This is a genomic window from Mesorhizobium sp. M0960, from assembly GCF_040319055.1.
In the GTDB taxonomy this organism is placed as follows: domain Bacteria; phylum Pseudomonadota; class Alphaproteobacteria; order Rhizobiales; family Rhizobiaceae; genus Mesorhizobium.
In genome coordinates this window covers 1-230,686 of the sequence record NZ_JAMYNN010000006.1, presented here as the reverse complement: position 1 = coordinate 230,686, position 230,686 = coordinate 1, and the positions used below count along the sequence as shown (strand labels likewise).

The following is a 230,686-nucleotide window of genomic DNA, read 5'->3' as shown; positions in this document are numbered from 1 at the left end:
GGCCTCCAGCTCGGCCAAGGTGACGAAATCTTCCTGCGTGAACGGCTCGACCTCGACCCGCCGCAGCTCGGCGATGTGACCAAAACAGCCAAGGTCACGCCCCATGTCGCGCGCCAGCGAGCGGACATAGGTGCCCTTGCCGCATTCGACCTCGAAGATGGTGCGATCGGCCATGTGCTCGACCAGGTCGAGCCGGCCGATCTCGACCTCGCGTGCCGGAATGTCGACCGTCTCGCCGTCGCGGGCAAGGTCGTAGGCGCGCTCGCCGGCGATCTTGATCGCTGAGAATTGCGGCGGTGTCTGCATGATCACGCCGGTATATTTCGAAAGCAGCGCCAGCACTTCGGATTCCGCCGGACGGAGGTCTGAGCTTTTGGTCGCCGCGCCTTCGAGGTCGTCGGTCGAACGCTCCTCGCCCCAGGCGACGGTGAAGCGGTAGACCTTGGCGCCGTCCTGGACGTAAGGCACAGTCTTCGTCGCCTCGCCAAGCGCGATCGGCAGCATGCCCGACGCCAGCGGGTCGAGCGTGCCGGCATGGCCGGCCTTTTCCGCCTGGAACAGCCATTTGATCTTGGAGACGGCTTCGGTCGAGCCCATGCCGACCGGCTTGTCCAGTACCAGCCAGCCCGAGATCGGCCGGCCCTTCTTCTTGCCGCGGCGCGCCACTATTCGCTATCCTTCCGGTCGTCTTTGTCTTTGTCGTCGGCGCTGAGATCGCGCGCCACTTCGGGCGAGTGCAGCAATTCGTTGATCTTCTGGAAATTGTCGTAGCTGGTATCGAGCCGGAAGCGGAATTCCGGCATGTACTTCATCTGCCGAAGGGCGCCGGAGACGCGGCCGCGGACGAACTTCGCATGCTTGTTGAGCGCTTCGACCACCGCACCGGCATCCTTGGCGCCGAGCGGCGAGACGAAGGCGGTGGCGATCTTCAGATCGGGCGACATGCGCACTTCGGAGACCGAGACCACTGTGTTCTCGATCAGCGGATCGAGGATATCGCCGCGCTGCAAGGTTTCGGATAGCGCATGGCGCACCTGCTCTCCGACTCGCAGCATGCGCTGGGATGGGCCTGACGGGGTCGAACGGGGCATTTTCCTCGGTCCTGAAATCGTGAAGCGCGGGATGGGACCGCGCCACATGTCTCATATGGTTTGGGCGGCGGCCTTTCGACCACCGCCCGGTCTCAATAGATGCTCGAACTCAAGACGCTCGAACTCAGAGCGTCCTGGTTACCATCTCGACGCGGAAGCACTCGATGACGTCACCGACGCGCATGTCCTCGTAGTTCTGGAAGGCCATGCCGCATTCCTGACCGCCCGGAACTTCCGAAACCTCGTCCTTGAAGCGCTTCAGGGTCTTCAGCGTGCCTTCGTGGATGACGACGTTGTCGCGGATCAGGCGCACGCCCGCACCACGCTCGACCTTGCCTTCGGTGACACGGCAGCCGGCGATCTTGCCGACCTTGGTGATGTCGAAGATCTCGAGGATCTCGGCATTGCCGATGAAGGTCTCGCGACGCTCCGGTGATAGCAGGCCGGAGAGCGCCGCCTTAACGTCATCGACGAGATTGTAGATGATCGAATAGTAGCGGATCTCGATGCCTGCCGCAGCCGCGGCCGCACGCGCCTGCACATTGGCACGAACGTTGAAGCCGATGATCGCAGCCCCCGAGGTCTCCGCCAGCGACACGTCGCTTTCGGTGATGCCGCCGGCGCCCGCATGGACGATGCGGGCGCGCACCTCGTCGGTGCCGAGATTGTCGAGCGCCGCGTTGATCGCCTCGATCGAGCCCTGCACGTCGCCCTTGATGACCAGCGGGAATTCCTTCAATCCGCTGGTCTGCAATTGCGACATCATCTGTTCAAGCGAGCCGCGCTGGCCGGCATGCCTGGCCACCGCCTTCTCGCGCGCCAGACGTTGGCGATATTCGGTGATCTCGCGGGCGCGGGCTTCGTTGTTGACAACGGCGAAGCGGTCGCCGGCCAGCGGCGTACCTTGCAGACCGAGGACTTCCACCGGCATTGCCGGCGGCGCTTCCTTGACCTGATCGCCGCGATCGTTGACCAGCGCGCGCACCCGGCCCCACTCGTTGCCGGCGACGAGAATGTCGCCCGGCATCAGCGTGCCGGTCTGCACCAGCACGGTTGCGACTGGGCCGCGGCCCTTGTCGAGCTGGGCTTCGATGACAACGCCTTCGGCGGTGCGGTCCGGATTGGCCTTCAGGTCGAGGATTTCGGCCTGCAGCAGGATCGCTTCGAGCAACTTGTCGAGATTGATGCCCTTGGTCGCCGACACCTCGACATCCAGCACCTCGCCGCCCATGGATTCGACGAACACCTCATGGCGCAGCAGTTCCGAGCGCACCTTCTGCGGGTCGGCGTCGTGCTTGTCGATCTTGTTGATCGCCACGATGATCGGAACGCCGGCCGCCTTGGCGTGGTTGATCGATTCGATCGTCTGCGGCATCACGCTGTCGTCGGCCGCCACCACCAGGATGGCGATATCGGTCGCCTGGGCACCGCGGGCACGCATCGCCGTGAAGGCGGCGTGGCCGGGCGTGTCGATGAAGGTAATCTTGTTACCGTTCTTCTCGACCTGATAGGCGCCGATATGCTGCGTAATGCCACCGGCTTCGCCGGACACCACGTTGGCATTTCGGATGGCATCGAGCAACGAGGTCTTGCCGTGATCGACATGGCCCATGATGGTTACCACAGGCGGACGCGGCTGCAGGTCCTCGGGACGATCGGCGATGTTGAACAAGCCCTCTTCGATGTCGGACTCGGCGACGCGGCGGACCGTGTGGCCAAATTCGGTCGCGACGAGTTCGGCCGTGTCGGCGTCGATGACGTCGCCAGGCTTCAGGATCTGGCCCTGCTTCATGAAGAACTTGACCACGTCGACAGCGCGCTCGGACATGCGCTGCGCCAGCTCCTGGATGGTGATGGTTTCGGGCAGGATCACTTCACGCATGACTTTCTCGCGTGGCTCATTATGCAACGCGCGCTTGAATTTCTCCTGACGGCGGCGCATCGACGACAGCGAGCGGGCGCGCGCATCCTCGTCGGAAAGCGCCGAATTCAGCGTCAGCTTGCCGCGGCGGCGGTCTTCCTCGCCCTTGGTCGGTTTGGCCGGACGCGCCACTTCGGGCGTGACCAGACGGCGCACTGGTGCGCCGGCACCGGTCCGCTTCGGCTTGACCTCTTCCTCGTCATCGACTGTCGCCAGTTCGGCGGCCAGCGGCGCACGGCGGCGTGCCTCTTCCTCGGCACGGCGGCGGGATTCAGCCTCGGCTTGCAGCCGTGCCTCTTCCTCGGCCTGACGGCGAGCCGATTCCTCGCGCTCGCGGCGGCGGCGCTCCTCGTCCTCGCTGCGGCGCTTGGCCTCCTCGATGGCGCGTTGGCGATCCTCGACGTCACGGACCTTCGAGCCCTCGAGAGCCCGGCGGCGTGCTTCCATTTCCTGGCGCGACAACTCGTTCAGCACCATGCCGCCGCGTTCGACCGGCGGCGGAGGCGGCGGCGCCTTGGGGGCTTCCTGCACGGCAGGCGCTGCCGCGACCGGCTTCGGCGTGAAGACGGACACAGGCGCTGCCGCCGGCTCCGGCTTGTCGCCGGGCAGCGAGAACTTGCGCTTCTTGGTCTCGACAACCACCGATTTGGTGCGGCCGTGCGAGAAGTTCTGGCGCACCGTGCCCTGTTCCATACCGGGGCGCTTCAGCGTCAAGGTCTTCTTCGGCGTAACACTCAGCGTCTTGTCGTCGCCCGATTTCGTATCGCTCATTCCATATCCTCTGCGGCATCATCTTCGTCAGCAACGGCCGCAAGCATTGCCAGATCGTCCGGGGAACCGCCCCGATATCGGTCGAGCGCAACCATGCGCTTCTGGACCGCCCTGCCCGCGTCTCCCGCGAGAACGGCAGCATGTATCACATTTGTACCCCCCAATGCCAAGCTCAACTCGGCCTCGGAGAAAAGTTTGTAAGCGCGGATCGCAGGCCCGCCGAGGTGGACGGTTGCCCGTCGCGCCTGGCTTATCTTGCGGACGCCATCGTCGGAAGCCTCGGTCGCGTGGAGCACGAAAAGTGCAAGTCCGCCGCGCACGGCGCTCTCGACCTTAGTCGCTCCGAGCGCTATGGCGCCCGCCTTGCGGGCCAGGCCAAGCATGCCCAGAGCGGACCTGGAAAGCAGCGCGTCGACCATGCCGCCAAGATCGGCTGGCACGGTCACCTGCGCCTTAAAAGCACGGGCAAACAGGTTTTTCGCCGCTGCCTTGTCTATATGTAGGCGGTCGGCGGTCACCCAGCAACCGCGGCCGGGCAGGTTTCTCTTGATGTCCGGAACGACGGCCGAATCCGGGCCGACGACGAAACGGATCAGCTCATCCGGTTCGGCTTGCCTGCGGGTGACGATGCAGGTGCGATCGTTCATCTCGTCCAAGGGCGGGTTCGGTGCGATGCGGTTTCACCTCACGCACCGACGGTTTCGTCAGCCGGCACGCCCTCGGCGGCAAGCTCGTCTTCGGTGATCCAGCCAGCCTTCAGGCGAGCGGCCAAGACCATTTGCTCGGCATCGGCGCGCGACACGCCGTGGTTGGCGAGCACACCCGGGAATACCTTCGTCTCGCCGTCCTTGCGTTCCTTCCAGCCGGTCAGGTCGTCGGCGGCGTAGCCGGCGAAATCCTCGATCGTCTTCACGCCGTCCTCGCCGAGCGTCACCATCATGGCGGTGGTGATGCCGGGAATCTCGCGCAGCTCGTCCTCAACGCCGAGCGCCTTGCGCTTCTCGTCATGCTCGGCTTCGATCTTCTCCAGATATTCGCGGGCGCGGGTCTGGATCTCCGAAGCCGTGTCCTCGTCGAAGCCGTCGATCGACGCGATTTCGCCGGAATCGACATACGCGACCTCCTCGACGCTGGTGAAGCCTTCGGAAGCGAGCACCTGGCCGACCATCTCGTCGACGTCGAGGGCTTCCATGAACAGCGACGACCGTTCAACGAATTCCTTCTGGCGCCGTTCGCTCTCTTCCTGCTCGGTCAGGATGTCGATATCCCAGCCGGTGAGCTGCGAGGCAAGACGGACGTTCTGGCCGCGGCGACCGATGGCCAGCGACAGCTGGTCGTCGGGGACGACGACCTCGATGCGCTCGGCATCCTCGTCGAGCACGACCTTGGCGACTTCCGCCGGCTGCAATGCATTGACGATGAAGGACGCGGCCGAGGGCGACCACGGAATGATGTCGATCTTCTCGCCCTGCAATTCGCCGACGACCGCCTGGACGCGGCTGCCGCGCATGCCGACGCAGGCACCGACCGGATCGATGGAGCTGTCACGGGAGATGACAGCGATCTTGGCGCGCGAACCCGGATCGCGGGCGACCGACTTGATCTCGATGATACCGTCGTAGATTTCCGGCACTTCCATGGTGAACAGTTTCGCCATGAACTGCGGATGGGTGCGCGACAGGAATATCTGCGGGCCGCGTTGTTCGCGGCGCACGTCATAGACGTAGGCGCGGACGCGATCGCCATATTTATAGTTTTCGCGCGGGATCAGCTCGTCCCGGCGGATAATCGCCTCGCCGCGGCCGAGATCGACGATGACGTTGCCGTATTCGACACGCTTGACGGTGCCGTTGACGATCTCGCCGATACGGTCCTTGTACTCGTCATATTGCCGGTCGCGCTCGGCCTCGCGCACCTTCTGCACGATGACCTGCTTGGCCGACTGGGCGGCGATGCGGCCGAAATCCATCGGCGGCAGCTGTTCGGCGATGAAATCGCCGAGCTGGGCGTCCGGATTGCGCTCGCGCGCCGAGGAAATGGCAATCTGCGTCGCGTAGTCGTCGACCTTCTCGACCACTTCCATCAGCCGCTGCAGCTTCATCTCGCCGGTATTCGGATTGATATCGGCCCGGATATTGGTTTCCTGGCCGTAGCGCGAGCGCGCGGCCTTCTGGATCGCATCGGCCATAGCGGCGATGACGATCGACTTGTCGATCGACTTTTCACGCGCGACCGCATCGGCGATCTGCAGCAGTTCAAGCCTGTTGGCGCTTACAACCATCTTCTTTCTCCCGAGCTTGTTGCCGACCTTACGGCCGGCAGCCCAATCACATTTCCTGTTCGGTTTCGTCTTCCGCACCCTCTGGTGCGTCTTCGGGTTCGCCGCGGCGTTTTCTGGCTTCCTTGCGCGACCGGTTATCCTTCGACAGCGCATCGCGGATAAGATCATCGGTCAGAACCAGCCGCGCTTCGGCAATCGCATCGTAGGGAACACGCACCGTCGGCTCCTCGCCGTAAGCGGCCTTGTCGCGCTCGATCAGCACACCGTCCGCGTCGCTTTCGGCGATCTTGCCCTTGAAGCGCTTGCGGTCGGCGACGAGAACCGACGTTTCCATCTTCACCAGATGGCCGGTCCAGGCTGCAAAGTCCGATTTGCGGACCAGCGGCCTGTCGATGCCCGGCGACGACACTTCGAGATGATAAGCCTTCTCGATCGGATCATCGACATCGAGCGCCGGCGATACTGCCCGGCTGACCTCTTCACAATCCTCGACAGTCATCGTGCCGTCCTCGCGCTCGGCCATGATCTGCAGCGTCAGCCCGTTCTGGCCCGACAGATGCACACGTACCAAGCGGAAACCGATGGCGCGCAGTACCGGCTGAACGATCAGCGCGATGCGCGCATCGATGCCGCTTTCGCGGATGATGCGGTCGTCGCCTTCGCTTGCCGTCACTGTCATTCGGTCCCTGTCGTTCGATTCCTGCTTGGCCGGCAGGTAATAAAAAAGAGCGGGACCGGGTGGACCCACTCTTCGTCATACCGACCAAGAATTTGAAGCTGATATAGACGATCGTGGCCGTCGTTTCAAGCCCGTCGTGCATGACGGCAAGGCTCCGAGTCCGCAGCGCTGCGCCAAATGCATGGCGCCCATGCAGTAATCCTCCTTTGAGCACCGGCAACGCACGACTATCTATGTTGCATTGCACAATTGGAGCGCTCACTACGCTTGGAAGGATCCGATCATGAACAATCGTGGATTTTTTTCAGCCATAGGCGACTTTTTTAGCGTGTTTGGCAGCGCCGTAGCAGCGTCGCGTGCTGTGGAAAACGGTCGCAAGCCGCGTGCGAATGATCTGCGCAATCTGGGCATGGAGCCGGCAGCCTTCGATAAAATCCGCCGCTTCTAAGCCAAGTGAACAGGAGAGCCTTCGGCCGCTCAGCTCGGACTTCCTGCTATTTCCGCACAAAGGTGAGATAGGCGGGCCGTCGGCCCTCGCGAATGGCCTTGGCCTCATAGCGCGTCCCCGGCCAGCCATCATAGGGCCGACGCCAGTCGGCTGCTTCGTTTGCCTGCCACGTGAAGGCGCCATGCGCCCGGCAATGCAGCAGCGTCCAGTTCACATAGCTGTCGATGTCTGACGCAAAGTGGAACTTTCCGCCGTGCTTCAAGACGCGTGCGAAGCGGTCGAGATTGACCGGGCTGACGAAGCGCCGCTTCCAGTGCTTCTTCTTCGGCCACGGATCCGGGTAGAGAAGGTCGATGCCGTCAAGCGAAGCCTGCGGCAGCCAGTCAAGCAGGCGTGTGGCGTCGTCGTCATAGACGCGCAGATTAGCAAGCGGCCGCTCCCGGACCGCCATCATCATCTTGGCCATGCCGTTGACGAAAGGCTCGACGCCGATAAAGCCGGTCGCCTGGCTGGCCGTGGCACGGTGCAGAAGATGTTCGCCGCCGCCAAAACCGATTTCGAGCTGGACAGCGGAAACTTCGGCTTCGAAAAGGCTGCGCAGATCGGCCGGCGGTTCAACCGTCAGATCGAGCCTGTAGGCGGCGAAGCCGCTCTCCAGCGCCGCCGCCTGCTGCGGTCGGATGGTCTTGCCGCGCCGGCGACCGAAAAACGCCTCGGTCGCACGGCTTGGCCGGTCCTTCGGGTCCATAGGCGCCGTTGTTAGGCGGCGACTGCTTCGGCGACCGGTTCGGCGAGAGCGTCCTTGAGCGCCTTGGCGAGATCGGTCTTCTCCCAGGAGAAGGATCCGTCGCGGCCGGCCTTGCGGCCAAAATGGCCGTAGGACGACGTCTTGGCATAGATCGGCTTGTTGAGATCGAGGTGGCGGCGGATGCCGGACGGCGATAGGTCCATCACAGTGCGCAGTGCACGCTCGAGCTTTGCCTCGTCGACCTTGCCGGTGCCGTGGAGGTCGACGTAGATCGACAGCGGCTGGGCGACACCGATCGCATAGGAAAGCTGGATAGTGCAGCGATCGGCAAGCTTCGCGGCAACCACGTTCTTGGCGAGATAGCGCGCCGCATAGGCGGCCGAGCGGTCGACCTTGGTGGTGTCCTTGCCGGAGAAGGCGCCGCCGCCATGGGGCGCAGCCCCACCATAGGTGTCGACGATGATCTTGCGGCCGGTCAAGCCGGCGTCGCCGTCAGGTCCGCCGATGACGAACTTGCCAGTCGGGTTGATGTACCAATTGCAATTGTCGGCGATCTTCAGGTCGCCTAGTGCTTCGCGGATATAGGGCTCGACGACGTTGCGCACCTTCTTCGAATCCCACGTCTCATCGAGATGTTGGGTCGACAGCACGATCTGCGTCACTTCCGCCGCTTTGCCGTCGACATAGCGGACTGTCACCTGGCTCTTGGCATCCGGCCCGAGCCTGCCGGCATCACCGCTGCCCTCATGGCGCGCAGCGGCCAGCAATTCGAGGATCTTGTGGCTGTAATAGATCGGCGCCGGCATCAGGTCCGGCGTTTCGCGGCAGGCATAGCCAAACATGATGCCCTGATCGCCGGCTCCTTCCTCGCCTTGCCGGTCGGAAGCGTTGTCGACGCCTTGGCCGATATCCGGCGATTGGCCGTGCAGCAGGACCTCGATCTTGGCCGTCTTCCAGTGGAAGCCGGCCTGCTCGTAGCCGATTTCGCGGATTGCCTTGCGTGCGACCGACTTGAACTTGGCCGGGTTGACAATCGGATGGCCGGCCGCATCCTTCAGGATGTTGCCCTCCTTGTCCTTCTTGAGCAGCGTCTCGGGGACGCGCACTTCACCGGCGATGACAACGCGATTGGTCGTCGCGAGCGTCTCGCAGGCGACGCGGACTTTCCACGGGTCCATGCCGGTCTTTCTGGCCTCGCGGTAGACGAGATCGACAATCTCGTCGGAGATACGATCGCAGACCTTGTCGGGATGGCCCTCGGCAACGGATTCCGAGGTGAAGAAATAATTGTGCCGCGTCACGGGTGTCCCCTCTTGAAAAAATATCGGCAGGCCGCCGATTTTGGCGCGCCAGTTGTTAACGGTGCCGGGCGCCGCTCGTCAAGTCGTGCAGCCGTTCTAGCATGAATTTTGACGTTATTATCTTTGCGTCCAGAAGACGGCGGCAGGGCGCACTACCCTCATCTCTTGCACTCACAGGCTGAAGAGAACGGTTTCGTGGAAGCATGTCGAGCAAAATCGATCCGCGCGTCGGCGCATCTGCGGAATGCACATCCCACGGTGCACTCAGCCACGAGAAATTGCATGCCCGGCTACGGCCAGTCAATCGACCTCGTCGGCGGAGAGCGACTTCACAAGCTCGATGATCTTGCGACGCACTTTCACGTCGGCGATCTTGACGAAGGCGCGGTTCAGCTGGAGGCCTTCCGGGCTGCCGCAGAATTCGACGGCGGAGGTCATCGACGCATCCTCGGCAAATCCACGGTTGCCCACGGCCTCCTGACCGGGCGCATCCTCGAAAAAGAAGGCGACGGGAACGCCGAGTATCGAGGCGATTGCCTGCAAACGACTGGCGCCGACGCGATTGGTGCCTTTTTCGTACTTTTGGATCTGCTGGAACGTTATGCCGAGGTTTTCGCCCAGTTTTTCCTGACTCATTCCCAGCATATTGCGGCGAAGCCGGATGCGGCTTCCGACGTGGATGTCGATCGGATTCGGCTTTTTCTTGTTTTCTTCTGTCATTTTTTCCTCGCCGAATTTTTCCGGCTTTTTCTATTTTGCTGCCCAAACGACGCCGCGGCCCGTGCCCCAACAGAACGACCTTATCGACTTCGAGAATTTTCAGGCGCTTACAGTATGAGTTTCTAATGTGTCGGCTGTCAATTCGCCCGTAGCCTTTGCCTTACGTTCAAAATGCATGCCGCAACGGCAAGCAAAAACATGATCAGCATTCCGTTAATGCGTCGTTGGCCGGAGGAAACGATGGCTTGGTTGGAGATCGGCACACGCACATCGATGGCGCCGCGTGCGTCGATAGCCAGCGCGTCGACGATGCGTCCTCGCGGGTCGACGACGGCCGAAATGCCGTTATTGGCCGCGCGCAACAGGGGCACCCCATTCTCCACCGCCCGGATCTGCGCCTGCCTGAAGTGCTGGTACGGCCCTGGCGTGTCGCCGAACCAGGCGTCATTGGTGACGTTCACAATAAGCTCGGCTGACGTGGCGTCAACCGCGACCAGATCGGGAAAGATGACCTCATAGCAAATAAACGGCAGCGCCCGGATGCCGCCGGGCAGCGTGATCGGGTGCCGCTCATTGCCGGCCGCGAAGGTCATTGGGCCGGCGACAAGCTGCTCAAGCCCAAAGCGGCCGAGCAGATCGGCGAAAGGCAGGTATTCACCAAACGGTACCAGATGAACCTTGTCGACGGCATCGACGATTTCGCCCCTTTCGTCGATCGCCACGACCGAGTTGTAGTAACGGCTTCCGGTCGCCGAGCCGCCTTCCTCGCGAACGACGCCGGCGACCAGCATCTGGCCATCGCCGAGCATCTCTCCGATGGCAGGCAAGGCATCCGGACGTTCGGTGAACAGAAACGGCACGGAGGTCTCCGGCCACAGGATCAATTGCGGCCTGTCATGGCCGGGTTCCGGCGCTTTGGCCGAAAGCCCCATCATGGTGGCGAAGATGCGGTCACGCACCGAGGCATCCCATTTTTCCGTGAGGTCGACGGCAGGCTGCACGATACGGACGTCGAGGCTGCGGGCGGCCGGCTTTTCGGGGGCGGCGAGCCTGATATAGCCGAAGCCGGCATGGGCAACGACCAGAACGACAAGCAATGCCACGCCGAGGCGAAGATGCCGGCGCGCCGCAAGCAGGGCCGGCAGTGCAAAGACGAAGACTGCAAGCGCATTCATGCCGATCATGCCGGTCACCGACACGCTCTGCATCAGCAAAGGCACCGGCATCGCCGCATAGCCGACGGCATTCCAGGGAAAGCCGGTGAACAGGAAGCCGCGCAACCATTCCGCCAGCGCAAAGCCGAAGGCGAGCGCGGCGATGCGGCCGATGTCATTGCTCCACAACAGCCGGGCAACCACGGCGGCGAAGCCATAGAAGAAGGCCAGCGCGAGGGGGATGCCAACCACCGCGAACGGCAAGGCCCAGGCGAAGCTGTCGGCCTCGACCAGAAGCGCCGAGCCAACCCACCACAGACCGGCAAGAAAGTAGCCGAAACCGAACCACCAGCCGATGGCGAAAGCCGGCAGCAAGCGTCGCAGAAAACCGTCCGAGGCTTCGCCGGTCGCGCCATCGAGAAGCCACACCAGCAGCGGGAACGAAACGAAACAGACGGCGAAGAAATCGTAAGGCGCCTGAGCGAGAACCGCCAGCGCGCCGGCAAGAAACGCCACCAGCGCGCGCCGCCAGCCCCAAAGCAGAATTATCCGGCCGGCCTGGCGCTCCATCTATGCTTCCGAGTCGTGCGAATCAGGAAGCAAGATTTATCAGGCCGCGGGCTTGGCTCCAAACCGGATAAGAGCGAACAAGTCCGCTCATAGCTATCGATGCCAGCCTTCGATCTTCAGTCCGCCCAGCCGCTCAGCCTCTTCGCGTGGGACGGAGCGGACAGTCTGGGAAAAGGTCCAGACATGGCCTTCAGGATCGCGCGCCCTGTACTGCCGTTCACCGTAGAACTGGTCGGCAGGCTCCTCGACGATCTCGGCTCCCGCCGCCCTTGCACGATCACAGTGGGCATCTATCCCGTCCTTGAGGCGCGCATAGACCGACTGCGTGTTCTTGCCTGCAACTGAAGCCGGGCTGGCTATATGGTCGGCCCATTCGGAATCGATGACGATATAGCCGTCGCCGAACCGCATCTCGGAATGGACGAGCCTGCCATCGGTATCGCTGACCACCATGCTCGGCTCGAAGCCGAAAGCCTTTTCAAGCCATGTCAATGCGGCCCGCGGATCCTGGTAGAAGACGCCGGAGCCCAGTGTCGAGTGCTTGAACGGGTCCTCAATCGGCATCGGGCGAGCCGCGTCCTTCAAGCCTGCTCGGTGCGGGCGGCGCGGCGGCGGCGCTCGCCCTTCAGGGTTTCGACTATGCGCACGCGCTTGACGCGGCGTGGGTCGGCGTCGAGCACATGGAACTCGAAGCCGGGTATGGCCTGCACCACTTCGCCGCGCGCCGGCACCCGGCCAAGCGTGTTGAAGATCATGCCGCCGATCGTGTCGACATATTCGCCGTGCTCGCCGGCGGCGAAATCCTCGCCGATCATCTTGGCGACATCGTCGATCTCGGCCTTGCCGTCGACGATGAAGACGCCTTCGCCGGCCTGGGTGATCATCGGCTCGTCGTCGTCGTGCTCGTCCTCGATGTCGCCGACCACCATCTCGACGATATCCTCGAGCGAGACGAGACCGTCGGTGCCGCCATATTCGTCGATGACCAGCGCCATCTGGGTCCGTGTCGTCTGCATCCGCCCCATCAGGTCGGAGGCGAGCATCGACGGCGGCACGAACAGCACCGGTCGGATCAGGTTGAGATCGCCGATGGTGCGCGCCAGATCGACCTGGGCGAGATCGAGAACCGTTGCGACCGCGGTTTTCCTGGTCGTCCTGCCCTTTCGGACGCGGGCGACCTTGGTGATGTGCGCCAGCACGTCGCGGATATGGACCATGCCGCGCGGGTCGTCGAGCGTCTCCGAATAGACCGGCATGCGGGAATGGCCGGACTGTTCGAAGAGCCCCAGAAGATCACCCAGCTTCGTGGTGATCTCGACCGCCTCGATGTCGGCGCGCGGCACCATGACGTCCTCGACGCGCACTTCGCGCAGACGCAGGATATTGTTGAGCATGGCGCGTTCGCCGGGCGAGAAGGATTCCGCATCGCTCGCCGTTTCGGCAAGCGCACCGGCAATCTCCTCGCGCAGGCTGGTGCCGTTGCGGTGCCTGAAAAGCCCGAGCACGCGATCGAACAGGGAAGGACCGGCAGGCGATGCCTCGCTGGCGAAGCTGCCGGTCGTGGTACTCGGACTCGAGCCCTCTTCCGTCGTTTCGGAAGGCTTGATCGCACTGCCGGCATCGGGGCGGGCGGCAGTCTCTGGTTTGTCGTTCATCATCGTCCGGTCAATTGATCTTTTGTAATTACGTGTAGGGATCGGGAATGGCAAGCCTCGCAAGTGCTGCGCGCTCTGTCGCTTCCATCAGTTCCGCTTCGGCGTCGGTTTCGTGATCGTAGCCCAGCAAATGCAGCAGGCCATGGATAACGAGATGGGAGATATGGTCCTCGACCGGCTTGTCTTCCAGTGCCGCCTCGCGCGCGACCGTCTCGGCGGCCAGCACGATGTCGCCGAGCATCGGCGGCAGCGGCCCGCCCCGGGCAAACGGAAAAGCCGGAAAAGACAGGACGTTGGTCGGCTTGTCCTTGCCGCGCCAGCCGGCATTGAGCGTGCGGATATGGGCATCGTCGGAAAAGAGGATGCTGAGCTCGGAACGCCCGTCCGCACCGGTTTCGGCAAAGGCGGCCGAGACGGCATGGTCGACCAGCCGCGTCAGCGTCGTCTCGGCGGGCCAATCTCCGGCCTCGATCGCGATATCGATCTCGACGGGAAGCGGCCCCCCCGCCTTTTGCTCCTCAGCCATGCGGCCGCATAATCATATCAGCCTTCGACACCCAAGCCCCTGGCCAGCTTGCCGTCGCGGTCGTAGGCCTTGACGATCTCGGCGACCAGCGGATGCCTGACGACGTCGCCTTCGTTGAAGCGGACCGTCACCATGCCGGTGACGCCGTCGAGGATTCTCAGCGCCTCGACCAGGCCGGACTTGGTGTTTGGCGGCAGATCGATCTGGGTCGGATCGCCGGTGACGATCATGCGCGAGTTCTCGCCGAGCCGGGTCAGGAACATCTTCATCTGCATGGGCGTGGTGTTCTGCGCCTCGTCGAGGATGACGGCAGCGTGCGCCAGCGTACGGCCGCGCATGAACGCCAGCGGCGCGATCTCGATGACCTCGGCGGCAATCGCCCGCTCGACCTTGTCGGCCGGCATCATGTCGTAGAGCGCGTCATAGAGCGGCCGCAGATAAGGATCGACCTTCTCCTTCATGTCACCCGGCAGAAAGCCAAGCCGTTCGCCGGCCTCGACCGCGGGGCGCGACAGCACGATGCGTTCGACCATGCCGCGTTCGAGCAGCATTGCCGCATGCGCCACCGCCAGATAGGTCTTTCCGGTGCCGGCCGGGCCGATACCGAAGACGAGTTCCGACCGCTCCAGCGCGCGCATATAGGCGTCCTGGTTCAGCGAGCGGGCATAGATCGTCTTCTTGCGCGTCGATATCTGGGCGGCAGACACCTTGCCCTTGCGCTCCAGTGTCGGCAGCGTCAGTTGGTCGTCGGCGGCGATCGCCATGCGCACAGCGCCGTCGACATCGGACTGGCCGATATCGGTGCCTTTCTGCAGAATTCCGTAAAGATTGTCCAAGGCGCGGCGTGCCTGCTCGGCCGCCGAGGAAGAGCCTTTGATGGTCAATTGATTGCCGCGCGAGCGGATGTCGACGCCGAGCTTCTGCTCGAGTCTGGCCAGATTCTCGTCGAATTGGCCGTAAAGGGCGCTGGCAAGCTTGTTGTTGTCGAAAGTCAGTACGATGTGCGCCATATCCGAGGCCCCCGAGGGTAGGTTCTGGGGCAGGTTCTTCACTTCAGCAGCGCTCAACCGTCTCTCCTCATCTGCCGAGGCCTTCAGGCCAATTCGGCGAACAGGCTGTTGTAGCCCGTCTTCGTGATTCGTACCTGGATAATGTCACCGATTTCACCGGCCTTTTCATCAACAATAACCGGCTGCAGCCAGGGCGAGCGGCCAACCTTCTGGCCGGCCTGGCGGCCCGGCTTTTCGATCAGCGTGTCGATGGTCCTGCCGATCAGGCTTGCGCCGAAATCCTGCTGCTGTTTCAGCAGTAGCGCCTGCAGCCGCTGCAGGCGCTCGTCCTTGACCGCCTCCGGCACATGATCACTCATCTCGGCGCCCGGCGTGCCGGGGCGCGGCGAATATTTGAACGAAAAGGCCGAGGCATAGTTGATGTCTTCGACCAACTGCATGGTCGCCTCGAAATCGGCTTCCGTCTCGCCGGGAAAGCCGACGATAAAATCGCCCGACAGCGCAATGTCGTTCCGTGCGGCACGGATGCGGTCGATCAACGTCAGATAGTCCTTGGCCATATGCCTGCGGTTCATCGCCTTGAGTATGCGGTCGGAGCCGGATTGCACCGGTAAATGTAGATAGGGCATCAGCGTAGGCAAATCACGATGGGCGGCGATCAATTCATCGTCCATGTCGCGTGGATGACTGGTTGTGTAGCGCAGGCGCGCCAGGCCCGGAATCTCGGCCAGCCTGAACAGCAGCCGGCCAAGGCCCCATTCCGCGCCGTTTTCACCTCTTCCATGCCAGGCATTGACGTTCTGGCCGAGCAGCGTCACCTCGCGCACGCCGGCATCCGCCAGGCGCTCGGCCTCGGCGACGATCTGTGCCACCGGCCGCGAGACTTCCGAGCCGCGCGTGTAGGGCACGACACAGAAGGTGCAGAACTTGTCGCAGCCTTCCTGAACGGTCAAGAACGCCGTCACGCCGCGCCTGATCAGTTCGGCGCGCTTCGGCTGCGGCAGATGCTCGAACTTGTCCTCGACGGCATAGTCGGTCTCGACGATCTTTTCGCCGCTCCGCGCCCTCGCCAGCACACCGGGCAGCCGGTGGTAGGTCTGCGGGCCGATGACCAGGTCAACGGCCGGCGAGCGGCGGATGATCTCGGCACCCTCGGCCTGCGCCACGCAGCCGGCGACGCCGACCAGCATTTCGCGCCCGGCCCTTGCACGCTCGGCCTTCAACTCACGGATGCGCCCAAGTTCGGAATAGACCTTTTCCGCCGCTTTCTCGCGGATGTGGCAGGTGTTGAGCAGCACCAGATCGGCCTCGCCGATAGCGTCTGTCGGGGCATAGCCGTCAGCCGCCAGCGCATCGGTCATGCGCTGCGAATCGTAGACGTTCATCTGGCAGCCATAGGTCTTGACGAAGACCTTCCTGGTCGCGGCAGGCAGAACGACCAGGTCTTCGGCGGCAGCGCCGGTGTCGTCGCGTTCTATCGTGTTCAATTCCATTTCGCGGCTTCTAGCGCCTTTCCCTGACAAAAAACAGACGAATCTGGCCGGAACCCGCGCAGCTTACCGGCTCGGGCGCGGCTCGGCGAGCGCCGCCTGCACCATCTCGCGCACCTGGCGTTCCATCTGCTTTGCCGTTTCCTTGCGGCTGGAGCCCTTGGAGAAAGCAATCGCCTCGCCAAAATGCACCTCGACGTCGAGGGCGCCCTCGGCCATCAGCACCTTCAGATGCGGCATCAGCTCTTCATCGCCGATCCAGGCGGCAACCGGCCGATGCCGGCGGCCGAGCGGCACGCCATGCAGGCGCGTATAGACGATCGCCACCGGCTGGATGAAGACCTGTTCGGCCGCCCCTTCCGCAATCGCCATTGTAGCGGCGCCGAACAGCGTACTCTTGAACGGCAGGATCATGTTGCCGTCGCCGGTCGAGCCTTCGGCAAACAGCACCATGGCGTCGCCCTTAGCCATGCGGCCGGCGATCTCGCTCGCCTGGTCGCCCGACGAACGTTTGCGCTCACGTTCGATGAAGACAGTGCGCTGCAGCTTCGACAGCATGCCGATCAACGGCCAGCCGGCCATGTCGGCCCTGGCGATGAACGTCACGTCGACCATCGAACCCAGTACCATGATGTCGGTCCAGGAGATGTGGTTGGCGGCAATCAGCAATGGGCGCTGGCCGGACAGCGCCCCCTTGACATGGATGCGCAGCCCCAGCGCCCTGACGATCATCCTGTGCCAGATCTTCAGGATGAAGGTCTCGCGCCAGAGCCCGGTCCTCATCGACAGGACCTGCAGCGGCACAAGCACCAATGAGCCGACGACAACCAGCCCCAGCGCCAGGAAAATCCTGATTTTTCCGATCATCCGCACCACCCCGGCGTTTGGCTAGCGAAGATCGCGGCGCATGACAAGCGCGCCGGTCGGGCCGTGTTCCGGCGATTTGTAATAGTTGGCGCGCTTGCCGACCTCGCGGAAGCCAAGCCGCCGATAGAGCGCGATCGCAGCGACGTTGGTCTCGTCGACCTCGAGGAAAAGTGCCTCGGCGCGCTGTGCGTGCAATTCGCGCAGCACCGCATCCATCAATTGCCAGCCGAGCCCCCGGCGCCGATGCGAGCGTGCCACCGCGACCGTCAGGACCTCCCCCTCGCCGGCCGCCAGCCGCGCCAGCACGAAGCCGACCGGCGGCTTGGCGCCCTGTCCGGTCTCGCGCGCGGCATAGCCGAACACGGTGTCCTGCTCGAGCAGTGCGGCGAATTCGTCGTCGGTCCACGGCCGCGCGAAATCCTCGCGATGCAGCACCGACATGGCCGCGCTGTCGGCAATTGTCAGCGGCTCGAGCGCATAGTCCCTGCGGCGCGGCTGGAGGAACGGAATGCGCATCAGTTTTTTTGCCTCGATAAAACAAAGCCGGCCTGCGGCTTGGCGTCGGCGCCGCGCAGATAGAGCGGTTTCGGCTTTTCGCCCTCGCCCTTGGCTGCGGCCCGATGGGCATAGACGGCGATGTCGGCGGTGGCCGCCGTCCCGCCGAGATCGAAGCTGCGCCCGGCCGCCGCGGCAATTTGGGTTGCCGCCGTGCCCGCCAGAACCGGAGAGATGTCGGTCGCCATGGCTGCGGCTTGCGAGAGCGTGGTCACAGCCGGACCATAGATCAGAACCGACCTCTCATCGTAAAGCGCCGCATGGATCTCCTCGCGGCCTGCATCGAGCGCGGCGAGCACGGCGCGGCGGGGAAATATCGCTGCGGCCTCTGCGGCCAACGCCTCCAGAGTCGTCACGCCGATCGCGGGGATTTTCAGCGCCAGCGCAAGGCCGCGCGCCGCCGAGACGCCGACGCGCAGACCGGTGAAGGAGCCCGGACCGGTCGCAACGGCAATGGCGCCGAGGCCGGTAAAGTCCGTTCCGGCCGCCTTCAACGCCCCTTCGATGACACCCATCAGATGCTCGGCATGACCCTTGCCGAGATCGAGCACCGAACGGCCGAGTTCTTTCCCGGCCGCCGCGTCGTAGACGCAGGCGGCGCAGAGATTGGCGGCACAGTCGATGGCAAGCAACTTCATGAAGCGCCCGGTTGAGACAGTTTCGAAAGCAGCCTCCCTCTGCCCGCCAGGGCTGATCCCCGCAAGGGGAATATCCACAAATCTTCAGGCGACTTGCTTGGAGTGTGGGTCCAAGAAGGTAAGTTTCGACGAACGCAACTGCCACAAACCGTTGCCAGGATTAGCCGATCTGCTCGATACGCAGCACGTGATTGTCCCAGACATAGTCCGGCTCGGAACGGATCGTGCCACCGCCCTCGACAATTTCGCCGGCGCCCGTCGTCGCCATGAAGCTTTTCCCATCGGGCGCCACGCCACAGACCTCGACCAGCGCCTTGGTAGCGACGATGCGGCTGCTGGCGGTGTCGATCACGGCAAGCGAATTCCCCTCAGGCGAAGACACGGCGATGGTGCCGGCGGCAGGGTTGGCGGCGACCGAGCCGATATAGTTCCTGAAGCCGGAGAGCACGTCTTGCGACATGTCGAGCAATTGCAAGTCCTTGCCGCGCGGCGCGCGGCCGACCAGCGGGGGACGATCGGTACCCGGCCCCCTGTATTGACAGCCGAACCAGACGGTGCCGGACCGGTCGGCATCCATATGGCGGATCGACAGTTGGTGCAGCGCCGGCGGCAATTCGTGCTTTTCGGTGAGATCGCCGGTAAGGCGGTCGACCAGAACATAGGACGGCTTCATCGTTGCGATATTGAGCTCTGCGCGGCCATAATCCGGATGCGTCTCGATGCCGCCATTAGCCACAGCAATCGTCCTGCCATTGGAAAGCAGCAAAAGCTCGTGTGGGCCCATGCCGTAGGTCGGGAACTCGCCGATGCGCTTGAATTTCGCATGCGCGTCATAGACGCCGACCACGCCGGCGGCATTGTCGAAATCGTTCTCGGTGGCGTAGAGCAGCGTGCCGTCGGCCGAGAACACGCCATGGCCGAAGAAATGTCGGCCGGCAACGCTGGCAATGGTCTGCGGTTCATCGCGGCCGGTATGGTCGAAGACGACAGCAAAGGTGCCCGGCTGCCTGGCAAACACCACCGACTGCTTCGACACCGGGTCGAAAGTAACGTCGTGGCCCCGATCGGGCAGATCGATCGTGTGCAACAACTTGCCGGCCTCGGACAGGACGGCCGCGCCATAGCTGCCGTCGCGCTTGACGAAAGCGGTGGCGAAGACCGCGTCGGCGTCGAGTGTCTTTGCCCAGGCCGAGGGCGCCATCGCCGCTACGAAACCAGCGCCTGCGGCCCTCAGGAAATCGCGCCGATCGATCAGCGGCGTCCTCATGATCAGTCGCCGTCCAGTGACGAGAACCCGGCGGTCAGGCCAAATTCGGCGGTCAGCCTGGTTCCGATCAGGGTCGTCAGGCCGGATGTCACCAGCGAGAAATAATCGAGCTTGCGGCGCAGCGCCGGATCGGCAAGTGCCTTGTCGATCGGACCCCTGATCGCCTTGGCCGCCTCGATCCCGTTGGTGAGCTGGATGTGAACCGATTCCGCCATCCAGCGCGCATCGGGCGGCAGCGCGTCGCCAAGCTGCGAGGCCTGGAACAGCGCGTCCATGCCCGCCAGGTTCCCGGTCAGCGAGCGGGCGGTGTTTTGCGAGCGCCAATAGATCGCCTGTTTCGGTTTGTCGGCCTCCGGCTTGGCGCCCAGGAAGCCTTTCAGGCGCACGTCGCGCACCATTTCCAGCTCGTTGATGAAGACGCCGACCAGTTCGGTCACCGCTTCGGTGCCGCCGTGATAGAGCGCGTTCTGCGGACCCGGATTGGCCCAGAGCGCGGCAAAACCGTCGGGCTTGGTCCAGGCATCGCTGACCTCGCCGGCGATTGCCTCGATATTGCCGGCAATGGCCGCACCGTAGGCGCAGCGATAGGCGGCGTCCCTGCCGGCCAATTGATCGGCGCCGTCACCATGGAGCACGAATTCCAGTGCGCCGAGCCCTTGCATGGCGACGCTCTTTGTCGCCAGCTGGGCCGGATCGGCGGCTGTCGGATCCTTGCCGGCAAGTGCTGCCTGCACCTGCTTCAGGCCGATGCTCTTGCGGTCCGGCCAAAACAGCATGCGCTCAAGCCGGTTGTTTTCGGAGATCGGCCCGAAACGGATGATTTCCACCACCGACCAGGCATCCACGACACCCGAGAATTCGGCGCGTGCCGCATCGAGATTGTCTTGCGAGGGCGCCTGGCAAAGCGCGTGCATGATCTTCGCCAAGCCGTCCGCATGGTCATGCAGCCTGGCGTAGGCCGGGCGGACGAAGCCGTCGGTCGCCCGCTGGATCACATCCGAAGCCTTCACCGCCGCGGATGCTGGCAGCGCACCGTTGAGGACCAGCAGAGCGAGCGCAAGCGCAAGACGCTTCGGCATCAGAGCGACTCCAGAAATTTGATCAGCGCATCGCGATCGGCCGCATCAGCGGCGGCAAAGCGGTCACGCGCCTTCTGGCCCTCGCCGTCATGCCACAGGATCGCCTCGGCCAGGCTGCGCGCGCGCCCGTCATGCAGGAAGAAGGTGTTGCCGCTGACGGTCTGGGTGAGCCCGATGCCCCACAGCGGCGGCGTGCGCCATTCGCTTCCCGTGGCCTCGCCCACCGCCTGCCCGTCGGCAAGGCCTGGTCCCATGTCGTGCAGCAGGAAATCGGAATACGGCCAGATCAGCTGGAAGGCCTGCGCCTTATTCGGGGTGCCGCGACGGGTGACGAATTTCGGCGTATGGCAGGAGATGCAGCCCATATCGTAGAACAGTTTTTTGCCGGCGAGCACGTCCGGTCTGTCGAGACCGCGCCGGGCCGGCACGGCAAGGTTTTGCGAATAGAAGGTAACGAGGTCCATGATCGGCGGCGGCGCTTCGACCGGACCGAGGCGCTCCTGCACGCCGTTAGGCAGGGCAAGGCAGGTCTTTTCTCCGGAGGTGCAATCGCCCCAGTGCTTCGGCACCTCGGGCGTCGAAATGCCGATATCACCGGCAAAAGCGTCCGCCGATTGCTGGCGGATCGATGCCGCCTGCGCCTTCCAGCCGAAACGGCCGAGCGTCAGTTCACCGCTGCTGCCGTCACGTATTATGTTGGGCCTGCCGGAAATCCCGTCACCATCGCGGTCGGCCGCATCGGCACGCGCAAGGATGTCGGCAGGAGCGATCTGCTCGACCAGGCCGAGGCCGATCATCGGCGGCGTCATGCGCGGCGACAGCGTGGTGTGCGGGTCGAGCGGCCCGTAGGCGAGGCCCTCGACCGAATAGCTCGGCTTGCGCAGCGACACCGTGCTGCCATCCGCCAATTTCACCTTCTCGTCCTGATAGTCGACATGCATCCTGCCCTCGCCCTGCAGGCCGGGTACCGCCAATTCCTGCAATTGCGTGCCATAGACCGGGTCGGGGAAGTTGAGCACCTTGTGATCGGCGAGCGCGGCTTCCTCCTCCTCGGTACTGGCTTGCCTTGCCAGGCGCAGGAACATCGAGGTGGTGCCGCTGTCGCCTTCGGGCGGATGGCCGCGGCCGTCCTTCAGATGACAGTTCTGGCAGCCGCGCTCATTGAACAGCGGACCGAGCCCATCCGAGGCCTGTGTCGAGGATGGCGAGGACACCCAGTTCTTGCGGAAAATGGCGTTGCCGAGCTTGAAGGTGCCCTCTTCCTCGAAGCTGATGTTGGCAGAGGATTGCGAGAAGGCGTCCTTGTTGACGTCCTTCTTCGAGGTGCCGGCGCCGCCCTGCATTAGCTCGAATTGCTCGGGCTTGGAGAAATCGCTGGTCGGCCTGGTAATGGCGATGACGCGCGCCAGATCCTTCGGCGCCAGATCGGTGCGGCTGGTGGCAAGGCCCGCCGGTTGCGGCGCTCCGGCCAGCGCCGAGGCTGTGAGCGTCGCCACCACGGCAAGAAAAGCGCCGCGAACCATTCCGTATCGCGGCTTCTTCTGAGGCGGCGGGCCGCAATGCTCGGCCGGCCGCAAGCGGCGCATGAAATCTAGGGTGCGCCGCATTCCCGCATGTCCTTATTCCGCCTCGTCGGCCGACGCCGCGTTGAGCTGGCCATACTTTTCTTCGCCGATCGAGGCCAGCAGATCGAGTTGCGTCTCGAGGAAGTCGATGTGAACTTCCTCGTCAGTCAGCAATTCCTCGAACAGCTTCATCGTCACGTAGTCGCCTGCCTCGTTGCAGATCTCGCGCGACCGCTTGTAGGCAGTGCGCGCGTCATATTCGCCGGCAAGATCGGATTCGAGCACTTCCTTGACATTCTGCCCGATGCGCAGCGGCGCCACGGACTGCAGGTTCGGATGGCCCTCGAGGAAAATGATGCGCGCCACGAGCCGGTCGGCATGGTGCATTTCCTCGATCGATTCGGCGCGTTCCTTCTTCGCCAGCTTGGCGTATCCCCAGTCTTCCAGCAGCCGGAAATGCACCCAGTACTGATTGACCGCTCCAAGTTCCAGAAACAGAGCCTCGTTAAGCCGCTCTATGATCTGCTGTTCGCCTTTCATGGGTTCTGCTCCCGTATTGGACGCGCAGGCCTCTGACGCGATCCAGGTGTGAAACAATGTCCACGCCGCTCGCCGCCGAGCGGGTGTGGTAATTTTCGGTGACCCGAATGATCGTTTCGACCACATTTGGGAAGCAGCCGCAACAGCGACCGCGCTTGTGCATGGCATGATAGACCTTCGCCGGCACGATAAGCTGCCAAGGGTCCTCATCCAGCAGTCCGACGATCGTCTGCTCTATCTCCTTTTCGGTGATGATGTTGCAATGGCAGATCAGCATTTGGCGCTCTGGCTGACGGCGCTCATTGCGCCGCGTGGCTGGTGGTTTCGATAGTTTACTGGAACACCTTGTCCGGTGAATCGAGGCTGTCCGATCCCTCGAAGGCTATGGCATTGAGCTTCAGGGTACCGACGGCGCGTTCGATCGACTTGGTCTGATCGACCAGCGCGTCGATCGCCGCCTGCACGGTGGCATTGCCTTCCGTGTTGCCCTCTCCGATCTGCTGGTCATAGGCCTCGCCGGCAAGCGCCCGCGCCTTGATGGCCTCCATCTTGGCGACGGTGACATCCAGTTTGTCCGACAATTCCTTGTCGATCGCCGGATCGGCCGCCTTGACCATGTCGGCCACCGACGGGCCCTCGACGACAGTGCCGTCAAGCCGCGTGTAGCTGCCGCGATAGGCGGCGCGGATGCCGACGGCGTCATTGAGATGGGAGTTGTAAGTGTTGTCGGAGAAACAATCGTGCTCCTCTTCCGGATCGTGCAGCAAGAGGCCGAGCTTCATCCGCTCGCCGGCGAGCTCGCCATAGGACAGCGAGCCCATGCCGGTGAAGATGGTCGAAATGGCGGCGTTCGGCTCGCCATCGACAAGGTTCTTGCGGGCGGCGCCGCCTTCCTTCCAATCGTAGACCATGTCCTTGAGATCGGAAACCAGAAGGTCGCTCGCCGATTTCAGGTACTGCCCGCGACGGTCGCAATTGCCGCCGGTGCAATTGGCAAGATCGTAATCGGTGTAGGGCCGCTCGCCGGCGCCAGGACCGGTGCCGTGCAGGTCCTGGCCCCATAGCAGGAATTCGATGGCGTGATAGCCGGTCGCCACATTGGCCTCGATGCCGCCGGCTTCCTGCAGGGTGCCGGAGAGGAACTCCGGCGTCAGATTGGTAGCGTCGACCTTCTTGCCGTTGATCTCGATCGACTTGTTGGCGATCACATTGGCGGTATAGAGCGCGTTGGCGTCCGACTCGGTGCCGTAGCCCTTGGCGACATAGTCGATCAAGCCCTCGTCGAGCGGCCAGGAGTTCACCTTGCCTTCCCAGTCATCGACGATCGCATTGCCGAAGCGATAGACCTCGGTCTGCTGATAGGGAACGCGCGATGCCTTCCAGGCCTCGCGGGCGGCGTTCAGCGTTTCGGCCGATGGCTTGGCGAGCAGTGCATCGACAGCCTTGTCGAGCGCCTCGGCCGTGATCAGCGAATCCTCGTATTTGGCGAGCGCAATGTCGGAATAGGTCTTGATGACCGCCTTAGCATCGGTTTGCGCCTTGGCCGGCAGCACGAACACCGCCGCCGTGAGCATCGCGGTGGCGCCGATCGCCGCAAGCCTGCCGCCATACCGCGCCGTGATCATCGTTATCATGACTGTCTCTCCTCGGGAATCAATGAAATGCCGGCGCCGCGGCGGGCAGTTGCCAGCGGGCAAAGAAGGGTCGCGCCATCGCGCGGTTCGCGGAAGAAAGACACCGAAATGCCTCCAATCGAAAGGGTTCAAGGCCCAGACATCAAAGGGATGCGCTGACGCGCGAGCTTCCATAAAACGGCGAAGACGCGGGATGTCAACTGGTGGCGTAGAAAAAATTCAATTGAAACAATAGTTTAGAATTATTCTAAACTAGAACTGTCAACTTTAACACCGATCTATCAGGAATGCCGCCGCATGAAGCGATTGACAGGCGGCCGTTCCGGGTGCGACCCGGATCGGCACTCTTGCGGCGGCACCGGACAATCGCCACCTGGCGGGACGTCCTAGATTTGGATGAGGAATCGGGCTGTTATGAAGAACGGGGTTGTCATTGTCGGTGCGGGTCATGCGGGCGTGCAAGCGGCTGCCAGCCTGCGCGAAGAGGGCTATGACCGGCCGGTGATCCTGATCGGCGACGAAAACGAATTGCCCTACCACAAGCCGCCGCTGTCGAAGACCTTCATCAAGGATCAGCAAGCAAAGCCGCAGCCGTTGCGCGGCGAGGCTTTTTATACCGGCAGCGCCATAGACTACCGGCCAGGCCTCCGGATCGAGCGCCTCGATGTAGGCGGCCGCCGGCTGGAGATATCGGGCGGCGGCGTGCTGCCGTTCGAGCGGCTGGTCCTCGCCACCGGCGCGCGGCCGCGCCTGCTGCCGCTGCCGGGTTCGGAGCTTTCCGGCGTTGTGTCGCTGCGCTCGCTCGGCGATGCCCGCCTGATCCGCGAATTGAGCGCGCAAAGCGAGGAGGCCGTCATCCTGGGCGGCGGCTTCATCGGCCTGGAGATTGCCGCGACGCTCACCGCCGCCGGCCGCAAGGTCACGGTGGTCGAGGCGATCGACCGACTGCTCGGCCGCGCCGTGGCGCCGGTCATCGCCGGCCATGTGCGCAAGCGGCTGGAAGCCACCGGTGTGCGCGTCCTCACCGGCACCACCATCGAACGGCTGGAGGGCGAGAACGGCCGTGTTTCGGCTGCAATCACCTCGTCCGGCGAGAGATTGCCGGCACAGATGGTCGTCATCGGCATTGGCGTCGTGCCGAATGTCGAATTGGCCGAAGCCGCCGGTATTGCCATCGCGAACGGCATCCGCGTCGACCAGCAGATGCGCACGTCGGTGCCGGAAATCCTCGCCATCGGCGACGCCGCCTCCTACCGGCACTGGTTCACCGGCGGCGATGTGCGGCTGGAATCGGTGCAGAACGCCACAGACCAGGCGCGGCTCGCCGCGCGCACCATCATCGGCCATGCCGACAATTACTCGGCGGTGCCGTGGTTCTGGTCCGATATCGGCGACATGAAGCTGCAGATGGTCGGCCTGATTGCGGGCGGCGACAGCCATGTCGTGCTGGGCGACGTGGCCGAAAACAAATTCTCGATCTACCACTACGCCGCAAGCCGGCTGCTCGGCATCGAATCGGTCAACCGGCCCGGCGACCATATGCTTGGCCGCAAGATGCTCGGCGCCGGCTTTTCGCCGTCGCCGCAGATTGTCGCGACCGGGCCCGACGGGCTGAAGGCGGCGCTCGCCGCCTTCCAGCAGGCAGAGCCTGCAAGAGCGGCCGGATAGCTCAGGCGGCGCGAACTTCGCGGATCGAGCTTTCGAGGATGTCGAGCGCTTCGTTCATGACGGCGTCCTGGATGGTGATCGGCGCGAGGAAGCGGATGACGTTGCCGTAGACGCCGCAGGTCAGCAGGATCAGGCCCTTGTCGAGCGCCTTCAGCCGCACCGCATTGGCGAGTTCCGACGACGGCAGCCCCTTCGTCACATCGTTGAACTCGACCGCGTTCATGAAGCCGGGTCCTCGGATATCGACAATCTCAGGCGCTTCGTCGCGGATCGATTGCAGGCGCTGCTTCAGACGGTTGCCTAGCGTGTTGGCGCGGTCGCAGAGCTTCTCCTCATCGATGACGTCGAGCACGGCATGCGCCGCGGCGACGCCGATCGGGCTGCCGCCATAGGTGCCGCCGAGCCCGCCGGGGCTCGGCGCATCCATGATCTCGGCACGCCCGGTGACGGCCGCCAGCGGGAAGCCGCCGGCCAGGCTCTTGGCCATGGTGGTGATGTCGGCCGCCACCTCGTGGTGGTCCATGGCAAACATCTTGCCGGTGCGGGCAAAGCCGGTCTGCACTTCGTCGGCGATCAGCAGCATGCCGTGCTGGTCGCAGATCTTGCGCAATGCGGTCATGAAGTCGCGCGGCGCCTCGTAGAAGCCACCCTCGCCCTGCACCGGCTCGACGATGATCGCGGCGACGCGGGCCGGGTCGACATCGGCCTTGAACAGCCGGTCGAGCGCGGCCAGCGAATCGGCGACCGAGACGCCGTGCAGCGCCACCGGGAACGGCGCATGGAAAACATCCGCCGGCATGGCGCCGAAGCCGACCTTGTAAGGCACGACCTTGCCGGTCAGCGCCATGCCCATGAAGGTGCGGCCGTGAAAGCCGCCGGAAAAGGCGATGACCGCCGGCCGGCCGGTGGCATTGCGGGCGATCTTGATCGCGTTCTCGACCGCCTCGGCGCCGGTGGTGAGGAAAATCGTCTTCTTGTCGAACTTGCCGGGGAGCATGCCGTTCAGCCGTTCTGCCAGCCTGATATAGCTCTCATAAGGCACGACCTGGTAGCAGGTGTGGGTGAAACGGTCGAGCTGCGCCTTGACCGCTTCGATCACCCTAGGGTGACGGTGGCCGGTGTTGACGACAGCGATGCCGGACGAGAAATCGATATAGCGGCGGCCTTCGACGTCCCAGATCTCCGAATTTTCGGCGCGATCGGCATAGATCTGAGTGGTCATGCCGACGCCGCGGGAAATCGACTGGTTCTTGCGTTCGGAAATGGCTGAATTTGTCATCGTACCCCTCGCCGGGCCGGCGCCCGCTCTCGTTTGATGGCTGTTGAGACTCTTCTGGGCTTATTTCAGTTTTTCCTCAAGTTGGCACCGCCGCCGGGCGATTGGGCCTGCCGGTCGGCGTCAGCAACCGAACGCCCGTCGCTCATGCCGTCCTGACAAACCCCTCGCTCGCCCTCAGCAGATTGCGCGTGTAGTCCTTGGTGACGCGGCGCTCGACAAGGTCGCCGGCGGCGAGGTGCTCGACCGCCTCGCCGTTCTGCATCACCATCAGCCGCTCGCACATATGCGTGATGATGGCGAGGTCGTGGCTGACCATCAGGAAGGTCAGCTTGCGGCGCCGCCGGATCTCCTCCAACAGGTTGAGCACTTCGGCCTGTACGGAAGCGTCGAGCGCCGACGTGGGTTCGTCGAGCAGCAGGATCGAGGGTTCGAGGATCAGGGCGCGGGCGATCGCGACGCGCTGGCGCTGGCCGCCCGACAGTTGATGCGAATAGCGGAAGCGGAATCCGGTTCCCAGGCCGACCTCGTCCAGCGCCCGCTGGATGCGCTTTTCACCGTCAGCGAAGCCGTGAATGGCGAGTGGCTCCTGCAGCAGGCGGTCGACGGTCTGGCGCGGGTGCAGCGAGCCGTACGGGTCCTGGAAGACCATCTGCACCTCGCGATAAAACGCCTTGTCGCGGCGCGCGCCGAGCGTTTTGCCGTTGACGGTAATGGTGCCTGATGCGGCCGGCGCCAGGCCGGCGATTGCCCTGAGAAGGGTCGACTTGCCGGAGCCGGATTCGCCGACGAGGCCGAACGATTCACCGGATTGCACCTCGAGGCTGACGCCTTTCAGCGCGCGGAAGCGGTCGAACATCACCTCCAGCCTGTCGACGGAAAGGGCTGCCGTCATGCCGCCCACTCCGGCTTGCGGTCGAGCACCGGCAACGGGTGGCGGTCGGCGCCGATCTTGGGCATGCAGTTGAGCAGGCCGCGTGTATAGGGATGCTGGGCGCGGCCGAGTTCGGAGGCCTTGAGCTGTTCGACCACCTTGCCGGCATACATGACGATGACACGATCGCAGAAGGACGAGACCAGGCGCAGGTCGTGCGAGATGAAGATCAGCCCCATGCCGCGCTCGCTGACCAGCCGGTCGAGGATGCCGAGCACGTCGAGCTGCACGGTGACGTCGAGCGCCGAGGTCGGCTCGTCGGCGATCATCATCTCCGGCCCGGCGATCAGCATCATGGCGATCATGGCGCGCTGGCCCATGCCGCCGGAAACCTCATGCGGATGCAGGTCGAAGACACGGACCGGATCGCGGATCTGCACAGCCTCCAGCATGGCAAGCGCGCGCTCGCGGGCTTCGGCCTTGGAGACCTTCTCATGCGTGCGCAGCGTCTCGACGATCTGGCGGCCGATGCTCATCACCGGGTCCAGCGAATATTTCGGATCCTGCAGGATCATGGCGATACGCTTGCCGCGCAGCGCCCGGCGCTCGCGCGGCGAGGCGGCCAGCAGGTCGATGCCGTCGAAAGCGAGCGTCTTCGCGGTCACCTCGGCCTGCGGCGGGGTCACTCCCATGATGGCGCGGCCGGTCTGCGATTTGCCCGATCCGCTCTCGCCGACGATGCCGAGCCGCTCGCGGCCGAGCGAGAAGGAAACGCCGCGCACCGCCTCGATCAGGCCGGTGCGCGTCGGGAAGGTAACGCGCAGGTCGTCGACTTCGAGAAGCGTGCTCATTGGTCACCGCTTCGGGGATCGAGCGCGTCGCGCAGGCCGTCGCCGAGCAGGTTGAAGCCGAGGCTGACGATGAGGATGGCAAAGCCCGGCGCGCCCGCCACCCACCACTGGTCGAGCACGAAGCGGCGGCCCGACGCAATCATCGCGCCCCATTCCGGCAGCGGCGGCTGCGCGCCGAGGCCGAGGAAGCCGAGGCCGGCGGCGGTCAGGATGATGCCGGCCATGTCGAGCGTCACCCTGATGATCAGCGAGGAGATGCAGAGCGGCATGATGTGGCGGAGCACGATGCGGAACGGCGAGGCGCCCATCAGCTGCACGGCCTTGATGTAGTCCGAATTGCGCACCGTGAGCGTTTCGGCGCGCGCGATGCGGGCATAGGGCGGCCACGAGGTGATGGCGATGGCGAGCACGGCGTTTTCGATGCCGGGGCCGAGCGCGGCAACGAAGGCAAGCGCCAGGATCAGCTTCGGAAAGGCGAGAAATATGTCGGTGATGCGCATCAGGATCGCATCGGTCCAGCCGCCGGCGTAACCGGCGACGGTGCCGACCAGCAAGCCGATGGGCGCGGCGATGACGGCAACCAGAACGACGACGTACAGTGTCCAGCGCGAGCCGAAGATGATGCGCGAATAGATGTCGCGGCCGAGATCGTCGGTGCCGAACCAGTGCGCCGCACTCGGCGCCAGCAGCCGCGAGCCCTTGAGATCGCCGAACGTCGGCGAATAGGGCGCCAGCACATCGGCGAAGGCCGCGACCACCAGCAAGGCAATGATGATGAGCAGGCCGGCAAACGCCAGCCGGTTGGCGGAAAAGCGCCGCCAGGCCACGTAGGCGCGGCCGAGCCTTGCCTGCACGCGCGACGCCGGCCGCTCGCTGAGCAGCCAGTCGCGGCGGGTTTGAATCGCTTCCGTGCTCATCCTGCCTTCGTCCTCATCCTGCCTTGGTCCTGGGATCGAGCACCCGGTAGAGCAGGTCGGAGAATAGATTGATGGCGATGAAGACCGAGCCAATGATGATGGTGCCGCCGAGCACGGCAGTCATGTCGGCGTTCTGCAGCGAGTTGGTGATGTAGAGGCCGATGCCCGGCCACGAAAACACCGTCTCGGTCAGCACCGAGCCTTCGAGCAGCCCGGCATACGACAGAGCGATCACCGTAACCATCGGCACCGCGGCGTTGCGCAGCGCGTGACCCCAGATGATGCGCGTTTCGGACAGGCCCTTGGCTCGTGCCGCGACGATATATTCCTGGGTGAGTTCGTTCAGCATGAAGGAGCGCGTCATGCGGCTGATATAGGCGAGCGAGAAATAACCGAGCAGCGAGGCCGGCAGGATGATGTGGCGGAAGGCATCGGCAAATACGTCCCACTGCCGCTGCCAGAGTGCATCCAGCAGGTAAAAGCCGGTAATCGGCGTGAAGGTGTATTCGTAGACGACATCGAGGCGGCCGGGAAAGGCGACCCATTGCAGCTTGGCGTAGAACAGAACCAGCGCCAGCAGCCCCAGCCAGAAGATCGGCACGGAATAGCCGACAAGGCCGATGATCCGCACGACCTGGTCGATGACGCTGCCGCGCCGCACCGCGGCCAGCACGCCAAGCGGCACGCCGATCACCGAACCGATCAATGTTCCCAGCGTCGCCAGTTCGAGCGTCGCGGGAAAGGCGCGGCGGATATCGGTCATCACCGGATTGGTGGTCAGCACCGAGGTGCCGAAATCACCGTTCAGGGCATGTTTGACATAGATGTAGAACTGCTCGACCAGCGGCAGGTCGAGGCCCATCTCGCGGCGCGTTCGTTCGACGACATTGGCCGGCGCCCGGTCGCCGAGCACCGCCAGCACCGGGTCGATCGGGATGACACGGCCGATGAAGAAGGTCACCGCGAGCAGACCGAGATAGGTCGTTATCGCGATGACCAGGAACCGGGCGATCGATGAGGCCACGGCAACGGCGCGGGCGCCGCCGCGCCCTGCCGTCACCTCGCTTTCAGCCACACTCATACGGCGCGTCCGCCGGCGTCACTCCTTCGAGACGGGGCCGACGAAGTTGGTGTCGAAGCTCGGGCCGAGCGCAAAGCCCTTGAGGTTCTTGCGCAGGCCGGCCACTTCCAGCTGCTGGTGGATGATGACGAAAGGACTGGTGTCGAGGATCTTCTTCTCGAGATCCTGGTACATTGCGGCGCGCTTGGCCGCGTCCTTCTCGAGCAGGGCGGCTTCGGTCTGCTTGGTCAGGTCCGGGATGTCCCAGGCGTTGCGCCAGGCCAGCGTCTTGGTCTTGCCTTCATCCGAATTGTCCGGGTTGCTGGCAAAGGTCTGCGCATTGGAATTCGGGTCGAAATAGTCCTGGCCCCACTGGCCGATATAGATGTCGTGGTTGCGGGCGCGGTATTTGGTCAGCGTCTGCTTGCCGTCGCCGGGGATGATCTCCAGCTTGATGCCGGCCTGTCCCAGCGTCTGCTGGATCGATTCGGCCATGCCTGTCTCCGGCTGTCTGCTGCGCACGTCCATGGTGACACTGAAGCCGTCGGCGAGACCCGCCTTGGCAAGCAGTTCCTTGGCCTTGGCGACATCGAATTTGAACGGATTCTCGTCCAACTCGCCGAGCACGCCCTTGGGCAGGAAGGTCTGATGGATCTCGCCGATGCCCTTGAGGATGGTCGAGCTCAATGCATCATAGTCGACAAGATATTTGAAGGCCTGGCGAACCTCGGGCTTGGCGAGGTTCGGATTCTTCTGATTGAGGCTGATGTAAAAGACCGTGCCCTTGGGGGCTGAGGTGGTGGTGAGGTCGGCATTCTTGGCAATCGCGTCGAGGTCGTTCGGCTCGAGATTGCGGGCGACGTCGATATCGCCGGCTTCCAGCGCCAGGCGCTGGCCCGAGCTTTCCTTCATGTTGCGATAGATGACACGGGCAAGCTTGGCCTTCTCGCCGTAGTAATTGTCGTTGCGCTCCATAACAACGGCCTCGTTGGCCCGCCATTCGCGCAACTTGAAGACGCCGGAGCCGGCATAGCCGGTCTTCAGCCAGGCATTGCCGAAATCATTGTCCCATTTGTAGTCGGCGCTCGGCGTGACCGCGGCGACATGCTCCTTGACCAGCTTGGCGTCGACGACCGAGGCGACAGTCGCCGACAAGCAGTTCAGCACGAAGCTCGGCGCATAGGCCTTGTCGACGGTGAACTGGAACGTCGTATCATCAACAGCCTTGGCCTTGTCGGTGACGTTGCCGCCATCGATGCCGAACTGGCCGATAATAAAGGCCGGGCTCTTGTCGAGCTTGATCGCGCGCTCGAACGAATAGGCGACGTCCGCCGCCGTGATCGGATTGCCGGAGGCGAATTTGAGGCCGGGCTTGAGCTTGAACGTGTAGGTCAGGCCGTCGTCGGAGACGCTCCAGCTTTCGGCGAGATCGCCCTTGACCTTCGAGGTGTCGCTGAGGTCGAGGCGCACCAGGAGATCATAGGTGTTGCCGGTGATTTCGGCGGTCGACAATTCGAATGCCTCGCCCGGATCCATGGAGATGATGTCGTCGATGGCGAAACCCTCGACCAGCGTGTCGGCGGGCGTGACCGCGAAGGCAGGCGCAGCGGCCAGAAGCAGCGCGGACATGGCCGCGCCCGCGAGCAAGAAGCGGGAGCGTAGAGCAAACTTTTCCATCATCATTTTAACTGTTCCCTGTTTTTGTTGACCTGAGTTCCCGGCTCAGGGTTGTGGCATTTCCTGCCGCGTCGAACGGTGATCCCCGGACCGTTGTCTCGGCAATTTTTTGTGCAGTTCCGGCTCACCATATCCGGCGGTTTCGAGCGCGGCAACGAGCATTTGCAGAACGGTCGATTGGGCCAGACCGGCGGTGCGAAAACCCGGCTATTTCAGCGCGGTAACCAGGTCGGCGTCGGGAAAGCAGGTAGCGGAACGGCCGTTGCTGGCCTGCCATTTGCCGATCGAGCGGCGCGTCTTGAAGCCGGGCAGGCCGTCGGCGCTGCCGACATCATAGCCCTTGGCTTCCAGCGCCCGCTGCAGGGCGGCGATGTCGGAGCGGTAGAGCCCGCCGACCGCGCCCCAATTGCCCGAGAAATTACTGTCGCCATGGGCGATGCGATCGGCGCCATGGCCGATAAACAAGGCATAGAGATCGCTGGTGTTATACTGCTTCAGCACGTAGAAATTGGGCGTAACTATGAAGGCCGGGCCGCTGCGGCCGGCCGGCATCAAAAGAAAGCCCTCGGCTTTCAGTTCGCTCGCCGGGAACGGTTTACCCGACACACGCCTGATACCCATATCAGCCCATTGCGAAATCTTCTTGCCCTGGTCGGGACCTTCGAGCGAGCACGAGACGCTTTCCGGCACCGTCACCTCGAAGCCCCAGCCGCGGCCCCTGACCCAGCCATAATGCACGAGATAATTGGCGATCGACGCCAGTATGTCGGGCGTCGAATTCCAGATGTCGGTGCGGCCGTCGCCATCGAAATCGACGGCATGCTTCAGAAACGATGTCGGCATGAACTGCGGCTGGCCGAGCGCACCGGCCCAGGACGATTTTATCGCGCCGACCGGGGCAAGCCCGCGCTCGACGATCCCGAGCGCCGCCAGCAGCTCGGTGCGGAAGAATTCTTTCTTCGTCGACATGAACGCCTTGGTGCCCAGCACCTCGAAGGCGTCGTAGGGCAGCTTTGCCGCACCGAAGCCGCTCTCACGGCCCCAGATCGCCAGCAGCACTTCGCCGGGCACGCCGTAGCGCTTCTCGATCGCGGCCAGCGTGCTGGCGTTGGCCGCCTCGCGGGTGCGGCCGCCGGCGGTCACCGCACGAACTATCTTTTCGGCGAAATAGGCGCCGGGCGAACCGAACTCGGCCTGATGCTGCTTCCGCGGCGTCGTCGCCCTCTCGCCCGGCTTCACCAGGTCGGGCAGCTTGAGGTTCGGCTTGACGCCGTCGAAGGCGGCATCGAAGGTTTCCCTGGAGATGCCTTTGGCATTGGCTTCAGGCCAGAGGTCGTTGCCAAGCCAGGCGCGGAACTGGTCGTCGATTTTTGCCGCGGAGACAGGGGTGGCGAGGAGGAAGGCGGCAAGTGCGGCGAGAAGAAACGCGACGGCTATTTTGTGAAAGCAGCGATCCGTCCCACCCCCCTCTGTCCTGCCGGACATCTCCCCCGCAAGGGGGGAGATTGGCTGTCGCCTCTGCTTCCGCCAATTTTCGACGTTGAAAGATTGGCGGCGAGATTGACGCTGCCGATCTCCCCCCTTGCGGGGGAGATGTCCGGCAGGACAGAGGGGGGTGTGACAGAGTGCCCGCCTTAAAAAATGCGCAGCAGCCATCATCCGCACCCTCCCCGCAACTCGCCTCAAAACGCGGTTCGCGAGCGCAACGCGGCGGCCAGCGTGCCTTCGTCGAGATAGTCGAGTTCGCCGCCGACCGGAACACCATGCGCCAGGCGCGTCACCTTGATGTCGAAGCCGGAAAGCTGGTCGGTGAGGTAGTGCGCGGTGGTCTGGCCCTCGACCGTGGCGTTGACGGCGAGGATCACTTCCTTGACTTCGCCGCCGGCGACGCGATCGACCAGCGAACGGATGTTGAGCTCATCAGGACCAATGCCGTCGAGCGGCGACAGCGTACCGCCGAGCACATGGTAGCGCACGTTCATGGCGGTCGCCCGCTCCAGCGCCCATAGGTCGGCCACGTCCTCGACGACGATGAGCGTGGTGGGGTCGCGACGCGCGTCGGTGCAGATCATGCATGGGTCTGAGGTGTCGACGTTGCCGCAGGTCGAGCAGATGCGCACCTTGTCGACCGCCTCGCCCATGGCGGCGGCGAGCGGCGCCAGCAGCTGTTCCTTCTTCTTGATGAGGTGGAGCGCGGCGCGGCGTGCCGAACGCGGGCCAAGCCCCGGCACCTTGGCCAGCAACTGGATCAGGCGTTCGATCTCGGGACCGGCGATTCGCTTCGACATCGCACCGGTTTAGACCATGATCCCGAAAAGTGGAAACCGGTTTTCGGAAAAGATCATGGTCAAACAAGACGATAGAGCCCCATTCCGATCTATCGGAATGGATCAGGCTCTCGGATTTTTCAACGGGTTTTGGAACACTGCTGAGGCGCGGGATGTTCGATGCGCAAAGAGGCAATCGCTTTAGGTTTGTGCCGCCCCTCATTGCCCTGCCGGGCATTTCTCCCCGTATAGTGACGGGGAGAAAGGGCCGACCGTGACCCTCGGCACCCTTTTTTGCGACGCCGGAAATTGGCGAAATCCTTGGCAACAGCGTCCTTCTCCCCGTCACTATGCGGGAGAAGATGGCGGCAGCCAGATGAGCGGCGGCGACGTTGACCGTCTCAGTTTTCTTCCAGCGGCCGGGTCTGGCCGGCGATCATCGCGCCGATGGCGTCGGTGTTCTCGGGCGTCGCCTCGAACGACATTGTCGGCTCTGCCGGCGCTGCCTCGAAGGAGGTGACAGGCCGTGCGCTCGCGGTCCCACCGAAACGGGCCGCATCGGGCTCCTGCATTGGTTCTTGCAGTGCCACCAGCACCGGCTTCTCTTGGGTCGACTTCTCTTGGGCCGCCCCCTCCGGGGTCGCCATCCCGGCAGTCGCCCTTGTCTGCTTTGCCGGCTGCGATGCGGCGGCGGTCACATAGGTCGCCTTGGCGAACGTCGGCTTGGCGTCGCGCGCCGGCTCGGCCGAGGCGACAAGTATGGCCTGAGCGGCAGGCGCTTGCGACTTGGCCTGGGCCACGGCGACCACCGGCTCGTCCGGCAGCGGCTGCCAGTTGCGACCGCGTTTTTCGTAAAAGGCGTTGCCGCCGGCAACCATGGTGTAGTGCATGTTCTTGTAGGGGAAGCGCAGGCCGGCGGTGTGGAAGAACATCGTGTTCTTCAGCTTGGCTTTGCGCTCGCCCTTGAGCACCGCCGCGGCGGCTTCCTCGACATCGGGCATCGCCTTCGAATTCATCGGCCGCGTCATGACGCCCGGCGCGAATTGGCCGCGCTCGCCAACGACCTGGCAGATGGTGTTGCCATGCTTGCCGGACCGCAGCCGGTTCATCACCACCGTGCCGACCGCAATCATGCCGTCACGGCTCGACCGGTTGGACTCGAAGAACATTGCCCGCTCCAGGCACTCCTTTTCCTTCGGCGTGGAATTGTAGGAGCGCGAGCTCAGGAAACCCGGCGTAATGGCATCGGTCAGGCTGGACATGCCGTGCGAGGCGGTCTGACTGCAAGCGGCCAAAAACAGCGGCGAGATAACGACGCCGAGCCGCAACGGCGTCTTCCATCGGGTAGAGATCAACAGGCGTCCCCTCATTCTGCTGCCAGCCCGCCCCTGGTTGCGGCAAGAATGAGACACTTTCAGGCAAAAAGATGGCTAAAGCGTTATTAAGTGTGGGGAGTTGCCTAATAGACACAGCCGGCGGAAGAGCAAGCACTGGCTGCTGCACTCTTCGGCCACTGTAACGGCATACCGATTGACTAAAAGCGCGTCGCGTTCGACCGGCCTCAGGCGACGCGCTTTACGTTCTTGTTTCGATGCATGTCGTTACCGCAAAACCGCTGCACACTTTTGCGCGACATGCATTAGCCTTAGAACGGCAGTTTCATTCCCGGCGGGATCGGCAGTCCCGCGGTCAGCGCCTTGGTCTTTTCCTGCATGGTTTGCTCGACCTTGGTCCTGGCGTCGTTGTGGGCAGCGAGAAGCAGATCCTCGAGAATCTCGACCTCGTCCTCCTTGAACAGCGACGGGTCGATCTTCAGCGACTTCATCTCGAATTTGCCGGTCAGCGTCACGCTGACCAGGCCGCCGCCGGCCTGTCCGGTGGCTTCCAGCGTGGCGATCTCATCCTGCATGGCCTGGAACTTGGCCTGCATTTCCTTTGCCTTGCCCATCAGGCCGAGAAGATCTTTCATCGCACGGTCCTTTGCAGTTGGTGCCGGTTGTTTCAGGTTTCGTCGTCGTCTGCCGGCGGCTCGACCGGCACTTCGCCCTCGGCCGCATCGGCCTCCGGCGCGTCGGGAATGCGCACGTCGATGATCTTGGCGCCGGGAAAGCGCGCCAGGATGGCGGCGACCGTCGGATCGCTCTTGGCATCGAGGAAGGCATTTTCGCGCTTTGTCGATTCCATCTCGGCCAAGGTCTGGCCGCCCTCTTCCTTCGACAGCGACACCAGCCAGTTGCGGCCGGTCCAGGCGCGCAATTTGGCGGTCAAATCGTTGAGCAGCATCTTCGGCGCATCGTCGGTCAGGCTGACGTCGATACGGCCGGGCTCGATGCGCACCAGGCGCACGCAACGCTTCACCAGCACCTTGAAGGCCATGTCGCGCTGGGCGTCGGCAAGGGCGACAATGTCGGCTAGCGACTTCACCGGCACCGGCGGCGCCTCGACCACCGGCCCCGGCGGAGCAACGAAATTGGTCGGCACCGGCTCGGGCTCGACCAGGCGCATCGACTGCGCGCCGCCATTGGCCGTCGGCATCCGCGCCTGCGCCACGGCACCGGCACTACCGCTTGCAGGCCCATGGTTTGTGGGGCCAGGGCTTGCCGGCGCGCCATTCGCGCGCGGCGCGGCGCCCGGCAGGGAGACGCCGTTCTCAAGCGATTTCAGCGCCTCGTCCAGCGTCGGCAGGTCGGCGGCATGCGCCAACCGGATCAGCACCATCTCGGCGGCGCTGACTGGACGGTTGGAAGTCTGCACCTCGGGAATGCCTTTCAAAAGCATCTGCCATGTCCGCGACAGCACCTTGACCGACAGCGTCCTGGCGAAATCGGCGCCGCGCCGGCGCTCGTCCTCGGACAGCGAGGCGTCGTCGACAGCAGCCGGCACGAAGCGCAGACGGGTGACCAGATGGTTGAACTCGGCAAGGTCGGTCAGCACCGCGGCAGGATCGGCGCCGGTATCGTACTGGGCACGGAATTCGGCAAGCGCGGCGGCGACGTCGCCCTTCATGACATGTTCGAACAGGTCGACGATGCGGGCACGGTCGGCCAGGCCCAGCATGGCGCGGACCGCTTCGGCGCTGACCGCGCCGCCGCCATGGGCGATCGCCTGGTCGAGGATGGACTGCGCGTCACGCATCGAGCCTTCGGCCGCGCGGGCGATCATCGCCAGTGCATCGTCTTCGACTTCGATGCCCTCCAGACCCGCTATCCTCGCAAGGTCGGCCTTGATCATTGCCGCATCGATGCGCCTGAGGTCGAAACGCTGGCAGCGCGACAGGACGGTGATCGGCACCTTGCGGATTTCGGTGGTGGCGAAGATGAACTTGACGTGCGGCGGCGGCTCTTCCAGCGTCTTCAGCAGGCCGTTGAAGGCCTGGTTGGAAAGCATGTGCACTTCGTCGATGATGTAGACCTTGTAGCGCGCCGATACCGGGGCGTAGCGCACGCGTTCGATGATGTCCCTGATGTCGTCGATGCCGGTATGCGAGGCGGCGTCCATCTCGATGACGTCGACATGGCGGCCTTCCATGATCGCCTGGCAATGCTCGCCGAGCACGGCAAGGTCGACGGACGGCTGGTCGACGGTCGATGTTTTGTAGTTCAGGGCCCGCGCGAGTATGCGCGCGGTCGTCGTCTTGCCGACGCCGCGCACGCCGGTCAGCATCCACGCCTGGGCGATGCGGCCGGTGGCAAAGGCATTGGTCAAGGTGCGGACCATCGGCTCCTGGCCGATTAGCTCGGAGAAATTCGACGGTCGGTATTTGCGCGCCAGCACGCGATAGGCGGCAGGCTTGTCCGATTTCCCGGCGTCGTTTCCGGCTTCGCTCATTCGCCCGTTAAGCTCCAAGGGCTGCCACTGGAGGCGGCCGATTCCTGCGCATAGTTTCGCCCGCACGGCTTGGCGCCGTCAATGTCGGGGCAAAAGGCGAAGAGGCGGGAGGCTGGAACAATGACCCGTTCCGGGCTCGTTAGGGCTGCTTCCTTCCGGACCTGACCCGGTTGGCGAGTGGACCGTCCACCACCAACCTCCCAGCCTCCATATCGGCAATCCGGCGATGAAATGCAAGTGCGGATGATAGGACGTGAGCGACGGCGAAAGCTGAAAGCAAAAACCCGCCTCGGCGGGCGGGTCGTTGGCGCGAATAGTCACCATAGCGAGATTAGTAGCATAGCTGCCGGCACAAAGCAAGAACAAAATGTGGCTGCGGTCAAAATTGTCGACCTCGGCGGGGCAGCGCCAACCGTATGCAATGCCCTGGTCCTCGGTTCTTCGCGCACAATCAGCGCCACGACGGTCAATGTTGCTTGCTGCCCCTTGCGGCCCCCCGGTAGCCGCTCTAGCGTCGATAAAGTTCAAAAAACGTCAAAATGCGAGGGAAACGCCGATGCTGCCGGGCCTCAAGGCCGGATTCACGCTTGACGCTCAGCTGGAAGCCGACAGCGAACAGCTGATGTGGCTCGGCCTGTGCGAATTGCGGGTCATGAACGACCGCCGCTGGCCGTGGCTGCTGCTGGTGCCGCAGCGGCCGGGCATCGAGGAAATCCACGACATGACGCCGCTCGACCAGGCGATGCTGACCTTCGAGACCAACATGGTGGCGCTGGCGCTGAAGCGGGTGACCGGCTGCACCAAGATCAACACCGGCGCGCTCGGCAACATCGTGCGGCAGTTGCACGTGCATGTTATCGCGCGCTCGGAAGGCGATCCCGGCTGGCCCGGCCCGGTGTGGGGGCACGGCCTGCGCGAGCCCTACCAGCGCTCCGACCTTCGCAAGTTTGCGGAAAAGATCAAGGCAGCGCTATAAACCTCTCCCGTGTCCACCTTGAACCTTCCCGAGTCCGCATGAGCTTTAGCCTGTTTGACGCGCCCTTGCGCGAGCCGAGCCAGTTCGTCGGCTTCGCCGGCAACATCATCGACCGGCAATCCGAAAACCGCGCCGACGATTCCGTCGAAAAGGCGCTCGCCGATCCGACGACTCGGCTTTTGCTGATGCATGGCGGCCGGCTCTATCTGAAGCTTGCGCAAGACGCATTCGATCCCTGGTTCGGCGTGGCCGAAAGCCGGCCGCTCGAGGCATCGCTCGAAAACGGCGTCCTGCTCGGTTTTTCGGAAAGCGGCCCGGTGCTGGCGGTGCCGGCGGCGGTCGAGCCCGAGCAGCTTCCCGAGACGATCAAGGCGATCGACTATCGCTCGGTCTATATGCAGGGGCTGATCGACGAAGCGGCGGCCGGCGCGCTGGCGCAAGGGGCGGCGCTGCTCGCTTGGCATGCCAGCCATCGCTTCTGCAGCAAATGCGGCACCGAAGCCGAGATGCGGGCCGGCGGCTACAAGCGGCATTGCCCGGCCTGCGGCACAGAGCACTTTCCGCGCACCGACCCGGTGGCGATCATGCTGACGGCAACGCCCGAAAAATGCCTGCTCGGCCGCGGCCGGCATTTCGGGCCCGGCATGTATTCGGCGCTGGCCGGTTTCATCGAGCCGGGCGAGACGATCGAGGCGGCGGTGCGCCGCGAAACGCTGGAGGAAGCCGGCATCCGGCTCGGCCGCGTCGTCTACCACGCCAGCCAGCCCTGGCCGTTTCCCTATTCGCTGATGATCGGCTGCTTCGGCGAACCGCTCAACGACGACATCCACCCCGACCTCAACGAGCTGGAAGACTGCCGCTGGTTCTTTCGCGACGAGGTGCTGTCGATGCTGGCCAGGGAACATCCGGGCGGCCTGGTGACGCCGCCGAAAGGGGCGATCGCCTATAACCTGATCCGCGCCTGGGCCGACAGCGCGTGACACGAAGACATCGCAGGAGCAAAAAATGATCCGTCACACCGTCGTGTTCACGCTAAAACACCCGCCGCACTCGCTTGAGGAAAAAAGGTTCCTCGCCGATGCCAAGAGGATCCTCACGGCGATAAAGGGCGTCACGCATTTCGAGCAGTTGCGGCAGGTCAGCCCCAAGAACGAGTACCGCTTCGGCTTCTCGATGGAGTTCGCCGATCAGCGGGCTTACTCCGGCTACAACGATCATCCCGACCACGTCGCCTTCGTCCGCGACCGCTGGATCCCCGAGGTCGAGGCGTTTATGGAGATCGACTACGTGCCGCTCGGCTGGGGCTGAGACGGGGAAGCGGCGCTCCAAAAAATCAATACCCCGCGTCGCGGTCCACCACATTTTCCAGCGCTTCGCCGCGCTCGAAGGCGTCCATCTGGCGCAGCATGATCGGCGCCAGATGGACCGGATCGGAAGTTGCCGCCGCATGCGGCGTCACGAACACTTTAGGATGGTTCCATAGTGGGCTGGTCTTCGGCAGCGGCTCGACCTCGAACACGTCGAGGCTGGCTTCCTTCAGCGTGCCGTCGTCCAGCGCGCGCAAAATGTCGGCGTCCTTCTGCAGCCTGCCGCGCCCGGCATTGATCAGCACCGAGCCGCCGAGACCGTTGCGCTTGCGTAGCTCCTTCAGCACGCCGTGGTTGACGATGCCGTGCGTCTGCGGCGTCAGCGGCAGAAGCACCACCAGGATGTCGGTAGCGTTGAGGAACGGGATCAGGCCGGCCTCGCCCGCATAAGTCGAGACACCTTGCATCGGCCGATCGCTGCGCGACCAGCCATTGACCGGAAAGCCGAGCGACAACAGCACCGACGCCGCCGCGCGGCCGAGCGTGCCGAGCCCCATAATGCCGACCGAGATGTCGCTGGCCGGCCGCTGCTGCGGTTCGTGCCAGATCTTCTTCTGCTGCTGGGCGCGGTAGAGCATGCCCTGGCGATGGTGGTCGAGCACCCGCCAGACGACGTATTCGGTCATGTACTGGGTCAGGTTGTCGGCCACCACCTTGACGACCGGTACGTCGGGCAAGGTGGGATCGGCGAAGATGTGGTCGACGCCGGCGCCGATCGAGAAGATGGCGCGCAGATTGGGCAGCGACGACAACAGGTTCGGCCGCTGTTTCCACACCACCGCATAGGTGATCGACGGATCGGCGGCGCCATTCGGCTCGAGCACCACTTCGCGCTCCGCCGACAGCAGTTCGCGCCAGCGCAGCGGATGAATACCGGTGAGGGCAAGCAGGATGCGGCCTTTTTCCATTGCGGATTGTTTTTCCTTTTTACCAACAGCGTTCGCGTCCCGACGTGCAAGGGCGCGGCAGCGTTTTGATTTTGTGCATGATCTCTGGCGAAAATCTACTCGCTAACGATGCCGACCGGCGCCGTTTCGATCTTGAAGGCGGCCGAGATCAACGCCTTTGTATAGTCGGTCCGCGGGTTGCCAAAAATCTGTTCGGAAGGTCCGGCTTCGACGATCCTGCCATTGCGCATGACGATGACTTCATTGGCGAGCGCGCGGATAACCCTCAGATCGTGGCTGATGAAGAGATAGGCGAGGTCGTGCTTGGCCTGCAGGCTGCGCAAGAGGTCGACGACCTGCGCCTGCACGCTCATGTCGAGCGCCGAGGTCGGCTCGTCCAGCATGACGAAGCGCGGGTTGAGCACCATGGCGCGCGCGATGGCGACGCGCTGGCGCTGGCCGCCGGAGAATTCGTGCGGATAGCGGTTGCGCGTCGCCGGATCGAGGCCGACTTCCTGCAGCACGTCGACGACACGCTCGTCGCGCTCATCGGGCGACAGTTTCGGCTCGTGGATCTTCAACCCTTCCTCGATGATCTCGGCGACCGACATGCGCGGGCTGAGCGAGCCGAACGGATCCTGGAAGACGATCTGCAGTTCGCGCCGCAGCGGCCGCATTTCGTTGAAGGATAGCTGATCGATGCCGCGTCCGTTGAACTGGATATTCCCGGTCGACGAGATCATCCTGGCCAGCGCCAGGCCGAGCGTCGTCTTGCCTGAGCCGGATTCGCCGACGACGCCAAGCGTCTGACCGGCCCGCACGGTGACGTCGATGCCGTCGACCGCCTTCACATTGTCGACGGTGCGCCGGAAGAAGCCCTTCTTGATCGGAAACCAGACCTTGACGTCGTTGCCGACCATCACTGGCTTGGCGGCCTGGTTGGCCGCCGGCGGCTTGCCCTTCGGCTCGGCGGCAAGCAGATGCCGGGTGTAGGCGTGCTGCGGATTGGCGAATATCTCCTTGGTCGGGCCGGTCTCGACGATCTTGCCCTTGGTCATCACGCAGACCCGGTCGGCGATCTTCCTGACGATGCCGAGATCGTGGGTGATGAACAGCATCGACATGTTCTTGCGGCTTTTCAGGCCGGCGAGCAATTCGAGGATCTGCGCCTGGACGGTGACGTCGAGCGCCGTCGTCGGCTCGTCGGCGATCAACAGTTCAGGCTCGTTGGCCAGCGCCATGGCGATCATGACGCGCTGGCGCTGGCCGCCGGAAAGCTGGTGCGGATAGGCGTCGAGCCGCTTCTCCGGTTCGCGGATGCCGACCTCGTGCAGAAGTTCCAGCGTGCGCGCCTTGGCGGTGCGATCCCCCAGGCCCTGGTGCAATTTCAGCACCTCGACGATCTGCTGCTCGATCGTGTGCAGCGGGTTGAGCGAAGTCATCGGCTCCTGGAAGATCATGGTGATCTTGTTGCCGCGCACACGGCGCAAGTCTCTCTCGTCCGTGGCCAGCAGGTCGGCGCCGAGGAACAGGATCTTTCCCGAGGGGTGGCTGGCGGTCGGATAGGGCAGCAGCTTCAGCACCGACAGCGCGGTGACCGACTTGCCGGAGCCGGATTCGCCGACCAGCGCCACCGTCTCGCCCTTGGCGAGGTCGAAGGAAATATGGTCGACGGCGATCGACTGGTTGCCGCCTTGCGTGAAGGCGACGCTGAGGTCTTGTATGGAAAGGAGAGGGGCGGTCATGGCTCAACTTCCGCGACAACCCTGTCCAAGGCGGAAATTTCCTGTCGCATGATCGAAATTTTGATTGCCATTTGAGGGGGGACGAGACGATTTGGTGCGATAGAATAGGTCTCTTTCAATCTCGTGTCCGCGGTCTGCTTTCTGCCGTCGTTCAGTGAAATGAGCTGAAGCAGTTTTTTTGCAAGCGCATCGTTGTTTTCAAAGGCATAGATGAAAATGTTGGTGTCGACATAAAGCCGGACTGCAGCCATCAATCCTCCCACTCATCGCGGAGGGCACGAACACGCGCGACAGCCTCGTCGAGGCTTGTTCCCGGCGCGTTGGCCTGAGCATTCCGCATGAGTTCAAGCAATTGTTCGCGGCCAAGAGGCCTGTTGGCCTCCTCTTCCACTGTCACTTTGACCGAGGCGCTCGGAGCTGTGCCCCTTCGCAGTTCATCCGGGAGCTTCGATGCCGGGTAGTGTTCAAGGATGACCTTATTCATAACCCTTTCCTTCCCCGACGTGCGGCTTGACGGACTGAACCGACGCCAACACCGTCATGGGTCCGGGTTCGCTCGATATCGGCCGGAATATAACATGCCGAATGCCAGCCCGCATCGCTCTCATCTGAACGTCTTGCGCGGATCGAAAGCGTCGCGGGTGGCCTCGCCGACGAAGACCAGCAGCGACAGCATCATCGAGATGACGACGAAGCCGGAAATGCCGAGCCATGGCGCGTTGAGATTGCGCTGTGCCTGCTTCAACAACTCGCCGAGCGAGGCGGAGCCGGGCGGCAGGCCGAAGCCGAGATAGTCGAGCGAGGTCAGCGTCGAAATCGAGCCGCTAAGCAGGAAGGGCAAGAAGGTCAGAGTCGCCACCATGGCATTGGGCAGCAGATGCCGGAACATGATGGTGATATTGGACACGCCGAGCGCGCGCGCCGCATTGACATATTCGAAATTGCGGGCGCGCAGGAATTCGGCCCTTACCACGCCGACCAGTGCCACCCAGGAAAACAGCAGCATCAATCCGAGCAGGATGAAGAAGCCGGGCGGCAGGATGGCGGCGACGATCAAGAGCAGATACAGCACCGGGATCGCCGACCAGATCTCGATGAAGCGCTGGAACAGAAGGTCGGTCCAGCCGCCGAAATAGCCCTGCAGAGCGCCGGCCGCCACGCCGATCAGCGCCGAGCCGGCAGTCAGAACCAGGCCGAACAGCACCGAGATCCTGAAGCCGTAGATGACGCGCGCCAGCACGTCGCGGGCCTGGTCATCGGTGCCCAGCCAGTTCCAGTTGCCGACGTTGCAGTTGGGGTCTGCCTCGCCTTTCGGATACTGGTTGCAGCGCGTCTTCTTGTCGTAGAGCCAGGATGGCTTGGTCGGTGCTGCTTCGGGAATAGCGTTGTTGACGGTCTGATAGGAGTAGCGCACCGGCGGCCAGATCATCCAGCCATTGGCGTTGATCTCGTCCTGGATGACCGGGTCGCGGTAGTCGGTGACCGCATAGAAGCCGCCGAACTTCTCCTCGGGATAGGCGACCAGGACCGGAAACAGGATCTCGCCCTTGTAGGAGGCGATGATCGGCTTGTCGTTGGCGATCAGTTCGGAAACCAGCGACAGCACGAACAGGAACAGGAAAATCCACAACGACCAGTAGCCGCGCCGGTTGGACTTGAAGTTCTGCAGGCGGCGCTGGTTGAGCGGCGACAGAAAGGGCCGCGCGATCCGAGGCGGCGCCGTTTCGGCTGTGGCCTGCGCCATCAGACGTCTCTCCGCTCGAAGTCGATGCGCGGATCGACCCAGGTATAGATCAGATCGGACAGCAGCCCGACGAACAGGCCAAGCAGCGAGAAGATGTAGAGATTGGCGAAGACCACCGGATAATCGCGCTGCACCACCGAGTTGAAGCCGAGCAGGCCGAGGCCGTCGAGCGAAAAGATGTTCTCGATCAGCAGCGAGCCGGTGAAGAAGGCCGAGATGAAGGCGCCGGGAAAACCGGCAATGACGATCAGCATGGCGTTGCGGAAGACGTGGCCGTAGAGCACCTGCCGCTCCGACAGGCCCTTGGCGCGGGCGGTGACCACATATTGTTTGCGGATTTCCTCGAGGAAGGAATTCTTGGTCAAAAGCGTCGTCGTGGCGAAGGCCGACAGCACCAGCGCCGTCAGCGGCAGGGTCATGTGCCAGAAATAGTCGACGATCCTGGCCGGCCACGACAGCTGGTCCCAATTGTCGGAGGTGAGGCCGCGCAGCGGAAACCAGTCCCAGAACGAGCCGCCGGCAAACAGCACCATCAGCAATATGCCGAACAGGAAGCCTGGAATGGCGTAACCGACGATGACGACGCCGCTGGTCCAGACGTCGAAGGTGGAGCCGTCCTTGACCGCCTTGCGGATGCCGAGCGGGATCGAAATCAGATAGGACAAAAGCGTGATCCACAGCCCGATCGAGATCGACACCGGCATCTTTTCCAGGATCAAGTCGAGCACCGAAATGTCGCGGAAGTAGCTGTCGCCGAAATCGAAGCGGAGATAGTTCCACAGCATCATGCCAAAGCGCTCGAGCGGCGGCTTGTCGAAGCCGAACTGCTTCTCCAGCTTCTTGATGAATTCCGGATCGAGCCCTTGCGCGCCGCGGTATTTCGAGCCGACGTCGCCGGCCACATCGAAATTGGCGCCGCCGGCATCACCGCCGCCGCCACCGAGGCGATCGCTGCCGCCCTGGTTGGTCAGCCTGGCGATGACCTGTTCGACCGGCCCGCCCGGCGCGAACTGGATGACCGCAAAGGACACCGCCATGATGCCGAACAGGGTCGGGATCATCAGCAGCATGCGGCGCAGTATATAGGCGCCCATCAGTTTTTACCCTCCTTAGGGAGGACCACTGTGGCTGGGGGTGCCCCCGAGGCAATCGCTTCAGGCCAATTGTCGACGCCGGCGCCGCCTCTCATTGTCCTGCCGGACATTTCTCCCCGTATAGTGACGGGGAGAAAGGGGCTGGCCGTAGTCTCGGCGCTTTTGTTGCCATGTTTGTGGTTGGCGAAATCCTCGATGAAAGCCCCCCTCTCCCCGTCGCTATACGGGGAGAGGATGCCGGCAGGCAGGTGAGGGGCGGCGCCAACGCCCGCAAGAAATTCAGCCTTTGCCAATCTTTGCCGCCTTGTCCCTGTCAAACCACCACAGCGCTTCCATCGCGAAGCCGTAGTCGGGTTTCGTTTCGTCGAAACCGAACATGTCCCAGAAGGCCACGCGGTGATTCGCCGAATACCAACTAGGAATCCAGTCCATGCGCGCGCGCAAGACCCGATCCAGCGAACGCAGCACTGTCGTCAGTTCCTGACGGTTTTTGACGCGGTCTATCGCCTCGACAAGCATGTCGATCGCCGGGTCTGCCGTGCCGGACAGATTGCGCGATCCCTGCAGGTTGGCCGAGCGTGAATGGAAGATGCCGTCCATTCCCTCCCGTGTTGGCGTCGGCGAGAACAGCACCGCCATCGCTATCATGTCGAAATCGAAGCTCGCCTGCCTGGCTTGGTGCTGTGCCGACTCGACCAGGCGGATTGAGGCGTCGAAGCCGATGGCCTTCAAATTCTCCGCCCACGGCCCATAGATGCGCACCAAACCTTCGTCGTCAGCAAGGATTTCTAACCTGAAAGTTTCGCCGGCGGCATTCTGGAAAAATTGACCGGACCGTTTCCATCCCGCGTCAGCCATCAGCTTTTGCGATGCGCGCAGCAATTTCCGGTCACGGCCGCTGCCGTCGGATGGGGGCAGAGCATAGACTTCGCCGAAGACTTCAGGCGCAAGCTTGTCGCGAAGCGGCTCCAGCAGCGTCAGTTCGTCAGGAGACGGTACGCCGGTGGCTTTGAATTCCGATCGTTCGAAATTGGATTGCGAACGATCATAGAGGCCGTAGAACAGCGATTTGTTGGTCCATTCGAAATCGAAGCACAACGCAATTGCGCGGCGCACGCGCATATCCCGAAACCGTTCGCGCCGTTGGTTCATGGCTGTCGCGTACATTAACGGGCGCTTTTCGGAAGGAAACTCGCGTTTAACCACCTTGCCTGCGGTGAGCGCCGGAAAATCGTAGCCGGTAGCCCATACGCGCGACGTTGCCTCTTCGCGGAAATGGACTTCGCCCTTCTTGAAAGCCTCGAAAGCCGCCTGACGGTCGCCATAGAACTCTATGCGCAGCTTGTCGAAATGGAACTGTCCTTTATTGACCGGCAGGCCGCGGCCCCAATAGTCCACGACGCGCTCGAACTCGATTGTCTGTCCCGGACGCACCAACCCGACCTTGTAAGGGCCGGATCCGAGCGGCGCCTTCATGCGGGAGCTGTCAAACGGGGCGATCGCGAAATATGCCTTGGAGAGGATCGGGAACGTTGCGACATCCAGGATGGTACGTTCCGATTGCTTGCCCGAAAAGGTCAATCTCAGCGTTCCAGTATCGGCGGCGACGGCTTGGGTCATCTCACGGAGCGGCAGCGAGAGATCGGGATGGCCCTGATTCTTGAAAAGGGTGAACGTATATGCGGCATCCTCTGCGGTCAGCGGCGAGCCGTCATGCCAGCGCGCCTGCGGGCGCAGGGCGAACTCGAACATGTTGCGGTCCGCCGAGATCGTCACGCTTTCAGCCAGCAGTCCATAGATGGAATCCGGCTCGTCCTGTGCGCCGGTCATGAGCGAATCGAAACACATTTCCATGCGCGGCGGGGCGTCACCCTTGGGCACGAAGCTGTTCAGCGTGTTGAAGGTGTAGGGATTCTGGTTGAACACCCATTGCGAGGGGCCGAAATTAAAGGTGCCGCCCTTGGGCGCGTCGACATTCACATAGTCGAAATGCTTGAAATCCGGCGCGTATTTGAGATCGCCGAAGGCCGACAGGCCGTGCAGTTTCACGCCGGTCGGGGTCGTGGCGAAAGCCCGGCCGGGCAGCCATGCAGCTGCCGCGGCGGCACCGCCCAGGGCGAGGAAGTCGCGACGGGGCAGCACCGTCATCAATTGCCACTCTTGTATTTGGCCGCCAGCGCCTTTTCCTTGACCGGATCGATCCACCAGGAATTCTGGTCGACGCCGCTATAGGCGGGCTGCTTTTCCGGCATACCGAACTTGTTCCAATAGGCGAGCCAGACCACGGCGCGGTAATATTGCGGCACGACGTAGAAGTTCCACAACAGCACCCGGTCGAGCGCATGGGTGGCGGCAACGAGATCGTCGCGGTCGGTGGCATAGATGATCCGGTCGACCAGCGCATCGACGACCGGATTCTTGATGCCGGCGTAATTGCGCGATCCCGGCGAATCGGCGGCCTTGGAGCTCCAGAAATCGCGCTGTTCATTACCGGGAGAGTCCGACTGGCCGAGTATCGAAGTGACCACGTCAAAGTCGAAATGGGTGACGCGGTTGATATACTGGGTCTGATCGATCAGGCGCAGCGTCGCGTCGACGCCGATTTTGCGCAGATTGGCGATGTACGGGCTGGCGATGACCTGGTCGGTGTCGTTCCAGCCGAGGATTTCGAATTTGAACGGTTCGCCGGTCTTGGCGTTGACCATCTTGCCGCCCTTGATCACCCAGCCTGCCTTGGCGAACAGATCGACCGCGGTCTTCAGGTATTTGCGCTCCGCCTGCGGGCTGTCGTAGACCGGCAGCTTGAATTCCTGGGTGAAGACCTCGGGCGGCAGCTTGTCACGGTACTGCTCCAGGATTTCGAGTTCCTTGCCTTGCGGCAGGCCGCTCGACGCCAGTTCCGTGCCCTGGAAATAGCTGCTGGTGCGGGTATTGGAACCGAAGAACAGGGTCCGGTTCATCGTCTCGAAGTCGAACGGGTACATCAAGGCGGCGCGCACCAGGCGATCTTGGAACAGCGGGCGCCTGGTGTTGAGCATGAAGGCCTGCATCGGTTCGGGCGACGCGGTCTTGAATTCCTTCTTGATGACGTCGCCGGCCTGGACTGCCGGGAAATTATAGGCCGTGTTCCAGCGCCTCGAACTGTTCTCCGGCTTGATGTCGTCCAAGCCGCCCTTGGTGAAGGCCTGCCAGGCGGCATTGTCGTCGAGAAAATAGGTGAAACGCTGGCTGTCGGAATTCTCGCGGCCGATCTTCACCGGCAGCTTGGCCGCCCAGTAGTCGGGCACGCGCTGCCAGACGATTTCCGAGCCCGGCTTGAAGCTGGCGATCTTGTAGGCGGCCGAGCCGAGTGGCGGCTCCAACGTCGATTTGGTGACGTCGCGCTTCTTGCCATTGGCGTCGGTACCTTCCCACCAGTGCTTGGGCAATACGACGAGATCGCCGAGAATCTTGGGCAGTTCGCGGTTGCCCTTCTGGTTGAAATGGAACTCGACCTCGCGGTCGGAGATGGCGACCGCGTCGGTGACGTTTTCGAAATAGCGGCTATATTGCGGGCTGTTGGCCTTCAGCACCTGGAACGACCAGATCACGTCGTCGGTGGTGATCGGCTGGCCGTCATGCCATTTCGCCCGCGGGTCGAGCCGGTAGGTCGCTGAGGAATAGTCGGCCGGATATTTGTAGGCGTCGGCGATCAGCGGATGGCTGGTGCTGCCCTCGTCGGTCGCCTGCTCCATCAGCGTGTCGTAGAGCAGGCCGCCGCCGAACTGCGCGAAGCCGGCAGCCGGCGACCCCTGCACGATGTAGGGATTGAAGCTGTCGAACGTACCAAGCACCACGGAATTCAGCGTGCCGCCCTTGGGTGCATCCGGATTGATGTAATCGTAGTGCTGGAAGTTGTCGCCATATTTGGATTCGCCGATCAGCGACGAGGTCGTGCGCCATTCGTCCGCGAGGGCCGCCTGCAGGCCGCCGGCAAAAGCAGCCAGCATAAGCACCGATTTCAGAAGCGTCCGCGCTCGGCCAACCGTCATGCGTTCTCCTCTTCGCGATATAGCGCCGTCACCATAGCGTCTGGGCCCAATCTAGATCATTTGGCGGCGCTGAAAACCGCAACGGAGCGGCTTTGTCGTCGCATATGCATTTTTCCTAACGAAAAAGCCGGGCTGAACCCGGCTTTTTCAAGGATTATGTCATTACAGTTTTGTTATTTTGCGGGTGCAGCCGGAGCGGCTGGCGCCGCGCCTTCTGCCGGCTTGGCAGGGGCTGCACCTTCGGCCGGCTTGGCGGGCGCGTTCTCGGCCGAGGCGCCGGGCGCCGGCAGCGGCTTCGGATTGTCCGACAGCGTGCGCAGATAGGCGATGACGTTGGCGCGGTCCTCATCCTTCGGCAGGCCGGCAAAACCCATCGCCGTGCCCTTCACGAACTTCTTCGGCGAGGTGATGAAGTGGTTGAGGTTGTCGTAGGTCCACTTCTCGCTGCCGCCCTTAGAGAACTCCTTCATGCCGGCAGAATAGGCAAAGCCCTCATGCTCGGCGACCGGACGGTCGATGATGTCCCACAGATCGGGGCCCACCTTGTTGGGGCCGCCCTTTTCGCCGGAATGACAGGCCTGGCATTTCTTGAAGACGGCGGCGCCCGCTTCGGCGTTGGCGGTGGTCAGCAGCTCGGCGATCGGCTTGGCCTCCGCGGCGGGAGCGGCCGGGCCGCCTTCGGCAGGCTCGGTCGCCTCGATGGCAAAGCCGGGCTTTTCCGGCGCCGGCGAGGCAAACAGCGCGTCGGACACGATGCCAACGGAAAAGACAATGAACACCGTGCCGAGGAAAGCGGCGAGCAGCTTGTTGACTTCGTTGGAATCCATACGCCCCAGGCTCCCTTTTCCGGCGGACCGATCCGTCCACTCCGTCCGTCGGTATCGTGAACCACCCTGCGAGGCGGTCAAATCGCGCGGAAACTAGGTCTTTTGCTCCTGCGTTGCAACACCTATAAGGGCGCTGCCAGTGAGACCTTTTGCCACTTTTGTCCTCCTCTTTTTCGAGCCCCTGCCCGCCTCATGTCCACCCTCATCCTGATCCCGGCCCGCATGGCCTCGACCCGCCTGCCGGGCAAGCCGCTGGCCAACATCGCCGGCACTCCGATGATCGTCCACGTCGCCCGCCGTGCTGCCGAGGCCGGCCTCGGCCGGGTCGTCGTCGCCACCGATACGCAAAGCGTTGCGGAGGCGGTGCGCGCGCATGATTTCGAGGCGGTGATGACGCGGGCGGACCACGAAACCGGCTCCGACCGCATCTTCGAAGCGCTGACCATTCTCGACCCTGGCAACAGCGTCGAGACCATCGTCAATGTGCAGGGCGATCTGCCGACCATCGAGCCCCTTGTTATCGGCGCCGCGCTTAAGCCTTTCGAGAACGCAGCGGTCGACATCGCCACGCTCTGCGTCGAGATCGTCCGCGACGAGGAAAAGACCAATCCGAACGTCGTCAAGCTGGTCGGCTCGCCACTCTCGGCGACGCGGCTCAGGGCGCTCTATTTCACCCGCGCCACCGCCCCCTGGGGCGAAGGCCCGCTCTACCATCATATCGGCCTCTATGCCTATCGCCGCGCCGCACTCGAACGCTTCGTTGCGCTGAGGCCGTCGCCGCTGGAGCGCCGCGAGCGGCTGGAGCAGTTGCGGGCGCTCGAGGCCGGCATGCGCATTGATGCGGAGATCGTGCAGTCGGTGCCGCTTGGCGTCGATACGCCGGACGATCTCGAACGCGCCAGGGCGCTCCTTTCCAACTAAGAAATTCTTCCCCCAATTCCCGAGACTCTGCGCATGCCTGAAAAGACCAACAAAATATCCTTCCAGGGCGAGCCGGGCGCCAATTCCGACACCGCCTGCCGCAACATGTTCCCGTCGATGGAGCCGTTGCCGTGCCCGACCTTTGAGGACGCCTTCAACGCCGTCGAGACCGGCAAGGCCGATCTGGCGATGATCCCGATCGAGAACACCATTGCCGGCCGCGTCGCCGACATCCATCACCTCTTGCCGGAATCGAAGCTGCACATCATCGGCGAATATTTCCTGCCGATCCACTTCCAGCTGATGGTGCTGCCCGGCGTCAGGCGCGACGAGATCCGGACCGTGCACAGCCACATCCACGCGCTCGGCCAATGCCGCAAATACATCCGCAAGAACGGCTGGAAGGCGACGGTTGCCGGCGACACGGCGGGCGCCGCCAAGATGGTCGCCGCGATGAAGGACCGCACCATGGCCGCGCTGGCGCCGGCGCTGGCCTCGACGCTCTACGGGCTCGACATCATCGAGGAGAATGTCGAGGACACCGACAGCAACGTCACCCGTTTCGTCGTGCTGACCAAGAACAAGCAATGGGCCGAACGCCCCTCGGCCGACGCCAAGATGATGACGACCTTCATCTTCCGCGTCCGCAACGTGCCTGCCGCGCTCTACAAGGCGATGGGCGGCTTCGCCACCAACGGCATCAACATGACCAAGCTGGAAAGCTACCAGCTCGGCGCGTTTACGGCGACGCTGTTCTACGCCGACATAGAGGGCCATCCCGACGACCCGCTGGTGAAGCTGGCGCTCGACGAGCTCGCCTTCTTCTCGCGCGAAATGCGCATTCTCGGCGTCTACCCCGCCAGTGCCTCGCGCGAGCAATGGAAGGTGGCGGATTAGGGTCCGGTCAGGTCAGGCTGAGCTTGTTCTGCCTGGCCGGCTTGCCGCATTCGCGGCGGCTGATCGACCGGTTCATGGCGTCGATCTTGCCGCTTGCCTGGTCGGCGTCACGTTTGGCTTTTGAGCGCATGTCCGGCGTGAACGGGCCGAAGCCCGTCGCCGGGTTGGAGAAGGACGGCTTGGCGTCCACCGGCAAATGATATTGCTGCGCCAGGCCGTTTCGTTGCGCCAGCAATTGGTCGCAAGGCACCTTGTCATATAGCAGCGAGGACTGGACGTTTTCGTCCTGCCGTTCGGACATCGAATTGCCGACGCAGCCGGCCATCGCCAGGCAAGATGCCAAGACCATCATGTTCCAGCGCATGAACGTGCTCCTTGTCTTTCGCAGCTGCCACTCTCCTGTGCAGCGGCAGGAGTCTTAGCCAGATTTTACGCTGCCGGAAAGCAAGCTTGCCAGTACGGCAAGCCCTTCGACCGGTTCGCGGCGATCCTGCCGGATAATCGTTGCCTGCAGCGACAGGACCGAAAAGCCGTTGGCGTCCAGAACCCGCTCTACATAGCTTTGCGAATGCGCATAGCGGCGCGACGGCTGCAAGGCGAAATCGCCGCTGCCAGATAGGTCGCCGCCGGAGAGCGTCTCGACGGAGAACGCAAACAGACCGCCGCCGGCAAGCATTCCGGCAATCTTGGTCACCACCTTGTCGAGTGCGCCGAGATAGATGAACACATCTGCCGCCGTCACCAGATCGGCTTTCGGGCCTGAATAGCAAAAATCCTGCAGGTCCGTCTTGACGAGCAGATCGTAGACGCCTTTGGCGCGCGCCTGCCTCAGCATGCCGGCCGAGATGTCGTAACCCTCCAGCCGATCGGCGATCGGCCGCAGTCTCTGGCCCATGAGGCCGGTGCCGCAGCCGAGATCGAGCACCAGCGAAAACCGGCCCGGCCGTGCTGCCCGGATGGCTCGGTCGAGACATTCGGGCAGACGATAGCCTAGCCTGTCGACCAGCTCACCCTCGAAGCTTCCGGCATAGTGGTCGTACAGCGTCTCGACAAAGGCGCTGGGCGGCGCCTGGGCGGCCGCTGCCTTGCCGATCAATTGCAGCTTGAGCACCGCGCCGAGCCTGTCCGCCGGGTCCAGCCGCAGTGCCGTCGTCCAGGCCTGCGCGGCGAGATCGGGCGCGCCCGCCGCCTCCTGCATCTCACCGAGGCGGAACCAGCCGGCCGGCCATTGCGGCGCCAGTTCGAGCGCGCCGAGCAGCAATTCCGACGCTGCCGCATGATCGCCGGACGCATGGAGCATTTCGGCATAGTCGGCGCGGCGGTCGGCGGTCGGATCGCCGGACGAAGTCTGGAGCGGTTTCATGGCGATCAGGTTCCGCCGGTGTTTTGCGGCCGGCCTGCGCTCTATGCTGGAGTCAGCAGTGACTTACAACAGGCTTCCCGCGCCGGAATTAGCGCCTATCTTGGGGCCATGCGCGCCAGCGACCTGCTTCATCCCCGGCCGGAAGGGCTGTATTGCCCGCCCGGCGATTTCTTCATCGACCCGGTGCGGCCGGTCAACCGGGCGCTGATCACACATGGCCATTCCGACCATGCCCGCTCCGGCCACCGCTCGGTGATGGCGACGCAGCAGACGCTCGACATCATGGGGCTGCGCTACGGCGAAGATTTTGCCGGAACGACGCAAGCCGCCGTGCTCGGCGAGACGATCACGCTCGACGGCGCCACCGTCAGCTTTCACCCGGCTGGCCATGTGCTGGGCTCGGCGCAGATCAAGGTCGCGCATCAGGGCACATGCATCGTCGCGTCCGGCGACTATAAGCGCCAGAAGGACGCGACCTGCGAGCCGTTCGAGCCACTCAAATGCGACGTCTTCATCACCGAGGCGACGTTCGGCCTGCCGGTGTTCCGCCATCCGCCCGATAGCGAAGAGATCGCCCGGTTGCTGAAATCGACCGAGCAGTTTCCCGAACGCACGCATCTGGTCGGCGCCTATGCGCTTGGCAAGGCGCAGCGCGTCATGCGCCTGCTGCGCGATGCCGGCTACGAAAAGCCGATCTACATCCATGGCGCGCTGGCCAAGCTCAGCGAGTATTTCCAGAGCCAGGACATCTATCTCGGCACACTGGAACCGGCGACCGTCGAGAGCGGCGCGAAAAGCGACTTTGCTGGCGCCATCGTCGTCGGCCCGCCATCCGCGTTCGCCGATCGCTGGGCGCGGCGTTTTCCCGATCCGATGTCGTGCTTCGCCTCAGGCTGGATGCGTATCCGCCAGCGCGCCAAACAGGGCGGCGTCGAGCTGCCGCTGATCATCTCCGATCACTCCGACTGGGACGAGCTGACAGCGACGATCAAGGAGACCGGCGCCGAGGAAATCTGGGTGACGCATGGCCGCGAGGAGGCGCTGGTGCGCTGGTGCGAACTCGAAGGCATCGCCGCCAGGCCGCTGCATCTGGTTGGCTATGAGGACGAGGGCGATTGATGGTGGAAATCGCCGGTATGGCGTTCTGTCGCGCCCCCCTCTGGCCTGCCGGCCATCTCCCCCACGAGGGGGGAGATCGGCAGCTTTGGCGCCGCGCTCGTTTCCTCAACGCTGGAGATTGGCGAAACCAGTGGCGACATCCAATCTCCCCTCTGGTGGGGGAGATGTCCGGCAGGACAGAGGGGGGCGCGAAGGATCGCAAGCTTCCCCCGTTGGCGCGCCTCCCATGAACCGCTTCGCCGAGCTTCTCGACCGGCTGGTGCTGACGCCGTCGCGCAACGGCAAGCTGACGCTTTTGACCGATTATTTCCGCAGCGTCGAGGATCCGGATCGCGGGCTGGCGCTGGCGGCCATCACCGGCGATCTGTCCATCGCCGCGGTCAAGCCGGCGATGCTGCGCACATTGGTGATCGAGCGCATGGACCCGGTGCTGTTCGGCTATTCCTACGACTATGTCGGCGACCTGGCCGAGACCGTGTCGTTGGTCTGGCCGCAAGCGCCGGTCGATATTGCGAACCACGAGCCGACCCTGGCCGAGGTGGTGGCGAAGCTGCAGGCGGCGAGCCGTTCCGACGGGCCGCAGGTGCTGGCCCGGCTGCTCGACAGCGCCAGCACTTCGGCGCGCTTTGCCATCATAAAGCTGGTCACCGGTGGCCTGCGCATCGGCGTCTCGGCGCGGCTGGCCAAGCAGGCGCTCGCTGATTTCGGCAGGGTCGAAATCGCCGAAATCGAGGAACTCTGGCACGGCCTGACGCCGCCCTATATCGCGCTGTTCGCCTGGCTGGAGGGTAAAGCGGAAAAACCCAGGAAGACGGCGCTGGCGCTGTTCAGGCCGGTGATGCTGTCGAATGCCGTCGGTGACGGCGACCTCGAAAAGCTCGACCCGGCCGACTACGCGGCCGAATGGAAATGGGACGGCATCCGCGTCCAGGCGGTTTGCGAAGGCGGCATTCGCCGGCTCTATTCGCGCACCGGTGACGATGTCTCCGGCGCCTTTCCCGATCTTGCTGAGGCGATGGATTTTTCCGGCGCCCTCGACGGCGAGCTTTTGGTCGGAGACCCCAGGCAGGCGACGGGCACGTTCTCGGACCTGCAGCAGCGGCTGAACCGCAAGAGCGTGTCACCCAAGATCCAGCAGCAATACCCGGCCTTCATGCGCTGCTACGATGCGCTGCAGATCGGCGACGAGGATGTGCGCGGACTTCCCTTCCGCGAACGGCGCGGCCGGCTCGAGGCCTTTGTGAGGACACTCGATCCGAGCCGCTTCGATCTATCGCCGCTGGTCGAATTCACCAACTGGCAGGCGCTGGAGGAATTGCGCCGCAAGCCGCTGCATCCGGTCATCGAAGGCGTCATGCTGAAGCGCTGGGATTCGCCTTATGTGGCCGGGCGGCCGAAGGGCCCCTGGTTCAAATGGAAGCGCGATCCGCACACGGTCGACGCCGTACTGATGTATGCCAAGCGCGGCCACGGCAAGCGCTCGAGCTTCTATTCCGATTATACATTCGGCGTCTGGTCCGGGCCGGAAGGATCGGAAGAGCTGGTGCCGGTGGGAAAAGCCTATTTCGGCTTCACCGACGAAGAGCTGAGGCAGATCGACAAATATGTCCGCGACAACACGATCGAGCGCTTTGGCCCGGTGCGCTCAGTGCGTGCCGACCGCAGACAAGGCCTCGTACTGGAGGTGGCATTCGAAGGGCTCAACCGCTCGACGCGGCACAAATCGGGCGTCGCCATGCGCTTCCCCCGCATTTCACGATTGCGCTGGGACAAGCCGGCGGCCGAAGCCGACCGCATCGAGACGCTGCAGGCGCTGCTCGACAGTTAACTTAAGGAAGGACTGAAACGCGGATCTCGTAGATGTCGACCGACTTGCCCTGCTTGTCGAAGTCGGAATTGATGGCGATGGTGCCGGCAGCGCCCGGACGCTTGTCGGGAAGGCGCACGTCGAACAGATATTCATTGCGCTCGCGACCGACCGCATAGCGCTTGCGGCCACAGTCGCCGAGTTCGCCGAAATTGCAGTCGACGGAAATCTGCGTCTCCTGCCCCTCCTCGGAGCGTGCGATGATGTCGAATGTGGCATGCTTGCCGGCGATCCTCTCCAGCACGCCTTGCCCGACGTCGAAGCTGATGGCCGAGCCGGATGCGCCCGAGCGGATGCGCAGGAAGGAACCGCTTTCGTCCTGGACAACGTCGGCCTTGGCGTCCGACGGCGCATTGACCTGCGTCGGGTCGCCCGGCGAAAACACGTTGATCCAGTCGCGCGCCTGGTCCTCCTCGCCCTGCTTTGGCGGCGAAGCGGTGTCATCCGGCGTGAAATCGTCGCCGTCGACCGTTGGCGGCACTTCCGGCGGCGCCGTGTCGAGTTCGGTTGCCGATTTGAAGACGCCGGTCTGGTTGGCGAAATAAAGGCCGATGCCGGCGGCTGCGAGCAGCGTCACACCGAGGAAGATCGCGGTCAAAGGCAGGCGCCGCCGCCTCGCCCGCCGGTCGTCGCGGTCGGGCGTCACTTCCGCATCGTCGGTTTCGACGTCGGCTTCGGTCGGAGCCGAGGCCCCCATGTCGATCACCGGCACTTCGGCAACAGGTGCATCGGGCATGATGTCGGGGACGACCGGCAGGACGCGCGACCGAGGCGCATCGGATTCGGGCGGCTGCGCCGGACCGTCAACGACGACATCGGGCGACGGCACGGGCTCGGCTTCGGTTTCGGTTTCAGCTGGAGGCTCCACCGCCGGTGCTGTCTCCAAACTGTCGGTCGGCGCGGCGACGTCGGGAACCGCCGGCAGGAATTCCGATTCGATTTCGGTGATCTTGGCCTGGACCGCCTTGCGGCGCTTGATGGCGACCTCCACGGTGACGTTTGGATTGGCCTGCAGGGCACGGTCGAGTGCCGCGAAAGCCGATCGATAGACCCGCTCGCGAAACGCCCGGTCGTCGGCATTGCCTTTCTCGAAGGCATTGCGGATCGCTTTTTCGATCGCGTCCAAGCAAATTCCCTCTGCAATTTCACTCACATTGTCATGATCGTTAGCCGCAGGCGACCAATCAATCAACAAGCGAGCGGCCGCATTCTGCCTTGCCGAGGGGTGCAAAGCTCATTTCGGCGGTTTTCGGTAAAGGAATCAACATTTTTCGCTGCTTTTCCGGTCACGGCGGCAACGTGGCGGTCGGGGCGGCCGTGCGAAACGGCGTCGCACGGCCTATGGCGGATCGGCGCGGCTGCTGCCCTTGCGCCCGGCCCGGGACCGATACGATTTGCCAAGCCTCGTCCTTGAATTCGCGGCTGCCATCTTGAATTCAACGCTACCATCTTGAATTAAACGCTGGTTGCGTCTATCACCCAGCCCATCCTGGAAGCTCGGCTTCCCGGGCCGCTTTAGCTCAGTTGGTAGAGCACATCATTCGTAATGATGGGGTCGCGTGTTCGAGTCACGCAAGCGGCACCAAACGACCTATCCCGCGCGCCTCCTTCAACCAGCGCTCAGCCGAGTGGAAAGGCCGACGCCGCCGAGACGAGCGCGAGCATTGCCAGCACGACCCCCGCCGCCCGGCAGATGACCCGATGATGCCGCATCGCGGCAGCGCGCACGACCGGACGCGAAAGGGCGACGGCCAGAAATCCGTACCAGCCAATGTCGATGATGGCGACGATGGCCGCGACCATCAGCATCTCGTTCGAATTCCGGATCGGCAGCATCAGCCCCATGAAGGCGACGGCAAAGAAAGTGGCGGTTTCAGGCGAGAGAATGCTGATGAGAAACCCGCCGGCAAACAATCCGGCCTGTCGTCTCTGAGGCTCGTCGCCGACGGCCGGCGGCGCCGTTCTGGCGATGCGCAGGGCCATCCAGCCAAGGACCGCCGCACCAGCGATCTTGACCGCCGGCACCGACAGCGACCCGGAAAGATGAACGGCGCCCAATGCCACCAGGACCGCCAGCACGGCGGTTCCGGCGCCGATCCCGGCCACGAGCGGAACCGTCCTGCCAAAGCCGTGTAGGGAGGCAAGGCTGCCGGTCGCGAGCCCGATCGGGCCTGGCGTGATCATGATCACCGTATATGCCGCCAGGAATTGCAGCATGGCCGTCGACGGCAGAAGCGAATTTGACATTGCAGCCTCCCGTTTGTGGCGTCGATCACAGAGCGGCGAGGAATTCCGTCGCGCCCCAGCCGCCGGACGCCGGCGGCGGTTCCCCGCACCGCCGCCGTTGCCCGCCTTCTCCCCCGGATCGTGAAGGCGTCGTGGTGTTGGGAGGTCCATCCACGCTGCGAGCAGAAGCCTACGCGGAGCGGCGGGCATGCAAATCGGTACCGCCACCCATTTTTAGGCGGTCGATTTCCCAGTTTTCGCGGAGATTTCGCTGCGGGAACTACCCAGAGCCTGTTCCATCCCGACAGAATCAGCTGGAATCATGGTCCCGTCTGGTGCGGTTCCAACGGATGGGTGCCCGTCAGGAGCCACGGCTCGCCGCGCAGCCGCAGGAGGATTTCCATACGGTTTGCGGCGTTGAGCTTGCCGAGCAGCGAGGAGACGTGATGCTCGATCGTGCGGGGCGAGCGCGACAAATGTCGCGCGACTTCCTTGTTGCTGATGCCCTGGGCGATCAGGGCGAGCACCTTCTGCTCGTGCTGTGTCAGGCCGAGCGGATGGCGACGGGCCGCCGCATAGGGTCCGCGCTGCACCTTCGGCAGCAGGCCTGACAGGCCCTGACGCTGCGCGAGCTTGCGCGCCAGCGCTGCGGCCGCGGGCGCGTCGATCTCGTCCAGCATCGCCACGGCGCGAGCGAGCGCCGTTCCGGCATCCGCCCCACGAACCTGCATGAGGGCAAGTGCTGCCTCGTAGGGCAGCGAGAAACGCGTCCACTCCGCCGCGGCGGCCTGCGGGTCGCCGACAAGCTCGGCGGACCAGGGCGACGGTATGGGCGCCGATAGCGCCGGCAGCGATCCGGGCATTCCGCATCGACGCCACCAGACCGACAATTCGCCAAGGTCCCTGGGGCGGAAATTGTCGAGGTTCATGGCCGCCAGCTCGGTAAGCTGCGCGTGGCCGGCGCCGATATCCTCGGCAAGCCAGGCCGCCTCCGTCAGCGCCAGGCGAACCGGGACGATACGCTGCGGCTCGCCGGTCGTCTGCCCCTCCGCAAGGGCCCGCTGCAAAAGGTCGACGCCGTCGGTCTCGCCCAGCCTTACGCGGACCGTGCCAAGCACGGTGAGCGCCGGCAAGTGCATCACCATCGGCAGGCGCTCCACATTCATGACGCCCTGAGCGATGGTTGCGGCCTCGCGAAACCGGCCCTGTTCCATGCAAAGCTGCGCCTGCCGGCCGAGCAGGTATTGCGCCGCCGAATCGAGGTCGTGCCTGGTGCAGAATGCGATGCCTTCGGCCAGCAGCCGCTCCGCCAGCTCGAAGTCCTTGGCCACCACCGCGCATTCCGCAAAGTTCGTATAGGCCCGCGCCGCATGGTCGTGGAGCCCGTGCTCGAGCGCCAGGGCAAGGCTTTCCTCCAGCCGCTCACGGCCGCCGGGACGGTCGGCGAACATGAGCGCGGTGCCGACATTGTTGAGGGCGTGAACGCGCGTCTCGACCTCACCCAGCCGATCGGCCAGGCTGATCGCGCGCTCGCCCCATTCGATCGCCTCGTCGAAACGATAGTGCAGCATGTGGAGCTGCGAGCGTGTGCTGTAGGCCATTGCCACTTCGGGACCCGGCGGCAGCCTTTCCACTTCATGCACGGCCTGGTCCGCATACTCTTCCGCCTGCGGACCTTCGCCGCGCCGCCAGTGCAGCCGCGACAGCCAGCGCAAATTGAGCCCTATCTTGTCGACCCGGTCCAGCTGCCGCCAGATAGCGATGGCGCGATGCCGGGCCTCGATGATGGCGTCATAGACAAGCAGCGCCAGGCCGGCCTCGTAGGCCCAGTCCTCGTGCAACTGCGCGGCCAGTTCCGGCGGGGCTTGGTCGACATATCTGAGTGCGGTCGCCAGATGCGAGGCCGCCTCCCGGTGCGCGCCCAGGCGGGCGGCCTGCCTGGCGGCAAGTGGCGCGAGTTCGAGCACGCGTTCGCCATTGTCGGCGCCGCCGGCGTGATGGACGCGGCGCGAAAGCAGAGCGCTTGCCTGCGACGCCGGAACTTCCGAGAGTGCCGCTTCGACCTTGGAATGAAGCAAACGTTGCAGAGAGGGGGAGAGCCGGTCGAGCGTCGCTTCCCTGGCAAGCTCGTGGCGAAATGTCAGCGCGCCCTGATCGTCCCGCCGCAGCAATCCACGGTCGACGCATCGATCCACGAGCGCTTCGGTCTCGTCCCCGAGAAGGGCCCGGATCAGCCACGGCTCAACGCTGCCCGGCATGATGCTCATGACCTCCAGCACGTCGCGCTCTCCAGGCGTCAGGCGCGACAGGCGGGACCACACCGCGTCGCGTATGGAATCGGGCACGCGCGCCGATTCGGTCTCGCTGCTGGACAGGAGCTCGGTAACGAAGAAGGGATTGCCCTCAGTAATGCGGTAAAGCCCGTCGGCGGAACGGCCGGCCTGTTCGGCCAGCATCGTAACCGCCTGGGGAGACAGCGGTTTAAGCGTCACGCGGCGTACGGAGGCGGCGGGAAGATCGCCGAGCACGTGGGTCAGCGGGTGATCGGCGTTCAAGTCCTCTCTGCGCATGCTGAGCACCAGCATGGTGCGGAGCAGGGAGACGCGGCGACCGAGATATCTTACGAGGTCGAGCGTCGCATTATCCGCCCAATGCACGTCCTCGAAGATGAGCACGGTCGTGCCCTTGGCGCGCTGCAGCGCGTTCAGCAATGCCGGGAACAGCCGCTCCGGGGCTGCGGTCTCCTCAAGCAGCGCTGCCACGCGCGGGTCGAGCAAGTGCGCCATGTCCTGGAGAGGGCCCAATGGACGCGGCGTGAAGAGCGCCTCGCACCAGCCCCACAGCACCCGGCAGTCCCGGTCGGCGTTTTCCGCGAATTCGCGCAGCAGAGAGGTCTTGCCGAGGCCCGCCTCGCCATGCACCAGCACGGTCCCGCCATGTCCGGCAGCAGCTCTCTCGGCCGCGGCCAACAAAGCTCCAAGTGGGTCCTCTCGCTCAAGCAGCATCAAACCCGCGCCTCCAGAACATTGAAGGTACAACAGTAGGCAATGAGTGCAACACGCTCATTTCACATGACCTCACATGACCGCGGCGATTTGGCAAATCACCCCTGGGAAGCGGGCGTTATTTTGTCCCGGAGCCGATATGTTTGCTGCTGCCATAAGCATGAAGACTACAAAACAGGCAGACAACCAAGCCGGCGACAAGACCTAGCGAAGCGGGCTGGATAGCCTCACTTCCGTGATGATAGCGTGAAAGAAACGCGTTCCATCGATCCAGCCCAAAGCCTATCTCATCGTCGGCCGTTCCGGCCTGACGTTCAACAGGGGGTGAAAATCATGGAAGAGGAAGACGATGTCCTAAGCGACCTGAGCTATGTCGCCGAAAATTTCGATGATGTGGCAAAGGAAACGATCGTCCTGGTGCTGGAGGCTGCGATCGCCGAGATCATTGGCCTCAGAATTGCCCTGCAGACTGCCGCGTCGAAGGCGACATGGGCAACAGACTGAGTTGCAGCCGGGGTTGAACGAGCGCCTCAGCTCGGCGAGGTGTCGCCCAGCGACGCCACGGTTTTCAGCGCGCCGTCAAGCATGTCGCCCTTCTCGTCCTTCAGCGCGGCTTCGCGCAGGCGCCTGATCCAGTCGGCGGCGTCCGGGCGGCCCTTGAGCAGGTCGAGCGCCGACAGCACCCGGTCGAATTTCGACTGCGCGCGGGCGTGGGTGTCGCTGTAACCCTTGATCAGCCGGCGGGAGTTGAGGATCTCGACGGCCAGCGCATAGTCTTCTCTGACTTGGCCGAGAGCCAGCGCATACCAGCGCTCGAGATGCGCGGTCTCGACCTTGTGGCGCAGCAGGCGGCGGCGCCAGCGGCGCAGGCCGCCGATGAACCACAATGCGGCAAAGCCGGCAAAACTGTCGGTGCGGATGTGGCGGCCGCGGTTGATGCGGCGGTCGAGGAATGCGGCGAGCTTCGGCCGGCTTTCGATATAGCTGCCGAGCCCGGCCGGCAGCGTGCCGCAGAATTCCTCAATGCGCGGATGGAAATATTCGGTCACCTGCAGGACCGAGCCGTCCTTGACGCCGACCTCGCGACGTACGCGTCGGTCGCGGCTCGAGCGCGTCTTCAGGTCGGCGACGCGGATCATGTCGTCGTAGCACATCGCATTGGCCAGATGCTTGGCGGCGGCGATCGACAGCGCGTAGTCATGTTCGGCATTGTCCAGGACGACGGCCCGGTCTAGCCGGTCGAGATACTCGCCGCCATAGGCGATGTCCTGATAGTCGACAACCTTTTTCAGACCGCGCATCGCCATGTCGCGGACAGGAGCCGGCAAAGCATCGACCCGGGCGGCCAGGTGCTGCCAGCCTCGCAAGAGACTTTGCGGGCCGCTGACTTTTGTCGCCGCGCCCGAGCCAGTTTCAGCGGCTGCCGGCTGTGCCGTCTTATCGCCCGAAGGCGCACTCGCGATGCCGCGCGCCCGATCGTAGGAGGCGCCGAAGGCGGCGAGGCTGGCCTTCACACCGCGGCCGCCGGCACTGACCGCCTGCTCGTAGCTCTCGCGTGTGAACGGCAAGGCATCGGAGCCGGCCAGCGCGCCGAGCAGGCTGGCCGAGATCATCGAGCCGTTGTCGGCGGCGATCTTCTCCATGTCGAAGGCGATGAAGCGCTTGGCCGCTGCCTCGGCAGTCGCATGCACCTTTGGCGACGATGCACGTCCGTCGCCGGGCTCGATCTTTTCCGAGACCGCTGCGATGCGGTGCGACGAGGCGATCAGTGTCGTGCGCTCCGGCGTGACGAAGCCGCGGATGATGGCGCGGCCGGCCTCCATCAGTTCGGCGGCGATCAATATATCGACGTCGCCCTGCGACGGCGACAGCGCGAAGACCGGCAGCCGGCCGCTGTCGCGGCACATCTCGACGTAATAGATGGTGGCGCCGGTGCGCTGGGCGACGCCGGCGACCGAGGTCGATTGCGCGACATAGCCGTTGCGCTCGGCGACGTCGGTGATCCAGTCGGCCAGCACGCCGCCGCCCTGGCCGCCGACCGCCAGCACGGCAAGCTTGATGACGCGCTCGTCGTCCGGCGCGCCGGCCTTGGAACGGGCTGATGGGACAGCGTCAAGCATCGGCGAATGTCAGGCGCCGGCTTTCACGGCGCCGCTGCAAGAGGCCGATCATGGCGCGGCGCGCCGCTTCCAGGAAACGGTCCCGGCGGCTCGGATTGTGCACCACGTCGGCGCGGTAAAAGGACGGGCAGAGCACCGCCGCGTCGGCAACCTCGCCGCAATTGCCACAGCCGACGCAGCTCTCGTCGATATGCGCCACCGGATCGTCGCGCAGCGGGTCGTCCAGCGACTTCACCGATAGCGACGGGCAGCCGGAAAGCCGCATACAGGCGTGATCGCCAGTGCAGATATCCTCGTCGACGCCGAATTTCGGCTTGACCGTCCGCTTACCGCCCTTGATCGCCTTGTCGACCAGAGGCTTTTCGCGGCGCTGCCGGTTGAGCATGCATTCGGACGAGGCGACGATGACTTTTGGGCCCTTTTCGTCCGTCGTCAGCGCTTCGCGCAGCGCGTCTTGCATCTTGGTTACGTCGTAGGTGCGGTCGATGTGGCGCAGCCATTTGACGCCCATCCCCTTCACCGCCTCGGTGATCGGATGCTTGGTCGACTTCGTCTTGTTGCCGGCGCGGGACGACAGGATGTCCTGTCCTCCGGTCGCGGCCGAATAGAAATTGTCGACGATGACGATGACGCCGTCATTCTTGTTGAACACCGCATTGCCGATCGATGAGGTCAGGCCGTTATGCCAGAAGCCGCCATCGCCGACGAAGGAGATCGAGCGGCGCCTAGCATCGGGCGAATTGAACGCCGAGGCCGAGGCCGGCCCCAATCCGTAGCCCATGGTGGTGGCGCCGAGCTCGAAGGGCGGCATGATCGAAAACAGATGACAGCCAATGTCGGAGGCGATGTGGTGCTTGCCCAACTCCTGTTCGACCAGCTTGGTGGCGGCGAAGATCGGCCGCTCCGGGCAGCCGACGCAGAAGCCGGGCGGGCGGCCCGGGACGACGTTGATCAGGTCGGCGGTGTCGAGCCCGTCGCCGATCTTGTTCGGCGCGCGGACCTCGCTTGGCAGCAGATGCGGGATGGTGGCGCGCAGGAATGATCCGATGCCATCGAGCATCACCTGGCCGGTGTATTCGCCGGCCATCGGCAGATGTTCCTTGCCGACGAGCTTGGTGCCGCGCCCGGCCTTGTGCAGCATCGCGGCAAAGGCCTGTTCGATGTAGTTGGGCTGGCCTTCCTCGACGACGAGCACGGCGTCCTTGCCTTCGCAGAAGGACAGGAACTCGTCATCGACCAGCGGGTAGACGGCGTTCAGCACATAGAGCGGCACGTCGGTGTCGCCATAGGTGTCGGCGAGGCCGAGCCGCTGCAGCGCCCGGATGACGGAATTGTACATGCCGCCCTGCATGACGATGCCGACCGCGCCGTGCTCCGGGCCGAAGAACTCGTTGATCTTGTTGTCGCGGATGAAATCCACCGCCGCCGGCCAGCGTTTCTGCACCTTTTCCTTCTCGTGCAGGAAGGACGCGGGCGGCAGCACGATGCGGCCGGTGTCGCGGCGCGGCGCCTCGAGCGCATCGGCGACCGTCATCGCCGGGCGCTTGTTATCCTTGGCGATGAAATGGCCGTGCACATGGCAGCAGCGGATGCGCACCTGCAGCATGACCGGCGTGTTGGAAACCTCGGACAGCTCGAAGCCGTGCTCTACCGCCTTGACGATCGACGGCAGGTTCGGTCGCGGGTCGAGCAGCCAGACCTGGCTTTTCATGGCGAAGGCGTGGCTGCGCTCCTGCATGATCGACGATCCTTCGCCGTAATCCTCGCCGACGATGATCAGTGCGCCGCCGGTGACGCCGCCGGACGCCAGGTTGGCCAGCGCGTCGGACGCGACATTGGTGCCGACCGTCGACTTGAAGGTCGCCGCGCCGCGGATCGGATAGTGCACCGATGCCGCCAGCATGGCGGTCGCGGTGGCTTCCGAGGCGCTTGCCTCGAAATGCACGCCAAGCTCGCCCAGGATATCCTGCGCGTCGGCCAGCACGTCCATCAAATGGCTGATCGGCGCGCCCTGATAGCCGCCGACATAACCGACGCCGCATTGCAGCAGCGCCTTGGTGATGGCCAGAATGCCCTCGCCGGAAAACTCCTCGCCGGCGCCGAGTCTGAGCTTTTCGACTTCCTTGGCAAAAGACCGTTCGGCCATTTTGGGCTCCCTTCCGTTGCCGCCAGGAATCTGGCGGCGCGTAAGATCAGATGTCGTGCTTGCGAATGTTCTTCAGCATCTTTTGCAGCGTCGCGATCAGCGCCGCGTATTCGGCATCGTCGATGTCGTCGAACATCGTCTCGAAAGCGTCGTGCATGGCCGGCCAGGCGCGCGCGAATTCGGCGCGGCCATCGTCGGTCAGGAACACATGGCGGATACGGCTGTCGGTAACCCCCTGCTCGCGCCGCACAAACCCTTGTCCCTCCAGCGTGTCGAGCGTACGGCTCAAGGTCGACTGCTCGATGACGGTATAGACCGACAGATCGTTGACGGTGACGCCATCGGTGACCGACAGGACGGCCAGCGTCCTCACCTGCGGAATGGTCAGGCCCTGCTTGCGGAAATTATCTCGCAAGGTGGCATTGTAGCGGCCCATGATGCGGTTCATCAGATAGGGCGCGAATTGCTGCAGGCCGATCTGGCCCAGTGTCGAGATGCGCTGGCGCACAACCTTCTGTTCCATCACAGCCTCCCCGCCAGGAGGAAGCCGGAGCCGCCACCCAAGCCAGCACCCGGATGGGTCGAGGCGCCGATATGGTAGAGGCCCTTGACGCCGGTATCGTGATTGCGGCTCGTCTTGAACGGCCGCCACAGGAACGACTGGTCGATAGCCGAGGAGCCGCCATAGGGATCGCCGCCGACCAAGTTGATGTTCATCGCTCCCAAATCGGCCGGCGAATAGGCGCGGCGTGCGATGACGCTGTCCTTGAATCCTTCGATATGACTGGCGAGGATCGCTTCGGCGCGGTCGGCATAGGCTTCGCGCAGCGCCTCGGTCCAGCGGCCGTCCGCTGGTGTCTGCAGTTTGCCGGCGGCATCGCCCTTGATATGCCGTGGCGCCTCGGGCAATTGCAGCCACAGGATCGCCTTGCCGTCCGGACAGCGCGACGGGTCGAGCGCATGCGGCTGGCCAACGCAGATGGTCGGCACCTCCGGCAACATACCGCGCACGGCCTCGTTGCAGGCCTTCGACACGCCGTCGAGCCCGGGTGTCAGATGCAGCAGCGCGACCTTGTCCAGGCCCTCGCCGCGCCATGCCGGCGGCTTGTCCAAGGCATAGTGGATCTGGAAATTGCCCTTGCCGTAGAGGTATTTTTGCGCTGCTTCGGCGTCGTCCTTTGCAGCATCCCTGCCGAGCAGCCGGTCGTAAAGCTGGGTCGGCGTGACCGAGCAGATCACGCTCTTCTTGGCGGTCACGATCTCGCCGGAAGCCAGCCGCACGCCGGTTGCACGGCCTCCGCTCTGGACGATGGCCGCGACGTCGGCGCCGGTGCGGATTTCGCCGCCACGTTCCCTGATCAGGGCTTCGAAGGCGGACAGCAGGTTCCTGGCACCGCCCTTGACGATCGGCGCGCCGGCCGCCTCAAGCGCGAAGGCGATGACCTTGGCGATCTGTCCCGAAAACGCATCTTCGGGCCCGAGGCCGGCATGCAGCACCCAGGGCGCCCACAGCGCGCGCATGGTTTCCGACTGGTAGGTGCTTTCCAGCCAGCCGCGCGCCGGCACCAGCGCGTCGCCGACAAAGGCGGCAAGGCCACGCGGGCCGCGCCGCCATGCCTCGCCCGCCAGCAGCTTTGCCGTCGGGTAAGACCACAGGCTGCCGCCGAGCAGCCCGAACAGGAGGCCGGCATTGCGCTCGATCTCGCCGACATCGCTGCCGTGCCGGTCGCCGTCGCCCGCGGCAAGCGCATTGGCCGCCGCGACATTGGCGGCGCGATCGGTGCGCAGGATGGCATGGCTGCCATCCGGACGCAGCACGCCGCTGGGCGTGACGGTGTTGCAAAACTCCAGGCCGTGCCGCGCCAGATCCTTGCCCAGCGCCGCATAGGCCGGCGAGGTGATGAACAGAACGAAGGTCGTCGCCATCACGTCGTGGATGAAGCCGGGCGCGGTGATTTCTTCTGTGCGCATGCAGCCGCCGATGCGGTCGTTGCGCTCGAGCACCAGCACCTTCGCCCCCTTGCCGCCAAGCATCGCGGCGCAGACCAGCGCGTTGATGCCGCTGCCGACGATGATGTGATCAGGAGCGCTCATCGATGCGTGCTCCCGGTGAGCGGAAGGTGGAATTCATTTGCGCGGGTTGGCGTTCCTTCGCGCCCCCCTCTGTCCTGCCGGACATCTCCCCCACTTGGGGGGAGATCGGCTGTCACCGCGGCCTTCGCCACTCTCCAACGTCGCAGGAATGAGCGGGGCGCCGAAACTGCCAATCTCCCCCCAAGTGGGGGAGATGTCCGGCAGGACAGAGGGGGGCGCCGTAGAGCCCTAGCTTTGCAAGGCTGCCGCTCCCAATTCGTCACTACAACGCTGCCTGCGCACATGATCTTCTCCCGAAGACCGCAGCTACCCTATTGCCTTGGCACCAACGCCAACGCGCGGATCGGGCTGCCGGTGCCGTGCTCGATTTTGAGTGGTGCGGCGATCAGGATCGCGCCTTTCGGCGGCAGCCGGTCGAGGTTGCACAGGCTGGCGAGGCCGTAGCGATTGGCCTTGTGCATCAGGCTGTGCGCCGGGAATGGCGGCTCCATGCCGCCGGCCTTGCCGGCATCGGTGCCGATCGTCTCGCTGCCCCAGCCCTTGATGTCCTTGCCGATCAGATACTGGATGGCTTCCGCGGTCGGGCCGGGCGTGTGCGGACCGGTCTCATTGGCGTTGAGGAACTCGGCTTCCGAGCCGTTGCGCTTATACCAGTCGGTGCGCATCACCACCCACTCGCCCGCGTTGATAACGCCATGTTCGGCTTCCCATGCCTTGATGTGATCGACGGTGAGCAGGAAATCGTGATCGGCGGCCGCTTCCTTCGAACAGTCGATGACATTGACGGGTCCGACAAAATTCTGCGCCGGAATGGTGTCGGTGGCGCCGTCCGGATAATCCTTACCGGTGATCCAGTGATTGGGCGCATCAAAATGCGTGCCTGAATGCTCGCCGAGTTTGAGCCAGTTCCACGCCCACCAAGGTCCGTTCTTGTCATAGGCGGAGATGGCGTGGATCTCGATCTTCGGCGTGTCTACCGCCAGTTCCGGCGGCAGCTTGATCAGCGGTGTGTCCGGCCCGAGCGGCGCCGTCAGGTCGACCACCTGGATGGCGCCTGAAAGAAGCTGGCCGGCGACTTCGCCGAGGAGTTGTTGCGTATCCATGGTCTGTGTTCCCTCTTCTTGGATGGCTCTGAAGGCTCGTTGCGGCCCTTAATATCCTACTAGACGAAAACATATGCATCTGCAATTATCTTTAAGCATAAAGGAAATGGGTTGGGTGGGATGTGAGCGAGTTCGACGCCATATTTGTCGGGGCAGGCCACAACAGTCTGGCATGCGCCGCGCATCTGGCGCTCAAAGGCTGGAAAACTGCCGTTTTCGAGCGCGATGCAACGATTGGCGGCGCCGTCCAGACGCGTGAATTCACGCTGCCGGGTTTCCGGCACGATTTCGGCGCGATGAATCTGAGCCTTTTTGCCGGCTCGGCCTTTCACAAGAAATATGCAAATGAATTGAAAACCCACGGGCTGGAATTCGTGCCGGTGGCCGACTGTTTTGCCAGTGCGTTCCCCGACGGCCGCTGGTTCGGTGTCAGCAGCGATCTGGAAACGACCGCTGCACGAATGGCCGCCTTCTCCGCAATCGACGTCGCCACATGGCGCCGCTTGGTTGCGGCATTCCCGGCCGAGGCCGAGCATCTGTTCCGGCTGCTGGGCTCGCCGATGAGCGGTCGAGCGCTCGCCGGCACTGCCTGGAACCTGTGGCGCAAGAAGGGTTTTGCCGGCGCGCTCGATACGGGGCGGCTGCTGCTTTCCTCACCCCGCGCGTGGCTCGAGGAGACTTTCCAGTCGCCGCATGTCAGGGCGACGCTCGCCACCTGGGGCATGCATCTCGACTTCGCCCCCGACATCGCCGGCGGCGCGGTGTTTCCTTACCTCGAATCCATGGCCAACCAGTGCTTCGGCATGGTGCTCGGCAAGGGCGGCGCCGACACCATCATCCGCGCTTTGTCGGGCATGCTCACGGCGGCCGGCGGCAAGATCGTCACTGGGGCTGACGTCGCCGAAATCACGGTGTCCGCCGGCAAGGCGACCGGCGTGCGGCTCGCTTCCGGCGAGATCCACACCGCCACCAGGGCCGTCATCGCCAGTGTCGCGCCCAAGGCGCTGACTGGGAAGCTGTTGCCTGACGGTTCGGGCGACGCCGTTTTCGACACGGCCATGAAAAACTTTCGCCATGCGCCGGGGACGATGATGATCCATCTGGCGCTCGACGATCTGCCGGACTGGCGCGCCGGCGCCGAGCTTCGGCAGTTCGCCTATGTGCATCTGTCGCCGTCGCTTGATGCCATGTCGCGAACCTATCAGCAGGCGACGTCCGGCATGCTGCCGGATGAACCGGTGCTGGTCGTCGGTCAGCCGACCGCGGTCGATCCCTCGCGTGCGCCGGACGGCAAGCATGTGCTGTGGGTGCAGGTGCGCATGCTGCCGGCCGAGATTGTGAGCGATGCGGCGGGCACGATCGCGGCGGCTCACTGGGACGAGGCTAGGGAGCACTACGCCGAGCGCGTCCTCGACATTATCGAGCGCTATGCGCCCGGCCTTCGCCGGAAGATCCTCGGCCGCGCCGTGTTCTCGCCCATCGACCTCGAACGCGAGAACCCCAACCTTGTCGGCGGCGACCAGATCTGCGGCAGCCATCATCTGGCGCAGAATTTCCTGTTCCGGCCGGCGCGCGGCTACGCCGGCTGGAACACGCCGGTCGGCAATCTGCATCTGACCGGGGCGGCAACATGGCCGGGCGCCGGCACTGGTGCGGGCTCGGGCTTCATGCTCGCACAACAACTTGGCGGGAGGTAAAGCCGTAATTTTCAACTAGGGTGAAGGAGGACAAGGCGCGGTTGCCCAAGGAGCCTGAACCCACCGATTGACAACGACACCGCGCATAAAAGCAACAGGGGAACGACCATGACAATCAACAGACGAGAATTGCTCGGATATGGCGCGGCCGCGCTTGGCGCTACGGCGCTCGGCCTGCCGCAAATCGCCAAGGCTGCCGGCGAACTGACCATCGCCTACAATGTCAACCTGCCGTCCTGGGACCCGACCACCGGGCCTTCGGCAGTCAACCCGACCATCCAGGGCCTTTACCAATCGGTGTTCGACCAGTTCATCCCGCAGAAGCCGGACCTTTCCTTCGCGCCCGGCCTGCTCACCGAATGGGGCTGGAACGAAGATCGCAGCAAGATCACGATGACGGTGCGCGAGGGCGTCACCTGGCATGACGGCTCGCCATTTACGGCCGAAGACGTGGTCTGGTCGCTGCAGCGGGCGGGCGACGAGAAGACCGGCAACCCGATCCAGTTCGTCTGGAAGAACGTCAACAACTTCAAGATCGACGGCAACAAGATCACCGGCGATGTCGTCCAATTCGACCCGGTGTATTTCAAATGGATGTCGTTCCTGACCGGCTATATCATGCCGAAGGCCTACTACGAGAAGGTCGGCGCCGAGGGTTTTGAGAAAGCTCCGATCGGCACCGGGCCCTATATGGTCGACAAATTCGAGCGCAACGCCTTCCTGCGGCTCAAGGCCAACCCGAACTACTGGGGCGGCAAGCCGGCCTTCGAAAACGTGACCATCAAGTTCGTCACCGATGCGGCGAGCCGCGTCGCCGAGATCGAGTCCGGTTCCTCGCAGGTGACGCTCGAAATCCCCTATGAGGAATATGACCGCCTGATCGCCAAGGACGGGCTTGCCGGCTCGTGCAAGAACGTTTCCGACATCGGCATGATCTTTTTCAACGACATCGATGTGATGCTGGACAAGAACGTGCGCCAGGCGGCGGTGATGGCGGTCGACAAGAAGCTGCTGGTCGACCGGCTGTTGCGCGGCTACGGCCAGCCGATCGGTACGCTGGAGACGCCGGAATACGCTGCCTACGATGCGTCGATCAAGGTCGAACATAACCCGGAAAAGGCCAAGGAATTGCTGGCCGCATCCGGCTATTCGCCGGAAAAGCCGGTCAAGTTCACGATCCAGACGACCAAGGGCTTCAAGCCCAAGGATTACGAGATGATCCAGGCGATCGTCGGCATGTGGCGCAAGGTCGGCATCGAGGCGACGATCGAGGTCTACGAAATCGCCAAGCACTACGAGCTGCGCGCCGCCGACAAGCTGGCGCCGGCAGCCTTCTACAATTGGGGCAACGCCATCGGCGACCCCACCACTTCGACCGGCTTTGCCATGTATGGCCCGAGCCCGCATTCGGTGTGGGACAGCCAGGACTTGATCGACATGATCAACCCGCTATGGGGCGAGAAGGACGAGGCCAAGCGCATCGCCGGCTGGAAGGCCGTCGACAAATACATCGCCGAGCAGGCCTATGTGCTGCCGCTGATCCAGTATGCGCAGCCGATCGTGCATGCCAAGGGCGTCAATGTCGTGCAGCATGTGTCGGGCGCGCTGTTGCCGGCGCTGATGAGCCCGGCCTGAGATCGGCCCGGGACTAACGCGCGCCGTCTGCAACGACGGCGCGCCTTTTCCGCCAGGCATACAGGCGACCATGCTGCTGCAAAGATTCCTGATCCGTCTTCTGACGATGGCGATCACGCTGTTCGGCGTGGCCGTCGTCGTCTTTATCGTCATCCGCGTCGCCCCCGGCGATCCGATCGCGATGATGCTGCCGCCCGGCGCCACCGATGCCGACATCGCGCGGCTGCGCGCGCTGTACGGGCTGGACAAGACGATCGTCCAGCAATTCTTCATCTGGCTGTCCGGCGTAGTCAGAGGCGATTTCGGCACGTCGATCTCACTGCGGCAGGATGTGCTGGGGCTGGTCTTCAATCGCCTCCCGGCGACGCTGGAGCTCGCCTCCGTCGCGCTTGTGATGGCGGTGGCGATCGGCGGCACGATGGCGATCCTCGGCGCGCGCGAGCGCGGCACCGCGGTCGAGGCCGGCATCGACATTGCCAGTGGTGCGGCGCTCTCGATTCCCGATTTCCTGTGGGGTCTGGTGCTGATCTTGTTGTTCGGCGTGCTGGTGCCGGTGTTCGACATTTCCGGCCGAGTGTCGCCGCAACTCGACCTGCCCTTCGCCACGCAATTCTATCTGTTCGAAAGCATCGTGCGACTGCGCTTCGACCTGACCAGGGACCTGCTGGCACACATGCTGATGCCGGCGATCGCGCTGGCGCTGCCGCTGGCCGCGATCATCTCGCAGCTGCTGAAACAGTCGCTGAAGGAAGTGCTCGACCTCGACTATGTCGTGCTGGCGCGGGTAAAGGGCTTTTCGGAAACGCAGGTCATCCTGCGCGAGGCGTTGAAGAACGCGGCGCTGCCGACGCTCACTCTGGTCGGCGTGCAGTTTACCTTCCTGATCGGCGGCACGGTCATCGTCGAACGGCTGTTTTCCTATGAAGGTCTCGGCAATATGGCGATCGATGCCGTCATCAATCGCGACCTGCCGCTGATCCAGGGCATCGTGCTGGTCTTCGCGCTGTTGTTCGTGCTGATCAACCTTGCCGTCGACATGATGTACGCGTTGCTCAATCCGAGGCTGCGCCATGGATGAGGCCCGCATTTCAAGACATGGCTCGCGCGCCCGCCTGTGGCTGGCCGGCGGCTGGCTGCTGATTGCGCTGTTGGCCGCAATTTTTGCGCCGCTGGTCGCACCGCAGGACCCACTGGCGCAGGATTTGATGCTGGAGCGCCTGCCGCCGTTCTGGCTGGGCGGTGCCGAGCCCGGCTACTGGCTCGGCACCGACAGCCTCGGTCGCGATCTGTTGTCACGGCTGATCTTCGGTGCGCGCATCGCCTTCATCGTCGCCTTCGCGGCGGCCTTTGCCGCCTGCCTGGTCGGCTCGACGCTCGGCCTGATCGCCGGCTATTTCGGCGGCTGGGCCGACCGCATCATCTCGCGTATCGTCGATGTCTGGATGGCGTTTCCGCCGGTGCTGTTTGCCATCCTTCTGGTCGCCGTGCTCGGCACCGGCTTGAGCTCGGTCATCATCGCCATCGCCGTCATCGACTGGACGCGCTTCTGCCGGGTGATCCGCGCCGAGACCATGGGTCAGTCGCGCATGGACTATGTCGAGAACGCCCGCATCGCCGGCTATGGCCGCATCGGCATCATGCTGCGCGAGGTGCTGCCCAATGTGGTGCCGTCGATCGTGGCGCTGCTGTCGCTGGAGATGGGCATTGCCGTCATCGTCGAGGCGATCCTGTCCTTCGTCAATCTGTCGATCTCGACAGACGACCCGACCTGGGGCGGCATCATCGCCGAGGGCCGCCTGTCGATCCATCAGGCCTGGTGGGTGCTGGTGTTCCCGCTGGTCACGCTGATCCTGACGGTGCTGTCGTTCAGCCAGTTCGGCGAGGGCCTCAGGGCGCGTTTCGATCCGGTGCTGCGATGAACGCGCCTGCGAAACCCTGCCTGGACATACGCAACCTTAGCGCGGTGCTGCCTAATGGCTTGCGCGTGCTGCGCTCGGTGTCGCTCGCCGTCGAGCCCGGAGAAGTCCGCGCGCTGGTCGGCGAGAGCGGCGCCGGCAAGACAATGATCGGCAAGGCCGTGCTCGGCGTGCTGCCACCGAGCGTGCGCATCGTCGAAGGCAATATGCTGCTCGAAGGCGAGGATCTGGGCCGGCTGGCACCCAAGGCAAGGCGCACCCTGATCGGCGCGCGCACGGCGCTGATCCCGCAAGACCCGCTGACGGCGCTCAATCCGTCACGGCGCATCGGCCCGCAAATGACCGACCGGCTGGTGCGCATCCTCGGCTGGAGCGGTGAGAAGGCCGATGCACGCATCCGCCAATTGCTGGACGAGGTGCAGATCCGCGACCCCGAGCGCGTGCTCAAATGCTATCCGCACGAGCTGTCCGGCGGCATGCGGCAGCGCGTGCTAATCGCCGCGGCGTTTGCAGCCGAACCAAGGCTGATCGTCGCCGACGAGCCGACGACCGCGCTCGACGTGACCGTGCAGAAACAGATCTTGCGGCTGATCGCGCAATTACAGCGCGAGCACGGCACGGCGATCCTGTTCGTTACTCACGATCTCGGTGTGGTTGCCAAGATCAGCCAGAAAGTTTCGGTGCTCTATGCTGGCAAGGTGGTGGAAGAGGCCGATACCGCAGCGCTGTTCGCCGCACCCCAGCACCCTTATACGCTGGCGCTGATGGCGGCGACGCCGCGCTACACCGATCCGTTCGCCTCGCTGAAGCCGGTCGACGACAAGGTGCTGGCCGGGCTGGCCGCGGAGATCGCCGCCGCCGACCAGGCATGGAGGCGACCGCATGGTTGAGCCGCTGTTTTCCGTGCGCGGGTTGAAGGTTGCGTTGCCCGACATGACGCGCAAACCGCTGATCGGCCGGGCGCCGCTGGCCGAGATCCTGAAAGGCCTGGATTTCGACCTGCCAAGGGGATCGGTGACCGGCATCGTCGGCGAATCCGGCTCCGGCAAATCGACGCTCGGCCGTGCCTTGGTGCGCCTGCTGGAGCCCAGTGCCGGCAACGTCATGTTCGACGGCCGCGACATCACACATCTGCCTGAGGCCGAGCTCCGGCCGCTGCGCCGCAATCTGCAGATGATCTTCCAGGATCCGATGTCGTCGCTCAACCCGCGCCGCACCATCTTCAGCATCATTGCAGCACCCCTCAAGCAGAACGGGCTTGGCGACAATCTCAAGGCACGCGTCGCGGAGGCGCTGCAGCGCGTCGGCCTGCCGCAGAGCTTTGCCGGCCGCTACCGTCACGAAGTGTCGGGCGGCCAGCGCCAGCGCGTCGGCATTGCCCGCGCACTGGCGCTGTCGCCGAAATTCGTGCTGGCCGACGAAATCGTCTCCGGCCTCGACGTGTCGACCCAGGCGCAGATCCTGACGTTGCTGGAAAAACTCGCCGCCGAAATGGGCCTGACCGTTGCCTTTATCAGCCACGATCTGTCGGTGATCCGGAGGCTCTGCCGACAAGTGATCGTCATGCGCGAAGGCGCGATCGTCGAAGCCAGCGCGACGGATACTTTGTTCGAGCACCCGCGGCAGGCCTACACGCGCGACCTCCTCGCCGCCATTCCGCTGCCCGAGATCGATGACGCCTGGCTGCTTCCCGCCCCAAAGGCGCCGGCATGAAGCACAATCCTATTCGCACGCCGAAGAGCGGGCCTCGGGCGTGCGCCCGGCAAAATGTCCCGCTATGGAGGATGACTGATATGAAGAATGCGATCCGATATGCGACGCTTGCAGCCACCGTGCTGGGAAGCATCGGCACCGCTTGCGCCAGTTCCATACCCGGCATGCGTGGCCACGACCACACCGGCGTCACCGTCCCCGACATGCAGCAGGCGGTCGATTTCTTCACCGAAGTGGTTGGCTGCAAGAAGGCGATGTCGTTCGGCCCGTTCGCCGACGACAAGGGCACATTCATGCAGGATCTGCTGGGCGTCGATCCCAAGGCGGTGATCGAGGAGATCACCCTAGTCCGCTGCGGACACGGGTCGAACATCGAGCTGTTCAAATACACCGCGCCGGACCAGAAGGACCTGACGCCTCGCAACAGCGACATAGGCGGCTTCCATATCGCCTTCTATGTCGACGACATCGCCGCCGCAAAAGCCTATCTTGACGGCAAGGGCGTCAAGACGCGAATGGGACCGCTGCCGGTTACCGAAGGCCCCGCCGCCGGCCAGGCCATCCTTTACTTCCAGGCCCCTTGGGGCTTGCAGTTGGAAGCGATCAGCTATCCCAATGGCATGGCCTATGAAAAGGATGCAGAAACGGTGCTGTGGAGTCCGAAGAACCCGGAAAAATAGCCCGGGAGTCCCTGGCCTGCGGAGCCGACTGCCGGCAAGGCGAGTTATCCGGGCGGATTGTTTCAATCTTGAAACTTCAAGCTTGAATTAATTTTCCTCAGGCGTAAACTCGACAAACAGAAGCGAAGAGGAGATCGCACGATGAAAGTTGCGGTTCTCGGCGGCGGACCAGCCGGCCTCTACTTTGCCATCTCGATGAAGCTCCGGGATGCGGCGCATGAGGTGACGGTGTTCGAGCGCAACCGTGCCGACGATACGTTCGGCTGGGGCGTCGTGCTGTCGGCCGAAACGCTGGAGAACCTGACCAGGAACGACCCGGTCAGCGCCGTCTGGATCCGCAAGCATTTTGCCTATTGGGACGATATCGCCGTTATCCATGACGGCGTGCGCACGGTCTCGACCGGTCACGGCTTTTGCGGCATCGGCCGCAAGCGGCTGCTCACGCTGCTGCAGCGGCGGGCGCGCGAACTCGGCGTCAAGCTGGTCTTCGAGACCGACATCGCCGATCCCAAGCCATATATGGAGACGCACGATCTGGTCGTCGCCGCCGATGGGCTGAACTCGAAAGCGCGGGGCGCCTTCGTCGACGTGTTCAAGCCTGATATCGATGTCCGCAAATGCAAGTTCGTCTGGCTCGGCACCCGTCAGAAATTCGACGACGCCTTCACCTTCATCTTCGAGAAAACCGAACATGGCTGGGTCTGGGCGCATGGCTACCAGTTCGACAGCGATACCGCGACCTTCATCGTCGAATGCAGCGAGCAGACCTGGCAACGCTTCGGCTTCGGCGCGATGTCTCAGCAGGAATCGATTGCCGTCTGCGAGCGCATCTTTGCCCGCCATCTCGGCGGCCACGCGCTGATGACCAACGCCAATCATATCCGCGGCTCGGCCTGGATCAATTTCCCGCGCGTCTTGTGCGAACGCTGGTCCTACAAAAACCTGGCGCTGATGGGCGACGCGGCGGCGAGCGCGCATTTCTCGATCGGTTCCGGCACCAAGCTGGCGCTGGAAAGCGCGGTGGCGCTGGCCGACTATGTCGAGTCCGAGCCGGACCTCGAGGCCGCCTTTAGCAAATATGAGGACGCCCGCCGCACCGAAGTGCTGAAGCTGCAGTCGGCGGCACGCAATTCGCTCGAATGGTTCGAGGAGGTCGAGCGCTATCTCGGCCTCGATCCGGTGCAGTTCAATTATTCGCTGCTGACGCGTTCGCAGCGCATCAGTCACGAGAATTTGCGGCTGCGCGATGCCGAATGGCTGGCCGGCGCCGAGGAATGGTTCCAACGTCAGGCCGGTGCTGGCGGCAACAGTCTGCGTCGCGCGCCGATGTTTGCGCCGTTCCGGCTGCGCGACATGGCGCTGCAGAACCGTATCGTCGTCTCGCCGATGGCGCAGTACAAGGCGGTCGACGGCTGTCCGACCGACTGGCATTTCGCCCACTATGCCGAACGGGCCAAGGGCGGCGCCGCTCTCCTCTACATCGAGATGACCTGTGTCAGCCCGGAAGGCCGCATCACGCCAGGCTGCCCCGGTTTCTATGCGCCCGAGCATGAGGTCGCCTGGAAGCGGCTGGTCGAGTTCGTTCATGCCGAAACCGAAGCCAAAATCTGTGCGCAGATCGGCCATTCCGGCGCCAAGGGATCGACCCGGCTCGGCTGGCAGGGAACCGACGTGCCGCTGACCTCGGGCAATTGGCCCGTCATGGCGGCATCTTCCGTGCCGTGGTCGCCGCAGAACCAGGTGCCGAAGGCGATGAACCGCGCCGACATGGATACGGTGCGCGAGCAGTTCGTCGCTTCGGCCGAGATGGCGGCGCGCTGCGGCTTCGACATGCTCGAAATCCACGCCGCGCACGGTTATCTCCTGTCCTCCTTCATCACACCCTTGACCAACCGGCGCACCGACTCCTATGGCGGCTCGTTGGAAAACCGCATGCGCTATCCCTTGGAAATCTTTCATGCGGTGCGCGCCGTATGGCCGGCTGAAAAGCCGATCTCGATGCGCATCTCCGCCAATGACTGGCTCGGCATCGAGGGCGTGACGCCGGCCGATGCGGTCGAGATCGCGCGGCAGCTGCATGAAGCCGGAGTCGACATCTGCGACGTGTCGGCCGGCCAGACTTCGGCCGTGGCAAGACCGGTCTATGGCCGCATGTTCCAGACGCCATTTTCCGACCGCATCCGCAACGAAGTCGGCATGGCGACCATGGCGGTCGGCAATATCTACGAGCCGGACCATGTAAACTCGATCCTGATGGCCGGCCGCGCCGACCTCGTCGCACTGGCAAGGCCGCATCTTGCCGATCCCTATTGGACGCTGCATGCGGCGGTCACGCTTGGCGATCGCGGCGTCAAATGGCCGGATCCCTATCTGCCCGGCCGCGACCAACTCTACCGGCTGGCCGAGCGCGAAGCGGCGGCGGGGTTGAAAGTATGAGTTCCGCCGCAGCGATTTCAGGGCGACATGCGCTGGTCACCGGCGGCGGCTCCGGCGTCGGCCGGGCGATCGCGCTGGCGCTGGCCGGCGCAGGCATCGATGTGACCATCTGTGGCCGGCGCGTGGAGCCGCTTGCCGAGGTCGCCGCTCAGAACAAGCGCATCTTCGCCATTGCCGCCGACGTCACCGACGAGGCATCGATGGCGTCGCTCTACGAGGACGCGGAAGCGGCACGCGGACCGTTAGACGTCGTCGTTGCCAATGCCGGCATGTCCGGCAGCGCCTCGGCGCAGCGGACCTCGCTGGCAGACTGGCAGCGCACGCTCGACGTCAACTTGACCGGTGTGTTCCTGACGGTGAAGCCGGCGCTGGCCGGCATGGCCGCGCGCAAGACGGGCCGTATCATCTTCATCGCTTCCACCGCCGGACTGAAAGGCTATCCCTATGTTGCAGCTTATGTCGCAGCCAAGCATGGCGTCGTCGGTCTGATGCGGGCACTCGCCGTCGAGACCGCGAAGTCCGGCGTGACCGTAAATGCGGTGTGCCCGGGTTTCGTCGAAACCGAAATGCTGGAAGGCGCCGTTCGGCGCATCGTCGAAACGACCGGCCGCTCGGCCGAGCAGGCGCGGACAAGCCTTGCCGAGACCAACCCGCAAGGCCGCTTCATCCAGCCAGAGGAAATTGCAGCCGCCGTGCTCTATCTGTGTAGCGACGCCGCCGGGTCGATCACCGGACAAACGATTTCGATCTCCGGAGGTGAGACATGGTAGCCGGTCCCCTGCCCGCCCCGTCCGGACCCGGCAAGGACCGCCTGCGGCTGTGGATACGCTTGCTGCGCGCCTCGCGCACCATCGAGGCCGAGCTGCGCGAACGCTTGCGGCAAGAATTCAACACAACGCTGCCACGCTTCGACGTGATGGCCGCGCTCTACAGGGCGCCCGAGGGCATGCTGATGAGCGACCTGTCGCGCTTCCTGCTAGTGTCCAACGGCAATGTCACGGGCATCATCGACCGGCTGGTCTCGGAAGGGCTGGTGATGCGAGCCCGACGCAATGGCGACCGCCGCACCTCGATGGTACGGCTGACGGAAGAGGGATCGAAGACTTTCGGCGTGATCGCCGCCGCGCATGAAAAATGGGTCGGCGAATTGCTGGGCAATGTGAGCGAGGACGAGGCGCGCCGGCTGACCGGCATGCTGACCTCCTTCCGCAGCAATTGGGAGGGACGGGAATGGCAAAGATAGCCGGCCGCAAGCCGAAGCATTTCCTCTGGCAGGTCGAAGGCAAAATCGCAAAGATCCGGCTTGACCGGCCGGAGCGAAAGAACCCGCTGACCTTCGACAGCTATGCCGAATTGCGCGACACTTTTCGCGACCTTGTCTACGCCGACGACGTCGATGCGGTGGTGTTCCTTCCCAATGGCGGCAATTTCTGCTCGGGCGGCGATGTCCACGAAATCATCGGCCCACTGGTCAAGTTGGACATGAAGGCGCTGCTCGCCTTCACTCGCATGACCGGCGATTTCGTCAAGGCGATGCTGAATTGCGGCAAGCCGATTATTGCGGCGGTCGACGGCGTGGCGGTCGGCGCCGGCGCGATTATCGCCATGGCCTCCGACATCCGCATCGCCACGCCACAGGCAAAAACGGCTTTCCTGTTCAGCCGCGTCGGCCTTGCCGGCTGCGACATGGGCGCCTGCGCGATCCTGCCGCGCATCATTGGCCAGGGTCGCGCCGCCGAACTGCTCTATACCGGCCGCACGATGAGCGCCGAGGAAGGCGAGCGCTGGGGCTTCTACAATCGGCTGGTCGATGCCGCAACGCTCGAGGCCGACGCGCTCGACATGGCCGCGCGCATCGTTTCCGGCCCAACCTTCGCCCATGGCATGACCAAGACGCAGCTGAACCAGGAGTGGTCGATGGGCCTCGACCAGGCTATCGAAGCGGAAGCGCAGGCGCAGGCGATCTGCATGCAGACCCGCGATTTCGAACGGGCCTACAAGGCTTTCGTCGCCAAGGAGAAGCCGGTGTTCGAGGGGGATTGAGGATGATCGCTTCCATGGGCACGCTGGCAAGACAGCACCCCCCTCTGGCCTGCCGGCCATCTCCCCCTCAAGGGGGGAGATTGGATGTCAGGCCCGCTTTCGCCAATCTCCAACATCGCCGGGAGAGCAGTGGCAGCGAAGCCGCCAATCTCCCCCCTAGAGGGGGCGATGTCCGGCAGGACAGAGGGGGGCGCCGTGGAGCGCCAGGGCCGGAGAACTGTGGAGGCAGAAATGCCTGACCGTTCCTTCCTCACCTGGCCGTTTTTCGAGGACCATCACCGCGAGTTGGCAGAGCGGCTGGAGGCATGGTGCGCCAAGAACCTGCCGGTCGCGCATGACGATGTCGACGCAGCCTGCCGCGAGCTGGTGGCCAAGCTCGGCCGGGATGGCTGGCTGAAACCGACAGCGCTCGACACCGAAAACCCTGCAGCACTCGACGTGCGCACATTGTGCCTCACGCGCGAAACGCTGGCCCGGCATGACGGGCTGGCCGATTTCGCCTTCGCCATGCAAGGGCTCGGCACCGGCGCGCTCAGCCTGTTCGGCACGCCAGACCAGCAGCACTGGCTGGGGAAGACACGGGCCGGCAAGGCGATTTCGGCTTTCGCACTGTCGGAGGCGCGTTCGGGCTCGGACGTTGCCAATATGGAAATGACGGCCACGCGTGACGGCGATAGCTATATCCTATCCGGCGAAAAAACCTGGATCTCCAACGGCGGTATCGCTGACTTTTATGTTGTCTTTGTCCGTACTGGCGAAGCGCCCGGTGCCAAGGGGCTTTCGGCGTTCATCGTGCCGGCCGAGACAAAGGGCCTGACCATCGCCGAGCGGCTGGAGGTGATCGCGCCGCACCCGCTCGCCCGGCTGTCTTTCGACAATGCCCGCGTTCCAGCCTCGGCGCTGATCGGCAAACCCGGTGATGGTTTTCGCATCGCCATGTCGGTGCTCGACGTGTTCCGTTCGACGGTCGGGGCAGCTGCGCTCGGCTTTGCCCGGCGCGCGCTGGACGAAAGCATCAAAAGAGTGGCCGAGCGCAGGCTGTTCGGTGCAGCGATGGCCGAGCTGCAGATGGTGCAGGGCCACATCGCCGAGATGGCGCTGGATGTCGATGCCGCCGCCTTGTTGGTCTACCGCGCCGCCTGGACCAAGGACATGGGGACCGCCCGTGTCACCCGCGAAGCGGCGATGGCCAAGCTGTTCGCCACCGACAAGGCGCAGGAGGTGATCGACAGGGCTGTGCAGCTGCATGGCGGCGACGGCGTCCGCAGGGGCCATATCGTCGAAAGACTGTATCGCGAGATCCGGGCACTGCGCATCTACGAGGGAGCGTCGGACGTGCAGAAGGTGGTGATTGCACGGCAAGTGATGGGAGCGGCCTGAGACCGGAGTTTGTGTGGAAGAATTGATTGTCTTTGAGTTTTGAGCGACCGGATTTGAGCATTGGGAGGCTTTGATATGCACACCATCCTGCAGCCGGAAGGCTGGGCGAAACCCGTCGGCTACGCCAATGGCGTCGCCGCGCGTGGGCAGCTTGTCTTCGTCGGCGGGCAGGTCGGCTGGAACGGGCAGGGCCGCTTCGAGACCGACGATCTTGTCGGCCAGGTGAAGCAGACGCTGGCCAATATTGTCGCCGTGCTCGCCGAGGCCGGCGCCAAGCCGCAGCATATCACCTCGATGACCTGGTACTTTACCGACAAGGCGGAATATTTGGCCAATCTCAAGGGGATCGGCGAGGTCTATCGCGAGGTGATCGGCCGGCATTTTCCGGCGATGGCCGCCATGCAGGTGATGGCGTTGGTCGAGGATCGCGCCAAGGTTGAGATCCAGGCCACGGCGGTTATTCCGGACTGATGGCAACACGCGGCAATTTTTTAAGCTTAAAACTTTCGCCTTGAAAAGCGCGGTACTTTGGATAGCATCCGATGTCTTACGACTGCCGTGCCGGGAGGGCTTTCCGGCAGTCCGGTTACTTGGCGTATCAAAACCGTGCGGGGCCAACCCGTCCGATCACAACCAGAGGGAACGAAAATGAACTTCACCCGTCGCAACCTGCTTCTTGTTGCTGCCGCCATCGGCATCGCCGGCGGCCCGGCCTATGCCGAAGGCACGCTGAATGTCGGCGCCTATCCGACCAATCCGCCTTTTGAATACAAGAACGAGAGCGGTACATTCGAGGGTTTCGAAGTCGACATCATCAACGAAGCGGCAAAGCGTATCGGCATGACCACTGACATCGCCGACCTCGGTTTCCAGGCGCTGTTCGCCGCCACCACCTCTAAGCGCATCGACGTCGCCATTTCGTCGATCACCATCACGCCGGAGCGGCTGAAGTCGCAGTCGTTCACGCAACCCTACTATGATTCCGACATGGGCATCGCCGCGAAGGCCGACAGCCCAATCAAGGCCGAGGCCGACCTCAAGGGCAAGATCGTCGGCGTGCTGTCCGGCTCGACCGGCGAAACCTGGGTCAAGGCGCACCAGGAAGCGGACGGGTTCAGTGACGTCAAGGGCTACGACACGCAGCAGAATTTGCTGCTCGATCTCAGCTCCGGCCGCGTCGATGCGGCGGTCAGCGATATTCCGGGCCTGGAATATTCTTTCACCAGGATGAAGGATCTCGCCGTAAAAGAGCGCATCAAGACCGGCGAGCAGTACGGCCTGATGATGACCAAGGACCACCCGTTGCTCGGCAAGCTGAACGACGCGCTGACCGCGATGAAGACGGATGGCACGCTGGCCGCGATCCACAAGAAGTGGTTCGGCAGCGACGCACCGGCCGATTCCTCGACCGTCAAGGAAATGCCTATGCCGAAGGCCTGAGCGGCAGTTCGCGCTTAAATGTCGTGCCGGCTTTCGATGCCGGCACGATTTCGGATTTCGGGCTCGGGCTCGAGCGTCGCGGGACGCCAAACGTTTCGGGAATGCTGCGATGTCGCTGCTGGACACCTTCTTCAACGCCGACGTCATGATCTCCAGCCTGCCGGCACTGCTGCGCGGCTTCCTGAACACGCTGCTGCTCGGAATCATGAGCATCGGCATCGGTATTCCCGTCGGCCTCGCGATCAGCCTGGTGCGGCTCTATGCGCCAAAGCCGCTTCGGCTGCTGGCTGTCGGCTACATCGACATTTTCCGGGCGATGCCGGTGCTGGTCGTGCTGATCCTGATCTACTATGCGCTGCCGTTTCTCGGCATACGCCTGTCGTCTTGGACTTCCGCGGTGATGGCGTTCGCCATCATCATGGCGGCCTATTCGGCCGAGGTGTTCCGCTCCGGCATAGAAAGCATTCCGCGCGGCCAGTTCGAGGCGGCGCAGGCGCTCGGCCTGCCGTTCTTGCTGACCTTGCGCAAGGTAGTGCTGCCGCAGGCGATCCGCGTCGTCATTCCACCGATGACCAGCAACTGCGTTTCGATGTTCAAGGACACCTCGCTCGCCTCCACCGTGGCGCTGCCCGAACTGCTGAAGGAAGCGACCAACGCGCAATCGCTCTATGCCAACCCCTCACCGCTGATTGGCGCCGCGCTGGTCTATCTCATCTTTCTCTGGCCGATGGTCCGTCTCGTCAGCCTCCTTGAACGCCGATTTCAAACCGAAAAGACCCGCTGAATCTGTCAGCGCACTTCGCAGGAGACGACCTTGAACCAGCATCAGATTTCGAAAACGGGCGATGCCGCAGCTTTCCCGGTCGAGACGATCCGCGCCATGTTTCCCGCCTTGCAGCAGGCCGGCGACTTCATCTTCATGGACAATGCCGCCGGCGCGCAGATCCCGCAAAGTGTGCTCGACGCGGTCACCAACCATTTGGTCGCGCATAATGTGCAGCGCGGCGGCCGCTACGGCCGCAGCGTCACCGTCGATCAAGCCGTCGCCGGCGCGCGCGAAAGCGTGGCCTTGCTGATCAACGCCACCAACCCGGCGGAGATCTGTTTCGGCATGAACGCCACTTCGTTCATCCGCCTGGTCAGCCTCGGCATCGGCCAGATGCTTTCTGAGCGACCAAACGGGGAGCGTGACGAGATCGTCATCACCGACATGGATCACGATGCCAATATCGCGACGTGGCTGGCGCTGGCACCCGCCGGCGCCAAGTTCAAATGGTGGCGGATGCGCGAGGACGGCAATCTGCATGTCGACGATTTGCGCCCGCTGGTCTCCGAGCGCACCCGCCTCGTGGCCTGCACGGTGACGGCGCATTCGATCGGCTCGATCGTCGACGTTGCTTCAGTGGCTGGGATCGCGCATGCGGCAGGCGCCGAAGTGTTCCTCGACTGCGTGCATTACGGCCCGCACGGGCTGATCGATGTGCAGGCATGGGACTGCGACTATCTGGTCTGCTCCGGCTACAAGAATTTCTCGCCGCATATGGGCTTCCTGTGGGGCCGCTTCGAAACGCTGAAGCGTCTGCCGACCTTCCGCGAGGACTTCATTCCCGACGAGCCGCCCTATAAGATCGAGGCCGGCACCTTCATCTACGAGAACGTCTCCGGCATGGATGCCGCGGTGCGCTATCTCGAATCGATCGGCCGCAATTTCGCTCCAGCCAATAACCGATCGCGCCGCGACAACATCGTCGCCGGTATGAATGCCATTCGCGATTACGAGCAGGTGCTGGCGCGCGAAATGCTGGCGGTGCTCAAAGATTGCGGCGCGATGATCTACGGCGTGGCCGAAGAGGCACGCCTCCGCGAGCGCGTGCCGACCTTCTGCTTCAACATCGGCACGCTGTCGCCGCAGAGGATCGTCGAGGAGATGGCCGAGATGCAGATCGGCATTCGCGACGGCCACATGTATGCGCCGCGCCTGATGAAGCGGCTCAACCTCAGCATGGACAGCGGCGCCGTCCGCGCCTCGCTGGTGCATTACAATACGATCGAGGAAGTCCGGCGCTTCGGCGAGGCGCTTCGCACCATCATTGCCCGGCTGTCCTGATCGGGCTGGCCGGCGGCGCCGGCGCGATCCTCGTGAAGGGCGAAGGCGGTCGCACCCGGGTTCTCCAAGCCGAGGCGCAACTGCATGCTTGGGATCAGGTAATCGCCGCCATTCTGCTGCCGATAAGGAATGGGCTGGATTGTCTCGAGCGTCCGCATCCTTTCGCGCAGTCGCTCCGCGACAGGCTCGAAATCGGCCTCCCCGAAACGGTCCACCCTGTAGACCACGAACGGCGGAAGCACGTCGTAGCCCGGATAGTATAGAATCCCGTGGTTGATCGGGAACAGCAGGTCGTCGATCGGGCCGTTGACGCCGCGGGCGGAATAATGCTCCTCCCAGCCGCCGGTGGTAACGATTAGCATCGCGCGCTTGCCGGCGAGCGTTCCCTCGCCAAAGCGGTCACCCCACCTCTTATCGCTGTGCTCGCCGACGCCATAGGCGAAGCCGTAGGCATACACCCGATCGACCCAGCCCTTGAGGATCGCCGGCATGGCGTACCACCACAGGGGAAACTGGAGGATCAGGGTGTCGGCCCATAGCAGCTTGTCGATCTCCGCTTTGACGTCATCGGTCAGAGTGCCGCTCGCAAAAGCTTTTTTGGAGGCGCCGGCCGGCAGGAAGCGTGCTTCGGGCGGCCACGACGGAAAGTCGGCACGGTCCACCTCGGATTTCCAGCCATCGGCATAGAGGTCAGACACCCGCACCTCGTGGCCTTGGGTCTCGAGCTCCCTGATGGCGACGTCACGCAGTGCGCCGTTGAGCGAATTCGGTTCAGGATGAGCAAAAACAAGCAGGACTTTCATGGGTCTACTCCGAAGAAGGACGATAGACACCAAAGGTAGCCAGCCGTCGGCTAATCCACTATATGTAGGAAATGTATAAGATAATGCCGAATAATGGATAAATCGGACGTCACCCTCGAGCGCATGCGCACCTTCGTTCGCGTCGCCGAGCGCGGCAGCCTCTCGGCGGTGGCGCGCGAGCTCGGAGTTGGTCAGTCGACGGTCACGCGGCATCTGCGGGAGCTCGAGGAGGCCGTCGGCGTGCCCTTGCTCAGCAGGACCACCCGGCGTGTCACGATGACCGATGAAGGCAGCCGTTACTATGCCGACAGCGTCCAGATCCTGCGCCTCGTTGAGCAGGCCGGCGATGAGGCGCGAGGCACGCGCGGCGCATCGGCTGGCACGATCCGGATATCCTGCACGGCGGCGCTCGGCGTCTTGCACGTCAGCCGGCTGATCTTCGCCTTTCAGGACCGTTATCCCGACATCGGCATCGATCTCAGCCTAACCGACGAGCGCATCGACCTTGTGCGGGAGGGCGTCGACATCGCGCTTCGCCTCGGTCCGCTCACCGACAGCTCGATGAAGCTGCGGGCGCTCGGTCAGTCCCGGCGTCTGCTGGTGGCGGCGCCGGCCTATCTGGCGGCCCGGGGCAGACCGGCTGTCCCGCAGGATCTGCCTGGCCATGAAGGCATTCGGATGTCGAACATCGCGGGAAGCGACACGCTCGCCCTGCAGGGGCCGGGCGGCGAGCGCTTTGCGGTGCCCTTTGGCGGCCGATTTCGGGTCGACCATGGGCTTGCTGCGCGCAAAGCCCTTGTCGCCGGACGCGGTATCGCACCCGCCCACCACTGGCTTGTCGACGATCTTCTGGCGGCCGGCCGGCTGGAAATTATCCTGCCGGGCTATTTTCCGCCTCCCGTCCCGCTGAGCATGCTGATCGTTCCGGAGCGTGCGGGCATTGCCCGGGTGCGGCTGCTGGTCGACTTTCTCGCCGAGCAGATCTCCGGCATTCCGGGGATCGAGAAGCGGTAGCCGGCCGGCAAACCTCGCCGGATCAGGCGGCCTTCTTTTTCGCCAATCTTGCCTTGATGCTGGCGACGTCGGCACGCGGCGTCGCCGCGAACAGCGTCCTGGTATAGCTGTGCTTGGGGTCGGCGAAGACCTCGTCGCGCGAGCCGTATTCGACCGCTTCGCCGAAATACATCACCATCACATCGTCGGCGATATAGCGCACCACCGACAGGTCGTGGCTGATGAAAACATAGGTCAGTTGAAACTCATCCTGCAGGTCGGCGAGCAGATTCAGAACCTGCGCCTGCACCGAAAGATCAAGTGCCGAGACCGGCTCGTCCAGCACCAGGAGGCTGGGGTTGAGCATCAGCGCGCGGGCAATGGCGATGCGCTGGCGCTGGCCGCCCGAAAACATATGCGGGTAGCGATTGTAGTGCTCGGGGCCGAGACCGACCTTTTTCAGCATCTTCATGGCGAGATCGCGCCGCTCGCCGGCCGTGCTGTCGGTGTTGATGAGCAGCGGTTCGCCAAGCACGTCGCCGATCTTCTGGCGTGGATTGAGCGAACCATAGGGGTTCTGGAAGACAATCTGCACCTTGCGGCGCATTTCCTTCGACAGGCCGTCCCTCGCGATGTCTACCTTCTTGCCGTCGATGAAAAGCTCGCCGGAGGTCGCCGGGTCGATCAGAGTGATGATGCGGGCGAGCGTTGACTTGCCGCAGCCGCTCTCACCGACGATGGCCAGCGTCTTGCCCTTGTCGACGCTGAACGAAACACCCTTGACCGCGTGAACCGTACGGGAGGGGCGGAAAAGCCCGCCGCCGACATGATAGTCGCGCACGATGTTCTTGCCTTCGACTACCGTCACGCTCATGTGGCGGTTCCTCCCGCGGATCGGGCTGCGACTACAGATGGGGCCGGCTCGAACAGCATGTCGGAAACAGTAGGCAACCGGTCGCCGACGGCGTTTTCCGGCAGCGCCGACAGAAGCGCGCGCGTGTAATTGCTCTTGGGGGATTCGAACAGCGACAGCACGTCGGCCTCTTCCATCTTGCGGCCCTTGTATTGGACGATGACACGGTCGGCGGTCTCGGCAACCACCCCCATATTGTGGGTGATCATGATCAGGCCCATGCCGTATTTGGCCTGCAGGCCGACCAGCAGATCGAGGATCTGCTTCTGGATGGTGACGTCGAGGGCCGTGGTTGGCTCGTCGGCGATCAAAAGCTTGGGATTGCAGGCGATGGCGATGGCGATCATGACGCGCTGGCACTGGCCGCCCGACATCTGGTGCGGGAAGGAGCCCAGCCGTTCCTCAGGGTCGGCGATGCCGACCAACTTCATCAGTTCGATGGCGCGTGCCCGGCGCTGGGCGCGGTCCATGCCCATGTGAAAGCGCAGCACCTCCTCAATCTGGAAGCCGACGGTAAAGCACGGGTTGAGGCTGGCGACCGGCTCCTGGAAGATCATCGAGATGTCCTTGCCGACAATCTTGCGCCGCTCGGACGGGCCGAGCTTAAGCAGGTCGATGCCGTCGAAGGCCATGCGGTCCGCCCTCACCGTCGCCGTGTTGGGCAAAAGCCCCATCACTGCCAGCATTGCCACTGATTTTCCGGAACCGGATTCGCCGACGATCGCCAACACCTCGCGCGGTTCGACCGACAGGTCGATGCCTTGTACCGCCATGAATGGTCCAGCGGCGGTGTCGAAGGAAACGGTCAGGTTCTTGATCTCGAGAAGAGGCATTGGATTATGACCTCTTCAGCTTGGGATCGAAGGCATCGCGCAGGCCGTCGCCGATCAGATTGATGGCAAGCACAGTGATCAGAATGGCAAGGCCGGGGAAGGTCACTACCCAAGGCGCGCGCAGGATGAACTCGCGCGCCGAGGCGAGCATCGTGCCCCATTCCGGCGTCGGCGGCTGCGCACCGACACCGAGGAAGCCGAGCGCCGCAGCCTCGAGAATGGCGTTGGAGAAGGACAGGGTGGCCTGCACGATCAGCGGTGCCAGGCAGTTCGGCAAGATCGTCCTCACCATCAAGCGAAGATGACCGGCACCAGCCACCTTGGCGGAGATGACATATTCGCGGTTCTTTTCGGCCATCACGGCGGCGCGGGTGAGACGCGCAAAATGCGGCTGCAGCACCAGCGCGATCGCCAGCATGGCGTTGAACAGCCCGGGGCCGAGGATCGCCACCAGCACCAGCGCCAGAAGCAGCGACGGGAAGGCCAGGATAATATCCATGATGCGCATGATCAGCGTGTCGACCCAGCCGCGGAAATAGCCGGCGAGCACGCCAAGCACGATGCCGCTGGTGAGCGAGAAGACGACCACCACCAGGCCGATGAACAGCGAGAAACGCGCCCCGAAAATCAACCGCGAAAGCATGTCGCGGCCGACCGCATCGGTGCCGAGCAGGAACATCGATTTGCCACCTTGCTGCCAGGCAGGGGGCGCCAGCAGCGCATCGCGAAACTGCTCGTCGGGCGAATGCGGCGCGACGAACGGCGCAAAGACCGCCACCAGCACCAACGCCGAAAACACGACAAGGCCGATGACCGCGCCGGTGTTCATCGAGAAGTAGTGCCAGAACTCGGCGAAGGCGCGTTGCCTGCCGCCTGTCGGGATGGAGGCAGCGGTGGCTTCGGCGGCGGATTCGTCGGTCATCTCACTGCACCCGGATGCGCGGATTGATGACGGCGTAGAGCACGTCGACGATCAGGTTCACCGCCATGACGATCAGCGCGATGATCAGCAATCCGCTCTGAACGACGACATAGTCGCGCTTGCCGATGGCGTCGATCATCCATTTGCCGATGCCGGGCCAGGAAAAAATGGTTTCGGTAAGAATGGCGCCCGCCATCAACGTGCCGACCTGCAGTCCGATGGTGGTGACCACCGGAATCAGCGCGTTGCGAAAAGCGTGCAGCCCGATGACACGGCGCGGCGCCAGGCCCTTGGCGCGCGCGGTGCGGACATAGTCCTCGCCCAGCACCTCGAGCATCGCCGAGCGAGTCTGGCGCGCTATGACGGCAAGCGGGATCGTCGCCAGCACGATGGACGGCAGGATCAAATGGCTGACGGCGGATTTGAAAGCGCCGCTCCTGCCGGAGATCAGGCTGTCGATGAGCATGAACCCGGTCGTCGGCCTGAAGAAATACTGCAGGCCGATGCGGCCGGAAACCGGCGTCCAGCCGAGATAACCGGAGAAGAAGATGATGAGCAGCAACCCCCACCAGAAGATCGGCATCGAATAGCCGGTCAGCGCGACACCCATCGTCGCCTGGTCGAACCACGAGCCGCGCTTGACCGCCGCGAAGATACCGGCAGGAATGCCGAGCAGGACGGCGATGATCAACGCCACCGTCGCCAGTTCCAGCGTGGCTGGAAACAGCGCCTGGAATTCGCCGAGCACTGGCCGCTTGGTGGCAATCGATATGCCGAAATCGCCGGTCAGGACCCTGCCGATATATTCCAGGTACTGGATGACATAAGGCCGGTTGTAGCCAAACTGCTCGATGAGCTGGGCGTAGCGTTCGGGGCTGACGCCGCGCTCGCCGGCCAGGGCCAGAATGGGATCGCCGGGCAGAAGCCGGACGAAAGCGAACGCCGCCAGCGATATGCCGAACACGGTCGGGATGATCAAAGCGAGCTTGTGGAGGAGATAACGGAGCATCTTGCTTCATAGAACGGCGGCGCAGGAAGTCCAGCGCCGCCGTTCAATTTCTCAGGACTTATTCGGTGACGTCGACGCCGTCAAACCGATGAATGCCGAGCGGGTCCATAACGAAGCCCGACACCTTCTTGTTCATCGGCATGAAGACCTTGGAGTGGGCGATGGTCAGCCACGGAGCCTCACGCTTGAACACCACCTGAGCTTCCTCGTAGATCTTGGTGCGCTCGGCGACGTCCGTCGTCGCCTTGCCTTTTTTCAGCAGGGCTTCGAATTCCTGGTTGCACCAGATCGCATAATTGGACTGGCCGATGGCATCGCAACCGAGCAGGAAAAAGAAGTTGTCCGGATCGCCATTGTCCCCGGTCCAGCCCAGTTGGAAGGCGCCGTCGCGATCCTTAGCTTTGCCGCGCTGGCGATACTCCGTCCATTCGTAGCTGACGATCTCCGCCTTGACGCCGACGGCGGCATAGTCGGCCTGGATCAACTCGGCGACGCGCTGGGCGTTCGGGTTGTAGGGGCGGCTGACCGGCATAGCCCAGATCTTCATCGACAGATCCTTGACGCCTGCATCGGCCAGCATCTTCTTGGCCGCCTCCGGATCGTAGGGATCGTCCTTGATGTCCTTGTTATAGGACCACATGGTCGGCGGGATCGGGTTGATGGCCGGCGCGCCGGCGCCCTGATAGACCGCGTCGATGATCGCCTTCTTGTTTACCGCCATGTTGAGGGCCTTGCGGACCTCGACTTTGTCGAAGGGCGGCAGCGTCGTGTTGTAGGCGAGATAGCCGATGTTCAGGCCTTCCTGCTCGTCGACTTTCAGGTTCGCGTCACCCTGCAGCCCGGCAATGTCGGCCGGCGCCGGGTATGACATGATATCGCACTCGCCTGCCTTCAGCTTCTGCGCGCGCACGGCCGGATCGGGCGTGATGGCGAAGATCAGATCGTCGATCTTCTGGCGGCCGCCAAAGTAGCCGTCCCATGCCGCATAGCGTACGACCGCATCGACCTGATAGTCGACAAATTGGAACGGACCAGTGCCGACCGGCTTCTGGGTGAACTGCTGCCTGGTGCCGGCCTTGTCGAGCTGGTCGGCATATTCCTTGGAAACGATCGAAGCGAAATCCATGCCGAGGTCCGGCAGGAAGGCGACTTCAGGCTTGTTCAGCACGAACTTCACCGTCAGATCGTCGACCTTGACGATTTCCTTCAGCAGATCGGGGAAGCCCATGCCGGTGAAATACTCCCAGCCGGTGCCTTCCAGGTAGCTGTACCATGGGCTTTCTTTCTTCCACTGGCGTTCGAAGGAAAAGATCACGTCGTCGGCGTTGAGGTCGCGCGTGGGCGTGAAATAATCCGTCGTCTGGAATTTCACACCCGGGCGAAGCTTGAAGGTGTATTCGAGACCGTCGTCGGAAACCGTCCAGCTCTCCGCCAGGCCGGGCGAGATGGTGGTCTTGCCATGCTCGAACTCGACCAGGCGCGAATAGATGGTGCGCGACGAAGCGTCGAAGTCGTTGCCGCCGCTCCATGGCGACGGGTCGAAGCCGGCCGGCGATGCCTCCGAGCAATAGACCAGTTGTTTTGCATTGGCCATGCCGCCGAGGACGCTTGCAGCCAGCAACGCGGCTGCAAAAGTCAGTTTCTTTTTCATTGAGCACTCCCTGATGTTCTTCCAAGCCCCTCTATCAGGCTCGCGAAGGCCGCATATAAGCACCGTTTTTCTGGCTTTGGAACTGCTTGTTTGCCTAACCCACGGGAAGCAGAAAAAAAATCCGGCATGCGGCGAATTGTGGAAAAAACGAGCCAAATCCGCAGATCACGACATTATTAGCGACTTCAATTTTTTGTTGATCGGCGATGCCGCCAATTCGGGGAATCGAGCCGTTCGGTTCAAGAGATGCGCGTCCGAAAACCGGTCGCGGCCGAGAGCTTTGATGGCAAGTCTTGCCGCACTGCCAGGTGGGCGAGGCTTGCACGGCCGCTGCTAGTGGCAATACATAGATAGATGGACAGCGTGGTGGATTCCCCAGGCTCCGGACATTGCGGCAAGCGTGGGATACCTTTGTTTGTCAGGGGCGGCGGTGGCACTCAAGCGTGCCGAACAATAAGAATGATTGAGGGAGCGACAGGTGGCGAAACCGGCAAAGACAACAACCGCGGCGAAAGCAAAGGCCGAGGCAATATCGAAAGCGGTCAAGCCAAAAGCGGCCGCCGCCAAGCCGAAGACTACCGCGAAGGCAAGTGCGAAGCCGGCGACGAAGATCACGGCTGGAAAGACTGCCAAGCCGGCAGCCGGCAAGGCGGCGCCTGCCGCAAAGTACCCCACCGTCAAGCCGGCGGCGAAGGCAGTGCCAGCGCCCAAACAGGCGGCAGCTTCAGCCAGAAGATTGCCGAAGGCGATCACCTCGCTGACCGCCGGCCTGCCTGAAAAACCGTGGCTCCAGAGTTACCCAAAGATCGTGCCGGCCGAGATCGGCGCCCTGCCCTCCAGCTCGATCGGTGACTTTCTCGTCGCCGCCTGCAAGCAGTTTGCGAACCGGCCGGCCTTCGTCTGCATGGGCAAATCGATCACCTATGCCGATCTCGAGCGACAGTCGGCTGCGTTTGGCGCCTATCTGCAATCAAAGGGGTTGCAGAAGGGTGCACGTGTCGCGCTGATGATGCCGAACGTGCTGCAATATCCGGTGGCGATGATGGCGGTGCTTCGCGCCGGCTATGTCGTGGTGAACATCAATCCGCTCTACACGCCGCGCGAGCTTGAGCACCAGCTCAAGGATTCCGGCGCTCAAGCCATTGTCATCCTCGAAAATTTCGCCTGCACCTTGCAGGCGGTGATCGCCAGGACCGCGGTCAAGCATGTCGTGGTCGCCACGATGGGCGACATGCTCGGCGGGCTCAAGGGAACGATCGTCAACTTCGTCGTGCGCCGCGTCAAGAAGATGGTGCCGGCATGGTCGCTGCCCGGCCATGTCAAATTCAACGCCGCATTGAAGGCCGGCGCCGGCGTGACCTTCAAATCCGCCGAGGTCGTGGCCGGCGACATCGCCTTCCTGCAATATACGGGCGGTACGACCGGCATCTCCAAGGGCGCGATGCTTTTGCACAGCAATGTCTTGGCGAACGTCGCGCAGAACGCGCTCTGGGTCGAAGACGCCTACACGGTCAAGCCGAAACCGGCGCATATGAACTTCCTCTGCGCGCTGCCCCTCTATCATATCTTTGCGCTCACAGTGAACGCGATGATGGGAATGCAGCAGGGCGCGCAGAACGTGCTCATCCCCAATCCGCGCGACATTCCCGGCTTCGTCAAGGAGCTGCAGAAATACCCGATCCACATCTTTCCTGGCCTCAACACGCTGTTCAATGCGCTGCTCAATAATGAGGATTTTCGCAGGCTCGACTTCAAGCCGCTGATCCTGACGCTGGGTGGCGGCATGGCAGTGCAGAAGGGCATCGCAGAGCGCTGGAAGGCGCTGACCGGCTGCCCGATCAGCGAGGCCTACGGACTCTCCGAAACCTCGCCGGGGGCGACCGCCAACAAATTCAGCGACGGAGTCTACACCGGCACGATCGGGCTGCCGCTGCCCTCGACCGAGATCGCCATCCGCGACGACGATGGCAACAATTTGCCGCTCGGCGAGGTCGGCGAAATCTGCATCCGCGGACCGCAGGTGATGGCCGGCTACTGGAACCGGCCGGACGAGACCGCCAAGGTGATGACCGAGGACGGCTTCTTCAAATCGGGCGACATGGGCTTCATGGACGAGCGCGGCTACACCAAGATCGTCGACCGCAAGAAGGACATGATCCTGGTTTCCGGCTTCAACGTCTACCCGAACGAACTCGAGGAGGTGGTGGCGCAGCATCCGGGCGTACTCGAGGTGGCGGCGATCGGCGTGCCGGACGAGCATTCGGGTGAAGTGCCAAAGCTGTTCGTCGTCAAAAAGGACCCGGCACTGACCGCCGAGATGCTGACGGCTTATTGCCGCGAGAACCTGACCGGCTACAAGCGCCCCAGATATATCGAGTTCCGCACCGAACTGCCGAAGACACCGGTCGGCAAGATCCTGCGACGAGCGTTGCGGGGCTAGGCGCAGCTTGAGCGATTGCATCGTCGGCTCTAACGCCGTGGATATAGGTTCGCGGCCAGACCCGGCAGAGTTCATCCGGGCGCACATGCGGATCGCCCCCGTGCCCGCGCTTCCCGAAATCCGGCTTTACACCGCCCATCCGGGAAGCGGCCTCAGGCGGCTTCTCGAATGGAACCAACATGGGACCGAAGAAGACGAACCTGAACCGGAGCCACCGTACTGGGCCTATGTCTGGGCCGGCGGCGCGGTGCTTGCCCGCTACATAATCGACCGGCCGGAGACCGTGGCCGGGCGTCGCGTGCTCGACCTCGGCGCCGGCTCGGGCCTCGTCGGCATCGCTGCGGCGAAAGCCGGAGCCAGCGCGGTCGTCGCGGCCGAGATCGATCGTAATGGTGTGGTTGCGCTCAGCCTCAATGCGACTGCGAACGGCGTCGCTATCATGATCGTTGGCGACGACATCACCGGCGGTCCGCCGCCACCGGTGGACATCGTGGTGGTCGGCGACCTGTTTTACGCCCGCGATCTTGCCGGCCGGGTCGTTCCCTTCCTCGACCGCTGCCTTGCTGCCGGCATCGCCGTGCTGATCGGCGATCCGGGCCGCGCCTATCTGCCGCGCTCGCGGCTTCGCCTGCTGGCCGAATACGAGGTGCCGGATGTCGGCGAGGGCAGGAATGCGGCGATGAAACCGAGCGGCGTGTTCTCGTTCGGACCAGATAACTACGAGTCTAGACCGTCTCGCTGACCCGGGCCGCAAGAAAATCGGGCAGATCAGCCACCGAATCCAGGATGACGTCGGCGATCTGTGACAGCGATTCACGTGTGCCGGTGCCGGACAGCACGCCGATCGCCAGGCCGCAGCCGCCGGCGCGCGCCATCTCCAGATCGTGACGATTGTCGCCGACCATTGCGATCGTCGCCGGCCTGAGCCCTGTCAGATCCGAAAAGGCAAGGATCGTATCCGGCGCCGGTTTTGGATTGGCCACCGCGTCGTAACCATAGGCGGCTTCGAAAAGCTGCGCGACGCCCAGCGTGACCAAGGTCTTTTCCGCGCCGCTGGTCGAGTCGTTGGTGGCGACGCCAAGCCGGTAGGATTTTCTGTGAAGCAGCCCAAGCGTCTCGACCACACCCGGCAGCGCCACGGCCATCGCCGATCCTTGCGCCGAGGTGATGGCATTGAAGCGGGCGACGGCAAGCATCTGGTCCTCGTCGGACAGCCGCGGAAACCACAGTTCGACGACGTCCATGTTGGTCCCGGAGGCAAAGATAGAATCCGGCTTGAAGCGCCTTGTGGCGAAGTCGAAGCCCGCCGCCGCAAGCAGCCTGTCTGCCTTCCAGCGATCGCCTTCGGCCGCATCCATCGCCATGAAGTCGGCGATGCCCAGCCATGTCGCGTTGAAATCCACGAGCGTGCCGTCCTTGTCGAACAATATTCCCTTGATGTCCGCCAAGCTTTTCACTCCGGGCCGCGCAAGCGGTGAATGTATTCCACCAGTCCGGCAGTCGAGGCATCCCGCTTTGCGGCATTCTCCTTGCCTTCAACGACGGGCAGCAGCCCGGTCGCCAGTTCCTTGCCGAGCTCGACGCCCCACTGGTCGAAGGAGTTGATGTTGAACAGCGTGCCTTCGACGAAGACGCGATGTTCGTAAAGCGCAATCAGCCGTCCGAATGTATGTGGGTCGAGCTTCCTGTAAAGGATCGTCACTGAGGGGCGGTCGCCGGAGAAGACGCGGTGCGGAGCAATCCTGTCGACATCGGCGGGCTTCATGCCTTTCGCCAGCATCTGCGCGCGGGCTTCCTCCAGCGTGCGGCCCTTCATGAAGGCTTCCGACTGCGCCAGGCAATTGGCAAGCAGAAGGTCGTGGTGATGCTTCAGTTCCGGCTCGTGGCCGACGGCAGCGGCGAGGAATTCGACCGGAATGAAATCGGTGCCCTGATGCAGAAGCTGGAAGAAGGCGTGCTGGCCGTTGGTGCCGGGCTCGCCCCAGACCAGCGGGCCGGTCGGCGTCGTTACAGCGCCGCCATCCAGGGTGACGCTCTTGCCGTTCGATTCCATGTCGAGCTGCTGCAGATAGGCCGGCAGCCTGGACAGACGCTGATCGTAGGGGATGACGGCGCGAGCCGGATATTTGCAGATCACGCGATGCCACCAGCCGATCAGCCCCATCAGCGCCGGCAGGTTCTTCGCCAGCGGCGCGGTGCGGAAATGCTCGTCCATCTCATGGGCGCCGTCGAGAAAGGCGCGAAAATCCTTCGGGCCAATGGCGATCATCACCGGCAGGCCGATCGCACCCCAGACGGAATAGCGGCCGCCGACCCAGTCCCAGAAGCCGAAGACGCGGTCGGCTGCGATGCCGAATTTGGCGACCAGGTCGAGCGCCGTCGAGACGGCGGCGAAATGCTTGCCGACCGCTTCCTTGCCGAGCGCCTTCTCGACCCATCTGCGTGCCGTCTCGGCATTGGTCATCGTCTCAACCGTGGTGAAGGTCTTGGAGGCGATGATGAACAGGGTGGTTTCGGCGGAAAGACCCTTCAACGTGTCGTGGATATGGGCACCGTCGATATTGGACACGTAATGCGCGCGCGGCCCGTCATGATAGGGCGCCAGCGCCAAGGTCGCCATGGCCGGGCCGAGATCGGAGCCGCCGATGCCGATGTTGACGATGTCGGTGATCTTCTTGCCGGTCGCGCCGGCCGCCTTACCGGAACGCACCGCGTCGGCGAAGGCGCCCATCGCGTCGAGTACGCCGAGGACTTCCGCCTTCACGTCCTGGCCCTCGTCGAGCACGATGCCTTTGCCGGTAAGGTTACGCAGCGCGGTATGCAGCACGGCGCGGCCTTCGGTGACGTTGATCTTCTTGCCAGCAAACATCGCGTCGCGCCGGCCTTCGAGGTCGGCGGCCTCAGCTAGGTTCTCCAGCAACTCCATCGTCCGCGCATCGACCGCGCATTTCGACCAGTCGAGCAGCAGGTCGCCGTCGCTGGCGGAGAATTTCTCGAAGCGCTGCGGATCGGCAGCGAAAGCCTCGCGCATCGAGCCCGATTTGGCCGCACGATGATCGCGCAACAAGTCGAGCTGCTTTTGAAAGGACGATTGATCCACTGCTTCGCTCCGGTCTCTTGAGATGCATCTTATCAGGCCGGATGTTTCCGGCGCGTGTCGTCGCGGCAAACTATCGGGTCGAATTCCATCCGTTTCAATGCGCAGCGATGCCGCAGAGCAGCGTGGGCCGGCGCAAAGGATCACTGGCATAAATCCCAGCGATCAGAAAAATTGATTGGCGCAACACCTTGTGCCACCGGTACATTCGACTGGTCCAGCCAAGTGAAAAAAGCTGGCCATCGAGGAACATCTCCCATGCCACAGAGAAACGACACGGCCATATGGTCCGGCCTGTTCCGGATTTCGGCGGAATCCGGTCAGACCCTGCAGGCGCAGATCCGTCAGGCGATCGTCGCCGCCATCCTCGACCGGCAGATCGCGGCTTCCATGCCGCTTCCGTCCTGCCGGATTCTCGCCGAAAAACTCGGCGTAGCGCGTGGCACCGTGGTGCTGGCCTTCCAGCAGCTGGTCGACCAGGGCTTCCTGGTGGCGCGCGAGCGCCGCGGCCACTTCGTCAATCCCGAAGTGCTGGCGACGCCGGCCAAACCGCACCAGAAGGCGCCCGACCAAGCCAACGAGATCGACTGGAAGGCCCGCCGGCAGATCGCGGCGAGCGACATGCCACCGCCGGCCAAGCACGACAACTGGATCAAATCGTCCTACCCCTTCGTCTATGGCCAGTTCGACCCGGCGCTGTTCCCGACCGCCGAATGGCGCGAGTGCAACCGCATGGCGCTGGCGGTGCTCGAAATCCGCAACTGGGCGTCCGACATGGTCGACCGCGACGATCCCCTCCTGATCGAGCAGATCCAGGCACGGCTGTTGCCGCGGCGCGGCATCTTCGCCAATCCGGACGAGATCATCGTGACGCTGGGCGCGCAGAACGCGCTTTACATGCTGGCGACGCTGTTGATGACCAAGGGCTCGAAGGTGGCGATGGAGGACCCGGGCTATCCCGATGCACGTTCGATCTTCCGGCTGGCCGGCGCCGACATCCAGCCGGTTCCGGTCGACCACTCCGGCATCGTAACCTCGGCCATTCCCAATGATTCCGGCTTCGTCTTCGTCACGCCCAGCCACCATTGCCCGACCATGGTGCCGCTGTCGGCAGAGCGGCGGCAGGATCTTTTGGCGCGCGCCAACCGCTACAACCAGATCATCATCGAGGACGGATATGACAGCCAGCTCCTGGACGAGGCGCCGCAGCAGGCGCTGAAGAGCCTCGATCGGTCCGGCCGCGTCGTCTATGTCGGCTCGATGTCGAAGACGCTGGCTCCCGGCCTCAGGCTCGGCTACATCGTCGCCTCGGCCGGGCTGATCTCCGAGCTTCGGGCGCTGCGCCGCTTCATGCTGCGCCACCCGCCGGCAAACAACCAGCGCGCCGTCGCATTGTTCCTGTCGCTCGGCCATCACGAGGCGCTGGTGCGGCGGCTGTCGAGCGCCTTCGACGAGAGGCGCAAGCGTCTGGTCCATGCGATTTCCGCCTTCCTGCCGGAGTGGCGCTCGACCGATTCGGCCGGCGGCACGTCGCTCTGGCTCGAGGGACCGCGCGGCACCGATTCGCGCGGGCTGGCGGAGGCCGCGGCCTCGCGCAGCGTCATCATCGAGCCTGGCGACCGCTTCTTCGACCGCACCGAAAAGCCATCGCGTTTCATGCGCTTGGGCATTTCCTCGATCGCGTTGCAGCACATCGAACCCGGCATCCGCGAACTGGCGACGGCAGCTGGACGCAGGCCGGCAGCGGCCTGATCTCCCTTCCCCGACCGGAGCCTGGCGCATGTAGTGCGGCTCCGGTTCTTTAGCTCCTTGGCATATGCGACGGGACCGGCTGGCACATAGGCTGTGCCAATGCCGGCGGCATAGTCGCTGTATAAAGGGGACGAAGCAGGCCGATGGTGGACCAACCGCCGCGCCCGCTCCGCAGCTAAAGTTGGAGTGCCTTCATGCCAATGGCCCATGAGAAGCAGGACGTGTCCGCAGACCAGCGTTCGCGGCGGTCCGGCGGGCGCGAGGCGCGCCGCGCCATGCGGGCGGCACCGCTCGCCGACGACGTCAAGCCGGTGCGCGCCGGCCTCGAAGGCGGAAGCTACAGCCCGCTCAGCGGCAATGATTGCGAACGTATCCACGAGGCCGTGCTTACCCTTTTGGAGACGGTCGGTTTCGCCAACGCCATCCCCTCTTGCATTGAGGTACTGACCAAGGCCGGCGCAACGCTTGGCGAGGACGGCCGCCTGCGCTTTCCTCGCGGTCTGGTGGTCGAAACGATCAAGAAAGCGGCGCGGCATTTCACCCTGCACGGCCAGGATCCGAAGCACGACATGGTGATCCAGGGCAAGCGTGTGCATTACGGCACGGCTGGTGCTGCGGTGCATCTTGTCGATGTCGAAAAGCGTGAGTATCGCGAGTCGCTGCTGCAGGACATTTACGATGCGGCGCGTCTGGTCGAGGGGCTCGACAACATCCATTTCTTCCAGCGGCCGATGGTGCCACGCGACATCCCCGACCCGCTCGATATGGATTTCAACACGCTCTACGCCTGTGTCATGGGCACGTCGAAGCATGTCGGCACCTCGTTTACCGTGCGTGAGAACGTCAAGCCGGCGCTCGACATGCTCTATGCCATCGCCGGCGGCGAAGAGAATTTTCGCGCGCGGCCTTTCGTCTCCAATTCGAACTGTTTCGTCGTGCCGCCGATGAAGTTTGCCGAGGACGCCTGCGGCGTGCTCGAAGCCTGTGTCGAGGGCGGCATTCCGATCCTGCTGCTGTCGGCAGGCCAGGCAGGTGCGACGGCACCGGCGGCGATTGCCGGTGCCGTGGTGCAGGCGGTCGCCGAAGTGCTGGTCGGCCTAATCTATGTCAACGCCATCAAGCCGGGCCACCCGGCAATCTTCGGCACCTGGCCGTTCGTCTCGGACCTCCGGACCGGCGCCATGTCGGGCGGTTCGGCCGAGCAGGCGGTGCTGACCGCGGCCTGCGCGCAGATGGCACAATTTTACGACCTGCCGGGCGGTTCGGCCGCCGGCATGACGGATTCGAAACTGCCTGACATTCAGTCAGGCTACGAAAAGGGCATAACCGACGTGATGGCCGGTCTTGCCGGCCTCAACCTGGTTTACGAATCGGCCGGCATGCACGCCTCGCTGCTCGGCTTTTGCCTTGAGAGCCTGATCATCGACAACGACATGCTCGGCCACTGCCTGCGCTGCGTGCGCGGCATCGAGGTGACGGACGAGTCGCTGTCCATCGACACCATCGCCGATGTCTGCCTGAAGGGCCCGGGCCATTATCTCGGCAACGAGCAGACGCTGCGGCTGATGCAGACCGAATATTTCTATCCGGCCGTCGGCGACCGCTTTTCGCCGAAGGAATGGAATGAGAAAGGCAGGCCCGACATCTTGCAGCGGGCGATCATCGAGAAGAAACGCGTGCTTGCCGAACGCTTCCCGCGCCATGTGCCGAAGCCCGTCGACGACAAATTGCGCGCCCGTTTCGGCGATATGATCAAGCTGCCGCGCGGCAGAATGGGCGGCTGAGCGTTAGCCGCTCGCCGCCAGCAACAAGACGCCGGCCAGCGCCGATCCGGCAAGCGTCGGCAGCATGCCGATTTTCAGCTTCAGAATGGCGATCATCGAGGCACAGGAAAGCAGCGCCGCGCGCCAGTCTATCGATGAAAGCACCGGCACGTCCATTCCAAGCCCGACATTGCGCACTTCGCCGAAGATGACGTGCAAGCCGAACCATAGAGCGAGATTCATGATGACGCCGACGACGGCGGCGGTGATTGCGCCGAGCGCCGCCGACAGCGCCTTGTTGCCGCGCAGCGCTTCGATGTAAGGCGCGCCAAGGAATATCCACAGGAAACATGGGGTAAACGTCGCCCACAGCGTGAACAGCCCGCCAAACAACCCGGCAAGCAGCGGCGCCAGCGAGCCCGACTGGCGGAAGGCGGCGACGAAGCCGACGAACTGCAAGACCAGGATGAGCGGGCCCGGCGTGGTTTCGGCAAGTCCGAGGCCGTCGACCATTTCACCGGGTGCCAGCCAGCCGAAGTACTCGACCGCTGCCTGCGCCACATAGGCAAGGGCCGCGTAGGCGCCGCCGAAGGTAACGACCGCCATGACACTGAAGAAGCCACCGATTTGCGTCCAGACGCTGGCCGAGCCGGTGACAGCCCAGACCAGCAGAACAGGCCCGAGCCAGATCGGCAGCCAGATCGCCAAGATGCGCGGCGCGTGCCATCGCGTCGGCCTGACGTGGGTCAGTTCACCGCGCTCGAACATCAGATCGACCGCGCCCTTGATCTCGGGAACATCGCCCTTGCCATGCGAAGCGCCGGAAAAAAATGCCGGCGCACTACGGTTGCCGATCCAGCCTGCCAGGCCGGCAAGCAGGACGATCAGCGGAAACGGCACGTTCAACGCGTAGATGGCGATGAAGGCGGCGAGTGCGATCGACACCATGACGGGGTTTTTCAGCGCGCGTCTGCCGATCCGGATCACCGCCTCGATGACAATGGCGAGCACGGTCGCCTTCACCCCGAAAAACAGCGCCGCGACGAGTGGTACATCGCCATAGAGCGCATAGAGGCTGCTCAGGACGAGCATGACAAGCGCGCCCGGCACGACGAAGAGAATGCCGGCAACAAGGCCGCCGACCGTTTTGTGCAGCAACCAGCCGATATAGATGGCAAGTTGCTGGGCCTCGGGGCCAGGCAGCAGCATGCAGTAGTTCAACGCATGCAGGAAACGCTGTTCGCCGATCCAGCGCCGTTCCTCGACCAATTCCTTGTGCATGAGTGCGATCTGCCCGGCCGGGCCGCCAAAGCTGAGCACGCCGATTTTCGCCCAGACTTTCACGGCCTGCCGGAAGCTCGGCACAACCGGCTCTTGGATCTCCGGCGGCTTTTTCGAAAGGACGGCGCTCACGAAGGTTTGCCCGCGCCGAGATTGCCCGTACCGGCGGCCGGCCAGTTATGCGTCTCCTCGGTGGCATCGCGGCACCAGCGGAAGAACGCATCGTAGAGCAGCATGCCGGCCTCGAGCTGTTCCAGGTCGTCGCGAAACATCCGCGACAGGCCAAGCGAGGCGGCCAGGAACCCGGCCGCCTGTGGGACAAGATCGAGGCTCGCAGTATCGGCGGCGCGTATGATCGTGGCGAGACGATCGAGCGCTTCGGATTTTAGTCCGAACTCCTCGATCATGGTGTCGAAGGTGCAGCGTTCGCCGCGGTGGCTCCAGAACACGTTCTCGATGTCGAAAGGCACGGCCTGAAAGCGATCGGCGACCGCCGCCACTTCGGCCGGCTCGACGAAGAGAAAGACCGCGTGAGGATCGATGAAGCGCCGAATCAGCCAGGGGCAGGCGATGCGGTCGACCTTCGGGCGCGTACGCGTCACCCAAACGGTGCGGCCCTTGGCATCGGCGGGCGGTATCTTGCCGGTGTGAACCAAAAGCCCCTTGGCATCGCGCCATGCCTCAAACCCGCCTTCGAGCGATTCGGCGGCAATGCCCTCGTGCCGCAGCCATGCGGCCACGCCTTGCGAGAGCTTTTTTCCCTGTTGGCAGACCACCGTCACTTGCTGGCCAGTGAATTCGCCAGCCCAGGTGGCGACAGTCTTGAAGTCACACCGGATTGAGCCCGGCAACAGGCGCGGATCGGCGTTGTAGTCATCATTGATGCGGACATCGATGATTGCGGGCGCACCCGGCAGCCCAATCAGACGAGACAGTTGCGATACAGTGATAGCGGTTGTTGACGGCATGGCGTCCACCTCCTTGAAAGAGAAGCTTGGACGCGAACGTTGGGCTGACGCCTCACGGGGTCGTCGCGATGCACCCCTTACGATGATCGTGGATTTGTCACGCCCGCTTGTCAAGCATTCCCGTTCTCGCGGGAGCAATCGCTTTTGACAAATGACCGCGTCCAACTCTGTGGCGGGCATTTCTCCCCGTTAGCGGGCTGTTAACGGGGAGAAATGAGGTGACCGTAACGCTGGCGACCTGACGGCTCGTGCGACGGACCCTGGTCAGTGATTGTCCCTCGGCACGCCGCTTGTATGAGCCACATCCTGGTACTTCACCGCCGGCTTCAGCACCATGCCTTCGGAAAACTGGTCGACCATGCCGCGCTGGATTTCCTGCCACGGCGTCTGGTGCTTCGGATAATGATAGCCGCCATTGTTCTGCAGCTCGGCGCGGCGCCGCGTGATCTCGTCGTCGCTGACGAGGATGTCGGCGGTACCCTTGCGCAGGTCGATGCGGACGCGATCGCCGGTCTTCAGCAGCGCCAAGCCGCCGCCGATGGCGGCTTCCGGCGAGGCGTTGAGGATCGACGGCGAGCCCGACGTGCCTGACTGACGCCCGTCGCCGATACAGGCCAGCGCGTGGATGCCCTTTTTGATCAGATAGGCAGGCGGCTGCATGTTGACGACTTCGGCGCCGCCGGGATAGCCGATCGGGCCGGCGCCGCGCATGAACAGGATGGTGTGCTCGTCGATGCCCTGTGCCGGGTCGTCGATACGGGCGTGATAATCCTCGGGGCCGTCGAAGACCATGGCGTTGCCCTCGAACGCTTCCGGGTCCTTCGGGTTCGACAGATAGCGTTCGCGGAATTCAGGCGAGATGCCGCTGGTCTTCATGATCGCCGAATCGAACAGATTGCCCTTGAGGTTGATGAAGCCGGCATTGGCTTTCAGCGGCTCGGCAACGGTGCGGATGACGTCGAGGTTCTCGTTCACGGCGCCGCCGCAATTGTCGCCGATGGTCTTGCCGTTAGCGGTCATGGCTTCCGGATAGGGCAGCATGCCGCCCTTCATCAGTTCGGCGATCACAGCCGGCACGCCGCCGGCATGGTGATAGTCCTCGCCGAGATATTCGCCGGTCGGCTGCAGATTGACGATGAGCGGAATGTTGAGGCCAACCTTCTGCCAATCGTTGTTGTCGAGCGGCACGCCGAGGTGGCGGGCGATGGCGTTGAGGTGGATCGGCGCATTGGTCGACCCGCCGATCGCCGAATTGACGACGATGGCGTTCTCGAAGGCCTTGCGGGTCATGATGTCGGAGGGCTTCAGATCCTCATGCACCATGTCGACGATGCGCTTTCCAGTCTCATAGGCGATCTGGCCGCGTTCGCGATAGGGGGCGGGGATTGCGGCCGAGCCCGGCAATTGCATGCCGAGCGCCTCGGCCAGCGAATTCATCGTGGTAGCGGTGCCCATCGTGTTGCAATAGCCGGTCGACGGCGCCGAGGAGGCGACGATGTCCATGAACTCGTCATAGCCGATCTCGCCGGCCGACAGGCGCTGGCGCGATTCCCAGACGATGGTGCCGGAGCCGGTGCGCTTGCCCTTGTGCCAGCCGTTGAGCATCGGGCCGACCGAAAGCGCGATAGCCGGAATGTTGACGGTAGCCGCGGCCATCAGCATGGCCGGCGTCGTCTTGTCGCAGCCGATGGTGAGCACCACGCCGTCGAGCGGATAGCCGTAGAGCACCTCGACCAGGCTGAGATAGGCAAGGTTGCGGTCGAGCGCAGCTGTCGGCCGCTTGCCGGTTTCCTGGATCGGGTGGCAAGGAAACTCGAAAGGAATGCCGCCCATCGAGACGATGCCCTCGCGCACGCGCTTGGCCAGTTCGATGTGATGGCGGTTGCAGGGCGACAGGTCCGAGCCGGTCTGGGCGATGCCGATCAGCGGCTTGCCGGACATCAGTTCGGCCCGCGTCAGCCCGTAATTCAGGTAGCGCTCCAGATAAAGTGCTGTCATGCCCGGATTGTCGGGATTGTCGAACCACTCTTGCGAGCGAAATTTTTTCTTGCTGGTGGGGGCGCCTGCCATCGTGGTCTCCGTATTTGTATGACAAATCGATATGACAACGCGCGGGAGCAGGCAAGGGGCACGCGCCATCCGAATCCGCACTTTGGTGCGATAGACACACATCTGCCTCCGCGCTAGACGGGATCGTGGTTTGTCAGTCCGCTATCCCGGAAAAGTTGGAGCGTGTCGCCGCGGACCCCGCCCGGTCCTTCGGGCCACCCTCCGCTCAAAGGGGAGGGATATCCGCATCACTCGAACACGATGCTCGGCACTGCAGCCTCGGCCGCGCCGCGCTCTTCATTGACGCGGTGCCAGACCTTGGCGGCGATGTCGCGATAGATTTTCGCCTCGGCGCTATCGGGCTTGGAGACCACCACCGGCGTGCCGGCATCGGAGCTTTCGCGGATGCCCATCTCGAGCGGCACTTCGCCAAGGAAGGTGACGCCGAGGCGCTCTGCCTCACGGCGCGCGCCGCCATGGCCGAAGATGTCGTAGCGTTTCCCCGTATCGGGGGCGAGAAAATAGCTCATGTTTTCGACGATGCCCAAAAGCGGCACGTCGACCTTTCTGAACATGTTGAGGCCTTTGCGCGCATCGATCAGGGCCAGGTCCTGTGGCGTCGAGACGATGACGGCGCCGGCCAGCGGCACCTGTTGGGCCATGGTCAGCTGGGCGTCGCCGGTGCCGGGCGGCATGTCGACGACGAGCACGTCGAGCGGTCCCCATTCGACCTCGCGCAGCATTTGCGTCAATGCCGACATCACCATCGGCCCGCGCCAGATCATCGGCGTCTCCTCATCGACGAGGAAGCCCATCGACATGACCTTGAGGCCATAGTTCTGCATCGGCTTCAGGATCTTGCCGTCGACGGTCTGCGGCCGGCCATGAATGTTGAGCAGACGTGGCATGGACGGGCCATAAATATCGGCATCGAGCACGCCGACCCGCAACCCGTTGGCGGCCAGGCCAAGGGCGATATTGACGGCGGTGGTCGACTTGCCGACGCCGCCCTTGCCGGAAGCAACAGCGATGATGGCGTCGATGCCTGGTACGCCGCGCTTGCCATGGCTGTGCGAGGCGGGCGCCTGCGGCGCGGGACGAGCAGGTGCGGCCGGCGGAGCGGGCCTCTGAGCCGGTCTTTGCGGAACCGGCGCCTCCATGCCGCCGCCCTTCTTTTCCGCCGTCAGCGCGACCACGGCGCCGGCGACACCGGGGATCGCCTTGACGACACGCTCGGCGGCCGCACGCAGCGGCTCCATCTCCTGGGCACGGGCGGCGGGAACGGTGATCGAGAAGAACACCTTGGCATCGGCAATGAAAATCTCGGAAACCATGCCGAGGTCGACGATATTGCCGGTGAAATCCGGCCCGTTGATCGTCTTCAGGCGTTCGATGACGATTTCCTTGGTGACGGACATCAGATCTTCCTTATGCAAGCTCGCGCCTGAGATAGTGCAGTTTCCGGAGAGAACCAAGTCGTGGAGCAACAGCCGGCCTGGTGTGCCCCGGAAAACGGACCGACGCTGTCAGATTTGCCTGATCGACGGTCGCCAACCATCCGCTACGACCTATCCGAAGGAGCAGCATGAGCACGACATCAAGGGAAGGAGACGATCATGCTCGCAAACAGCAACGCAACGGCCAATCTCGCAGTGAAGGACTTGGCCAAGGCCAGGGCTTTCTACGAAGGGACGCTCGGCCTGAAAGAGGTGCACAATGAAGGTGGCGAACTGATCGTCTATAAAAGCGGCGATACCAGCATCAACGTGTACCGTTCGAATTTCGCTGGGACCAACAAGGCGACGGCTGTGACCTGGACGGTCGGCGACGAGCTCGGCAAAATCGTTGAGGCGTTGAAATCGAAGGGCGTGGCCTTCGAGCATTACGACATGCCCGGCCTGACGCTGGAGGGTGACGTTCATGTCGGTCAGGGCATGAAGGTCGCATGGTTCAAGGATCCGGACGGCAACATCCTGAACCTTGTGGACAGGTAGATACGGCGTTCACGCACCGCCGCCGCGCAGTGCTGCGGTGCTCTCACCTTGCCAGGCCGACCGCGAGGTAGGTGAGGGCCGCAATCACCGCGGTTGCCGGCAGGGTGATAATCCAGGCAACCACGATGTTGCCGGCAATGCCCCAGCGAACGGCTGAGACGCGGCGTGCGGCGCCGACGCCAATGATGGCGCCGGTGATCGTGTGTGTGGTCGATACCGGAATACCGAGCCAGGTGGCGGCGAACAGGGTGATCGCACCGCCGGTCTCGGCGCAGAAACCCTGCATCGGGTTCAGCCGGGTGATCTTCGATCCCATTGTGTGGACGATGCGCCAGCCGCCGAGCAACGTGCCCAGCGCCAGCGCCGACTGACAGGTGATGACGACCCACAGCGGCACGTAAAAATTCGCGCCGAGCATGCCTTGCGAATAAAGCAGCACGGCGATGATGCCCATGGTCTTCTGCGCGTCGTTGCCGCCATGGCCGAGCGAATAGAGCGAGGCGGAAAAGAACTGCATGACGCGGAAGGTGCTGTCGACGGCGAACGGCGTCTGCCGCACGAACAGCCAGGAGACCGCGAGGATCAAGACGAGCGCCAGCAGAAAGCCTGCCGCCGGCGACAGCACGATGGCCGCCGTCGTCTTGCCCAATCCGGCCCAGACGATGGCGCCGGTGCCGGCCTTGGCAACGCCGGCGCCGACCAAACCGCCGATCAGCGCGTGCGAGCTGCTGGACGGGATACCGACGAGCCAGGTGACGATATTCCAGACGATGGCGCCGACAAGTGCTGCGAAGATCACTGCCGGCGTGACGATGCTGGCGTCGATGATGCCGGTTCCCAGCGTCTCCGCCACGTGAAGACCGAAGAACATGAAGGCGATGAAATTGAAGAAAGCCGCCCAGAACACCGCATAATGCGGCCTCAGCACGCGGGTGGAGACGATTGTCGCGATGGAGTTGGCGGCATCGTGCAGGCCGTTGAGGAAATCGAAGAACAGTGCGACGGCGACAAGGCCGACCAGCACCGGAAAGGCTATCGCGGCTTCCACTATACGTTCTCGATGACGATGCCGCTGATTTCGTTGGCGACGTCCTCGAAGCGGTCGACCACCTTTTCCAGCTGGCCGTAGATCTCGCTGCCGATCAGATAGGCCATCGGATCGCTGCGGCCGTGCCGCTTGAACAGGTCCTTCAGGCCCTGTTCGTGCAGGTCGTCGGCCCGGCCTTCGGCGCGCATGACCTCCTCGGCGATGGCGTTGAGGCGCACCGTATGCGCCCCGACCTTGCCGAGCAGTGGGATCGCCTCGGCCACCAACTTGGCGGCCTCGACGATGACGGCCCCCATTTCCTGCATCAGCGGGTCGAATTCCTTCTTTTCGAACAACCTTACCGTCTTGACGGTCTTGTGCATCATGTCGATGGCATCATCCATCGACTGGATCAGGTCCTTGATGTCGCCGCGATCGAAGGGCGTGATGAAGGAGCGGCGCACGGCCAGCAGAACTTCCGCGGTGATCTGATCGGCTTCGTCCTCGAGATCGATGATCGTCTGACACCAGCGGTCGATGTCGTTGCCCTGCAAAAGCTGCTGCAGTGCCTCAGCGCCGCCGACCACAGTGCGGGAATGCCGCTCGAACAGGTCGAAGAAGCGATCTTCGCGCGGCAAAAGCTTGCGGAACCAGCCCAGCATGTTTCGTCTCCCGTCGTGTCCAGTCCACGACCCCGTCCCATCCACATAGCGCCGCGTTCCATCGCGGGAAACAGTAAGCCGGCTGAAAGATGTGGATGCGGGCGATTTGCACAGGCGGCTTGCGGCCGAAGGCGATTTCCCCGACCTTGCGCGCTAAGATCGGACATAGCGTCCGTGACAGGCTCCCGACGGCATGATCGACAAGCTGGAATTCTTCATAGCACTCGCCAGGGAAGAACATTTCGGCCGCGCGGCGGAGGTGTGCGGCGTCACCCAACCGACGCTTTCGGCCGGCATCAAGCAGCTGGAGGGCCAGCTCGGCGTGATGCTGGTGCTGCGCGGCTCGCGCTTCCAGGGGCTGACGCCGGAAGGCAAGCAGGTGCTGGTGTGGGCGCGCCGCATCGTCGGCGATAGCAGGACCATGCGCGAGGAGATGCGGGCGGCACGCCACGGCCTGTCAGGACGCATCCGCATCGCCGCGATCCCGACGGCCCTCGCCATGGTGGCGCGATTGACGACGCCGTTTCGGGCAAAGCATCCCGGCGTCACCTTCTCGGTGCTGTCGCGGACATCGATCGAGGTGCTGTCGCTGCTCGGCAATTTCGACATCGACGCCGGCATCACCTATCTCGACAACGAGCCGCTCGGACGCGTCACCAGCGTGCCGCTCTACGACGAGCGCTACCAGTTGATCACCGCTGTCGGGAACCCCTATTTCGACCGCGACAAAGTGACATGGGCGGAACTCTCCCAGCTGCCGCTCTGCCTGCTGACGCCGGACATGCAGAACCGCCGCATCATCGACCAGCATCTGGCCGAAGCCGGCGTGCAGGTGCGGCCGACACTGGAATCCAACTCGATGATCGTGCTGTTCTCGCATATCCGCACCGGCAAATGGTCGTCCATCATGCCGCTTAACCTTGCGGAAACGTTCGGCTTTTCCGAGCCGATCCGGGCTATCCCGATCGTCGAGCCGGATGCCAGCCACACCGTCGGGCTGGTGGCGGCGCCGCGCGAACCGCACACGCCGCTGGTCTCGGCGCTGTTGGACGAGGCAATGGCGCTGGCGGACGATTTCCGCGCCCGCCGCTAGGCTAGATAATGCTGGTGATCGAGATCGATAGAAAATTTCTATCGAGCAACGGATCGGCTTTATTGATTTAGCGGGTTTCCTCTGATTTCCTAAGCACTTAGCGGAAGACCGCCACGACCAGGGAGGGCGCTGCATGACGATGCAGCCTGCAAGTACCGAGATCGCATCGCGCACGGCGGCGATCATCCACGAGCTGAAAGGCCTCGAAGGCCCGCTGTTGCCGATCCTGCACGGCATACAGGAAGAGTTCGGCTATGTGCCGCGGGACGCGCTGCCGGTCATTGCCGAGGCGCTGAACATCTCCAGGGCCGAGGTGCATGGCGTCGTCACCTTCTATCACGATTACCGCAGCCAGCCCGCCGGCCGCCATGTGCTGAAGCTTTGCCAGGCGGAAGCCTGCCAGTCGATGGGCTCGGATGCGATTGCCGCCAAGCTCAAATCAATGCTGGGCATCGGTTTCCACGAGACAACCCGCGACGGTTCGGTGACGCTGGAGCCGGTCTATTGCCTTGGCCTTTGCGCTTGCTCGCCATCGGCGATGCTGGACGGCGAGGTGATCGGGCGGCTCGACGACGAAAAGCTCAATGAGATCGTTGCCGAGGTGCGCTCATGATCCCGCGCATCTATATTCCCGGCGATTCCGGCGCGCTGGCGCTGGGTGCGGAAAAGGTCGCCAAGGCGGTTCGGGCGGAGTTGGCCGAGCGCGGCATCGAGGCCAAGATCGTGCGCAACGGCTCGCGCGGCGCCTATTTCCTCGAGCCGATGGTCGAAGTGGCGACGGCCAATGGCCGCGTCGCCTATGGGCCGGTCAAGCCATCCGACGTCAAAAGCCTGTTCGACTGCGGCTTCCTCACCGGCGGCCATCACAAGCGCTGGCTGGGCGCACCGGACAAGACCCCGTTCCTGGCCAAACAGACGCGGCTGACCTTTGCACGTTGCGGCGTCACCGATCCGCTGTCGCTCGATCACTACAAGGCGCATGGCGGGCTGAACGGCCTGCAGAATGCGGTGGCGATGACACCGGCCGACATCGTCAAGCAGGTGACCGAGTCCGGGCTGCGCGGTCGTGGCGGCGCCGGCTTCCCGACCGGCATCAAATGGAAGACGGTCCTCGATACGTCGGCCGACCGCAAATACATCGTCTGCAATGCCGATGAAGGCGATTCCGGTACGTTCGCCGACCGCATGATCATGGAAGGCGACCCCTTCGTGCTGATCGAAGGCATGGCGATCGCCGGCATCGCCACCGGCGCGACCAAGGGCTTCATCTATATCCGCTCGGAATATCCGCATGCGGTGGCGGTGATGCAGAAGGCCGTCGAGATCGCCCGCAGGGCCGGCGTGCTCGGCGTCAATGTGCTCGGGTCACCCAATTCATTCGACATGGAAGTGCGCGTCGGCGCCGGCGCCTATGTCTGCGGCGAGGAGACCGCCCTGCTCGACAGCCTCGAAGGCAAGCGCGGACAGGTGCGGGCCAAGCCGCCGCTGCCGGCGCATAAGGGCCTGTTCGGCAAGCCGACGGTGATCAACAACGTCATTTCGCTGGCCTCGGTACCGGTGATCATGGACAAGGGTGCCGCCTTCTACAAGGATTTCGGCATGGGCCGTTCGCGCGGCACCATCCCGATCCAGATCGCCGGCAACGTCAAATATGCTGGTCTCTACGAGGCGGCGTTCGGCATGACTCTGGGCGAGATCGTCGACGATATCGGTGGCGGCACGGCAACGGGTCGCCCAGTCAAAGCGGTGCAGGTCGGTGGCCCACTCGGCGCCTATTTCCCGCGCGCCCTGTTCGACACGCCGTTCGACTACGAGGCGTTCGCGGCCAAGGACGGGCTGATCGGCCACGCCGGCATCGTCGTTTTCGACGACAGCGCCGACATGCTGAAGCAGGCGCGCTTCGCCATGGAATTCTGCGCCATCGAGAGCTGCGGCAAGTGCACGCCCTGCCGCATCGGCTCGACGCGCGGCGTCGAGGTGCTGGACCGGCTCGCTGAGAACATCGAACCGGAAAAGCAGATCGCGCTGGTCACCGACCTTTGCAACACGATGAAGTTCGGCTCGCTTTGCGCTCTCGGCGGCTTCACCCCATATCCGGTGATGAGTGCACTCAACCATTTCCCGGACGACTTTCGGCCGACGCCGGTCGCCGAAGCAGCGGAATAGGAGCGGACAGGCATGAACGCGGCATTCGACATCAAATCGCTGGTCCAGGAAATCGACTACGGCACACCCGCCTCCGAAGCGGAACAGCAGGTGACGCTGACCGTCGATGGCAAGCCGGTGACGGTGCCGGCGGGTACCTCGATCATGCGCGCTTCGATGGAAGCGGGCGTTGAAATCCCGAAACTCTGCGCCACCGACATGCTGGACTCGTTCGGCTCCTGCCGGGTCTGCCTCGTCGAGATCGACGGGCGCGGCGGCACGCCGGCCTCGTGCACGACGCCGGTTGGCGAAGGCATGGTCGTGCATACCCAGAGCGACCGGCTGAACGCCATTCGTCGCGGCGTGATGGAGCTCTATGTCTCTGACCATCCGGCTGCGTGGGGCGAGACGGCCGGCACCGGCGCCAGCGAGTTCGACAAGGTCGTCAGGACGGTCGGCCTGACCGAGAACCGCTATGGCGTGGACGGCCGCAACCACGTCGAGCAAGAAAACGGCGTGGCGCCCGGCCATGGCTCGCTGACCATCGACTACATCGCCCGCGATGAATCGAACCCCTATTTCACCTATGATCCGGCGCAATGCATCGTCTGCTCGCGCTGCGTGCGCGCCTGCGAAGAGGTGCAAGGCACGTTCGCGCTGACCATCGAGGGCCGCGGCTTCGAATCCAGGGTCTCGGCCGGCATGCACGAGGCGTTCGTCGATTCCGAATGCGTGTCGTGCGGGGCCTGCGTGCAGGCCTGCCCGACCGATGCGCTGAGGGAGAAAACCGTGCTTGCGAAAGGCCTGCCCGAGCGCTCGACCGTCACCACCTGCGCCTATTGCGGCGTCGGCTGCTCATTCAAGGCCGAGGTCAAGGGCGACGAGGTCATTCGCATGATGCCCTACAAGGCAGGCAAGGCCAACCACGGCCACTCCTGCGTCAAGGGCCGCTTCGCCTATGGCTATGCGACACACAAGGACCGTATCCTGAAGCCGATGATCCGCGAGCGGGTCAGCGATCCGTGGCGCGAAGTGTCGTGGGAAGAGGCGCTCACCCATACGGCGAATGAATTCCGCCGCATCCAGTACCAGTACGGCCGCACGTCGATCGGCGGCATCACCTCGTCGCGCTGCACCAACGAGGAGACCTACCTCGTCCAGAAGCTGGTCCGGCAGGGCTTCCGCAACAACAATGTCGATACCTGCGCCCGCGTCTGCCATTCGCCGACCGGCTATGGCCTGGGCCAGACCTTCGGTACCTCCGCCGGCACGCAGGATTTCGATTCGATCGAGCAGACGGACGTCATCCTGCTGATCGGCGCCAATCCGACCGATGCGCATCCGGTGTTCGCCTCGCGTATGAAAAAGCGCATGCGCCAGGGCGCCAAGCTGATCGTGCTCGATCCGCGCCGCACCGATATCGTGCGCTCGGCCCATGTCGAAGCGCAGTTCCATCTGCCGCTGAAGCCGGGCACCAACGTCGCCATGCTGACCGCACTTGCCCATGTCATCGTCACCGAAGGCCTGTTCGACGAGGCGTTCATCCGCGAGCGCTGCGACTGGGACGAGTTCCAGGACTGGGCATCGTTCGTGGCACTGCCGGAAAACAGCCCGGAGGTCGTCGGTCAGCTCGCCAATGTCGATCCCGACGACATACGCGGCGCGGCGCGGCTCTATGCGCGCGGCGGCAACGGCGCGATCTATTACGGCCTCGGCGTGACCGAGCACAGCCAGGGCTCGACCACCGTCATCGCCATTGCCAACCTCGCCATGGCGACCGGCAATATCGGCCGGCCGGGCGTCGGCGTGAATCCGCTGCGCGGCCAGAACAATGTGCAGGGCTCCTGCGACATGGGTTCGTTCCCGCACGAACTTCCCGGCTACCGCCACATTTCGGGCGACGCGGTGCGCGCCATCTATGAGAGCCTGTGGGGTGTCAAGCTCGACGACGAGCCCGGCCTGCGCATCCCCAATATGCTGGACGCGGCCGTCGACGGCTCGTTCAAGGGGCTCTATGTACAGGGCGAGGACATCCTGCAGTCGGACCCCGACACCAAGCATGTCGCCGCGGGTCTCGCCGCGATGGAATGTGTCGTCGTGCACGACCTCTTCCTCAACGAGACGGCCAACTACGCGCATGTGTTCCTGCCCGGCTCGACCTTCCTCGAGAAGGACGGCACCTTCACCAATGCCGAGCGCCGCATCAACATGGTGCGCAAGGTGATGGAGCCGAAATGCGGCTATGCCGACTGGGAGACGACGCAGGAGCTCGCCAAGGCGCTCGGCCTCGGCTGGAACTACACGCATCCCTCCGAGATCATGGACGAGATCGCCAAGACGACGCCGAGCTTCTCCGGCGTTTCCTTCGACCTTCTCGACCGGGTGGGCTCGGTGCAGTGGCCCTGCAACGAGAAGTCGCCGGAAGGCACGCCGATCATGCATATTGGCGGCTTCGTGCGCGGCAAGGGCAAGTTCATCCGCACCGAATATGTCGCGACCGACGAGAGGACCGGGCCGCGCTTCCCGCTGCTGCTGACCACCGGCCGCATCCTGTCGCAGTATAATGTCGGCGCGCAGACCAGGCGCACCGACAACGTCGTGTGGCACAGCGAGGATCGGCTGGAGATCCATCCGCATGATGCCGAAAATCGCGGCCTGCGCGATGGCGACTGGGTGCGGCTGACCAGCCGCTCGGGCGAGACGACGCTGCGCGCGCTGATCACCGACCGGGTGTCGCCGGGCGTCGTCTATACGACCTTCCACCATCCCGACACCCAGGCCAACGTCATCACCACCGACTTCTCCGACTGGGCGACCAACTGCCCGGAATACAAGGTGACCGCGGTGCAGGTGGGTGCATCCAACGGCCCGTCGGAATGGCAGCGCGACTATGACGAGCAGGCAAAGCAAAGCCGCCGCATCGCCTCGCTGCAAGCAGCGGAGTAGCGTTTTGGCGTCGTGCCGGAGCACCCCCCTCTGGCCTACCGGCCATCTCCCCCTCAAGGGAGGAGATTGGATGTCATCTCGGCTTTCGCCAATCACCAGCGTCGAAGGGTGCCTTACGTCTGAACTGCCAATCTCCCCCCTTGAGGGGGAGATGGCCGGTAGGCCAGAGGGGGGTGCCGCGTGATGCCCAAACGTCGTGCTGTCACCCAGATCAGCCGCCTCGCGCGCCGCGCCGGCGGCACCGCGGCCGCCAACCGCATGGTGCCGGAAGAGACGCCGGTAGCATTCTCCTTTGCCGGCACCACGCATGCGGTGATGATGGCAAGCCCGGCCGATTTCGAGGATTTCGCGCTCGGCTTCTCGCTGACCGAAGGCATCATTGCCTCGCCAGACGAAATCGAAGCCATCGAGGTCGAGGATCACGGCGCCGGCATCGATATCCAGATCCGGCTGAAGGACCAGGCCAACACCCGTTTCGAGGCGCGTCGCAGACGGCTCGCCGGCCCGGTCGGCTGCGGGCTGTGCGGCATCGAATCGATCGAGGAAGCGATGCGCTCGGTCGATCCGGTCGGTGCGTCGAAACTTACACTTCAGGCCGATGACATCGTCCGCTCGGTCAAGCTTTTGTCGAAGGTGCAGCCGCTGCACGCCGAGACCGGCGCGGTCCACGCCGCCGGTTTTTACCTCCCCGGCAAGGGCATCGTCATGGCGCGCGAGGATGTCGGCCGTCATAATGCGCTGGACAAGCTGGCCGGCGCGCTGGCCAAAGCCGGTATCGACGGCAGGTCGGGGGCCGTCGTCGTGACGTCGCGCGTTTCGGTCGAGATGGTGCAGAAGACCGCGGCGATCGGTGCTGCCTTCATCATCGCCGTCTCGGCGCCGACGGCACTTGCCATCCGCACCGCAGACGACGCCGGCATGACGCTGGTGGCGCTGGTGCGCGGCGATGATTTCGATATTTTCACCCATCCTGACCGCGTGGTTTCCGGAGTTGCCAAGCATGTCGCATGACGAAGGCCACCTCATGAGCACCAGCGAAAAGCTGGTTCGCATGGCCAACCAGATCGCTGCCTTTTTCCACTCCAAGCCGCGCGAGCAAGGCATTGCCGGCGTCGCCGAGCACATCAACAAGTTCTGGGAGCCGAGGATGCGCCGGCAATTGTTCGAGATGCTCGACAGCGGCGGCGAAGGCTTCAACGAGCTTGTCGTCGCGGCCGCCCCACACATCAAGCGGCCGGGCGCGCCGGAGGGCGCAGGTTTTAGCGTCGGCGGAGCGAGCACCGAGACTACGGCTGCGTCACAGAAGTAGGCGCCGCGGGCCTACATTCACACCCTCTAAGGTTTCATCTGCCGCAAGTCTCGCGGCTCTGCTATGATCCGGCGATAAGAAATCGTCGGGTCGGGCGGACAAACCTCGTGAGGCCGATCGAAACTCGCTACGCGCTCAGCGGCGACGTGCGGATCGCCTATCAGGTGGTCGGCCAGGGATCGCTCGATCTCGTCTTCGTGCCGGGTTTCATTTCCAATCTCGACCTGCACTGGGAAGACGAAGGCTACAGCCGGCTGTTGGCGTTCCTTGCGGAACACCGCAGTCATACATCGTCTCTTATGCAAGGTGGCGGCAGCCGGGGCAGCGCAAGCCTCCATGACTACGGAGAGGGAAACCCCCTACTCACTCTCACCCTCCAGCGCCGGCACCGACACCCCGGCAAGCTCCGCCGCCAGCAACCGCGCGGCACCGGCGCGCGCGATCCTCAGCATCAGCGCCTTGCGCGTCGCCGCCGCCATCCGGTGCTCGGGCGCATCGCGCAGGACCTCGGCACCATAGCCGTCGGAGAGAATGAAGCCGCACTCTTCCGGAAAGATCTCCGCGGGCACGCCGGGATGGGTGGCGAAGAAGAAGCGGTCGGAATGCAGCCGGTAGTCCGGCCATTTGCGGTCGACCCTGAAATCCTCGATCGAGGATTTGATCTCGATGATCCAGATATCGCCCTGGCGGGTCAGCGCTACGAGATCGGCGCGGCGCCCGGTGGCCAGCGACAGTTCGGGCAAGACATGCGCGCCCATCTGCTTGAGCAGCCGCTGCACGCCACGCCTGACCAGCATGGCACGCTCCGACTGGCGACCGTCGAGAAGGGGGTTGAGGGGTAGAGGTGAGATGATAGGCATGGCCGCACCATGTCAGATTTTGTTCACGGTTTGAACCCGGTTTTTGGGGCGATTATCCGGTTGACAAACCCAACCAGAACGGGACACCGCCGGTGCAGAACCCTGAAGCGCAAGCGGCCCACCGTGGGTGTTTTCCTACGGGTATTTACTGCCTGCAAGCTGTCTGGCACGACCCTCGGCAGTGGTTGCCTTGCGGGTTAGTGGGCCGCACATTACCCTTTCTCCACCTGGTGTGTTTATATAATAAGCACGCACACAGTATTTATTTGGAGTGTCCGGAAGACAAAGTTCACGCTTGTGGCCTGACCCCGGCTCAACATAGATTCTACAGGTTTTTTTACTCGTGTCATAAGGAACGTTCGCCTGGCTAGTGCATGCCGATGCACTGACGGCAATGGCTATAACGATGGCTATGCGGATCATGTTTTCCCCCAACACAACCGCATTTGAATCATGTTTTGTCGCCGCTGCCAAGGCGGGTTGCCAACCAGATAATCGCCTTTGTGCTGGGGCCAGTGCTGGTCTAGGAGCTCTTGTCTGTCGGATTAAGCCACTCACGCGCCTTCCGGTTTTTCAAATCAAATCGGTATAAGGAACAGGCGAGCACCGCTGGAAGACCAATGCCTCCGACAATAACCAGCGCGATAGGGCCAAACCAGCGGTAGGCTAGAACCCCAACCAAACTGAGGATCATGGCTCCAATGAAACTACTAATAGGCGCGGGCGTCACGGCTGATTTGTAGCGGAGCTTTGGTCAGCGGTCATCCGGGTTTGTCAAATATATAGCCGCCTTCTGGGCGGCGATTATCTGGTTGACAACCCCCTCTAACTAACCGGCATCATGCCCTCCAGAGCAATGATCCTCGTCTTTGCACAGCGTTCGCGGATGGCTTTGAGGCGGCCGTATTCCGGAGAGTCGTACCATGCGAGGAGCGAGGCCATGTCGGGAAATTCGACGATGACAAGGCGATGAGGCTCCCAATCGCCTTCCAGCACTTTGGTGGCTCCGCCACGAGCGATGTACCTTCCCCCGTAGCGGGCTTCGGTTGCAGGCACGTCCCGGCGGTATTCCTCGAAAACGGCGGCGTCGGTTATGTCGACATCGGCAATGAGATATGCGGCCATTGACCTTACTCCCCTTGGGAAAGGCAATTGAAACAGGTCTATTAGCGGTCCCGCAACTAAGCCAGCGGTACTACGCCTCGGAAACGACTCGCGTTCTCCCGGATTGGGGCGCTTAACTGTCTTGGTGGGGGCAGCTCTGGGAGGAGACGAACCATGCCGATGTATCTCACGCGATTCAGCTACAGGCCCGAAACCTGGGCGCGCTTGATGGATAATCCCGAGGACAGACGCGAGGCTGCCCGTTCCTACATCGAGTCGGTCGGCGGAAAGCTGCACGGGTTCTGGTATGCCTTCGGAGAGTACGATGGCTGGAACCTATGGGAGGCGCCGGACAACGTGTCCATGGCCTCTGTCATGCTCGCCATCGGTGCGGGAGGCGCGCTCAGCTCGTACGAGACCACCGTCCTGTTAAGTGTCGAAGAGACGATGGACGCGCTTGGCAGGGCGAAGTCGATCCGGTATCGCCCACCGGGATCATGACGGCCGCCCGTGCTTTGCGGAGTGTCGAAGGCTAGGTAACGCTTGCTATCGAACGGCGCACGCTCCTAAACTTTTGCGCAAAAGAGTCCGCTGCACCCTCTTGGCAGCGCCGGCAGCTTGCGCTTTCAATGTCGGCCACGGGATTTTTACGAGGAGCATTAGATGACGGACGATGACGGACGCAAATCGGCGACACCGGAGGAAATCCGCTCGGCCGTTAGAGGATGGGCGGTGCTTGGGGCAATCATCGTTGCCGTGTTTGGTGCCGCCTACGTCATGATCGATAGTTGAATGGCCGACGATCCTGGTCGCCCCGATGGACTGCCTGAAAAGATCGGCACGGTCCTTGGTGCAGTGGTGGTGATCGGCACGTTCGGGCTTCTGGCTTGGACGGTGCTTCGCGGCGTTCTTTATTGAACCGGCCTATTGAACCAGGCTTGTCAGGATTATCTCCTGCAGCGGCCGCGTCTCAGGCGAGATCAGGCCGATCTCCTCGTAGTAACGGATGGCCTTGGCTGGCCGGCCAGAGCGCCAGCCAGCGTCACCGACATTCATGGTGATTCCCCGTCTCGGGGTTCTTGTTCTTGGCCCATTGATTTTGCAGCATAATCCTGCGGGGGCTGTTGCCGAAATGCCATAGTCGCAGGTTTACCAGCACGCAAGCCCAAGGATATAGGCATCGCCCGCTTGGCAAGCAAAGCAAATGCCAGCATGAATGAAGATGAAAAAAGCGGCCGACTCGAGCCGCTGTTGTTTGGGCAGGCATCGGACCTTTTCATGCGCATGAAGTCACTTGCAATCGTCGCGGCCCTGGCGCTGTCGACGGCTGTCGCCGGTTGCAGCACCATCGGCTCGCAGATCTTCACCAACAACTACGGCGCGGTGACCGATGCCGGCTATCATCTGCCGCGCATCCCGATCGAAAAGGTGCCGTTCAAATACCGCCGGCAGATCGTCGACTACGACACCAGGGAAAAGCCGGGCACCATCATCGTCGATACGCAGAACAAGTTCCTCTATTTCGTCATGGGCGACGGCGAAGCGATGCGCTACGGCATCGGCGTCGGCCGTGAAGGTTTCGAATGGCACGGCACCGCCCGTATCGCACTAAAGCGCGAATGGCCGACCTGGACGCCGCCGTCGCAGATGATCAGGCGGCAGCCGGAGCTGGCCAAGTTTGCCGGCGGCATGGAGCCGGGGTTGAAGAACCCGCTCGGCGCGCGCGCCATGTACCTGTTCAACAAGGGCGGCGACATGGGCTACCGCCTGCATGGCAGCCCGGAATGGAATTCGATCGGCAAGGCGATGTCGTCGGGCTGCATCCGGCTGATGAACCAGGACATTATCGACCTCTACGACCGCACCTCGGTCGGCGCCAAGGTCATTGTGCTGTAAGACCATGATCCCGAAAAGCGGGACCCGGTTTTCGGACAAGATCATGGTCAAACAAGAAGAGCTTTATACGCGGACCGTCTAGGCAACACACAGACGTCGCAAACAGAAAACCGGGCACTTTGGCCCGGTTTTTTGTTGTCTATCGACGTTGACGATGGAACGGCGCGTCAGGAGACCTGTTCGACGTGCTGCACTTCCGGCACAAAGTGCCGGAGCAGGTTCTGGATGCCGTGCTTCAGCGTCGCCGTCGAGGACGGGCAACCGGCGCAGGCGCCCTTCATGTGCAGGAATACGGTGCCGTTCTCGAAGCCGCGGAAGGTAATGTCGCCGCCATCCTGGGCCACCGCCGGGCGCACCCGCGTGTCGAGCAGCTCCTTGATGGTGACGACCAGCTCCTCGTCGGCCTTGTCGTAGAATTCGCCGGTCTGGCTGGTCTCGGCGGCGGGGCCGGCCTTGGCCATCACCGGGGCGCCGGACATGAAATGCTCCATGATGGCGCCGAGGATAGCCGGCTTCAGATGCTGCCAGTCGGGACCGTCCTTGGTCACGGTGATGAAATCATAGCCGAAGAAGACGCCGGTGACGCCGGGGATCTCGAACAGACGGCCGGCCAGCGGCGAAGCCGTCGCGGCGCTGTCGGCATCACGGAAATCGGCGGTGCCTTCTTGCAGCACTTCCTTGCCGGGCAGGAATTTCAGCGTCGCCGGGTTTGGCGTCGACTCGGTCTGGATGAACATGGCCATCTCCGTGCCCGTTTCGGGCAGCTAGTTTGGAATAATTCTAATTAGGCTTTATCCGCCCGACATTCAAGCGAAAGGCATCGCGGGGAACGGCTGGCTGGTGGAATGTTTTGCTAGCTCGCTGAAACAATTGGAGATGTGTTGAGATTCAGGTCAGGCCGAGCCGAAAATGATGGTTTCCGAGAACCGGCCTACGCCGGCCGTAGCCTTCATAGGACGGAGGCGCCTACGAGGGCTCCGGTCGGCGAAGGCCGGAGCGGAGCGTACTTTTGGTACGTGAGCACCGGAAGCGCAGGAAGCCGCCATTTGTAGGCCGGCCTCACCTGAATATCGGCACATCTCAGGCGAGGCTGTCGATCTCCTCGTCCGACAGGTTCTGCGGCACCACAGTCACTGGAATCGGAAAGGCGGCGCCCTTGCCGGCAACCGCGCCGACCAGCGGCCCAGGCCCTTCCTTGCCAGCGCCTGCCGCCAGCACCAGGATGGCGATGTCCTGGTCTTCCTCGATCAGCTTGTGGATCTCTTCGGTCGGCTTGCCTTCGCGCACCACCAGTTCCGGCTCGATGCCGAGCTTCTGGCGCACCTTGTTGGCGTAGCTGTCGAGCGCGGCGCGCGCCGTGGCGGTCGCCTCCTCGCGCATGATCTTCTCGACGCCCAGCCAGTGCTGGAAATCATCCGGCTCGATGACATAGAGCAGCACCAGCACGCCGCCCGTGCTTTGCGCCCGCTTCGAGGCGTAGGCGACGGCGCGCTCGCATTCCGGCGTGTCGTCGATGATCGCCAGGAACTTGCGGCGATGACCGGCTTCGCGGCTGAGGCGTTTGGAGACCATATTCACCCTGCTCGATGGTTTCGGCCGCAATCTGCCACCGCCACAGCCCGCCCGCAAGCGACCGGCGGCTGTGGCGATATTGGTGCAGCTTAAAGCGCGTCGCGTTCGACCAGCCTCATGCGACGCGCTTCAGGTTCTTGTTTTATGCATGTCGTTATCGCAAAACCGCTGCACACTTTTGCGCGACATAAATTAGCCTTGCAGCAGGCCGATAATGTCGCGCACGGTCTTCATCGTCGCTTCGGCCAATGTGCCGGCACGCTCGCCGCCATCCCGCAGCACCGCGTCGACATAGGCGCGGTCGCCGGAGATGCGGCGCATCTCGCCGGCGATCGGCGCCAGCTTTTCCACCGCGAGATCGGCCAGCGCCGGCTTGAACACCGAAAACTGCTGGCCGCCGAATTCCTTCAGCACCGCCTCTTTCGATATTTCGGCGAGGCCGGCATAGATGCCGACGAGGTTTTCCGCTTCCGGCCGGCCGGCAAGCCCGTCCAGTTCGCCGGGCAAAGCCTCCGGGTCCGTCTTGGCCTTGCGGATCTTCTTCGAGATGGCGTCGACATCGTCGGTCAGGTTGATGCGCGACAGGTCCGACGGGTCGGACTTCGACATCTTTTTCGAACCGTCGCGCAGCGACATGATGCGCGCCGCCGGGCCGCCGATGACCGGCTCGGTCAGCGGAAAATAGCCGTTCACCGTCTCTTCGCCCACCTGCATCTCGACGCCGACACCAATCGCCGCGATACGGTCCGAAAAATCGTTGTTGAATTTCTGCGCAATGTCGCGGGTCAGCTCCAGATGCTGCTTCTGGTCGTCGCCGACCGGCACATGGGTGGCGCGGTAGACGAGGATATCGGCGGCCATCAGGGAGGGGTAGGCGAGCAGGCCGAGCGAGGCGTTCTCGCGGTCCTTGCCGGCCTTGTCCTTGAACTGCGTCATCCTGTTCATCCAGCCAATGCGCGCCACGCAGTTGAAGATCCAGGCAAGCTCGGCGTGCTGCATCACCCGCGACTGGTTGAAGACGATGTGCTTGGTCGGATCGATGCCGGAGGCGAGAAACGCCGCGGTGATCGAACGCGTCTGGTCCTGAAGATCCTCATAGACGAGCTGCGCGGTCAGCGAATGCAGGTCGACGACGCAGTAGATGCAGTCGGAGGTGTCCTGCAGGGCGACGAATTTCTTGATGGCGCCGAGATAATTGCCGAGATGCAGATTGCCGGTTGGCTGGACGCCGGAAAAGACGAGTGGCTTGAAGGCGGGCTGGTTGAGGCCGGTCATGGTGTATCCCTGGCTTGTGGAGGGCCGTTTCGCGCGCGGCGAAAGTCTTGCGACGGCGCGCTTATGGACGAGAGCGAGGAGACGATCAAGAGGGGTGTTGGCTAGGCCGCGCGGGGCTTTGACCGTGGCCGAGCAAGACGCCACAGAAGGCTGTTTGAAGGGGATGGCGCCGACCAGAATCAAAAACCCGCCTTGCGGCGGGGTCGTCGGTGCGAATCAGCACCATACCCAAATTAGTAGCATAGCTGCAGGCACAAAGCAAGAACAAAATTGGACCTGACGAATTTTCCGCCTCACGAATCCGGAGATTGCTCCTTGACCGGCTGGGAGCCTTTACGCCCGATATTGCGGCGGATCATGCCGAAATCCGCACCCCCGGTGGCAAACGCAGTGACGAAGTAAAGCAGCGCCCCGCCGGCGACGAGCGCAAGCAGCGTTACCGCCTTGATCACCAGCGGCGAGCCCGAGCCGAGACTTGCGGCGAACCAGTGCTCGGCAAAATAGAGCGCCGCCGCCATCACCGCCGCCGACAGCACCAGCCGCGGGATGCGTTTCATGAGCGGCAAGTCGCGGCCCCAGTGGCCGCGCCGGATCAGCACGGCCAGCAGCATCGCCGCATTGACCCAGCCGGCGACGGCGGAGGCAACGGCAATGCCGGGCGCGCCCATCGTCGGAAACAGCGTCAGTGCCGTCGTAATGTTAACCGCCACCGAGATGGCGGCGAAAATCATCGGCGTGCGCGTGTCCTCGCGGGCGAAATAGCCTGGGGTGAAGGCCTTGATCAGCACGAAGGCCGGCAGACCGAGGCCGAAGATCGCCAGGATTGCCGCGACCGTCGGCGTCGAATTGTTGGCGGCGAAGGCGCCGCGCTCATAGACCAGCCGCACGATCGGCTCGGACATGACCAGCAGGGCGGCCGCCGCCGGCAAGGTCATGAACAGGGTGAACTCGACCGAGCGGTTCTGCAGATTGGCCGCCTCGACCAGATTGCCTGACTTCAGCGCCCGCGACAGTTCCGGCAAAAGCACGATGGCGACGGCGACGCCGACGACGCCCAGCGGCAGCTGGTAAACGCGGTCGGCATAGGCCAGCGACGACACCGCGCTGTCCTGCGCCGACGCGATCGCCGTGCCAATCAGCTGGTTGATCTGGGTGATGCCGCCGGTGATCGCCGCCGGCAGTGCCAGGATCAGCAGCCGCTTGACGCTGGGCGTCATCTTCGGCCGGCGGAAGCCGATCGAAATGCCGGCATGGCGCACCGCCGCCCAGACGATCGCCAGCTGCACCAAGCCGGCCGCCAGTACGCCCCAGGCCAGCCCGAAACCGACGGTGCGGGCGTCCGAACCCTTGTACCAGGCATAGGCAAGCACGGCGATGAGGATGATGTTGAGGAACACCGGCGCCACCGCGGCGGCGAAATAGCGGCGCAGCGAATTCAGCATGCCGGCCATCATGGCGCCGAGCGACATGCAGATCAGGTAAGGGAACATGACGGTCGCCAGTGCCACCGTCATCTCGAATTTTCCGGGCGTGTCGGCAAAGCCCGGCGCCACCAGGTAGCGCACGATCAGCGGCATCGCCAATTCCATGGCGATGGTTAGCGCCAGAAGCGCGGTGAACAAGACGCCGAACACCTCTTCGGAAAAACGCTTGGCGCCGTCGGTGCCGTGCGTCTCGATCTCTTTGGCGAACAGCGGCACGAAGGCGGCGTTGAAGGCGCCTTCGGCGAACAGCCGGCGAAAGGTGTTGGGAAACTGGAAGGCGGCGTTGAAGGCGTCGGCGATCGGCCCGGTGCCGAGTGCGGCAGCCATCAGCATCTCGCGGCCAAAGCCGAGGGCGCGGCTCATCAGCGTGCCGGAAGCGACCGTGGCGAATTTCTTGACAAGGCTCATGCGCTTGAAGACTGCCTGTGGGATTGGGGCAAATGGAAGGTAACAGTCACTCGGCGGCCGTTTTGGTCTTGCCGCGCTCGGACGCCGTGCCCTCGAGCACCGCGATCAGCCTGTTGCGGATGGTCGCCGTACGCGACGGGCTGTCGATCTTCTGGCCGGTGAGATCGGTGACGTAGAACGTGTCGATGACCTTTTCGCCGAAGGTGGTGATGTGGGCCGAGGCGATGTCGAGCGACAGGTCCGACAACATGCCGGTGATCTCCGACAGAAGGCCCGGCCTGTCCAGTCCTTCGACCTCGATCACCGAGAACCGGTTCGACAGGGTGTTGCGGATCTCGGCGCGTGGCGGGATGCGGAAGACCTTGGCGCCGCGCCGTGGCTTGGTGCGCTTCTCGATCATTTCGGGCAGCCAGCTCTTGCCCGACAGCACGTCCTCGATCAGCCGGCCGACGCGCTCGGCACGGCGACGCTCGTCCTCGTCGCGGTCGAACTCCCTGGAGATCAGGATGGTGTCGAGCGCGCGGCCGTCCGAAGTGGTGAATATCTGCGCGTCGACGATGTTGCCGCCGGCCGCAGCACAGGCGCCGGCAATCACCGAGAGCAGGCGCGGATGGTCCTGCGCCAGCACCGTGATCTCGGTCACCGCCTCGAACTGGTGGGTCTTGACCATGGTGGCGAGCTTCTTGCCGGCGTGATCGGCCTCGCGGATGAATTCGGCATGGCGCAGCTGGTCGGGAAGATCGACCGCCAGCAGATAGTTCTCGTAGTGCTGGCCGACATAACGCTTGCGGGCCTTTTCCGGCCAGTCGGCAAGTGCCTCGGCCAGTTGTTCGCGCGCCGCCGCAGTCCGCTTGGCGCGCGACACCTCCGAAAACCCGCCGGTCAACAAAAGCTCGGTCTCGTAGTAGAGCGTACGCAGCAGCTGGCCTTTCCAACCGTTCCAGACCCCCGGCCCGACGCCACGGATATCGCAGACGGTAAGCACCAAAAGCATCTTCAGCCGTTCGACCGACTGCACGATGGCGGCAAAATCCTCGATCGTCTTGCGGTCGTTGAGATCGCGGGTCTGCGCCGTCATCGACATGACGAGGTGGTTCTCGACCAGCCAGGCGACCGTTTCGGTGTCGGCCGGCGAGAGCCCCATATGCGGGCAGATGCGCCGCGCGATTCTGGCGCCGGCTTGCGAATGGTCCTCAGGCCTGCCCTTGGCGATGTCGTGCAGCAGCACGGCGACATAGAGCGCCTCGCGGCTCTTCTTCAGCCCCGGCATCAGCGCGTGGGAAAGCGGATGCACCTTTTCGCCGTCGCCGCGCTCGATCTCGGCCAGCACGCCGATGCAGCGGATCAAATGCTCGTCCACGGTGTAGTGGTGATACATCGAGAACTGCATCATGGCGACGATCTTGCCGAAGTCCGGGATCAGCTTGGCAAGCAGTCCGGCCTCGTTCATTCGCCGCAGATTGAGCTCGGCGTTGCGGTCCGAGGTCAAGATGTCGAGGAATAGCCGGTTGGCCTCCTCGTCGCGCCTGAGCGCCTTGCCGACGAGGCCGAGAGAGCGGGTCAAAAGCTTCAGCGCATCGGGGTGGAATTCCAGGCCGTGCTTGTCGGCAAACCAGAACAGCCTGAGCAGGTTGACCGGATCGCGCTCGAACACCTCGTCGTCGGCAATGTTGATGCGGTGGTTGTCGACGATGAAATCGGCCGTGCCGGCGAGCTTGCGCTTGCGCCGCGAGAAGGTGAGGAAGATGCGGTTGAAGCCCGGCACATGCTTAGCCTGCTCCTCCTCGAGCGCGGCGCAGAAAATGCGGGTCAGGTCGCCGACATCCTTGGCGACGAGGAAGTAGTGCTTCATGAAGCGTTCGACCGCCGACAGGCCGGGATGGGTGGTGTAGCCGAGCCGCTCAGCGATGTCGCGCTGGATGTCGAAATGCAGCCGTTCCTCCGCCTTGCCGGTGAGGAAATGCATGTGGCAGCGCACCGCCCACAGGAAGTCCTCGGCCTTCTGGAATTCCCTGTATTCGGCGTCGGTGAAGACACCCTTTTCGACCAGTTCCTCGCCGGTGCGCACCCGGTAGAAATATTTGCCGATCCAGAACAGCGTCTGCAGGTCGCGCAGGCCGCCCTTGCCGTCCTTGACGTTGGGTTCGACCAGGTAGCGGCTCTCGCCGGCCTTGGCGTGGCGCTCGTCGCGTTCGGCGAGCTTGGCCTGGACATATTCGGGGCCGGTGGTGCGCACCACCTCGTGGTCGAAGCGCTGCAGAAGCTCGTCATAGAGTTTTCGCTCGCCCCACAGGAAGCGCGCCTCCAGGATCGAGGTGCGGATGGTGATGTCGGTGCGCGACAGCCTGAGGCACTCGTCGATGTTGCGCGTCGCGTGACCGACCTTCAGCCCGAGGTCCCACAGCATGTAGAGCATATATTCGACGATCTGCTCGCCCCACGGCGTCTGCTTGTAGGGCAGCAGGAACAGGAGATCGATGTCGGACCCCGGCGCCAGCGTGCCGCGGCCATAGCCGCCGACGGCGACGACCGCCATGCGCTCGGCCGACGACGGGTTTTTCACGCGGTAGACATGGGTGGCAGCGAAATCGTAGAGCGCACGGATGATCTCATCCATCAGATGCGACAGCCGGGCGGCGCAGGCGGTGCCGCTGCCGTCGTCCATCAGCATGCGTTCGGCGACAGTGCGCCCGTCGGCGAGCCGGCTTTTGAGCAGCTTGAGGACGCCGCCGCGCGCGGCCTTGCCCGAACCGTCGCCTGCCGTGGCCGCGGTCAGTTCGGTCATCTCGCGGCGCAAGGCTTCGCCGTCGATCAGTTCCTCGAGCTTCAGGGATATTCTTGCCATAAATGCCGTTCGGCCTCGCCGTTTCGGCGGCGTCTATAGCGCGTTTTCGCGGCGCTGGGTATGGGGCGGACGGACGCGTTCTCCGCGGCCGCCGACGGGACGATCGTCTCGTGCCCGCAGCCGGTTCGGTTTGGGCCTGGCCGCGAAAAATCGAAAATCGGCCCTTGACCTTCCAGTTACTGGAAGCACTACCTCCGCTGCAACATCGAAATACAGGGGCTTTCGGCATGACGCATTCCGACCACGATCATCACAGCCATGGCTGCTGCTGCTCGGCAAAGAGCGCCTCGCCTGCCGCGGACGCCGTCGTCCGGGATCCGGTCTGCGGCATGACCGTCGATCCGGCCGCTGGCAAGCCGACCGCCGGGCATGACGGCCATCGCTATCATTTCTGCAGCGAAAGCTGCCGTTCGAAATTCGTCGCCGAACCCCAGAAATATCTGACCGCAACCGATCCCGTCTGCGGCATGAGCGTCGATCGCGCCACGGCCAAGCACTTTTTGCGCCACGAGGGCCAAGGCTTCTATTTCTGCTCCGCCGGCAGCAAGGCGAAGTTCGAGGCCGAGCCGGCAAAATATCTCGGCGACAAGCCGGCGCCGCAGGCGATGCCCAAGGGCACGCAATACACCTGCCCGATGCATCCCGAAATCATCCGCGACAAGCCCGGCTCCTGCCCGATCTGCGGCATGGCGCTGGAGCCGATGGGCGTGCCGACCGGCGACGAGGGGCCTAACCCCGAACTGGTCGATTTCACCAGGCGCTTCTGGGTGAGCGCGGTGCTGTCCGTGCCGTTGCTGGTCATCGCCATGGCGCCGATGCTCGGCCTGACGTTTCAGGCCTTCATCGACGACCGCGCGAAGGTCTGGCTGGAACTGGCGCTGGCCAGCCCCGTGGTGCTGTGGGCGGCATTCCCGTTCTTCCACCGCGGCTGGGATTCGATGCTCAACCGCAGCCCCAATATGTGGACGCTGATTTCGCTCGGCGTCGGTGCCGCCTATCTCTACAGCGTCGTCGCCACACTGTTTCCAGGCCTCTTTCCGCACCAGTTCCGCGGCCATGATGGCACCGTGCCGGTCTATTTCGAGGCGGCGGCAGTGATCGTTGCGCTGGTGTTCCTCGGCCAGGTGCTGGAATTGCGTGCCCGTGAGAAAACCGGCTCGGCGATCCGCGCGCTGCTCGACCTGGCGCCGAAGACGGCGCGGCTGATCGGCGCGGACGGTTCCGAAAACGACGTGCCGCTCGAAACGGTCAAAGCCGGCCACCGCTTGCGCATCCGCCCCGGCGACGCCGTGCCGGTCGACGGCATTGTGCTCGAAGGACGCTCCTCCATCGACGAATCGATGATCACGGGCGAGCCGCTGCCGGTCGAAAAGACCGAAGGCGACAACCTCACCGGCGGCACGCTCAACAAGAATGGCTCACTGGTCATGCGCGCCGAAAAGATCGGCGCCGAGACGACACTGGCGCGGATCGTCGAGCTTGTCGCCAAGGCGCAGCGTTCACGCGCGCCGATCCAGGGGTTGGCCGACCGCGTCTCGTTCTACTTCGTCCCGGCCGTCGTGCTGGTCGCGATCATTGCGTTTATCGCCTGGGCGATCGTCGGACCGGAACCCAGCCTGGTGTTTGCCATCGTCGCGGCGGTCTCGGTACTGATTATCGCCTGTCCATGTGCGCTGGGCCTTGCGACCCCAATGTCGATCATGACCGCTACCGGGCGCGGCGCGCATGCCGGCGTGCTGATCAAGGAAGCGGCGGCGCTCGAGCGCTTTGCCTCGGTCGACACGCTGATCGTCGACAAGACGGGAACGCTGACCGAAGGCCGGCCGCGACTGACCGACGTCGTTGCCGTCGAAGGCATGGCGCAAGACGAGTTGCTGGCGCTCGCCGCCGGGCTGGAAAAAGGCTCGGAGCATCCGCTGGCCGAGGCGATCGTTGACGGCGCCCGCGGACGCGGGGTGAAGGTCCCCGACGCGAGCGGTTTCGAGGCTGTCACCGGCAAGGGTGTTTCCGGCACGGTTTCGGGACAGAAGGTGGCGCTTGGCAATGCCGCGATGATGGCCGATCTCGGCATCGATACGGCTTCGGTCCTGGCCAGTGCCGAGGCGCTGCAGTCCGACGGCAAGACCGCGATGTTCGTCGCTGTCGCAGGCAAGCTCGCCGGCCTCGTCGCCGTCGCCGACCCGATCAAGGCGACCACCGCCGAGGCGATCAAGGCGCTGCATGACAGCGGGCTGAAGATCGTCATGGCGACCGGCGACAATGAGCGCACCGCCAAGGCCATCGCCGCCAAGCTCGGCATCGACGCGGTGCATGCCGGGCTTTTGCCCGAACAGAAGAACGCGCTGGTTGAGGAGTTGCGCGCCGGCGGTGCCGGCGTCGCCATGGCCGGCGATGGCGTCAACGATGCGCCGGCACTTGCCGCCGCCGATGTCGGCATCGCCATGGGCACCGGCGCCGATGTTGCGGTCGAAAGTGCGGGGATTACGCTGGTCAAGGGCGATCTCAACGGTATCGTCAGGGCCAGGACGCTGGCCCGCGCGACGATCCGCAACATCCGCCAGAACCTGTTTTTCGCTTTTCTCTACAATGTGCTTGGCGTGCCGGTGGCTGCCGGCGTGCTTTATCCGCTCACCGGCACGCTGTTGTCGCCGATGATTGCGGCGGCGGCGATGAGCCTGTCTTCGGTTTCGGTCATCGCCAACGCATTGCGGCTCAGGACATTGAAACTCTGAGTAAAACTTCCAGATACACCCTGTTCAAAAAAGGAGACGATGAATGACCTTGGCCAAGAAGATCGTGCTGCTGATGATGGCGGCGGGAATGCTGCTTGCTGTTTTCCTCGAAAGCGTTCCTGCACAAGCCGAGGAGATGAAGCACGACATGGGCGCCATGGGCGCGCAGAGCCCCTCGACCGAGGGCTACAAGGCGGCGATGGACAAGATGCATACCGACATGATGGCGATCGAATATTCCGGCAATGCCGATGTCGATTTCGCTCGCGGCATGATCCCGCATCACCAGGCTGCCATCGACATGGCCAAGGTCGAGCTCGCCAATGGCAAGGATCCGGAAATCCGCAAGCTGGCCGAAGCGGTGATCGCCGCGCAGCAAGCCGAGATCAAGCAGATGCAGGACTGGCTCGCCGCCCATCCAGTGAAGTAGGCGTCACGCTGTCGGGGAATCCAGGCGAGAGGCTTCACCTGGATTTCTGCTTCACCTGGATTTCCCTTGGCGGCTATGGTGCTATCCGGGCCTCGGACTGGAGCATGCCATGCCATCGACGATACGAACGACCACCCTGCCCTGCGGCGAAGCCGTGCCGGTGCTCGGCCAGGGCACCTGGAAGATGGGCGAAGACGGCCGCCGCCGTACCGACGAGGCCAATGCCCTGAAGCTCGGGCTGGATCTCGGCATGACGCTGATCGACACCGCCGAAATGTATGCCAGCGGCGGTGCCGAGGAGGTGGTGGCGGAGGCCATCGCTGGTCGCCGCGACGAGGTTTTCCTGGTCTCCAAGGTGCTGCCGTCCAATGCCTCGCGCGCCGGCGTGAAACGGGCCTGCGAGAACAGCCTGAGGCATCTCGCCACCGACCGCATCGATCTTTATTTGCTGCATTGGCCGGGCAGCGTGCCCTTGACGGAAACGGTCGAGGCATTCGAAGCGTTGAAGGCAGCCGGCAAGATCCGCCATTGGGGCGTCAGCAATTTCGATACCGGCGAGATGGAAGAGCTGGTCCGATTGCCGGCCGGCGGCAACGTCCAGACCAATCAGGTGCTCTACAATCTGTCGCAGCGCGGCGTCGAGTTCGACCTCGCCCCGTGGAGCCGGCAACGCGGTATGCCGCTGATGGCCTATTCGCCGGTCGATCAGGGGGTATTGGCGCGCAATGCCAGGTTAGATGCCATCGCCGCTCGCCACGGTGCGACGCCGGCGCAGATCGCGCTTGCCTGGGTGATGGCGCAGGACGGGGTGATCGCGATTCCCAAAGCTAGCCGCCCGGAGCATGTCCGGCAGAATGTCGCGGCGTTGGACATCGAGCTCACGAGCGAAGATTTCGCCGAAATTGACCGCGCCTTCCCACCGCCGAGGCGGAAGTCGGGCCTGGCGATGATTTGAGGGGGTGGGGCGGAAGGCAAGCCAAAGCAGCGTTCCGTCACACCCCCCTCTGTCCTGCCGGACATCTCCCCCACTGAGGGGGAGATTGGATCTCGCATCGGCTTTCGCCAACTTCGAACGTCGAAGGAAAAAGCGCTGTCAGCGAAACTGCCAATCTCCCCCCTTGAGGGGGAGATGTCCGGCAGGACAGAGGGGGGCGCCGTAGAGCGCTATCGGACGAGCACTACTTCCCCACAAGCCCCTTCAGCCGGTACAGCGCTTCCAGCGCCTCGCGTGGCGTCATCTCGTCGGGATTGATCTCCGCTAGCGCTTCACCCAGCCCATCACTCCTGGCCGGCTTCGACGCTTCCCGCTTCGCCGCCACGGAAAACAGCGGCAGGTCGTCGACCAGACGGTTGGCCTTGCCCGAGACCTCGCCGGCTTCAAGCTGGTGCAGCACTTCTTTGGCCCGGCCGACGACGGCTTCCGGCAAGCCGGCAAGCCGCGCTACCTGGACGCCGTAGGAACGGTCGGCGGCACCCTTGCCGACCTCGTGCAGGAAGACCACGTCGCCCTCCCATTCCTTGACCCGCATGGTGACGTTGGAGAGCCGCGGCAGTTTTCCGGCGAGCGCCGTCATCTCGTGGAAATGCGTGGCGAAGATCGCCCGGCAGCGGTTCTTCTCGTGCAAATATTCGACCGCCGCCCAGGCGATCGAGAGGCCGTCGAAAGTGGCGGTGCCGCGGCCGATCTCGTCGAGGATGACCAGTGCGCGTTCGCCGGCCTGGTTGAGGATCGCCGCTGTCTCGACCATCTCGACCATGAAGGTCGAGCGGCCGCGCGCCAGATCGTCGGAGGCGCCGACCCGCGAAAACAGCCGGTCGACGACGCCGATATGGGCTGATGCCGCCGGCACGAAGGAGCCGGTCTGGGCAAGGATGGCGATCAGCGCGTTTTGCCTGAGAAAGGTCGACTTGCCGCCCATATTGGGGCCGGTCAGCAGCCAGATCGCGCCGGCCTTGGCATCGCCTTGCGGCGACAGATCGCAATCATTGGCGACGAACGGGCCTTCGCCGGAACGCCGCAGTGCCTGTTCGACCACCGGATGGCGTCCGCCCGAAATCTCGAAGGCAAGGCTCGCATCGACCAGCGGCCGGCACCAGGCCTCGCTTTCGGAAAGCAAGGCAAGGGCTGCCGAAACGTCGAGCGCGGCGAGCGCTTCGGCGCCGGCGCGGATCCTGTCGGCCTGGCCGACGACTTCCGCCGTCAGCGCCTCGAAAGCGGCAAGCTCGATCGCCAGCGCCCGGTCGGCGGCATTGGCGATCTTCGATTCCAGCTCGGCGAGTTCCGTGGTGGTGAAGCGCATGGCGTTGGCCATGGTCTGGCGGTGGATGAAGCGCGCCTTGGCGCCGTCGCTGCCGGTCATCAGCGCATGGTGGTTGGCGGTGACTTCGATGTAGTATCCCAGCACATTGTTGTGCCTGATCTTCAGCGAGCGGATGCCGGTCTCGTCGATCAGCGAGCGCTCCAGCCCGGCGATCACTTTTCGCGACTCGTCGCGCAGTGCCCGCATCTCATCGAGTTCGGCGTGGTAACCGGAACGGACGAAGCCGCCGTCGCGCTTGAGCAGCGGCAGCTCGTCGCTGAGCGCCTGTGCCAGATGCGTCGCCAGCGCGCCGGGCAGTGCCTTGATGGCCGCTAGCGCCGCCGCCAGTTCGGCGGGCAAGGCGGTTTGCCCGAACAGTCCGGCGATGGCGCCGGCCGCTTCGAAACCGGCGCGCAGCGCGCCGAGATCGCGCGGACCCCCGCGGTTGAGCGCCAGCCTGGACAGCGCGCGCGGCATGTCGGCGACGCTCTTCAGGCTGGCCCGCACCGCCTGGCAGAGGCGCGTCTCGGAGCGGAAGAACGACACCGAATCCAGCCTTGCAGCGATTGCCGCCGGGTCGGTCAGCGGCGCCATCAGCCGGTCAGCGAGCAGCCTTGCGCCGCCACCGGTCACCGTGCGGTCGATCGCCTTGAACAGCGACCCCTCGCGGCTGCCGGACAGCGTGCGCAGCAGCTCCAGATTGGCGCGCGTCGCCGGGTCGATGAACAGTGTCGATCCCTGCTCCTCGCGCTCCGGCCGCGACAGCGGCGGCCGCTCCGCTTTCTGCGTCTTCTCGACATACGCGATGACGCCTGAGATCGCCGACAGCTCGGCGCGCGAAAACGAGCCGAAACTGTCAGGCGTCGCCACCTCGAAGAAGCGGGCGATGCGGCCGGCGGCCGAAGCCGAATCGAACAGCGACGGCGGCTGAGGGCTGGCGACGCGGCCGAGCACGTCGAACACCGGTTTCAGCTCCGGGTCGTAAAACACCGGTTCGGCGACGATCAGCTCGCGCGGATCGACACGGAAGACGTCGGCGAGCAGCCGGTCGGCGGTGGTTTCAGCGACGCGGAAGACACCGGTCGAGATCTCGATCCAGGCCAACGCGAAGGAATGCTCGGCGCCGCCCTTGACCCGTCCCAGCGCCATCAGAAAACTCGATTCCGACGGCGCCAGCAGTTTGTCCTCGGTGATGGTGCCTGGCGTCACCAGGCGCACAACATCGCGGCGCACCACCGATTTGCCGCCGCGCTTCCTGGCCTCGGCTGGATCCTCGATCTGCTCGCAGACGGCGACGCGGAACCCCTGGCCGATCAGCTTCTGCAAATAATCGTCGGCGGCGTGCACCGCCACGCCGCACATCGGGATGTCGAGCCCCTGGTGCTTGCCGCGCTTGGTCAGCACGATGCCGAGCGCCCGGCTTGCCTTCTCGGCATCGTCGAAGAACAGCTCGTAGAAATCGCCCATGCGGTAGAACAGCAGCGAATCCGGGTTCGCCGCCTTGATCTCGATGTACTGCTCCATCATCGGCGTCGCCGGCGCGAAGGCCGGCGTGGCGTTGTCGCTTCGAATGGGCGTCTCGTCGTTCAAAAAGCTGCTTCCAAAATTTTCCAAGCCATGCTTGGCGGTTTACAGCGGCGAAGTGTAGCCTTAATCCCGAACCTTCCACAAAAGAAAGCATGCGCACCCATCTCAAGCGGTGCCGTACGGGCGAGGAAACCAAGAGTACCATGGCCAAGAAAACCGAAAGCAACGGGCCCTCAGTCAGCGCCCAGGAGGCGCTGGAATTCCACGCCATGGGCCGTCCGGGCAAGCTGGAGATCGTCGCCACAAAACCGATGGCGACGCAGCGCGATCTCAGCCTCGCCTATTCGCCGGGCGTCGCGGTGCCGGTTCTCGCCATCGCCGAGGACCCGAGCCGCGCCTTCGACTACACGGTTCGCGGCAACATGGTCGCCGTCATCTCCAACGGCACCGCTATCCTCGGCCTCGGCAATCTCGGCGCGCTGGCCTCGAAGCCGGTGATGGAAGGCAAGGCGGTGCTGTTCAAGCGCTTCGCCGATGTCGATTCCATCGACCTCGAGGTCGACACCGAGGATGCCGACGAATTCATCAACTGCGTGCGCTTTCTCGGCCCCTCCTTCGGCGGCATCAACCTCGAGGACATCAAGGCACCGGAATGCTTCATCATCGAGCAGCGGCTGCGCGAATTGATGGACATACCGGTGTTCCATGACGACCAGCACGGCACCGCCATCATCTCGGCCGCCGGGCTGATTAACGCGCTGGAAATCACCGGCCGCGACATGAAGACCACGAAAATGGTCTGCAATGGCGCCGGTGCTGCCGGCATCGCCTGCATCGAATTGATGAAGGCGATGGGCTTTGCGCCTGAGAATATCATCCTTTGCGACACCAAAGGCGTCGTCTTCCAGGGCCGCACCGAAGGCATGAACCAGTGGAAATCGGCGCATGCCGTCAAAACCGGCGCGCGCTCGCTGGCCGAGGCGCTGGACGGCGCCGACGTGTTCCTCGGCCTCTCGGCCAAGGGCACGCTGACCACCAGGATGGTGCAGTCGATGGCCAAGAACCCGATCATCTTCGCCATGGCCAATCCCGACCCCGAGATCACACCGGAGGAGGTCGCCGAGATCCGCACCGACGCCATCATGGCGACGGGGCGGTCCGACTATCCCAACCAGGTCAACAACGTGCTTGGCTTCCCCTACATCTTTCGCGGCGCACTGGATGTGCGGGCGACCACCATCAATGACGACATGAAGATCGCCGCCGCCCGGGCGCTGGCGGAGCTGGCGCGCCAGGACGTGCCCGACGACGTCGCCGCCGCCTATCAGGGCAACCGGCCGAAATTCGGCCCCAACTACATCATCCCGGTGCCGTTCGACCCGCGGCTGATCTCGGCGATCCCGATCGCGGTCGCCAAGGCGGCGATGGACTCCGGCGTCGCGCGCAAGCCGATCCTCGATCTCGACCGCTACGCGCAGGAGCTTTCCGCCCGCCGCGACCCGATCGCCTCGACGCTGCAGCGCATCTACGACCGCGTGCGCCGCCAGCCCAAGCGCATCGTCTTTGCCGAGGGCGAGGAGGAGCAGGTGATGCGCGCCGCCGTCTCTTATGTGAACCAGCGGCTCGGCACCGCCATCCTGCTCGGCCGCGACGACATCATCAAGGAAAACGCCCGGAATGCCGGCATCGACCTCGGCAAGCAAGGCATCGAGATCATCAATGCGCGGCTGTCGCGGCGCAACTCCGTCTACACCGATTATCTCTACGAGCGCATGCAGCGCAAAGGCTTCCTGTTCCGCGACTGCCAGCGGCTGATCAACAACGACCGCAACCATTTCGCCGCCTGCATGGTGGCGCTGGGCGATGCCGACGGCATCGTCACCGGCGTTACCCGCAACTATTCGACGGCGCTCGACGACATCCGCCGCGTCATCGACGCAAGGCCCGGCCATTGCGTCATCGGCGTGTCGATCGTGCTGGCGCGGGGTCGCACCGTGCTTGTCGCCGACACCGCCGTGCACGACATGCCGAACGCTGAACAGATCGCCGACATCGCCGAGGAGGCCGCCGGCTTCGCCCGCCGCATGGGCTACGAGCCGAGGCTCGCTATGCTCGCCTATTCGACCTTCGGCCATCCGCAGGGCGAGCGCTCCGAGCGCGTCCAGGAAGCGGTGCGCATCCTCGACAAGCGCCGCGTCGATTTCGAGTATGACGGCGAAATGGCCGCCGACGTGGCGCTCAACGCCCGCGCCATGGCGCAGTATCCGTTCATCAGGCTGACCGGCCCCGCCAATGTGCTGATCATGCCGGCGTTCCACTCGGCCTCGATCTCGACCAAGATGCTGCAGGAGCTCGGCGGCTCGACCGTCATCGGCCCGCTGCTGGTCGGCCTGAACAAGCCGGTTCAGATCGTCTCGCTCAACGCGAAGGATTCGGACATCGTCAATATGGCGGCGATCGCGGCGTATAGCGCTGGGGCTTGAGGGGCACGTAGCGGCAGCGCCCTTTCCTTCTCCCCTTGTGGGGCCTTTGCAGAGAAGGCGCATAGATATGCGATTTGAGGCATATATGCTTTTTTGAGCGTCGGAGAGCGCTGCTTGGCCGGTTCAGCGCGGCATTTTTCAGGATAATCGGCTCATCCGGCCGATTACGGACGGACTCCTGCTTATGCCGGCTTCTCGCCAGGCGGATGGAGGGTGCTGACCATGCGGCGCAGGTTGTAGGCGCAGGCCGCCAGCATGCACTGCATTCGGTTGGCGGCGAGGTTGAAGAAGCGCAGGCGCCGCATGGCATAGCTCTCCTTGAACACGGCGAAGGGTCGCTCGACCGCCGCCCGCACCTTGGCGATCAGCTGGTTGCGCCGCTTCTGGCGCGGCGGCAACTCGGGATGATGTTTGTTGGGCCGCCGCATCAGGCGGTCCTTGATGCCTGCCTCGACCAGCCGGGCATGTCTGGCGTGGGTATAATAAGCCTGATCGCCATAGACCGCCCTTTCATCGCCGCTGATCAGTGCGTCGGCCGGCTCGGTGTCGGTGACCGAAGCGTCGCTCACCTCGACGCGCCGGATCAGCGTATGATCCTGGTCGACGCCGATGTGCATCTTGTAGCCGAAGGTGCTCTTCTTGCCCTTCTTGCCCCAGCGCGCATCCTTGTCCGCCGATGGCTTGACCGGGCCCTGGTGGCCCTTCTTGGGCTGTTTCGGCGGGCGGCCGCGAGCTTGCAGGAACGAGGCATCGACCAGCGTGCCGCGCTTGACGATCAGGCCCTTGTCCTCAAGCTGGCGGTTGATCTCCTCGAACACCTTGTCGATCAGCCGCTCGCGCGTCAGTTCCTCGCGGAAGCGCCACAGCGTCGAATGGTCGGGCGTGCGGTCCGAAAGGCTGAAGCCGGCAAAGCGGCGGAACGACAGCCGGTCGCGGATCTGTGCCTCAAGCGCTGGATCGCTCAGCCCATGCCATGCGCCCAACAAAAGGCAGCGCATCAGCACTGGCGCCGGATAGCTGGCCGTGCCCGGCCCGGCTCCGCTGCGTGCGCCCAAAAGCCCGTCGATCGGACCCCAGTCGATCTCCTTCGCAACAAGATCGAAGATCGTCTCATCCGACACCGCAAGGCCGTCCGCCAAGCTCAATTGACCAAGCACACGATCAACCATCCGCGAATCTCCCGTAGCGACCACGCCACAGAATCACCAATCCGATTCTGTGCAAAGGCCTCCCTGTGGGAGAAGGTGGCCTCGCGAAGCGAGGTCGGATGAGGGGTGTTCCAGCTTGGCGCCGGCAGCACTCCATCCAACACCCCTCAACCGTCTCGGCGCTGCGCGCCGATCCACCTTCTCCCACAAGGGGAGAAGGAAAGAGGTGCCCCTACAACAATCCCGCCTGCTCGGCCTCTCGGCGCAGATTCTGCCGTGGCCTTGGGCCGATCTGCTGGATGACCAGTCCGGCCGCCAGCGAGCCGAGATCACCGCACTGCTTCAGGCCGCGGCCTTGCGTGTAGCCGTAGAGGAAGCCGGCGGCGTAGAGGTCGCCGGCGCCTGTCGTGTCGACCAGCTCGCGGATCCTGGTCGCCTCGATGGTGACGGTCTCGTCGCGGCGCACGATGACCGAGCCCTTTTCCGAACGGGTGACAATGGCGATCTTGCAGTCCCTGCGGATCTGCGCCAGCGCCTCGTCGAAGGACGCGGTCTGGTAGAGCGACTTGATCTCGTGGCTGTTGGCAAAGACGATATCCACGGTGCCGGAGCGCATCAGGTCGAGGAATTCGTCGCGGTAACGGTCGACGCAGAACGAGTCCGACAATGTCATCGATACTTCGCGCCCGGCGGCATGGGCGAACTTCGCCGTCTGCCGGAACGCTTCCTTGGCGCGCGGCGGGTCCCACAGATAGCCCTCGAAATAGGTGACGGCGGCGCCCGACGCCTTGTCGGCCTCAACATCCTCCGGGCCGAGCTCGACGCAGGCGCCGAGATAGGTGTTCATCGAGCGCTCGCCGTCCGGCGTGACGAAGATCATCGAGCGCGCCGTCGGCGGTTCGCCATCGAGCGGTTTTGTGTCGAAGGCGACGCCCTGGGCATGCATGTCATGCGCGTAGATTTTGCCGAGCGCGTCGTTGGAGACCTTGCCGAAGAAAGCGGCGCGACCGCCGAAGGAGGCGACGCCCGCCGCCGTGTTGCCGGCGCTGCCGCCCGAGGCTTCAATGGCCGGGCCCATGCGGCTGTAGAGCAGTTCGGCGCGCCTCGTGTCGATCAAATTCATCGCGCCCTTGATGATGCCGTTGGTCTCCAGGAACGCCTCATCGCACTGGGCGATGATGTCGACGATGGCATTTCCGATACAAAGCACGTCATAGTCCGGCATCAATTCATGTCTCCGCCAAAAACCCACCGGCTTTCTGCCATGCCGGGCGCGGGCGGGTCTAGCGGTTTGATGCGGCTTTGCCTAGTCGACAATGCGACGATCCGACGAATGTCAGCATAGCCACCATCGTTGGATGGCGGCCGAAGCATTTCTCGCGTGCCTGGCTTACAAGCATGGCTGAGATGAGCGATGCCCAGAGGTCCCCGCCGGCCATGTCTATGAAAACCGACACGAGGATCGAGCTGGTGCTGCTCGTCGTGTTGGCAGTGCTCTGGGGTGCATCCTACAGCTTCATCAAGATCGGCGTTGCGACGATCCCGCCGGTGACGCTGATCGCCGCGCGAACCCTGATCGCGGGTGGCATCCTGCTTGCCCTGATCCGCTGGCGCGGGCTGACCTTGCCGGGTGATGCCACAAGCTGGCGCCGGTTTGCATTCCAGGCATGCCTCAACAGCGTCGTGCCGTTCACGCTGATCGCTTGGGCCGAGCGCTCGCTGGATGCCGGGCTGGCCACGATCCTGAATGCGACCTCGCCGATCTTTACCTTCTTGCTGACCGCCCTCATCACCCGCCACGAACCGTCGACCATGCGCAAGCTGTTTGGCGTCGCGGCGGGAATAGCCGGAATATGCCTCGTTGTCGGCGCCCCGGCGCTTGGCGGCCTCGGACAGCAATTGTTACCGCAACTTGCCGTGATCGCGGCGACGATCTGCTATGCCGGCGCGGCCGTTTTCGGCCGCGGCTTCAGGGGGCTCGACCCGATGGTGCCGGCCGCCGGTTCGATGCTCTGCGGCGCCGCGATGCTGATCCCCTTGAGCCTTGCGTTCGACCAGCCATGGACCTTGACGCCGTCGACAGCTTCGATCCTTGCGCTGCTCGGGCTTTCGGTGTTTTCAACCGCGCTGGCCTTTTGCATCTATTTCCGTCTCCTCCACACGCTGGGCTCCGTCGGCACCACCTCGCAAGCCTATCTGCGGGTGCCGATCGGCGTTGCTATCGGAGCCGTGTTCCTTGGCGAAAGCCTTGGTCCGAGCGCGTGGTGGGGAATGGCCCTGGTCGTCGTCGGCGTGGCGGCGATGACCATTCCCCAGGCAAAGGTCGCGCGCTAGGGCGCTTGCAGCCTACGCTGTCTCCGCCTATTCGGAGATATCAGCCACGGGCATGTTTGACATGGAATTGGAAACGCCGTGATCCTCGACGCCGCCCGCGCCGCCTTGAGCCGGCTGTTCTCGCCCGAATTCCGTTCCGTGTTCGTGAAGACGCTGGGGCTGACCTTGCTGACGCTGGCGGCACTTTGGTTCGGGATCAAGGGCCTGTTCGACTGGCTGGCCTGGCCATGGATCGATGCATGGCTGCCCAGCCTGCCCTCCTGGGCCGGATGGCTGGGCGCCGTCGTCGCCGGCATCGGCCTTGCGCTGGGCTTGGCGCTGCTCATCGCGCCGGTGACGGCGATCATCGCTGGCCTGTTCCTCGACGACGTCGCCGAAGTCGTCGAGCGCACCGACTATCCCAACGATCCGCCCGGCCGCGCAGTGCCGGCGCTGCGCTCGCTGGTGCTGGCGATCAGGTTCTTCGGCGTCGTCATCCTCGGCAACATCGTCGCCCTGCTGCTTCTGCTGGTGCCAGGCATCAATATCGCCGCCTTCTTCGTCGTCAACGGTTATCTGCTCGGGCGCGAGTTCTTCGAGTTCGCCGCCATGCGTTTTCGCCCGGAGGCCGAGGCCAAGGCGCTGCGCAGGAAGCACGCGGTCACCGTGTTCCTGGCCGGGCTGGTTGTCGCCGCCTTCCTCGCCGTGCCGCTGCTCAACCTTCTGACGCCGCTGTTCGCCGCCGCCATGATGGTGCACCTGCACAAGGCGATCTCGGCGCGGGATGATGCTTAGCGCAGCAGAAAGCCGCGCCCCAGTTCGTCGTCGTCCTCGACAATGAATTCGGCCCGCCCTGAGTAGTAAGCGCGGCCGCCGACGCGGGCGATGATGGCGTCATGCGGCCCGGCTTTGGCCGTGCGCACGACCGCGCCGGAAAAGCGCGAGCCGGCGATGCTCTCGAACAGCCGTGTCCGGCCAATTTCGATCTGGCCCTTGGCGTGCATGGCCGCCAGCCGCGCGGTGACGCCCGAGCCGGTCGGCGAACGGTCGACCTCGGCTTCGGCGAAAACGCAGATGTTTTTGGTCGGCGTATCGGAGATCGCATCCTGTCCGTCGGTCAGGATGGTGCCGTAGAGAAAGGCGAGATCGGCATGGTCGGGATGCGACAGCGGCAATTCGGCCTTGAGCTTATTGGTCAGCGCCGTCGCTGCATCGACGAAATCGCGCACCCGGTTCCTGCCGAATTCCAGCCCGAACTGGCGGCAGTCGGCCAGCGCATAGAAGGCGCCGCCATAGGCGATGTCGAAGCCGACTGCGCCGTAGCCCGGCAGCTCGATCCGCTGGTCGCGGGCAAACAGAAACGCCGGCACGCTTTCGAATGACACCGCACCGGCCTTGCCATCCCTTACCTCGACCGCAGCCGAAATCAGCCCGCATGGCGCCTCGATATTGACCGTCGTCATCGGCTCGCGTGGCGCCACCAGCCGCTCGTCGACGGCATAGCGGCCGAGCGCGACGATGGCGTGGCCGCACATCGTCGAATAGCCTTCATTGTGCATGAACAGCACCGCGAGGTCGGCGCCCGGCAGGTCAGGCTCCACCAGCAGCGCGCCATACATGTCGTAATGGCCGCGCGGCTCGAACATCAGGATCTTTCTGAGATGATCGAGATGGTCGCGCACATAGGCACGCCTTTCGAGAATCGTGCCCTTGGGAATGTCGGGGTAGCCGCCGGTGACGATCCGCAGTGGCTCGCCGCCGGTGTGCATGTCGACGACGGTGAGCGTCATTCGCCGGGGCCTACCTAGGCTGAAGATTTGGCAAACAGCGCCTGCAGCTTGCCGAATGGCATGGCGGCGCGGGTGAAGCCGAACGTGCCGTCCTGCTGGATCTCGCGCGCCGCGGTCTCCAGCATGCCGAAGGCGAAATTGGTGAGCCATGGGCCGAGCGAGACGCGCTTTACCCCCGCCATGGCCAGGTCGGCGATGGTGAAGCCAGGCCGGGCCATGACGTTGACCGGCCTGGTCAGCGCCGAGCAGACGGTCCGCACCGTCTCGATGTCGCTCAGCCCTGGTGCATAGAGCACGTCGGCGCCGGCTTTCTCGAACGCCTGCAGCCGCTTGATCGTATCGTCGAGGTCGGGCTTGCCCCACAGGAAATTCTCGGCCCGCGCGGTGAAGACGAAATCGCGTTTCAGCGCCCGTGCCGCTTCCGCCGCCGCCGCGACGCGCTCGACCGCATGCGAAAAATCATAGATCGGCTTGTCGGGCTCGCCGGTATGGTCCTCGATCGAGCAGCCGGCGAGGCCAGCCGCCTCGGCGGCGAAGATCGTCTCGCCGGCACTTGTCGCGCTGTCGCCCTTGCCCTTTTCGAGATCCGCCGAAACCGGCAGCCCGGTCGCCGCCGACACTTCACGGCAATGGTGGATCATCGCCTCGAACGTCACCGCGCCATCGGGCAGGCCGCGCGAAAAGGCAAAACCGGCGCTGGTCGTCGCCAGCGCCTTGAAGCCGAACGAGGCCAAAAGCTTGGTCGTGCCGACGTCCCAGGAATTGGCCATGACGAAGATCGAGGCATGCAGGTCGCGAAAAATCTTGCCCTTATCCATGGATGCTCCCCTCCAGTGCAGAATGTGAGGCAAATTCTAGCCCGGCGGAACGCGCCGGGCAAACAAATGCGGTTGGCTCAGAAGCGTTTGGCGTTCTCTTCTGCCAATCGGTCCAGCGCGTCGGAATCCTTGACGTAGTGCGAAGCGTTTTTGTCCCAATGATAGGTGACGGAAATGTTGCGCGAAGACGCCGCTGGCGGCTGCTGGCCGTCGCAGCTTTCTTCGCCCGGTACCGTCGCGTCGGTCACCGTAACCTTGATGGCTGCATAGGGCTGGCCGTCAGCAATCGCCTGGAACGCCGCATTCTGCGTCCTTCGGTTGGTGCAGAGGTTTTCGTCGAACGTATAGATCATGTCGATCAGCTCGAACCTCTCGCTGCGGACCATGATCAGCGGCGTGATCCCATAGCCCTGACTCGAATTGAAATGCGTGCTCATGCTGATGATGGCGTCGTCACCAGGCCCGATCGGCAGCTTGCCCGGATCGCGAAGATAGGTGATGCGGTCGACAGCGACATTGACCGCGTCGAGCAGGGCCGGCTTGCCGGTGATGTCGTAGAGTGCCAGCACCGCATAGCCCTCGGCACTGTCAGGCGAGTCGCCGAGGTCGAACAGCATGGTCAGCCGCTCCTTGCCGCCGGCCTTGATGCCGAGCACGCCGGCGTTGGAAAGACCCGACGTCGCCGGCGGCGAGCCGTCGTAGTCCGGACCAGCGATGTGGCGCATCTCGATCGGCATCGAACCCCGGAAAAAGCCGTCCTTGTCCGCGGCCAGATCGGGAATGACCATCCTGGCGAGATCGAGATAGGTGACATCGCCGTGGCCAGGGACGGCGCTGCCGAGCTCCGGCAAGCTGACGGCCTCCGCTCTGCCCGTCCAAAGACAAGGCAGCAGCAGGCAGGCAAAGATGAAACGAAGCAGGGAGAAGGTCATGCGCGCGCTCGTTATGTCGGGCGCGCGCAAGCTAGAGCATTTTGCGGCCAAGGGGAAACACCTGGCGTTGCCTCACTATGTTGGCTTGGCTTCGGTCGCCAGGGTCTGCTGGAAAACCGGCACCAGGTGATCCATGGCGGCTGCGAGCCACGCGCCGAGTTCGTCGGGCAGAGTGTCGTGGATCCAGACCAGGCGGCTCCGGCCCTCGCCCTCGGCAAAGACCTGCATGGAAGTGTTATCGTGGGTGACCTCGTCGCCGAGCCATCCCCACACGATCCGCCGGCTCTGCTCGTCGCGAGCGATGAGCCGCTCTCGCACAATCTTGCCGTCGGCGAACATAAGGGCCCGCACGTCGCCCTCCTCCACCCGGCAGTCGACGAAAACGCCTGGGGCTATCCGTTGGGCGCCGCCGGCGAAGTCGCCGACCGTCGCCCATACGCTTTCCGGTGGAGCATCTACGATGATTTCCCTGACTATCGAAGCCATGTTCACTTTTCCTCCGCTGGTGGGTAGACCTGTCTGTCTACATATGGATGTATACAGACCTGTCTGCTATATAGTCAAGGCATGTCCGCAGCCCGAATCAACGATCGTCCAGAAAGTCTTGCGCGCCGTCGTATCCTCGATACGGCGACCGCGCTGTTTTCTCTGGAGGGGGTGCGCGCAGTCGGCATCGACCGCATCATCGCCGAGGCCGGCGTTGCCAAGGCGACGTTCTATCATCACTTCGCGGCCAAGGACGATCTCGTCCGCGCTTACATCGAGGAGCTCAGCAAGGGGGGACGGGCGGCGATCGCGAAGCTTGACCGGCGGCCGCCTCGCCAGATGATCCTTGCCATATTCGATCTCATCGCCGATGCGGCGGATCAGCCGGGCTACCGCGGCTGCCCCTTCCAGAACGCCGCTGCCGAATACCCCGATCCCAGCAGCCCGGTTCGCCAGGCGATCGATAAGCATCGTCACTGGAAGTGGGGCATCCTAAGGGATCTGCTGATCGCGGACGCAAATCGCGATCCGGACCGCACTGCGGACGCGCTAACGGCGGCGGCCGACGGCCTCCTTGTCGTCAGTCATCTCGACAGGCCGGCCAATCTGCGCAGTCTCATACGCGACACGGTCGACCGAGTACTTGGAGCGTCACGCCCGGTCTGAGATCGAGCGCGTACAGCCTGCGCAAAGGCGATTAGTGGATCGGCACCAGCCCGGCCAGTTCACGCATGTCGTCGAACAGGATGCCGCCGGCTTCGCTCAGTCCGTCGCGGTCGGAAAGCGGGTCGCCGTGATAGGAATAGACGCGCATGCCGGCGGCGATGCCGGCTGCCGTCCCGGCGACGCTGTCCTCGATGACGATGCAATCGGCGGGCGCGAAGCCCATCGTCGCTGCCGCATGCAGGAAGAGGTCGGGGAACGGCTTGCCACGCGAGACCATGGTCGAGCTGAACAGCGCATGCTCAAACAGCGGCAGCAGCCCGGTCAGACCGAGTGTGATGTGCATTTTCGATACCCGTGCCGACGAGGCGACGCAGGTGGCGATGCCGGCGGCGTGCACGGTTTCGATGAACTCGCGAACGTAGGGGATGGCCTCGACGCCATGCGCGAACAGGTCCGGCAGGCCGGCGTTCCAGCGCTCGACAAAATCGGCGCCGAGGCTGACGCCGGTCGCCTCGACTTCCTTCTGCACCGAGACCATGCTGCGGCCGGAGAAATTCTTGCGGCAATATTCGAAGCTGGCCGGAAAGCCTGCCGCGCTCAACCATTCGGCGAGGCGCCGGTTGGCCAGGTTCTCGGTGTCGACCAGAACCCCGTCGCAATCGAAGATGACGAGCTTGGGGATCTTCATTTCGCCGCGCTCATCAGGCCGTGCCGGTCGATCCGAAGCCACCGGAGCCGCGCGTTGTGCCGCCGGCCAATGTGCGCTCCTCGACGGTCGCCTGCGTCACCGGGGCGAAGACGATCTGGGCAATCCGCATGCCGCGCGTTACCGCGAAATCCTCGTCGCCGAGATTGATCAGCAGCACCTTGACCTCGCCGCGATAGTCGCTGTCGATGGTGCCGGGCGTGTTGAGGCAGGTGAGCCCGTGCTTGAAGGCGAGGCCCGAACGCGGCCGGACCTGGCCTTCGACGCCCTCGGGAATTTCCAGGACCAGGCCGGTCGGCACCAGTGCGCGCTTTCCCGGCAGGATCAAGAGCGGCCTGTCGTCCGGGACGGCGGCGCGCAGGTCCATGCCGGCGGCGCCCGAGCTCTCATAGGCGGGAAGCGGCAATCCCTCGCCATGCGGCAGCCTGACGAAGCCGACAGCCGGACCGATGACGGAGGTGGGATAAAGTGCTGCGCGCATAAGGCTGATCCTATCGTCGCGAACGCCGGTCCAGTCAACTCGGCGACAATGCTATCAACGGCTTTCTTTCAGCGCAGTTCCGCCTCAGCGCAGTTCCATCGGAACGATCGTGGTCTCCTTGATCTCTTCCATGACGAACGAGGCCGAAACGTCCGACAACGCCACCTTGGCGATCAACCGCTGATAGAGCCGGTCATAGGCTTTGACGTCGGCGACACGGGCGCGCAAGACATAGTCGAGATCGCCGGACATGCGGTAGGCGCCGGTGATCTCGGCAAAGCCGGTCACCGCCGCCCGGAATTTTTGCAGCCAGTCGGGATCGTGATTCGAGGTGCGGATCAGGATGAACACGGAAAGGCCGAGCCCGAGCTTGTCGGCGTCGACCAGCGCCACGCGGCCGGTGATGACGCCGTCTTCCTCCAGCCGCTTGACCCGGCGCCAGCAGGCATTGCGCGACAGCGATATTCTTGCCGAGAGCTGGTCGACGGACAGCGTGCCGTCGCGCTGCAGCTCGGCCAGCAATCTCCGGTCTATTTCGTCGATTTCCGGCGTCATGTGGGATGTTTGTCCCAAAATTCAGCCTTTCACAAGGACAATTTGGGACCGATGAACCGAACACCCATGCCAGGATATTCATCGTCGGCTCTTCATGCTGGCAGGAGGGACCGACATGACCGCACGGCTCGCAAGACTTTTCACCTCTCACCCGGCTGCGGTCGGCGAGAGTTATTTCGGCCATATGGCTTTCGCCGCATGGTTCTCGTCGCGATTGTTCATGGCGGCTTTTGCCGCGCTCATTCATGCTTTCTTGCCGTTTCTGTTCGAGACCACGGCAAGCGGCATCATCCGTGAGCTCTACGAGCGGACGCATAACAGGGGACGTTAGGCGCTATGTGCCGGTGGGCCGCCTATCTCGGCGAAGCCGTCTTTCTCGAAGACATCGTCACGGCGCCCTGCCACTCGCTGATCGCCCAGAGCCACTGCGCCCAGGAAGCCAAATCGCCGACCAATGGCGATGGTTTTGGCTTGGCCTGGTATGGCGACCGACCGGAGCCCGGCCTCTATCGCGACATCCTGCCGGCCTGGTCGGACCCCAATCTGAAAAGCCTGTGCCGGCAGATCAAGTCAGGCCTGTTCCTCGCCCATATCCGGGCTTCGACCGGTGGCGCCACCAGCCGCATGAACTGTCATCCGTTCATTTCGGGCCGCTGGTCGTTCATGCACAATGGCCAGATCGGCGGCTTCGAAAAGATCCGTCGCGCGCTGGAGAATTCGCTCTCCGACGCCGCCTTCGACCAGCGTGAGGGCGCCACGGATTCGGAACTGTTCTTTCTGATGATGACCGAAGAGGACCTGGCAGGTGATCCGCAGGGCGCCGTATCGCGCGCCACCAGCCGCGTCATCGACGCCTCGCGCCGCGGCGGCTTCGAGCCGGCGCTGAAATTGACGGCGGCTTTTTCCGACGGACAATCGCTTTACGCGGTGCGCTATACGAGCGACGGCCACGCGCCGACGCTCTACACGTCCGCCTTCCGCAATGGCGGAGGCCGTTGCGTCGTGTCGGAACCCTTCGACCGCGACGGCAGCGACTGGCAGGCGATTCCGCCCTCGAGCTTCGTCACCATCGGCAGAGACGGCATGAGCATTCGTCCGTTTGTGCCCGCCGCGGCAAAGCTGGCGCTGGCCGTGTAGATTCCTCGCTACGCGTCGCAGGACAGCGCCGATTGCAGCAGGCAGCGCAATTCCGATCAAGCACCGCCTGTCCTCGAATGCTGAACTCGGCTTGAAGACGCGCCGTTGCCCGCCATTTGGTGAGGCTGGCGCCGCTGGCAAGCCGGAGTATTGGTCATGGACCTCGCCTTTTCCTCCGCCACAGAATTGGTTGCCGCCATTCGTGACCGCAAGATTTCCGCTGTGGAAGCGCTGGACGCGCATCTGGCGCAGATCGACAGGCACAATGAGGCGGTCAATGCCGTCGTAACCCTCGATCGGGAAGGTGCGCGGCAGCGCGCCGGCAAGGCCGACGAAGCGCAGGCGCGCGGCGAAGCCCTTGGGCCGCTGCACGGCGTGCCGTTCACACTGAAGGACACGCACGAAACCGCGGGCATGAGAACCACTGTCGGCTTCCCGGCCTTCGCCGACTATGCCGCGAGGGCAGACAGTCCAGTCGTTGCACGGCTGAAGGCGGCAGGCGGCATATTGGTGGGCAAGACGAACGTGGCGACAATGCTTAGTGACTGGCAGTCGAGCAATCCGCTGTTCGGCCGTACCGGCAATCCTTGGGACCTCCAGCGCACCGCCGGCGGCTCCAGTGGCGGTGCGGCGGCGGCGCTCAGCGCTGGAATGACGCCGTTCGAGGTCGGCACCGACATGCAGGATTCGATCCGGCTGCCCGCTGCCTTTTGCGGCGTCTACGGCCTCAAGCCGACCGAGCACCGCGTCTCGCTCGCCGGCGCCTTCCCCGATCCAGGCGGCGCGCCGCGCAGCGTCCGGCGGATCTCCTGCCTCGGACCGATGGCGCGCAGCGTCGAAGACCTGGTACTGATCTACCGCCTCATTGCCGGGCCGGATGGAAGCGACACCGACCTTGCGCCGGTACCGGTCGAAAGCATGCCGGAGTTGGATCTCAGGAATTTGCGCATCGCCATCGCGCCGTCCTTTCCGGGCTTTCCGGTGGTCGGCGAGATCAGCGCGGTGGTCGAAAGTCTGGCAAAAGAGCTTCAGGCCGCGGGCGCCATCGTCGAGGAAGCCAAATTGCCGGAGCTCGACCTGCACGACGACCTGGAGCAGGGCGGCGTCCTGATCGGCATGATGCTGGAGGCGGCGCAGCCCGAACCACCGGAGAAGCCGACGCCGGTCTCGCGCTGGTTCGAGGCGCTCGCCCGCCGCGACCGCTCCATCCTGGCGTGGGATCGGTTCTTCGACGGTTGCGACGCCTTGCTGTGCCCGGTCGCAATGGTCACCGCCTTCCCGCATTGCGAGCCGGGAACGCCGATCGAGGTCGACGATAGCGAGCAAAGCTACTGGATGCTGCCGGCCTATGGCGCGGTGTTCAACTACAGCGGCCATCCCGCACTGTCGCTGCCCCGCGGACAGGACAGCAATGGCCTGCCCATCGGACTACAGCTTGTTGGCAAACGCTGGTCGGAGTCGCGCCTGCTCGGGATCGCCAGGGCAATCGAGCCGCTGGCCGGCGGCTTTCGCCGCCCGCCCGGTTATTGAGTAAACCGCGCCAGCCCGTAGGGATCAAGCAGCGGATCGCGATCGCCGTCGAGGATCTCGCGGGCGGCGAACAGGCCGACGGCCGGTGCCAGCGTGATGCCGGAATGCATAACGGCGACGTAGACGCCGCCCCCGCCTTCGGCGCGGCCGATGATCGGAAAGCCGTCGACCGGCGTCGGCCGGTAGCCAATGGTGTGGAAATCGAGTTCCAGCCCATCTGCGCCGCGCAGCATGGCCTTCATCGCCGCAAACAGGTCGCGGGCGGTCGCCGCGGCATCCATGCCGGGATCGGCGCCGCCGAAATCCGAGCCGGCGATGATGCGGCCTTCCGCGGTCTGGCGCATATGCAGTCGGTCGCCGATCACCAGGCCGTTGAGCAGCTTTTGGTAGGGGCGCGAATGCACGATCAGGCCGGGCGGTGTCCCGATCGGCAGTTCTATCCCGGCTGTTGCCGCTAGTGCCGGAGAGCCGGCTCCGGCCGCGATCACCACCTCGTCGGCAACAATCCGCCCGGCGGATGTGTCGACACCGGAGACCTGGCCGTTGGCCCGCACAAGCGCGGTCGCGGTAACTCCTGTCAGCAGCCGCGCGCCGCGCCGTTCGACGTCGGCCAGCAGTGCTTGCGTGGCGGCGACCGGCTCGGCGACACCTTCCTCGGCGACATAAAGGGCGAAATCGGGAAGTTCGGTCAGATTGGGCTCGATGCGCGCAGCTCCGGCACGGTCGACACGCTCGATGCCGTAGCCCCAGGCGGAGTGCTCGGCCGCATAGGCCTCAAGTTCGGGACGTGGCAGGTCCCAGCACAGGCCGCCGCACCATTGCAACGGGATGCCGGGCACCTCGTTCGCCAGTCGCGTCCATTCGGCCATCGACCGAATGCGCAGCCGGAAATAGGGCTCCGGATTGCCCCAGCTGGCATTGATCCAGGCAAAGGAATTCGGCGTCGCGACGCCGCCGGCGCCGCTGCCGGCAATGACCGTCACCTTTGCTCCGGCCTTGGTCAGGTGCCAAGCGATGGAGGCGCCCATGATGCCGGCGCCGGTGACAATCACTTCTTTCGCCTCTGTCATGCTTCACTCCTCGTTCCAACGCCACCACCGCGATGCCATTGCCCGTGGGTTCTGCCAAGAGCGCGCGGTATCAAATATGCTTCTTGACTTTAATACGTACGTACGTATTGTATCGATATGGCCAGACATTCACTTCGCGAAAAACTTCTCGACGCCGGTTTCAAAACCATCTGGAATTCCGGCTATTCGTCCGCCGGCGTACGCGACATCGTCGCCGCGGCCGATGCCCGCCCGGGGTCCTTCACCAATCATTTTGCCTCCAAGGAGGCGTTCACCGGCGAGGTGCTGGACCGCTATTTCGCCTATGCGAGCGGCTTGGTGGAGCAGGCCCTCGCCCGAGACGGCACGCCCCCGGTCGGGCGCTTGCGCCGCTATCTCGAAATCATCACGTCGAAGCTGGAGGCGCATGATTGGGCACGGGGCTGCATGATCGGCAATCTCAGCCTCGAGACGGCGGCTCACAGTGAGGCGCTGAGGCTGCAACTCGTCGCCATTTTCGAACGCTGGCGTAAGCCCTTTGCCGAATGCATCGCCGAAGGCCAGGCGGCCGGCGATATCACCGACGCGTTCGATGCCGAGGATCTCGCCGATTTCCTTTTGAGTTCCTGGCAAGGCGCGATGCTGCGCATGAAGGTGGAGCGCAGTCCCGAGCCGCTCGAGCGTTTCAAGAATATCGTCTTCAAAACAGTCTTCGCAAAAAGGAGCTGATCCGATGAACCCGAAACTCGAAAAGCAGCAATCCCGCACAATGTTGCCGCGCTCGCAAGTCGCGGTACTCGATTCCACCATCTCCTATGTCGAGGCAGGCACGGCTGGCCCGACGGCAATCTTCCTGCACGGCAACCCGACGTCATCCTACGTCTGGCGCGACATCATCCCGCATGTGGCGCCGTTCGGCCGCTGCATCGCACCCGACCTGATCGGCTATGGCCAGTCCGGCAAGCCGGACATCGACTATCGCTTCTTCGACCACGTCCGGTATCTCGATGCTTTCCTTGAGGCGCTTGGCGTCGCCGACATGGTGGTCGTCGCGCAGGACTGGGGCACCGCACTCGCCTTCCATCTCGCGGCCCGGCGGCCGCAGCGGATCCTCGGACTCGCCTTCATGGAATTCATCCGCCCCTTCGAGAGCTGGGACGATTTCCACCAGCGTCCGCAGGCGCGCGAATTGTTCAAGGCAATGCGCACGCCTGGCGTCGGTGAGAAGCTTGTCTTGGAAGACAACGTCTTCGTCGAAAGGGTGCTGCCGGCCGCTGTGCTGCGCACGATGAGCGATGAGGAAATGGCCGCCTACCGGGCGCCCTTCCCGACACCGCAATCGCGCAAGCCGGTCCTGCGGCTGCCGCGCGACCTGCCGATCGAAGGCCAGCCTGCCGATGTCACCGCCATCAGTGAGCACGACCATTGGGCGCTCCGGGCTTCCTCCTACCCGAAGCTGCTTTTCTCAGGCGATCCCAGCGCCCTCGTCTCGCCGCAGGCGGCCCGGGAATTCGCGGCTGGCCTGAAGAACTGCCGGTTGATCGATCTCGGACCCGGCGCGCATTATCTGCAGGAGGACCACGCCGACAAGATCGGCGCCGCAATTGCCGAGTGGATTCCCGAGGTGGCCTTCGAGAGCCATGCCGCCGAACCGGCCTGACGTCGGGACGTGAACCGGCGGCTGCGGCAGCCGGAGAGGTCGACAGCACTGCACTCCGCTGCTAGAAGCCCGGCCTCACACGGAAATCCTGAAAAATGTCCGAAATGATTACAGAAGCGGTATCGCGCCGCCGCACTTTCGCGATCATCGCGCACCCCGACGCCGGCAAGACCACGCTCACCGAAAAGTTGCTTTTGTTCGGCGGCGCGATCCAGCTTGCCGGCGAGGTCAAGGCCAAGAAGGACCGTATCCAGACCCGCTCCGACTGGATGAAGATCGAGCGCGAGCGCGGCATTTCGGTGGTCACCTCGGTGATGACCTTCGAATATGAGGACACTGTCTTCAACCTGCTCGACACGCCAGGCCACGAGGATTTCGCCGACGACACCTATCGCACGCTGTCGGCGGTCGACAGTGCGGTCATGGTCATCGACGCCGCCAAGGGCATCGAGCCGCGCACGCTGAAACTGTTCGAGGTCTGTCGGCTGCGCGACATCCCGATCATCACCTTCGTCAACAAGATGGACCGCGAAAGCCGCGACCCGTTCGATATCCTCGACGAGATCGAGCAGAAGTTGGCGCTGGACACAGCACCGATCACCTGGCCGATCGGCCGCGGCAAGACCTTTTCCGGCACCTACCATCTGGCGCTGAACGCGGTGCGCAAGGGCGACGCCGAAAAGGAGCGCACGCCGGTCCACGGCCCCGATTCCAACCGCGTTGCCGGCCTGCTGCCGGAGAACGAGCGCGAGGCTTTCATCGAAGAGCTGGAGCTGGCGCGCGAAGCCTGCCGCCCGCTCGACCTCGATGCCTTCCGCGAGGGCCATCTGACGCCGGTCTATTTCGGCTCGGCGCTGCGCAATTACGGCGTGCGCGACCTGATCGAGGCGCTCGGCGCCTATGGGCCGCCGCCGCGTGCGCAGGAGGCCGACAGCCGCAAGGTCGAGGCGACCGAGGACAAGATGACGTCCTTCGTCTTCAAGATCCAAGCCAATATGGACCCTAACCATCGCGACCGCATCGCCTTCGTCCGGGTCTGCTCCGGCAAGCTCGAGCGCGGCATGAAGGCCAAGCTGGTGCGCACGGGAAAGCCGATGAGCCTGTCGGCGCCGCAATTCTTCTTCGCCCGCACCCGCGTCACCGCCGACGAGGCGTTCGCCGGCGATGTCGTCGGCATCCCCAACCACGGCACGCTGCGCATCGGCGACACGCTGACCGAGGGCGAGGAGATCCTGTTTCGCGGCGTGCCGAATTTCGCGCCTGAAATCCTGCGCCGCGTTCGCCTCGGCGATGCCATGAAAGCCAAGAAGCTCAAGGAGGCGCTGCATCAGATGGCCGAGGAAGGCGTCGTGCAATTGTTCTCGCCGGAGGACGGCTCACCGGCCATCGTCGGCGTCGTCGGCGCCCTGCAACTCGATGTCCTGAAAGAGCGCCTGAACTTCGAATACACACTGCCGGTCGATTTCGAGATGTCGCGCTTTTCCGTCTGCCGCTGGATATCGGCCGACGACAGGGCCGAACTCCAGCGCTTCATCGAAGCGCATCGCGGCGACATCGCCCGCGACCTCGACAATGATCCAGTGTTCCTCGCCCAGCACGCCTTCTCGCTAAACTACGAAGCCGAACGCTGGAAGGCGATCCGCTTCGCGGCGGTGAAGGATTACCAGGTCCGCGACAGAGCGGCTTGATGCGGCGCTTTCCTTCTCCCCTTGCGGGAGAAGATGTCGCCGAAGGCGACGGATGAGGGGTGTTCCAGGAAACACCAACGTCTCATTCCGTCCAACACCCCTCAACCGTCTCGGCGCCTTGCGCCGATCCCCCTTCTCCCACAGGGGGAGAAGGGAAGATCGCGTTCGTTCACCCCTTGGCCGCCTCTTCGATCTTGGCGACGTCGATCTTGGTCATCTGCATCATCGCCTGCATCACGCGGCCGGCCTTTTCCCTGTCGGGGTCCAACAGCAGTTTGGGCAGCTGCTCGGGAACGACCTGCCAGGAGAGGCCGAATTTGTCCTTCAGCCAGCTGCACTGGCTGGGCTCGCCACCGCCCGCGATGAGCCTGTCCCAGAAATAGTCGACCTCTTCCTGCGTCTTGCAGTCGATGGAGAGCGAGACCGCCTCGGTGAACTTGAATTGCGGGCCGCCGTTGAGGGCCTGGAACGGAACGCCGTCGAGCTCGAATGAGACCATCAGCACCTTGCCCTCACGATCGCCGCTGCCCTTGGGCCAGCGCATCACGCTCAGCACCTTCGAATTCTTGAAGATGGAAACGTAGTGGTTCATGGCCTCCTCGGCCTGGTCGTCGAACCACAGGCAGGTGGTGATCTTTTGCATTCTCTTGCTCCTCGGGCTGGTTTGTTTGCTTTCGAAACGGCCGGCTGGTGATGATGCCCCGCTCCTGCCGTCTGCCCAAGGACGCTCGAGCAAAACACGATCCGACAGCACCTCTGACTTTTTTGCGGTCTGGACCGGCTGCGTCTTTGGCTGGCCGTTCGTTCCGCTACCTGGCGCAGCGCAAAATTGTGGCCAGACCAGAGCGTGGCGTCTATAAGGCCTGCGGCTCAATTCCGGTTTTCCGCACCTTTGGGTGCGACGCAGACAGCAAGGACAGTTCAATGCCCGCCTACCGTTCCCGCACCACCACCCATGGCCGCAACATGGCCGGCGCCCGCGGCCTGTGGCGCGCCACCGGGATGAAGGATTCGGATTTCGGCAAGCCGATCATCGCCGTGGTCAATTCCTTCACCCAGTTCGTGCCGGGCCACGTCCATCTCAAGGACCTCGGCCAGCTGGTTGCCCGCGAGATCGAGAAGGCCGGCGGCGTCGCCAAAGAATTCAACACCATCGCCGTCGACGACGGCATCGCCATGGGCCATGACGGCATGCTGTATTCGCTGCCGTCGCGCGAATTGATCGCCGATTCCGTCGAATACATGGTCAACGCGCATTGCGCAGACGCCATGGTCTGCATCTCGAATTGCGACAAGATCACGCCGGGCATGCTGATGGCGTCGCTGCGCCTCAACATCCCGACTGTCTTCGTCTCCGGCGGACCGATGGAGGCCGGCAAGGTGGTGCTCGCCGGCAAGAGCCAGGCGCTCGACCTAGTCGACGCCATGGTCGCCGCCGCCGACGACAAGATCTCCGACGAGGACGTCAAGATCATCGAGCGCTCGGCCTGCCCGACCTGCGGCTCGTGCTCGGGCATGTTCACCGCCAATTCGATGAACTGCCTGACCGAGGCGCTCGGCCTCTCGCTACCCGGCAACGGCTCGACGTTGGCGACGCACGCCGACCGCAAGCGCCTGTTCGTCGAGGCCGGCCATCTGATCGTGGATCTCGCCCAGCGCTATTACGAGCAGGACGACGACACCGCGCTGCCGCGCAGCATCGCCTCGAAGGGCGCCTTCGAGAACGCCATGACGCTCGACATCGCCATGGGCGGTTCGACCAACACCGTGCTGCACATCCTTGCCGCAGCACATGAGGGCGAGGTCGACTTCACCATGGAGGACATCGACCGGCTGTCGCGGCGGGTACCGGTGCTTTGCAAGGTGGCTCCGGCCAAGGCCGACGTCCACATGGAGGATGTCCACCGCGCCGGCGGCATCATGGCGATCCTCGGCCAGCTGGATAGCGCCGGGCTGATCAACCGCGACCTGCCGACGGTGCACACCGCGAGCCTCGGCGAAGCGCTCGACCACTGGGATATCTCGCGCACCACCAGCCAGAATGTCCGCGATTTCTTCCTGGCGGCACCCGGCGGCGTGCCGACGCAAGTCGCGTTCAGCCAGGACCGCCGCTGGGATGATCTCGATCTCGACCGCGAGAAAGGTGTCATCCGCTCGGCCGAACATCCTTTCTCAAGGGATGGTGGCCTCGCCGTGCTGAAAGGCAATCTCGCATTCGACGGCTGCATTGTGAAGACTGCCGGCGTCGATGAATCGATCCTGAAATTCACCGGTCCGGCAAGAGTGTTCGAAAGCCAGGACGCCAGCGTCAAGGCGATCCTGTCGAACGAGGTCAAGGCCGGCGATGTCGTCGTCATCCGCTATGAAGGGCCGCGCGGCGGCCCCGGCATGCAGGAAATGCTCTATCCGACCAGCTATCTTAAATCGAAGGGTCTCGGCAAAGCCTGCGCACTGATCACCGACGGGCGTTTTTCCGGCGGCACCTCCGGCCTGTCGATCGGCCACGTCTCGCCGGAAGCGGCGGAAGGCGGGCTGATCGGGCTGGTCAGGGAAGGCGACACGATCGAGATCGACATCCCCAACCGCACCATCCGGCTGGCTGTCGACGACGCGGAACTCATCGCCCGTCGCGCGGCGATGGAGGCGAAGGGAACAGCCGCTTGGAAGCCCGAGGAAAAGCGCAAGCGCAAGGTAACGACGGCCTTGCGCGCCTATGCGGCAATGGCAACCAGTGCTGCCAAGGGTGCGGTGCGGTACGTGCCGGAATAGGCATCATTCTTCAACGAGGTGGCGATAAATGGATTTCGACCTTGTGGTGCGCGGCGGGACGCTGCCCGACGGCAGGATCGCCGATATCGGCATCGTCGGCGAGACGATCGCGGCGATCGAGCCCGAGCTCAACATCAGCGCCGGCACGGCGATCGATGCCCATGGCAATCTGGTCTCGCCGCCTTTCGTCGATCCGCATTTCCATATGGACGCCACGCTTTCGCTCGGCATTCCCCGCATCAATGTCTCGGGCACGTTGCTCGAAGGCATTTCGCTGTGGGGCGAGCTGAAGCCGCTTCTGACCCACGAGGCGGTGCGCGACCGTGCGCTTGCCTATTGCGACTGGGCGGTGTCGATGGGCCTGCTCGCCATCCGCACCCATGTCGATGTCTGCGACGATCGCCTGCTGGCGGTGGAAGCGCTGCTCGACGTGAAGAAGACGGTTGCGCCGTATATCGACCTGCAATTGGTCGCCTTCCCGCAGGACGGGTTTTACCGCTCGCCGACGGCGCGCGACAACACCACCCGCGCGCTCGACATGGGCGTCGATGTCGTCGGCGGCATCCCGCATTTCGAGCGCACCATGGCCGACGGTACGCGCTCCGTCACCGAGCTCTGCGAGATCGCGGCCGAGCGCGGCCTGATGGTCGACCTGCATTGCGACGAGACCGACGATCCGCTGTCGCGCCACGTCGAGCAGCTTGCCTATGAGACGCAGCGGCTTGGATTGCAGGGCAGAGTGGCCGGCTCGCACCTCACCTCGATGCATTCGATGGATAATTACTACGTCTCGAAGCTGTTGCCGCTGATCGCCGAGGCCGGCGTTTCGGCGATCCCCAATCCGCTGATCAACATCATGCTGCAGGGCCGCCACGACACCTTTCCCAAGCGCCGCGGCTTGACGCGGGTCAAGGAAATGCTGGCGCACGGGATCCGCGTCGGCTGGGGCCAGGATTGCGTGCTCGACCCCTGGTATTCGCTGGGCACCGCAGACATGCTCGACGTCGCCTTCATGGGCCTGCATGTCGCGCAGATGTCGAGCCCAGCCGAGATGGCGCGCTGTTTCGACATGGTCACCAACGTCAATGCCGCCATCATGGGTCTCGACCACCTTGGCCTGGCCGTCGGCAAGCGCGCCAGCCTGGTCGTTCTCGATGCCGGCAACCCGCTCGAGGCGCTGCGCCTGCGCCCCGAGCGGCTCTGCGTCATTGCCAAAGGCAAGGTGGTGGCCGAGCGGAGCCGGCAGGACACGCGGCTTTCGATCGCCGGAAGGCCGGGCACCGTGAATCGGCGCCACGCTTAGACCAGCCGATTTCCGGCGCTGGTCTTACCGAATTCTCGATTTTCGCCTCGTCACGGCCGCTGCTAGCGACTACGACGCGGGTCACCGTAGCCACGGCGAGGAACCGGTAACGGAATGGCGCAGCGCGCAGCCCAGAACTCGACGATCAGGAACGTGCTGCTGGCCGGCATCCTGCTGATGCTCGCCGGCGATTTCCTGTTTGCGTTGAACGACGCGATGGGCAAGTGGCTGGTCGCCAGTTTTTCCGTCGGCCAGGTCGTGCTGATCCGCTCGATCGGCGCCTTTTTCATACTCGGGCCGATGATTGCACATCAGGGTGCGGCCAAGCTGTTTCGCATGGAGCGGCCGGAGCTGCAGCTGCTGCGCGTAGTGATGACGACGCTCGACACGGCGCTGTTCTACGCGGCGGTCGTCTATCTGCCGCTCGCCGACGTGATGAGCTTCTACATGGCCGGGCCGATCTATGTCGCGGCGCTGTCGCACTTCTTGCTTGGCGAAAGGGTCGGCTGGCGCCGCTGGGCGGCTATCCTGGTCGGTTTCTGCGGCGTGCTGATCATGCTGAAGCCGTCTTCGGCGGCGTTGTCGCTGTCGTCGATGTTCGCGCTCGCCGGCAGCATTTCCTTTGCCTTCGCCATCATCCTCAACCGGCGACTGCGCGGCACCAGCGACACCTCGCTGGTCACCTGGCAAACCATCGGCACGCTGCTGGTCGGCGCTGCGTTGACCATCGGCAGTTGGAAGACGCCGTCCTCGCTCGATTTCGGCGCCATGCTGCTTCTGGGCATTGTCTCCTGCGGCGCGCATCTGATGATCACCAGGGCATTGAAGCTTGCGCCTGCCTCGACCTTGGCGCCGCTGCATTACAGCCTGCTGTTGTGGGCAGTGGTCTTCGGCTCGGCCTTCTTCGGCGATGTGCCTGGGCCACGCATCCTGGTCGGCTCGGCCATTGTCGTGCTGGCCGGCCTGTTCATCTTCCACCGCCAGAAGGTGGTCGACACGGTGCCGCCCGAAAACGTGCCGAAGGGTGTGAACTAACCCTGGCGCACCGCCGCGAGATGCCGTGAAAATTCCGGCGTCTCCATCAGTGCCTTGCAGCGCGCGAAGCGGCCGTCGGCGTAGGCGCGGAAATCGTCGACCGGATTGCCGTTGGCAAGCTGGATCAAGCCCCACAGCGTCCACAACAGGTCGCACATCGCCTTGTAGATGACGATGCGGGCGCGCTCCGCCGGTCTCGGCTCGCCGCCGAAATAGGCCAGCATCATCTCCTCGTCCTGCCCGGCGTCGAATTGCCCTTCGACGCTGAGGTCGCCGAGATCCCAGAGCGGATCGTTCATCCCGGAATATTCCCAGTCGACGATCCACATCCTGTCGCCCGTATCGAGAAAGTTTTCGCAGAGCGGATCGCAGTGGCAGGCGACGATTGGCAGAGGATGAGCCGCAAGTGCCGAGCGCACGGTTTCCGCTTCGCGGACCCCATCGTGGTAGCCGGCAGGCAGGGCGACGTCCTTGGTCGACAGCACTTTCAGATAATCATCGATCATCGCAAACAGTTCAAAGCGGAAGGGGAACACCGCGCCGGATGTGTGCAGTTTGCGAAAGGCCTTGCCGGCGCGTGCCGGGCTGCCCGGTCGGGTCTTGAATTTTTCCGGCGACATCGTCTCGGCGCTGGCGATGAAGCGGGTCACCAGCACGCCGGTCTCGGCATCGACATGCAGCACTTCCGGGCTGACGCCGGCCTTCGCCGCTTCCCGCGCCGCCACTGCCTCGTTGGCGCGGTTGATGTATTCCTCGGTACCCTTGCCGGGGATACGCAGGCAGAAATCCTTACCCCTGAAGACGAGGTTGGTCAGGCCGCCGAGCCGTTCCAGCGGGCCGTCATAACCGGCCAGCATCGGAATGGCCGCAAGTGCGGCGCGTGCCTGGTCGCCCGCCATGGCTTTCGCTCCTTTTCCAGTCTTTATTGTCGCGACGACGGTTCCACAGTTTTCGCCGTTTGGCTATGATCGCGTCGCAGATCGATACCAGGCGACGGAAAGCGATGACGGACAGCAAACAGCAGAGCGCGCTCGCCGCAGCCTATGCGGCGAAGCGACCGGAAGACGTCGCGGCGCTCTACGACAGCTGGGCCGGCACCTATGACGCCGACATGTCGGCGGCCGGCTATCGCCATCCGACCATCTGCCTTGCCTTGCTGGCCCGCCATCTGCCGCGCGGCGCCGCTCCTCTCCTCGATGCTGGCGCAGGCACCGGGCTCATCGGCGAATGGCTTGCCATCACCGGTTATCCGCAGGTCGAGGCGCTCGACATTTCGGAAGGCATGCTGGCGCAAGCCGCGCGCAAAGGCGTCTATTCGGCCCTTCATTGCCTGGCGCTTGGCGCGCCGCTGCCTTTCGTGGACGATGCCTATGCCGGGATCATCTCAGCCGGCGTCTTCACGTCCGGCCATGTCGGGGCCGAGGGTCTGGACGAGCTGATCCGCATCTGCCGGCCGGGCGGGGTGATCGTGCTGACGGTGAAGAACACGCTGTGGGATGCGGGTTTTGCCGCGCGGATCGCCGAGCTCGAGGCGCAAGGCACCGTCACCCGCGCCGAGGAGACGCCGCCCTATGTCTCGATGCCAGGCGAGGCCGATACGGTGCCCAGCCGGGGGCTGGTGCTCATCGTGAACTGAGGCTGAAACCGGAAGGCTCTAGGCCTTCACCTTTGCTCCCGCCGGATCGTAAAGCGGCTCGAGGTGGATTTTAGCCGGCGTCCGTTCCATCGCCACCACCAGCTCGTAATCGCCGGAGGTGAGGAAATCATCGCCGACGCCATCGGCATTGCGCACATAGCCGTAGCCGATGTTCTTGCCGACGGTGTAGCCATAGCCGCCGCTGGTGAGATAACCGACGGCCTCGCCATTGCGCAGGATGGTCTCACGCCCGAGCAGCACGATATCCGGATCATCGACTGTGAAGCCGGCAAAACGTTTCCTGAGCGCCGCGCCGTCGAGCTTTTCAAGCGCCCGCCGGCCGAGGAAATCGGTGTTCTTCCTGAGCTTCACCGCCCAGCCGAGGCCGGCCTCCTGCGGCGTGTCGTTGGGCGTGATATCGGCGCCCCAGGCGCGGTAACCTTTTTCCAGCCGCAGCGATTCTAGCGCCCGATAGCCGACCGGGCGAATGTTGTGGACAGCGCCCGCCGTCATCAGCGCGTCGAAAACCTCGCCCGTCGCCGCGATCGGCGCATGCAGCTCCCAGCCGAGCTCGCCGACATAGGTGACGCGCAGTGCCCGAATGACGTGGCCGGCAATGGCGATCTCGCGAACATGGCCGAACGGAAAGGCGGCGTTCGAGACGTCAGCATCGGTCACCGCTGACAGCACGTCGCGGGCGCGCGGCCCCATCAGCGACAATGTGCCGAACTCCTCGGTGACGTCGGTCAGCGTCACGTCGAACTCGCTGCCGATATGATCGGCAATCCAGGAGAAATCATGCGTGCGGAAACCGGTGCCGGTGACGATGTAGAATTTCTCCTCATCGAGCCTCGCCACGGTCAAATCGGCCTCGATGCCGCCGCGCGTGTTGAGGAGCTGCGTGTAGGTCAGCCGGCCGACCGGCTTGGCAACGTCGTTGGCGCAGATCCAGTCCAGCGCCTTCAGCGCGTCGGCACCGGTCATTTCGTATTTGGCGAAAGACGACTGGTCGAAAATGCCGATCTTTTCGCGCACGTGGCGGTGCTCGTCGCCGACGGGTGAAAACCAGTTCTGCCGGCCCATCGAATAGAGGTCCTTCGGCTCGATGCCTTCCGGCGCGAACCAGTTCGGCCGCTCCCAGCCAAGTTTCGAGCCGAACACGGCGCGATGTTTTTGCAGCCGTTCGTATAAAGGCGAAACGATGCGTGGCCGGCCGCTGACATATTCCTCGTGCGGGAAGCCGATCGTGTAGTGCTTGCCGTAGGCTTCCAGCGTGCGGTCTCGGACCCATTGCCGGTCGCGGTGCAGATCGGAAAAGCGGCGGATGTCGACCACCCACAGATCGAGCGGCGCCTCGCCGTCGACCACCCATTGCGCCAGCACCCAGCCGGCGCCGCCGCCGGATGCAATGCCGAAGGCGTTGAAGCCGGCGCCGACGAACATATTGGGGCATTCCGGCGCCACACCGAGGATGAAATTGCCGTCCGGCGTAAAGCTCTCCGGACCGTTGATCATCTGCTTGACGCCGACATTGGTGAGCGCCGGGACACGCTCGATCGCCTGGCTCATATGCTGCTCGAAATGATCGTAATCATCGTCGAACAGCCGGAACTCCCAATCGTCCGGCACATCGCCGCCGGGCAGACCGGTCGTCCAGGCCTGCGGGTTCGGCTCGTAGCCGCCCATCACCAACCCGCCGACCTCCTCCTTGAAATAGGTGCGGCGATCGGGGTCGCGAATCGTCGGCGCATCGGTCGCCAAGCCGTCGATCCTCCCGGTGATGATGTACTGGTGCTTCACCGGCTGCAGCGGCACGTTTATGCCGGCGAGCGCACCCACCTGCCGCGCCCATTGCCCGGCGCAGTTCACCACCTTGTCGCAGGCGATATCGCCCTTGCTGGTCTTCACCGCGGTGATGCGGCCGTCTCTCATTTCGAAGCCGGTGACCCGCACCTCCTCGAACAATTTTGCGCCGCGCATGCGCGCGCCCTTGGCCAGCGACTGGGTGATGTCGGAAGGGCTTGCCTGACCGTCGCTGGGCAGCCAAGAAGCGCCGACGAGGTCGCCGGTTTCCAGCAGCGGCCACATTTCCTTGACCTCGGTCGGCGACAGCAGATGCATGTCCATGCCGAAGCTCTTTGCCGTCGTTGCCAGCCGCTTATACTCGGTCCAGCGGTCGGCATTGGTGGCAAGCCGCAGGCAGCCGGTCATCTTCCAGCCGGTGGCAAGGCCGGTTTCGGCTTGCAGCCCTTTGTATAGATCGACCGAATATTTGAGCACCCGCGTGATCGACGCCGACGAGCGCAGCTGGCCGACCAGCCCGGCAGCATGCCAGGTCGAGCCCGAGGTCAGCTTGCCCTGTTCGAGCAGCACGATTTCGGCCTTGTGGTCGCGCGCCAGATGATAGGCCGTCGAACAGCCGATGATGCCACCGCCGATGACGACGATGCCGGCCTGGGCGGGCAAGGTCATGGCCGCATCCCGTATTTTGTCCTGTAGTTTTCCAGGGCGGCTTCGAGCCGCGCCAGGTTTTCGTCGGCGTAGGCGGCGTAGTCGACGCCGGGCGCATCGAGGTAGAGCTCGGAAACCATGCCCCACATCGCCTCGCGCAGCAGCGACGCGCATTGCATGGCGGCGTGCGAGCGCCGTATCGCTTCGTCCGGCTCCTTCATGAAGTAGGCGGTCAGGAAGGCGAAGGATTCCTCGTCGCTCATGCCGGCATTGGAAGCCGCGCCGGCAAGGTCGAACATCGCGGTGTTGAAGCCGGCATATTCGAAATCGATGAGCCATAGCCTGTGACCGTCATCGATTATGTTAGCCGGCAGAAGATCGTTGTGGCCGAAGACGATCGGCAGCAGTTTTTGCGCGCGCTCGAGCTCGTCCGCCAGCGTCAGCAGGCGTGGCAATTCGCCCAGCTTGCGGCTGCCGCCTTCCTCCAGCGTGCGCGCATAGTCGCGAATGACGTGGAATACCCAGAACATGAAGCCGGCGCCGGAGACATGACCGGGCATCTCCCGGTGGAAACCGCGCAGCAACGCGGCGACGCGGCCGAGATCGGCGCGCACGTCTTGCGCGACATAGGCCTTGGCGCCGAGATACTCCGTCACCATGACGCCGGGTCCGGTGTAGCGGACGGCCGGAGCGAAGCCTGCCGCGTGTGCTGCCCGCGCGGTCATCATCTCGCGCTCGCGAAAGACATGGTGGAACGGATAGTCCTGCCCGATGCGCACGACGTGCCGCCCGGCCGCGTCCTTGACCAGGTAATTGGCATTGCTCAACCCGCCCGGCAGCGGCGCAATGTCGATGCTGCCGGTCCAGCAAGGCAGCGCGCGGATGCGGTCTTCGACAGTCACGATCTCGTCCAACATTGGGTCAATTTTCCACGCATGTCATGGCTGGCCAGCGATGACAATCGGACGGAGGAATGGAGGCAACGCGAACATCTCGTCGGTGCAGATCTCGGGATCGGTATCCCGCACCGCACCGACGAGCCCCTTTGTGCCGGGTTCTTCGACGCCGGCATCCGCCCCCGCGGATCCTAATTTTCGGTTCCCTCGCACCCGAGGATTTCCCAGGCGTTCAGGCAAGCAATTTTTCGTGCGGCTCAGCCGTCGGCCTCCGTTCCGAGCCTGTCACAGCGATAATGTCGCGCCAGGCTGGAGACGTTGTCAACGCGAAATTGTGGTGTTTTCTGCTTTTTTGCCCGAATTTTGCGAAATATCTTGGAGTAAGTGGCATTTATGCCGTAGAAACGGTCAATGGTGCAACAATTCGACCGGTTGGAACCGATGGGCCACTCGAAGCGGCATGGCGAAATCCTGCGCCTCCTCAAGGAGGAAGGCACCGTCACCATTGCCAGCCTGGCTGACCGGCTGGGCGTCTCGCTGGAGACGGTACGCCGCGATGTCAAGCCACTGACCAGCGATGGTTCCATCCTCAAGATGCATGGCGCCGTCGGCCTGCCGTCGATTGCCGGCGAAGCGCCGTTCGAGCGGCGCATGCGTGAGAACGCCGATGCCAAGCGGGCAATTGCCCGCATGGTCGCTGCCACCATCCGCGACGGCGAGTCGATCATGCTCGACACCGGCACGACCACGAGCTTCCTGGCCCGCGAGCTGCTCGGCCACCGGCGGCTGACGGTCGTCACCAATTCCTCCGACATCGCCCGCACGCTGGCCACCGTCAACGGCAACAAGGTCTATATGGCCGGCGGCGAGCTGCGCAGCGATTCCGGTGCTGCTTTCGGCGTCTCAGCCATCGAATTCGTCAGCCGCTTCTCCGTCAGCCACGCGGTGATTTCGACCGGCGCGGTCGATGCCATCACGGGTGTCATGGACTATGACCTCGAAGAGGCTGAGTTCGCCCGCATGGTGCTGTCGCGCGGCCAGCGTTCGCTTGTCGTCACCGACCACAGCAAATTCGGCCGGCAGGGTCTGGTTCAGGTCTGCGGCTTCGACGGCTTTTCCGAACTCGCGACCGACCGTCTGCCGCCGCATGACATCGCCGCCGCCCTTGCCCAGGCCGGCGCGCGGCTCAGCATTGCGGATGGCGGAAGCGAGGACTGAGCTCTATCGGGAGAACGGCACCAGCACCCACTTCCCAGCGCCGCCTCTGCCGTGTTTAGTCCGGCCATGGCTTTCACCATCCGCCAATTGCAGTTCTTCATCGCCGTCGCCGAGCAAGGCACGGTGTCGGGCGCCGCCCAGAATCTGTCGATCTCGCAATCCTCGGTCACCGAGGCGATCAAGGAGCTGGAGCACGATCTCGGCGTCGAGCTGTTCGAGCGCCACCCGCGCGGGCTGAACATCACCCACAAGGGCCACCAGTTCCTGCGCCATGCGAGGAAGATCCTTGCCGACGTTTCCGATGCGCGCCGCGCCTTCTTCGGCGAACAGATCGCGGCAAGCGGGCGGCTGCAACTTGGCGTCACCTCGCTGGTCGCCGGCTATGTGCTGTCCGATCTTCTTGCCCGCTACCGCCGCGCCTATCCGGGTGTCGAGGTCTCGGCGATCGAGGACAATGGCGACTATCTCGAGCACCTGTTGATCGGCGGCAAGCTCGACATTGCGGTCATGGTCACCTCGAACCTGCGCGACCGCACCGCGCTGCAGTCCGAAATCCTCGAAGTCTCGGCCTACCGGCTGTGGCTGCCGCTCGGCCATCCGTTGGCCGGTGCCGACATCATCGGCATCGGCGATATCGCCTCGGAACCGCTGATCATGCTGACCGTCGACGAGATCGAGGAGAATACCGGAAAGCTGCTGACGGCGATCGGCGCCAAACCGCACGTCGCATTCCGCACCCGCTCGGTCGAAGCGGTGCGCAGTCTCGTCGCCACCGGCGCGGGCGTGGCGCTGCTGCCGGACCTCGTCTACCGGCCATGGTCGCTGGAAGGCGACCGCATCGAATCGCGCGATATTTCGGGATCGTTGCCGGTCGTCCAAGTCGGCATGGTCTGGCGGCGCGGCTCCGGCCTGCCGCAGGCGGCGCGCGACTTCATCGGACTTGCCCAGTCGCAGCGCATGGTGCGCCAACGGCCCGAGAAGATCGGCCGGTGATGTATCGGAAAAACCGATATCGGCTTTCTGATAAATGAATTTGCGAAACCGGAAATTTCGCAGCACTTTTGAGCCAGGGAACAAAGCTGCCGCAGGAGCACGGCCCTTAGAGCCGCGCATCCAACGTTTGAACGGGCGCATGACCTTTTCCGAAAACCGAAACCGGTTTCGAGGTCATGCAAAATGGGAGATCGACGATGAATTCATTGCTGAAATCATGCACTGCCTTGACGGTCGCGCTGACCTTCTCCGGCCAGGCCATCGCCCAGGTCAAGGAGCTGGGCAAGGGTGAAGGCGAGGTCAATATCGTCGCCTGGCCGGGCTATATCGAGCGCGGCGAAACCGACAAGGGCTATGATTGGGTCACCTCGTTCGAGAAGGAAACCGGCTGCAAGGTCAACGTCAAGACCGCCAACACCTCCGACGAGATGGTTTCGTTGATGAACGAAGGCGGTTTCGACCTTGTCACTGCCTCCGGCGACGCCTCGCTGCGCCTGGTTGCGGGCAAGCGCGTCCAGCCGATCAACACCGACCTCATCCCGAGCTGGAAGACGGTCGACGACCGGCTGAAGGATGCGCCCTGGTTCACCGTCGGCGGTGTCCATTACGGCGTGCCGTACCAATGGGGGCCGAATGTGCTGATGTACAACACCGAAGTGTTCAAGGAGGTGCCGAAGAGCTGGAACATCGTGTTCGAGGAAATGAAGCTACCCGACGGCAAGTCGAACAAGGGCCGCGTCCAGGCCTATGACGGGCCGATCCACATTGCTGATGCCGCCAACTACCTGATGGCCCACAAGCCGGAGCTCGGCATCAAGGATCCGTACGAACTGACTGAGGACCAGTACAAGGCTGCGCTCGACCTGCTGCGCGTCCAGCGTACGCTGGTCGGACGCTACTGGCATGACGCTGCCATCCAGGTCGACGATTTCCAGAACGAAGGCGTCGTCGCCTCCGGTTCATGGCCCTATCAGGTCAACACGCTGATCGCGGCCAAGAAGCCGGTCGCCTCGACCATTCCCGAGGAGGGCGTCACCGGCTGGGCCGACACCACCATGATGGAGGCCGATGCGGCCCACCCGAACTGCGCCTACATGTGGATTGAGCATTCGCTGTCGCCGAAAGTGCAGGGCGACGTCTCCGCCTGGTTCGGCTCGCTGCCGGTGGTGCCCGCCGCCTGCAAGGGCAACGAACTGCTCGGCGAAGAGGGCTGCAAGACCAACGGCTACGACAATTTCGACAAGATCAAGTTCTGGAAGACGCCGGTCTCGAAATGCGCCACCCAGAACGACCAGTGCGTGCCCTATTACCGCTGGGTGTCGGACTATATCGGCGTCATCGGCGGACGGTGAGTTCGTCTCACCTACGAAGCTCGGCGCTGCCCCTCACCCTTACCCTCTCCCCGTGAAGAACGGGGGGTCGCCAGCGTTGGAGCGCCTCCCTTCTCCCCGTCCACTACGGGAGAAGGTACCGGCAGGCGGATGAGGGGCAGCGCTACCCTGAATTTGATGAGCCTGACAGATCAGGACAACCCATGACCTCCGCCGTTTCTTTCCAAAAAGTCTCCCGCCATTTCGGCAGCGTGCGTGCCGTCGACGCGGTCGATCTCGACATCGTGCCGGGCGAGTTCTTCGCCATGCTCGGGCCTTCCGGCTCGGGCAAGACGACGTGCCTGCGCCTCATCGCCGGGTTCGAGCAGCCGACGGCGGGCTCGATCTCGATCTTCGGCGAACGCGCCGAGGGCGTGCCGCCCTATCGCCGCAACGTCAACACCGTGTTCCAGGATTATGCGCTGTTCCCGCATCTCAACGTGCTCGACAACGTCGCCTATGGGCTGATGGTCAAGGGCGTCGGCAGACCGGAGCGGCAAAAGGCGGCGGAAGAAGCGCTGGCGCTGGTGCGGCTTCCAGGCTACGGCGCGCGTCGCCCTGGCCAGCTTTCCGGCGGCCAGCGCCAGCGCGTCGCGCTCGCCCGTGCGCTGGTCAACCAGCCCAAGGTGCTGTTGCTCGACGAGCCGCTCGGCGCGCTCGACCTCAAGCTTCGCGAGAACATGCAGGAGGAGTTGAAATCGCTGCAGAAGGCGCTCGGCATCACCTTCGTGTTCGTCACCCATGACCAGGGCGAGGCGCTGTCGATGGCCGATCGCGTCGCCGTCTTCAACGACGGCAAGATCATGCAGATCGGCACGCCGGAAGACATCTACCAGCGCCCCAAGACCCGCTTCGTCGCCGATTTCGTCGGCTCGTCCAACGTACTGCCGCCGGATTTCGTCCAGCGCTATGCCGGCCAGCATCGCTGGGGCAGCCTGCGCCCTGAATCCATTCGCATCGGCCGGGCGGCCAAGGGCGACGGCGTTGCGGCTCGCCTGGTGTCGACCAACTATCTCGGCGCGACGATAAGACTGGCGCTCGATGCCGAAGGCTTGCGGCTGCATGCCATCGTGCCGGCGGGTGCTGCCTTGCCCCGGGAAGGCGAGGCGGTGGTGCTCACCTTCAACCGCGAGCATTTGCATCTGATGGACGAGCTGGGATGAGCCTGGACGCCGCCATGCCGCGGGCCACGACCCCCGCCATCCTGCCGGGAAGCGGCGGCATGCGCGGCGCGCTCTCCGACCTCTTCTGGCGCCGGCCCCAACTCCTGCTTCTGCTCATGCTGCTGCCGCCGGTTCTTTGGCTCGGCATCGTCTATATCGGCTCGCTGTTCGCGCTGCTTTTGCAGAGCTTCTTCTCGATCGACGAGTTCTCCGGCCTCATCAACCGCGAGTTCACGCTGAAGACTTATGGCGACCTGCTGCAGGCCGCCAATCTCGACATCATCCTGCGCACGGTGACGATGGCGGCGCTGGTGACGTTTGCGTCGGCGGTCATTGCCTTTCCCATCGCCTATTACGCGGCGCGCTATGCGCGCGGCCGTTGGAAGGCGTTGTTTTATCTCGGCGTCATGCTGCCGCTGTGGTCGAGCTACCTGGTCAAGATCTATGCCTGGAAGCTGATCCTCGCCAAGGAAGGCATCCTGACGTGGCTGCTGGCCAAATTGCATCTTCTGTGGCTGCTTGATGCCTGGCTGTCGCTGCCGATCGTCGGCGGCAACTCGCTGTCGGTATCGTCCACCGGCACCTTCATCGTCTTTGTCTATGTCTGGCTGCCGTTCATGATCCTGCCGGTGCAGGCGGCCCTCGAGCGCGTGCCGGGCAATCTGGTCGAGGCTTCTTCCGATCTCGGCGCGTCACCCGGCCAGACCTTCCGCAACGTGCTGTTCCCGCTGGCATTGCCGGGTATCGTCGCCGGTTCGATCTTCACCTTCTCGCTGACGCTCGGCGACTACATCATTCCGCAGATCATCGGCACCTCGCGGCTGTTCATCGGCCAGGCCGTCTATTCGCAGCAGGGCACCGCCGGCAACATCCCGCTCGCCGCCGCCTTCACTGTGGTGCCGATCGTCATCATGGGCTTCTATCTCTGGGGCGCCAAGCGCATGGGGGCCTTCGATGCGCTCTGACCGCGGCCAATCCGCGCCGATCGGCCTGAAGCTCGCTGCCACCGGGGGCCTGCTTTTCCTGCATTTGCCGATTCTGCTGATCTTCGTCTATGCCTTCACCACCGAGGAGAAGAGCTTCGTCTGGCCGCCGCCGGGCCTGACCACGCAATGGTTCGCCATCACCTGGAACCGCCCCGACGTCTGGCAGGCGCTGTCGCTGTCTGTACGGGTCGCGGCGATCTCGACCGCCATCGCGCTGGTCCTCGGCACGCTGTGCGCCGCCGCCGTGTCCCGCACAAAATTCTTCGGCCGCGAAACCATCTCGCTGCTGGTGATCCTGCCGATCGCGCTGCCCGGCATCATCACCGGCATCGCGCTGCGCTCGGCGTTCGCGCTGGCCGAAATCCCGTTCTCGTTCTGGACGATCGTGCTCGGCCACGCCACCTTCTGCGTGGTCGTCGTCTACAACAATGCGGTCGCCCGTTTCCGCCGCACGTCCGGCTCGATGATCGAGGCGTCGATGGACCTCGGCGCCGACGGTTTCCAGACCTTTCGGCATGTCGTGCTGCCCAACATCGCAACCGCGCTGCTGGCCGGCGGCATGCTGGCCTTTGCGCTGTCCTTCGACGAGGTCATCGTCACCACCTTCACCGCCGGCCAGCAGCAAACGGTGCCGATCTGGATGCTCGAAGAGTTGATCCGTCCGCGCCAGCGTCCGGTCACCAATGTCGTGGCGATGGTCGTGGTGCTGGTGACGCTGCTTCCCATCCTCGCTGCCTATTACCTGACCCGCGACGGCGACCAGATCGCCGGTTCGGGCAAATGATCTCGTTCATAAGGGAGAGACTTCCATGGACACGCAGATGCTGATCGGCTCGAAATTCGAAAAAGGCACCGAGACCGAGGAACCGATCCTCAACCCGAAGACCGGGGCGACCATCGTCAACCTGCCCGAGGCCAGCCCGGCGCAGATCGAGGCAGCAGTGCTTGCCGCGGAAAAAGCGTTCGTCACCTGGTCCCGCACAACACCGGCGCAGCGCGCCGGCTATCTCCTGAAGATCGCCGATCGCATCGAGGCCGCGGCAAAGGATTTCGCGACGCTCGAGGCGCTGAACTGCGGCAAGCCGATCAATGCCGTGCTCAATGACGAGATCCCGGCGATCGTCGACTGCTACCGCTTCTTTGCCGGTGCGGTCCGCTCGATGCCCGGCCAGGTCGCCGGCGAATACATTCCCGGCCACACCTCGATGGTCCGCCGCGACGCCATCGGCGTTGTCGCGTCGATCGCGCCGTGGAACTATCCGCTGATGATGATGGCCTGGAAGCTGGCGCCGGCGATTGCCGGCGGCAACACCGTCGTCTTCAAGCCGTCGGAACAGACGCCGCTGACCGCGCTGAAGCTGGCGAAAATCCTTGCCGATATCCTGCCGGAAGGCGTCGTCAACGTCGTGCTCGGCCGCGGCGACAGTGTCGGCAACACGCTGATCAACCACCCGAAGGTCAACATGATCTCGATCACCGGTGACGTCGCCACCGGCAAGAAGGTGCTGCAGGCCGCCGCCAAATCGGTCAAGCGCACACATCTCGAGCTCGGCGGCAAGGCGCCGGTCATCGTCTTCGATGACGCCGATCTCGGTGCGGTGGTCAACGGCCTGCGCGCCTTCGGCTATTACAATGCCGGCCAGGACTGCACCGCCGCCTGCCGCATCTACGCCGGCAAGAAGATCTACGACAAGCTTGTCGCCGACCTCTCCGCTGCGGTCTCGACCATCAAGTATGATCGCCCCGACGATACCGAGAACGAGATCGGCCCGCTGATTTCGCGTCGCCAGCGTGATCGCGTCTCGAGCTTCGTCGAGCGCGCCTCTGAGCTCAAGCACATCGAGATTACCACGGGCGGCAAGCCGGGCGAGGGCTCCGGCTTCTTCTACCAGCCGACCGTCGTCGCCGGCGCGCTGCAGGAAGACGAGATCGTGCGCCGCGAAGTGTTCGGCCCGGTGGTCTCGGTCACCCGTTTTTCCGAAGTCGACGAGGCGGTGAACTGGGCCAATGACTCTGACTATGGCCTGGCGTCATCGGTGTGGACCAAGGACGTTTCGCGCGCCATGGCGACGGCCGCCCGCCTGCAATATGGCTGCACCTGGATTAACACCCACTTCATGCTGACAAACGAGATGCCGCATGGCGGGTTGAAACAATCCGGCTACGGCAAGGACATGTCGCTCTATGCGCTGGAGGATTACACAGCCGTCCGCCACGTCATGATTGCGCACGGGTAGGGTCCAGATGCGGGAGAAGGTGGCCTGAAGGCCGGAAGTGGCGGCGCGACTATTCTTCCGCCTCGTCCGTCCCGTCCGCCGCCGGCGCCACCAGCAGCACGGTGGCGCCGAGGAGCGCGGCGATGAAGGAGCCGGCGAGGATGCCGACCTTGACCGCGTCCTGCAGAGCGACGTCGCTGGCGAAGGCGAGCAGGCCGATGAACAGGCTCATGGTGAAGCCGATGCCGCAGAGCAGCGAAATGCCGATCATGTGCAGCCAGCCGGCATTGACCGGCAGATCGGCGAAGCCGAGCCGGATGGCAAGCGCAGAAGACCCGAACACGCCGACCAGCTTGCCGGCGACGAGGCCGGCGGCGACGCCGAGCGTCAGCGGCTCGGCCAGGGCGGCAGCGCTGAGACCGCCGAGCGAGACGCCGGCGTTGGCAAAGCCGAAAATCGGGATGACGAAAAAGGCGACGACTTTGTGCAGGCCGTGTTCGAGCCGGTGCAGCGGCGAATGGTCGAGATCGTGGCCGCTGCCCGGCGATATCTTCAATGGAATGGTGAGGGCCAGCGCGACGCCGGCAAGCGTCGCATGGACGCCCGATTTGAGCACCAAAACCCACAGAACGATGCCGAGCAAGACGTACGGCAGCAACGTCAGCACCCGCATGCGGTTGAGCACCACCAGCAGCGCGATGACGGCGAAGGCGGCGCCGAGATAGGCGAGCGACAGCCCGCTGGTATAAAACACCGCGATGATGAGCACGGCGCCGAGATCGTCGATGATGGCGAGCGCGGTGAGGAATATCTTCAGCGAGCCCGGCACGCGGCCGCCAAGCAGCGACAGCACGCCGAGCGCAAAGGCGATATCGGTGGCGGTCGGGATCGCCCAGCCGGACAGAGCGGCTTCATTGTTGCGGTTGATGGCGACGTAGACCAGTGCCGGCACCGCCATGCCGCCGGCGGCGGCGATGCCGGGCAGCACGCGGCGCGGCCAGGTCGAGAGCTGGCCGTCGAGCATCTCGCGCTTGATCTCGAGGCCGACCAGCAGGAAGAACACCGCCATCAGGCCGTCATTGATCCAGTGCGAGACGCTGAGCGGTCCGAGATAGGCGTGGAGGGCGGAGAAATAAGCCTCGCCCAGCGGCGAATTGGCGACGATCAGGGCCAGGGCCGCCGCAGCCATCAGGATGAGGCCGCCGGCCGCCTCGCTGTCGAGGAATTCGCGCAGCATGGAGACCAGCCGCTTTTCGTCCTGCATGTCGCCTCCGTCGTATCAGCGGCAAGGTCCGACACCGCCAAGCGATGATGCGCAAACAGCGCTGGCCGGGCAAGCCTGCAGTCAGAGCCTTTTAGCGCGGCGCGCGCTTGGCGAGGATACGCTGCAGCGTGCGGCGATGCATGTTCAGCCGGCGCGCGGTTTCCGAGACGTTGCGGTCGCACATTTCATAGACGCGCTGGATGTGCTCCCAGCGTACCCGGTCGGCCGACATCGGATTTTCGGGCGGTGCTGCGCGTTCGCCCGCCGTGCGGGTCAGGGCTGCAAAGATGTCGTCGGCGTCGGCCGGCTTCGACAGATAGTCGATAGCGCCGAGCTTCACCGCCGTCACCGCGGTGGCGATGTTGCCGTAGCCAGTGAGGATGATGGCGCGGGCATCGTCGCGCTTCTCGCGGATCGCGGCGACGACGTCGAGGCCGTTGCCGTCGGCCAGCCGCATGTCGACCACCGCATAGGCCGGCGGATTGGCGCGCGCCTTGGCAACCGCTTCCTCGACGCTCTCTGCCGTCTCGACGACAAAACCCCTGGTTTCCATGGCGCGGGCAAGCCGCGTCAGGAACGGCTTGTCGTCGTCGACGATCAGCAGCGAGGTGTCCTCGCCTTCGACCATTGCGCCAATCGTTTCGTCAGTACTCATCGTGCTGAAAATCCTGCTGCCTGATTTTTACGCAAATATAGTTTCGCAACGCTATTGTCCAATTTAGGCCGTGTCGAACATGGTGGCCGAAGCCTGCTCGGGATTGAGGAAGACGCTGCGCGGCCACGATATCTGCACGATAGCGCCCTCGCCGGGCTCGCTCGAATTGCGGAAATCGAGCGTCGCGCCGGAGCGTTCGAGCAAGGTCTTGGCGATGAATAGGCCGAGGCCGAGGCCGCCGCCGGCTTCGGTGCCTTGTCGCGTTGACATATAGGGTTCGCCGATGCGGTCGATGATCTCGGGCGGAAAGCCCGGCCCGTCGTCGATGATCGTGAAGCTGACAACGGCCTCGTTCCAGCTCCAGCGCACGGTGACATTCTTGCGGGCGAAGTCGACGGCGTTCTCGACCAGATTGCCGAGGCCGTAGATGACACCGGGATTGCGCCGGCCCACCGGTTCCGGGCCGATGCGCTCGCCCGGCCGAAGCTTGATCGAAATGCCGAAATCGCGGTGCGGCGCCGTCACCTCCTCGACCAGTGAGGTCAGCGGCAGGCGCGAGAGATGCACCTCGCTCTCGGAGGACAGGCTGGTCAGGCGCTTCAGGATTTCGCGGCAGCGCTCGCTCTGCGAACGCAGCAGCTTCACGTCCTCGCCGTATTTGGGATCTTCGCCAAGCGCCTTCTCCATCTCCTTGGCGACAAGCGCGATCGTGGCGAGCGGCGTGCCGAGCTCGTGCGCGGCGGCGGCGGCGAGGCCGTCGAGGGCCGAGAGATGCTGCTCTCGCTGCAGCACCAGTTCGGTGGCGGCAAGCGCGTTGGCAAGCAGCCGCGCCTCCTCGGCCACCCGGAAGGCATAGATCGCGGTAAAGGCGATGGAGCAGAACACCGCCATCCACATGCCGGCGACATAGATGAACGGCATCGCCAATGGCGCGCCCTCATGCCAGGGCAGCGGCAGGTGGTAAAAGACCAGCAGCGTCGCCGCCACGATCACCAGCGCGCCGAGCATGGCGGTCAGCCGCAGCGGCAGCGACGTCGCCGAGACGACGACGGGCACGGTCATCAGCAGCGAAAACGGATTGGTGAGACCGCCGGTCATGTAGAGCAGGCCGGCAAGCTGCAGGCTGTCGAAGGTCAGGATGGCAAAGGCCGAGAGCGGGGTAAGCCGATGCGCCGCCGGATAGCGGAAGGTCAGCAAAAGGTTCATCCAGGCCGAACAAGCGATCAGCGCAAAACACATGCTGACCGGCAGCGGAAATTTCAGCCCGTAAGCGACGACAAGCACGGTCAGGCTCTGGCCGACGATGGCAAGCCAGCGCAACCTGATCAGCGTGTTGAGGCGCAGCCGCTGGCTTTGCTGGAAGTCGGGTGCGTGCAGGATGTTTATCATGGCCAATGATTATAGAGGGGAAACAGCCGGAGGTCTTTTCCGAAAAGCGCCGAAGCTGGCCTTCCGTTCGGGATAACAGTCCGGGAATCATTAGGTACCGCGCGGTTTGGCGCGGCTCGTGGCGGCGGCGAGAAGCGGGTTCTCCGGCCAGACATGCCTGGGATAGCGGCCGCGCATGTCTGTCCGCACATCGGCCCAGGAGCCGCGCCAGAACCCGGGCAGGTCGCGCGTCGTCTGGATCGGCCGGTGCGCCGGTGACAGCAATTCGAGCGTCAGCGGCACAGTGCCGTTGGCGATCGCGGGATGCCGGTCGAGGCCGAACAGCTCCTGCACGCGGATTGCCAGTACCGGCCATTCGCCTTCATAGCGGATCGGCAGCCGACTGCCCGACGGCGCGTCGAAATGGGTCGGCGCCAATGTGTCGATCTTGCGCTGCAATTCGTGCGGTACCAGCGTCATCAGGCCTTGCGAAAGCAGGCTGGGATCGATCGCGGCAAAGGATGCGGCACCGGAAAGGAACGGCAGCAGCCAGTCGTCGAGGCGCTCGACGAGCGCCGCATCGGAGACATCGGGCCATGGCGCACCGAGGCCGCGATGCAGCCAGCCGAGCCGCTGCCGCAACGTCTCCGCTTCCCTGCTCCACGGCAGCAGCGACAGGCCGTGTTCGCGCAAGGCGTCGAGGATGGCGCTGTCTGCGTCGGCACCGGTCGGCGCCGGCAGCATGCGTTCGGACAACGTGATGGCGCCGAGCCGAGCCGTTTCGCGCACCCGCACCGCGCGCCTATCGCGGTCGAAGCTCACCTCGCGGCGAGTCTCGATCTTTTCCGCCAGCGCGGTGCGGATGTCGGCCTCGTCGAGCGCCGCCGCCGCGGTGATGCGGGCGTTCTGCGCCTTACCCTGCAGATCGGCGACGACGAGCCAGGTCTCGCCGGCCAGCGGGTCGGAGGCGTCGAGCATGGCGCCGGAGCCGTTGGCAAGCACGAAGCGGCCACGCTCGCCGCGCGCTTTAGCGACCCGGTCCGGCCAGGCATGGATGAGGAGAGCGCCGGCGGTGCTGCCCTCTCCCTTGAGGGGAGGGTCGATCCGCGTAGCGGACCGGGGTGGGGTCGGTTCGGGCACGCCATCGGCGACCCCGCCGCGTCTCCCTCGTCTCGCTGCGCTCGGCTCGCTCGCCGACCCTCCCGTCGAGGGGGAGGGTGAAGCCTGCTTTGCCAACCTCTCGGCCAGCTGCCGGGCAGCGGTGGCACGCGGCGATCTTTCGGCATGAAAGCGCATCAGCCGCCGTTCGAGATCGGCACCATCGCCGCCAAGGCCGCGCTCGGTGAGCAGCATGGCCAGCATCGCCGCCTCGAGCGCCTGGCCGGTCCTTGCCGCCTCGGCGACCATGTGGGCGAGCCGGACCGGCAGAGCCAGCTTGCGCATCGCGGCACCGGCCTCCGTCAAGCGCCCTGCCGCATCGACGGCATCGAGCGCGCGCAGCAGCGCCCTTGCCTCGTTGAGCGCCGGAGCCGGCGGGGGGTCGAGGAAGGACAGGCTCGTCGGATCGGCAACGCCGAACGCCGCGCAATCGAGCAACAGGCCGGAGAGATCGGCTTCGAGGATTTCCGGTGGCGTGAAGGCCGGCAGTGCCGCTGTCTGCTCGGCCCGCCACAGCCGGATAGCGACGCCCGGCTGTGTGCGCCCGGCCCGGCCGGCGCGCTGGTCGGCGGAAGCGCGGGAAGCACGCACCGTCTCCAGCCGCGTCAGGCCGCTGGCCGGCTCATAGCGCGGCAGCCGCGACAGGCCGGAATCGATGACGACGCGCACGCCGTCGATGGTGATGGAGGTTTCGGCGATCGACGTCGCCAGCACGACCTTGCGACGGCCGGGCGGCGCCGGCTTGATCGCTGCGTCCTGCGTCCTGTTGTCGAGCATGCCGTAGAGCGGCACGATGTCGGTGTCGGCGCCGACCTTGCCCGCCAGCCGCTCGGCGGTGCGCTCGATCTCGCGCTGGCCGGGCAGGAAGACAAGCACGCTCCCCTCCTCCCCGGCAAGCGCCGAGCGGATCACCCTGGCCATGGCATCCTCGATGGTGACGCCGGCCGGCCGCTCGTCATAGCGGATGTCGACCGGAAAGGCGCGGCCTGCGCTCTCGATCACCGGCGCGCCGGAAAGCAATTTTGCGACACGCGCGCCATCGAGCGTCGCTGACATGACCAGCAATCTGAGGTCGGGCCTCAGCGCACCCTGCACGTCGAGCGCCAGCGCCAGCCCGAAATCACCGTCGAGCGAACGTTCGTGGAACTCGTCGAACAACACCGCCGAGACACCAGGCAGCTCGGGATCGTCGAGGATCATGCGGGACAACACGCCTTCGGTGACGACGACGATCCTGGTCTTCGCGGAAGTCCGGTTTTCCATGCGCATGGCATAGCCGACGGTTTCACCGGGCTCTTCGCCAAGCAGTTCGGCCATGCGGCGGGCGGCAGCGCGGGCGGCGAGGCGGCGCGGCTCGAGCAGGATGATCTTTCCGGCGCCGAGCCATTGCGCATCGAGCAGCGCCAGTGGAACCAGCGTCGTCTTGCCGGCGCCGGGCGGAGCCACCAGCACGGCGCTGTTACCATGGCTCAGCGCTTCATTGAGCGCCGGCAAGACCGCGGAGACCGGCAGGTGCGGCAAAGGTTTTGTCGTCATTGTCCTATGATGTGCAGCCAGTTGGCAGCGATCGCATATCAGCGGTGGCGGTCGCCGCGCAAGCTTGGTACCAGCTCAAAGTCGGGTCCGCGCAAACGGGTTCCAGCGCACTGTGCCGAGCCGCACCTCCTCGCGCACCATCGTCAGCAGACCGGAACCGCCGACCACGGCAAGCCCGACCAGCGACAGAAAATCCGGATATTCCCTGAAGAACAGCGCGCCTAGAACCACCGCCCAGACGATCTGCGAATAATGCGTTGGCGCGATGCGGTTGGCCGGTGCGTATTTGACCGCCAACAGATGCAGCAGCTGGCCGCCGGCGGTGAAGGCGCCGGCCAGCACCAGCCAAGCCCATTGCCTGCCATCCGGCAGCGAGAACGAGGTAGCCGCCGCACCGACGCCGTTGAAGAGCAGGCCGTAGCCGATCAGCACGCCGAGCATCGTCGTGCGCTTTTCCTGCGCGGCAAGCGAACGCATCAGGATGACATTGGTGGCGGCCAGGAAGGCGATGATGAACGCCGCCAGATGACCAAGATGCAACTCGCGAAACCCCGGCCTGACGACCAGCATGACCCCGGCAAAGCCCGCGACCACCGCCAGCCACCGCCATGGGCCGACCTTCTCCTTGAGGACCAGCGTGGCCAGGATGGTGACGAACAGCGGCGCCAGGAAGATCAGCGCATAAACTTCTGCCAGCGGGATGGTGGTGAAGGCGTAGACGCTGAGCACGCCGGAGGCGATGCCGGCCCAGGCCCGGGCCTGCACCGCCCAGGGCCGGGTCGTGCGCCAGAAATCGCGCCAGCGCTCGCCTGGCGGCCTGGCAAAGAGCAGAAAGCAGCCGGCAAACAATGTCGAGAAGAAGCCGATCTCGAAGACGTTGAACTGCCCACCCAGGCTTTTGACAACCGCGTCGCTGCACGAATAGCTTGCATAGGCGATGAGAGCGAGCAGAATTCCGTTGGGCACGTTTTCCAGTTCCGGGAGAGATGAGAGTGAAGATATTGGCGCTTGGCGCGCATCCGGACGACATCGAGATCTTCATGTTCGGTACGATGGCCGCCTATGCCGCGCAAGGCGCAGAACTCTTTTTTGCCATAGCCACGGATGGCGCCAGGGGCGGCTATGGCGATCCGGCCGCGCTTGTCCGCACGCGCCGCAAAGAGGCGACAGTGGCGGTCGGTCTGCTTGGCGTGACGCCGCGCTTCCTCGACTTTCCCGATGGCGCGCTGGTGGCGGACGCCGCCCTGATCGGGGCGCTGAGAGCACTGATCGGCGAGATAGGGCCGGATCTGGCGATTACCCATGCGCCGAACGACTATCATGGCGACCACCGCGCGCTGTCGGACGGCGTGCGCATCGCCGCGTCATTCTCGGTGCCGGTACTGCATGCCGACACGCTCGGCGGCACCGGGTTTTCGCCGACGCATTACGTCGATACCTCCAGGCATTTCGATCTCAAGGCGGAGGCGATCCGGGCGCATCAGTCGCAGGATCCCGAGCGTTTCGTCAATGCGGCGCGCACGCTGAACGCCTTTCGCGCCGGCCAGTGCAACGGCCCAGCCGGAGCGTTCGCGGAGGCCTTCCGCTTCGAGCCGGTCTTCCCCTTCGCCGACATCCGCGCCCTGCTGCCGCCGCCCCCAGCGATCCGTCCGGTGACGGTCAGCAACAAGACGGTGACCTAGGCAGGTCGCCGCAACTTCTCACGTTGCTTTCCTATCCAGCATGCTGCGGTGCAGCAACGAATTCGCTTGCCTTGTTTAGTAAAAATTGCATCACTAAACAAATTACTAAACATCCGACGTGTTGCCGCGCCGTTGTGTTTAGGCCCCGGAGGAGGGGTTTAGCGGGCTCTTGAAACCGTCATCCGGACGCGTTTCGCAAATGGGAGGAAGGCATGAAATCGACCTTGAAACTGGCGTTGGGACTGGCATCGACACTCCTCGCGTCGACAGCCGTTTCGAACGTCGCGCAGGCAGAAGATCTGACGCTTTGCTGGGCAGCCTGGGACCCGGCTAACGCGCTCGTGGAATTGTCCAAGGACTTCACCAAGGAAACCGGAATCGGCATGAAATTCGAATTCGTGCCGTGGACCAACTATGCCGACCGCTTTCTCAACGAGCTGAATTCGCACGGCAAGCTGTGCGACATGATCATCGGCGACAGCCAGTGGATCGGCGGCGCCGCCGAGAACGGCCATTACGTCAAGCTGAACGACTTCTTCGACAAGGAGAAGATCAGCATGGACGATTTCGTGCCGGCGACTGTCGTCGGCTACTCGGAATGGCCGAAGAACTCGCCGAATTACTGGGCGCTGCCGGCTATGGGCGACGTCGTCGGCTGGACCTATCGCAAGGACTGGTTCTCCAAGCCGGAACTGCAGAAGGAATTCAAGGAGAAATACGGTTGGGATCTCGGCCCGCCGACAACCTTCGACCAGCTGAGGCAGATCGCCGAATTCTTCCAGAAGCGCGAGATCGACGGCAAGACCGTCTATGGCGCGTCGATCTACACCGAGCGCGGCTCGGAAGGTATCACCATGGGTGCCATGGACGTCCTCTACAGCTTCGGCTTCCAGTATGAAAATCCGGAAAATCCCTACGAGATGGAAGGTTTCGTCAACTCCGATAAATCGGTGAAGGGCTTGGAGTTCTACAAGGCGCTCTATGATTGCTGCACCCCTCCCGGCGCCTCGAACAGCTACATGGGCGAAGGCGTCGACGCCTTCAAATCCGGCCAGGTGGCGATGCACATGAACTTCGCCTTCACCTGGCCAGGCCTGCAGAAGGACGAAAATGTCGGCGGCGACAAGATCGGCTATTTCGTCAATCCCAAGGGTCCCGACGGCGACCAGTTCGCCCAGCTCGGCGGCCAGGGCATCTCGGTGGTCTCCTATTCCGACAAGCAGGAAGCCGCGCTCAAATACATCAAATGGTTCGCCAACAAGGACGTGCAGTCCAAATGGTGGTCGCTCGGCGGCTATTCCTGCCTCAACGCGGTCGTCAAGGACCCGGGCTTCCCGGCCAGCCAGCCTTATGCGCAGACCTTCCTCGACTCTATGGCCATCGTGAAGGATTTCTGGGCCGAGCCGAGCTACGCACCGCTGCTGCAGGCATCGCAGAAGCGCTTCCACGACTATGTCGTTGCCGGGCAAGGCTCGGCCAAGGACGCGCTCGACGGCCTCGTCAAGGACTGGACCGAGGTCTTCCAGGACGATGGCAAGATGTAATCGGATGTAACCGGCTCCTCCCGAGCCCATGACCGAACCGTCCCGTGCCGCCCTTGGCACGGGACACAGTTCAGATAAATTCCATTCTCGAGACGATCCAAGTGACCGAAGCAGGACTGACTATGCTCAATCGGACGGCGGACAGCGTTGCCCGGGCTACGCCTGAGCCGTTGGCCCGCAAGGTCCGGGGCATCAGCGACAAGGGCCTCGCCTGGCTGTTCATCTCGCCGACGATCCTGTTGCTTCTCGCCATCAATATCTTCCCGCTGTTCTGGGCGATCTATCTGTCCTTCACCAACTTTCGCGCCAATCGCCCCAACGAGGTGGTGAAGAACCTTGGGCTGGCCAACTACAAGCGCATCCTCGCTGACCAGGACATCTGGATCGCCATGCAGACGACGGCGCATTTCGTGTTCTGGACCATCCTGCTGCAGACGCTGATCGGCTTTACGCTGGCCTGGCTGATCGACCGCAAGTTCCGCGGGCACGCCTTCTGGACGACCATCATCCTGGTGCCGATGATGCTGTCGCCGGCGGTGGTCGGTAATTTCTGGCGCTTCCTCTACGAGCCGCAGATCGGGCTGTTCGCCTACGCCGTTTCGTTCGTCACCGGCATTCCGGCAACCGAGATCAGCATGCTGTCCAACGTGTCGCTGGCGCCATGGTCGATCATCATCGTCGATACCTGGATGTGGACGCCTTACGTGATGCTGATCTGCCTCGCCGGCCTGCGCTCGATCCCCGAATACATCTACGAAGCGGCCGAGGTCGACCGCGCCTCCAACTGGCGGCAGTTCTGGTCGATCACGCTGCCGATGGCGCTGCCCTTCATCATGCTGGCGGTGCTGTTTCGCGGAATCGAAAACTTCAAGATGTTCGACATGGTCAATTTGCTCACCGGCGGCGGGCCGGGATCGACCACCGAAGTGGCCTCGATCACGCTGAAGCGGCAGGCCTTCGAAAGCTGGCGGACGGGCTATTCCTCGGCCTTCGCCATCATCCTGTTCGTCGCGGTGTTCGGCTTGGCTAACATCTACGTCAAGGCGCTCAACAAGGTGAAGCAGAGATGAGCCTGACGTCAGCCCATTCCGTTGTCGCACCCTCGGCCACGTCGAAGCGCGTCGCCGGCACGATCATCGTCGCCTACGCGCTGATCTCGATCGTGCCGCTGCTGTGGATCTTCGCCACCAGCTTCAAGACGCCGCCGGATTCGATCGCCTATCCGCCGAAGATCCTGTTCCAGCCCAGCGTTGAGGGCTACTGCAACCTGTTCACGACGCGGACAAGGCAGACGCCGGAATACATCAACTCGCTGGGGCCGGCGACGGGCCTTTGCGACGAGACGGTGCGCAAGCGCAACATGGTGATCGCCGGCCCCTCGAACTTCATGCCGCGCTTCGTCAATTCGCTGATCATCGCCTTCGGCTCAACCTTTTGCGCAGTGTTCCTCGGCACGCTGTCGGCCTACGGTTTTTCGCGCTTCAAGGTGCCGCTCGCCGACGACCTTTTGTTCTTCATCCTGTCGACGCGGATGATGCCGCCGATCGCGGTCGCCATCCCCATCTACCTGATGTATCGCGAGCTTGGCCTGTCGGACACGGCTCTCGGGATGATCCTGCTCTATACGGCGGTTAACGTGTCGTTGGCAGTGTGGCTGCTAAAAGGCTTCATCGACGAGATCCCGCGCGAATATGAAGAAGCGGCGATGATCGACGGCTACACCAGGCTGCAGGCGTTCTGGCGCACGGTACTGCCGCAGGCGACCACCGGTATTGCCGCAACCGCCATTTTCTGTCTGATCTTTGCCTGGAACGAATATGCTTTCGCTGCGCTACTGACCTCGGGCACGGCGCAGACCGCGCCGCCCTTCATCCCGACCATCATCGGCGAAGGCGGCCAGGACTGGCCGGCGGTCGCGGCCGGTACGACGATCTTCCTGGTGCCGATCCTGGTCTTCACTATCCTGCTTCGCAAGCAATTGCTGCGCGGCATCACCTTTGGCGCGGTGCGCAAATGAACCTGACCGCAAAACGCAAATCGCGCTGGCCCGTTTGGGCCAGGCGCGGGCTGATGGAAAACGTCGCCACCGCGATCATCGCGATCGGCTTCCTGATGCTGTTCCAGCCCTTCGCACTGGCGCTCTACACCTATTCCTTCATCACCATGCTTGCCGGCACGGCGATGTTCATCATCGTCTCGAAATTTCCGGAGTAGACGATGGCCGAGATCAGGATCGAACATCTGAGGAAGGCTTTCGGCGATTTCGTCGCCGTGCAGGATTCCAACTTCGTCGTCGAGGACGGCGAGTTCTTCGTCATGCTGGGGCCGTCGGGCTGCGGCAAGACGACGACGCTTCGCATGATCGCCGGGCTCGAACTGCCGACCGGCGGCAAGATCCTGCTTGGCGGCGAGGACGTCACCATGCGGCGTGCCCGCGAGCGCGACATCGCCTTCGTCTTCCAGCTGTTCGCGCTCTATCCGCACATGAATGTGAGAAAGAACATCGGCTTTCCACTTCTGGCGCAAGGCATGCCAGGCGCTGAAATCCGGAGCCGAGTGGAAGAGACGGCGAAGCTCTTGCGGATCGACCATCTGCTCAACAAATCCGTCTCCGGGCTTGCCGGCGGCGACCGCCAGCGCGTGGCGCTCGGCCGCGCCATCGTGCGGCGGCCAAAGTGTTTCCTGATGGACGAGCCGCTCGGCACGCTCGACACCGAATTCCGCGACCTGATGGTCCATGAGCTGCGCGACCTGCACAACCGCATCCACGCCACCACCGTCTATGTCACGCATGACCAGATGGAAGCGATGTCGATGGCCGACAAGATCGCGGTGATGAACCATGGCGTCATCGAGCAGTTCGGCACGCCGCGCGAAATCTACGACCGGCCGGCAACGATGTTCGTCGCCGACTTCATCGGCTCGCCGCCGATGAATTTCCTCGGCTTCGGCGGCGGCCTTTCAAAGGGCGCCAGGGAAATTGTTGTGCAAGGCGCGAAGGTGGCCGTGCCGGAGGTGCGGGAGGATATTGCGCCGGCCGAGATGGCGCTTGGCATCCGGCCGGAGCACATCCGTTTCGATGACGCTTCGAAGCTGCGCGGCGCCATTTATGGCACCGAATATCTCGGCACCACGCAGATTGTGGCGGTGGAGACGGCAGACGGCATCATCAAGGCCAGGGTACCGGCCGAAATACGGCTCAATCCGGGCGATCATGTCGGCCTGGCGCTGAGCAGCGCGCGGCTGTCGCTGTTCGCAAAAGGATCCGGCCGTGCGGTGCGCACCGAAATCCATGAGTCGGCCTCCCAGGGGAGAGCGCATCATGGCTGACGTTCACATCAAAGGCGTGACCAAGGTTTTTGGCGAGCATGTCGCCGTCGACAATCTCGACCTGCATATCGCCGACGGGGAATTCGTCGTGCTGCTCGGGCCGACTGGCGCCGGCAAGACGACGACGCTCAGGCTGATCGCTGGGCTGGAGCGGCCCGAAGCGGGCTCGATCCATATTGCCGGCCACGACACGACGACGCTGTCGCCGGCCGAGCGCGACACCGCTTTCGTGTTCCAGCAATATTCGCTCTATCCGCATCTGTCGGTCTACGACAACCTCGCCTTTCCGCTACGCTCGCCGGCGCGCAAAATGCCGGAGGATCAGATCCGCCGCCGCGTCGAGGACGTGGCCAAGATGGTGCGCATCCACCACAAGCTGAATAATCGCTCGACCAAACTGTCGGGCGGCGAGATGCAGCGCGTCGCCATCGGCCGCGCTCTGGTGCGCAAACCGTCGATCTACCTGATGGACGAGCCGCTGTCGTCGCTCGACGCCAAGCTGCGCGCCGATCTCAGGCTCGAGCTGAAGCGCATCCAGGCCGAACTCGGCGCTACAATGCTCTACGTCACACACGACCAGATCGAAGCGATGACCATGGCCGACCGCATCGGCATCCTCGCCGACGGCGTGCTGGTGCAGATCGGTTCGCCGCGCACGATCTATTCTGAGCCGGCAAACCTTCACGTCGCGGCAAGGCTAGGCCAACCGGCCATCAATTTGTTGCCGGTCGGACTGCTGCCGGATGGCGGCGCGCCGGCGGGAACCAAGACGATCGGAGCGCGCACCGAACATCTTTCGATCGAGAAGGCGGCGAACGGCCATGCCGACGGCGTCGTCGATTGGGTCGAGCATCTCGGCGACCAGAACCATCTGCACGTGACGGTGGGGACCAAGAAGCTGGTGACGCTGACCGACCCCGACACCGACCTGGCGCAGGGCGACAAGATCATGATCCGCTATCGCTCGCCGCTGTATTTCGGCGCCGATGGGCGACGGCTGATGTGAGCGCTGCGCGAGTGTTTTCCTGGCACCTTTCAACCGGCAATTTCGGGCACCGGACTGGACCAATTCGATGAAGCATTTTTTCAATCGCAGGGATACGATCGTAACTGAGGCACTGGACGGCTTTCTCGGCACGACCGGCGCCGGCGATCTCGCTCGCCTCGACGGCTATCCCGAAATCAAGGTCGTCCTCCGTGCGGACTGGGATAAGAGCAAGGTCAGCATCATCTCCGGCGGCGGGGCCGGGCACGAACCCGCGCATGCCGGCTTCGTCGGCGTGGGCATGCTGACGGCGGCAGTATCAGGCGAGATCTTTGCTTCGCCGAGCGTGGAAGCAGTATTGGCCGCCATCCGCGCGGTAACCGGTCCCGCCGGGTGCCTGCTGATCGTCAAGAACTACACCGGTGATCGCCTCAACTTCGGCTTGGCAGCCGAGAAGGCGCGCGCCGAAGGCTTCCGCGTCGAGATGGTGATCGTCGCCGACGACATTGCCCTGCCGGATATTGCCCAGCCGCGTGGCGTTGCCGGCACCTTGTTCGTGCACAAGATCGCCGGCCACCTGTCGGAAGCCGGCAACGATCTGGCGACGGTTGCCGCTACGGCGCGGGCCGCGGCGGTGGACATCGTTTCACTCGGCATATCGCTGTCGTCCTGCTCGATCCCCGGCCAGAGCCATGACGAAAGATTTGGCGCCGACGACGCCGAACTCGGCCTCGGCATTCATGGCGAACCGGGCGTTGAGCGGATTGCGGTGCAAAGTGCCGAAAGGCTGGTTGCGATCATGTCGGAGCGCCTTGCCGCGCGGCTCGATCCCGCCAGTGACTACGCCTTGCTGATCAACAATCTCGGTTCGGTGCCGCCGCTGGAAATGTTGCTTGTCACCAATGCGGTGTTGGCTTCACCGCTGGCACGAAAGGTGACGCTGACGATCGGGCCCGGGCAGCTTATGACGGCGCTCAACATGAACGGCTTTTCCCTGTCGCTGATCCGGCTCGATGCGCCTCGCGAAGTAGCCTTGCGGGCGCCGGTCGGCCCTCACGCCTGGCTGCCGGCAAGAGCCGTTCGCCCAGTGAGCGTCGTGCCGGTGGCCAAAGCCACCGGCCCGAACAACGCGTCAAAAGCCAGCCAGGATGCACGCACCGAGCAGTTGGTTGTCGCGGTCTGCGAACGGCTGATCTCGCTTGAAGGCGCGTTGAACGGACTGGATGCCAAGGCGGGAGACGGCGACACCGGATCGACTGTGGCGGCCGGTGCGCGGAGCGTGCTTAGCCGCCTTGAGACACTGCCGCTCGCCGACGCTGCCGCAACGCTCGCCACCGTCGGCGACATACTGAGTACCAGCATGGGCGGCTCCAGTGGCGTGCTGCTGTCGATCTTCTTAACCGCCGCCGCGCAGGCGTCGAAATCTGGCGAAACGCTTCCCAAGGCGCTTCTCGTCGGCCTGGATCGGATGTCCTTCCATGGCGGAGCGAGGGTCGGCGATCGCACGATGATCGATGCCCTGGAACCCGCCTTGAGGGCGTTGGATAGCGGCAGTCTGGAGGACGCGGCGGTCGCGGCGCGACGCGGCGCCGAGGCCACCGCGGCCATGCGCAAGGCCAAGGCCGGGCGGTCCGCCTATATTGGCAGCCAGCTCGACGGCGTGGTCGACCCCGGCGCCTTTGCCATCGCCGAGGTCTTCACTGCCCTCGCTGCGTTGCTCGAACCCGCTTGACTGGGGAAAAGAATGCTTCAATTGCCGGATATGCAATTTTCTCGTACTGCCGGCAGCGCGGAGGCCAGGAGCATGGGTGATATGGCGGTAGCGGATCTTTCCAGGCTAATCGAGGCGGCGGCAAACACCATCGCCGCCCATGCCGAAGAGCTGACCGGGCTCGACCAGGCGATCGGCGACGGCGACCATGGGCTCAACATGAAACGCGGCTTCGAGGCCGTGCGGGCCGAGGCCGGCGCGTTCGCGGCAAAGCCGTTGCCCGAGGCGCTGAAGGCGATCGGCACCAAACTGGTGATGACTGTCGGCGGAGCCTCCGGACCCCTGTTCGGCACGCTGTTCATGGCGCTCGGCAAGGAGATTTCCGCCGCGCCGGATCGCGCCAATCTGGCTGCGGCCTTCGGCAAGGCGATCGAAGCGGTGGCCGCCAGAGGCAAGTCGCAGGCCGGGCAAAAAACCATGCTCGATGTGCTGCAGCCGGTGCATGAGGCCCTGCTGCAGGGAAGGGCGGCAGCGGACATCGCCGAGGTCGCTGACAACGCAGCCGAGGCGACCGTGCCGATGAAGGCGTTGCGTGGGCGCGCCTCCTTCCTTGGCGACCGTTCGATCGGTCATATGGATGCCGGCGCACGCTCGACCGCGCTTCTGGTGCGGGCCGTAGCCGAGATAATCGAGGGGCGCGCATGAGCAATGTCGGCATCGTCATCGTATCGCATTCGCCGCTGGTCGCCGAAGGCACCGCCGATATGGTGCGGCAGATGGTCGGCGACGAAGTGCCGCTTGCATGGTGCGGCGGAAACGGCCATGGCGGGCTGGGAACCAATGTCGAGGCGATCATGGGCGCCATCGACAAGGCCTGGTCGGAGGCGGGTGTCGCCATCCTCGTCGATCTCGGCGGCGCCGAGACCAATAGCGAGATGGCGGTCGAGATGATCGGCGAACCACGCGCCCAGAAGATCATCGTCTGCAATGCGCCGATCGTCGAAGGCGCGGTGATGGCGGCGACCGAGGCTTCCGGCGGCGCCTCGCTCAGGGAAGTGGTAGCGACGGCGCACGAACTGTCGCCGTCGTGAGTGAACGGGAACTTTGACAAGCATGTCCGCAGCAGCCGAAGCCAGCGTCCTGATCACCCATGAGGTGGGACTGCATGCGCGTCCTTCGGTGAAGTTCACCAAGCTTGCCAAGACGTTTTCGGCCGACGTCGAGATTGCGCTCGCCGCCAACGGGCCATGGTTCGACGCCAAGAGCATCGTCAAGGTGATGGCTGCGAAAGCGCCGAAAGGCACTGTCCTGCATATCAGGGCCAGAGGCGACGGCGCCGGCGAGGCCGTCGGGGCACTGGTCGAGCTGGTGCGGCGCGATTTCGACGAAGGCAAGGACCATGCCCGAACCGCTTAGGCTGCAGGGCATTTCGGCATCGGCCGGCTATGCCGAGGGGCCGCTGTTCGACCTCGACCAGGCTGCTGTGCGTTATGTCCGCAAGGCGACTGCCGCGGACGAGAAAGCGGCGCTTGAGGCCGCCATCTCCATTGCCGCAGGCCGGCTCGCGATATTGATCGAAACCAGCGACAGCGAGGCGGCCGGGATCCTCGAATTCCAGCTCGCCATGCTGGAGGACGACGCGCTGACCGGCCCGGCTTTTTCGCACATCGCCGAGGGCATGGCTGCTGATGTGGCTTGGCGAACAGCGCTCGACGCCGAGATCGCCGGCTACGAAACATCCGAGCAGGACTATTTCCGGGCGCGCGCGGCCGATATGCGCGATATACGCGACCAGGTGCTACGCGCGCTGACCGGGGGCGGCGACATTGCCGCGCCGGCGGGTGCGATCTTGTATGGCGAGGATATCGCACCGACGCGCTTCCTCGAGACCGACTGGAGTGCCGGCGGCGGCATCGCGCTTAAGGCCGGAAGCGCCGCAAGTCATGTCGCAATGCTGGCACGCTCGCGCGGCGTGCCCATGGTGGTGGGGCTTGGGCTCGTGGGGCGTGGGGTAGCCGGGCCTGGTGCTTCGCCGGCTCACCTTGCCGGAATCGCACTGCTCGATGCCGAACATGGCGGCATCGTGTTGGGGCCTTCGAAAGCGGAGATCGACGCGTTCCGGCGATCGTCGTCGTCTTTCGCGGCGCATCGCGGCAAAGCGGCAGCCTATCTGACAAGGCCGGCGGCAACGAAGACCGGCATAGCGATCGGGGTGCAGGTGAATATCGCCGATCCGTCCGATGTAGACAGCATCGATGTCGCGACGTGCGACGGTGTCGGGCTGATGCGGACCGAATTCCTGTTCGGCAAGACGCTGCCGGACGAGGAGACGCAATATCACGCCTACCGCAAAGTGCTGGAATGGGCCAGCGACAGGCCGGTAACAATCCGTACCGTCGATGCCGGCGGCGATAAGCCTGTGCCGGGCCTGACCGTCGAGGAAGGTAATCCATTCCTTGGCCTGCGCGGGATCAGGCTGTCGCTGGCGCGCCCAGAGGTCTTTCGCGTGCAGATCCGCGCCTTGCTCCGCGCCGCCATGCACGGCAATCTGAAGGTGATGTTCCCGATGATCGCCGTTCCGGAAGAGTATGAACGCGCCACCGCGCTGTTCGCTGAGGAGCAGGCTGACCTTTTGGCGCGCGGCATCGCGCAAAAAATGCCGCCACTTGGCATCATGGTCGAGGTGCCTTCGGTGGCGATTGCGCCGGAGGCATTCGCCAGGGCCGCCTTCTTCTCGATCGGCTCGAACGATTTGACCCAATACGTGATGGCCGCCGCTCGCGATAACATTTCGGTCGCACATCTGAATTCCGTCAGGCACCCGGCCGTACTCCGGCTGATCGCGTCGGTTGCCGCCTTCGGGCGCGAGCATAATATCCCGGTCAGCCTGTGTGGCGATGCCGGCGGCGACCCCGCCTCGATCCCGGCGCTGCTCGAAGCCGGCCTGCGTGACCTCTCCGTCGCTCCCGCCCAACTCGCGATGGCCAAGGCGGCCATCGCGGACGTTTGGATCTAGGCCCGGCATGTCAGACAAGGCGTCGCAATCCGGCCCCGAAGAGGCGATCCGCGCCTACAAGACGATCCTGTCGCAGGTGATCGATCAGCGCCCGTCCGGCATGCGCCAGCGCCTCGCCGACGCGCTGGGCAAGCATCGCAGCTTCGTCACGCAGATTTCCAGCCCGGCCTATTCGACGCCGATCCCGTCGAAGCATTTGCCGGCTATCTTCTCCGTCTGCCATTTCAGCCCGGCCGAACGCGATCATTTCCTCGAAGCCTACCATCGGGCGCATCCGGGAAAGATGTCGCTGGCTGCAGGCATGCGCAAGACACGCCATGTCTCGCTGATCGTTCCCGATTTCGGCGACGACAAGCAGAACGCGGCGCTCGACCGGGCGGTCAATGATTTCATCCAGAAGATCACCAGCATCGCCGGCAAGGGCAGCTGACGCTGGGCTATTTCGGGAGGACAGCCATGAAGAAATTTCTGAATTCCGTCGACACGGTGCTGACCGAGAGCCTCGACGGCTTCGTTGCCGCGCATGCCGATATCCTGGCGCTTGGCGAGGAGCACAAATTTGTCCGCCGCAAGGTGCTCAAGCCGGGCAAGGTGGCGCTGATCTCCGGCGGCGGCTCGGGTCACGAACCGCTGCATGGCGGGTTCGTCGGGCACGGCATGCTGGATGCCGCCTGCCCCGGCCAGGTGTTCACCTCGCCGACGCCGGACCAGATGATGGCGGCGGCTGAAGCCGTCAATACGGGCGCCGGCTGCCTGTTCATCGTCAAGAACTACGAGGGCGACGTAATGAATTTCGACATGGCCGCGGAAATGTCGGAAGGCGTGATGCAAATCGTGACCAATGACGACGTCGCGGTCGAAAACTCGTCCTACACCACCGGCCGGCGCGGCGTCGCCGGTACGCTGGTGGTCGAGAAAATCGTCGGCGCGGCGGCCGAACAAGGCATGCCACTGGAGTCTTTGAAGGCGCTGGGCGAGCGCGTCAACGGCGCAACGCGCTCGATGGGCGTGGCGCTGACCAGTTGCACCGTGCCGGCGGCGGGCAAGCCGACCTTCGACATCGGCGACGGCGAGATGGAGTTCGGGGTCGGCATCCATGGCGAGCCCGGAAGGCGGCGCGACACGTTGAAGAGCGCCGACGCTATCGTCGAGGAGATCTGTACCGCGATCCTCGGCGATCTGGGCGACGGCGCCAAAGGCCGGGCGCTGCTCTTCGTCAACGGCTTTGGCGGCACGCCGCTGATGGAGCTTTATCTGATGTACAACAGCGCCCGCAAAACCTTCGAGAAGCACGGCGTGACGGTGACCCGGTCGCTGGTTGGGTCCTATGTGACTTCGCTCGACATGGCCGGCTGCTCGATCACGCTGAGCATGTTCGACGCCGAGACGGCAGTGTTTTGGGATGCGCCTGTGCACACCGCCGCGCTGCGCTGGGGCATGTAGCGGCGGAGAATGCCCCAGAAATAGTCGGTGATAAGACCGACAGCAGCAGCGTGGTGCATCGCCAGACTGTTGTCCTCCTCACCCTAGGTAAGATAAGGGACTCAGCGGGCTTGCGGAGTTGGGGCATGCGTTACAATTGGGATCGGGCGCCGACAGGTTTCGAGCGTCATGGGAAAATGCTGGCAGCCGCCTTGCTGATCGCCGGCGGGGTTGGCCTCATGCTCGCTGCGCTGCCGCTTTAGGAATCAACTCGAGTAGCAGATTATTTCTCAGCGGGTTGTCTCAACGCGCCTGCCCTGTCACGGCTATGAAACGGCGGTCACGCCCTTCAAATCCCTGGCTGAAACGCTGCACGAGTACGACAAGCACGCCTGCTTTGCGGTCGGGGGTGAATGCGTAAGATTCCGACAGGCTGTAAGAAGTCGGGCAATTCCTCGAACCCGGCACCGCCCTGTCCTCATGCAGCAGCTTGATCGGCTTGCCGTCCTGACCCTGCAGCGTCAGGCGAAAGCCGAGCGCCTTGCCGGTCGTTTCGCCTTGCTGCGTCCTGTCGAAACTCGATGAACAATCCGCCGTGCTGTCGGCAAGGATCTGGTCGAGCTGAATGGTCGAGATGCCAAGCTCGTCATAAGTCGGCCAAAGCCATTTCTGCGAAACCTGCTCGAGGCGCGCAATGTCGTTGTAGGCGACCATGTCGTCGGGAAAAGTGAATTTGTCGAAGCCCGTCCGCTCGCCGCGCAGTGCGATGGCATATTTGGCCAGCAAGGGCGCTGCCAGCTCGGCGGCCTGTGCCCTTGCCTGCGCAAGTGTCAACGTAGAATCCTCCGTCTCGTCGACGATGAGGATCGGCTTGCCGCCGACGAATTGATCGGTGCGGGTGTCGATGATTTCGATCTCCGACCAGCCCGAATCCGAAGCACCGGCATCGAGCGTGCCGTACTGCTCGAAGGCGAAATAGTTGCCGTCGGGCGAAAAGCCGATGATGCGCCGTGCCGCCGCATCGCCGGCCTGAGCAGCTGAAGCGAGTGCGAACGCCAGCGTCGCAACGACGGCAAATCCAAGCTCGTATCGCAGTTTCATCGCGCCCTGCCCCCAATGTCGAAAATTCGGCCGTATCAGCCCCGCAGGCCACGACGACCCTGCATTTGCGGCCGAATTAGACCGACGGCAAACGAAAAGCACAAATACATGGTTACAGAAAGCAGCATACGCTATTTCAAGAACAGCAAACATTCCTGGGGAGGAAGCTGGATGGCGTCACGCTACCACGAGGTCTATGATGGCTGGAAACGCGACCCGGAAAAATTCTGGGCCGATGCCGCCGGCGCAATCGACTGGTTCTCGCCCTTCGAGACCGTGTTCGATGCCAATGCCGGCGTCTATGGCCGGTGGTTCAATGGTGCCTCGTGCAACACCTGCTTCAATGCCGTCGATCGTCATGTGGCGGACGGCCGCGCCGACCAAATAGCGCTTATTCATGACAGCGCGATTTCGGGCACAATCAAGAAATTCACCTATGCCGAGTTGAAGCGCGAGGTGGTTGCACTGACCTCGGTACTCAAGAATCGCGGCATCCAAAAAGGCGATCGCGTCATCATCTACATGCCGATGGTGCCGGAAGCAGCCTTCGCCATGCTTGCCTGCGCGCGGATCGGCGCCGTGCATTCAGTGGTCTTCGGCGGTTTTGCCTCACATGAGCTCGCCACGCGCATCGACGATGCCAAGCCGAAGCTGATCATCTCGGCGTCCTGCGGCCTGGAGCCCGCGCGTGTCGTTGCCTATAAGCCGCTGCTCGACAAGGCGATCGAGATGTCGCGGCACAAGCCCGAAGCCTGCCTCATCCTGCAGCGCGACCAATTGCGCTGCGAGCTCAGGGAAAACTACGACATCGACTATGCCGACGCTGTGGCGCGGGAGCGGGCCGCGGGTGCCAATGTCGACTGCGTTCCGGTGCTTGCCACCGATCCGCTCTACATCATCTACACGTCCGGCACGACCGGCCAGCCAAAGGGCATCGTGCGCGACAATGGCGGCCACATGGTCGCGTTGAAATGGTCGATGGAAAACGAGTTCGGTGTGAAACCCGGCGAAGTGTTCTGGGCGGCTTCGGACGTCGGCTGGGTGGTCGGCCATTCCTACATCGTCTACGGCCCGCTGCTGCATGGCTGCACGACGGTGCTGTTCGAAGGCAAGCCGGTCGGCACGCCCGATGCCGGCACCTATTGGCGTGTGATCGCCGAGCATGGCGTGGTCGCACTTTTCACCGCGCCAACCGCCTTCCGCGCCATCAAGGGACAGGACCCGAGGGGCGAGTTCGTCCCGAAACACGATCTGTCCCGGTTCCGCACGCTGTTCCTTGCCGGCGAGCGCGCCGATGCGGAAACCATCAAATGGGCCGAGCAGAAATTGAACGTGCCGGTGATCGACCACTGGTGGCAGACCGAGACCGGTTCGCCGATGACCATCAATCCCGCCGGACTGGGCCTGCTGCCTGTCAAATACGGCTCGCCCGGCATGCCGATGCCCGGCTACGACATTCGCGTGCTCGACGATGCCGGGCATGCGGTCAAGCGCGGCACACTGGGCAACGTTGTGGTCAAACTGCCATTACCGCCCGGCTGTCTGCCGACGCTGTGGAATGCCGACGAGCGGTTTCGCCAAGCCTATCTCGAGGAGTTCCCCGGCTTCTACAAAACGGCGGATGCCGGCATGATGGACGAGGACGGCTATCTCTATGTCATGGCCCGCACCGACGACATCATCAACGTCGCCGGCCACCGGCTGTCGACCGGCGCCATGGAGGAGGTGTTGGCCGCGCATCCCGACGTTGCCGAATGCGCCGTCGTCGGCATCGCCGATGCGATGAAAGGCCAGGTTCCGCTCGGCTTCGTCGTGCTGAATGCCGGCGTCGACCGCGACGCGGGCATCATCGAAAACGAGGTGGTCGCGCTGGTGCGCGAACGGATCGGCCCGGTCGCCGCCTTCAAGACGGTGGTGACGATCAAGCGCCTGCCGAAGACGCGCTCCGGCAAGATCCTGCGCGGCACCATGCAGAAGATCGCCGACAAGGAGAAATGGAGCATGCCGGCGACGATCGACGACCCCGCCATCCTCGACGAGATCACCGCCGCGCTGAACGGCCGTGGCATCGGCCTGTAGGACGCCGAAGCCGAGTTGCGTCCGAAGCTCCGGTATGGAACGACCGGTGCCAGACATGGTATCCACGCGCTGCGTCGCCATGTTGTTTCGAGATCGAGGCGCATTCATAGCCATACGAGACGCCATTCGTGACCTTGTTCCAGCGATCGAGAAAGCCCCGGACCGTGGCGCGCCAGCGGCTCGAGATGGATCTGCAGGACACGGTCGTCTATGCGATCGGCGACGTGCATGGCTGCTATAAGGAGCTTCGCTCCCTGGAGCAGAACATCCTGGTCGATTCTGCGTCTTTCGAAAGGCGCAAGCTCATCATCATGCTCGGCGACTACGTCGATCGTGGCCCCCAGTCGGCGCGCGTGCTCGATCATCTGCTGGCGCCGCCACTCCAAGGCTTCCAGCGCGTCTGCCTTGCCGGCAACCACGAAGTCGTGATGCTGAACTACCTCGACGGGATCATTTCGAGAGAATCGTGGCTGGCGATAGGTGGCCTGCAAACGCTGTTTTCCTACGGCGTTGATCCGTCGCGCATGGCCGATCTCTACGGTTCAAGCGAGGAGGTCGACCGGCGCATCCGGGAGATCATTCCAGCCGGCCATGTCAGCTTCATGCGTGCGCTGCCGGTCATGGTCTATTCGGCCAAATTCGTGTTCGTACACGCCGGCATCAGGCCCGGCATCGAGCTGGCCGCGCAAGACGAGGACGACCTGCTCAACATCCGCTCGGAGTTCTTCGAAGCCGCGCATCTTCTCGAACGTTATGTCGTGCACGGGCATACGCCGGTCGACATTCCGAAGCTTGAGGGACGCCGGCTTGGCATAGACACCGGCGCCTTCCAAACCGGCCAGCTGGCCGCCCTCAGGATCGTCGACAACCGCGCGAGGCTGATATTTTCCTAGAGCGGGAAGGTCTCAAGCCGCCTGCTCATGAGTGGGTGTAAGGCGCTGGGTTGTCTTGCTCGCTCGGACGCCAGCAGCGTCGCATATCCCAACCGTGATGGCTTAAAACACTGCGAGGTACTTCAGCAGCGAAATGATGCCAATAATGATCACGACAATCTGGGCAATCTGACGAGTGCGACCATCAAGCGGCAGCCGATTGACCAGATACAGCACCAGAATGATGACAAGGAAAGTGATCAGAATGCTGATCAACGGAGTGCCGGCCATTGTCCCTCACTGTATGAAACGTAGAAAAAAGCCAGCACACCGCGTCGAGTGAAGATTGCCCATGCTTGTTCGAGCCGTAGCACCTGACAAGTGATTCGAACAGCCTGGCTGGCGGTGTCGAAGGCTGTCTGGCACGCCACAGAACCTTAACCTCTGTAAATCGTTTTAAATCCGAGAAGGGATATCAACCATTCCTTCAAAGGAGATTTATGAACAAGATATGTGGCGACGGTCGACTACAAGCCGTGGATGAAGCGGAAATCCAACCGCAATCGCAATTTTTCGCGCAACGATGGCGTAAACTGGATCGGTCATCGCGGCTATCGTGAATACCATCGCGGTTATCGCCGTCATGGTGACTACTGGTTTCCTCTGGCGGCCTTCGCTGCCGGCGCGGTGATCAGCGGCGTGATCATTAACAACAACCAGAACCCGGTCGATCGCGGCGATTCGCATGTACAGTGGTGCTACGACCGATACCGGAGCTATCGAGCTTCAGACGATACATTCCAGCCTAGCTATGGCCCTCGGCAGCAGTGTAATTCGCCGTACTGAAACGTAAGGTTTTTGACCGCATCAACAACCTCGCATCGCGCGGGGTTTTCGTAGCGGCGCCAAGGCGGCGATGGAAAAGCGAAAGTAGCGTGGATCTCGGCTTGAGTGTCTATTCCAGACGGAATTCGACAGCGTGCGCTTCAGCCTCGGCAATGAGGCCGCCGTCGACGGCGGCTTCGAACGCTTTGGCAAAATACTGATCATCGGAAGTCTGGTGATCCTGGCCCGAAAGATCGATCGGATACGCGCCGATCACCCGGCCCGTAATTTTCTCGATTACTGTCACCGTCCGCTGCATTGGTTTCTTCTTCAATTAAACGGAACCTATAGCACAGAGAATAGGAACATCAGCGGCAGCCGCTCGCGAGCGGCTTCGCAACGTTCGAGCTACACCACCTGAGGGGACACGACCTTCAAGGCGATATTCGGAACAGCCGCTTGAAACGCATGCCAAGCACCAAACTATGCTGCTTTCGGCATCCGCGACGTGAACGTCGCTCTGGTAATGGCAATCGTCGTGCCAGTATTGCCCGTGACCGTGTCAATGCGTGCTTCAAGCTGTTTAACAAGCGCCTCGACGATCGCTGTCCCCAGTCCCGCACCTGGAATGTCGCGAACGGGTTTGCCCCACCCGTTGTCCGATACGGTCAACTTCCAATCCTCAGCATCGGTCTCATAGGTCACCAAGATCAGCGCATCGACCTTTTCTGTCGAGAATGCATACTTGATGGCGTTGAGAACGAGCTCGGTCACGATCAGGCCAAGGCTGACCGCCTTCTGGGAGTCTATCCTTCCATTTTCCGCCATACGTTTACAGCAATAGCCTGTGCTTCCCCGATCATCGAAGCGGCCAAACTACTGCAAAGCTTCGACAGATAAGAACCAACCTCGATTTCGTCGGCACCGGTTGAGGCATGGAGATGCCGCTGCACTTCTGCTACCGACAGCACGCGTTGATGGGCATCCTTCAGGTGCTGCCGCGTTTCATCTGAGGTGACGGACCGGGCCTTCAGCAGCAAAATGCTGGCGATGATCTGCAAGCTGTTGGCGACCCGGTGCTCCATTTCGCGCAGCAGCACATCTCTGCCGCAGCAGGTCTTCGGTGCGGCCGAGAAGTTCTTCCTTTTCCCTTTCTATGGCGCGGCGCGCCGTGATGTCATTGAAGGCGAGCAGGATGGTCGCGGCTGAACTGTGGTCGTAAAGGACCTTCCGCGCGTTGAGCAGCATCGTGCGCCGGCCGATATCGGGGAAATCATGCTCGACCTCGAAGCCGTCCATGGCGGTCTTCTCGGGAATGATCGTCTCCAAGAGCAGGTGAAGCGCTGGAATGTCCCACTGGCCGTCGCCCAGCGCGTAGAGCAGCGAGCCGTGCGTCTGCTCGGGGTCGACCCTGAAGGTCTGATAGAAGGAGTGGTTGGCCGCCAGCACGCGAAAGTTCTCATCGAGAACGAGGAAGGGTTCGACCATCGTATTGACGATGGCCTGTGCCAGCGTCTGCGCGTCTTCGATATTCGCAATGGGATGGAACATAGGCTTCGAGGCCAATCCAGGGGCTGTTTCCCCTTGATTTTCTTTCTACCGGGTCGCCAGGCACCTGTCGCGAATTGAATCGGCCTGACACGAGTGAGCGGCCGGTCCGTGCGCACAATTGTTTTAGGAATGGCCTTAGGACACCCGAGGCACTAACACCGGCTCGATGATTCCAGCACTCGACCTCCCGGAAAATACTCTCGAGCTCGACGATGATGCGCTGTTGGATGTCGTGCAGCGGCAGACGGTGCGCTATTTCTGGGAAGGCGCGCATCCCGTCAGCGGTCTTGCCCGCGACCGGCAAAAGACCACAGGTGATCCTGCCAACGATCTGGTGACGATCGGGGGGGCCGGTTTTGGCATTGCAGCCATCATCGTTGCGGTCGAGCGGGGATGGATCGACCGCACCGTGGCTTTGCTGCGATTGCACGGCATGCTCGATTTCTTGGAGAACTCCCCGCGCTACCACGGCGTTTTTCCGCATTTTATCAACGGGCGAACTGGTGCGACGATCCCGTTTCGTCGCAAGGACGACGGCGCTGATCTCGTCGAAACCACCTTCCTGTTTCAGGGTCTGATTTGCGCCCGTGAGTATTTCGCCGGGATGACAACTGGCGAAGTGCGCCTGCGCCAGCGCGTGGACGCGCTGTTGCTACAGGCCGAATGGAACTGGTTTACACGCGGCGCTCGGCAACTCATGTGGCATTGGAGCCCTAATTTTGGCTGGGCGATGGACAGCCCGATCAGGGGTTGGAACGAATGCCTGCTCACTTTCGTGCTGGCGGCGGGATCGGCGCGCCACCCTATTGATCCGGGAATCTATCACGAGGGTTTTGCTGTAGGACCTGGCTTTCGAAACGGGCGCGACCATGACGGGATCGTGCTGCCGTTGGGAATGAATTCTGGTGGCCCGCTCTTCTTTTCGCACTATTCTTTCTGCGGGCTCGATCCCCGGGGCCTAAGTGACCGCTACGCCGATTACTGGCAACAGAACGTCAGTCATACGCAGATCAATTATCGGCATTGCGTTCGCAATCCCCATAGCCATTTGGGATATGGACCGGACTGCTGGGGTCTGACCGCGAGCCATGGGCCGCGAGGATACGTCGCGCATGCACCCGACAGGGACTTTGGCGTGATCACTCCGTCTGCTGCCCTGTCGAGCTTTCCCTATGCCCCGGCGGAGGCGATGCGCGCACTGCGTGGCTTCCTGGGCAAGCCTCGAAAACGCATATGGGGCCGCTTCGGCTTTGTTGACGCGTTTTGCGAAAGCCGCAACTGGTACTCCCGAACCTATCTGGCGATCAATCAGGGGCCGATCATCGCGATGATCGAGAACCATCGTACAGGGCTGTTGTGGCGGCTTTTCATGAGGGCGCCGGAAGTGCGCAGAGGCTTGGAGAGGCTTAGCTTCATCAGCAAGCATCTCAGAATGTCAACACCCTAATAGATCTTTGCGACGCCGGGTGATTCCGCTTCGGTGCAAAAATGCTCGAAACGCGCGGACCGCACTCAGGCAGCCGCCTTTGTGCGCGCTTCTGATTTTTCCAGATAATAGCTCGAATATTTGTCGAAGAATTTTTCCGAGCCGCCGATCGCGCCATACTTGGCGAGTTTCTTCAGCTCGACCTTGTTCAGGACCGCGCCAATGATCTTCTTCGCGATATAGGGTTCCGAGCTCAGCATCGATTGCACCATCGCACGCGGCGTGCGTCCCCACTCGGTGACCAGCACGAAGCCGTCGACAAGCGGAGCGAAGGCCTTGGCGTCGACGACAGGCCCGAGCGGCGGCAGATCGACGATGATGTACTCGAAGGTTTCCTTGGCGTTGTCGATGAAGCGCCGCATGCCGGCCGAAGACAGAAGCTCGCTGGTATGCGAAAACTGGCCACGCAGGACGGCCGGGATGATCACCAGTTTGGTCTGCCGGTCGATCTTGCCGACCGACTGCCAGGTCTGCCCGCTCACCACCGCTTCCATCAAGCCCTGCTCGGCCTCCATGCCGAGGCTGCGGCTGAGGCCGGGATTGCGCAAGTCGCCGTCGATCAGCAGCGTTTTCGATCCGTTGGCGGCAAGCAGCCCGGCAAGATTGGCCGCCACCGTCGACTTGCCTTCGCCCGGAAGCACCGAGACCACGCCGATGACCCGGCTGCCCTGGCCTTCTATCACGACGTCGAAGGCGATCTTTGCGTTGCGCAGCGTCTCGGAGAACATCGATGCCGGTGCATCGACGGTTACCCGCATGCGCGCACGTTTTTCGGCTGCCGACAATGTTTTGGAGGGCTGGGATTTGGAGGACTTGGCGGTCTTGGATTCAACGACTTTGACGTCAGGCTGACCGCCATTGCGCTGGTCATCCTTGCCAGCCTTGCCGATGACCGGGAGATAGCCGAGGAATTTGAGGCCGACACGGTCGCGCACATCCTCGCCGGTCCTGAAGAAGCGTTCCCTGAATTCATTCAGACCACCAACCCCTGCCCCCATCATTATGCCAAGCGCCAGCGAGAGCCCCAGCACGATGGCCGTTCGCGGGGTTGCGGCCGACTGTGGCATCGTCGCGTCCGAGATGACCCGGATCTTGCCGACTGGGAAGGATTGCTGTTGGGCGGCCTCCTCATAGCGGTTCAGGAATGTCTGGTAGAGTGTCGAGAGCGCCGTCGCCTTCTGGTCCAGTTCACGCAACTTGACCTGCGACTGGTTGTCGATGGAGCTCTTGCCTGCCGCCAGGGCGACATTTGCGCGGAGCGCGGTTTCGCGCGCCAGAGCGACCTCGTATTCGTTGCGGTAGCTTTCGGTCAGTTGCTTCAGCTCGCCGAAAATCTGCGCCGATATGTCGGCCTTCTCCTTGGCGAGCGCGACGGCCTGCGGATGTTGCGGGCCGAAATTGGCTTCGACGTCCTGCTGCCGCTTGGCGACTGTGAGATAGTGGTTCTTCAGCGTCGTGATGACGGAGCTGCTCGGCTGGTCGTTCGATATCGCGGCGTCCTTGAACGCATTGTCCGACCCGCTTTCGACGATCGACTTGTACTGCTGATAGCGGGCGCCGGCACGTGCGGTATCGGCCTGTGCGACGATCAGCTGAGTGTTGAGATCGGACAGTTGCTTGTCGCTGATCAGCTGGCCGTCATTGACGGCCAATCCATGTTCGGCCCTGAACTTTTCGACCGCCAGTGCGGCCGCCTGGGAGCTCTCACGAAGCTCGGTCAGCCGGCCCTGCAGCCAGACAGCCGCCCGCTCGGTCGCGTCGAAGCTGGCATCAAGCTGATCGGCGAGATAGGCGTCGGCATAGGCCTTGGTGATGGCGGTCGCAAGCGCCGGATCCGTCGCCTGAAAGGAGATGCTGATGACAAAGCTTCGGCCGATCCGCTCGGCATCGAGTTGGTTCTGCAGTTTGAAGATTGCGTAGTCGCGGGACGACGACGATGCGGTGATCGCGTCACGCGTCGCGGCATCAAGCTGAGTGACATCGGTTGTGCTCGCGGCGCGCTTGGGGCGGACAGACTGGATGATACCGCGTACAAAGCTTGCGACCTTAGACAGGGCCGATGTCGGAGGGTTCATGAAAGCGTCGTTCTGATCGAGCTTCAGCTTGTCGACGACCACCCCCGCCAGCCTGGCCGACTGTAGAATTTCGATCTGGCTCAGAACGGCGGAGTCGGTCTGCATGCTGACCGACGCCGCCGAAATATCGTCGACGACCTTGTTCAATCCTTCGTCGATCAGCACGCTGCTCGTCGCCACATAGGTAGGAGGCGTGGTCTGCAAATAGAGCACGCCGAGAAAGAGACCGATGATGGCGCAGGCGGCAACCACTTTCGCCTGCCGCGCGGCCATGCCAAGCAGACGCTCGATGTCGATGAAGTCTTCGGCGTTTGCCGCACTCGAAGTCGGCAATGGCGTCCTCTTGTCGACAGGAAAATTGGCATAGTTCATCTTCGGTCCAATTCTAGTTTGCAGGCGCTACCGCCTCGAAGATCGGCACATAGGGTGCAAACCTTGCGCCGGACAGTGCGCGTTACGCGCGGCGCAACGGCCTGTCCTGCGTCATCAGCCGCACCCACAATGCCTCGAAAAAATGGACATTATGCGGCTTCTTCCCGACGCTGATGCGACCGGACGAATTCCTGCAGCATCTCGAAGATCGGACCCTTCATGTCCTCACGCGCCAGCGCGAAAGCGACATTGGCCTGGATGAAGCCCTCCTTCGAACCGCAGTCGAACATGCGGCCGTTGAAAGGCTGGGCGAAGAAGGCCTGCGTCTGTGCGAGACGCACCATTGCGTCGGTCAGTTGGATCTCGTTGCCGGCGCCGCGTTGCTGGCTGCCCAGCAGCGAGAATATCTCGGGCTGCAGGATGTAGCGGCCGTTGATGTAGAAGTTCGACGGCGCGTTGGCCGGTGCCGGCTTTTCGACCATGGCCGTCACCTCGAAGCCGGTGCCGACATCCGCGCCGCGCCCGACAATGCCGTATTTGTTGGTCTCGGTCGGATCGCAACGCTCGACGGCGATAACGTTTGCGCCAGTCTGCGCATAAAGATCGGCGACTTCGGCAAGACACCCTCGCCCGCCAAAGGACACCATATCCGGCAACAGCAACGCGAAAGGTTCGTCGCCGATGACCTCTCGCGCGCACCAGACGGCGTGGCCGAGGCCTTGCGGCGACTGCTGACGGATGAAGCTCGTCGCGCCGGCGACGGGAAGCAGGCTCTCGAGTGATTCGAGCTGCGCCTTCTTGCCGCTCTGCTCCAGGGTTCCGATCAGTTCAGGATGCAGATCGAAATAGTCCTCGATCACCGCCTTGTTGCGGCCGGTGACGAAGACGATGTGCTCGATGCCGGCCTCGAATGCCTCGTCCACCGCATATTGCACCACAGGCTTGTCGACCACCGGCAGCATTTCCTTCGGCATGGATTTGGTCGCCGGCAGGAACCGCGTTCCAAGCCCCGCCACCGGTATGACTGCCTTCCTGACTTTTTTCATTGCATGTTCCTTCTGAGGAGATCGATTTCAACCCTGTCGCAGGCGGCGAAATTTGTCTTCATTCGCCTGCAGCCCTTTACCTCCCCGCCACCACGGCAAACTGTGCCGCTACCCTTCGCAGCCGGACGGCGATCGGCATGCTCATATGCCGAACCGCCGCCGGATCGCTGAGCGCCGTCCATATCGCCTTGAGCGGGGACCGCGCCTTGATGTGCTGAACCAGCGACAGGAATGATGCCGCCCGCCGCAGGCTGCGAGCGCGCCTGGCGAACGCCGCCGCGGCCGCAGCATCCATGGAATGGGTCGCGGCGAAGGTGGCATCGGCCCGGCGCATCGCCTCGACGTGATGAAGTTCGAGCACCCGGGAGATGGAACCGGTGCGAATGTGGTAAATATAGCCCGTCGTCGGCTCGACCACGCATTTGCCGCCTTTGGCCAGAGCACTGGCCAGGAGGATGTAGTCTTCGCCAATGATCAGGCTTTCATCGTAACGAAGCCCGTTCTCGTTCAGGAACCGGCGCTGGAAGATCGGCTTGAGATAGCCGAGATTGAACCTCGATTCGAAGAGGACATTGCCGCCGATGTAATCCGCCAGCGAGATTTCACTGAGCCCTTCCAGATAGTCGGCCGGGAACATCGTCTCTTCCGCAACGCCGTCCTCCCGAACGACCTGCAGATTATCGACCGCGATCTCGGCGCCGGCTTTTTCCGCGCGTTCGATCATGGTGCAGATTCGCCCGGGATAGACCGCGTCGTCGGAATCGAGAACCGCTACCCACCTGCCGCGGGCAAGCTCAAGGCCGGCATTCCTGGCGCCGCCAGGCCCACGGTTTTGCTCAAGCGCGACAACGCGTACGATGTCTTCGGGGTAGGATCTCGCCAGGTCGAGCGTCCGGTCGCGCGACTTGTCGTCGACGACGATGACCTCGAGGCTGACATTGCGCTGGGCGACGGCGCTGGCAATCGCCCGATCGATGGTCGCCTCGGCATTGTAGGCGGCAATCACGAAGCTCACGTCAGGCTGCACGCTTGCCCCCTTGCTGCGGCGAAGACAGGCCGTATTGGCGGATTTCACGAACCCCGACGAGGCCGCTGACGACGCCGACATGCATAATGCCGCGAAGGACGCTGCGGTTCCGTCGGACGGGGTCGATGGCGACCGGAATTGCCGACAGGAAACTATAGCCGGCCTTTGCCGCGGCAATGCCGACCTGCTTGAGCCGGGCAAGGCCGCGCGCGTTGCGCCCCAGGAGGTGGCCATGCGTCTGTCCGACGCGGAACCGGCGGCGGCCGAGCCAGTCGAATGCCGCCCTGGCAGGCGGCACGACTTCATCGACCCAAGCCTCTGGCGAAAAGGCGATACTGCCGCCGGCCTTGACCATCTGGTCGAAGAATTCCGTATCTTCGCCGCCGGTCTGGCCACGTGCCAGGCTGAAGCGCCGGCCGCGCAGGCTCTCAGCGCCAATTCTGAGCAGGACGTTGCAGGTGTAGCCGGTGCGGATCTCGCCGCGCACCCAGACCGGCGAGGTCGAGTGGAAATCGCCTTTGCGCATCCAGTCGGGCGCATCCGGCAGGTAACGGGCTTGCACCGGCCCGAGCACGGCCGCAGCACCAGTTGCTTCCACCGCCGCCACCAGTTCGGCAAGCCAGCCAGCGGTGGCCGTCTCGTCGTCGTCGATAAAGGCGACGAAATCCGCCGCACTGGCATCGAGGCAAGCGTTGCGCGCGATCGAAATGTTGCGGGCCGGGGCGTGCCGGTAGGTCACCGGCAGCTTCAACTCCCCCGCTAGCTTGGCGACCAGCGTTTCGGCCGTCGGCGTATCGTCGTTGTCCGCGATGATGACACCGACATCGAATCCCGCGGGCATATCCATGGCTGCTACGGAGCGGAGCGTGTCGACAAGCTCCGGCCGGCGAAATGTGCAGACGCAAATATCGATGCTTCGATTTTTCTTGACCGGGTCCATCACGCTACCCCGCGCTGCGGTCGCGGTGCTAGCAGCTGCAGCCAGAAGCCGACCGACCAGCCGAAATGCATGACCATTGCCGAGACCCCGGCAAGCGCAATGTCGGGTTTGCGCTGACTGACCGCGGTCCAGAAGCCGTAGCCAAGGCAGACCGAGACCCATAGCAAAAGCGGCACGGCCGCCAGCCAGTGGACGAAGGAAAAGGCGGCGAGAAGAACCACGGGAAACACCAGAAGCGGCACCATCTGCCGGATCTTCGGGATCATGCGGTGCTTGAGAACGTTCTTCGCCCGGCCGCGGCCATAGCCGAGATACTGAAAATAGAGGCCCTTCAGCGAGGAGCGCGGGTAGTAGACCATTTGTGTCTTACCGGTCATCCAGATCCGGTAACCGGCCTGACGGAGCCGATAGTCGAGTTCGGCATCCTCATTGTGGCTGAACGTCTCGTCATAGCCGCCGACCGCGGTGAAGGCCGATATCCGGATCAGCGCATGGTGGCCATGATCGACCCATTCCCCCGCCGAAAGGTGCCGATGCTTGGAGCCGCCGGTGCCGAGCCTGGAATTCTGGGCCGCGGCCGCCGCCTTCTGCACCATGCCGCTGCCACTGGTCAGCATCGAGACGACGACCGAATCCGCCCCGGTGGCCTGCGCTTCTTCGACCAGCCGGTCGCAATAGTCGGCGGGATAGCCGCCATGCGCGTCGATGCGAATGAGATAGTCGACGCCCTCCCCGAACCTGGCAACGGCGAGATTGATCGCCGCGCTCTGCAAGCGCTTTTCATTGTGGAGCAGGACCACCCGCTGATCTTTTGCGGCGATATCCGCGACGATCGTCCTGGTGCCGTCCGTACTGCCGCCATCGGCAACGATGATCACGGCGCCCAGCCTCTTGGCCGCAGGGCGGAGCTCTCGAAGCAACGCGCCGATATGGGGCGCTTCGTTCAGGCACGGAACCACGATCATGCAGGATGGGAGCGTTTCGGTTTGCGTCATCGGCCGTCCTTCTATGCCAATGCTTCGGCAGCATATGGACCGGGCGCCGCGGCAAGGCCGCGGAGTTTTTCGACGAGCGCCCGGCAATCGGCGCGGTCGTAGCTCCAGGTGCGCGGATTGCGGGCGAGAACACGTGCCCTCAATGTCTCGAACCGATGCTGCTCCATGGTGCCGAGGGCAGCTTCGAGCGCCTCGGGCGTGGCTTCTGGCAAAAGAACGCCGATGCCTTGCCGATCGAGGAACCGGCCGGTCTCGGTGTTGCCCATCGAGATCGGCACGGCTCCGAAGCGGCAGCCCTCATAGAGACGGTTGGGCAGCAGCCATTCGGAATTCAGGCCCTGCTCAAAAAAGTCGATGGCCCAGGAAAAGTGAACCTCGCGGTAGATCGCCGCCATATCCTCCGGATTGCGATAGGGTCCGCCAAACGAGAGCCAGGGTTCCGATTCAACAAAACCGTGGAAATCGGGAAATTCGGACAACGCCGGGCGGCCTCTGAGGACGATTTCGAAGCGGCCGTCGAGGCGGCGCGAAAATTCGGCCAGAAGCTCCAGGGAGCGGCGGCAGCGGAGCGCCCCGAACCAGCCGATTCGCCAAGGCGGCGCAACAGGATTCTCCTCCGTCATGCGGTCATCCAGGGAAGCCGCGGCTGGCTCGAAATACTTGTTTTCGAGCAGTTCGACCGGCGCGGCAATCTGTCCGAACGGCTTGAAATAATTGGCGATGAAGGCCGGAGAGCTGGTCACCAGAAGCTTCACATCCCTGGCCAGGAAGCGTTCTGCGCCGCGCATCGCCCAGCCCAGCGGATCGTCGCGAAGCAGCAGACGATGGATGTCGAGGCACTCGTAGACAATCGGCACCGTTGCCTGGAAAGCCGACCTGGCCCGCCGGGCAAGCGCCAGCATTTCCAAATTGCGCGCGATAATGAGGTCGGGCCGTTGCATTGAACCCAGCTTGGAGCCGGTCGAGACCACCGCCTTCATGATCGCCGCCAGACGCTGGGCGAATCGGCCATCACGCGTCGGGCCGAGATCGATCGGCTGCAAGCCCTCGACATCAGCAACCGCGCTTGCCGTTCGACGAAAGCCCGCCAGCGTAACCTGGGCGCCGCCTGCCTTGAGCATTATGATCCGCCGGCGCACTGCCGGGTCGGAGACGTCGTGTACCAAGTACAAGACATGCAGCATGAAAACTCGACCGCTGTTGGCCCGCCCGCGACAATGCTAGTACAGCTCTTGCTGCATCGCAACATTTTTGGTTGCAGCGTAGCAAAGATCCACATTTTTTGTTGCACTGCAAAATCGATGGGTTAATCTCGCTCTGCTTGGGCCGCATGGACCGCGCGTTGGCCCTGCCATTGGGCTGCGCGCCAATAATCACGACGCGAGGACCATCCTTGGCGTGCAGCATTTTCGGCCAACCCGCACCTCGGCATCCGTCGACCGAACCGCGGGACTACTCACGAAATGAGGTCATTCAATGAAGATCGCGGTTGAAAACACCGTCTGCCTGAATACCGGAGACGCAGCGATTCTCCTGGCGATTCGCCATGTTTTCAAGACGATCGTGCAGGACGATATCCAGTTCTACGTCTTCGACAGCCAGCCGGAGGTGGCGGCGAGGCTCTACACGAAGAAGGAGTATCCAGATCTCGAATTCCACAAGCTGCTGTCGGAATCGCTGTTCCGCTACAAATACGGCAGTGGGCTGAAGAACCTGTTCAAGCCGATCTACAATCGGCTCGTACTCAATGCCCTGCGGCGGTTCGGCATCCGCGGCGTTCTCGGGCGTTTGTTCAGCTCAAGCAATCGCCGTGGTCTCGAGATCTACAAAGACGCCGACCTCGTGGTCACGACAGGCGGAACCTATCTCGTCGAGACCTACAATCTGGAACGGCGCCTCAATCAATTCCGGATCGACGCGATTCTGGGCAAGGACCCGGTCTTCTTCACGCAATCGCTCGGCCCGTTCAACAAAAGTTACAATCGCCAGGAGTTGAGCCCGATCTTCGACCGGAGCCCGCTCATCCTGCTGCGCGATGAACGTTCGAGAGGCCACATTGTGGACATGGTGAAAGACCCCGGCAAATGCCACGTCGTGGCCGACGCCGTCTTTGCGCTGGCCGATACCGACAGGATCGGAAGTTTTCTGGCCTCCGGCCAGTCGGCGACTGTCACCGGCCGCGTCGCCATTTCCGTCCGTCACTGGAACTATGTCAGCGACGGCGAGGGCGGCATGCGCCGCTACATCGACTCGATCCGCGAGATTGCGACCATCCTGGTCAGGGACCACGCCAAGCAGGTGACCTTCGTCTCTACCTGCCAGGGCGTGCCGGAATACGCCCATGACGATTCCAAGACGGCGCGGGCGATCGTTGCCGAACTCGATCCGGAGATCGCCAAGCATGTGAGCGTGGACGCTTCGTTCCACACGCCGGAGCAACTGATGGCCCTGGTGAAAGGCTTCGACTTCGTCGTCGCGACGCGCATGCACATGATGATCATGTCGCTCTGCGTCGGCACGCCGGTGCTGCCGATCGCCTATGAATTCAAGACCAAGGAACTCGCCAAGCGGATCGGCGTCGCCGACCTGCTGCTCGACATCGACACGGTAACGCCCGAGGAAGCGAGCGAGAAGCTCGGCAGACTTACCGCCCATCTCGACCTCTATCGCAGGACGAGCCTTCAGGCAGTGCTTGAGGAGCATGCGTCGGCGATGTCGGCAGGTGAGCTTTTGAGGCCGGTTATTGCCTGCCTAGCGGGCGTTGCGCATGGCGCTGGAAAGCGTGGTGAACAACGCACTGCGCGACTGGCGAAGGGCAAGCATGAGGATCAGGCCGATCGAATAATTGAGGGCAACCGCCAGGACCACCGCGAGCAGGTCTGACTGGCCGGTCAGTGATACGGGCAACTCCCGGTAGACGGACCAGGCAAGCAGCGACGACATTATGAAAAGCCCCTGCATGATCAGGAAGTCGGCTGCGGTCACCGGACCGACCCGATGGACAAGAACGGCAAGCACCGGGACGCGCAGCATATAGCCGCTGATCGCGTAGGCCGCGGCGACACCGACGGCGCCCCAGTGCAGGCCGATGATGAAGGCGGCGACCGTCGTCAGCGACGAGTAGATGCCCCAGTGGAACATGGTCTTGGTCTTGCCCTGGCAGATGAATATCCATCCGGTGGTGCTTGAGACGGACTGGATCAGGCTGGCGATGCCCAGCCAGGCGAAGATCGGCGCCACCGCTGTCCAGCGCTCGCCGAAGAGAAGCCCGACGACCTGGTCCGACGTCAGCGTCAGCGCCGCGATGCCGGGCATGGTGATGGCCGCCAGCATCCAATTGGTCCGCACATAGATGTCGCGAAACCGCGCCTTGTCCTCATGGATGCGGCTCAGCAGCGGCACCATCACGCGTGTCAGCGGCTGGTTGATGTTCTGCAGCGGAAACAGCAGGAGCTTATAGGCGCGGTCATAGTAGCCGAGTTCGATCGCGCCCGAATATTTTCCGATCAGGATGTTGTCGAGATTGCGCGAGAAGAAGTTGGCCAGATTGAAGCCGGTCAGATTGGCGCCGAAGGACAATATGTCGGTATCGACCTTCAGGTCCGGCCGCGACGGCGTCCAGCGCGCCACCTGCCATGCCGCGGCCAGCGCGACAACAGCCGAAACCGCCGGGCCGATGACCAGCGACCAGTAGCCCAGTCCCGCATAGGCGGCGATTGCGGTAGTCGCAAGTCCGGCAGCGGCGGTTATCACATCGTTCAGCGCGAGCTGGCCAAAGCGCAAATGACGGTTCATCAGCGCCAGCGGCACCGCGGCGAGGCTGCCAAGAAGCAGCGGCAAGGCAGAGCCGATGGTGATCCCGACCATGCGTTGATCGCCGTAGAAGGCGGCGATGGCGGGCGCCAGGCATGCCACCACCACGGCACTGCCCAGCCCAACCAGCGCACTGATCCAGAATACCTGGTTGAGCTGTTCGGTGCTGATGTCCTTGCGCTGGACCACAGCCTGCTGCAGGCCTAGGTTTTGAAGCAATCCGACAAAGGCCACGATCGGCCCGACGGAAGCCACGAGACCAAAATCCTCGGGGACCAGCAGACGCGCAAGCACGATGACCGAGAGAAACTGGATCGCCATCTTGAAGCCTTGCGCGCCGATCGTCACCACGCCGCCGCGCAGAGCGACGCGACCGAACTGGGGGGGCGGGTTGGCGTTCATGCCGGGCGCCTGGCTTCGGCGAGTTGAGCAACGATCTGCGCAAAACGTTCGTTGAGCAGGTCCGCGTTGAAATCCTGCTCGATCTTGCGGCGCGCCGCACGTGCGATGCGCTCGCATTTGTCCGGGTTCTCGGCCACCCAGACAAGCTTGCGGGCCAACGCCGCAACGTCTCGCTCCGGTGCGAGGAAGCCTGTCTCCTGATCCTCGATCAACTCGGGGATGCCCGAGTGATAGGTGCTGACAACAATCAGCCCGGCGGCCATAGCTTCCATCAGCGCCACCGGAATACCCTCGAGATCGCCGTCCTGTGCAGCAACGCTGGGCAGCAGGAATACGTGGGCATCGCGCAGGCGCTGCTTGACCTCGGCGTGCGGGCGCGGCCCGAGGAAAGTCACCCGGTCGGCAACGCCGAGATTTGCGGCGAGCTTCTTCAACTCTTCCAGCAATTCGCCGCCGCCAATCACCGTATAGACCCAGTCGCGCCGCGGAAGGCCGGCGAGGGCGCGCAGGGCGAATTCGATGCCCTTCTTTTCGGTCAGCCGGCAGACCGAGATGAAGGACAGCGTGTCCCGGTCCCAGGAACGCCAATGATAGCTGATCTCGCCCGGCCGCACGCCCATATGGTGAACCATGACTTGCGCGGCAGGCGCGCCGACGCCGATCAGGGCGTCGCGGAAAAACGCGTTCACCGGCAGCTGGAGAACGCCCTTTTCGAAAACAACCTTGTAGCGCGTGAGCGTGTCGTCATGCAGCGGTTCGCCGACATCGCGGCCGTGGAATATGGTTACCAAAGGAGCGGAAATCCGGCCTCGTTTCATGGCGCGGGCAACGCGCATGCCGTTATTGCCGAAATGCGCGACGATCACATCGGCGTTCTGCAATTTGCGCGCAAAGGCGATGTCGATAACGGTCGAGAGCTTATCCCAGAACCTGCCCGACCATCTCCTGAGCGTCGGGCGAAAGCGCCCCAGTCCGCCCCACCAGCAGACGACCTTGCCAGGCAGCGCCTGCCAGCGGCGATCGTCGATGTTGCTGTCCTTGCCGAACGACGTCTCGTTGCAGACGACGCCGACTTGCATGCCGCGCTCGAGGCACCCTTCTATCTGGTCGAGGACGAAGGTCTCCGACAAAGAGGGGAACTTATCAACTACGAAGCAAATCTTCATCGAATGGACGATCTTTCGAGGCCGGTCGGCGATCTGCTCGCGCGGATGAGGGCTGAAGCCCGTCGCCGCCGTGCGAGGCGCCCCAAGCGTCTGGTGTTGTGCGTGCCGTTGTCCCAAAGCAGCTCCCACCCCGGTCAGGCGCGAGAGCCGGCTTTTGGGCAACGTGTATGGTTTTGGACGAAATGCATCAGGCGGCATGCTCCAGCGCGCCTTGCCTGGCGTTGTCGAGAACGCCGAGGAAGGTCGCGAACTGAATGTCTGGATTCATTTGCGGCCGCTCCGAAAACAGCTGCGCCGCCGCCGACAGCCTGTCGTACTCGGCCTTGTCGCTCCATAGCCGCCTGACCGCGGCGACCCAGTCGTCGAGCGGTGCGTCATAGTCAAGTACAACGCCGCCGGCGCCGATCGCTTCCGGCAGGCCGCCGCGGCGGGACCCGACGACCGGAATGCCGCTGCAATGGGCCTCGGATGCCACGCGCCCCCAGGCCTCTTCCCATTTGCTGGGCGCCAGCAGGATCTTGGTGCGGCCATAGACCGTCTTCATGTCGCTGGTACGGCTTTCCAGCCTGACGTTGCGCAGCGGCGCGATGGTCCGTTCGATCTGCGCCCGGTGGTCGTCGTCGAGCTTCCAGCTTTCGACGAACAGAAACGGGATTTCGGGGCATTGGCCGGCGATGCGCACGGCGAGTTCGAACCCTTTTTCATTGTAAGGGTTGATCAGCGTGACGAATTCGCCGGTCGTCGGGGTGCTGTAGAGCCCGGGATTGATGGTCGGCGGAATCACGGTCGAGTCGATGCCGAACCTTTCCTTATAGGTGCGCGCGGTGAATTCGGAGTTGGCGATATAAAGCGCCGAATGCAATTCGCGCAGGTCGCCGGCCAGCTCGTGGAATTCGACGTTCCGCAGATAGACCACCAGCGGCACGCCGAGCGCCTGCAGCGCCTTTCCGATCGGCACCGATTTGTGGCACTGCACGACGGCGACATCGGGATCGAGCCGTTCGACCGCGAAGCGCGCCGCCTCCCAGGGAAACCATGCCCGCACGACCGGATAGCCGGGATAGCTGTCGATGACCGCACGCTGGCGAAGGAGCTTCATCTTGGCGCGCGCCTTGAAGCCGAACATGCCATCACCGAACAGTGCCGCCAGGACCGAGGCGTCATGACCGTGCTCGCGCAGCTGCTCGACCAGATGGTGCGTGCTCGACTGAACGCCACCGCTGAACTGCGGCGTGTAGCCGTTGCCGCCTGCAAACAGAACTTTCATGGACCTGGCTCCTTGCTGGACCGCCCCTATCGTCACGCCGCCATTCTGCCGATGCTGTGGTATTCGATGCCGTGGCGGGCGATGACCTTGGGGTCGTAGAGGTTGCGTCCGTCGAAGATGACGGGCGTGGTCAGCGCGTCCTTCAATGCATCGAAGGACGGCGCACTGAAGCTCTTCCACTCGGTCACGATCAAGAGCGCGTCGGCGCCTCGCACAGCGGCCTCTTTGGTGCCGCACAGCTGCAGGTCGTCGCGCAACCCGTAGATTGCCTGGCATTCCTGCATCGCCTCGGGATCGTAGGCCTGCACATTGGCACCGGCGGCCCAGAGCGCCTCCATCAGCGTGCGGGCCGGGGCTTCGCGCATGTCGTCGGTATTGGGCTTGAAGGCCAGGCCCCACAGCGCAAAGGTCTTGCCCTTGAGATTGCCCTTGAAATAGCGGTCCACCTTCTCGAACAGGACCGACTTCTGCTGGTTGTTGCGCTCCTCCACTGCACGCAGCAGCTTGGCGTCGAACTTGATGGCTTCGGCGGTCTTGATCAGGGCGCGCACATCCTTCGGGAAGCACGAGCCGCCATAGCCGAGGCCCGGATAGATGAAGTGGTAGCCGATCCGCGGGTCGCTGCCGATGCCCTTGCGGACCTCCTCGATGTCGGCGCCCAGTTGCTCGGCCAGGTTGGCCATTTCGTTCATGAAGCTGATCTTGGTCGCCAGCATGCAATTGGCCGCGTATTTGGTGAATTCGGCACTGCGCACGTCCATCACGATCATCTTTTCGTGGTTGCGGTTGAATGGCGCATAGAGCTCGCGCATTACCGCCTCGGTGTCCTCGTTGCTGGTGCCGACGATGATGCGGTCGGGCTTCATGCAGTCGCTCACGGCGGACCCTTCCTTGAGGAATTCCGGATTGGAGGCGACGTCGAAAGCCAGATCCTCGCGCCCGCGCGCCTTCAGCGTCTCGGCGATCCTGGCCTTTATCCTTTCGCAGGTGCCGACCGGCACGGTCGACTTGCCGACGACGATCTTGGGCGCGTCCATCTCACGACCGATGGCCTCGGCGACGGCCAGCACATATTTCAGGTCTGCCGAACCATCCTCGCCCGGAGGCGTGCCGACCGCGATCATCTGGATCTGGCCATGCTTGATCGCCGCGGCGGCGTCGGTGGTGAACTTGATGCGGCCGGCGGCATGGTTCTCCTTGACCATGTTTTCGAGCCCAGGCTCGAAGATCGGGACATGACCCTGGTTGAGCCGCTCGACCTTTTTTGCATCGATGTCGACGCAGACCACCTGATGGCCGACTTCGGCAAGCACCGCCGCCTGTACAAGACCGACATAGCCGATTCCAAAGACAGTCAAATTCATTCGGTTTCATTCCTGTTCAAGGCTTCGGGGCCTGTTCGAGCTTCGGGCTCGGACCACCTTCGGCCCGGCGGGTTCAGATGCGCTTCTAGTTCGTTTTGCATGCCAGCGATTCCGGGAATTGGCAGGGCTGGCCGAGTGCGGTGAATGCAACGCGGTCCACTTCCATGGCGAGCTTGCGGCCCGGATCCGAGAACGGCCCCATCCAGCCCTTCATCGTATCGCTGCCCCACAGGCTGAAATAGATTCTTTGCGAATGGGTGGGCAGCTTCGCCGGATCGGTGATCTCGTGGACAAGCTTGCCGTTGACGTACCAGCGCAGCCGGTCCTTTTCCCAGACGAAGGCGTAGTCGTTGAAGGCCTTGTCGGTGCCCCCGGCGACGTCGACCAGCTTCTCGTTCTTGCCCTTGCCGGCTATGTAGGCGTTGACCTGGACCTTGGACGTGTCCTTGGTCAGCACCTCGAAGTCGATTTCATCATGCGGCTGCTTGTCGGCATCGCCGACGAAGCTGAAGAATGCCGCGTTGACGCCGGAGCCCGTGTCGGTCTTCATCCGCGCCTCGTAGGTGCCGTAGCCGAAGCGCTGCTTGGTCTGGATCTCGGCGCAGGCGAATTCGCGATCCTTCAGCTTGCGCTTCTCGAAACCGAGCGTCAGCATGCCGTCGGAAAGGCCGATCAGGCTTTTGGACCAGGTGCAGTTCTGATGCTTGCCGTTCGTCCAGCCGTCGGAAATGTACCAGCGCGCGCGACTGAGGCTGGTGAAATCATCGACAAAGGACGGCGCGGTTGGGAGATCCTGGGCGCGGACGGGCACCAGGCCCGCAACCAGGCTGCCGAGAACGATCAGCAGAAACGCGCCGTCTGAACGGAGCCGCCGCAGCTTGCCTGGGATCGGGCGCGTGAACGGGGTGCCGCCGGTTGCCGGGGTGGACGTGCTTTTAGGATCTGCGTTCATATCAAACTCACCTTTGTGCTGTGCGCCCCCAAAGCGATCGTTCGAACCGTGACGAAACAAGCTAATCTTGACCTCTGTCGCTCCTAGGCTCCGTGTAGCGTGCCCAAAACCATTGCGCCGACTCCGGGATATTCGCTCAACCTGTGCCGGGACCGGCGGGTTTCACAAAATCGGTCCTTGTGTCTGGGCCGTTCTGCCGATCCTCCTCGAAGATTTCATCCAGCGAATGACGGAGACCCTTCATCATCTGCTTCTGGCGCGAGAGCGCAGCGATGCGCCGCTCGCAATTCAGGATCGACCTAGTCAGTTCGCCAACTTCGGAAGACCTGCGGGAGGAGACCGCCCCGTTTTCCATGGCCTCGACCAGGAAGGCGGCATTGGTGGCCGTTGTCCTGTAGCGGTTCTCAAGTCCGTTCTTCTCCGCCTCGACCTCGGCCGCGATCTGGTCCAGCAGCTTCGCCAAGCGATCGAGTCGCGCGGTGTCGGTCTGCGTGTCGCGCGCCGGATCTCTCGATCGGAAGCGAAAGATCGAGGCCATGCAGTCAGCGCCCCATCATCGTCGAGATGATGACCGGCCTTGGCGCCCGTCCACGTTCAAAAGACATTTCTCGCATCGTCCAGCTCCTCTGACAGGGGATGTCTCGGGCCAGTTCGGTTGGCCGTCCAAAATTGCTGCACCGCAACATAGATTGCCATTCCCCGCGCGCATAGGCAACCACCTAGATCGTAAACTCATAAATCGCGTCGAAATGGTGCGAGCCGACCGAGGTAAGGCGATCGCCACGTTGACGAGCCTAGCTTTCGCCGGCTGTGCTGGTTCCGGCCATGAGGAAGCGCAGCGGCGGCACATGCTGACGCTTAGCGGCGAAGCCAGCGCGGCGAAACAGCGCATCCAGCTTGTCGGAGGCAACGCCGCGGACGACGGCCGTGAGGTTGGACGAGCCGGCCAAGGCATAGGCCACAGCCGGCGCCAGCCCGCGCTCAGTCTTCACGTCTAAGAACTTCCGCAACCGGTATTTGTCGCGAATGTGCCGCTCGTGCCTTCTCAGCGCAGCCTTCGATGCCTCCGGCAAACTGTCGATCGCAAGCAGTGCCAGGTCGGCATCGGCCAGATGCTTCAGATCCTGGGTGTTGTGCCGTCCGCTCAGCGAATCGGCGCGCACGATCGCGCCGTAGCCACAGGATTTGATGACCTTGAAGCGCGCGCCATGCGCAACCGCGCGCGCATAGAGTTCATAGTCTTCGCCAAGGCGCAGCTTCTCGTCGTAGCGCAGCTCATGCCGATCGAGGAAGGCGCGGCTGATCACGGGTTTGAGGAAGCCCAGTTCCCCTCGTTGCACACGGCGCCTGGAGATGTTGGCGTCGATGAAACCCTCGAAATCGAGGAATTCCGGCTCGGGCGAAAACGGTGGAGCGACGATTTTCGAGACGTCGGTTGCCGCGTCATCCCTGACAAGCATGATGTTGTCTGCCGCGAAATCCCAATCGGTGCTGGCGAACAGTCTGTGAAACCTGCCTTCGAAAAAGAAATCATCAGCGTCCAGGATGCTGATGAACGGCGACCTGGAACCGGCTATCGCGGCGTTGCGGGCAAAGGAGGGGCCGCGATTGACGTCGAAGCGGATGACGGAAAGGCGGCCCGTGCCGTCGTCGGCTGCATGGGCGACTTTCGCGGTATCGTCGGTGGACGCGTCGTCGACGACGACGACTTCCGCAACCTCCGGCTCGCGCAATGCCGATGCAATGGCAGCCGGGATTGTCCGCGCCGCGTTACGGGCAGCGATGATCACGCAGACTTGGGATGATGTCATGGACATGCCTCTCGATTGCAGAAATCGTTGCGGATTTCCTCGCCCTCCCCGCTCAATGCCTCACCGCCCGTCTGACATGCATCGGCCCAAATGCCTATGCTGCAAGTGCGAAGCAAGCATCGCCAAAATCATCGGCGCCGTCCAGTTTTTCATTTGGCTGGGTGTCATGACGCGGCTGGGCAGGCGGCGAGCCGCAATCGGGATAGCTCCCGAAAGGCGCCGCTTGGCAGAGCCGCTCCTGCACGGCCCGGATCAAGCCACTGGCGCGCTCAGTTGGCCAACCAGTCACTGCCGAGTAGGTCGTGGCGATGGAGAGCGGCCGCTTGGTGGAGGCCGGGAGCATCGAGGAAATGAAGAAACGGGATGCCGACTTGCGGCGTGTTGCTGGAGGCCAACGCCCGAAATCAGTGAAGGCCTCTCCTGGCGCTTAATTTCTCGCCTTCGGCCGCTTCGTTCGAACTCAGCTTTCGTTCTGCGTCGCGAATTTTGTCGGCCGAGGTCGGGGCATTTCTTGCGACCATGGCAAAGACCAGCAGAAAATAACCGAGTTGGATGACTATGGCGCAGCCGATGACGCGAAAAAGCGTCGTGCCGAGCGAGGCGCCGCCCAAATAGGACCAGACGACCACGATCGCCAGCGCAAAACACATTCCGATAATGAACTTTGGCAGTGACATACCCGATAGCCCATCAACCGGCTCGGGAAAAAATGTCGACAAGCCCACCCCGAGCACCTCCCTTAAACTCTGCGAGCTTGTTTAGGTTGCCCGCTTCTGGCCGGTTGCTTCCGGCCTTGCCCAATCTGTCCATACTCCGACAGAAACAATTTGCAACTCTATTGAGGCGAGCAATAGGCGGCAAGGGCAGCTACGGAATAATTTTAAGCGAATCCTCAGGATCGCCTCTGCCATGGTGCAATGCACACGTCGGCATCACCACTGATTGACGGATATCGACTCGCTCCAGTAAGATTTATAATATTGACCAGTATCTTATCATAACATCAGTCGATATTTTTAACTTCTAAGTGACGGCAAAGCTCCACAACCGGGTATAAAGAGCGATTCGCCCAAAATCAGCCCCAAAATTGGACTAGATTTTCCAAAATTGCCCATAATCTGTCGCCTTTGCGACATAAAGGCAAAATTTTGTGCAGGACGAGTTCATTATTTAGTCAGTTCATGACGCGACTATTACAGCCGGCTGGGAAATTGTGTGTTGCGCTGCAGCATTTTTTTGGTATCGTGCGCTAAACCATCCGTTCAACGTATGGAGTTTACGCATGAGGGACGTAGCCAAGCCGGCCGACGCGGATTTTTCGCAGGCCGGCGTCGATTTTCCGCCGCCGATCGGCGGCCTGCTCAAACGCAGCTTCGATATTGCCGGTTCGCTGATCGGCCTGATCGCTCTCAGCCCGCTGTTCGTGATGATAGCGCTGCTTGTCAGGTTTTCCGATGGCGGGCCGATTTTCTATGGTCATAGCCGGATCGGCCGCGGAGGACGGATTTTTCCGTGCCTCAAGTTCCGCACTATGGTTCCAGACGGCGAGCGGGTGCTTGCTGCCTATCTCGCCGCGAATCCGGAGGCCAACGCCGAATGGATAGCGACCCGCAAGTTGAAGAACGACCCGCGGATCACGCGCGTCGGAGCGGTGCTGAGGAAGCTCAGCCTCGATGAGTTGCCGCAGATCATCAACATCCTGCAGGGGGATATGAGCCTGGTTGGGCCTCGTCCCGTGGTACGCGATGAGTTGGAGATCTATGGCAATTCGGCCGTCTATTACCTGAAATCGCGCCCCGGCCTGACCGGGCTCTGGCAGGTTAGCGGACGCAACGATGTTTCCTACGACAGCCGCGTCGCGTTCGATCGACACTATGTCGAGAACTGGTCGATGTTCGAAGACATTCGCATCATCATCAAGACCGTACCTGCGGTCTGGATGTCGCGAGGCTGCTACTGACGGCCGCTTGCTGGCCGTGCATCGAGGAGCGACTGTCCAGAATTCGAGCCCGGGACTCAGGCATCGGGACTCAGGCATCGGGCGGGGCAAACCAGATCGGAAACGCTCAGTTGAAAGCAGATATAATCGATATCTTTTGCACCGGCATTCTCTCCAGACGCATGCGGCGAGTACGACTTTTGACGACTTGCCTCACGCTGGCGACCGGCCTGTCGCTGGCCCTGCCGCAGTTTGCCTTCGCCGATGACTATCGGCTTGGAGCACAAGACAAGCTAACCATCCGCGTAGCGGAATGGCAGACCGTCGAAGGCACGTTCCGTGACTGGTCGGCCATCAATGGAGAATACACGGTCGGGCCGGCAGGAACCTTGTCGGTGCCGTTCGTCGGCGAGATGCCCGCATCCGGCAAGACGACCTCGGAGATCGCGGCATCGCTCGGCGAGGCGCTACAGCGTAAGCTCGCCCTGGCTGACAAGCCCGAGGCCTCCGTCGAAATGGCGCAGTACCGGCCGTTCTATATTTCTGGCGAGGTGCAATCGCCCGGACAGTATCCTTGCGTGCCTGGGCTGACGGTGCTGAAAGCGATGAGCATTGCCGGCGGAACGCGGCGGAACTCGGAGAGCGGGCAGCGCTACGACCGCGACCTGATCAATGCCAAGGGCAATTTCGACGTACTTCAAGACCAACAGGTCAGGCTGATCGTCAAGCGCGCCCGCATCGAAGCGGAACTGGCGAACAAACCGTCATTCGAAGTGCCGAAAGAAGTGGCCGACGATCCGAAGCTGCCCAGCATCGTTGCCGATGAGACGGCGATCCTGGCGGCCGACCAGAAGAAACTCAACCTACGCTTGCAGGCGCTCGACGACTTGAAGGCGCTGCTGCAGAGCGAGATCGATTCGCTGCAGAAAAAGATCGTCAACCAGCAGAAGCAGGTCGATCTGGCGAAGGAGCAGCTCAACGGTATCGGCTCGCTGGCGCAAAAAGGCCTGGTCGTCAACACCCGGGTTTTGAATTCCCAGCAAACCATCGCCGACCTCGAAGGCCAGATACTGGATTACGAAACGGCGATTCTCACGGCCAAGCAGTCGATCAGCAAGGCCACTCAGGACGCTATCGATCTGGAGAACACCCAGAACTCCACCCTCGCGACCGACCGGCAACAGACGGAAGCCGACCTCAACGAAGCGACGCTGAAGCTGAATATGGAAAAAGGCTTGATGACCGAAGCCCTGTCGGGCAACCCCATGCCGCAATTCTATGGCAACAACGAACCAGCCGCCATGTCGTTTTCCCTGGTGCGGGTGGTCGACGGCAAGACCAGCGAAATCACCGCCGACGAAGACACGCCGGTGCTGCCCGGGGACGTGATCAAGGTCAAACCGGCGCCCCTGGCCATCCAGTAGCTTCTTTCCACCGGAGCGAAGCACCCACCTCGCAGGCGGCGGCCTGCGGGGTTTTGGGCTTCGTATTTTATGGATCAGAAAACAAGGCGGCCTTTGGGCGACGAACAGCCCGGATCGGCCCGCTCTAGCCTCGCACGGCGTCCGGTTCCTCGAGATGGTTCGCGGCGCTCCACCGGGAACGGGCGACGGACGGCACCTTCACCAGCTTGAAGTAGCTGTAATACAGCAGGAACGATCCCATGATGTAGGGATTGAGGGTCTCGACCTCGACGAAGGAGCGGATGAACAAAAGCACCATGACGCCTGCGAGAATCACAGACTCGGCTTGCCATGTCCTGAATATCAGCGCCGAGACGTGCCCCCAGAGCGTGCGCAGGATGATCAGCGACAGCAGTGTCGCTCCGACGAAGCCGAGTTCCACCAAGGTCTCGATGTAGGTGTTGTGGAAGTGGAAGCCGCTTCGGGCGGCGATGTAGAATTCATTCCACAGCCGCTCGGCCTCGGAGAAGCCCTGCACCCAATACGCCGCGTAGCCGACGCCGAGGATGGGCGATTGCTGCGCGGCATTCCAGCCCTGCTGCCAGAGGTAGGTTCGTCCGGTGAGCGTCGAATCCTTGCCGAAGAGGCCAAGGACAAAGTCCATTAGCCCGAGATTCAGCGCAATCACGGTGCAGGCGACCAGCCCGCCTGCACCGATCACGAAAATGACCCGGCGATGGCGGAGCGAAAGCAGCTTGCCCATGGAAAGCAGCGCGACCAGGGCGAGAACCGCCGGGGTCGATGCCATCGAAGTGGCCGAATGCGACACGACCAGCAGATAGCCCGACAGAAGGACGATTGGTACAATCAACAAAAAACCTATGCGGCCGCGCCTGAGAAAGGCCAGGTAGACAACGCAGAAATAGATGCCAAGCGATGCGACAAAGCCGATCTGGTTCTTGGAGCTGAAAGCGCCGACGAAATTGTATGTCCCGTCGAGAACGTCGTAGGAATAACTCGCGACCTTGAGCGAGTAGAGCAGGACGACGAAAATCCCTATTAGGGCGCCTATGGTCAAGGTCCGGACGCTGACCGTGCGCGCGGCAATGTAGGCGCATGCGATATGGGAACAATATTGCACGGCCGTCCTTGCCGTGGTGCCGGGAGCTGCCGACCAGAACACCGAGAAGCAGACATAGGCTGCAAACGCCAGCGGAAGCCAGGCGCTGGAAGCGTGCCTTAATATTTTCCGGTAGTCGACCAGGATGAGCGGCAGCCAGACTGCATAATAGGCCAGGATCATGGCCTGGCCGAAAATGGTCGAGTAGGAGAACGCCCAGATCGAGACTGCAACGGCAAAGCTGCCATAGACCGTGTTCTTGTCCGGATCGATCAACAGAGATTTTGGAATCTTCATCTCGGTATCGGTTTTCCGCCCTTGCAGCTCAATGCCGATTTCATGGGCCGCTCATGGGTCGATTCATTGGATCGATGGGAGCCTCGCCTGCAGGCGCTCGCATTGTGCAGTGCAATATAGCGCATCCGGCGCTGCATGTCACCCGGATGACAAACTGGGCGAAGTCGTTCCTGCAGTTCTCCCATGCCGGACGAGACGATTTGGCCAGGAGGCAGTGCCGTTCAATTGCCTGGTGCTGGCCCATCACGAAGCTGTTCGGAGGCTGCAAGTCCGCGCTTGAACTTGTCCGCCGTTGACTTCACATTCGCCGCCGATTGGGAGGAAGACCACATGCCGATGAGTTTCGCGGGACGATTTGCCGGACGGTCTGCTGTTATTACCGGCGGCGCCTCAGGCATCGGCCTTGCCGTCGCGCAAAGGATCACTGAGGAAGGCGGGCGTGTTTCGGTCTGGGATCGCGATGCCGCCCAGATCGAGCAGGCCAAGGCCATTGTTCCAGGCCTGCACAGCGTCACCTTAGACGTCGCCGACCCCATAGCGGTCGAAGCCGCCGCCGGAGAGACGATCGAAGCGATTGGCGCAGTCGATGTCCTTGTCACCAGCGCTGCCATCACCGGACCGAACATGACGACCTGGGAGTATTCCGTAGAGGATTGGCGCCGGGTCATCGACATCAATATCAACGGCGTCTTCTTCTGCAACAGGGCGCTGGTCCCGCATATGCTCGAACGCAATTACGGCAGGATCGTCAACATCGCCTCGATTGCCGGCAAGGAAGGTAACCCGAACGCCTCGGCCTACAGCACCTCCAAGGCCGCGGTGATCGGCATGACCAAGTCGCTCGGCAAGGAACTGGCCAAGACCAAGGTGACGGTGAACTGCGTCACGCCGGCAGCCGTGCGCACCGCGATCTTCCAGCAGATGAGCCAGCAGCACATCGACTTCATGCTATCGAAAATACCAATGGCGCGGTTCGGCGAGGTCGAGGAGGTGGCGGCGCTGATTTGCTGGATCGCGTCCGAGGAATGCTCGTTCACGACGGCGGCCGTCTTCGACGTCTCCGGCGGCCGGGCGACCTACTGAGGCCGGCCGGACGCAAACCGCCCGACCGGATCGCGGCGCCTCAGTCGTGAAGCTGCCGCGAGATCGGCGGGCCGATCGAAAAATCGCTGAATGTGACCTCGAAGCCCTCGCGCTGCGGCGAGCAGCACATCATGCCGACATCGACCGTTTTCGATGGCGGGAAATAGGCAAGCCGCACCGGCTTCCACTGCTTGTCGGATGCATCCAGATACTGCACGCGGATCGTCTCGGCATGGCGGGTCAAGCGTATCCTGACGCCGTCCGGGTCGGCGGGAATATTGGCCAGCGACCAGTCGGAAGCATCGTTGGTGACGACGACAGAAAAATACATCAGCCCGTCGGTGTATTCGATGCCGGCCTTGATCCAGTGCGTCTCGCTCAGGCGGACCATAAGCCCGGCTTGGTCGTAAAGCACCTCATAGTGCCCCTTGACCGTGACTTCGGCGCTGAAATCGCCCTCGACCTCACGATAGAGGAAATGGCCGTTGTCGCGCCAGAAGCCGTAGAACGTCTCGCGCCAGAAGTCGGTCTCCTTGCCGGTCCGCACATGCACCGTGCCGTCGCCGAACTCGTGGTGCGGCGGCGGATTAAGCCAGGTCAGGTCCGTATTCTCAGATGCCATCGATTTGCTCGCCTGCCTGGCTGATCCCGGATGAGTGCCGCCTTGATTAGCCGGCAAACGTGTAAGCGGTCTTCACCGTGGTGTAGAACTCCGCGGCGTAACGACCCTGCTCGCGCGGGCCGTAGCTCGATCCCTTGCGCCCGCCGAAAGGCACGTGGAAGTCGACGCCCGCTGTCGGCAGGTTGACCATGACCATGCCGGCTTCCGAATTGCGCTTGAAATGCGTGGCGTGCTTGAGGCTGGATGTGCAGATGCCCGACGTCAGCCCGAACGGTGTGTCGTTGGCCACCGCCAGCGCCTCGTCATAATCCTTGACGCGGATGACGTTGGCGACCGGTCCGAAAATCTCCTCGCGCGAGATGCGCATGGCGTTGGTGGTTTCGGTGAACAGCGCCGGTTGCAGATAGAAGCCGCGGGTCTCGCGATCGAGCCGCTCACCACCGAAGGCGAGATCGGCGCCTTCCTGGCGGCCAATGGCGATATAATCTTCATCCTGTTTCAACTGACTCTGATCGACAACCGGTCCGATCTGGGTCTTCGCATCGAGAGCGTCGCCGACGACCAGCTTGCCCAGGCGGTCCTTGAGCGCCTCGACGAAGCGGTCATGGATGCCGTCCGTCACCACCAGGCGGGACGACGCCGTGCAGCGCTGGCCGGTCGAGAAGTAGGCGCCGTTGATGGCGCAATCGACGGCGACGGCAAGGTCGGCATCGTCGAGCACAACAAACGGGTTCTTGCCGCCCATTTCGAGCTGAAACTTGCGCATGTGCTCGACGCTGGCGGCAGCGACGCGCTTGCCGGTGCCGACCGAGCCGGTGAAGGTGATGGCGTTGAGGTCAGGGCTGTCGAGCATGGCCTGGCCGACCACCGAACCTTTGCCCATCACCAGGTTGAGCACGCCCTTAGGCAGGCCGGCGCGGTGCAGGATGTCGACAATGGTCCAGGCGCTCTCCGGAACGAGTTCCGCCGGCTTGAAGACGATGGTGTTGCCGTAGGCCAGCGCCGGGGCAATTTTCCAGGCCGGGATGGCGACCGGGAAATTCCATGGCGTGATGATGCCGACCACACCGACCGCTTCGCGGGTGATCTCGACGCCGACGCCGGGCCGCACGCTTGGCACCAGCTCGCCCGACAGGCGCAGCGTCTCGCCGGCAAAGAAGTCGAATATCTGGGCTGCCCGCACGGTCTCGCCGATGCCCTCGACCAGCGTCTTGCCTTCCTCGCGCGCCAACGCCCGGCCGATTTCATCCTTCCGCGCGGTGATCTCGTCCGACGCCTTCCTCAGCACAGCATGGCGTGCCAGCAGGCCCGATCGAGACCACGCCGGAAATGCCGCTTTCGCCGCCGCGATGGCCTGCCGGGCCTGCTCGGCGCCCCCCGACGCATATTCGCCGACCACGTCGTCGAGATTGGACGGGTTGATGTTGCGGGAGCCGGCATCGCCCACCCACTCGCCATCGATGAGGTTCTTTCGAAACGGGATCATGTCGCTGTCTTCCTTGTCGTCCTTCGATCGCCGTCTATCTGGACCACCGACCGCCACACCGCAAGGCCGAAGGCGGGCAAACTTCTCCTCCTCGACAGGCATGTGATAGATGTCGAAGCGGGAGAAGATGATTCTAATGTGCTGCGACGCGGATCGCACGGGAGGAAAAATGTCATGTCCGACAGCGCCTTGCCGCTGGTGATCAGCGCACCCCATCCACGCACACTCGACCTGATCTTCACGCCGGCTGCGCTGGCGAAATTTCGATCGAAATACCGCATCGTCGAAACATCGTCCGAAGGTGTCACAGCCTTGCCGGCTGATGTGCTTGCCGAGACCCGCTACATCGTCGGCCAGCCGCCGATCACGCCGGAGACGCTGGAGAAAATGAAGGCGCTGCGCTGCGTCTTCAATGTCGAGAGCAACCTCATCAACAACATGCCGTATGAGACGCTGTTTTCGCGCGGCATCCATGTCGTCACCACCGGCCTGGTGTTTGCCGAGCCGGTGGCCGAGCTCGGCCTTGCCATGGCGCTCAACCTCGCCCGCGACATCGTCGACGCCGACCTCGCTTTCCGTCAGGGCAAGGAGCTGTGGGGCGGCGACGGCAACCGGACGGCGCGGCTTCTTTCCGGCGCGGATGTCGGCATTATCGGCTTCGGCGATCTTGGCCGTGCGCTCAATCGGCTGCTGTCGGGCTTTCGCACGCGGACGAAAGTCTTCGACCCGTGGCTGCCGCCGTCGATCCTGGTCGAGAACGGCGTCGAGCCGGCCTCGCTCGACGACGTTCTGTCGAGCAGCGATTTTGTCTTCGTCGTCGCTTCGGTGACCAGCGAGAACCAGGGTTTCCTCGGCGCCGAAGCCTTTTCCAAGATGCGCAAGGGAGCCGCTTTCATCCTGCTCAGCCGGGCCGGCGTCGTCGATTTTCCGGCGCTGATGAATGCTGGCCGCAGCGGCCATATCGTCGCCGCCAGCGATGTCTTCCCGGAGGAGCCGCTGGCCCGGGACCACCCAGTCCGCACATTGCCGGGGTTCCTGCGCTCCGCCCACCGGGCCGGCGCGCTCGACATCGCCTTCAAGCGCATGGGCGACATGGTGCTGGAGGACATGGACCTGATCGATCGCGGCCTGCCGCCGATGCGTTCGAAACGGGCCGAGCGTGAGACCGTTTCGCGGATGCGTTCAAAGCCGGTCGACAAGAACTAGGCCGTCCCTTCCGGACGACCGCGCACCTGTTCAGACCGTGAAAGACCAAAACAAACAGGCCAGTGTCGCTGCGGCGAAGATGACGAAGAACAGGCTTCTCAACAGGATGTTGCGCCGCAGCTCGTTGATGAAGAGATGGCATCCGACGACGGCTGCGACAAACAGGAAGCGCCAGTTCAGCAGTGCCGAGAGCACATCGCGTTGACCGAAAGCAAATCTGGCGGCGAGACATCCAATGACGGCCGCGAACAACACGATGACCGCCCAGAAGATCGCATCGGCGGCATGCGTCAGGACGATGCCGGCAAGCCTGATCGGCAGTACCATCATCAGCAGTGCGCTGAAAAAGTAGACCGCCGCGAGCGGAATGAATGCCCCTGCATCGGCGACGTCACTCAAGCGCTTGGCGCCGATCGCGCCATAGGGATAGCCATGCCTGGCCACCGCCAGGCTGAGCGCCATCAGCAAAGCCGTCAGCACGGCCGCAAGCGCGAATGAGGTCAGGGCTTTACTCATGGGGCTCCCGTTCCGAACGAATCGAAGTCAGAACGGTGGTAGCCTATGGTTTGTAAATTGCTAGTAAGCATCATGCAGCGGCGCGGCAGAGTTCCTCGGCGCATTCACTCTGCAGCTTGCAGACGCCGCCCGTCGATAATGGTCTTGATCTCGGCGCGGCAGGAGCCGCAATTGGTGCCGGCGTGAAGGGCGGCGCCGATTGCCGCGACGCTGGTGCAGCCGCCGCGCACCGCTTCCGCGATCTGGTTGGCACCGACCCCGAAACAGGCGCAGACGATGGCGCCGCGGTCGACGCTCTTGCCGCCAGGCCGCCCGGCGACGATCGCCAGCCGCGCCGGCCGATCGGCATGGTCGGCACCCAGTTGTTCGGCCGCCCAGCCGCGCGACACCGCTACCGGGGTAGGCGCAAGATAGAGCGCGCCGACCAGCCGACCGCCCGCGAAACGGGCGAAGCGATGGTGCCCGCCGGCGATGTCGTGATAGGCGAGCGCCTCGCCTTCCGGGCCGAACAGCGCGGCGGCAAACCCGGTCCAGTCGCGGCTGTCCTGCAGCGCAATTTCAAGGCGCCAGCCGGCGGGGCAGCGGGCGAGGCTCCAATAATCGGCGTCGATGGATGCGGGCCGTTCCGCAAGCACCGCGAAGCCGAAGGCCGTGGCGGCGAACCGCTCGATTCGGGCGGCAACGTTCTTTGAAGCCGGCTGGCCTGAAATCGCATCAGTCGTCGGCGCGACCAGGGCATCGACGCGCGCGCGCGCGGAAAACTGATCGGTCCAGTGCATCGGCACGAACACAGAGCCTTGGCGTTGGCGCCCTGTCACCAGCGCGCGGACCACGACCTCGCCATAAGCTGTCGAGACGCGCACAATATCGGCATCGCCGATGCCGTAGTGCTGCGCATCAGCCGGGTGAATTTCGACGAAAGGCTCGGCCATGTGCTGCGACAGGCGCGGGCTCTTGCCGGTTCGCGTCATGGTGTGCCAGTGGTCGCGCACGCGCCCGGTGTTGAGCACCAACGGGTAGTCCAGGCTGGTGCGGGTTTGGGCGGTTGGGCGGATGGCAATAAAGCGCGCCTTGCCGTCGGGTGTGTAGAAATTGCCGTTGGCAAAGAAGCGGGTGCTTTTGTCCTCCGGC

The 230,686-nt window shown here is 63.4% G+C and carries 205 protein-coding genes, 1 tRNA gene, 1 other RNA gene and 4 pseudogenes (1 of these 211 cut by a window edge); 90 read left to right on the top strand and 121 right to left on the bottom strand.

From position 1 onward, the window contains the following. From truB to rimP, 6 genes are all read right to left on the bottom strand, one after another. Positions 1–666, bottom strand: the 5' portion of a protein-coding gene (truB, locus tag NKH63_RS14780) for a tRNA pseudouridine(55) synthase TruB (RefSeq protein ID WP_352716714.1). It extends 294 nt beyond the left edge of the window; 666 of the gene's 960 nt are visible here — the first part of the coding sequence; its start codon is at positions 664–666; the stop codon falls past the left edge of the window. Beyond that, entirely contained in the window at positions 666–1,091 is a 426-nt protein-coding gene (gene rbfA, locus NKH63_RS14775; protein ID WP_352918039.1) for a 30S ribosome-binding factor RbfA, read from the bottom strand. The genes truB and rbfA overlap by 1 nt, the downstream gene beginning before the upstream one ends. 124 nt (positions 1,092–1,215) lie before the next feature. Beyond that, on the bottom strand, positions 1,216–3,783 hold the full coding sequence (infB, locus tag NKH63_RS14770) for a translation initiation factor IF-2 (RefSeq protein ID WP_023719561.1): 2,568 nt from the start codon (positions 3,781–3,783) through the stop codon (positions 1,216–1,218). Continuing rightward, complete coding sequence (locus tag NKH63_RS14765) at positions 3,780–4,430, bottom strand: RNA-binding protein (RefSeq protein ID WP_023719562.1); 651 nt, start codon at positions 4,428–4,430, stop codon at positions 3,780–3,782. Before NKH63_RS14765 ends, infB begins: the two co-directional genes overlap by 4 nt. Positions 4,431–4,468: 38 nt before the next feature. Beyond that, positions 4,469–6,064, bottom strand: coding sequence for a transcription termination factor NusA (gene nusA / locus NKH63_RS14760; protein WP_352493772.1), 1,596 nt, complete (start codon positions 6,062–6,064; stop codon positions 4,469–4,471). A gap of 46 nt (positions 6,065–6,110) precedes the next feature. Next, on the bottom strand, positions 6,111–6,743 hold the full coding sequence (rimP, locus tag NKH63_RS14755) for a ribosome maturation factor RimP (RefSeq protein WP_352918036.1): 633 nt from the start codon (positions 6,741–6,743) through the stop codon (positions 6,111–6,113). 283 nt (positions 6,744–7,026) lie between these two features. On the opposite strand from rimP, the gene NKH63_RS14750 reads away from it, so the two are divergent. After that, positions 7,027–7,191 (top strand): hypothetical protein, encoded by a 165-nt coding sequence (locus tag NKH63_RS14750; RefSeq protein ID WP_023719565.1) that lies wholly within the window; start codon positions 7,027–7,029, stop codon positions 7,189–7,191. A gap of 46 nt (positions 7,192–7,237) precedes the next feature. On the opposite strand, the gene trmB is transcribed toward NKH63_RS14750, so the two are convergent. From trmB to NKH63_RS14660, 18 genes are all read right to left on the bottom strand, one after another. After that, positions 7,238–7,939, bottom strand: coding sequence for a tRNA (guanine(46)-N(7))-methyltransferase TrmB (gene trmB / locus NKH63_RS14745; protein ID WP_352493771.1), 702 nt, complete (start codon positions 7,937–7,939; stop codon positions 7,238–7,240). A gap of 11 nt (positions 7,940–7,950) precedes the next feature. Next, positions 7,951–9,240, bottom strand: coding sequence for a methionine adenosyltransferase (metK, locus tag NKH63_RS14740; RefSeq protein ID WP_352908610.1), 1,290 nt, complete (start codon positions 9,238–9,240; stop codon positions 7,951–7,953). A 300-nt stretch (positions 9,241–9,540) separates the two neighbouring features. Then, positions 9,541–9,960, bottom strand: coding sequence for a helix-turn-helix domain-containing protein (locus NKH63_RS14735; RefSeq protein WP_352493770.1), 420 nt, complete (start codon positions 9,958–9,960; stop codon positions 9,541–9,543). Positions 9,961–10,097: 137 nt separating this feature from the next. Then, positions 10,098–11,684, bottom strand: coding sequence for an apolipoprotein N-acyltransferase (gene lnt, locus NKH63_RS14730; protein ID WP_352483239.1), 1,587 nt, complete (start codon positions 11,682–11,684; stop codon positions 10,098–10,100). Positions 11,685–11,777: 93 nt separating this feature from the next. After that, a complete protein-coding gene (locus tag NKH63_RS14725) occupies positions 11,778–12,248 on the bottom strand; it encodes a VOC family protein (protein ID WP_352918034.1) in 471 nt (156 codons plus the stop codon). 17 nt (positions 12,249–12,265) lie between these two features. Then, positions 12,266–13,339, bottom strand: a complete 1,074-nt coding sequence (locus NKH63_RS14720) for a hemolysin family protein (RefSeq protein ID WP_352483241.1) — start codon at positions 13,337–13,339, stop codon at positions 12,266–12,268. Positions 13,340–13,367: 28 nt separating this feature from the next. Then, positions 13,368–13,865, bottom strand: coding sequence for an rRNA maturation RNase YbeY (gene ybeY / locus NKH63_RS14715; RefSeq protein WP_352483242.1), 498 nt, complete (start codon positions 13,863–13,865; stop codon positions 13,368–13,370). 17 nt (positions 13,866–13,882) lie between these two features. Further along, positions 13,883–14,875 (bottom strand): PhoH family protein, encoded by a 993-nt coding sequence (locus NKH63_RS14710; protein WP_023719573.1) that lies wholly within the window; start codon positions 14,873–14,875, stop codon positions 13,883–13,885. Positions 14,876–14,958: 83 nt separating this feature from the next. Continuing rightward, the gene (gene miaB / locus NKH63_RS14705) at positions 14,959–16,368 is read right to left on the bottom strand and encodes a tRNA (N6-isopentenyl adenosine(37)-C2)-methylthiotransferase MiaB (RefSeq protein WP_352918033.1); all 1,410 of its coding nucleotides are present in this window, start codon (positions 16,366–16,368) and stop codon (positions 14,959–14,961) included. A 63-nt stretch (positions 16,369–16,431) separates the two neighbouring features. Then, positions 16,432–17,232: a lyso-ornithine lipid O-acyltransferase gene (gene olsA / locus NKH63_RS14700; protein ID WP_023719575.1), complete on the bottom strand. Its 801-nt coding sequence runs from the start codon at positions 17,230–17,232 to the stop codon at positions 16,432–16,434. Between the two features lie 21 nt (positions 17,233–17,253). After that, complete coding sequence (gene rimI, locus NKH63_RS14695; protein ID WP_023719576.1) at positions 17,254–17,748, bottom strand: ribosomal protein S18-alanine N-acetyltransferase; 495 nt, start codon at positions 17,746–17,748, stop codon at positions 17,254–17,256. After that, entirely contained in the window at positions 17,748–18,425 is a 678-nt protein-coding gene (gene tsaB / locus NKH63_RS14690; protein ID WP_023719577.1) for a tRNA (adenosine(37)-N6)-threonylcarbamoyltransferase complex dimerization subunit type 1 TsaB, read from the bottom strand. The genes rimI and tsaB overlap by 1 nt, the downstream gene beginning before the upstream one ends. 160 nt (positions 18,426–18,585) lie before the next feature. Further along, on the bottom strand, positions 18,586–19,692 hold the full coding sequence (locus NKH63_RS14685) for a DUF1513 domain-containing protein (protein ID WP_352918031.1): 1,107 nt from the start codon (positions 19,690–19,692) through the stop codon (positions 18,586–18,588). A 2-nt stretch (positions 19,693–19,694) separates the two neighbouring features. Then, positions 19,695–20,771: an imelysin family protein gene (locus tag NKH63_RS14680; RefSeq protein WP_352918029.1), complete on the bottom strand. Its 1,077-nt coding sequence runs from the start codon at positions 20,769–20,771 to the stop codon at positions 19,695–19,697. After that, the gene (locus tag NKH63_RS14675) at positions 20,771–22,294 is read right to left on the bottom strand and encodes a di-heme oxidoreductase family protein (protein ID WP_502896332.1); all 1,524 of its coding nucleotides are present in this window, start codon (positions 22,292–22,294) and stop codon (positions 20,771–20,773) included. Before NKH63_RS14675 ends, NKH63_RS14680 begins: the two co-directional genes overlap by 1 nt. A gap of 96 nt (positions 22,295–22,390) precedes the next feature. After that, entirely contained in the window at positions 22,391–22,876 is a 486-nt protein-coding gene (bfr, locus tag NKH63_RS14670; protein WP_352493762.1) for a bacterioferritin, read from the bottom strand. Next, complete coding sequence (locus NKH63_RS14665; RefSeq protein ID WP_254816251.1) at positions 22,842–23,153, bottom strand: (2Fe-2S)-binding protein; 312 nt, start codon at positions 23,151–23,153, stop codon at positions 22,842–22,844. Before NKH63_RS14665 ends, bfr begins: the two co-directional genes overlap by 35 nt. A gap of 55 nt (positions 23,154–23,208) precedes the next feature. Beyond that, positions 23,209–24,501, bottom strand: a complete 1,293-nt coding sequence (locus tag NKH63_RS14660) for an imelysin family protein (protein WP_352918066.1) — start codon at positions 24,499–24,501, stop codon at positions 23,209–23,211. A 423-nt stretch (positions 24,502–24,924) separates the two neighbouring features. On the opposite strand from NKH63_RS14660, the gene NKH63_RS14655 reads away from it, so the two are divergent. Then, positions 24,925–26,178 (top strand): NAD(P)/FAD-dependent oxidoreductase, encoded by a 1,254-nt coding sequence (locus NKH63_RS14655; protein ID WP_352918025.1) that lies wholly within the window; start codon positions 24,925–24,927, stop codon positions 26,176–26,178. Position 26,179: 1 nt separating this feature from the next. Here NKH63_RS14655 and NKH63_RS14650 read toward each other — a convergent pair whose 3' ends face one another. The 12 genes from NKH63_RS14650 to ffs form a co-directional block, all read right to left on the bottom strand. Beyond that, positions 26,180–27,457 (bottom strand): 4-aminobutyrate--2-oxoglutarate transaminase, encoded by a 1,278-nt coding sequence (locus tag NKH63_RS14650; RefSeq protein WP_352515768.1) that lies wholly within the window; start codon positions 27,455–27,457, stop codon positions 26,180–26,182. Between the two features lie 142 nt (positions 27,458–27,599). Then, positions 27,600–28,349, bottom strand: a complete 750-nt coding sequence (locus NKH63_RS14645) for an ABC transporter ATP-binding protein (protein WP_352493759.1) — start codon at positions 28,347–28,349, stop codon at positions 27,600–27,602. Then, positions 28,346–29,179: an ABC transporter ATP-binding protein gene (locus NKH63_RS14640; protein ID WP_352716737.1), complete on the bottom strand. Its 834-nt coding sequence runs from the start codon at positions 29,177–29,179 to the stop codon at positions 28,346–28,348. The genes NKH63_RS14645 and NKH63_RS14640 overlap by 4 nt, the downstream gene beginning before the upstream one ends. Then, on the bottom strand, positions 29,176–30,096 hold the full coding sequence (gene nikC / locus NKH63_RS14635; protein ID WP_352483251.1) for a nickel transporter permease: 921 nt from the start codon (positions 30,094–30,096) through the stop codon (positions 29,176–29,178). The genes NKH63_RS14640 and nikC overlap by 4 nt, the downstream gene beginning before the upstream one ends. Before the next feature lie 13 nt (positions 30,097–30,109). After that, positions 30,110–31,177 carry an ABC transporter permease gene (locus tag NKH63_RS14630; protein WP_352918022.1) on the bottom strand — a complete coding sequence of 356 codons (1,068 nt, stop codon included), beginning with the start codon at positions 31,175–31,177 and terminating at the stop codon, positions 30,110–30,112. Positions 31,178–31,195: 18 nt separating this feature from the next. Continuing rightward, the gene (locus NKH63_RS14625) at positions 31,196–32,839 is read right to left on the bottom strand and encodes an ABC transporter substrate-binding protein (protein ID WP_352918020.1); all 1,644 of its coding nucleotides are present in this window, start codon (positions 32,837–32,839) and stop codon (positions 31,196–31,198) included. A gap of 201 nt (positions 32,840–33,040) precedes the next feature. Beyond that, positions 33,041–34,318 (bottom strand): lytic murein transglycosylase, encoded by a 1,278-nt coding sequence (locus NKH63_RS14620; protein WP_352918017.1) that lies wholly within the window; start codon positions 34,316–34,318, stop codon positions 33,041–33,043. A gap of 197 nt (positions 34,319–34,515) precedes the next feature. Further along, complete coding sequence (gene recR, locus NKH63_RS14615; protein WP_023719591.1) at positions 34,516–35,121, bottom strand: recombination mediator RecR; 606 nt, start codon at positions 35,119–35,121, stop codon at positions 34,516–34,518. 380 nt (positions 35,122–35,501) lie between these two features. Beyond that, positions 35,502–36,455, bottom strand: coding sequence for a cell wall hydrolase (locus NKH63_RS14610; RefSeq protein WP_352918012.1), 954 nt, complete (start codon positions 36,453–36,455; stop codon positions 35,502–35,504). 290 nt (positions 36,456–36,745) lie between these two features. After that, entirely contained in the window at positions 36,746–37,069 is a 324-nt protein-coding gene (locus tag NKH63_RS14605; protein WP_023719593.1) for a YbaB/EbfC family nucleoid-associated protein, read from the bottom strand. 32 nt (positions 37,070–37,101) lie between these two features. After that, positions 37,102–38,928, bottom strand: a complete 1,827-nt coding sequence (locus NKH63_RS14600) for a DNA polymerase III subunit gamma/tau (RefSeq protein WP_352918010.1) — start codon at positions 38,926–38,928, stop codon at positions 37,102–37,104. Between the two features lie 104 nt (positions 38,929–39,032). Next, an RNA gene (gene ffs, locus NKH63_RS14595) (signal recognition particle sRNA small type) lies at positions 39,033–39,129 on the bottom strand. A 355-nt stretch (positions 39,130–39,484) separates the two neighbouring features. Here ffs and NKH63_RS14590 point away from each other — a divergent pair. From NKH63_RS14590 to NKH63_RS14580, 3 genes are read left to right on the top strand one after another with little or no spacing between them, the layout of a single operon-like run. Then, positions 39,485–39,904, top strand: coding sequence for an HIT family protein (locus NKH63_RS14590; protein ID WP_023676868.1), 420 nt, complete (start codon positions 39,485–39,487; stop codon positions 39,902–39,904). Between the two features lie 38 nt (positions 39,905–39,942). Further along, positions 39,943–40,884: an NAD(+) diphosphatase gene (nudC, locus tag NKH63_RS14585; RefSeq protein WP_352918008.1), complete on the top strand. Its 942-nt coding sequence runs from the start codon at positions 39,943–39,945 to the stop codon at positions 40,882–40,884. Between the two features lie 25 nt (positions 40,885–40,909). Next, a complete protein-coding gene (locus tag NKH63_RS14580) occupies positions 40,910–41,212 on the top strand; it encodes a Dabb family protein (protein WP_352483257.1) in 303 nt (100 codons plus the stop codon). 25 nt (positions 41,213–41,237) lie between these two features. Here NKH63_RS14580 and NKH63_RS14575 read toward each other — a convergent pair whose 3' ends face one another. The 9 genes from NKH63_RS14575 to NKH63_RS14535 form a co-directional block, all read right to left on the bottom strand. Next, positions 41,238–42,179: a 2-hydroxyacid dehydrogenase gene (locus NKH63_RS14575; RefSeq protein ID WP_352493750.1), complete on the bottom strand. Its 942-nt coding sequence runs from the start codon at positions 42,177–42,179 to the stop codon at positions 41,238–41,240. 95 nt (positions 42,180–42,274) lie between these two features. Continuing rightward, the gene (locus NKH63_RS14570) at positions 42,275–43,903 is read right to left on the bottom strand and encodes an ABC transporter ATP-binding protein (protein WP_352918006.1); all 1,629 of its coding nucleotides are present in this window, start codon (positions 43,901–43,903) and stop codon (positions 42,275–42,277) included. After that, positions 43,900–44,154, bottom strand: a complete 255-nt coding sequence (locus NKH63_RS14565) for a hypothetical protein (protein ID WP_352918004.1) — start codon at positions 44,152–44,154, stop codon at positions 43,900–43,902. Before NKH63_RS14565 ends, NKH63_RS14570 begins: the two co-directional genes overlap by 4 nt. Beyond that, a complete protein-coding gene (locus NKH63_RS14560; protein ID WP_352493748.1) occupies positions 44,154–44,387 on the bottom strand; it encodes a hypothetical protein in 234 nt (77 codons plus the stop codon). Before NKH63_RS14560 ends, NKH63_RS14565 begins: the two co-directional genes overlap by 1 nt. Positions 44,388–44,507: 120 nt before the next feature. Then, a complete protein-coding gene (locus NKH63_RS14555; protein WP_352918003.1) occupies positions 44,508–45,647 on the bottom strand; it encodes an ABC transporter permease in 1,140 nt (379 codons plus the stop codon). Beyond that, positions 45,647–46,741 carry a microcin C ABC transporter permease YejB gene (locus tag NKH63_RS14550; RefSeq protein ID WP_023717841.1) on the bottom strand — a complete coding sequence of 365 codons (1,095 nt, stop codon included), beginning with the start codon at positions 46,739–46,741 and terminating at the stop codon, positions 45,647–45,649. The genes NKH63_RS14555 and NKH63_RS14550 overlap by 1 nt, the downstream gene beginning before the upstream one ends. Positions 46,742–47,020: 279 nt before the next feature. Beyond that, the gene (locus NKH63_RS14545; protein WP_352590819.1) at positions 47,021–48,889 is read right to left on the bottom strand and encodes an extracellular solute-binding protein; all 1,869 of its coding nucleotides are present in this window, start codon (positions 48,887–48,889) and stop codon (positions 47,021–47,023) included. Continuing rightward, positions 48,889–50,772, bottom strand: a complete 1,884-nt coding sequence (locus NKH63_RS14540) for an extracellular solute-binding protein (protein ID WP_352716756.1) — start codon at positions 50,770–50,772, stop codon at positions 48,889–48,891. Before NKH63_RS14540 ends, NKH63_RS14545 begins: the two co-directional genes overlap by 1 nt. A 173-nt stretch (positions 50,773–50,945) precedes the next feature. Then, on the bottom strand, positions 50,946–51,599 hold the full coding sequence (locus tag NKH63_RS14535) for a c-type cytochrome (RefSeq protein WP_352483264.1): 654 nt from the start codon (positions 51,597–51,599) through the stop codon (positions 50,946–50,948). Positions 51,600–51,791: 192 nt separating this feature from the next. On the opposite strand from NKH63_RS14535, the gene NKH63_RS14530 reads away from it, so the two are divergent. After that, on the top strand, positions 51,792–52,520 hold the full coding sequence (locus NKH63_RS14530) for a 3-deoxy-manno-octulosonate cytidylyltransferase (RefSeq protein WP_023717846.1): 729 nt from the start codon (positions 51,792–51,794) through the stop codon (positions 52,518–52,520). Positions 52,521–52,553: 33 nt separating this feature from the next. After that, a complete protein-coding gene (locus NKH63_RS14525; RefSeq protein WP_352483265.1) occupies positions 52,554–53,417 on the top strand; it encodes a prephenate dehydratase in 864 nt (287 codons plus the stop codon). Between the two features lie 7 nt (positions 53,418–53,424). Here NKH63_RS14525 and NKH63_RS14520 read toward each other — a convergent pair whose 3' ends face one another. Both NKH63_RS14520 and NKH63_RS14515 read right to left on the bottom strand, forming a co-directional pair. After that, positions 53,425–53,781, bottom strand: a complete 357-nt coding sequence (locus tag NKH63_RS14520; protein WP_352590814.1) for a hypothetical protein — start codon at positions 53,779–53,781, stop codon at positions 53,425–53,427. Positions 53,782–53,835: 54 nt separating this feature from the next. Further along, entirely contained in the window at positions 53,836–54,780 is a 945-nt protein-coding gene (locus tag NKH63_RS14515) for a class I SAM-dependent methyltransferase (RefSeq protein ID WP_352483267.1), read from the bottom strand. A gap of 108 nt (positions 54,781–54,888) precedes the next feature. Between NKH63_RS14515 and NKH63_RS14510 the strand changes: the two genes are divergently transcribed. Both NKH63_RS14510 and NKH63_RS14505 read left to right on the top strand, forming a co-directional pair. Next, positions 54,889–55,899, top strand: coding sequence for a ligase-associated DNA damage response exonuclease (locus NKH63_RS14510; protein WP_352918002.1), 1,011 nt, complete (start codon positions 54,889–54,891; stop codon positions 55,897–55,899). 226 nt (positions 55,900–56,125) lie between these two features. Continuing rightward, on the top strand, positions 56,126–57,727 hold the full coding sequence (locus NKH63_RS14505; protein ID WP_352918001.1) for a cisplatin damage response ATP-dependent DNA ligase: 1,602 nt from the start codon (positions 56,126–56,128) through the stop codon (positions 57,725–57,727). Between the two features lies 1 nt (position 57,728). On the opposite strand, the gene NKH63_RS14500 is transcribed toward NKH63_RS14505, so the two are convergent. Beyond that, positions 57,729–58,892, bottom strand: coding sequence for a hypothetical protein (locus NKH63_RS14500; protein WP_023717852.1), 1,164 nt, complete (start codon positions 58,890–58,892; stop codon positions 57,729–57,731). 383 nt (positions 58,893–59,275) lie between these two features. Between NKH63_RS14500 and NKH63_RS14495 the strand changes: the two genes are divergently transcribed. Next, positions 59,276–59,351: transfer RNA gene (locus tag NKH63_RS14495), tRNA-Thr, on the top strand. Positions 59,352–59,386: 35 nt separating this feature from the next. Here the strand turns inward: NKH63_RS14495 and NKH63_RS14490 are convergent. Further along, positions 59,387–60,013 (bottom strand): LysE family translocator, encoded by a 627-nt coding sequence (locus tag NKH63_RS14490; protein ID WP_352483271.1) that lies wholly within the window; start codon positions 60,011–60,013, stop codon positions 59,387–59,389. A gap of 299 nt (positions 60,014–60,312) precedes the next feature. Next, positions 60,313–62,997 carry an ATP-binding protein gene (locus tag NKH63_RS14485; protein ID WP_352918000.1) on the bottom strand — a complete coding sequence of 895 codons (2,685 nt, stop codon included), beginning with the start codon at positions 62,995–62,997 and terminating at the stop codon, positions 60,313–60,315. Between the two features lie 333 nt (positions 62,998–63,330). Here NKH63_RS14485 and NKH63_RS14480 point away from each other — a divergent pair, with 333 nt between their 5' ends. Continuing rightward, complete coding sequence (locus NKH63_RS14480; protein WP_023717857.1) at positions 63,331–63,501, top strand: hypothetical protein; 171 nt, start codon at positions 63,331–63,333, stop codon at positions 63,499–63,501. 26 nt (positions 63,502–63,527) lie between these two features. On the opposite strand, the gene NKH63_RS14475 is transcribed toward NKH63_RS14480, so the two are convergent. The 5 genes from NKH63_RS14475 to NKH63_RS14455 all read right to left on the bottom strand — a co-directional run bounded on the left by NKH63_RS14475 (position 63,528) and on the right by NKH63_RS14455 (position 70,460). Next, positions 63,528–65,117: an indolepyruvate oxidoreductase subunit beta family protein gene (locus NKH63_RS14475; protein ID WP_352716771.1), complete on the bottom strand. Its 1,590-nt coding sequence runs from the start codon at positions 65,115–65,117 to the stop codon at positions 63,528–63,530. After that, positions 65,110–67,263, bottom strand: coding sequence for a thiamine pyrophosphate-dependent enzyme (locus NKH63_RS14470; RefSeq protein WP_352917998.1), 2,154 nt, complete (start codon positions 67,261–67,263; stop codon positions 65,110–65,112). Before NKH63_RS14470 ends, NKH63_RS14475 begins: the two co-directional genes overlap by 8 nt. Positions 67,264–67,309: 46 nt before the next feature. Next, entirely contained in the window at positions 67,310–67,786 is a 477-nt protein-coding gene (locus NKH63_RS14465) for a MarR family winged helix-turn-helix transcriptional regulator (RefSeq protein WP_023717860.1), read from the bottom strand. After that, positions 67,786–69,357 carry a phytoene desaturase family protein gene (locus NKH63_RS14460; RefSeq protein WP_352917996.1) on the bottom strand — a complete coding sequence of 524 codons (1,572 nt, stop codon included), beginning with the start codon at positions 69,355–69,357 and terminating at the stop codon, positions 67,786–67,788. Before NKH63_RS14460 ends, NKH63_RS14465 begins: the two co-directional genes overlap by 1 nt. Before the next feature lie 311 nt (positions 69,358–69,668). Then, positions 69,669–70,460, bottom strand: a complete 792-nt coding sequence (locus NKH63_RS14455) for a cyclase family protein (RefSeq protein WP_352791874.1) — start codon at positions 70,458–70,460, stop codon at positions 69,669–69,671. A 122-nt stretch (positions 70,461–70,582) separates the two neighbouring features. Here NKH63_RS14455 and NKH63_RS14450 point away from each other — a divergent pair, with 122 nt between their 5' ends. From NKH63_RS14450 to NKH63_RS14375, 16 genes are all read left to right on the top strand, one after another. After that, positions 70,583–72,157, top strand: coding sequence for a phytoene desaturase family protein (locus NKH63_RS14450; RefSeq protein WP_352917995.1), 1,575 nt, complete (start codon positions 70,583–70,585; stop codon positions 72,155–72,157). A gap of 108 nt (positions 72,158–72,265) precedes the next feature. After that, positions 72,266–73,792, top strand: a complete 1,527-nt coding sequence (locus NKH63_RS14445; protein ID WP_352917994.1) for an ABC transporter substrate-binding protein — start codon at positions 72,266–72,268, stop codon at positions 73,790–73,792. A gap of 70 nt (positions 73,793–73,862) precedes the next feature. Further along, positions 73,863–74,870: an ABC transporter permease gene (locus NKH63_RS14440; protein ID WP_023717865.1), complete on the top strand. Its 1,008-nt coding sequence runs from the start codon at positions 73,863–73,865 to the stop codon at positions 74,868–74,870. Beyond that, positions 74,863–75,711, top strand: a complete 849-nt coding sequence (locus NKH63_RS14435; RefSeq protein WP_023717866.1) for an ABC transporter permease — start codon at positions 74,863–74,865, stop codon at positions 75,709–75,711. The genes NKH63_RS14440 and NKH63_RS14435 overlap by 8 nt, the downstream gene beginning before the upstream one ends. Then, a complete protein-coding gene (locus NKH63_RS14430) occupies positions 75,708–76,598 on the top strand; it encodes an ABC transporter ATP-binding protein (protein WP_031193635.1) in 891 nt (296 codons plus the stop codon). Before NKH63_RS14435 ends, NKH63_RS14430 begins: the two co-directional genes overlap by 4 nt. After that, on the top strand, positions 76,591–77,421 hold the full coding sequence (locus tag NKH63_RS14425) for an ATP-binding cassette domain-containing protein (protein ID WP_023717868.1): 831 nt from the start codon (positions 76,591–76,593) through the stop codon (positions 77,419–77,421). The genes NKH63_RS14430 and NKH63_RS14425 overlap by 8 nt, the downstream gene beginning before the upstream one ends. A gap of 80 nt (positions 77,422–77,501) precedes the next feature. After that, positions 77,502–78,101, top strand: a complete 600-nt coding sequence (locus NKH63_RS14420) for a VOC family protein (protein WP_352483281.1) — start codon at positions 77,502–77,504, stop codon at positions 78,099–78,101. A 141-nt stretch (positions 78,102–78,242) separates the two neighbouring features. Beyond that, entirely contained in the window at positions 78,243–80,537 is a 2,295-nt protein-coding gene (locus NKH63_RS14415; RefSeq protein ID WP_352483282.1) for a bifunctional salicylyl-CoA 5-hydroxylase/oxidoreductase, read from the top strand. Then, a complete protein-coding gene (locus NKH63_RS14410; protein WP_023717869.1) occupies positions 80,534–81,307 on the top strand; it encodes an SDR family NAD(P)-dependent oxidoreductase in 774 nt (257 codons plus the stop codon). The genes NKH63_RS14415 and NKH63_RS14410 overlap by 4 nt, the downstream gene beginning before the upstream one ends. Further along, positions 81,301–81,780 (top strand): MarR family winged helix-turn-helix transcriptional regulator, encoded by a 480-nt coding sequence (locus NKH63_RS14405; protein ID WP_023717870.1) that lies wholly within the window; start codon positions 81,301–81,303, stop codon positions 81,778–81,780. Before NKH63_RS14410 ends, NKH63_RS14405 begins: the two co-directional genes overlap by 7 nt. Then, positions 81,768–82,580 carry an enoyl-CoA hydratase family protein gene (locus NKH63_RS14400; protein WP_352483284.1) on the top strand — a complete coding sequence of 271 codons (813 nt, stop codon included), beginning with the start codon at positions 81,768–81,770 and terminating at the stop codon, positions 82,578–82,580. Before NKH63_RS14405 ends, NKH63_RS14400 begins: the two co-directional genes overlap by 13 nt. Before the next feature lie 231 nt (positions 82,581–82,811). Then, positions 82,812–83,960 carry an acyl-CoA dehydrogenase family protein gene (locus tag NKH63_RS14395; RefSeq protein WP_352483285.1) on the top strand — a complete coding sequence of 383 codons (1,149 nt, stop codon included), beginning with the start codon at positions 82,812–82,814 and terminating at the stop codon, positions 83,958–83,960. A gap of 75 nt (positions 83,961–84,035) precedes the next feature. Next, positions 84,036–84,431 carry a RidA family protein gene (locus NKH63_RS14390; protein WP_352483286.1) on the top strand — a complete coding sequence of 132 codons (396 nt, stop codon included), beginning with the start codon at positions 84,036–84,038 and terminating at the stop codon, positions 84,429–84,431. A 177-nt stretch (positions 84,432–84,608) separates the two neighbouring features. After that, on the top strand, positions 84,609–85,400 hold the full coding sequence (locus tag NKH63_RS14385) for an ABC transporter substrate-binding protein (protein ID WP_023717874.1): 792 nt from the start codon (positions 84,609–84,611) through the stop codon (positions 85,398–85,400). 109 nt (positions 85,401–85,509) lie between these two features. Beyond that, positions 85,510–86,184: an amino acid ABC transporter permease gene (locus NKH63_RS14380; RefSeq protein ID WP_023717875.1), complete on the top strand. Its 675-nt coding sequence runs from the start codon at positions 85,510–85,512 to the stop codon at positions 86,182–86,184. A 30-nt stretch (positions 86,185–86,214) separates the two neighbouring features. Beyond that, entirely contained in the window at positions 86,215–87,507 is a 1,293-nt protein-coding gene (locus NKH63_RS14375) for a cysteine desulfurase-like protein (RefSeq protein WP_352548809.1), read from the top strand. On the opposite strand, the gene NKH63_RS14370 is transcribed toward NKH63_RS14375, so the two are convergent. Beyond that, entirely contained in the window at positions 87,438–88,310 is an 873-nt protein-coding gene (locus NKH63_RS14370; RefSeq protein WP_352483288.1) for an NAD(P)H-dependent oxidoreductase, read from the bottom strand. The genes NKH63_RS14375 and NKH63_RS14370 overlap by 70 nt on opposite strands. A 93-nt stretch (positions 88,311–88,403) precedes the next feature. On the opposite strand from NKH63_RS14370, the gene NKH63_RS14365 reads away from it, so the two are divergent. Continuing rightward, a complete protein-coding gene (locus NKH63_RS14365) occupies positions 88,404–89,324 on the top strand; it encodes a LysR family transcriptional regulator (RefSeq protein WP_023717878.1) in 921 nt (306 codons plus the stop codon). A 22-nt stretch (positions 89,325–89,346) separates the two neighbouring features. Here NKH63_RS14365 and NKH63_RS14360 read toward each other — a convergent pair whose 3' ends face one another. From NKH63_RS14360 to NKH63_RS14340, 5 genes are read right to left on the bottom strand one after another with little or no spacing between them, the layout of a single operon-like run. Next, the gene (locus NKH63_RS14360; RefSeq protein WP_352483289.1) at positions 89,347–90,177 is read right to left on the bottom strand and encodes a dipeptide ABC transporter ATP-binding protein; all 831 of its coding nucleotides are present in this window, start codon (positions 90,175–90,177) and stop codon (positions 89,347–89,349) included. After that, positions 90,174–91,049, bottom strand: a complete 876-nt coding sequence (locus NKH63_RS14355; RefSeq protein ID WP_352493740.1) for an ABC transporter ATP-binding protein — start codon at positions 91,047–91,049, stop codon at positions 90,174–90,176. Before NKH63_RS14355 ends, NKH63_RS14360 begins: the two co-directional genes overlap by 4 nt. A 4-nt stretch (positions 91,050–91,053) precedes the next feature. Further along, on the bottom strand, positions 91,054–91,971 hold the full coding sequence (locus tag NKH63_RS14350) for an ABC transporter permease subunit (protein WP_023717881.1): 918 nt from the start codon (positions 91,969–91,971) through the stop codon (positions 91,054–91,056). A 1-nt stretch (position 91,972) separates the two neighbouring features. After that, positions 91,973–92,980: an ABC transporter permease subunit gene (locus tag NKH63_RS14345; protein ID WP_023676822.1), complete on the bottom strand. Its 1,008-nt coding sequence runs from the start codon at positions 92,978–92,980 to the stop codon at positions 91,973–91,975. A gap of 58 nt (positions 92,981–93,038) precedes the next feature. Continuing rightward, entirely contained in the window at positions 93,039–94,631 is a 1,593-nt protein-coding gene (locus tag NKH63_RS14340) for an ABC transporter substrate-binding protein (RefSeq protein ID WP_023717882.1), read from the bottom strand. A gap of 478 nt (positions 94,632–95,109) precedes the next feature. Between NKH63_RS14340 and NKH63_RS14335 the strand changes: the two genes are divergently transcribed. Then, entirely contained in the window at positions 95,110–97,071 is a 1,962-nt protein-coding gene (locus NKH63_RS14335) for a long-chain fatty acid--CoA ligase (protein ID WP_023717883.1), read from the top strand. A gap of 85 nt (positions 97,072–97,156) precedes the next feature. Beyond that, positions 97,157–97,813, top strand: coding sequence for a class I SAM-dependent methyltransferase (locus NKH63_RS14330; protein WP_084642516.1), 657 nt, complete (start codon positions 97,157–97,159; stop codon positions 97,811–97,813). On the opposite strand, the gene NKH63_RS14325 is transcribed toward NKH63_RS14330, so the two are convergent. Both NKH63_RS14325 and pgi read right to left on the bottom strand, forming a co-directional pair. Continuing rightward, the gene (locus NKH63_RS14325) at positions 97,797–98,519 is read right to left on the bottom strand and encodes an HAD family hydrolase (RefSeq protein WP_023717885.1); all 723 of its coding nucleotides are present in this window, start codon (positions 98,517–98,519) and stop codon (positions 97,797–97,799) included. The genes NKH63_RS14330 and NKH63_RS14325 overlap by 17 nt on opposite strands. A 5-nt stretch (positions 98,520–98,524) precedes the next feature. Beyond that, complete coding sequence (pgi, locus tag NKH63_RS14320; protein WP_352493739.1) at positions 98,525–100,171, bottom strand: glucose-6-phosphate isomerase; 1,647 nt, start codon at positions 100,169–100,171, stop codon at positions 98,525–98,527. A 255-nt stretch (positions 100,172–100,426) separates the two neighbouring features. Here pgi and pdxR point away from each other — a divergent pair, with 255 nt between their 5' ends. Together pdxR and NKH63_RS14310 are read left to right on the top strand one after the other, a co-directional pair. After that, positions 100,427–101,920, top strand: a complete 1,494-nt coding sequence (pdxR, locus tag NKH63_RS14315; RefSeq protein ID WP_352467513.1) for a MocR-like pyridoxine biosynthesis transcription factor PdxR — start codon at positions 100,427–100,429, stop codon at positions 101,918–101,920. 194 nt (positions 101,921–102,114) lie between these two features. Next, entirely contained in the window at positions 102,115–103,704 is a 1,590-nt protein-coding gene (locus NKH63_RS14310; protein WP_352483296.1) for a trimethylamine methyltransferase family protein, read from the top strand. Between the two features lie 3 nt (positions 103,705–103,707). On the opposite strand, the gene chrA is transcribed toward NKH63_RS14310, so the two are convergent. The 4 genes from chrA to NKH63_RS14290 form a co-directional block, all read right to left on the bottom strand. Beyond that, complete coding sequence (gene chrA, locus NKH63_RS14305; RefSeq protein WP_352590780.1) at positions 103,708–105,096, bottom strand: chromate efflux transporter; 1,389 nt, start codon at positions 105,094–105,096, stop codon at positions 103,708–103,710. Continuing rightward, complete coding sequence (locus NKH63_RS14300; RefSeq protein WP_352815817.1) at positions 105,093–105,932, bottom strand: chromate resistance protein ChrB domain-containing protein; 840 nt, start codon at positions 105,930–105,932, stop codon at positions 105,093–105,095. The genes chrA and NKH63_RS14300 overlap by 4 nt, the downstream gene beginning before the upstream one ends. A 264-nt stretch (positions 105,933–106,196) precedes the next feature. Beyond that, positions 106,197–108,002 carry an IlvD/Edd family dehydratase gene (locus tag NKH63_RS14295; RefSeq protein WP_352493736.1) on the bottom strand — a complete coding sequence of 602 codons (1,806 nt, stop codon included), beginning with the start codon at positions 108,000–108,002 and terminating at the stop codon, positions 106,197–106,199. Between the two features lie 227 nt (positions 108,003–108,229). Further along, a complete protein-coding gene (locus NKH63_RS14290) occupies positions 108,230–109,402 on the bottom strand; it encodes an Mrp/NBP35 family ATP-binding protein (RefSeq protein WP_352918065.1) in 1,173 nt (390 codons plus the stop codon). 195 nt (positions 109,403–109,597) lie between these two features. On the opposite strand from NKH63_RS14290, the gene NKH63_RS14285 reads away from it, so the two are divergent. Continuing rightward, the gene (locus tag NKH63_RS14285) at positions 109,598–109,975 is read left to right on the top strand and encodes a VOC family protein (protein ID WP_352493735.1); all 378 of its coding nucleotides are present in this window, start codon (positions 109,598–109,600) and stop codon (positions 109,973–109,975) included. Between the two features lie 43 nt (positions 109,976–110,018). On the opposite strand, the gene NKH63_RS14280 is transcribed toward NKH63_RS14285, so the two are convergent. Further along, positions 110,019–111,023, bottom strand: a complete 1,005-nt coding sequence (locus NKH63_RS14280; protein ID WP_352493734.1) for an inorganic phosphate transporter — start codon at positions 111,021–111,023, stop codon at positions 110,019–110,021. Then, entirely contained in the window at positions 111,023–111,664 is a 642-nt protein-coding gene (locus NKH63_RS14275) for a DUF47 domain-containing protein (protein ID WP_023717896.1), read from the bottom strand. The genes NKH63_RS14280 and NKH63_RS14275 overlap by 1 nt, the downstream gene beginning before the upstream one ends. Before the next feature lie 193 nt (positions 111,665–111,857). Here NKH63_RS14275 and NKH63_RS14270 point away from each other — a divergent pair, with 193 nt between their 5' ends. The 6 genes from NKH63_RS14270 (at position 111,858) to NKH63_RS14245 (ending at position 119,157) form a co-directional block, all read left to right on the top strand. Continuing rightward, complete coding sequence (locus NKH63_RS14270) at positions 111,858–112,757, top strand: LysR family transcriptional regulator (RefSeq protein ID WP_023717897.1); 900 nt, start codon at positions 111,858–111,860, stop codon at positions 112,755–112,757. A gap of 133 nt (positions 112,758–112,890) precedes the next feature. After that, on the top strand, positions 112,891–113,370 hold the full coding sequence (locus NKH63_RS14265; protein WP_352590774.1) for a formate dehydrogenase subunit gamma: 480 nt from the start codon (positions 112,891–112,893) through the stop codon (positions 113,368–113,370). Then, complete coding sequence (locus NKH63_RS14260; protein ID WP_352917993.1) at positions 113,367–114,923, top strand: formate dehydrogenase beta subunit; 1,557 nt, start codon at positions 113,367–113,369, stop codon at positions 114,921–114,923. Before NKH63_RS14265 ends, NKH63_RS14260 begins: the two co-directional genes overlap by 4 nt. A gap of 12 nt (positions 114,924–114,935) precedes the next feature. After that, complete coding sequence (gene fdhF, locus NKH63_RS14255; RefSeq protein ID WP_352483303.1) at positions 114,936–117,848, top strand: formate dehydrogenase subunit alpha; 2,913 nt, start codon at positions 114,936–114,938, stop codon at positions 117,846–117,848. Positions 117,849–118,031: 183 nt separating this feature from the next. Further along, positions 118,032–118,859: a formate dehydrogenase accessory sulfurtransferase FdhD gene (gene fdhD / locus NKH63_RS14250; protein ID WP_023717901.1), complete on the top strand. Its 828-nt coding sequence runs from the start codon at positions 118,032–118,034 to the stop codon at positions 118,857–118,859. Further along, positions 118,849–119,157, top strand: coding sequence for a formate dehydrogenase subunit delta (locus NKH63_RS14245; protein ID WP_352483304.1), 309 nt, complete (start codon positions 118,849–118,851; stop codon positions 119,155–119,157). Before fdhD ends, NKH63_RS14245 begins: the two co-directional genes overlap by 11 nt. Positions 119,158–119,183: 26 nt before the next feature. Here the strand turns inward: NKH63_RS14245 and NKH63_RS14240 are convergent, their stop codons facing one another. The 3 genes from NKH63_RS14240 to NKH63_RS14230 all read right to left on the bottom strand — a co-directional run bounded on the left by NKH63_RS14240 (position 119,184) and on the right by NKH63_RS14230 (position 121,142). Further along, positions 119,184–119,444 carry a hypothetical protein gene (locus NKH63_RS14240; protein WP_198030469.1) on the bottom strand — a complete coding sequence of 87 codons (261 nt, stop codon included), beginning with the start codon at positions 119,442–119,444 and terminating at the stop codon, positions 119,184–119,186. Between the two features lie 72 nt (positions 119,445–119,516). Continuing rightward, positions 119,517–120,017 carry an MmcB family DNA repair protein gene (locus tag NKH63_RS14235; protein ID WP_352493730.1) on the bottom strand — a complete coding sequence of 167 codons (501 nt, stop codon included), beginning with the start codon at positions 120,015–120,017 and terminating at the stop codon, positions 119,517–119,519. Between the two features lie 825 nt (positions 120,018–120,842). Continuing rightward, positions 120,843–121,142, bottom strand: coding sequence for a DUF1330 domain-containing protein (locus NKH63_RS14230; RefSeq protein ID WP_023717905.1), 300 nt, complete (start codon positions 121,140–121,142; stop codon positions 120,843–120,845). A 153-nt stretch (positions 121,143–121,295) separates the two neighbouring features. Here NKH63_RS14230 and NKH63_RS14225 point away from each other — a divergent pair, with 153 nt between their 5' ends. The 3 genes from NKH63_RS14225 (at position 121,296) to NKH63_RS14215 (ending at position 122,039) form a co-directional block, all read left to right on the top strand. Continuing rightward, positions 121,296–121,622 carry a GYD domain-containing protein gene (locus tag NKH63_RS14225; protein WP_352613828.1) on the top strand — a complete coding sequence of 109 codons (327 nt, stop codon included), beginning with the start codon at positions 121,296–121,298 and terminating at the stop codon, positions 121,620–121,622. A gap of 162 nt (positions 121,623–121,784) precedes the next feature. Continuing rightward, positions 121,785–121,913, top strand: a complete 129-nt coding sequence (locus NKH63_RS14220; RefSeq protein WP_352483307.1) for a hypothetical protein — start codon at positions 121,785–121,787, stop codon at positions 121,911–121,913. Then, positions 121,914–122,039: a hypothetical protein gene (locus NKH63_RS14215; RefSeq protein WP_352483308.1), complete on the top strand. Its 126-nt coding sequence runs from the start codon at positions 121,914–121,916 to the stop codon at positions 122,037–122,039. Positions 122,040–122,093: 54 nt separating this feature from the next. On the opposite strand, the pseudogene NKH63_RS14210 reads toward NKH63_RS14215, so the two are convergent. Next, a pseudogene (locus NKH63_RS14210) lies at positions 122,094–122,177 on the bottom strand (Cu(I)-responsive transcriptional regulator); the annotation flags it as partial. A gap of 222 nt (positions 122,178–122,399) precedes the next feature. Here NKH63_RS14210 and NKH63_RS14205 point away from each other — a divergent pair. After that, complete coding sequence (locus NKH63_RS14205; RefSeq protein ID WP_023717909.1) at positions 122,400–123,017, top strand: L,D-transpeptidase; 618 nt, start codon at positions 122,400–122,402, stop codon at positions 123,015–123,017. Between the two features lie 167 nt (positions 123,018–123,184). On the opposite strand, the gene NKH63_RS14200 is transcribed toward NKH63_RS14205, so the two are convergent. From NKH63_RS14200 to NKH63_RS14180, 5 genes are all read right to left on the bottom strand, one after another. After that, complete coding sequence (locus NKH63_RS14200; RefSeq protein WP_023676386.1) at positions 123,185–123,754, bottom strand: NifU family protein; 570 nt, start codon at positions 123,752–123,754, stop codon at positions 123,185–123,187. 343 nt (positions 123,755–124,097) lie between these two features. Further along, positions 124,098–124,589 (bottom strand): universal stress protein, encoded by a 492-nt coding sequence (locus NKH63_RS14195; RefSeq protein WP_023717912.1) that lies wholly within the window; start codon positions 124,587–124,589, stop codon positions 124,098–124,100. 192 nt (positions 124,590–124,781) lie between these two features. After that, complete coding sequence (gene trpS / locus NKH63_RS14190; RefSeq protein ID WP_352917991.1) at positions 124,782–125,864, bottom strand: tryptophan--tRNA ligase; 1,083 nt, start codon at positions 125,862–125,864, stop codon at positions 124,782–124,784. Between the two features lie 293 nt (positions 125,865–126,157). After that, on the bottom strand, positions 126,158–127,756 hold the full coding sequence (gene murJ / locus NKH63_RS14185) for a murein biosynthesis integral membrane protein MurJ (RefSeq protein WP_352493727.1): 1,599 nt from the start codon (positions 127,754–127,756) through the stop codon (positions 126,158–126,160). Positions 127,757–127,802: 46 nt separating this feature from the next. Next, positions 127,803–130,601, bottom strand: a complete 2,799-nt coding sequence (locus NKH63_RS14180; protein ID WP_352917989.1) for a [protein-PII] uridylyltransferase — start codon at positions 130,599–130,601, stop codon at positions 127,803–127,805. A 227-nt stretch (positions 130,602–130,828) separates the two neighbouring features. On the opposite strand from NKH63_RS14180, the gene NKH63_RS14175 reads away from it, so the two are divergent. The 3 genes from NKH63_RS14175 to NKH63_RS14165 all read left to right on the top strand — a co-directional run bounded on the left by NKH63_RS14175 (position 130,829) and on the right by NKH63_RS14165 (position 134,718). Continuing rightward, positions 130,829–133,333, top strand: a complete 2,505-nt coding sequence (locus NKH63_RS14175) for a heavy metal translocating P-type ATPase (RefSeq protein WP_352917988.1) — start codon at positions 130,829–130,831, stop codon at positions 133,331–133,333. Between the two features lie 43 nt (positions 133,334–133,376). Next, entirely contained in the window at positions 133,377–133,763 is a 387-nt protein-coding gene (gene copM / locus NKH63_RS14170; protein WP_023676379.1) for a CopM family metallochaperone, read from the top strand. A gap of 109 nt (positions 133,764–133,872) precedes the next feature. Beyond that, the gene (locus tag NKH63_RS14165; RefSeq protein WP_352483314.1) at positions 133,873–134,718 is read left to right on the top strand and encodes an aldo/keto reductase; all 846 of its coding nucleotides are present in this window, start codon (positions 133,873–133,875) and stop codon (positions 134,716–134,718) included. 223 nt (positions 134,719–134,941) lie between these two features. On the opposite strand, the gene mutS is transcribed toward NKH63_RS14165, so the two are convergent. Further along, positions 134,942–137,590, bottom strand: coding sequence for a DNA mismatch repair protein MutS (mutS, locus tag NKH63_RS14160; protein WP_352918063.1), 2,649 nt, complete (start codon positions 137,588–137,590; stop codon positions 134,942–134,944). A 203-nt stretch (positions 137,591–137,793) separates the two neighbouring features. Here mutS and NKH63_RS14155 point away from each other — a divergent pair, with 203 nt between their 5' ends. Next, on the top strand, positions 137,794–140,073 hold the full coding sequence (locus NKH63_RS14155) for an NADP-dependent malic enzyme (protein WP_023717919.1): 2,280 nt from the start codon (positions 137,794–137,796) through the stop codon (positions 140,071–140,073). Between the two features lie 182 nt (positions 140,074–140,255). Here the strand turns inward: NKH63_RS14155 and NKH63_RS14150 are convergent, their stop codons facing one another. Then, on the bottom strand, positions 140,256–141,242 hold the full coding sequence (locus tag NKH63_RS14150) for an IS5 family transposase (protein ID WP_352917987.1): 987 nt from the start codon (positions 141,240–141,242) through the stop codon (positions 140,256–140,258). A 211-nt stretch (positions 141,243–141,453) separates the two neighbouring features. Further along, positions 141,454–142,446, bottom strand: a complete 993-nt coding sequence (locus NKH63_RS14145) for an adenosine kinase (protein WP_352484921.1) — start codon at positions 142,444–142,446, stop codon at positions 141,454–141,456. 218 nt (positions 142,447–142,664) lie between these two features. Here NKH63_RS14145 and NKH63_RS14140 point away from each other — a divergent pair, with 218 nt between their 5' ends. Both NKH63_RS14140 and NKH63_RS14135 read left to right on the top strand, forming a co-directional pair. Next, positions 142,665–143,555 (top strand): DMT family transporter, encoded by an 891-nt coding sequence (locus NKH63_RS14140; RefSeq protein ID WP_502896330.1) that lies wholly within the window; start codon positions 142,665–142,667, stop codon positions 143,553–143,555. A gap of 78 nt (positions 143,556–143,633) precedes the next feature. Further along, positions 143,634–144,329 carry a sulfate transporter family protein gene (locus tag NKH63_RS14135; RefSeq protein WP_352484924.1) on the top strand — a complete coding sequence of 232 codons (696 nt, stop codon included), beginning with the start codon at positions 143,634–143,636 and terminating at the stop codon, positions 144,327–144,329. On the opposite strand, the gene NKH63_RS14130 is transcribed toward NKH63_RS14135, so the two are convergent. The 4 genes from NKH63_RS14130 to NKH63_RS14115 all read right to left on the bottom strand — a co-directional run bounded on the left by NKH63_RS14130 (position 144,326) and on the right by NKH63_RS14115 (position 147,560). Beyond that, positions 144,326–145,324 (bottom strand): proline racemase family protein, encoded by a 999-nt coding sequence (locus NKH63_RS14130; protein ID WP_352484926.1) that lies wholly within the window; start codon positions 145,322–145,324, stop codon positions 144,326–144,328. The two genes, NKH63_RS14135 and NKH63_RS14130, sit on opposite strands and share 4 nt — an antisense overlap. A 14-nt stretch (positions 145,325–145,338) precedes the next feature. Further along, complete coding sequence (locus NKH63_RS14125; RefSeq protein WP_352484928.1) at positions 145,339–146,142, bottom strand: isocitrate lyase/PEP mutase family protein; 804 nt, start codon at positions 146,140–146,142, stop codon at positions 145,339–145,341. 77 nt (positions 146,143–146,219) lie between these two features. Beyond that, positions 146,220–147,074, bottom strand: a complete 855-nt coding sequence (locus NKH63_RS14120; RefSeq protein WP_352791987.1) for a hypothetical protein — start codon at positions 147,072–147,074, stop codon at positions 146,220–146,222. Positions 147,075–147,149: 75 nt separating this feature from the next. Continuing rightward, positions 147,150–147,560 (bottom strand): SRPBCC family protein, encoded by a 411-nt coding sequence (locus NKH63_RS14115; protein ID WP_023717927.1) that lies wholly within the window; start codon positions 147,558–147,560, stop codon positions 147,150–147,152. A gap of 81 nt (positions 147,561–147,641) precedes the next feature. Here NKH63_RS14115 and NKH63_RS14110 point away from each other — a divergent pair, with 81 nt between their 5' ends. Next, positions 147,642–148,226, top strand: coding sequence for a TetR/AcrR family transcriptional regulator (locus NKH63_RS14110; protein WP_352496647.1), 585 nt, complete (start codon positions 147,642–147,644; stop codon positions 148,224–148,226). A gap of 31 nt (positions 148,227–148,257) precedes the next feature. Here NKH63_RS14110 and NKH63_RS14105 read toward each other — a convergent pair whose 3' ends face one another. The 3 genes from NKH63_RS14105 to NKH63_RS14095 form a co-directional block, all read right to left on the bottom strand. Beyond that, a complete protein-coding gene (locus NKH63_RS14105) occupies positions 148,258–148,914 on the bottom strand; it encodes an HAD family hydrolase (RefSeq protein WP_023717929.1) in 657 nt (218 codons plus the stop codon). Between the two features lie 13 nt (positions 148,915–148,927). Then, the gene (gene dut / locus NKH63_RS14100) at positions 148,928–149,413 is read right to left on the bottom strand and encodes a dUTP diphosphatase (protein ID WP_023717930.1); all 486 of its coding nucleotides are present in this window, start codon (positions 149,411–149,413) and stop codon (positions 148,928–148,930) included. An 84-nt stretch (positions 149,414–149,497) separates the two neighbouring features. After that, complete coding sequence (locus tag NKH63_RS14095; RefSeq protein ID WP_023717931.1) at positions 149,498–149,968, bottom strand: Lrp/AsnC family transcriptional regulator; 471 nt, start codon at positions 149,966–149,968, stop codon at positions 149,498–149,500. A 115-nt stretch (positions 149,969–150,083) separates the two neighbouring features. On the opposite strand from NKH63_RS14095, the gene NKH63_RS14090 reads away from it, so the two are divergent. The 3 genes from NKH63_RS14090 (at position 150,084) to NKH63_RS14080 (ending at position 152,635) form a co-directional block, all read left to right on the top strand. Next, positions 150,084–150,299, top strand: coding sequence for a DUF6356 family protein (locus NKH63_RS14090; protein WP_023717932.1), 216 nt, complete (start codon positions 150,084–150,086; stop codon positions 150,297–150,299). Between the two features lie 5 nt (positions 150,300–150,304). After that, positions 150,305–151,105, top strand: a complete 801-nt coding sequence (locus NKH63_RS14085; RefSeq protein WP_352484936.1) for a class II glutamine amidotransferase — start codon at positions 150,305–150,307, stop codon at positions 151,103–151,105. A 156-nt stretch (positions 151,106–151,261) separates the two neighbouring features. Further along, positions 151,262–152,635, top strand: coding sequence for an amidase (locus NKH63_RS14080; RefSeq protein WP_023717934.1), 1,374 nt, complete (start codon positions 151,262–151,264; stop codon positions 152,633–152,635). Here the strand turns inward: NKH63_RS14080 and NKH63_RS14075 are convergent. Next, the gene (locus NKH63_RS14075) at positions 152,629–153,705 is read right to left on the bottom strand and encodes an NAD(P)/FAD-dependent oxidoreductase (RefSeq protein WP_352484938.1); all 1,077 of its coding nucleotides are present in this window, start codon (positions 153,703–153,705) and stop codon (positions 152,629–152,631) included. The genes NKH63_RS14080 and NKH63_RS14075 overlap by 7 nt on opposite strands. A gap of 117 nt (positions 153,706–153,822) precedes the next feature. On the opposite strand from NKH63_RS14075, the gene NKH63_RS14070 reads away from it, so the two are divergent. The 3 genes from NKH63_RS14070 (at position 153,823) to NKH63_RS14060 (ending at position 157,032) form a co-directional block, all read left to right on the top strand. Next, on the top strand, positions 153,823–154,413 hold the full coding sequence (locus NKH63_RS14070; RefSeq protein ID WP_352858350.1) for a TetR/AcrR family transcriptional regulator: 591 nt from the start codon (positions 153,823–153,825) through the stop codon (positions 154,411–154,413). A gap of 4 nt (positions 154,414–154,417) precedes the next feature. After that, a complete protein-coding gene (locus tag NKH63_RS14065; RefSeq protein ID WP_352917983.1) occupies positions 154,418–155,344 on the top strand; it encodes a haloalkane dehalogenase in 927 nt (308 codons plus the stop codon). 95 nt (positions 155,345–155,439) lie between these two features. Then, positions 155,440–157,032, top strand: coding sequence for a peptide chain release factor 3 (locus NKH63_RS14060; protein WP_352484942.1), 1,593 nt, complete (start codon positions 155,440–155,442; stop codon positions 157,030–157,032). 169 nt (positions 157,033–157,201) lie between these two features. Here the strand turns inward: NKH63_RS14060 and NKH63_RS14055 are convergent, their stop codons facing one another. Next, positions 157,202–157,675, bottom strand: a complete 474-nt coding sequence (locus NKH63_RS14055; protein ID WP_352591632.1) for a VOC family protein — start codon at positions 157,673–157,675, stop codon at positions 157,202–157,204. Between the two features lie 281 nt (positions 157,676–157,956). On the opposite strand from NKH63_RS14055, the gene ilvD reads away from it, so the two are divergent. From ilvD to NKH63_RS14040, 3 genes are all read left to right on the top strand, one after another. Continuing rightward, positions 157,957–159,801, top strand: coding sequence for a dihydroxy-acid dehydratase (gene ilvD, locus NKH63_RS14050; protein WP_352483996.1), 1,845 nt, complete (start codon positions 157,957–157,959; stop codon positions 159,799–159,801). 28 nt (positions 159,802–159,829) lie between these two features. Further along, positions 159,830–161,104: an amidohydrolase family protein gene (locus NKH63_RS14045; RefSeq protein ID WP_352495764.1), complete on the top strand. Its 1,275-nt coding sequence runs from the start codon at positions 159,830–159,832 to the stop codon at positions 161,102–161,104. A gap of 114 nt (positions 161,105–161,218) precedes the next feature. Continuing rightward, positions 161,219–162,139: a DMT family transporter gene (locus NKH63_RS14040; protein WP_352917982.1), complete on the top strand. Its 921-nt coding sequence runs from the start codon at positions 161,219–161,221 to the stop codon at positions 162,137–162,139. Here the strand turns inward: NKH63_RS14040 and NKH63_RS14035 are convergent. Beyond that, positions 162,136–163,038 (bottom strand): phosphotransferase, encoded by a 903-nt coding sequence (locus NKH63_RS14035; RefSeq protein WP_352917981.1) that lies wholly within the window; start codon positions 163,036–163,038, stop codon positions 162,136–162,138. The two genes, NKH63_RS14040 and NKH63_RS14035, sit on opposite strands and share 4 nt — an antisense overlap. A 104-nt stretch (positions 163,039–163,142) precedes the next feature. Here NKH63_RS14035 and NKH63_RS14030 point away from each other — a divergent pair, with 104 nt between their 5' ends. Continuing rightward, on the top strand, positions 163,143–163,775 hold the full coding sequence (locus NKH63_RS14030; RefSeq protein WP_023717942.1) for a class I SAM-dependent DNA methyltransferase: 633 nt from the start codon (positions 163,143–163,145) through the stop codon (positions 163,773–163,775). 18 nt (positions 163,776–163,793) lie between these two features. On the opposite strand, the gene NKH63_RS14025 is transcribed toward NKH63_RS14030, so the two are convergent. Both NKH63_RS14025 and NKH63_RS14020 read right to left on the bottom strand, forming a co-directional pair. Continuing rightward, on the bottom strand, positions 163,794–166,247 hold the full coding sequence (locus NKH63_RS14025) for a GcvT family protein (protein WP_352917980.1): 2,454 nt from the start codon (positions 166,245–166,247) through the stop codon (positions 163,794–163,796). Next, on the bottom strand, positions 166,244–167,128 hold the full coding sequence (locus tag NKH63_RS14020; RefSeq protein ID WP_023717944.1) for a phosphotransferase family protein: 885 nt from the start codon (positions 167,126–167,128) through the stop codon (positions 166,244–166,246). Before NKH63_RS14020 ends, NKH63_RS14025 begins: the two co-directional genes overlap by 4 nt. Positions 167,129–167,563: 435 nt before the next feature. Here NKH63_RS14020 and NKH63_RS14015 point away from each other — a divergent pair, with 435 nt between their 5' ends. From NKH63_RS14015 to NKH63_RS13985, 7 genes are all read left to right on the top strand, one after another. After that, a complete protein-coding gene (locus tag NKH63_RS14015; protein WP_352484001.1) occupies positions 167,564–168,340 on the top strand; it encodes a DeoR/GlpR family DNA-binding transcription regulator in 777 nt (258 codons plus the stop codon). Between the two features lie 66 nt (positions 168,341–168,406). After that, positions 168,407–169,333 (top strand): LysR family transcriptional regulator, encoded by a 927-nt coding sequence (locus NKH63_RS14010; protein WP_023717947.1) that lies wholly within the window; start codon positions 168,407–168,409, stop codon positions 169,331–169,333. 197 nt (positions 169,334–169,530) lie between these two features. Continuing rightward, positions 169,531–170,685 (top strand): ABC transporter substrate-binding protein, encoded by a 1,155-nt coding sequence (locus tag NKH63_RS14005; RefSeq protein WP_352483991.1) that lies wholly within the window; start codon positions 169,531–169,533, stop codon positions 170,683–170,685. A gap of 182 nt (positions 170,686–170,867) precedes the next feature. After that, a complete protein-coding gene (locus tag NKH63_RS14000; protein WP_352495758.1) occupies positions 170,868–171,866 on the top strand; it encodes an ABC transporter ATP-binding protein in 999 nt (332 codons plus the stop codon). 14 nt (positions 171,867–171,880) lie between these two features. Beyond that, positions 171,881–172,831, top strand: coding sequence for an ABC transporter permease (locus NKH63_RS13995; RefSeq protein ID WP_352918061.1), 951 nt, complete (start codon positions 171,881–171,883; stop codon positions 172,829–172,831). Next, positions 172,821–173,636 carry an ABC transporter permease gene (locus NKH63_RS13990; RefSeq protein WP_023717951.1) on the top strand — a complete coding sequence of 272 codons (816 nt, stop codon included), beginning with the start codon at positions 172,821–172,823 and terminating at the stop codon, positions 173,634–173,636. Before NKH63_RS13995 ends, NKH63_RS13990 begins: the two co-directional genes overlap by 11 nt. Before the next feature lie 25 nt (positions 173,637–173,661). Beyond that, positions 173,662–175,089 (top strand): gamma-aminobutyraldehyde dehydrogenase, encoded by a 1,428-nt coding sequence (locus NKH63_RS13985; protein WP_352495756.1) that lies wholly within the window; start codon positions 173,662–173,664, stop codon positions 175,087–175,089. A 49-nt stretch (positions 175,090–175,138) separates the two neighbouring features. On the opposite strand, the gene nhaA is transcribed toward NKH63_RS13985, so the two are convergent. From nhaA to NKH63_RS13960, 5 genes are all read right to left on the bottom strand, one after another. Next, positions 175,139–176,332 carry a Na+/H+ antiporter NhaA gene (gene nhaA / locus NKH63_RS13980; RefSeq protein WP_352483987.1) on the bottom strand — a complete coding sequence of 398 codons (1,194 nt, stop codon included), beginning with the start codon at positions 176,330–176,332 and terminating at the stop codon, positions 175,139–175,141. A gap of 91 nt (positions 176,333–176,423) precedes the next feature. Continuing rightward, positions 176,424–176,987 carry an ActR/PrrA/RegA family redox response regulator transcription factor gene (locus NKH63_RS13975; protein ID WP_023676342.1) on the bottom strand — a complete coding sequence of 188 codons (564 nt, stop codon included), beginning with the start codon at positions 176,985–176,987 and terminating at the stop codon, positions 176,424–176,426. Positions 176,988–177,050: 63 nt separating this feature from the next. After that, positions 177,051–178,376, bottom strand: a complete 1,326-nt coding sequence (locus NKH63_RS13970; RefSeq protein ID WP_352917978.1) for an ActS/PrrB/RegB family redox-sensitive histidine kinase — start codon at positions 178,374–178,376, stop codon at positions 177,051–177,053. A 90-nt stretch (positions 178,377–178,466) separates the two neighbouring features. Further along, positions 178,467–181,049 carry an ATP-dependent helicase HrpB gene (hrpB, locus tag NKH63_RS13965; protein WP_352917977.1) on the bottom strand — a complete coding sequence of 861 codons (2,583 nt, stop codon included), beginning with the start codon at positions 181,047–181,049 and terminating at the stop codon, positions 178,467–178,469. Between the two features lie 75 nt (positions 181,050–181,124). Further along, positions 181,125–182,015, bottom strand: a complete 891-nt coding sequence (locus tag NKH63_RS13960) for a DMT family transporter (protein WP_352483984.1) — start codon at positions 182,013–182,015, stop codon at positions 181,125–181,127. A 26-nt stretch (positions 182,016–182,041) separates the two neighbouring features. Here NKH63_RS13960 and NKH63_RS13955 point away from each other — a divergent pair, with 26 nt between their 5' ends. The 14 genes from NKH63_RS13955 (at position 182,042) to dhaK (ending at position 194,760) form a co-directional block, all read left to right on the top strand. Then, positions 182,042–182,731, top strand: a complete 690-nt coding sequence (locus tag NKH63_RS13955; protein WP_352917975.1) for a PIG-L deacetylase family protein — start codon at positions 182,042–182,044, stop codon at positions 182,729–182,731. A 212-nt stretch (positions 182,732–182,943) separates the two neighbouring features. Then, on the top strand, positions 182,944–184,275 hold the full coding sequence (locus NKH63_RS13950; protein WP_352917974.1) for an ABC transporter substrate-binding protein: 1,332 nt from the start codon (positions 182,944–182,946) through the stop codon (positions 184,273–184,275). A gap of 122 nt (positions 184,276–184,397) precedes the next feature. Then, positions 184,398–185,345, top strand: coding sequence for a carbohydrate ABC transporter permease (locus tag NKH63_RS13945; RefSeq protein ID WP_031211681.1), 948 nt, complete (start codon positions 184,398–184,400; stop codon positions 185,343–185,345). Beyond that, positions 185,342–186,292 (top strand): carbohydrate ABC transporter permease, encoded by a 951-nt coding sequence (locus NKH63_RS13940; protein ID WP_023717959.1) that lies wholly within the window; start codon positions 185,342–185,344, stop codon positions 186,290–186,292. The genes NKH63_RS13945 and NKH63_RS13940 overlap by 4 nt, the downstream gene beginning before the upstream one ends. Next, a complete protein-coding gene (locus NKH63_RS13935) occupies positions 186,289–186,489 on the top strand; it encodes a hypothetical protein (protein WP_023717960.1) in 201 nt (66 codons plus the stop codon). Before NKH63_RS13940 ends, NKH63_RS13935 begins: the two co-directional genes overlap by 4 nt. 3 nt (positions 186,490–186,492) lie before the next feature. Next, entirely contained in the window at positions 186,493–187,605 is a 1,113-nt protein-coding gene (locus tag NKH63_RS13930; protein ID WP_352917973.1) for an ABC transporter ATP-binding protein, read from the top strand. Further along, positions 187,598–188,611 (top strand): ABC transporter ATP-binding protein, encoded by a 1,014-nt coding sequence (locus tag NKH63_RS13925; RefSeq protein ID WP_023717962.1) that lies wholly within the window; start codon positions 187,598–187,600, stop codon positions 188,609–188,611. Before NKH63_RS13930 ends, NKH63_RS13925 begins: the two co-directional genes overlap by 8 nt. A 67-nt stretch (positions 188,612–188,678) precedes the next feature. Further along, positions 188,679–190,322 carry a dihydroxyacetone kinase subunit DhaK gene (locus tag NKH63_RS13920; protein ID WP_352548913.1) on the top strand — a complete coding sequence of 548 codons (1,644 nt, stop codon included), beginning with the start codon at positions 188,679–188,681 and terminating at the stop codon, positions 190,320–190,322. 81 nt (positions 190,323–190,403) lie between these two features. Next, on the top strand, positions 190,404–191,006 hold the full coding sequence (gene dhaL / locus NKH63_RS13915) for a dihydroxyacetone kinase subunit DhaL (RefSeq protein WP_352917972.1): 603 nt from the start codon (positions 190,404–190,406) through the stop codon (positions 191,004–191,006). Continuing rightward, positions 191,003–191,392, top strand: a complete 390-nt coding sequence (gene dhaM, locus NKH63_RS13910; protein ID WP_006325214.1) for a dihydroxyacetone kinase phosphoryl donor subunit DhaM — start codon at positions 191,003–191,005, stop codon at positions 191,390–191,392. Before dhaL ends, dhaM begins: the two co-directional genes overlap by 4 nt. 22 nt (positions 191,393–191,414) lie before the next feature. After that, entirely contained in the window at positions 191,415–191,717 is a 303-nt protein-coding gene (locus NKH63_RS13905) for an HPr family phosphocarrier protein (RefSeq protein WP_023717966.1), read from the top strand. Then, a complete protein-coding gene (gene ptsP / locus NKH63_RS13900) occupies positions 191,701–193,317 on the top strand; it encodes a phosphoenolpyruvate--protein phosphotransferase (protein WP_352495749.1) in 1,617 nt (538 codons plus the stop codon). The genes NKH63_RS13905 and ptsP overlap by 17 nt, the downstream gene beginning before the upstream one ends. A 7-nt stretch (positions 193,318–193,324) precedes the next feature. Then, positions 193,325–193,747, top strand: a complete 423-nt coding sequence (locus NKH63_RS13895) for a hypothetical protein (protein WP_023717968.1) — start codon at positions 193,325–193,327, stop codon at positions 193,745–193,747. 26 nt (positions 193,748–193,773) lie between these two features. Beyond that, positions 193,774–194,760 carry a dihydroxyacetone kinase subunit DhaK gene (gene dhaK / locus NKH63_RS13890; RefSeq protein WP_352483976.1) on the top strand — a complete coding sequence of 329 codons (987 nt, stop codon included), beginning with the start codon at positions 193,774–193,776 and terminating at the stop codon, positions 194,758–194,760. Positions 194,761–195,042: 282 nt separating this feature from the next. Here dhaK and NKH63_RS13885 read toward each other — a convergent pair whose 3' ends face one another. Continuing rightward, positions 195,043–195,840, bottom strand: coding sequence for a DUF2259 domain-containing protein (locus tag NKH63_RS13885; RefSeq protein ID WP_023717971.1), 798 nt, complete (start codon positions 195,838–195,840; stop codon positions 195,043–195,045). Positions 195,841–196,011: 171 nt separating this feature from the next. On the opposite strand from NKH63_RS13885, the gene NKH63_RS13880 reads away from it, so the two are divergent. Further along, on the top strand, positions 196,012–197,919 hold the full coding sequence (locus NKH63_RS13880) for a propionyl-CoA synthetase (protein WP_023717972.1): 1,908 nt from the start codon (positions 196,012–196,014) through the stop codon (positions 197,917–197,919). A 128-nt stretch (positions 197,920–198,047) separates the two neighbouring features. Further along, positions 198,048–198,812 carry a metallophosphoesterase family protein gene (locus tag NKH63_RS13875; RefSeq protein WP_023717973.1) on the top strand — a complete coding sequence of 255 codons (765 nt, stop codon included), beginning with the start codon at positions 198,048–198,050 and terminating at the stop codon, positions 198,810–198,812. Between the two features lie 102 nt (positions 198,813–198,914). Here NKH63_RS13875 and NKH63_RS13870 read toward each other — a convergent pair whose 3' ends face one another. Then, positions 198,915–199,082, bottom strand: a complete 168-nt coding sequence (locus NKH63_RS13870; protein WP_023717974.1) for a Thivi_2564 family membrane protein — start codon at positions 199,080–199,082, stop codon at positions 198,915–198,917. A gap of 222 nt (positions 199,083–199,304) precedes the next feature. On the opposite strand from NKH63_RS13870, the pseudogene NKH63_RS13865 reads away from it, so the two are divergent. Next, positions 199,305–199,637, top strand: a pseudogene (locus NKH63_RS13865) (BA14K family protein); the annotation flags it as partial. A 109-nt stretch (positions 199,638–199,746) separates the two neighbouring features. Here NKH63_RS13865 and NKH63_RS13860 read toward each other — a convergent pair. Further along, positions 199,747–199,935, bottom strand: a complete 189-nt coding sequence (locus NKH63_RS13860) for a hypothetical protein (RefSeq protein ID WP_352495744.1) — start codon at positions 199,933–199,935, stop codon at positions 199,747–199,749. Between the two features lie 164 nt (positions 199,936–200,099). Beyond that, a pseudogene (locus NKH63_RS13855) lies at positions 200,100–201,167 on the bottom strand (sensor histidine kinase). A gap of 166 nt (positions 201,168–201,333) precedes the next feature. Here NKH63_RS13855 and NKH63_RS13850 point away from each other — a divergent pair. Next, positions 201,334–202,614, top strand: coding sequence for a glucoamylase family protein (locus tag NKH63_RS13850; RefSeq protein WP_023717977.1), 1,281 nt, complete (start codon positions 201,334–201,336; stop codon positions 202,612–202,614). Between the two features lie 65 nt (positions 202,615–202,679). On the opposite strand, the gene NKH63_RS13845 is transcribed toward NKH63_RS13850, so the two are convergent. From NKH63_RS13845 to NKH63_RS13820, 6 genes are all read right to left on the bottom strand, one after another. Beyond that, the gene (locus NKH63_RS13845; RefSeq protein WP_352917970.1) at positions 202,680–205,100 is read right to left on the bottom strand and encodes a polysaccharide biosynthesis tyrosine autokinase; all 2,421 of its coding nucleotides are present in this window, start codon (positions 205,098–205,100) and stop codon (positions 202,680–202,682) included. A 149-nt stretch (positions 205,101–205,249) separates the two neighbouring features. Then, positions 205,250–206,146, bottom strand: coding sequence for a UTP--glucose-1-phosphate uridylyltransferase GalU (gene galU, locus NKH63_RS13840; RefSeq protein WP_352483974.1), 897 nt, complete (start codon positions 206,144–206,146; stop codon positions 205,250–205,252). Between the two features lie 76 nt (positions 206,147–206,222). Continuing rightward, positions 206,223–207,173, bottom strand: coding sequence for a glycosyltransferase family 2 protein (locus NKH63_RS13835; RefSeq protein ID WP_023717979.1), 951 nt, complete (start codon positions 207,171–207,173; stop codon positions 206,223–206,225). Then, a complete protein-coding gene (locus tag NKH63_RS13830) occupies positions 207,163–208,113 on the bottom strand; it encodes a glycosyltransferase family 2 protein (protein WP_023717980.1) in 951 nt (316 codons plus the stop codon). The genes NKH63_RS13835 and NKH63_RS13830 overlap by 11 nt, the downstream gene beginning before the upstream one ends. Beyond that, a complete protein-coding gene (locus NKH63_RS13825; RefSeq protein ID WP_352483973.1) occupies positions 208,113–209,108 on the bottom strand; it encodes a glycosyltransferase family 2 protein in 996 nt (331 codons plus the stop codon). Before NKH63_RS13825 ends, NKH63_RS13830 begins: the two co-directional genes overlap by 1 nt. 11 nt (positions 209,109–209,119) lie before the next feature. Beyond that, positions 209,120–210,292: a glycosyltransferase family protein gene (locus tag NKH63_RS13820; protein WP_023717982.1), complete on the bottom strand. Its 1,173-nt coding sequence runs from the start codon at positions 210,290–210,292 to the stop codon at positions 209,120–209,122. A gap of 292 nt (positions 210,293–210,584) precedes the next feature. Between NKH63_RS13820 and NKH63_RS13815 the strand changes: the two are divergent. Beyond that, positions 210,585–211,637: pseudogene (locus NKH63_RS13815) on the top strand (polysaccharide pyruvyl transferase family protein); the annotation flags it as partial. Between the two features lie 222 nt (positions 211,638–211,859). On the opposite strand, the gene NKH63_RS13810 reads toward NKH63_RS13815, so the two are convergent. The 8 genes from NKH63_RS13810 to NKH63_RS13775 form a co-directional block, all read right to left on the bottom strand. Continuing rightward, positions 211,860–213,323 (bottom strand): lipopolysaccharide biosynthesis protein, encoded by a 1,464-nt coding sequence (locus tag NKH63_RS13810; RefSeq protein ID WP_023717984.1) that lies wholly within the window; start codon positions 213,321–213,323, stop codon positions 211,860–211,862. Then, entirely contained in the window at positions 213,320–214,489 is a 1,170-nt protein-coding gene (locus NKH63_RS13805; protein ID WP_352917969.1) for a glycosyltransferase, read from the bottom strand. The genes NKH63_RS13810 and NKH63_RS13805 overlap by 4 nt, the downstream gene beginning before the upstream one ends. 187 nt (positions 214,490–214,676) lie before the next feature. Then, a complete protein-coding gene (locus NKH63_RS13800; RefSeq protein WP_023717986.1) occupies positions 214,677–215,756 on the bottom strand; it encodes a glycosyltransferase in 1,080 nt (359 codons plus the stop codon). 32 nt (positions 215,757–215,788) lie between these two features. Further along, on the bottom strand, positions 215,789–217,120 hold the full coding sequence (locus NKH63_RS13795) for a UDP-glucose dehydrogenase family protein (protein ID WP_352917968.1): 1,332 nt from the start codon (positions 217,118–217,120) through the stop codon (positions 215,789–215,791). Between the two features lie 85 nt (positions 217,121–217,205). After that, positions 217,206–218,072 (bottom strand): endo-1,3-1,4-beta-glycanase ExoK, encoded by an 867-nt coding sequence (gene exoK / locus NKH63_RS13790; protein ID WP_352917967.1) that lies wholly within the window; start codon positions 218,070–218,072, stop codon positions 217,206–217,208. A 136-nt stretch (positions 218,073–218,208) separates the two neighbouring features. Beyond that, a complete protein-coding gene (locus NKH63_RS13785; RefSeq protein WP_352917966.1) occupies positions 218,209–218,610 on the bottom strand; it encodes a hypothetical protein in 402 nt (133 codons plus the stop codon). A gap of 256 nt (positions 218,611–218,866) precedes the next feature. After that, complete coding sequence (locus NKH63_RS13780; RefSeq protein ID WP_352483969.1) at positions 218,867–219,889, bottom strand: glycosyltransferase family 2 protein; 1,023 nt, start codon at positions 219,887–219,889, stop codon at positions 218,867–218,869. A 398-nt stretch (positions 219,890–220,287) separates the two neighbouring features. After that, positions 220,288–220,608, bottom strand: a complete 321-nt coding sequence (locus NKH63_RS13775) for an exopolysaccharide production repressor protein (RefSeq protein WP_352790654.1) — start codon at positions 220,606–220,608, stop codon at positions 220,288–220,290. Between the two features lie 557 nt (positions 220,609–221,165). Between NKH63_RS13775 and NKH63_RS13770 the strand changes: the two genes are divergently transcribed. Together NKH63_RS13770 and NKH63_RS13765 are read left to right on the top strand one after the other, a co-directional pair. Further along, positions 221,166–221,843, top strand: a complete 678-nt coding sequence (locus tag NKH63_RS13770) for a sugar transferase (protein ID WP_292659405.1) — start codon at positions 221,166–221,168, stop codon at positions 221,841–221,843. Between the two features lie 179 nt (positions 221,844–222,022). Further along, positions 222,023–223,246: a polysaccharide biosynthesis/export family protein gene (locus NKH63_RS13765; RefSeq protein WP_084642532.1), complete on the top strand. Its 1,224-nt coding sequence runs from the start codon at positions 222,023–222,025 to the stop codon at positions 223,244–223,246. Positions 223,247–223,370: 124 nt separating this feature from the next. Here NKH63_RS13765 and NKH63_RS13760 read toward each other — a convergent pair whose 3' ends face one another. Continuing rightward, positions 223,371–224,642 (bottom strand): O-antigen ligase family protein, encoded by a 1,272-nt coding sequence (locus tag NKH63_RS13760; protein WP_352790656.1) that lies wholly within the window; start codon positions 224,640–224,642, stop codon positions 223,371–223,373. Positions 224,643–224,972: 330 nt separating this feature from the next. Between NKH63_RS13760 and NKH63_RS13755 the strand changes: the two genes are divergently transcribed. Beyond that, entirely contained in the window at positions 224,973–225,725 is a 753-nt protein-coding gene (locus NKH63_RS13755) for an SDR family NAD(P)-dependent oxidoreductase (RefSeq protein WP_352917965.1), read from the top strand. A gap of 40 nt (positions 225,726–225,765) precedes the next feature. Here the strand turns inward: NKH63_RS13755 and NKH63_RS13750 are convergent, their stop codons facing one another. Both NKH63_RS13750 and NKH63_RS13745 read right to left on the bottom strand, forming a co-directional pair. After that, positions 225,766–226,347 (bottom strand): DUF1349 domain-containing protein, encoded by a 582-nt coding sequence (locus NKH63_RS13750; RefSeq protein WP_352917964.1) that lies wholly within the window; start codon positions 226,345–226,347, stop codon positions 225,766–225,768. 46 nt (positions 226,348–226,393) lie between these two features. Beyond that, on the bottom strand, positions 226,394–227,830 hold the full coding sequence (locus NKH63_RS13745) for an aldehyde dehydrogenase family protein (RefSeq protein WP_352918059.1): 1,437 nt from the start codon (positions 227,828–227,830) through the stop codon (positions 226,394–226,396). A gap of 177 nt (positions 227,831–228,007) precedes the next feature. Between NKH63_RS13745 and NKH63_RS13740 the strand changes: the two genes are divergently transcribed. Continuing rightward, positions 228,008–229,039 (top strand): hydroxyacid dehydrogenase, encoded by a 1,032-nt coding sequence (locus tag NKH63_RS13740; protein WP_352917962.1) that lies wholly within the window; start codon positions 228,008–228,010, stop codon positions 229,037–229,039. A 30-nt stretch (positions 229,040–229,069) separates the two neighbouring features. Here NKH63_RS13740 and NKH63_RS13735 read toward each other — a convergent pair whose 3' ends face one another. Beyond that, positions 229,070–229,555, bottom strand: a complete 486-nt coding sequence (locus NKH63_RS13735; protein ID WP_352917961.1) for a hypothetical protein — start codon at positions 229,553–229,555, stop codon at positions 229,070–229,072. A gap of 104 nt (positions 229,556–229,659) precedes the next feature. Beyond that, on the bottom strand, positions 229,660–230,686 hold a 1,027-nt coding region (locus NKH63_RS13730; protein WP_352917959.1), incomplete at its 5' end, for a molybdopterin dinucleotide binding domain-containing protein.

Coding starts and splice junctions, on each gene's coding strand:
- NKH63_RS13780 (WP_352483969.1), bottom strand. CDS start 219,889: ATGTCCATGACATCATCCCAAGTCTGCGTGATCATCGCTGCCCGTAAC.
- NKH63_RS13845 (WP_352917970.1), bottom strand. CDS start 205,100: ATGAACTATGCCAATTTTCCTGTCGACAAGAGGACGCCATTGCCGACT.
- nudC (WP_352918008.1), top strand. CDS start 39,943: ATGAGCTTTAGCCTGTTTGACGCGCCCTTGCGCGAGCCGAGCCAGTTC.
- NKH63_RS14265 (WP_352590774.1), top strand. CDS start 112,891: ATGACGATGCAGCCTGCAAGTACCGAGATCGCATCGCGCACGGCGGCG.
- NKH63_RS14390 (WP_352483286.1), top strand. CDS start 84,036: ATGCACACCATCCTGCAGCCGGAAGGCTGGGCGAAACCCGTCGGCTAC.
- NKH63_RS14230 (WP_023717905.1), bottom strand. CDS start 121,142: ATGGCCGCATATCTCATTGCCGATGTCGACATAACCGACGCCGCCGTT.
- NKH63_RS13920 (WP_352548913.1), top strand. CDS start 188,679: ATGAAGCATTTTTTCAATCGCAGGGATACGATCGTAACTGAGGCACTG.
- hrpB (WP_352917977.1), bottom strand. CDS start 181,049: ATGACGACAAAACCTTTGCCGCACCTGCCGGTCTCCGCGGTCTTGCCG.
- NKH63_RS14125 (WP_352484928.1), bottom strand. CDS start 146,142: ATGGATAAGGGCAAGATTTTTCGCGACCTGCATGCCTCGATCTTCGTC.
- recR (WP_023719591.1), bottom strand. CDS start 35,121: ATGTCGAAGCGAATCGCCGGTCCCGAGATCGAACGCCTGATCCAGTTG.
- NKH63_RS13810 (WP_023717984.1), bottom strand. CDS start 213,323: ATGAACGCCAACCCGCCCCCCCAGTTCGGTCGCGTCGCTCTGCGCGGC.
- NKH63_RS13975 (WP_023676342.1), bottom strand. CDS start 176,987: ATGAGTACTGACGAAACGATTGGCGCAATGGTCGAAGGCGAGGACACC.
- NKH63_RS14350 (WP_023717881.1), bottom strand. CDS start 91,971: ATGACCGACGAATCCGCCGCCGAAGCCACCGCTGCCTCCATCCCGACA.
- NKH63_RS14490 (WP_352483271.1), bottom strand. CDS start 60,013: ATGTCAAATTCGCTTCTGCCGTCGACGGCCATGCTGCAATTCCTGGCG.
- NKH63_RS13785 (WP_352917966.1), bottom strand. CDS start 218,610: ATGGCCTCGATCTTTCGCTTCCGATCGAGAGATCCGGCGCGCGACACG.
- lnt (WP_352483239.1), bottom strand. CDS start 11,684: ATGGAGCGCCAGGCCGGCCGGATAATTCTGCTTTGGGGCTGGCGGCGC.
- bfr (WP_352493762.1), bottom strand. CDS start 22,876: ATGAAAGGCGAACAGCAGATCATAGAGCGGCTTAACGAGGCTCTGTTT.
- NKH63_RS14055 (WP_352591632.1), bottom strand. CDS start 157,675: ATGCAAAAGATCACCACCTGCCTGTGGTTCGACGACCAGGCCGAGGAG.
- rbfA (WP_352918039.1), bottom strand. CDS start 1,091: ATGCCCCGTTCGACCCCGTCAGGCCCATCCCAGCGCATGCTGCGAGTC.
- NKH63_RS14400 (WP_352483284.1), top strand. CDS start 81,768: ATGGCAAAGATAGCCGGCCGCAAGCCGAAGCATTTCCTCTGGCAGGTC.
- mutS (WP_352918063.1), bottom strand. CDS start 137,590: ATGATGGAGCAGTACATCGAGATCAAGGCGGCGAACCCGGATTCGCTG.
- NKH63_RS14555 (WP_352918003.1), bottom strand. CDS start 45,647: ATGGCGCAGGCCACAGCCGAAACGGCGCCGCCTCGGATCGCGCGGCCC.
- NKH63_RS13830 (WP_023717980.1), bottom strand. CDS start 208,113: ATGGACCCGGTCAAGAAAAATCGAAGCATCGATATTTGCGTCTGCACA.
- NKH63_RS14565 (WP_352918004.1), bottom strand. CDS start 44,154: ATGGCTGCAGTCCGGCTTTATGTCGACACCAACATTTTCATCTATGCC.
- NKH63_RS14665 (WP_254816251.1), bottom strand. CDS start 23,153: ATGCTGATCTGCCATTGCAACATCATCACCGAAAAGGAGATAGAGCAG.
- NKH63_RS13770 (WP_292659405.1), top strand. CDS start 221,166: ATGAGGGACGTAGCCAAGCCGGCCGACGCGGATTTTTCGCAGGCCGGC.
- tsaB (WP_023719577.1), bottom strand. CDS start 18,425: ATGAAGTTGCTTGCCATCGACTGTGCCGCCAATCTCTGCGCCGCCTGC.
- copM (WP_023676379.1), top strand. CDS start 133,377: ATGACCTTGGCCAAGAAGATCGTGCTGCTGATGATGGCGGCGGGAATG.
- NKH63_RS14345 (WP_023676822.1), bottom strand. CDS start 92,980: ATGCTCCGTTATCTCCTCCACAAGCTCGCTTTGATCATCCCGACCGTG.
- NKH63_RS14070 (WP_352858350.1), top strand. CDS start 153,823: ATGGCCAGACATTCACTTCGCGAAAAACTTCTCGACGCCGGTTTCAAA.
- NKH63_RS14605 (WP_023719593.1), bottom strand. CDS start 37,069: ATGAAAGATCTTCTCGGCCTGATGGGCAAGGCAAAGGAAATGCAGGCC.
- NKH63_RS13870 (WP_023717974.1), bottom strand. CDS start 199,082: ATGGCCGGCACTCCGTTGATCAGCATTCTGATCACTTTCCTTGTCATC.
- NKH63_RS14680 (WP_352918029.1), bottom strand. CDS start 20,771: ATGCCGAAGCGTCTTGCGCTTGCGCTCGCTCTGCTGGTCCTCAACGGT.
- NKH63_RS14630 (WP_352918022.1), bottom strand. CDS start 31,177: ATGAGTGTGGCTGAAAGCGAGGTGACGGCAGGGCGCGGCGGCGCCCGC.
- NKH63_RS14245 (WP_352483304.1), top strand. CDS start 118,849: ATGTCGCATGACGAAGGCCACCTCATGAGCACCAGCGAAAAGCTGGTT.
- NKH63_RS14260 (WP_352917993.1), top strand. CDS start 113,367: ATGATCCCGCGCATCTATATTCCCGGCGATTCCGGCGCGCTGGCGCTG.
- NKH63_RS14120 (WP_352791987.1), bottom strand. CDS start 147,074: ATGACCTTCTCCCTGCTTCGTTTCATCTTTGCCTGCCTGCTGCTGCCT.
- NKH63_RS14165 (WP_352483314.1), top strand. CDS start 133,873: ATGCCATCGACGATACGAACGACCACCCTGCCCTGCGGCGAAGCCGTG.
- NKH63_RS14240 (WP_198030469.1), bottom strand. CDS start 119,444: ATGACTGCGGTGTTCCGCAAGGAACGCCAACAGCCGGCTGTAGCCTTC.
- NKH63_RS14060 (WP_352484942.1), top strand. CDS start 155,440: ATGTCCGAAATGATTACAGAAGCGGTATCGCGCCGCCGCACTTTCGCG.
- NKH63_RS14420 (WP_352483281.1), top strand. CDS start 77,502: ATGAAGAATGCGATCCGATATGCGACGCTTGCAGCCACCGTGCTGGGA.
- NKH63_RS14480 (WP_023717857.1), top strand. CDS start 63,331: ATGGAAGAGGAAGACGATGTCCTAAGCGACCTGAGCTATGTCGCCGAA.
- NKH63_RS14750 (WP_023719565.1), top strand. CDS start 7,027: ATGAACAATCGTGGATTTTTTTCAGCCATAGGCGACTTTTTTAGCGTG.
- NKH63_RS14485 (WP_352918000.1), bottom strand. CDS start 62,997: ATGCTGCTTGAGCGAGAGGACCCACTTGGAGCTTTGTTGGCCGCGGCC.
- murJ (WP_352493727.1), bottom strand. CDS start 127,756: ATGAGCCTTGTCAAGAAATTCGCCACGGTCGCTTCCGGCACGCTGATG.
- NKH63_RS13895 (WP_023717968.1), top strand. CDS start 193,325: ATGTCAGACAAGGCGTCGCAATCCGGCCCCGAAGAGGCGATCCGCGCC.
- NKH63_RS14460 (WP_352917996.1), bottom strand. CDS start 69,357: ATGAGCGCTCCTGATCACATCATCGTCGGCAGCGGCATCAACGCGCTG.
- NKH63_RS14370 (WP_352483288.1), bottom strand. CDS start 88,310: ATGAAAGTCCTGCTTGTTTTTGCTCATCCTGAACCGAATTCGCTCAAC.
- NKH63_RS14445 (WP_352917994.1), top strand. CDS start 72,266: ATGACAATCAACAGACGAGAATTGCTCGGATATGGCGCGGCCGCGCTT.
- rimP (WP_352918036.1), bottom strand. CDS start 6,743: ATGACAGTGACGGCAAGCGAAGGCGACGACCGCATCATCCGCGAAAGC.
- NKH63_RS13985 (WP_352495756.1), top strand. CDS start 173,662: ATGGACACGCAGATGCTGATCGGCTCGAAATTCGAAAAAGGCACCGAG.
- nikC (WP_352483251.1), bottom strand. CDS start 30,096: ATGAGCACGGAAGCGATTCAAACCCGCCGCGACTGGCTGCTCAGCGAG.
- NKH63_RS14535 (WP_352483264.1), bottom strand. CDS start 51,599: ATGGATTCCAACGAAGTCAACAAGCTGCTCGCCGCTTTCCTCGGCACG.
- NKH63_RS14505 (WP_352918001.1), top strand. CDS start 56,126: ATGAACCGCTTCGCCGAGCTTCTCGACCGGCTGGTGCTGACGCCGTCG.
- NKH63_RS14105 (WP_023717929.1), bottom strand. CDS start 148,914: ATGAAGATCCCCAAGCTCGTCATCTTCGATTGCGACGGGGTTCTGGTC.
- nusA (WP_352493772.1), bottom strand. CDS start 6,064: ATGGTTGTAAGCGCCAACAGGCTTGAACTGCTGCAGATCGCCGATGCG.
- NKH63_RS14465 (WP_023717860.1), bottom strand. CDS start 67,786: ATGGAACAGAAGGTTGTGCGCCAGCGCATCTCGACACTGGGCCAGATC.
- NKH63_RS13950 (WP_352917974.1), top strand. CDS start 182,944: ATGAAATCGACCTTGAAACTGGCGTTGGGACTGGCATCGACACTCCTC.
- NKH63_RS14140 (WP_502896330.1), top strand. CDS start 142,665: ATGAAAACCGACACGAGGATCGAGCTGGTGCTGCTCGTCGTGTTGGCA.
- NKH63_RS14645 (WP_352493759.1), bottom strand. CDS start 28,349: ATGACGGCAGCCCTTTCCGTCGACAGGCTGGAGGTGATGTTCGACCGC.
- NKH63_RS14710 (WP_023719573.1), bottom strand. CDS start 14,875: ATGGCGCACATCGTACTGACTTTCGACAACAACAAGCTTGCCAGCGCC.
- infB (WP_023719561.1), bottom strand. CDS start 3,783: ATGAGCGATACGAAATCGGGCGACGACAAGACGCTGAGTGTTACGCCG.
- NKH63_RS13970 (WP_352917978.1), bottom strand. CDS start 178,376: ATGATAAACATCCTGCACGCACCCGACTTCCAGCAAAGCCAGCGGCTG.
- NKH63_RS13945 (WP_031211681.1), top strand. CDS start 184,398: ATGCTCAATCGGACGGCGGACAGCGTTGCCCGGGCTACGCCTGAGCCG.
- NKH63_RS14575 (WP_352493750.1), bottom strand. CDS start 42,179: ATGGAAAAAGGCCGCATCCTGCTTGCCCTCACCGGTATTCATCCGCTG.
- NKH63_RS14765 (WP_023719562.1), bottom strand. CDS start 4,430: ATGAACGATCGCACCTGCATCGTCACCCGCAGGCAAGCCGAACCGGAT.
- NKH63_RS14215 (WP_352483308.1), top strand. CDS start 121,914: ATGGCCGACGATCCTGGTCGCCCCGATGGACTGCCTGAAAAGATCGGC.
- NKH63_RS13795 (WP_352917968.1), bottom strand. CDS start 217,120: ATGAATTTGACTGTCTTTGGAATCGGCTATGTCGGTCTTGTACAGGCG.
- NKH63_RS13995 (WP_352918061.1), top strand. CDS start 171,881: ATGCCGCGGGCCACGACCCCCGCCATCCTGCCGGGAAGCGGCGGCATG.
- NKH63_RS14475 (WP_352716771.1), bottom strand. CDS start 65,117: ATGCTTGACGCTGTCCCATCAGCCCGTTCCAAGGCCGGCGCGCCGGAC.
- NKH63_RS14380 (WP_023717875.1), top strand. CDS start 85,510: ATGTCGCTGCTGGACACCTTCTTCAACGCCGACGTCATGATCTCCAGC.
- trmB (WP_352493771.1), bottom strand. CDS start 7,939: ATGGACCCGAAGGACCGGCCAAGCCGTGCGACCGAGGCGTTTTTCGGT.
- exoK (WP_352917967.1), bottom strand. CDS start 218,072: ATGAACGCAGATCCTAAAAGCACGTCCACCCCGGCAACCGGCGGCACC.
- NKH63_RS13850 (WP_023717977.1), top strand. CDS start 201,334: ATGATTCCAGCACTCGACCTCCCGGAAAATACTCTCGAGCTCGACGAT.
- NKH63_RS14330 (WP_084642516.1), top strand. CDS start 97,157: ATGCGGATCGCCCCCGTGCCCGCGCTTCCCGAAATCCGGCTTTACACC.
- NKH63_RS14205 (WP_023717909.1), top strand. CDS start 122,400: ATGCGCATGAAGTCACTTGCAATCGTCGCGGCCCTGGCGCTGTCGACG.
- NKH63_RS14180 (WP_352917989.1), bottom strand. CDS start 130,601: ATGGCAAGAATATCCCTGAAGCTCGAGGAACTGATCGACGGCGAAGCC.
- NKH63_RS14195 (WP_023717912.1), bottom strand. CDS start 124,589: ATGGTCTCCAAACGCCTCAGCCGCGAAGCCGGTCATCGCCGCAAGTTC.
- NKH63_RS14520 (WP_352590814.1), bottom strand. CDS start 53,781: ATGCGCTGGAACATGATGGTCTTGGCATCTTGCCTGGCGATGGCCGGC.
- NKH63_RS14300 (WP_352815817.1), bottom strand. CDS start 105,932: ATGCCGTCAACAACCGCTATCACTGTATCGCAACTGTCTCGTCTGATT.
- NKH63_RS14640 (WP_352716737.1), bottom strand. CDS start 29,179: ATGAGCACGCTTCTCGAAGTCGACGACCTGCGCGTTACCTTCCCGACG.
- NKH63_RS14360 (WP_352483289.1), bottom strand. CDS start 90,177: ATGAGCGTGACGGTAGTCGAAGGCAAGAACATCGTGCGCGACTATCAT.
- NKH63_RS14650 (WP_352515768.1), bottom strand. CDS start 27,457: ATGACAAATTCAGCCATTTCCGAACGCAAGAACCAGTCGATTTCCCGC.
- NKH63_RS14655 (WP_352918025.1), top strand. CDS start 24,925: ATGAAGAACGGGGTTGTCATTGTCGGTGCGGGTCATGCGGGCGTGCAA.
- NKH63_RS14005 (WP_352483991.1), top strand. CDS start 169,531: ATGAATTCATTGCTGAAATCATGCACTGCCTTGACGGTCGCGCTGACC.
- NKH63_RS14285 (WP_352493735.1), top strand. CDS start 109,598: ATGCTCGCAAACAGCAACGCAACGGCCAATCTCGCAGTGAAGGACTTG.
- trpS (WP_352917991.1), bottom strand. CDS start 125,864: ATGACCGGCCTCAACCAGCCCGCCTTCAAGCCACTCGTCTTTTCCGGC.
- NKH63_RS14065 (WP_352917983.1), top strand. CDS start 154,418: ATGAACCCGAAACTCGAAAAGCAGCAATCCCGCACAATGTTGCCGCGC.
- NKH63_RS14110 (WP_352496647.1), top strand. CDS start 147,642: ATGTCCGCAGCCCGAATCAACGATCGTCCAGAAAGTCTTGCGCGCCGT.
- NKH63_RS14155 (WP_023717919.1), top strand. CDS start 137,794: ATGGCCAAGAAAACCGAAAGCAACGGGCCCTCAGTCAGCGCCCAGGAG.
- NKH63_RS14095 (WP_023717931.1), bottom strand. CDS start 149,968: ATGACGCCGGAAATCGACGAAATAGACCGGAGATTGCTGGCCGAGCTG.
- pdxR (WP_352467513.1), top strand. CDS start 100,427: ATGCCACAGAGAAACGACACGGCCATATGGTCCGGCCTGTTCCGGATT.
- NKH63_RS14510 (WP_352918002.1), top strand. CDS start 54,889: ATGCGCGCCAGCGACCTGCTTCATCCCCGGCCGGAAGGGCTGTATTGC.
- NKH63_RS14235 (WP_352493730.1), bottom strand. CDS start 120,017: ATGCCTATCATCTCACCTCTACCCCTCAACCCCCTTCTCGACGGTCGC.
- NKH63_RS14440 (WP_023717865.1), top strand. CDS start 73,863: ATGCTGCTGCAAAGATTCCTGATCCGTCTTCTGACGATGGCGATCACG.
- NKH63_RS14150 (WP_352917987.1), bottom strand. CDS start 141,242: ATGGTTGATCGTGTGCTTGGTCAATTGAGCTTGGCGGACGGCCTTGCG.
- NKH63_RS14525 (WP_352483265.1), top strand. CDS start 52,554: ATGCCTGAAAAGACCAACAAAATATCCTTCCAGGGCGAGCCGGGCGCC.
- miaB (WP_352918033.1), bottom strand. CDS start 16,368: ATGGAATTGAACACGATAGAACGCGACGACACCGGCGCTGCCGCCGAA.
- NKH63_RS13935 (WP_023717960.1), top strand. CDS start 186,289: ATGAACCTGACCGCAAAACGCAAATCGCGCTGGCCCGTTTGGGCCAGG.
- NKH63_RS14580 (WP_352483257.1), top strand. CDS start 40,910: ATGATCCGTCACACCGTCGTGTTCACGCTAAAACACCCGCCGCACTCG.
- NKH63_RS14295 (WP_352493736.1), bottom strand. CDS start 108,002: ATGGCAGGCGCCCCCACCAGCAAGAAAAAATTTCGCTCGCAAGAGTGG.
- NKH63_RS14675 (WP_502896332.1), bottom strand. CDS start 22,294: ATGGTTCGCGGCGCTTTTCTTGCCGTGGTGGCGACGCTCACAGCCTCG.
- NKH63_RS13885 (WP_023717971.1), bottom strand. CDS start 195,840: ATGAAACTGCGATACGAGCTTGGATTTGCCGTCGTTGCGACGCTGGCG.
- NKH63_RS14600 (WP_352918010.1), bottom strand. CDS start 38,928: ATGAGCGAAGCCGGAAACGACGCCGGGAAATCGGACAAGCCTGCCGCC.
- NKH63_RS14735 (WP_352493770.1), bottom strand. CDS start 9,960: ATGACAGAAGAAAACAAGAAAAAGCCGAATCCGATCGACATCCACGTC.
- NKH63_RS14685 (WP_352918031.1), bottom strand. CDS start 19,692: ATGAGGACGCCGCTGATCGATCGGCGCGATTTCCTGAGGGCCGCAGGC.
- dhaL (WP_352917972.1), top strand. CDS start 190,404: ATGGCGGTAGCGGATCTTTCCAGGCTAATCGAGGCGGCGGCAAACACC.
- fdhD (WP_023717901.1), top strand. CDS start 118,032: ATGCCCAAACGTCGTGCTGTCACCCAGATCAGCCGCCTCGCGCGCCGC.
- NKH63_RS14115 (WP_023717927.1), bottom strand. CDS start 147,560: ATGGCTTCGATAGTCAGGGAAATCATCGTAGATGCTCCACCGGAAAGC.
- NKH63_RS14090 (WP_023717932.1), top strand. CDS start 150,084: ATGACCGCACGGCTCGCAAGACTTTTCACCTCTCACCCGGCTGCGGTC.
- NKH63_RS14395 (WP_352483285.1), top strand. CDS start 82,812: ATGCCTGACCGTTCCTTCCTCACCTGGCCGTTTTTCGAGGACCATCAC.
- NKH63_RS13800 (WP_023717986.1), bottom strand. CDS start 215,756: ATGAAAGTTCTGTTTGCAGGCGGCAACGGCTACACGCCGCAGTTCAGC.
- NKH63_RS14590 (WP_023676868.1), top strand. CDS start 39,485: ATGCTGCCGGGCCTCAAGGCCGGATTCACGCTTGACGCTCAGCTGGAA.
- NKH63_RS13825 (WP_352483973.1), bottom strand. CDS start 209,108: ATGACGCAAACCGAAACGCTCCCATCCTGCATGATCGTGGTTCCGTGC.
- NKH63_RS13990 (WP_023717951.1), top strand. CDS start 172,821: ATGCGCTCTGACCGCGGCCAATCCGCGCCGATCGGCCTGAAGCTCGCT.
- NKH63_RS13930 (WP_352917973.1), top strand. CDS start 186,493: ATGGCCGAGATCAGGATCGAACATCTGAGGAAGGCTTTCGGCGATTTC.
- NKH63_RS14225 (WP_352613828.1), top strand. CDS start 121,296: ATGCCGATGTATCTCACGCGATTCAGCTACAGGCCCGAAACCTGGGCG.
- NKH63_RS13925 (WP_023717962.1), top strand. CDS start 187,598: ATGGCTGACGTTCACATCAAAGGCGTGACCAAGGTTTTTGGCGAGCAT.
- ptsP (WP_352495749.1), top strand. CDS start 191,701: ATGCCCGAACCGCTTAGGCTGCAGGGCATTTCGGCATCGGCCGGCTAT.
- dut (WP_023717930.1), bottom strand. CDS start 149,413: ATGCGCGCAGCACTTTATCCCACCTCCGTCATCGGTCCGGCTGTCGGC.
- NKH63_RS14025 (WP_352917980.1), bottom strand. CDS start 166,247: ATGACCTTGCCCGCCCAGGCCGGCATCGTCGTCATCGGCGGTGGCATC.
- NKH63_RS14355 (WP_352493740.1), bottom strand. CDS start 91,049: ATGCCTCTTCTCGAGATCAAGAACCTGACCGTTTCCTTCGACACCGCC.
- NKH63_RS13755 (WP_352917965.1), top strand. CDS start 224,973: ATGCCGATGAGTTTCGCGGGACGATTTGCCGGACGGTCTGCTGTTATT.
- NKH63_RS14220 (WP_352483307.1), top strand. CDS start 121,785: ATGACGGACGATGACGGACGCAAATCGGCGACACCGGAGGAAATCCGC.
- NKH63_RS14435 (WP_023717866.1), top strand. CDS start 74,863: ATGGATGAGGCCCGCATTTCAAGACATGGCTCGCGCGCCCGCCTGTGG.
- NKH63_RS14560 (WP_352493748.1), bottom strand. CDS start 44,387: ATGAATAAGGTCATCCTTGAACACTACCCGGCATCGAAGCTCCCGGAT.
- NKH63_RS14175 (WP_352917988.1), top strand. CDS start 130,829: ATGACGCATTCCGACCACGATCATCACAGCCATGGCTGCTGCTGCTCG.
- NKH63_RS14270 (WP_023717897.1), top strand. CDS start 111,858: ATGATCGACAAGCTGGAATTCTTCATAGCACTCGCCAGGGAAGAACAT.
- NKH63_RS14030 (WP_023717942.1), top strand. CDS start 163,143: ATGACGGACAGCAAACAGCAGAGCGCGCTCGCCGCAGCCTATGCGGCG.
- dhaM (WP_006325214.1), top strand. CDS start 191,003: ATGAGCAATGTCGGCATCGTCATCGTATCGCATTCGCCGCTGGTCGCC.
- NKH63_RS14470 (WP_352917998.1), bottom strand. CDS start 67,263: ATGGCCGAACGGTCTTTTGCCAAGGAAGTCGAAAAGCTCAGACTCGGC.
- NKH63_RS14415 (WP_352483282.1), top strand. CDS start 78,243: ATGAAAGTTGCGGTTCTCGGCGGCGGACCAGCCGGCCTCTACTTTGCC.
- NKH63_RS14660 (WP_352918066.1), bottom strand. CDS start 24,501: ATGATCACGGCGCGGTATGGCGGCAGGCTTGCGGCGATCGGCGCCACC.
- NKH63_RS14145 (WP_352484921.1), bottom strand. CDS start 142,446: ATGCCGGACTATGACGTGCTTTGTATCGGAAATGCCATCGTCGACATC.
- NKH63_RS14075 (WP_352484938.1), bottom strand. CDS start 153,705: ATGACAGAGGCGAAAGAAGTGATTGTCACCGGCGCCGGCATCATGGGC.
- NKH63_RS13820 (WP_023717982.1), bottom strand. CDS start 210,292: ATGCTGCATGTCTTGTACTTGGTACACGACGTCTCCGACCCGGCAGTG.
- NKH63_RS14620 (WP_352918017.1), bottom strand. CDS start 34,318: ATGTCCGGCAGGACAGAGGGGGGTGGGACGGATCGCTGCTTTCACAAA.
- ybeY (WP_352483242.1), bottom strand. CDS start 13,865: ATGGCTGAGGAGCAAAAGGCGGGGGGGCCGCTTCCCGTCGAGATCGAT.
- NKH63_RS14340 (WP_023717882.1), bottom strand. CDS start 94,631: ATGAAAAAGAAACTGACTTTTGCAGCCGCGTTGCTGGCTGCAAGCGTC.
- NKH63_RS14720 (WP_352483241.1), bottom strand. CDS start 13,339: ATGAACGACAAACCAGAGACTGCCGCCCGCCCCGATGCCGGCAGTGCG.
- NKH63_RS13940 (WP_023717959.1), top strand. CDS start 185,342: ATGAGCCTGACGTCAGCCCATTCCGTTGTCGCACCCTCGGCCACGTCG.
- ilvD (WP_352483996.1), top strand. CDS start 157,957: ATGCCCGCCTACCGTTCCCGCACCACCACCCATGGCCGCAACATGGCC.
- NKH63_RS14530 (WP_023717846.1), top strand. CDS start 51,792: ATGTCCACCCTCATCCTGATCCCGGCCCGCATGGCCTCGACCCGCCTG.
- NKH63_RS14410 (WP_023717869.1), top strand. CDS start 80,534: ATGAGTTCCGCCGCAGCGATTTCAGGGCGACATGCGCTGGTCACCGGC.
- NKH63_RS14040 (WP_352917982.1), top strand. CDS start 161,219: ATGGCGCAGCGCGCAGCCCAGAACTCGACGATCAGGAACGTGCTGCTG.
- NKH63_RS14455 (WP_352791874.1), bottom strand. CDS start 70,460: ATGGATACGCAACAACTCCTCGGCGAAGTCGCCGGCCAGCTTCTTTCA.
- NKH63_RS14545 (WP_352590819.1), bottom strand. CDS start 48,889: ATGACGGTGCTGCCCCGTCGCGACTTCCTCGCCCTGGGCGGTGCCGCC.
- NKH63_RS14540 (WP_352716756.1), bottom strand. CDS start 50,772: ATGACGGTTGGCCGAGCGCGGACGCTTCTGAAATCGGTGCTTATGCTG.
- NKH63_RS14010 (WP_023717947.1), top strand. CDS start 168,407: ATGGCTTTCACCATCCGCCAATTGCAGTTCTTCATCGCCGTCGCCGAG.
- fdhF (WP_352483303.1), top strand. CDS start 114,936: ATGAACGCGGCATTCGACATCAAATCGCTGGTCCAGGAAATCGACTAC.
- NKH63_RS14015 (WP_352484001.1), top strand. CDS start 167,564: ATGGGCCACTCGAAGCGGCATGGCGAAATCCTGCGCCTCCTCAAGGAG.
- NKH63_RS14310 (WP_352483296.1), top strand. CDS start 102,115: ATGCCAATGGCCCATGAGAAGCAGGACGTGTCCGCAGACCAGCGTTCG.
- NKH63_RS14425 (WP_023717868.1), top strand. CDS start 76,591: ATGGTTGAGCCGCTGTTTTCCGTGCGCGGGTTGAAGGTTGCGTTGCCC.
- NKH63_RS13760 (WP_352790656.1), bottom strand. CDS start 224,642: ATGAAGATTCCAAAATCTCTGTTGATCGATCCGGACAAGAACACGGTC.
- NKH63_RS14000 (WP_352495758.1), top strand. CDS start 170,868: ATGACCTCCGCCGTTTCTTTCCAAAAAGTCTCCCGCCATTTCGGCAGC.
- NKH63_RS14275 (WP_023717896.1), bottom strand. CDS start 111,664: ATGCTGGGCTGGTTCCGCAAGCTTTTGCCGCGCGAAGATCGCTTCTTC.
- NKH63_RS14405 (WP_023717870.1), top strand. CDS start 81,301: ATGGTAGCCGGTCCCCTGCCCGCCCCGTCCGGACCCGGCAAGGACCGC.
- NKH63_RS13805 (WP_352917969.1), bottom strand. CDS start 214,489: ATGAAGATTTGCTTCGTAGTTGATAAGTTCCCCTCTTTGTCGGAGACC.
- NKH63_RS14385 (WP_023717874.1), top strand. CDS start 84,609: ATGAACTTCACCCGTCGCAACCTGCTTCTTGTTGCTGCCGCCATCGGC.
- nhaA (WP_352483987.1), bottom strand. CDS start 176,332: ATGCAGGACGAAAAGCGGCTGGTCTCCATGCTGCGCGAATTCCTCGAC.
- NKH63_RS14550 (WP_023717841.1), bottom strand. CDS start 46,741: ATGGGCGCCTATATACTGCGCCGCATGCTGCTGATGATCCCGACCCTG.
- NKH63_RS14365 (WP_023717878.1), top strand. CDS start 88,404: ATGGATAAATCGGACGTCACCCTCGAGCGCATGCGCACCTTCGTTCGC.
- NKH63_RS13880 (WP_023717972.1), top strand. CDS start 196,012: ATGGCGTCACGCTACCACGAGGTCTATGATGGCTGGAAACGCGACCCG.
- NKH63_RS14085 (WP_352484936.1), top strand. CDS start 150,305: ATGTGCCGGTGGGCCGCCTATCTCGGCGAAGCCGTCTTTCTCGAAGAC.
- NKH63_RS14430 (WP_031193635.1), top strand. CDS start 75,708: ATGAACGCGCCTGCGAAACCCTGCCTGGACATACGCAACCTTAGCGCG.
- NKH63_RS14035 (WP_352917981.1), bottom strand. CDS start 163,038: ATGGCGGGCGACCAGGCACGCGCCGCACTTGCGGCCATTCCGATGCTG.
- olsA (WP_023719575.1), bottom strand. CDS start 17,232: ATGATCGGAAAAATCAGGATTTTCCTGGCGCTGGGGCTGGTTGTCGTC.
- NKH63_RS14045 (WP_352495764.1), top strand. CDS start 159,830: ATGGATTTCGACCTTGTGGTGCGCGGCGGGACGCTGCCCGACGGCAGG.
- NKH63_RS13905 (WP_023717966.1), top strand. CDS start 191,415: ATGTCCGCAGCAGCCGAAGCCAGCGTCCTGATCACCCATGAGGTGGGA.
- NKH63_RS13750 (WP_352917964.1), bottom strand. CDS start 226,347: ATGGCATCTGAGAATACGGACCTGACCTGGCTTAATCCGCCGCCGCAC.
- NKH63_RS14570 (WP_352918006.1), bottom strand. CDS start 43,903: ATGACCGCCCCTCTCCTTTCCATACAAGACCTCAGCGTCGCCTTCACG.
- NKH63_RS14080 (WP_023717934.1), top strand. CDS start 151,262: ATGGACCTCGCCTTTTCCTCCGCCACAGAATTGGTTGCCGCCATTCGT.
- NKH63_RS13735 (WP_352917961.1), bottom strand. CDS start 229,555: ATGAGTAAAGCCCTGACCTCATTCGCGCTTGCGGCCGTGCTGACGGCT.
- NKH63_RS14515 (WP_352483267.1), bottom strand. CDS start 54,780: ATGAAACCGCTCCAGACTTCGTCCGGCGATCCGACCGCCGACCGCCGC.
- NKH63_RS13860 (WP_352495744.1), bottom strand. CDS start 199,935: ATGCAGCGGACGGTGACAGTAATCGAGAAAATTACGGGCCGGGTGATC.
- dhaK (WP_352483976.1), top strand. CDS start 193,774: ATGAAGAAATTTCTGAATTCCGTCGACACGGTGCTGACCGAGAGCCTC.
- NKH63_RS13740 (WP_352917962.1), top strand. CDS start 228,008: ATGTCCGACAGCGCCTTGCCGCTGGTGATCAGCGCACCCCATCCACGC.
- NKH63_RS14725 (WP_352918034.1), bottom strand. CDS start 12,248: ATGCCGATTGAGGACCCGTTCAAGCACTCGACACTGGGCTCCGGCGTC.
- NKH63_RS14130 (WP_352484926.1), bottom strand. CDS start 145,324: ATGACGCTCACCGTCGTCGACATGCACACCGGCGGCGAGCCACTGCGG.
- NKH63_RS14200 (WP_023676386.1), bottom strand. CDS start 123,754: ATGTTCATCCAGACCGAGTCGACGCCAAACCCGGCGACGCTGAAATTC.
- galU (WP_352483974.1), bottom strand. CDS start 206,146: ATGAAAAAAGTCAGGAAGGCAGTCATACCGGTGGCGGGGCTTGGAACG.
- rimI (WP_023719576.1), bottom strand. CDS start 17,748: ATGCGCATTCCGTTCCTCCAGCCGCGCCGCAGGGACTATGCGCTCGAG.
- NKH63_RS14625 (WP_352918020.1), bottom strand. CDS start 32,839: ATGATGATGGAAAAGTTTGCTCTACGCTCCCGCTTCTTGCTCGCGGGC.